Source organism: Pseudomonas sp. S3E17, assembly GCF_024168685.1.
Classification (GTDB): Bacteria; Pseudomonadota; Gammaproteobacteria; order Pseudomonadales; family Pseudomonadaceae; genus Aquipseudomonas; species Aquipseudomonas marginalis.
Genome location: NZ_JALJWE010000001.1, coordinates 399911 through 630596 on the forward strand (window position 1 = coordinate 399911; position 230686 = coordinate 630596).

General features: G+C 61.9%; 183 protein-coding genes and 4 pseudogenes (2 of these 187 cut by a window edge). 108 read left to right on the top strand and 79 right to left on the bottom strand.

Translation table 11 applies throughout. The annotated features are described in order from the left end of the window. Together purU (J3D60_RS01620) and J3D60_RS01625 are read right to left on the bottom strand one after the other, a co-directional pair. Positions 1–605 carry the 5' portion of a formyltetrahydrofolate deformylase gene (gene purU, locus J3D60_RS01620; protein ID WP_027603576.1) on the bottom strand. Its footprint begins 262 nt before the window's first position, so 605 of the gene's 867 nt are visible here — the first part of the coding sequence; its start codon is at positions 603–605; the stop codon falls past the left edge of the window. A gap of 344 nt (positions 606–949) precedes the next feature. Then, positions 950–1549: a helix-turn-helix domain-containing protein gene (locus tag J3D60_RS01625; RefSeq protein ID WP_053139883.1), complete on the bottom strand. Its 600-nt coding sequence runs from the start codon at positions 1547–1549 to the stop codon at positions 950–952. A gap of 282 nt (positions 1550–1831) precedes the next feature. On the opposite strand from J3D60_RS01625, the gene glnT reads away from it, so the two are divergent. From glnT to J3D60_RS01650, 5 genes are all read left to right on the top strand, one after another. Beyond that, positions 1832–3166, top strand: a complete 1335-nt coding sequence (glnT, locus tag J3D60_RS01630) for a type III glutamate--ammonia ligase (RefSeq protein ID WP_141606076.1) — start codon at positions 1832–1834, stop codon at positions 3164–3166. 22 nt (positions 3167–3188) lie between these two features. After that, positions 3189–4094 (top strand): glutamine amidotransferase family protein, encoded by a 906-nt coding sequence (locus J3D60_RS01635; protein ID WP_253489087.1) that lies wholly within the window; start codon positions 3189–3191, stop codon positions 4092–4094. 11 nt (positions 4095–4105) lie between these two features. Continuing rightward, a complete protein-coding gene (locus J3D60_RS01640; protein ID WP_027603580.1) occupies positions 4106–4780 on the top strand; it encodes a protein glxC in 675 nt (224 codons plus the stop codon). 14 nt (positions 4781–4794) lie between these two features. Next, the gene (locus tag J3D60_RS01645) at positions 4795–6117 is read left to right on the top strand and encodes an FMN-binding glutamate synthase family protein (protein ID WP_027603581.1); all 1323 of its coding nucleotides are present in this window, start codon (positions 4795–4797) and stop codon (positions 6115–6117) included. A gap of 181 nt (positions 6118–6298) precedes the next feature. Next, positions 6299–7624 (top strand): ammonium transporter, encoded by a 1326-nt coding sequence (locus J3D60_RS01650; protein WP_253489089.1) that lies wholly within the window; start codon positions 6299–6301, stop codon positions 7622–7624. A 537-nt stretch (positions 7625–8161) separates the two neighbouring features. On the opposite strand, the gene folD is transcribed toward J3D60_RS01650, so the two are convergent. The 9 genes from folD to J3D60_RS01695 form a co-directional block, all read right to left on the bottom strand. Next, positions 8162–9097, bottom strand: coding sequence for a bifunctional methylenetetrahydrofolate dehydrogenase/methenyltetrahydrofolate cyclohydrolase FolD (gene folD, locus J3D60_RS01655; protein ID WP_253489092.1), 936 nt, complete (start codon positions 9095–9097; stop codon positions 8162–8164). Positions 9098–9170: 73 nt separating this feature from the next. Further along, on the bottom strand, positions 9171–10850 hold the full coding sequence (locus J3D60_RS01660; RefSeq protein WP_065939721.1) for an APC family permease: 1680 nt from the start codon (positions 10848–10850) through the stop codon (positions 9171–9173). A 74-nt stretch (positions 10851–10924) separates the two neighbouring features. Further along, positions 10925–13246 carry a DUF1989 domain-containing protein gene (locus J3D60_RS01665; protein WP_253489096.1) on the bottom strand — a complete coding sequence of 774 codons (2322 nt, stop codon included), beginning with the start codon at positions 13244–13246 and terminating at the stop codon, positions 10925–10927. Between the two features lie 2 nt (positions 13247–13248). Next, complete coding sequence (locus tag J3D60_RS01670) at positions 13249–14616, bottom strand: NAD(P)-binding domain-containing protein (protein WP_253489099.1); 1368 nt, start codon at positions 14614–14616, stop codon at positions 13249–13251. Between the two features lie 20 nt (positions 14617–14636). Then, positions 14637–15503: a formyltetrahydrofolate deformylase gene (gene purU / locus J3D60_RS01675; RefSeq protein ID WP_065939724.1), complete on the bottom strand. Its 867-nt coding sequence runs from the start codon at positions 15501–15503 to the stop codon at positions 14637–14639. Between the two features lie 30 nt (positions 15504–15533). Beyond that, positions 15534–16664 (bottom strand): aminomethyltransferase family protein, encoded by a 1131-nt coding sequence (locus J3D60_RS01680; RefSeq protein ID WP_027603588.1) that lies wholly within the window; start codon positions 16662–16664, stop codon positions 15534–15536. Between the two features lie 30 nt (positions 16665–16694). Beyond that, positions 16695–17711, bottom strand: coding sequence for a DUF3445 domain-containing protein (locus tag J3D60_RS01685; RefSeq protein WP_065939725.1), 1017 nt, complete (start codon positions 17709–17711; stop codon positions 16695–16697). 11 nt (positions 17712–17722) lie between these two features. Beyond that, on the bottom strand, positions 17723–18652 hold the full coding sequence (locus J3D60_RS01690; protein WP_253489102.1) for a PDR/VanB family oxidoreductase: 930 nt from the start codon (positions 18650–18652) through the stop codon (positions 17723–17725). Then, positions 18649–19092 (bottom strand): dimethylamine monooxygenase subunit DmmA family protein, encoded by a 444-nt coding sequence (locus tag J3D60_RS01695; protein WP_253489104.1) that lies wholly within the window; start codon positions 19090–19092, stop codon positions 18649–18651. Before J3D60_RS01695 ends, J3D60_RS01690 begins: the two co-directional genes overlap by 4 nt. Before the next feature lie 249 nt (positions 19093–19341). On the opposite strand from J3D60_RS01695, the gene J3D60_RS01700 reads away from it, so the two are divergent. Genes J3D60_RS01700 through J3D60_RS01710 form a run of 3 tightly spaced genes read left to right on the top strand, consistent with a single transcriptional unit; the run spans position 19342 to position 21757 of the window. Continuing rightward, positions 19342–20388 (top strand): ATP-binding protein, encoded by a 1047-nt coding sequence (locus J3D60_RS01700; RefSeq protein WP_367399674.1) that lies wholly within the window; start codon positions 19342–19344, stop codon positions 20386–20388. Further along, positions 20357–21016 carry a response regulator gene (locus tag J3D60_RS01705; RefSeq protein ID WP_065926401.1) on the top strand — a complete coding sequence of 220 codons (660 nt, stop codon included), beginning with the start codon at positions 20357–20359 and terminating at the stop codon, positions 21014–21016. Before J3D60_RS01700 ends, J3D60_RS01705 begins: the two co-directional genes overlap by 32 nt. Further along, complete coding sequence (locus J3D60_RS01710) at positions 21017–21757, top strand: PAS domain-containing protein (protein ID WP_065926400.1); 741 nt, start codon at positions 21017–21019, stop codon at positions 21755–21757. A gap of 53 nt (positions 21758–21810) precedes the next feature. Here the strand turns inward: J3D60_RS01710 and J3D60_RS01715 are convergent, their stop codons facing one another. From J3D60_RS01715 to ribBA, 5 genes are all read right to left on the bottom strand, one after another. Continuing rightward, on the bottom strand, positions 21811–22965 hold the full coding sequence (locus tag J3D60_RS01715) for an ABC transporter ATP-binding protein (protein ID WP_253489110.1): 1155 nt from the start codon (positions 22963–22965) through the stop codon (positions 21811–21813). 17 nt (positions 22966–22982) lie between these two features. Then, positions 22983–23792 (bottom strand): ABC transporter permease, encoded by an 810-nt coding sequence (locus tag J3D60_RS01720; RefSeq protein ID WP_253489113.1) that lies wholly within the window; start codon positions 23790–23792, stop codon positions 22983–22985. A gap of 6 nt (positions 23793–23798) precedes the next feature. Continuing rightward, positions 23799–24716, bottom strand: a complete 918-nt coding sequence (locus tag J3D60_RS01725; protein WP_065946543.1) for an ABC transporter permease — start codon at positions 24714–24716, stop codon at positions 23799–23801. Then, positions 24713–25738, bottom strand: coding sequence for an ABC transporter substrate-binding protein (locus tag J3D60_RS01730; protein ID WP_027603596.1), 1026 nt, complete (start codon positions 25736–25738; stop codon positions 24713–24715). The genes J3D60_RS01725 and J3D60_RS01730 overlap by 4 nt, the downstream gene beginning before the upstream one ends. 228 nt (positions 25739–25966) lie before the next feature. Then, on the bottom strand, positions 25967–27076 hold the full coding sequence (ribBA, locus tag J3D60_RS01735) for a bifunctional 3,4-dihydroxy-2-butanone-4-phosphate synthase/GTP cyclohydrolase II (RefSeq protein ID WP_115489053.1): 1110 nt from the start codon (positions 27074–27076) through the stop codon (positions 25967–25969). Positions 27077–27145: 69 nt separating this feature from the next. On the opposite strand from ribBA, the gene J3D60_RS01740 reads away from it, so the two are divergent. After that, entirely contained in the window at positions 27146–27439 is a 294-nt protein-coding gene (locus tag J3D60_RS01740; RefSeq protein WP_053139511.1) for a DUF1330 domain-containing protein, read from the top strand. Between the two features lie 139 nt (positions 27440–27578). On the opposite strand, the gene J3D60_RS01745 is transcribed toward J3D60_RS01740, so the two are convergent. The 6 genes from J3D60_RS01745 to J3D60_RS01770 form a co-directional block, all read right to left on the bottom strand. Next, entirely contained in the window at positions 27579–28142 is a 564-nt protein-coding gene (locus J3D60_RS01745) for an NUDIX hydrolase (protein ID WP_253489117.1), read from the bottom strand. 2 nt (positions 28143–28144) lie between these two features. Continuing rightward, positions 28145–28897 carry a GntR family transcriptional regulator gene (locus J3D60_RS01750; protein WP_027603600.1) on the bottom strand — a complete coding sequence of 251 codons (753 nt, stop codon included), beginning with the start codon at positions 28895–28897 and terminating at the stop codon, positions 28145–28147. A 130-nt stretch (positions 28898–29027) separates the two neighbouring features. After that, on the bottom strand, positions 29028–29513 hold the full coding sequence (locus J3D60_RS01755) for a flavin reductase family protein (protein ID WP_027603601.1): 486 nt from the start codon (positions 29511–29513) through the stop codon (positions 29028–29030). 12 nt (positions 29514–29525) lie between these two features. Next, positions 29526–31007: an aldehyde dehydrogenase gene (locus J3D60_RS01760; protein WP_253489120.1), complete on the bottom strand. Its 1482-nt coding sequence runs from the start codon at positions 31005–31007 to the stop codon at positions 29526–29528. After that, on the bottom strand, positions 31004–31837 hold the full coding sequence (locus J3D60_RS01765) for an alpha/beta fold hydrolase (protein ID WP_027603603.1): 834 nt from the start codon (positions 31835–31837) through the stop codon (positions 31004–31006). Before J3D60_RS01765 ends, J3D60_RS01760 begins: the two co-directional genes overlap by 4 nt. 39 nt (positions 31838–31876) lie before the next feature. After that, positions 31877–32467, bottom strand: a complete 591-nt coding sequence (locus tag J3D60_RS01770) for an amino acid synthesis family protein (RefSeq protein ID WP_065939735.1) — start codon at positions 32465–32467, stop codon at positions 31877–31879. A 263-nt stretch (positions 32468–32730) separates the two neighbouring features. Between J3D60_RS01770 and J3D60_RS01775 the strand changes: the two are divergent. Together J3D60_RS01775 and otnI are read left to right on the top strand one after the other, a co-directional pair. Further along, positions 32731–32892: pseudogene (locus J3D60_RS01775) on the top strand (transporter); the annotation flags it as partial. A 15-nt stretch (positions 32893–32907) separates the two neighbouring features. After that, complete coding sequence (gene otnI, locus J3D60_RS01780; protein WP_253489123.1) at positions 32908–33693, top strand: 2-oxo-tetronate isomerase; 786 nt, start codon at positions 32908–32910, stop codon at positions 33691–33693. Positions 33694–34341: 648 nt separating this feature from the next. On the opposite strand, the gene J3D60_RS01785 is transcribed toward otnI, so the two are convergent. The 3 genes from J3D60_RS01785 to J3D60_RS01795 form a co-directional block, all read right to left on the bottom strand. After that, positions 34342–34839: a DeoR/GlpR family DNA-binding transcription regulator gene (locus J3D60_RS01785; RefSeq protein ID WP_301294437.1), complete on the bottom strand. Its 498-nt coding sequence runs from the start codon at positions 34837–34839 to the stop codon at positions 34342–34344. Between the two features lie 21 nt (positions 34840–34860). Next, complete coding sequence (locus tag J3D60_RS01790) at positions 34861–36804, bottom strand: methyl-accepting chemotaxis protein (protein WP_253489129.1); 1944 nt, start codon at positions 36802–36804, stop codon at positions 34861–34863. A 144-nt stretch (positions 36805–36948) separates the two neighbouring features. After that, positions 36949–37839: a bestrophin family protein gene (locus tag J3D60_RS01795; protein ID WP_115489070.1), complete on the bottom strand. Its 891-nt coding sequence runs from the start codon at positions 37837–37839 to the stop codon at positions 36949–36951. Positions 37840–38088: 249 nt separating this feature from the next. Between J3D60_RS01795 and J3D60_RS01800 the strand changes: the two genes are divergently transcribed. Genes J3D60_RS01800 through J3D60_RS01810 form a run of 3 tightly spaced genes read left to right on the top strand, consistent with a single transcriptional unit; the run spans position 38089 to position 40465 of the window. Beyond that, a complete protein-coding gene (locus J3D60_RS01800; RefSeq protein WP_253489132.1) occupies positions 38089–38979 on the top strand; it encodes a hypothetical protein in 891 nt (296 codons plus the stop codon). Continuing rightward, on the top strand, positions 38964–40010 hold the full coding sequence (locus J3D60_RS01805) for a GGDEF domain-containing protein (protein WP_253489135.1): 1047 nt from the start codon (positions 38964–38966) through the stop codon (positions 40008–40010). The genes J3D60_RS01800 and J3D60_RS01805 overlap by 16 nt, the downstream gene beginning before the upstream one ends. Beyond that, the gene (locus J3D60_RS01810; protein ID WP_253489147.1) at positions 40007–40465 is read left to right on the top strand and encodes a metallophosphoesterase family protein; all 459 of its coding nucleotides are present in this window, start codon (positions 40007–40009) and stop codon (positions 40463–40465) included. Before J3D60_RS01805 ends, J3D60_RS01810 begins: the two co-directional genes overlap by 4 nt. 8 nt (positions 40466–40473) lie before the next feature. Here the strand turns inward: J3D60_RS01810 and J3D60_RS01815 are convergent, their stop codons facing one another. Further along, positions 40474–40785 (bottom strand): helix-turn-helix transcriptional regulator, encoded by a 312-nt coding sequence (locus J3D60_RS01815; protein WP_092488249.1) that lies wholly within the window; start codon positions 40783–40785, stop codon positions 40474–40476. A 78-nt stretch (positions 40786–40863) separates the two neighbouring features. On the opposite strand from J3D60_RS01815, the gene J3D60_RS01820 reads away from it, so the two are divergent. Both J3D60_RS01820 and J3D60_RS01825 read left to right on the top strand, forming a co-directional pair. Then, entirely contained in the window at positions 40864–41955 is a 1092-nt protein-coding gene (locus J3D60_RS01820) for an NADH:flavin oxidoreductase/NADH oxidase (protein WP_253489150.1), read from the top strand. A gap of 282 nt (positions 41956–42237) precedes the next feature. Beyond that, entirely contained in the window at positions 42238–44364 is a 2127-nt protein-coding gene (locus tag J3D60_RS01825; RefSeq protein WP_253489155.1) for a TonB-dependent siderophore receptor, read from the top strand. A 43-nt stretch (positions 44365–44407) separates the two neighbouring features. Here J3D60_RS01825 and J3D60_RS01830 read toward each other — a convergent pair whose 3' ends face one another. Continuing rightward, positions 44408–45172 (bottom strand): HNH endonuclease, encoded by a 765-nt coding sequence (locus J3D60_RS01830; RefSeq protein WP_253489158.1) that lies wholly within the window; start codon positions 45170–45172, stop codon positions 44408–44410. Between the two features lie 234 nt (positions 45173–45406). Between J3D60_RS01830 and J3D60_RS01835 the strand changes: the two genes are divergently transcribed. Continuing rightward, positions 45407–46363, top strand: coding sequence for a DUF4238 domain-containing protein (locus J3D60_RS01835; protein ID WP_253489161.1), 957 nt, complete (start codon positions 45407–45409; stop codon positions 46361–46363). Between the two features lie 169 nt (positions 46364–46532). On the opposite strand, the gene J3D60_RS01840 is transcribed toward J3D60_RS01835, so the two are convergent. Then, on the bottom strand, positions 46533–47255 hold the full coding sequence (locus J3D60_RS01840) for a FadR/GntR family transcriptional regulator (RefSeq protein ID WP_027603617.1): 723 nt from the start codon (positions 47253–47255) through the stop codon (positions 46533–46535). A gap of 48 nt (positions 47256–47303) precedes the next feature. Next, entirely contained in the window at positions 47304–49040 is a 1737-nt protein-coding gene (locus J3D60_RS01845; RefSeq protein ID WP_027603618.1) for an IlvD/Edd family dehydratase, read from the bottom strand. A gap of 193 nt (positions 49041–49233) precedes the next feature. On the opposite strand from J3D60_RS01845, the gene J3D60_RS01850 reads away from it, so the two are divergent. From J3D60_RS01850 to J3D60_RS01865, 4 genes are read left to right on the top strand one after another with little or no spacing between them, the layout of a single operon-like run. Continuing rightward, positions 49234–50556, top strand: a complete 1323-nt coding sequence (locus tag J3D60_RS01850; RefSeq protein ID WP_092488245.1) for an MFS transporter — start codon at positions 49234–49236, stop codon at positions 50554–50556. A 15-nt stretch (positions 50557–50571) separates the two neighbouring features. Continuing rightward, the gene (gene araD1, locus J3D60_RS01855; protein ID WP_253489164.1) at positions 50572–51564 is read left to right on the top strand and encodes an AraD1 family protein; all 993 of its coding nucleotides are present in this window, start codon (positions 50572–50574) and stop codon (positions 51562–51564) included. A gap of 10 nt (positions 51565–51574) precedes the next feature. Further along, complete coding sequence (locus J3D60_RS01860) at positions 51575–53155, top strand: aldehyde dehydrogenase (NADP(+)) (protein WP_253489168.1); 1581 nt, start codon at positions 51575–51577, stop codon at positions 53153–53155. A gap of 19 nt (positions 53156–53174) precedes the next feature. After that, positions 53175–54038, top strand: coding sequence for an SMP-30/gluconolactonase/LRE family protein (locus J3D60_RS01865; RefSeq protein ID WP_065939749.1), 864 nt, complete (start codon positions 53175–53177; stop codon positions 54036–54038). 11 nt (positions 54039–54049) lie between these two features. Here J3D60_RS01865 and J3D60_RS01870 read toward each other — a convergent pair. Continuing rightward, a pseudogene (locus J3D60_RS01870) lies at positions 54050–54163 on the bottom strand (outer membrane lipoprotein carrier protein LolA); the annotation flags it as partial. Between the two features lie 29 nt (positions 54164–54192). Between J3D60_RS01870 and J3D60_RS01875 the strand changes: the two are divergent. From J3D60_RS01875 to araH, 3 genes are read left to right on the top strand one after another with little or no spacing between them, the layout of a single operon-like run. Beyond that, entirely contained in the window at positions 54193–55200 is a 1008-nt protein-coding gene (locus J3D60_RS01875) for a substrate-binding domain-containing protein (RefSeq protein ID WP_065939750.1), read from the top strand. Continuing rightward, complete coding sequence (gene araG, locus J3D60_RS01880; protein ID WP_253493936.1) at positions 55197–56699, top strand: L-arabinose ABC transporter ATP-binding protein AraG; 1503 nt, start codon at positions 55197–55199, stop codon at positions 56697–56699. Before J3D60_RS01875 ends, araG begins: the two co-directional genes overlap by 4 nt. A gap of 9 nt (positions 56700–56708) precedes the next feature. Then, positions 56709–57677, top strand: a complete 969-nt coding sequence (gene araH / locus J3D60_RS01885; RefSeq protein WP_065925854.1) for an L-arabinose ABC transporter permease AraH — start codon at positions 56709–56711, stop codon at positions 57675–57677. A gap of 255 nt (positions 57678–57932) precedes the next feature. Here araH and J3D60_RS01890 read toward each other — a convergent pair whose 3' ends face one another. Next, positions 57933–59081 (bottom strand): aldose epimerase family protein, encoded by a 1149-nt coding sequence (locus J3D60_RS01890; protein ID WP_253489171.1) that lies wholly within the window; start codon positions 59079–59081, stop codon positions 57933–57935. 136 nt (positions 59082–59217) lie between these two features. On the opposite strand from J3D60_RS01890, the gene J3D60_RS01895 reads away from it, so the two are divergent. Further along, positions 59218–59985, top strand: coding sequence for an SDR family NAD(P)-dependent oxidoreductase (locus tag J3D60_RS01895; protein ID WP_027607585.1), 768 nt, complete (start codon positions 59218–59220; stop codon positions 59983–59985). 77 nt (positions 59986–60062) lie between these two features. Here J3D60_RS01895 and J3D60_RS01900 read toward each other — a convergent pair whose 3' ends face one another. Together J3D60_RS01900 and mug are read right to left on the bottom strand one after the other, a co-directional pair. Next, positions 60063–60659 (bottom strand): glutathione S-transferase family protein, encoded by a 597-nt coding sequence (locus tag J3D60_RS01900; protein ID WP_253489174.1) that lies wholly within the window; start codon positions 60657–60659, stop codon positions 60063–60065. A 38-nt stretch (positions 60660–60697) separates the two neighbouring features. Further along, positions 60698–61210, bottom strand: coding sequence for a G/U mismatch-specific DNA glycosylase (mug, locus tag J3D60_RS01905; protein ID WP_253489189.1), 513 nt, complete (start codon positions 61208–61210; stop codon positions 60698–60700). Positions 61211–61288: 78 nt separating this feature from the next. On the opposite strand from mug, the gene yghU reads away from it, so the two are divergent. Continuing rightward, a complete protein-coding gene (gene yghU, locus J3D60_RS01910) occupies positions 61289–62125 on the top strand; it encodes a glutathione-dependent disulfide-bond oxidoreductase (RefSeq protein ID WP_253489192.1) in 837 nt (278 codons plus the stop codon). Between the two features lie 122 nt (positions 62126–62247). Here yghU and J3D60_RS01915 read toward each other — a convergent pair whose 3' ends face one another. Genes J3D60_RS01915 through J3D60_RS01925 form a run of 3 tightly spaced genes read right to left on the bottom strand, consistent with a single transcriptional unit; the run spans position 62248 to position 64989 of the window. Beyond that, on the bottom strand, positions 62248–63174 hold the full coding sequence (locus J3D60_RS01915) for a sugar ABC transporter substrate-binding protein (protein ID WP_027607581.1): 927 nt from the start codon (positions 63172–63174) through the stop codon (positions 62248–62250). 19 nt (positions 63175–63193) lie between these two features. Further along, positions 63194–63973, bottom strand: coding sequence for a TIM barrel protein (locus J3D60_RS01920; protein ID WP_065939860.1), 780 nt, complete (start codon positions 63971–63973; stop codon positions 63194–63196). Beyond that, positions 63973–64989, bottom strand: a complete 1017-nt coding sequence (locus J3D60_RS01925; protein WP_065939859.1) for a Gfo/Idh/MocA family oxidoreductase — start codon at positions 64987–64989, stop codon at positions 63973–63975. Before J3D60_RS01925 ends, J3D60_RS01920 begins: the two co-directional genes overlap by 1 nt. Before the next feature lie 185 nt (positions 64990–65174). Here J3D60_RS01925 and J3D60_RS01930 point away from each other — a divergent pair, with 185 nt between their 5' ends. Further along, positions 65175–67148 carry a sigma-54-dependent Fis family transcriptional regulator gene (locus J3D60_RS01930; RefSeq protein ID WP_253489208.1) on the top strand — a complete coding sequence of 658 codons (1974 nt, stop codon included), beginning with the start codon at positions 65175–65177 and terminating at the stop codon, positions 67146–67148. 352 nt (positions 67149–67500) lie between these two features. On the opposite strand, the gene J3D60_RS01935 is transcribed toward J3D60_RS01930, so the two are convergent. After that, on the bottom strand, positions 67501–68550 hold the full coding sequence (locus tag J3D60_RS01935) for a LacI family DNA-binding transcriptional regulator (protein WP_253489211.1): 1050 nt from the start codon (positions 68548–68550) through the stop codon (positions 67501–67503). A 162-nt stretch (positions 68551–68712) separates the two neighbouring features. Between J3D60_RS01935 and J3D60_RS01940 the strand changes: the two genes are divergently transcribed. From J3D60_RS01940 to J3D60_RS01960, 5 genes are read left to right on the top strand one after another with little or no spacing between them, the layout of a single operon-like run. Further along, the gene (locus tag J3D60_RS01940) at positions 68713–69807 is read left to right on the top strand and encodes a fatty acid desaturase family protein (protein WP_253489214.1); all 1095 of its coding nucleotides are present in this window, start codon (positions 68713–68715) and stop codon (positions 69805–69807) included. Between the two features lie 28 nt (positions 69808–69835). Continuing rightward, positions 69836–70156 (top strand): MocE family 2Fe-2S type ferredoxin, encoded by a 321-nt coding sequence (locus J3D60_RS01945; protein ID WP_027607575.1) that lies wholly within the window; start codon positions 69836–69838, stop codon positions 70154–70156. Between the two features lie 2 nt (positions 70157–70158). After that, positions 70159–71358, top strand: coding sequence for an NAD(P)/FAD-dependent oxidoreductase (locus J3D60_RS01950; protein WP_253489217.1), 1200 nt, complete (start codon positions 70159–70161; stop codon positions 71356–71358). Position 71359: 1 nt separating this feature from the next. Further along, complete coding sequence (locus J3D60_RS01955) at positions 71360–72178, top strand: sugar phosphate isomerase/epimerase (protein ID WP_253489219.1); 819 nt, start codon at positions 71360–71362, stop codon at positions 72176–72178. Positions 72179–72227: 49 nt separating this feature from the next. Then, on the top strand, positions 72228–73190 hold the full coding sequence (locus J3D60_RS01960) for a Dyp-type peroxidase (RefSeq protein ID WP_253489222.1): 963 nt from the start codon (positions 72228–72230) through the stop codon (positions 73188–73190). A 139-nt stretch (positions 73191–73329) separates the two neighbouring features. Here the strand turns inward: J3D60_RS01960 and J3D60_RS01965 are convergent, their stop codons facing one another. Beyond that, entirely contained in the window at positions 73330–74202 is an 873-nt protein-coding gene (locus J3D60_RS01965; protein WP_253489225.1) for an undecaprenyl-diphosphate phosphatase, read from the bottom strand. 177 nt (positions 74203–74379) lie between these two features. Between J3D60_RS01965 and J3D60_RS01970 the strand changes: the two genes are divergently transcribed. After that, positions 74380–74886, top strand: coding sequence for a GNAT family N-acetyltransferase (locus J3D60_RS01970; protein ID WP_065939870.1), 507 nt, complete (start codon positions 74380–74382; stop codon positions 74884–74886). Here the strand turns inward: J3D60_RS01970 and J3D60_RS01975 are convergent. Continuing rightward, positions 74864–75808: a GlxA family transcriptional regulator gene (locus tag J3D60_RS01975; RefSeq protein WP_253489228.1), complete on the bottom strand. Its 945-nt coding sequence runs from the start codon at positions 75806–75808 to the stop codon at positions 74864–74866. The genes J3D60_RS01970 and J3D60_RS01975 overlap by 23 nt on opposite strands. Before the next feature lie 172 nt (positions 75809–75980). Between J3D60_RS01975 and J3D60_RS01980 the strand changes: the two are divergent. From J3D60_RS01980 to J3D60_RS01990, 3 genes and pseudogenes are all read left to right on the top strand, one after another. Next, positions 75981–76608, top strand: a pseudogene (locus J3D60_RS01980) (TetR/AcrR family transcriptional regulator). Beyond that, entirely contained in the window at positions 76605–77282 is a 678-nt protein-coding gene (locus J3D60_RS01985; RefSeq protein ID WP_253489231.1) for a type 1 glutamine amidotransferase domain-containing protein, read from the top strand. The pseudogene J3D60_RS01980 and the gene J3D60_RS01985 overlap by 4 nt, the downstream one beginning before the upstream one ends. A gap of 78 nt (positions 77283–77360) precedes the next feature. Beyond that, positions 77361–78485 carry an alkene reductase gene (locus tag J3D60_RS01990; protein ID WP_253489234.1) on the top strand — a complete coding sequence of 375 codons (1125 nt, stop codon included), beginning with the start codon at positions 77361–77363 and terminating at the stop codon, positions 78483–78485. Positions 78486–78744: 259 nt separating this feature from the next. Here J3D60_RS01990 and J3D60_RS01995 read toward each other — a convergent pair whose 3' ends face one another. Further along, the gene (locus J3D60_RS01995) at positions 78745–79743 is read right to left on the bottom strand and encodes an NAD(P)H-quinone oxidoreductase (protein ID WP_253489236.1); all 999 of its coding nucleotides are present in this window, start codon (positions 79741–79743) and stop codon (positions 78745–78747) included. Next, the gene (locus J3D60_RS02000) at positions 79740–80972 is read right to left on the bottom strand and encodes a YbfB/YjiJ family MFS transporter (protein ID WP_253489239.1); all 1233 of its coding nucleotides are present in this window, start codon (positions 80970–80972) and stop codon (positions 79740–79742) included. The genes J3D60_RS01995 and J3D60_RS02000 overlap by 4 nt, the downstream gene beginning before the upstream one ends. A 112-nt stretch (positions 80973–81084) precedes the next feature. On the opposite strand from J3D60_RS02000, the gene J3D60_RS02005 reads away from it, so the two are divergent. Together J3D60_RS02005 and J3D60_RS02010 are read left to right on the top strand one after the other, a co-directional pair. Continuing rightward, positions 81085–81960, top strand: a complete 876-nt coding sequence (locus tag J3D60_RS02005) for a LysR family transcriptional regulator (RefSeq protein ID WP_253489243.1) — start codon at positions 81085–81087, stop codon at positions 81958–81960. A 79-nt stretch (positions 81961–82039) separates the two neighbouring features. Next, on the top strand, positions 82040–82426 hold the full coding sequence (locus J3D60_RS02010; protein WP_065939846.1) for a DoxX family protein: 387 nt from the start codon (positions 82040–82042) through the stop codon (positions 82424–82426). A 144-nt stretch (positions 82427–82570) separates the two neighbouring features. On the opposite strand, the gene J3D60_RS02015 is transcribed toward J3D60_RS02010, so the two are convergent. The 3 genes from J3D60_RS02015 to J3D60_RS02025 all read right to left on the bottom strand — a co-directional run bounded on the left by J3D60_RS02015 (position 82571) and on the right by J3D60_RS02025 (position 85763). Then, a complete protein-coding gene (locus J3D60_RS02015) occupies positions 82571–83389 on the bottom strand; it encodes an alpha/beta fold hydrolase (protein WP_253489246.1) in 819 nt (272 codons plus the stop codon). Between the two features lie 89 nt (positions 83390–83478). Continuing rightward, positions 83479–84870 (bottom strand): alginate export family protein, encoded by a 1392-nt coding sequence (locus J3D60_RS02020; protein ID WP_253489248.1) that lies wholly within the window; start codon positions 84868–84870, stop codon positions 83479–83481. After that, positions 84867–85763 (bottom strand): glyoxalase, encoded by an 897-nt coding sequence (locus J3D60_RS02025; RefSeq protein WP_253489252.1) that lies wholly within the window; start codon positions 85761–85763, stop codon positions 84867–84869. The genes J3D60_RS02020 and J3D60_RS02025 overlap by 4 nt, the downstream gene beginning before the upstream one ends. 147 nt (positions 85764–85910) lie before the next feature. Between J3D60_RS02025 and J3D60_RS02030 the strand changes: the two genes are divergently transcribed. Further along, on the top strand, positions 85911–86978 hold the full coding sequence (locus J3D60_RS02030) for an NAD(P)-dependent alcohol dehydrogenase (RefSeq protein WP_253489255.1): 1068 nt from the start codon (positions 85911–85913) through the stop codon (positions 86976–86978). Positions 86979–87324: 346 nt separating this feature from the next. Here J3D60_RS02030 and J3D60_RS02035 read toward each other — a convergent pair whose 3' ends face one another. Beyond that, entirely contained in the window at positions 87325–87624 is a 300-nt protein-coding gene (locus J3D60_RS02035) for a hypothetical protein (RefSeq protein WP_027607557.1), read from the bottom strand. 216 nt (positions 87625–87840) lie between these two features. Between J3D60_RS02035 and J3D60_RS02040 the strand changes: the two genes are divergently transcribed. From J3D60_RS02040 to J3D60_RS02095, 12 genes are all read left to right on the top strand, one after another. Further along, positions 87841–88485: a secretin and TonB N-terminal domain-containing protein gene (locus J3D60_RS02040; protein WP_065939841.1), complete on the top strand. Its 645-nt coding sequence runs from the start codon at positions 87841–87843 to the stop codon at positions 88483–88485. Then, a complete protein-coding gene (locus J3D60_RS02045) occupies positions 88482–89027 on the top strand; it encodes an RNA polymerase sigma factor (protein ID WP_027607555.1) in 546 nt (181 codons plus the stop codon). The genes J3D60_RS02040 and J3D60_RS02045 overlap by 4 nt, the downstream gene beginning before the upstream one ends. A gap of 37 nt (positions 89028–89064) precedes the next feature. Further along, positions 89065–89991, top strand: a complete 927-nt coding sequence (locus J3D60_RS02050) for a FecR family protein (RefSeq protein ID WP_253489258.1) — start codon at positions 89065–89067, stop codon at positions 89989–89991. A 456-nt stretch (positions 89992–90447) separates the two neighbouring features. Continuing rightward, positions 90448–92109 carry a ShlB/FhaC/HecB family hemolysin secretion/activation protein gene (locus J3D60_RS02055; protein ID WP_253493938.1) on the top strand — a complete coding sequence of 554 codons (1662 nt, stop codon included), beginning with the start codon at positions 90448–90450 and terminating at the stop codon, positions 92107–92109. Between the two features lie 21 nt (positions 92110–92130). Beyond that, positions 92131–98295 carry a DUF637 domain-containing protein gene (locus J3D60_RS02060; protein ID WP_253489261.1) on the top strand — a complete coding sequence of 2055 codons (6165 nt, stop codon included), beginning with the start codon at positions 92131–92133 and terminating at the stop codon, positions 98293–98295. Then, entirely contained in the window at positions 98292–98816 is a 525-nt protein-coding gene (locus J3D60_RS02065) for a hypothetical protein (RefSeq protein WP_027607552.1), read from the top strand. The genes J3D60_RS02060 and J3D60_RS02065 overlap by 4 nt, the downstream gene beginning before the upstream one ends. An 846-nt stretch (positions 98817–99662) precedes the next feature. Continuing rightward, positions 99663–99968: a hypothetical protein gene (locus J3D60_RS02070; RefSeq protein WP_083236424.1), complete on the top strand. Its 306-nt coding sequence runs from the start codon at positions 99663–99665 to the stop codon at positions 99966–99968. Between the two features lie 791 nt (positions 99969–100759). Then, positions 100760–101095, top strand: coding sequence for a toxin glutamine deamidase domain-containing protein (locus tag J3D60_RS02075; protein WP_367399675.1), 336 nt, complete (start codon positions 100760–100762; stop codon positions 101093–101095). Beyond that, positions 101095–101370: a YrhB domain-containing protein gene (locus J3D60_RS02080; RefSeq protein ID WP_027607551.1), complete on the top strand. Its 276-nt coding sequence runs from the start codon at positions 101095–101097 to the stop codon at positions 101368–101370. The genes J3D60_RS02075 and J3D60_RS02080 overlap by 1 nt, the downstream gene beginning before the upstream one ends. 99 nt (positions 101371–101469) lie before the next feature. Further along, positions 101470–101763, top strand: a complete 294-nt coding sequence (locus J3D60_RS02085; protein ID WP_141606124.1) for a hypothetical protein — start codon at positions 101470–101472, stop codon at positions 101761–101763. A gap of 8 nt (positions 101764–101771) precedes the next feature. After that, positions 101772–102059, top strand: coding sequence for a hypothetical protein (locus J3D60_RS02090; protein WP_141606125.1), 288 nt, complete (start codon positions 101772–101774; stop codon positions 102057–102059). Positions 102060–102171: 112 nt separating this feature from the next. After that, the gene (locus J3D60_RS02095; RefSeq protein ID WP_253489267.1) at positions 102172–102330 is read left to right on the top strand and encodes a hypothetical protein; all 159 of its coding nucleotides are present in this window, start codon (positions 102172–102174) and stop codon (positions 102328–102330) included. Positions 102331–102613: 283 nt separating this feature from the next. Here J3D60_RS02095 and J3D60_RS02100 read toward each other — a convergent pair whose 3' ends face one another. Then, positions 102614–103225 carry a type II secretion system protein GspJ gene (locus tag J3D60_RS02100; protein WP_141606126.1) on the bottom strand — a complete coding sequence of 204 codons (612 nt, stop codon included), beginning with the start codon at positions 103223–103225 and terminating at the stop codon, positions 102614–102616. Further along, on the bottom strand, positions 103222–103674 hold the full coding sequence (gspH, locus tag J3D60_RS02105; protein ID WP_027607548.1) for a type II secretion system minor pseudopilin GspH: 453 nt from the start codon (positions 103672–103674) through the stop codon (positions 103222–103224). The genes J3D60_RS02100 and gspH overlap by 4 nt, the downstream gene beginning before the upstream one ends. 93 nt (positions 103675–103767) lie before the next feature. Here gspH and J3D60_RS02110 point away from each other — a divergent pair, with 93 nt between their 5' ends. Then, on the top strand, positions 103768–104199 hold the full coding sequence (locus J3D60_RS02110) for a type II secretion system protein N (protein ID WP_027607547.1): 432 nt from the start codon (positions 103768–103770) through the stop codon (positions 104197–104199). Here the strand turns inward: J3D60_RS02110 and gspI are convergent. Continuing rightward, positions 104186–104551: a type II secretion system minor pseudopilin GspI gene (gene gspI / locus J3D60_RS02115; protein WP_027607546.1), complete on the bottom strand. Its 366-nt coding sequence runs from the start codon at positions 104549–104551 to the stop codon at positions 104186–104188. The genes J3D60_RS02110 and gspI overlap by 14 nt on opposite strands. 148 nt (positions 104552–104699) lie before the next feature. On the opposite strand from gspI, the gene gspG reads away from it, so the two are divergent. The 22 genes and pseudogenes from gspG (at position 104700) to J3D60_RS02225 (ending at position 140172) form a co-directional block, all read left to right on the top strand. Next, positions 104700–105149, top strand: coding sequence for a type II secretion system major pseudopilin GspG (gene gspG, locus J3D60_RS02120; protein ID WP_253489271.1), 450 nt, complete (start codon positions 104700–104702; stop codon positions 105147–105149). 8 nt (positions 105150–105157) lie between these two features. Next, positions 105158–106036, top strand: coding sequence for a type II secretion system minor pseudopilin GspK (gene gspK / locus J3D60_RS02125; protein ID WP_253489274.1), 879 nt, complete (start codon positions 105158–105160; stop codon positions 106034–106036). After that, positions 106033–107103 (top strand): type II secretion system protein GspL, encoded by a 1071-nt coding sequence (gene gspL / locus J3D60_RS02130; protein WP_253489277.1) that lies wholly within the window; start codon positions 106033–106035, stop codon positions 107101–107103. Before gspK ends, gspL begins: the two co-directional genes overlap by 4 nt. Beyond that, positions 107096–107608 carry a type II secretion system protein GspM gene (gene gspM / locus J3D60_RS02135; RefSeq protein WP_253489279.1) on the top strand — a complete coding sequence of 171 codons (513 nt, stop codon included), beginning with the start codon at positions 107096–107098 and terminating at the stop codon, positions 107606–107608. Before gspL ends, gspM begins: the two co-directional genes overlap by 8 nt. After that, on the top strand, positions 107605–109929 hold the full coding sequence (gspD, locus tag J3D60_RS02140; protein WP_253489281.1) for a type II secretion system secretin GspD: 2325 nt from the start codon (positions 107605–107607) through the stop codon (positions 109927–109929). The genes gspM and gspD overlap by 4 nt, the downstream gene beginning before the upstream one ends. Positions 109930–110086: 157 nt before the next feature. Then, on the top strand, positions 110087–111505 hold the full coding sequence (gene gspE / locus J3D60_RS02145; RefSeq protein ID WP_065926278.1) for a type II secretion system ATPase GspE: 1419 nt from the start codon (positions 110087–110089) through the stop codon (positions 111503–111505). Continuing rightward, positions 111505–112716: a type II secretion system inner membrane protein GspF gene (gene gspF / locus J3D60_RS02150; RefSeq protein WP_253489284.1), complete on the top strand. Its 1212-nt coding sequence runs from the start codon at positions 111505–111507 to the stop codon at positions 112714–112716. The genes gspE and gspF overlap by 1 nt, the downstream gene beginning before the upstream one ends. Before the next feature lie 518 nt (positions 112717–113234). Next, positions 113235–114419, top strand: a complete 1185-nt coding sequence (locus J3D60_RS02155; protein ID WP_065939824.1) for a substrate-binding domain-containing protein — start codon at positions 113235–113237, stop codon at positions 114417–114419. A 186-nt stretch (positions 114420–114605) separates the two neighbouring features. After that, positions 114606–127094, top strand: a complete 12489-nt coding sequence (locus J3D60_RS02160) for a filamentous hemagglutinin family protein (protein ID WP_253489287.1) — start codon at positions 114606–114608, stop codon at positions 127092–127094. 1077 nt (positions 127095–128171) lie between these two features. Continuing rightward, positions 128172–128504: pseudogene (locus tag J3D60_RS31230) on the top strand (transposase); the annotation flags it as partial. 59 nt (positions 128505–128563) lie between these two features. Beyond that, positions 128564–130153, top strand: coding sequence for a ShlB/FhaC/HecB family hemolysin secretion/activation protein (locus J3D60_RS02170; protein ID WP_253489290.1), 1590 nt, complete (start codon positions 128564–128566; stop codon positions 130151–130153). A 24-nt stretch (positions 130154–130177) separates the two neighbouring features. Further along, positions 130178–131977, top strand: a complete 1800-nt coding sequence (locus tag J3D60_RS02175) for a DUF2341 domain-containing protein (protein WP_253489293.1) — start codon at positions 130178–130180, stop codon at positions 131975–131977. An 11-nt stretch (positions 131978–131988) separates the two neighbouring features. Continuing rightward, positions 131989–132414: a biopolymer transporter ExbD gene (locus tag J3D60_RS02180; protein WP_016980095.1), complete on the top strand. Its 426-nt coding sequence runs from the start codon at positions 131989–131991 to the stop codon at positions 132412–132414. A gap of 3 nt (positions 132415–132417) precedes the next feature. Continuing rightward, positions 132418–133122, top strand: a complete 705-nt coding sequence (locus tag J3D60_RS02185) for an energy transducer TonB (protein ID WP_065924370.1) — start codon at positions 132418–132420, stop codon at positions 133120–133122. Positions 133123–133169: 47 nt separating this feature from the next. Then, positions 133170–134870 carry a putative porin gene (locus tag J3D60_RS02190; RefSeq protein WP_253489307.1) on the top strand — a complete coding sequence of 567 codons (1701 nt, stop codon included), beginning with the start codon at positions 133170–133172 and terminating at the stop codon, positions 134868–134870. An 18-nt stretch (positions 134871–134888) separates the two neighbouring features. Continuing rightward, positions 134889–135515: a DNA repair protein gene (locus J3D60_RS02195; protein ID WP_253489311.1), complete on the top strand. Its 627-nt coding sequence runs from the start codon at positions 134889–134891 to the stop codon at positions 135513–135515. Positions 135516–135535: 20 nt separating this feature from the next. Further along, entirely contained in the window at positions 135536–135997 is a 462-nt protein-coding gene (locus J3D60_RS02200; RefSeq protein ID WP_253489314.1) for a YbjN domain-containing protein, read from the top strand. After that, positions 135994–136935: a peptidylprolyl isomerase gene (locus tag J3D60_RS02205; RefSeq protein ID WP_065949044.1), complete on the top strand. Its 942-nt coding sequence runs from the start codon at positions 135994–135996 to the stop codon at positions 136933–136935. The genes J3D60_RS02200 and J3D60_RS02205 overlap by 4 nt, the downstream gene beginning before the upstream one ends. 51 nt (positions 136936–136986) lie before the next feature. Further along, positions 136987–137967 carry a LysR family transcriptional regulator gene (locus tag J3D60_RS02210; protein WP_065939816.1) on the top strand — a complete coding sequence of 327 codons (981 nt, stop codon included), beginning with the start codon at positions 136987–136989 and terminating at the stop codon, positions 137965–137967. Between the two features lie 118 nt (positions 137968–138085). Beyond that, the gene (locus J3D60_RS02215) at positions 138086–138640 is read left to right on the top strand and encodes a histidine phosphatase family protein (protein WP_253489317.1); all 555 of its coding nucleotides are present in this window, start codon (positions 138086–138088) and stop codon (positions 138638–138640) included. Between the two features lie 45 nt (positions 138641–138685). Beyond that, on the top strand, positions 138686–139441 hold the full coding sequence (gene cobF / locus J3D60_RS02220; protein ID WP_253489320.1) for a precorrin-6A synthase (deacetylating): 756 nt from the start codon (positions 138686–138688) through the stop codon (positions 139439–139441). 11 nt (positions 139442–139452) lie between these two features. Next, positions 139453–140172, top strand: coding sequence for an alpha/beta hydrolase (locus tag J3D60_RS02225; RefSeq protein WP_065939813.1), 720 nt, complete (start codon positions 139453–139455; stop codon positions 140170–140172). 235 nt (positions 140173–140407) lie between these two features. On the opposite strand, the gene J3D60_RS02230 is transcribed toward J3D60_RS02225, so the two are convergent. Continuing rightward, the gene (locus J3D60_RS02230) at positions 140408–140962 is read right to left on the bottom strand and encodes a hypothetical protein (RefSeq protein WP_065939812.1); all 555 of its coding nucleotides are present in this window, start codon (positions 140960–140962) and stop codon (positions 140408–140410) included. A gap of 72 nt (positions 140963–141034) precedes the next feature. Further along, positions 141035–142843 carry a monovalent cation:proton antiporter-2 (CPA2) family protein gene (locus J3D60_RS02235; RefSeq protein WP_065939811.1) on the bottom strand — a complete coding sequence of 603 codons (1809 nt, stop codon included), beginning with the start codon at positions 142841–142843 and terminating at the stop codon, positions 141035–141037. 546 nt (positions 142844–143389) lie between these two features. Between J3D60_RS02235 and J3D60_RS02240 the strand changes: the two genes are divergently transcribed. Further along, complete coding sequence (locus J3D60_RS02240; protein WP_253493940.1) at positions 143390–144325, top strand: glycosyltransferase family 2 protein; 936 nt, start codon at positions 143390–143392, stop codon at positions 144323–144325. 52 nt (positions 144326–144377) lie between these two features. Here J3D60_RS02240 and J3D60_RS02245 read toward each other — a convergent pair whose 3' ends face one another. From J3D60_RS02245 to J3D60_RS02275, 7 genes are all read right to left on the bottom strand, one after another. Then, entirely contained in the window at positions 144378–146081 is a 1704-nt protein-coding gene (locus J3D60_RS02245) for a right-handed parallel beta-helix repeat-containing protein (RefSeq protein ID WP_253489323.1), read from the bottom strand. Next, positions 146081–146956, bottom strand: coding sequence for a hypothetical protein (locus J3D60_RS02250; protein WP_253489326.1), 876 nt, complete (start codon positions 146954–146956; stop codon positions 146081–146083). The genes J3D60_RS02245 and J3D60_RS02250 overlap by 1 nt, the downstream gene beginning before the upstream one ends. Before the next feature lie 336 nt (positions 146957–147292). After that, positions 147293–148693, bottom strand: coding sequence for an ABC transporter ATP-binding protein (locus tag J3D60_RS02255; RefSeq protein ID WP_065939808.1), 1401 nt, complete (start codon positions 148691–148693; stop codon positions 147293–147295). Beyond that, positions 148690–149541 (bottom strand): ABC transporter permease, encoded by an 852-nt coding sequence (locus J3D60_RS02260; protein ID WP_032885379.1) that lies wholly within the window; start codon positions 149539–149541, stop codon positions 148690–148692. Before J3D60_RS02260 ends, J3D60_RS02255 begins: the two co-directional genes overlap by 4 nt. Before the next feature lie 5 nt (positions 149542–149546). Then, positions 149547–151100: a hypothetical protein gene (locus J3D60_RS02265; protein WP_065939807.1), complete on the bottom strand. Its 1554-nt coding sequence runs from the start codon at positions 151098–151100 to the stop codon at positions 149547–149549. A 218-nt stretch (positions 151101–151318) separates the two neighbouring features. After that, positions 151319–151804 (bottom strand): hypothetical protein, encoded by a 486-nt coding sequence (locus J3D60_RS02270; RefSeq protein WP_141157445.1) that lies wholly within the window; start codon positions 151802–151804, stop codon positions 151319–151321. Further along, positions 151761–152828 carry a nucleotidyltransferase family protein gene (locus J3D60_RS02275; protein WP_065939805.1) on the bottom strand — a complete coding sequence of 356 codons (1068 nt, stop codon included), beginning with the start codon at positions 152826–152828 and terminating at the stop codon, positions 151761–151763. The genes J3D60_RS02270 and J3D60_RS02275 overlap by 44 nt, the downstream gene beginning before the upstream one ends. Positions 152829–153529: 701 nt before the next feature. Between J3D60_RS02275 and J3D60_RS02280 the strand changes: the two genes are divergently transcribed. The 12 genes from J3D60_RS02280 to cysC all read left to right on the top strand — a co-directional run bounded on the left by J3D60_RS02280 (position 153530) and on the right by cysC (position 165487). Further along, positions 153530–154510, top strand: a complete 981-nt coding sequence (locus J3D60_RS02280) for an NAD-dependent 4,6-dehydratase LegB (protein ID WP_253489338.1) — start codon at positions 153530–153532, stop codon at positions 154508–154510. Positions 154511–154518: 8 nt separating this feature from the next. Then, entirely contained in the window at positions 154519–155670 is a 1152-nt protein-coding gene (locus J3D60_RS02285; protein ID WP_065939803.1) for a LegC family aminotransferase, read from the top strand. Next, positions 155667–156821, top strand: coding sequence for a UDP-N-acetylglucosamine 2-epimerase (neuC, locus tag J3D60_RS02290; protein WP_065939802.1), 1155 nt, complete (start codon positions 155667–155669; stop codon positions 156819–156821). Before J3D60_RS02285 ends, neuC begins: the two co-directional genes overlap by 4 nt. Positions 156822–156824: 3 nt before the next feature. Then, positions 156825–157910: an N-acetylneuraminate synthase gene (gene neuB / locus J3D60_RS02295; protein ID WP_065939801.1), complete on the top strand. Its 1086-nt coding sequence runs from the start codon at positions 156825–156827 to the stop codon at positions 157908–157910. Further along, positions 157907–158599: an acetyltransferase gene (locus J3D60_RS02300; protein ID WP_065939800.1), complete on the top strand. Its 693-nt coding sequence runs from the start codon at positions 157907–157909 to the stop codon at positions 158597–158599. The genes neuB and J3D60_RS02300 overlap by 4 nt, the downstream gene beginning before the upstream one ends. A gap of 398 nt (positions 158600–158997) precedes the next feature. After that, on the top strand, positions 158998–160311 hold the full coding sequence (locus J3D60_RS02305; protein WP_065939799.1) for an N-acetyl sugar amidotransferase: 1314 nt from the start codon (positions 158998–159000) through the stop codon (positions 160309–160311). Next, positions 160308–161069, top strand: coding sequence for an imidazole glycerol phosphate synthase subunit HisF (hisF, locus tag J3D60_RS02310; RefSeq protein ID WP_065939798.1), 762 nt, complete (start codon positions 160308–160310; stop codon positions 161067–161069). Before J3D60_RS02305 ends, hisF begins: the two co-directional genes overlap by 4 nt. Continuing rightward, entirely contained in the window at positions 161062–161712 is a 651-nt protein-coding gene (gene hisH, locus J3D60_RS02315; RefSeq protein WP_065939797.1) for an imidazole glycerol phosphate synthase subunit HisH, read from the top strand. Before hisF ends, hisH begins: the two co-directional genes overlap by 8 nt. Further along, on the top strand, positions 161709–162401 hold the full coding sequence (locus J3D60_RS02320; protein WP_065939796.1) for an acylneuraminate cytidylyltransferase family protein: 693 nt from the start codon (positions 161709–161711) through the stop codon (positions 162399–162401). Before hisH ends, J3D60_RS02320 begins: the two co-directional genes overlap by 4 nt. Before the next feature lie 214 nt (positions 162402–162615). Next, positions 162616–163698, top strand: coding sequence for an acyltransferase (locus J3D60_RS02325; RefSeq protein ID WP_065939795.1), 1083 nt, complete (start codon positions 162616–162618; stop codon positions 163696–163698). A 93-nt stretch (positions 163699–163791) separates the two neighbouring features. Further along, positions 163792–164748 carry a hypothetical protein gene (locus tag J3D60_RS02330; protein ID WP_065939794.1) on the top strand — a complete coding sequence of 319 codons (957 nt, stop codon included), beginning with the start codon at positions 163792–163794 and terminating at the stop codon, positions 164746–164748. Between the two features lie 118 nt (positions 164749–164866). Continuing rightward, positions 164867–165487, top strand: coding sequence for an adenylyl-sulfate kinase (cysC, locus tag J3D60_RS02335; protein ID WP_253489376.1), 621 nt, complete (start codon positions 164867–164869; stop codon positions 165485–165487). A 22-nt stretch (positions 165488–165509) separates the two neighbouring features. On the opposite strand, the gene J3D60_RS02340 is transcribed toward cysC, so the two are convergent. Beyond that, positions 165510–166391 (bottom strand): EamA family transporter, encoded by an 882-nt coding sequence (locus J3D60_RS02340; RefSeq protein WP_253489379.1) that lies wholly within the window; start codon positions 166389–166391, stop codon positions 165510–165512. Positions 166392–166494: 103 nt separating this feature from the next. Between J3D60_RS02340 and J3D60_RS02345 the strand changes: the two genes are divergently transcribed. The 3 genes from J3D60_RS02345 to J3D60_RS02355 all read left to right on the top strand — a co-directional run bounded on the left by J3D60_RS02345 (position 166495) and on the right by J3D60_RS02355 (position 170285). After that, a complete protein-coding gene (locus tag J3D60_RS02345) occupies positions 166495–167277 on the top strand; it encodes a helix-turn-helix domain-containing protein (protein WP_253489382.1) in 783 nt (260 codons plus the stop codon). 93 nt (positions 167278–167370) lie between these two features. Then, a complete protein-coding gene (locus J3D60_RS02350) occupies positions 167371–168924 on the top strand; it encodes a DUF726 domain-containing protein (protein WP_253489385.1) in 1554 nt (517 codons plus the stop codon). Positions 168925–168965: 41 nt separating this feature from the next. Next, complete coding sequence (locus tag J3D60_RS02355) at positions 168966–170285, top strand: Nramp family divalent metal transporter (protein WP_141157455.1); 1320 nt, start codon at positions 168966–168968, stop codon at positions 170283–170285. A gap of 21 nt (positions 170286–170306) precedes the next feature. Here J3D60_RS02355 and J3D60_RS02360 read toward each other — a convergent pair whose 3' ends face one another. The 3 genes from J3D60_RS02360 to J3D60_RS02370 form a co-directional block, all read right to left on the bottom strand. After that, positions 170307–170684 (bottom strand): type II toxin-antitoxin system VapC family toxin, encoded by a 378-nt coding sequence (locus tag J3D60_RS02360; protein WP_065939788.1) that lies wholly within the window; start codon positions 170682–170684, stop codon positions 170307–170309. After that, positions 170681–171040 (bottom strand): type II toxin-antitoxin system Phd/YefM family antitoxin, encoded by a 360-nt coding sequence (locus tag J3D60_RS02365; RefSeq protein WP_174557002.1) that lies wholly within the window; start codon positions 171038–171040, stop codon positions 170681–170683. Before J3D60_RS02365 ends, J3D60_RS02360 begins: the two co-directional genes overlap by 4 nt. 116 nt (positions 171041–171156) lie before the next feature. After that, complete coding sequence (locus tag J3D60_RS02370; protein ID WP_065939868.1) at positions 171157–172089, bottom strand: LysR family transcriptional regulator; 933 nt, start codon at positions 172087–172089, stop codon at positions 171157–171159. A gap of 118 nt (positions 172090–172207) precedes the next feature. On the opposite strand from J3D60_RS02370, the gene J3D60_RS02375 reads away from it, so the two are divergent. The 3 genes from J3D60_RS02375 to J3D60_RS02385 all read left to right on the top strand — a co-directional run bounded on the left by J3D60_RS02375 (position 172208) and on the right by J3D60_RS02385 (position 173412). Further along, positions 172208–172696 (top strand): DMT family transporter, encoded by a 489-nt coding sequence (locus J3D60_RS02375; protein ID WP_253489389.1) that lies wholly within the window; start codon positions 172208–172210, stop codon positions 172694–172696. Between the two features lie 4 nt (positions 172697–172700). Next, the gene (locus J3D60_RS02380; protein WP_027607512.1) at positions 172701–173153 is read left to right on the top strand and encodes a DMT family transporter; all 453 of its coding nucleotides are present in this window, start codon (positions 172701–172703) and stop codon (positions 173151–173153) included. 88 nt (positions 173154–173241) lie between these two features. Next, positions 173242–173412, top strand: coding sequence for a metallothionein (locus J3D60_RS02385; RefSeq protein ID WP_074846300.1), 171 nt, complete (start codon positions 173242–173244; stop codon positions 173410–173412). Positions 173413–173456: 44 nt separating this feature from the next. On the opposite strand, the gene J3D60_RS02390 is transcribed toward J3D60_RS02385, so the two are convergent. Next, a complete protein-coding gene (locus J3D60_RS02390; protein WP_065939786.1) occupies positions 173457–173720 on the bottom strand; it encodes a hypothetical protein in 264 nt (87 codons plus the stop codon). A 16-nt stretch (positions 173721–173736) separates the two neighbouring features. After that, positions 173737–173979 (bottom strand): DUF6555 family protein, encoded by a 243-nt coding sequence (locus J3D60_RS02395; protein ID WP_141157456.1) that lies wholly within the window; start codon positions 173977–173979, stop codon positions 173737–173739. Between the two features lie 116 nt (positions 173980–174095). Between J3D60_RS02395 and J3D60_RS02400 the strand changes: the two genes are divergently transcribed. The 3 genes from J3D60_RS02400 to J3D60_RS02410 all read left to right on the top strand — a co-directional run bounded on the left by J3D60_RS02400 (position 174096) and on the right by J3D60_RS02410 (position 176105). Further along, positions 174096–174872 (top strand): helix-turn-helix domain-containing protein, encoded by a 777-nt coding sequence (locus J3D60_RS02400; protein ID WP_065939784.1) that lies wholly within the window; start codon positions 174096–174098, stop codon positions 174870–174872. A 69-nt stretch (positions 174873–174941) separates the two neighbouring features. Continuing rightward, a complete protein-coding gene (locus J3D60_RS02405) occupies positions 174942–175115 on the top strand; it encodes a DUF1427 family protein (RefSeq protein WP_253489392.1) in 174 nt (57 codons plus the stop codon). A gap of 30 nt (positions 175116–175145) precedes the next feature. Beyond that, a complete protein-coding gene (locus J3D60_RS02410; RefSeq protein ID WP_253489395.1) occupies positions 175146–176105 on the top strand; it encodes a zinc-binding alcohol dehydrogenase family protein in 960 nt (319 codons plus the stop codon). A gap of 16 nt (positions 176106–176121) precedes the next feature. Here J3D60_RS02410 and J3D60_RS02415 read toward each other — a convergent pair whose 3' ends face one another. From J3D60_RS02415 to J3D60_RS02425, 3 genes are all read right to left on the bottom strand, one after another. Continuing rightward, on the bottom strand, positions 176122–177150 hold the full coding sequence (locus J3D60_RS02415) for a purine nucleoside permease (RefSeq protein WP_253489397.1): 1029 nt from the start codon (positions 177148–177150) through the stop codon (positions 176122–176124). A 14-nt stretch (positions 177151–177164) separates the two neighbouring features. Continuing rightward, positions 177165–178112, bottom strand: a complete 948-nt coding sequence (locus J3D60_RS02420) for a nucleoside-specific channel-forming protein Tsx (protein WP_027607506.1) — start codon at positions 178110–178112, stop codon at positions 177165–177167. Between the two features lie 155 nt (positions 178113–178267). After that, positions 178268–179206: an AraC family transcriptional regulator gene (locus J3D60_RS02425; protein WP_253489399.1), complete on the bottom strand. Its 939-nt coding sequence runs from the start codon at positions 179204–179206 to the stop codon at positions 178268–178270. A 210-nt stretch (positions 179207–179416) separates the two neighbouring features. Here J3D60_RS02425 and J3D60_RS02430 point away from each other — a divergent pair, with 210 nt between their 5' ends. Beyond that, positions 179417–180727, top strand: coding sequence for a sugar ABC transporter substrate-binding protein (locus J3D60_RS02430; protein WP_253489401.1), 1311 nt, complete (start codon positions 179417–179419; stop codon positions 180725–180727). Between the two features lie 21 nt (positions 180728–180748). Next, a complete protein-coding gene (locus J3D60_RS02435; protein WP_253489404.1) occupies positions 180749–181522 on the top strand; it encodes an L-iditol 2-dehydrogenase in 774 nt (257 codons plus the stop codon). Between the two features lie 140 nt (positions 181523–181662). Here the strand turns inward: J3D60_RS02435 and J3D60_RS02440 are convergent, their stop codons facing one another. Then, complete coding sequence (locus J3D60_RS02440; protein WP_253489407.1) at positions 181663–182355, bottom strand: NUDIX hydrolase; 693 nt, start codon at positions 182353–182355, stop codon at positions 181663–181665. A gap of 146 nt (positions 182356–182501) precedes the next feature. Between J3D60_RS02440 and J3D60_RS02445 the strand changes: the two genes are divergently transcribed. The 3 genes from J3D60_RS02445 to nadE are packed head-to-tail and all read left to right on the top strand — an operon-like array spanning position 182502 to position 185186. Continuing rightward, on the top strand, positions 182502–183149 hold the full coding sequence (locus tag J3D60_RS02445; protein ID WP_065939777.1) for a nicotinamidase: 648 nt from the start codon (positions 182502–182504) through the stop codon (positions 183147–183149). A gap of 11 nt (positions 183150–183160) precedes the next feature. Then, positions 183161–184378 carry a nicotinate phosphoribosyltransferase gene (gene pncB, locus J3D60_RS02450; RefSeq protein ID WP_253489411.1) on the top strand — a complete coding sequence of 406 codons (1218 nt, stop codon included), beginning with the start codon at positions 183161–183163 and terminating at the stop codon, positions 184376–184378. 1 nt (position 184379) lies between these two features. Next, positions 184380–185186: an ammonia-dependent NAD(+) synthetase gene (nadE, locus tag J3D60_RS02455; RefSeq protein ID WP_253489421.1), complete on the top strand. Its 807-nt coding sequence runs from the start codon at positions 184380–184382 to the stop codon at positions 185184–185186. Between the two features lie 12 nt (positions 185187–185198). Here the strand turns inward: nadE and J3D60_RS02460 are convergent, their stop codons facing one another. The 7 genes from J3D60_RS02460 to J3D60_RS02490 are packed head-to-tail and all read right to left on the bottom strand — an operon-like array spanning position 185199 to position 191638. Continuing rightward, positions 185199–186230 carry an ABC transporter substrate-binding protein gene (locus J3D60_RS02460; protein WP_115489123.1) on the bottom strand — a complete coding sequence of 344 codons (1032 nt, stop codon included), beginning with the start codon at positions 186228–186230 and terminating at the stop codon, positions 185199–185201. Between the two features lie 14 nt (positions 186231–186244). Continuing rightward, entirely contained in the window at positions 186245–187342 is a 1098-nt protein-coding gene (locus J3D60_RS02465) for an FAD-binding oxidoreductase (protein WP_253489424.1), read from the bottom strand. Next, the gene (locus J3D60_RS02470) at positions 187339–188682 is read right to left on the bottom strand and encodes an NAD(P)/FAD-dependent oxidoreductase (protein ID WP_253489427.1); all 1344 of its coding nucleotides are present in this window, start codon (positions 188680–188682) and stop codon (positions 187339–187341) included. The genes J3D60_RS02465 and J3D60_RS02470 overlap by 4 nt, the downstream gene beginning before the upstream one ends. Beyond that, positions 188679–188969 carry a (2Fe-2S)-binding protein gene (locus J3D60_RS02475; protein WP_115489120.1) on the bottom strand — a complete coding sequence of 97 codons (291 nt, stop codon included), beginning with the start codon at positions 188967–188969 and terminating at the stop codon, positions 188679–188681. The genes J3D60_RS02470 and J3D60_RS02475 overlap by 4 nt, the downstream gene beginning before the upstream one ends. Next, a complete protein-coding gene (locus J3D60_RS02480) occupies positions 188969–189763 on the bottom strand; it encodes an ABC transporter permease (protein WP_253489430.1) in 795 nt (264 codons plus the stop codon). Before J3D60_RS02480 ends, J3D60_RS02475 begins: the two co-directional genes overlap by 1 nt. Positions 189764–189767: 4 nt before the next feature. Continuing rightward, entirely contained in the window at positions 189768–190613 is an 846-nt protein-coding gene (locus J3D60_RS02485) for an ABC transporter permease (protein ID WP_065939769.1), read from the bottom strand. Then, entirely contained in the window at positions 190610–191638 is a 1029-nt protein-coding gene (locus J3D60_RS02490; RefSeq protein WP_065939768.1) for an ABC transporter ATP-binding protein, read from the bottom strand. The genes J3D60_RS02485 and J3D60_RS02490 overlap by 4 nt, the downstream gene beginning before the upstream one ends. A gap of 240 nt (positions 191639–191878) precedes the next feature. Between J3D60_RS02490 and J3D60_RS02495 the strand changes: the two genes are divergently transcribed. From J3D60_RS02495 to J3D60_RS02505, 3 genes are all read left to right on the top strand, one after another. Continuing rightward, positions 191879–192709 (top strand): IclR family transcriptional regulator, encoded by an 831-nt coding sequence (locus tag J3D60_RS02495; protein ID WP_253489433.1) that lies wholly within the window; start codon positions 191879–191881, stop codon positions 192707–192709. Positions 192710–192969: 260 nt separating this feature from the next. Then, positions 192970–194058 (top strand): hypothetical protein, encoded by a 1089-nt coding sequence (locus J3D60_RS02500; protein ID WP_253489436.1) that lies wholly within the window; start codon positions 192970–192972, stop codon positions 194056–194058. A gap of 254 nt (positions 194059–194312) precedes the next feature. Beyond that, positions 194313–195668 carry an MATE family efflux transporter gene (locus tag J3D60_RS02505; protein WP_253489439.1) on the top strand — a complete coding sequence of 452 codons (1356 nt, stop codon included), beginning with the start codon at positions 194313–194315 and terminating at the stop codon, positions 195666–195668. Here the strand turns inward: J3D60_RS02505 and J3D60_RS02510 are convergent. Beyond that, entirely contained in the window at positions 195652–196239 is a 588-nt protein-coding gene (locus J3D60_RS02510) for a TetR/AcrR family transcriptional regulator (RefSeq protein WP_253489442.1), read from the bottom strand. The two genes, J3D60_RS02505 and J3D60_RS02510, sit on opposite strands and share 17 nt — an antisense overlap. Positions 196240–196380: 141 nt before the next feature. Between J3D60_RS02510 and J3D60_RS02515 the strand changes: the two genes are divergently transcribed. Beyond that, entirely contained in the window at positions 196381–197553 is a 1173-nt protein-coding gene (locus J3D60_RS02515; protein WP_065939764.1) for an MFS transporter, read from the top strand. Between the two features lie 23 nt (positions 197554–197576). Here J3D60_RS02515 and J3D60_RS02520 read toward each other — a convergent pair whose 3' ends face one another. Further along, positions 197577–197942: a type II toxin-antitoxin system HicB family antitoxin gene (locus tag J3D60_RS02520; protein WP_065939763.1), complete on the bottom strand. Its 366-nt coding sequence runs from the start codon at positions 197940–197942 to the stop codon at positions 197577–197579. Then, entirely contained in the window at positions 197939–198190 is a 252-nt protein-coding gene (locus J3D60_RS02525) for a type II toxin-antitoxin system HicA family toxin (RefSeq protein ID WP_027607491.1), read from the bottom strand. The genes J3D60_RS02520 and J3D60_RS02525 overlap by 4 nt, the downstream gene beginning before the upstream one ends. A 210-nt stretch (positions 198191–198400) precedes the next feature. On the opposite strand from J3D60_RS02525, the gene J3D60_RS02530 reads away from it, so the two are divergent. The 3 genes from J3D60_RS02530 to J3D60_RS02540 all read left to right on the top strand — a co-directional run bounded on the left by J3D60_RS02530 (position 198401) and on the right by J3D60_RS02540 (position 227609). After that, positions 198401–209398, top strand: a complete 10998-nt coding sequence (locus J3D60_RS02530) for a non-ribosomal peptide synthetase (protein WP_253489445.1) — start codon at positions 198401–198403, stop codon at positions 209396–209398. Positions 209399–209401: 3 nt separating this feature from the next. Continuing rightward, entirely contained in the window at positions 209402–217183 is a 7782-nt protein-coding gene (locus tag J3D60_RS02535) for an amino acid adenylation domain-containing protein (protein WP_367399659.1), read from the top strand. Positions 217184–217256: 73 nt separating this feature from the next. Next, on the top strand, positions 217257–227609 hold the full coding sequence (locus J3D60_RS02540) for an amino acid adenylation domain-containing protein (RefSeq protein ID WP_301294624.1): 10353 nt from the start codon (positions 217257–217259) through the stop codon (positions 227607–227609). 141 nt (positions 227610–227750) lie between these two features. Here the strand turns inward: J3D60_RS02540 and J3D60_RS02545 are convergent, their stop codons facing one another. Continuing rightward, on the bottom strand, positions 227751–230126 hold the full coding sequence (locus tag J3D60_RS02545; RefSeq protein ID WP_141157476.1) for a TonB-dependent siderophore receptor: 2376 nt from the start codon (positions 230124–230126) through the stop codon (positions 227751–227753). Between the two features lie 155 nt (positions 230127–230281). After that, a protein-coding gene (locus tag J3D60_RS02550; RefSeq protein WP_253489447.1) for a cyclic peptide export ABC transporter crosses the window boundary here: on the bottom strand, positions 230282–230686 show its final stretch. Its footprint extends 1248 nt past the window's final position; the window shows 405 of its 1653 coding nt (coding positions 1249–1653); its start codon lies beyond the right edge, outside the window; it ends in the stop codon at positions 230282–230284.

The window sequence follows — 230686 nt, forward strand, 5'->3', positions numbered from 1 at the left end:
CCGGGCAGGAACGAATGGTGGATATTGATCGCCCGTCCCGACAGTTGCCGGCACAGGTCGTCGGAAAGGATCTGCATGTAGCGCGCCAACACCACCAGCTCGGTGCGGGTGTCGTCGACGATCTTCATCAGCTCGGCTTCCTGCGCGGCCTTGTTGTCCCTGGACACCGGCAGGTAGATAAAGCGAATGCCCTCGCGCTCGGCCATCGGCCGCAGGTCGAGGTGGTTGGAGACGATGGCGGTGATGGTCATGTCCATCTCGCCCTTGTGGTAGCGGTAGAGCAGGTCGGTGAGGCAGTGGTCGAACTTGCTCACCATCAGCATCACGCGCATCGGCTCGCGGGTGTCGTACAGCTCCCACTGCATGTCGAAGGCCTGGGCGACATCGGCGAAACCGTCTCTGATCGCTTGCAGGTCGCCTGTGTGGCCATCGTTGAAACGGAACACCGCACGCATGAAGAAGCGGCCGCTGAAGTCATCGTCGAACTGCGCCATTTCCCCGATGTAGCACGCCTTGTCCGCCAGGTAAGTGGTGACGGCAGCGACGATGCCGGACACGGCGGGGCACGTCACCTTGATGATGAAATGGTTTTTTTCGTGTTGCATGACACGTCCTCGGGATGATGGCGGCAGCTCATCGCATAGCGAAAAAATGTCTGAGGACAGCAGGCTCATTCCTTGAGCGCGTTTTCTTGTGGGGAATAAAATATTCCTGAAGTGGCTTTATAGGGGAATGGGGGCGGGGCGTCCAGGGGTTTTGGGAAAGTTTTTTAACTGAGGGGAAATTTTTAGCGGGCAGGACGGCATCGAATGCAGTCAAAAATGTGGAAGGGGGCTTGCTCCCGATAAGGGTGGGTCAATGACAAATGCATTCACTGACATTCCCTTATCGGGAGCAAGCCCCCTCCCACAGTTGAATCTCTGTGCTTCAGGTGTATCGCGAGTTCGGATTATTCCTTGTCGTTGCCGTAGTTCATGATCGACAACAACCGAATCGGCACCTGCACCAACTGCTCCGGGCCGTGGGGAATCTCGCCTTCAAACGTCAAGCTGTCCCCGGCCTCCATCCGATACAGCTGGTTGCCATGCCGGTAAATCAACTCCCCCTCCAGCAAATGCAGAAACTCCGTCCCCGGATGGGCAAAGGTCGGGAACTCCTCGCTGGCGTCATCCATGCTGACCATGTACGCCTCGAAGCTCTTCTTCGGACCGCGCGTGTGGTTGAGCAGGTGATAGGTATGCCCTTTCTCGGTCCCCCGGCGCACCACTTCCATGCCCTGGTCGGCCTTGACCAGCAAGGCGCTGCCATCCTGCTGGTCGTATTCGCTGAATAACTTCGACAGCGGCAGCCCGAGCACATCGCACAGGCGGCTCAAGGTATCGAGGCTGGTGGAGACCTGGGCGTTCTCGATCTTGCTCAACATGCCCTGGCTGATATCGGCAATCTTCGCCACGTCGGACAGCTTCAGGTCCTGGGCCTGGCGCTGGCGTTTGATCTGCAGCCCCAGGTATTGCTCGAGCTTGAGGCGCGGGGCGGTTTCGGTGGACATGATCATCGGCTCCTGCACGGTTTCCGTTCAGTAATATTATTTTCGCACTGGGAAAGTGCAAGGTCTGGCGCTTGAAGGCCACCCCGCTGTGCGTATTCCTGCGGGGAAAAGAATTTTCCCATATATACAGCACAAAAGCGCAGCTCCACCCACTTCGATGTGTCGATCGCGATTCTGGCAAGGGTATTGCATTCCTGTAGGGAAACTAACTTTCTTTTTAGGAATAAAAAGACAGCCTAGGCCCACCCACACGGTTTTGCCTTTCGCGAGGAGTGACACGCAATGTTGCCAGCAGAAACCCAGCGCATCATCGACAAGCACGGGATCAAATACGTGCTTGCGCAGTTTGTGGATATACACGGTGCGGCCAAGACCAAGTCGGTGCCCATCTGCGGGCTCAAGACCGTGGCCGAAGAGGGCGCAGGGTTTGCCGGGTTTGCCATCAGCGGCATGGGCATGGAACCCCATGGCCCGGACTTCATGGCGCGCGGCGATCTGTCGACCTTGACCCCGGTACCCTGGCAGCCGGGTTATGGGCGCGTGGTGTGCGTCGGGCATGTCGACGGCAAGCCCCATCCCTACGACAGCCGCTACGTGTTGCAGCAACAAGTGCAGCGCCTGCAGGACAAGGGCTGGACGCTGAACACTGGCCTGGAGCCCGAGTTCAACCTGATGCGCCGCGACGAGCAGGGCAAGCTGCAACTGGTGGACCCCAGCGACAACCTCGACAAGCCTTGCTACGACTACAAGGGCCTGTCGCGTTCGCGGGTGTTCCTCGAGCGCCTGACCGAAGCCTTGCAGGCGGTGGATTTCGAGGTCTATCAAATCGACCACGAGGACGCCAACGGCCAGTTCGAGATCAATTACACCTACAGCGACGCCTTGACCTCCGCCGACCGTTTCACCTTCTTCCGCATGGCCGCCGGCGAGATCGCCAATGACCTGGGCATGATCTGCTCCTTCATGCCCAAGCCCGACCCGAAACGCGCCGGCAACGGCATGCACTTTCACCTGTCGATCAGCAGCGCCGAGAACAAAAACCTGTTCCATGACGCCAGCGACCCGAGCGGCATGGGCCTGTCGAAACTCGCCTATCACTTCGCCGCCGGCTTGCTCGCCCATGGCCCGGCGCTGTGTGCGTTCGCCGCGCCCACGGTCAACTCCTACAAGCGCCTGGTGGTCGGCAACTCGTTGTCCGGCGCCACCTGGGCCCCGGCCTTTATTGCGTTTGGCGCCAACAACCGCTCGGCCATGGTGCGCGTGCCGTATGGCCGCCTGGAGTTCCGCCTGCCGGATGCCGGCTGCAACCCCTACCTGGTCAGCGCCGCGATCATCGCCGCGGGCCTGGACGGTATCGATCGCCAGCTGGAAATCGACCACGTCTGCAACGAAAACCTCTACAGCCTGAGCCTCGAGCAGATCGCCGAGCGCGGCATCAAGACCCTGCCGCAATCCCTCAAGGAGGCCTGCGACGCGCTGGAAGCCGACGCGCTGTTCGCCGAAATGCTCGGCCCGCAGATCGTGGGCGAGTTCATCAAGCTCAAGCGCATGGAGTGGGTGGAGTACAGCCGCCATGTGAGCGACTGGGAAATCCAGCGCTATACCGAATTTTTCTGACACCGTGTGACGGAGACTTGTTATGTGTGGAATCGTAGGCCTGTACCTGAAGAATCCGCAGCTGGAACCCCAGCTCGGCCAGCTGTTTGAACCCATGCTGCAAGCCATGACCGACCGTGGCCCGGACAGCGCCGGTTTCGCCATCTACGGCGATGAAGTCGCCGATGGCTGGGTCAAGCTGACCCTGCAAGCCACCACCGAAGCCTTCGATTGGAAAGGCTTGATGGGCGAGCTGGAAGGGCGCCTCGGCTGTTCCCTGGACTGGTTCCAGAACGCCAGCGCCGCCGTATTGAAGATCCACACCGACGAAGCCCCGGTGCGCCTGGCCCTGGCCGAACTGGCGCCGAGCGTGCGCATCATGAGCGCCGGGCAGAGCATCGAGATCCTCAAGGGCATGGGCCTGCCCCAGGAAATTTCCCAACGCTTCGGCCTGGCAAACATGCAGGGCAGCCACGTCATCGGCCACACGCGCATGGCCACCGAAAGCGCAGTGACCATGGAAGGCAGCCACCCGTTCTCCACCGGCGCCGACCTGTGCCTGGTGCACAACGGCTCGCTGTCCAACCACTTCCGCCTGCGCCAGGAACTCAAGCGCGAAGGCATCCACTTCGAAACCGACAACGACACCGAAGTCGCCGCCGGCTACCTGACCTGGCGCCTGCAACAGGGCGACTCGCTCAAAGAGGCGCTGGACCATGCCCTGGAAGACCTCGACGGCTTCTTCACCTTCGCCATCGGCACGCGCAACGGCTTTGCGGTGATCCGCGACCCGATTGCGTGCAAGCCGGCGATCTTGGCCGAGACCGACGACTACGTCGCCATGGCCTCCGAGTACCAGGCGCTGTCGAGCCTGCCGGGCATCGAGAACGCGCGGATCTGGGAGCCGGCACCGGCCACGTTGTACATCTGGGAACGCCCGTCAGCTTAAGGAGCGCACACATGAAAACCATCGATCTTTCCACCGCCACCGTGCGTGACCTCAACCAGGCGCTGCACGCCCAGGCCATCGACAACGAATGGCGCGTGACCCATTCCAACGGCAAGCACAACCTCGCGGTGGGGGTGAACCAGGCCGTGTCCATCGATATCGAGGGCCACGCCGGCTACTACTGCGCGGGCATGAACCAGCAGGCCTCGATCACCGTGCACGGCAATGTCGGCGTGGGCTGCGCCGAGAACATGATGTCCGGTTCGGTGCGTGTCAAAGGCAGCGCGTCCCAGGCGGCCGGGGCCACGGCCCATGGCGGTCTGCTGGTGATCGAGGGCGATGCGGGCGCGCGTTGCGGGATTTCCATGAAGGGCATCGACATCGTCGTCGGCGGCAGCATTGGCCATATGAGCTGCTTCATGGGCCAGGCCGGGCGCCTGGTGGTGTGCGGCGACGCCGGCGATGCGCTGGGGGATTCGCTCTACGAAACCCATATCTACGTGAAAGGCACGGTGGAGTCCCTGGGCTCGGACTGCGTCGAAAAAGAGATGCGCAGCGAGCACCTGCAAGAGTTGCAGGAACTGCTCGACCGCGCCGGCTTCGCCCACCAGGCGGCGGATTTCAAGCGCTACGGCTCGGCCCGTCAACTCTACAACTTCAAAGTCGATAACGCCTCCGCGTACTGATCAGGAGCTTCACCATGACTGAACAAACCCCTCCGGTCCTGCGCGAGTCGGCCACCTTCGACCGCCTGACCATCCAGGAAATCCAGCGTGCCGCCGAAACCGGCATCTACGACATTCGCGGTGGCGGCACCAAGCGCAAGCTGCCGCACTTCGATGACTTGCTGCTGCTCGGCGCCAGCGTGTCGCGCTACCCGCTCGAAGGCTATCGCGAGAAGTGCGGCACCGATGTGATCCTCGGCAACCGCTTCGCCAAGAAGCCGATCCACCTGAAGATCCCGGTGACCATCGCCGGCATGAGTTTCGGTGCGTTGTCGGCCAACGCCAAGGAAGCCCTGGGCCGCGGCGCGACCATCGCCGGCACCAGCACCACCACCGGTGACGGCGGCATGACCCCTGAAGAGCGCGGCCAGTCCCAGCACCTGGTGTATCAGTACCTGCCATCACGCTACGGCATGAACCCGGATGATTTGCGCAAGGCCGACGCCATCGAAATCGTCCTCGGCCAGGGCGCCAAGCCCGGCGGTGGCGGCATGTTGCTCGGCATGAAAGTCACCGAGCGTGTGGCCGGCATGCGCACCTTGCCCATCGGCGTGGACCAGCGCAGCGCCTGCCGCCACCCGGACTGGACCGGCCCCGACGACCTGGCGATCAAGATTGCCGAGCTGCGCGAAATCACCGATTGGGAAAAACCGATCTACGTGAAAATCGGTGCGAGCCGGCCGTATTACGACGTGAAGCTGGCGGTCAAGGCCGGTGCCGATGTGATCGTGCTCGACGGCATGCAAGGCGGGACTGCCGCGACCCAGGAAGTGTTTATCGAGCATGTGGGCATCCCGATTTTGTCGGCCATCCCGCAAGCGGTACAGGCTTTGCAAGAGATGGGCATGCACCGCAAGGTCCAGTTGATCGTGTCGGGCGGGATTCGCAACGGTGCCGATGTGGCCAAGGCCATGGCGATGGGCGCGGATGCGGTCGCCATCGGCACGGCGGCGCTGATTGCCCTGGGCGACAACCACCCACGGCTGGACGCGGAACTGAAAAAAATCGGCTCGGCCGCTGGTTTCTACGACGACTGGCAGAACGGCCGCGACCCGGCCGGCATTACCACGCAAGACCCGGAGCTGTCCAAGCGCCTCGATCCGGTGGAAGGCGGGCGGCGGTTGGCCAACTACCTGCGGGTGATGGTGCTGGAAGCGCAGACCATGGCCCGTGCGTGCGGCAAATCGCACCTGCACAACCTCGACCCCGAGGACCTGGTGGCGCTGACGGTGGAATCGGCCGCCATGGCCCGGGTGCCGCTGGCGGGGACCAGTTGGGTGCCAGGTTCCGGTTACTAGCGGGCCCCTGTAGTGAGCGGGCTTGCCCCGCGCCGGGTGGCGAAGCCACCCCAATAAAGCCGCCGCATTCATTGAGGTAGAAATGCGGCGGTTGGTTTACGGGCGGCTTCGCCACCCAGCGCGGGGCAAGCCCGCTCACTCCACCCAGGTACTTCCCATTTCTTTTGCAGGAGCTTTGAACATGGTCAATCGTCTTCTTGGCAAATCCCTCTTCGGTTTATTAGTGGCCGGTGCCTTTGCACCCTTGGCGTACGCCGCCGACGCCCCCACCTTGAACACCGGCAGCACCGCCTGGATGGTCACCGCCGCCGTGCTGGTGCTGTTCATGTGCTTGCCGGGGCTCGCGTTGTTCTACGGTGGCCTGGTCCGTGCGAAAAACATGCTTTCGCTGTTCACCCAGTGCTTCGGCATTGCCGGCCTGGTGGGCGTGCTGTGGGTGATCTACGGCTACAGCATGGTGGTCGACACCACCGGCATGGTCGAAGGGCAGGTGACCTTCAACAGTTTTGTCGGCGGCCTGAGCCGCGCCTTTCTGGCGGGCATGACCCCGGAGAGCCTGGTGGGGGATATTCCGGAAGGGGTGTTCGTGACCTTCCAGATGACCTTCGCCATCATCACCCCGGCCCTGATCGCCGGCGCCTTTGCCGAACGCATGAAGTTCTCGGCGGCGCTGCTGTTCATGGCCCTCTGGTTCACCCTGGTCTATGCCCCGGTGGCGCATATGGTCTGGGGCGGTTCGGGGGCCTTGATGCATAACTGGGGCGTGCTCGACTTTGCCGGCGGCACCGCCGTGCACATCAACGCCGGTGTGGCCGCGCTCGCTGCGTGCCTGATTCTCGGCAAGCGCAAGGGCTACCAGAACACGCCGATGCCGGCGCATAACCTCAGCCTGACCATGGCTGGCGCGGCGATGCTCTGGGTCGGCTGGTTCGGCTTCAATATCGGCTCCGGCGGCGGCCTCAGCGGCACCTCGGGCATCGTCATGCTCAACACTCAGTTGGGCGCCTGCGCCGGGATCCTGGGCTGGATGTTCACCGAGTGGTTCAAGGTCGGCAAGCCCAGTGCCCTCGGCCTGGCCAGCGGCGCGTTGGCCGGCCTGGTGGGGATTACCCCGGCGTGTGCCTACGTGGGCGTCGGCGGTGCGTTGGCCATCGGCTTGTTGTGCGGGGTGTTCTGTTACTTGAGCGTGACGGTGTTGAAGCGCCGTTTCGGCTACGACGACAGCCTCGATGTGTTCGGCCTGCACGGCATTGGCGGGATGATTGGCGCGGTGTTGACTGGCGTGTTCTGTGTACCGTCCATGGGGGGCCTGGTGGAAGGTGTGACCATGGGCGGGCAGGTGGTTGCCCAGCTCAAGGGTGTGCTGCTGACTACGGTGTACTGCTTTGTGATCAGTTGGATCATCCTCAAGGGGGTCAATGCCCTGGTCGGCTTGCGTGCCCATGAGTCGGTGGAGGAGATGGGGCTGGACCTGGCCGAGCATAATGAGCGGGCCTACAACCACTGATCATTCCGCCTGAGTAAACGCAGCTCAAAATGTGGGAGGGGCGGTGCGACGATTCGACTTGCCCCTTGGCGGCTCGGGAGCCGACGACTCTCTAACTGGTGCCACGGGACTGAAATGTGGGAGGGGGCTTGCCCCCGATGGCGGCCTGACAGCCGACCAGGATGTTGGATCAGATCGAGTACATATCCGTTGCTGCGGTAACGGCTGCTTATGGTTTCGCTCTTACAGCGACTCACTTTTGGAGGGACCCAAAAGTAAGCAAAAAGTCCTCGCCCCACCACTCGGCACCTCGCCCAGGCTCGGTGTGCCCGTAATCCGACAGTGATTCGGGGGGCCGCCGCCACGCGCCATCCATGGCGCGGGGCGGCTAAACCGGCATCCCTGCCGGTTTACCCCCCAAATCACTATCGGATTCCGGCCAGCGTGGTTAACGGGGCGCCTGAGATCAAGATCAAGATCTAAAGCAAGATCAAGAGCGGCTCGCTTCGCATCGTGGTTACCGTTGTGGATACCTATGCGCTGACAGCGGTCTGCCAGTCAGCTGGGTTGTAGCTGAGCCACGGCCACGGGGGGCAAGTCCCCTCCCGCATTTGCCTTGCTGCGTTGCAGCTGGCTCGCCACTAGGGTGTTCTTCAGCAGGTAGGCAATCGTCATCGGTCCCACACCGCCGGGCACCGGCGTGATCGCGCTGGCTACGGTGCGTGCGCTGGCGTAATCCACATCCCCCACCAACCGTGTGCCGGCCTCGGTCGTGATGCGGTTGATCCCCACATCAATGACCACTGCGCCGGGCTTGAGCCAACTGGCGTCGATCAGCTGCGGCCGGCCTACGGCGGCGACGACGATGTCGGCCAAACGGCACAGCGCCGGTGCATCGACGCTGCGCGAGTGCACCACGCTGACCGAGCAGTTGGCCTGCAGCAGCAGGGTTGCCATGGGTTTGCCGACAATGTTCGAACGACCGATCACCACCGCGTGCAAGCCGCTCAAGTCGCCGCAGGTTTCGTGCAGCAGGCGCATGCAGCCGCTGGGCGTGCAGGGCGTGAGCACCTCGATGCCTTGCACCAGGCCACCGACGTTTTCGCGGTGGAAGCCATCCACGTCCTTGATCGGGTCGATCGCGTGGATCACTGCCGCCTCGTCGATATGCGCCGGCAGCGGCAACTGCACCAGGATGCCGTTGACCGTCGCATCGGCATTCAGCTGGGCAAGCAGGTCGAGCACCTGCGTCTGGCTGGCATCCTCCGGCAGCCGGTATTCCAGGGAGCGAATCCCGACTTCCTTGGCCCGCAGCAGCTTATTGCGCACGTAGACGTGGCTGGCCGGGTCATCGCCCACCAGCAATACCGCCAGGGCCGGGTAGATTTGCTGCGAGGCAAGCAGCAGGACCTCTTCGCGAACCTCGTCGAGCACCTGGGCAGAGATGGCCTTGCCGTCGATATCGCGGGCAGGCGTGGGGAGAGAGCTGGTCAAAAGCGTCACCGTTGTCTGGGGAAATAAGGCGCTGAGGGATAAGAATCCCTCAGCCATAGGCAGGCCGGAAGGCTCAGGCTACCAGTTGATGGCAGGCATACACCACCAGCACACCGGCGACCAGCGTGGCATAGGGCAGCCAGCCGGCGCGGCGCTGGCCGTCATCGGCCTGGATATACAGGTCGGTGAGCATGGCGGCGGGGAAGCGGCCCTTGTCCTGTACATAGTGGCGGTAGCAGAACACCGGCAGGATCAGCAGCGCCAACAGCAGGCCGGTGACCAGCGTGCCTGCGCCCCAGATGTCCGCGCCCAGGCCCATGCAGGCCAGGTTGACGAAGCTCAGCACGGCGCCGGCTGCCAGCAGCACGGTGGGGGCTTTGTACGGACGCACCCAGTCGGGGCGGTCCAGGCGGTGGATCCAGCCGGCATTGAGGTTGAGGAAGTTGAAGATGATGTAGCTGACGTTGGACGCCGCAAGCACGAACACGTAGTCCGACATCAGCAACAGCAGCAGGTTGAACGACAGGTCGGTCCACATTGCCGCTGTCGGCGCGCCATGTTCGTTGGTGCGCCCCAGGTACTTGGGCAGCCAGCCATCCACCGAGGCCTGGTACAGGGTGCGCGACGAACCGGACATCGAGGTCATGATCGCCAGCAACGTCGCCAGCACCAGCATGATCAGCACGATATTGGCCACCACCTTGCCGCCGCCGATGCTGTCGGCCAACACCTGGCCAACGCCCATGCCGCTGTAGATCGCCGGCGAGAGCAGGCCGCTGTACACCGCGGGCGTCACGATTGCGCCACTGGCGTCGAGCACCGCCGGCGTCACCAGTTGGCCCAGCCCGAGGCTGCCTTGAAATGCCAGCGGCACCAGGGTGAACACCAGGATGCACAGCAGGCCGGCGTAGAAGATTGCCTTGAAGGTGTCGCGCTTGGGGTCCTTGAACTCACGGGTGTAGCACACCGCCGTTTCAAAGCCGTAGGTGGACCACGCCGCCATGAACAGCCCACCGGCCATCAGTGACCAGCCGGACATATCCCACGGCCCATCGATGACTTGACCGGCCGCGTCATGGGCCAGGGGGTACAGCGGCAGGAAGTTGGCCTGGGTCGCATCCCCGGTGAACAACGGCACCACGCCCACCAGCAGCAGCGGAATCAACGAGGTGACGCCGAGCACCAGGGTCAGGCGCGCCGACCGCAGGATGCCGCCGTGCTGCACGGCAAACACCGTGAGCAAAATCAACAAGCCAATGGCGAACGTCGCGTTGATGCGCAACGACAGGCCGCTCTTGACCCAGCCCAGGTCCAGCAGGGTCAGTTGCCAGGTGTTGATCAACGCATCGGCGGGAAACAGCGCCGTGAGGATATACCCCGCCGCCAGCCCCGAACCGATGGACAGCACCGGCGACCAGGCCAGCCAGTTGCACCACACCGACACCGGTGCGATCAGCTTGCTGTAGCGCACCCAGGCCACCGCGCCGTACACCGAGGCGCCGCCGGATTTGTGCGGGAACAGCCCGGCGATCTCGGCGTAGGTGAAGGCCTGGATAAACCCGAACAGGATCGACACGATCCACACGATCCATGCCGGTTTGCCCACCGTGGCGGCAATCGCACCGATGGAGAACAACACCAGCGCGGGCACACCACTGGCGACCCAGAAGGCCCCGCGCCAGTCGATCTTGCGGTGCAGGCTGCCCACCGAGCCGGCAGCCTGCGGTACAGCCTCGAACGTCGTCGCTTCCATCTTCGTATTCCCATGTCTGAATAGCGGTTAGGTTGGGGCAGTCAAAATGGGGTGGCACACACGTTTCGGGACGATCAGCTGCGCACCCGGCTTTTGTCCGGGTCGTAGAAAATCGCTGCGCTGACCGTGGCGCTGATGCGCTTCTGCAGGCCATCGACTTTGCCAATCTCAAGTTCAGTGCCGGGCTCGGCGCAGCTCACGTCGACCCGGCACAGTGCGATATTGCTGGCCAGCAGCGGTGACCGGCAGGCACTGGTGATCACCCCGACCTGGGCCCGGCCCTGGTACACCGGGTCGCCATGGTGGGCGGTCTCGTTGCCGCTCAGGTGCAGGCCAACGAGCTTGTGGCTGGGATGGGCACTGCGCCGCAGCAGGGCGTCACGCCCGATAAAGTCGTCGGTCTTGCTCTTGAGCGGCACGCTGAAACCGATACCGGCCTCGAACGGATCGGTCTGGTCGCTGAACTCGTACCCGGCGAAAATCAGCCCGGCTTCGATGCGCAGCAGGTCCAGGGCTTCCAGGCCCAGGGGCACCAGGCCCAAGGGTTGGCCGAGTTGCCAGATGCGGTCCCAGACCCGTTCGGCGTCTTCGGGCTGGCACCACACCTCAAAGCCCAGTTCGCCGGTGTAGCCGGTGCGCGAAATCATCAACGGGCAGCCGTCGAAACCGTCCAGCCGACCGACCAGGAAGCGAAACCAGCCGAGGGTTTCCACACTCGGTTGCGTGGGCGGGGTCCAGACCATCTGCTTGAGCAGCTCACGACTCAGCGGCCCCTGCACCGCCAGGTTGTGAATCTGCTCGCTGGCGGACTTGACCCACACCTTCATGCCCAGTTTCTGTGCCTGCTCGCGCAACCACACGCCGGCATAGTCTTCGCCGCAGATCCAGCGGAAGTTGTCCGGGCCCAGGCGCAGCAGGGTACCGTCGTCGAGCATGCCGCCGTGGGCGTGGCACATCGCCGAATACACCACCTGGCCCACCGCCAGGCGCCGTATGTCGCGGGTCAGGCAGTACTGCAACAGGGCTTCGGCGTCGGGGCCGATGATTTCGAATTTGCGCAGGGCAGTCAGGTCCATCACCGCCACCCGTTCGCGGCAACCGAGGTATTCCTCGGTGACGCCGTAACCGTCGTAGCGCAATGGCAGCCACCAGTTGCGGTAGTCGGTGAAGCTGCCGGTGAGGGCGCGGGTACGTGAGTGAAACGCGGACTCACGGGTGAGGATCGGGTCGGCATCCGCCGTGGTTCGAGTGCTCATGGCGATGGAAAAACGCTCCTTCTCGCTGTAGATGCGGACATGGATGTCGGTCGGGTTCCAGCCATTGGCCGGGTCAATGTCATCCGGGCACGAGGTACTGCCACACAGCAGGTCGGTCATGGCCCGCAGCAGCACGTAATCGCCGGGCCGTGACCAGGGTTCATCCAGGGTCATCTGCTGGTGCGCATCGATACCGGTGTTGAAGAAGAAATTGATCGCCGGCCAGCCGTTGCGCGCCTGCACGCCATGGGGGGCGAGGACGCGGCTGAGGTTGTCGCTGCAGTTGTCGTGCCCGAAATAACCATGGGTTTCGTAGTAGCGCGCCGCGCAGGCCAGGGCGAATGAATCGTGGCGCCCGACGGTGTCTTGCACCACCTCCAGCATCGGTTGCATATGGCGGTCGAAAAACTTCGAGAACAGCCCCGGTGCCGGGTAGGCGCTGCCGTTCAGGGTGCGCGTGACGGTCTGGTCCAGGTCCAGCTCGACGCCGCGATCCAGGGCGCGCCGGTCGAGGGCGACGAAGTCCGAACACTGGCGGCCCGCGACGTCCAGCACCTGGATGTACTGCCCTTTGGCGACGGTATAGCTGTGGGCGGTGCCCGCGCGCAGGGTGAATTCGTCGAGTACGTCGCCCAACGGCTCGGGCAGGGCCGGCAGCAGCAGCGGCGACGGATTGGCCCGCGTCACTATCAGACGCAGCTCGCTGGGCCGGTATTGCCGGTCCACGGCGGTGGCCTCGGCGGTGGCCTCGGCGGGGGCGGCGACGATCACCAGCAGCGCGTCCTCGGCGACAAACTGTCGGCTGTGGCCGGGCGGGCTGTCGGCGTCCCATAGCGAGGCCGCCAGCGGCAAGGCCTGTGCATCGATGCCGCGCCGCTGGAGCGCCTGGCCGATACGCCCAGGCACGCTGCACGCCGTCGACCCGCTCAGGCCCCAGCTCGCCAGGGCGCTGCGGCCGCCGGCGTCGAGGGCCAGCAGTGCGCAGGTTTGCCGGCCTTCGACGTCGATCACTTGCAGGCCGTCGCCGGGCTGCAAGTCGACCAGGGTCACGCCGCCGGCGGCCACACGGTAGCGTTCCAGGTTCGGCGCGCGGGCAAACAGCCCGGGTTCGCGGGGATGGGAAACACGCGGTGCATTCATCATCAGCCGACCGACTTGATGGGGGTCGCGGGCTCGCCCAAGTACGCCGCCATCGAGTCATCCAGGGCCTGCAACCACGGCGTGTGGTGCGGCGGCGACTGGGTGCCGGTCATCAGCGAGCGATAGGACTTGTCGCGATAGCCCATGATGTTTTCCGCCTTGTCGTGCTTCCAGTGCAGGAAGGTTTCGTTGACGGCGGCGATGTCGAAATTCGGGTAGTCGGTGGCGTCCACCAGTTGCTGGATATAGGCGCCCTGGTACTCGAACATCTGCTGGTTGGTTTCCAGGGCCTGCTCCCGTGCGTGCCATGCTTGGCTGTCGGCGACCATGTCGGCGTGGCCGGGCAACTTAATGCGCCCGAGGATCACGTCGCGGGCATACCAGGCCTGGGCGTCGAACATGTTGAAGGAGTACCACTGGTCCTGCATGCCGAGGTAGATCAGGCGGGGGTTGGGTTCCCAGAACACGCCCTTGTAGAGGTTCATCGGCCACAGGCGGTTGTCGGTCTTGAGGCTCAGTTCATCGGGCAGGAACGGGAAGTGGTGCTTGTAGCCGGTGCACAGGATCACCGCGTCGATGTGCTTGCTGCTGCCGTCGATAAAGTACGCGCGGTTGTTTTCCAGGCGCTGGAGCAGCGGTTTTTCTTCCCAGTTATCCGGCCAGGCATAGCCCATGGGCGCGCTGCGGTAGCAACTGGTGATGCTGCGCGCACCGTATTTGTAGCATTGCGAGCCGATGTCTTCGGCTGAATAGCTGCTGCCGACGATCAGCAGGTCCTTGTCCTTGAACTCCAGCGCCTCGCGGAAATCGTGGGCATGCAGGATGCGTCCGGCGAACTGTTCGAAGCCTTCGAAGTACGGCACCTTAGGCGTGGAGAAGTGGCCGCAGGCGTTGATCACGTAGTCGAATGTTTCGCAGGTCAAGGTGTCGCTGGTGTAGTCGTGGGCGTAGAGGGTGAAGTGCTGGCTCTGTTCGTCGAAGGTGACTTGGCGCACCACATTGTTGAAGCGGATGTAGTCGCGCACGCCGGCCTTTTCCACGCGGCCCTTGATGTAGTCCCACAGCACTTCACGCGGCGGGTAGGAACCGATGGGCCGGCCGAAATGCTCTTCGAAGGTGTAGTCGGCGAACTCCAGGCATTCCTTGGGGCCGTTGGACCACAGGTAGCGGTACATGCTGCCGTGCACCGGCTCGCCGTTCTCGTCGAGGCCGGTGCGCCAGGTGTAGTTCCACATGCCGCCCCAGTCCTGCTGTTTTTCGAAGCACACCAGCTCAGGGATGGCGGCGCCTTTGTCGCGGGCCGACTGGAACGCGCGAAGTTGCGCCAGGCCGCATGGGCCGGCACCGATGATTGCAACACGTAGGGTCATGAGCGTGCCTCCTGAAGGTTTCAGCGAAAGATCACTGTCTTGTCCTGGTTGATGAACACCCGGTGTTCCAGGTGGTATTTCAGGGCTTTGGAAAGGGCCACGGTTTCGGTGTCACGGCCGATGGCGACCAGCGAGTCGGGCAGGTGGGTATGGTCGACGCGCTGGATTTCCTGCTCGATGATCGGGCCCTCATCCAGGTCGCTGGTGACGTAGTGGGCGGTGGCGCCGATCAGCTTGACGCCGCGGTCATAGGCCTGGTGATACGGCTTGGCGCCCTTGAACCCTGGGAGGAACGAGTGATGGATATTGATCGCCCGGCCCGACAGTTGCTGGCACAGCCCGTCGGACAGGATCTGCATGTAGCGCGCGAGCACCACCAGGTCGGTCTGGGTGTCTTCGACGATGCGCATCAGCTCGGCTTCCTGGCCGGCCTTGGTGTCCTGGGTGATCGGCAGGTAGATGAAGCGGATGCCTTCGCGCTCGGCCATCGCCCGCAGGTCCAGGTGGTTGGAGACCACGGCGGTGATGTGCATGTCCATCTCGCCCTTGCGGTGGCGGTAGAGCAGGTCGGTGAGGCAGTGGTCGAACTTGCTGACCATCAGCAGCACGCGGGTCGGTTGGCGTGAGCTGAACAACTGCCAGTGCATGTCGAAACCACCGGCCAGGTCGCCGAGGCCTTTGCGCAGGGCGCCGATGTCGCCGCTCACGCCGGTGTTGAAACGGAACACCGCGCGCATGAAAAACTGCCCGGTGAACTCATCGTCGAACTGCGCCAGCTCGCTGATGTAGCACTGCTGTTGGGCCAGGCACGCGCTGATCGCGGCGACAATCCCGGACGCCGCCGGGCAGGTGATCTTGAGGATGTAATGTTCGCGGGAGGCGTCCATCGAAAGCTCCTGAGTTCAGTGAAGGAAGGCTCAGCCCTTGGCCGTGCGCTTGGTTTTCTGCGGGTCGTCGAAGGGCAGGGCGTGGGTGCTGGCGCTGGCCTCGAGGCTGCCGCGAACCTGCAAGGCAATACCGGGTTCGGAACAGGCGACGCTCATGCGCGCGATGGCCATCGAGCGTTTGCTCAGGCGCGAATACATGCCGCAGGTGATCACGCCGACTTGCTGGTTGCCCTGCCACACGGTGTCGCCGGCCTCGGCGGCGCGGACGCCCTCAAGCAGCACGCCGGTGATCTTGAAGCGCTCCTGGCCGCGCAGGCGCAGGTGTTCTTCGGCGCCACGGAAGGCGTTCTTGCCAGGTGAAACAGTGAAATCCAGGCCCATTTCCCAGAGCGTGTCGCCGGCCTTCTGGTCGGCGAAGGGGTACATCTGCGAGTTGTCGTAGGGGAAAAACATCAGCGAACTTTCCACCCGCAACCAGTCCAGGGCGGTGAAGGCGCAGGGAATGATCCCCAGGCTCGCGCCTTGTTCGAGGATGCTGTCCCACAGGAACGGCGCATCGGCGGCCTTGCAGAAAATCTCATAGCCACGTTCGCCGGTGTAGCCGGTGCGCGAGATCATCACCGGGCGGTCGAACAGGCGGGTTTGCAGGTGGTGGAAGTACGCCAGTTGGCGGATGCCGGGCACGTGTTCGGCGAGGAAATCCACCGCCAGCGGACCTTGCAGCGACAGGTCGTGCAGGTCGTCATCGAACAGCACCGCCACTTGCCGGCCCTGGGCCGAGCGCACGAGCATTTCATGCCCGGTGCCGGCGCCATGCACCACCATGAACGCGTTGGGGCCGGTGCGGTAGACGATGCAGTCATCGACGAACTTGCCGTCCTCGTCGAGCATCGAGGCGTACACCGATTTGCCGGGGTAGAGCTTGGCGATGTCGCGGGTGGTAGCCCACTGCAACAGGCTCTCGGCGTGGGGGCCCACGTAATGGACTTTTTTCAGGCCGGACACGTCCATCAGGCCGGCGCGGGTGCGGATCGCCTGGTGGTGGTCGGCGAGGTCACTGCTGTAGGTCCAGGCAGTGCCCATGCCGTTCCAGTCTTCGAGGTGGGAGCCGAGGGCGCGGTGCCGGTCGGCCAATGCAGAAATACGCCATGAGTGGGTCATGTGAGGTTCCTTGTCGTAGAAGAAGGGGCGTCAGGCCTGTGGGTCGAACTGGCTCAGCCACTCGACCAGCGTATGGCGGTAGCGGGTCATGCCCTTGTAGTCGGCGATGGGGTCGGGCAGGTCGCGCAGCACGCGGTGCAGGCGACAGCCCCAGCCGGGTTGCGTGACCAGCTCGTCCAGGCTGATCAGGTAGGTGCGGATGCTGAACATCACCGCGTGGCTGCGCGGCAGGCGCGCCATCACTTGCAGCTCGACCCGCAGGTGCACCTGCTGGCCGACGTTCTGCGCGGTGATCCGGCCGCGATCGGCGCCCCATTCATGGAAGGTTTCCGGCGACGAATCCAGGCGCGGGTTGATGGTCAGGGTCCAGTTCAAGCGCCGTACCGGCTGGCCGACCTGCAGGTTGAGCAGGTACTTCAGCGCCCGTTCGAACACGCCCATCTGATGGGCCATGGGCACCGGTGCGTGCCATTGCTTGAAACTCATGCCGGCGTCGAACGCCAGCGACCAGTCGGCCGGGCTGGTGACCAGGCCGGCGTCCATGTACAGGTCGCCGTCGCGCTGGTCGAGCAGGGCGAAATCCCCCTGCACCTGGCGGCCGATGTACTCCAGCGGCGCGCAGGGCAGGCTGCTGGCATCGCCGAAGATGAAGGCTTGGTCGATGTCCAGCAGGTGGTTGCGCCACTGCCAGCGCTCGCCGTTTTGCGTCAGGCTGAACGCCTGCGGGTAGTCGGCGGCCAGGTGCTCCATGATCATCTGCAGCGCATCCCAGGCCGCCACTTGCATGTGGGGCATCACCAGGTAGCGGCGTGGGTCCTTGTCCAGCACCAGGGCGCGCTCGGCCATTTCTGAGCGGTAGTGCTCGTCGATGTCGAAGGCGTGCTCATAGATCGAGCCGGGGTCGCGGGAGATGGCCGGTTCGATGTTCACCGAGTACAGGTAGCTGTCCTCGATAAAGGGAAAGGGAAAACGCCGGATCGCGGCCGGGCTGTTGCGAAAGCTGAAATCGTCGCGATAGCTCAGCACGGGGCTCGTTTGCAGGGGCATGGCACTCACTCCTATAGGTCCAGCGAAACGCAGGGGCCGCTGCCGCGCGAGACGCAGGGCATCAGAAAGTCGGCCTGCTCGGCCGGGCTGAGGAAGCTGTCGCGGTGTTCGATGGCGCCGCCCTGGTGGCGCGTGATGCACTGGCCGCAGACCCCGCCACGGCACAGGTTGGGCACCTGTAGTCCGGCGTGTTCCAGGGCTTCGAGCAGGCTTTGCTCGGCCTCGACCCGCAGGCGTCGGCCGCTGCGCAGCAGGTGCAGGTCGAATGGCTGGCCGGGTTGTGCGCCCTTGAAGGCTTCCGAATGCACACGCCTGCTCGGCCAACCGAGGCGTGCAGCGTGTTGCTCAACCGCCTCGAGCAAGGGCTGCGGACCGCAGGTGTAGACGTGGCTGCCCAGCGGCCGGTTGCCGAGGATTGGGTTAAGGTCCGGGCGTCGGTCGTAGGTGTGCAGGTGCGGGCCGAGGCGCTGTTGCAGCTCGTCGAGGTAGGCGTCGCTGAGGCCCCGGCGGAACAGGTAATGCAGTTCGAAGTCGGCCTGCTGTTGTTCCATCGCGGCGATATAGGCCATGAACGGCGTGATCCCGATCCCGGCGGCGATGAGGATATGCAGGCGCGCGGTGCCGTGGGGGGCGAACAGATTGGCCGGTGGTGAAATCTGCAAGGTGTCGCCGACCTGCACCTGCCTGTGCAGGTACTGCGAGCCACCGCGCGACGCGTCTTGCAGGCGCACGGCGATGCGGTAGTGCTGGGGCTGCGCCGGGTCGCTGGTGAGTGAATAGGCATTGCGCACCGTGCCCTCGGCCAGCGGCAGGTGCACCTGCACATGGCTGCCGGGCGAGAAGCCGGGCAGGCTGCCCGTGGCGGGCGTCAGGGTGAATTCGCGCACCACCGGCGTGAGCATGCGTGCGGCGCTGACCTGGACGTTGAGGGCCGCGCTCATGGCTGGAACCCCGCGTAGGGCTGGTCGGGGTTGATGCACACGCCGAGATACGCCCCCAGGCGCCGGGAAAAATGCGTGCGGACCTCCAGCCCGACGTGGCAGCCGCTGCAGTTCAACAGCGGCTCCGGCCCGGCCGCCTGGGTCAGGCCACAGTGTGCGCAATACACCTGGCGCAGGCCGGGGATGCAGGTCATGTCGATCTCGTCGTCTTCCATACCCGCGGCACGCGCCTCGCCGTGCACACGCCAGATAAAGGCTTCGTCGCCCAGCAGGTAGAGCCGGCAGCCCACGGTGGCGCTGGCCAGCGCCTGTTGCAGGCGCCGCGCAAAGTCGGGATGTTCGCCGTTCAGCAGCACGGGCATGTGCAGTTCGTTGATGAACGCTGCGCTGGCGGCGGCTGATTGCATCACCACGATAGGGCGGCTGCGGGTGTGGGTCATGGGGGCTCTCCACGCTGGGTTTTGTTTCCTGTTGGGAGAGATACTTTCCTATGGGGAAAATCTTCTCAATCTGGAAAAAGGGCTATGCCTTTGGAGATAAGCCTTGCGCGCCGGCCATTCGGGGCATGGAAGTTGCTGGGCCTTTCGACCATGCAGAGCAACCGGACGGGGAGTTATCAAAGAGTGCTGACACGACCAAAAGGCTGGCCGCTCTGGTTGGGGCCCGTGCGCCCCGAACAGGCGCGCAGCGTGCGCAGGTTGTTGGCCGGGTTGCCCCTGCACGCTGACGGTGCCTTGTCGGGTTTCCTGGACCGTTTCGACGCACTGCTGCCGCCTGCCCGGCTCAACCTGATCCTCGGCGGCGAAGACCTGGGCCCGACGCGACGAGGGTGGGTCGACGGCTGCCAGGAGGTCGCGCGTTGCCCCTGGCGCGACGCCAGCGTGACGGACGCCCCCCAAGCCTGCGGACCGTGCCGGCAACGGGGCGTGCACCGTCTGGTGTGCGCCTTGCCCGAGGGTGAAAAGGGCGCATTGCTGCTCGACACTCCCCGGCGCGCCGGTGGCAGTTGGCGCCAGCTACTGGAAGAGGCGGCGCAGGCGGTAGGTGTGAGCGTGCGCCTGCGCAGTCAAACCCGTGAACAGCAGCGCAAACAGGCGACCTCCCGCCACGGTGCCCTGGCCCGTGAGCTGCACGATTCGGTGGCGCAGCAGTTGGGTTACCTGTCGTTCCAGGCCCATGGCTTGCAGTCGCAACTGGGCGAGCCGGCACTGCAGGACCTGTGCACCGGCCTGAGCCAACTGCAACGCCAGGTGCGCGAGCTGATCACCAGTGCGCGCCTGACCATGGACGGGCGCTCGCTGCGCCAGGCCCTGGCCGATTCGGTCGCGGAGTTCTCGCGGCGCTGCATCATTGTCTTCGAACTCGACAACCGCCTGGCCGACGACGCCCTGAGCCCGGAAACCGAATTGCAGATCCTGCAGATCATTCGCGAGGCCCTGGCCAATGCGGTGCGGCATTCCCACGCGCGCCACGTGCGCATCGAACTGCGCCAGACCCAGGACGGCGACGCCTCGGTGTCGGTGGAAGACGATGGCATCGGCTTGATCCCGGCCTGCGACGAGCACAACCATTTCGGCCTGGCGATTATCCGCGAGCGCGCCGCCAGCATCGGCGCACGGCTGAGCATAGAAGCGATCCGCCCGCACGGGGTGCGCGTGCACCTTGGCCTGCGTCGCCACCACGATCTGCCACAGGGGAGTCTCGATGGACTGCACGACCTTATTACTGATCGATGATCACCCGTTGTTTCGCAAGGGCCTGGCGCAGTTGTTCGATGCCAGCGGCGACTTCGAAGTGGTGGGGCAGGCGGCCAGCGGCCGCGAGGGCATCAACCTGGCCGTGAGCCTGACGCCGCAACAGGTGCTGCTGGATTTGCACATGCCTGGCCTCAGCGGATTACAGGTGCTGGATGAACTGCGCCAGTTGCGCCTGGATTGCCAGGTGGTGGTGCTCACCGCCTCCATGGACCGCGCCGAGTTGCTCACGGCCTTGCGCCTGGGCGCCAGCGGTTATGTGCTCAAGGAAACCGAGCCGGATGCGTTGCTGGCGTATATGCGCAACTGCCACAAGGGCGCGATCGTGCTGGACTCGAGCCTGATTGCCTTGCTCGCCGACCAGGCCGAGCCCACGCAAGCGTGTGAGGCTGCGGGCAGCGAAAACCTTACCGAGCGCGAAGGCCAGACCCTGGCGCTGATCGCCGCCGGCATGAGCAACAAACAGATCGGCCGGGAACTGGGGATCAGCGACGGCACGGTGAAAATCTACGTGCGCAGCCTGTTGCAGAAGCTCGGCCTGCATTCCCGCCTGGAGCTGGCGGCCTGGGTGCACAGCGGTGCCTTGATGAAACACGAGGAGCGCCACTAGATGAGGGACAGCCCCGAAGCGTTTGCGCCGCCGCCGATTGACCTGATGGATTGCTTTCCCGCCGCCTTATTGCAACTGCGCGACAACGGCCAGATCGCCCACTTCAACCTGGCCTGGGCCGAGTTGATGGGCGCGCCGGGCGCGGAGCGCAACCTGATGGACTACGTGCACCAGGAAGACCGCCCGCTATGGCGCCAGGCCCTGAATGAACTGCGTCGCCGCCCCGACACCTCATTCAACCAGCGCCTGCGCTTTGTGCACCCCAGCGGCGAATTGCGCTGGTTCGAGATCAGCCTCAAGCGCGGCCCCCAAGGCTTCTACCTGGTGGCCGGGGACGTTACTGCCCACAAGCGCCGCGAAATCGCCTGGCAGGCCAGCCAGCGCAGCAGCATGAGCTTGCTCGACAGCATGCCGGGCCTGATCTATCGCGGCCGCAACAACCGCGACTGGACCATGGAATTCGTCAGCGCCGGCTGCCTGCAACTCACCGGCTACCCCGCCGAGCGACTGGTGGACAACCATGAGTTCACCTACAACAGCCTGATCCTGGCGCAGGATGCCGACTATGTGTGGCGCGAGGTGCAATATGCGTTGTCACGGCAGGAGCCGTTCGAGCTCAATTACCGGATTCGCTGCGCCGACCGCTCGATCAAGCATGTGTGGGAGAAGGGCGTGGGGATTTATGCGGATACCCGTGAGGTGTTGGGGATCGAGGGGGCGATTTTCGAGCGCAAGAGTTGACGGATAAACGCACTTCAAATGTGGGAGGGGGCAAGCCCCCTCCCACATGGGATTCAATGCGCGCCTGCGGCCTTGTTCAGATCACTCTCCGACCACTGCGTATACACACACGCATCCGCCGTCGCCCAGCGCACACGCACCGGGTCGCCGGCCTTGAGCGGCATGCCCGCAGCGGACAGCGCCTTGACCGTCATCGAGGTGCCGCCGAGGGTTTTCACTGTGCAGGTCTGGCTTTCGCCGAGGAACAGCATTTCACCCACAATCGCCGACACTTCATTCCAGCCCGCCGCCAACGGTTGCTCAGCGGCCTGTTCGACACTCAGCGCCAGGGCTTTTTCCGGGCGTACCATCAGCAGTACATCCTGCTCGGTGTGCAACCCGCTGGTCAGGCGGATCGACACGGATTGGCCTTCGAACGCCGCTACGGCATTGCCCTGGGCCTTGAGCTTGAGGAAGTTGGAGTTGCCGAGGAACGACGCCACGAACGCGTTCGGCGGGTTCTGGTAGAGGTCGAAGCCGCTGCCCAGGCCGACGATCTTGCCGTGGCTGAAAATCGCGATGCGCTGTGACAGGCGCATGGCTTCTTCCTGGTCGTGGGTCACGTAGACGATGGTGATGCCCAGGCGCCGGTGCAGTTGGCGCAGTTCGTCTTGCAGGTCTTCACGCAGCTTCTTGTCGAGGGCGCCGAGGGGTTCGTCCATCAACAGGATGCGTGGCTCGTACACCAGCGCGCGGGCGATGGCGACCCGTTGCTGTTGGCCGCCAGATAATTGCGAAGGGCGGCGATGGGCGAACTGTTCCAACTGCACCAGCTTGAGCATGGCGTCGACGCGCTTTTCGCGTTCGGCGCTGGCCAGTTTGCGAATCGCCAGGGGGAAGGCGATGTTGTCGCGTACCGACAAATGCGGGAACAGCGAGTAACGCTGGAACACCATGCCGATGTCGCGCTTGTGCGGCGGCACATTGACCAGTGATTGGCCGCTGACCAGGATCTCGCCGCTGCTCGGCGTTTCGAAGCCGGCCAGCATCGACAGCGTGGTGCTTTTGCCCGAGCCGCTGGAGCCGAGGAAGGTGAGGAATTCGCCGTCCTGGATGTCCAGCGAGATGTTGTCCACGGCAGCGAATTCACCGTAGTGCTTGTTCAGGTTGCGCAGGCTGACCAGGGGTTGGCCGTGGCTCTGCGCGACATCGTTGATCACTGCACTCATGTTCTTCTCCTCGGCGCTCAAGCGCGGGTTTCGGTACGCCGGCGAACGGCGGCGGCAATCAGCATGACCAGCACCGAGAGGCCGATCAGCAGCGTCGACGCGACGGCGATCACAGGCGTCAGGTCCTGGCGCAGGGTGGTCCACATTTTTACGGGAAGGGTTTGCAGGGTCGGGCTGGCCATCATCACGCTGAGCACCACTTCGTCCCACGAGACCAGGAAGGCGAACAGCGCACCGGCGACCATCCCCGGACGAATCGCCGGGAAGGTCACCTTGAACACCGCCTGCAACCGCGAGGCGCCGCAGATCACCGCCGCGTCTTCGATCGACTGGTCGAACAGTTTCAGCGAGTTGATGATCGAGATGATGGTGAACGGCAGCGCCACGATCACATGGCTGACCACAAAGGCGAACATCGTGCCGGTGTAGCCCAGCTTGAGGAACAACGCGTACACCGCCACGGCGATGATCACCAGCGGCACGATCATCGGCAGGGTGAACAGGCCGTAGAGCAATTCACGGCCGGGGAAGCGCCCGCGCACCAGGGCAAAGGCGGTGGGCAGGCCGAGGGCGACGGCGAATACGGTGGTCAGCACGGCCACCTTGAGGCTGGCCATGGCCGCGTTCATCCAGTCGGCGTTGGAGAAGAACTGGCCGTACCATTTCAGCGTCCAGCCCGGCGGCGGGAACACCAGCCATTGCGACGAGCCGAACGACAGCAGCACGATGAACACGATCGGCAGCAGCAGGAACAGGCCGATCAACCCGGTGGTGGTGTAGAGGCCCAAGCGCATCCTGCGGCTCATGGCATTGGGAGTCAGGAGCATGACGGCTTACCTCGCGTTGCTGGCGCCAACCGGGGATTCCGGCTGAAGCTTCAGGTAGAAGTAGAACAGCACCAGGGTGATGAAGATCAGCAACGCCGCGCCGGCACTGGCCAGGCCCCAGTTAAGGAACGATTGCACCTGCTGGATGATGAACTCGGGCAGCATCATGTTCTGCGCACCGCCGAGCAGTGCCGGGGTGACGTAGTAACCGAGGGACATCACGAACACCATCAGGCCGCCGGAGAACAACCCCGGCCGGCACAGCGGCAGGAACACGCGCAAGAAGTTGGTCCACGGGCTCGCGCCGCAGATCGAGCCGGCCTGCAGGATCATCGGGTCGATGGCCTGCATGGTCGCCTGCAATGGCAGCACGATGAACGGAATCATGATGTAGCTCATGCCGATCACCACGCCGGTGAGGTTATGCACCATCTCCAGGGGCACATCGATGATGCCCATGGCCATCAGCGCCTTGTTGATCACCCCGGAGGCTTGCAGCAAGACCAGCCACGAGTAAGTGCGGGCGAGCAGGCTGGTCCACATCGACAGCAGCACAATATTCAGGATCCAGCGTCCCCAGCCGCGCGGCACAAGGGTGATCGCCCAGGCCAGCGGAAAGCCCAGCAACAGGCTGAACAGGGTCACCAGGCCCGCCACCGAAAAGGTGTTGAGCAGCACCCGTGCATAGGCCGAGTTGGCGAACAGCTGTTCATAGTTGCCCAGGCCCGGCACTGGCTCCAGCACACCGCGCAGCAGCAGGCCGATCAGCGGCGCCAGGAAGAACAGGCCGAGGAACAGCAGGGCCGGGATCAGGTTGCTCGAGCCCCGCCAGCGCTGTGCCAGGGACGGCGCCCCAGCCTTGGGCGAAACCGCGCCGGCAGCGCCGAGGGCGCTCCCGGTCGGTGTGGTTGCCGTCATTTTCATTTGACTAGCCATTCATTCCACCGTGTCGCAATGGCCGGACCGTTCTTGGCCCAGTAGGCGAAATCGAGGGTGATCTGGTCCTTGACGTAGGCGGTCGGCAGGTTCGGCGCGAGCACCGAATCCAGGCGCTGCACACTGTCGATGTTCACCGGCGCATAGGCGGTCAGGTTGGAGAAATCCGCCTGGCCCTTGGCGCTGCTGGCGTTGGCGAGGAATTTCATCGCCGCCGCTTTGTTTTTCGAACCTTTAGGCACGACGAGGATATCGGCCATGACCAGGTTCTGCTTCCAGCTCACGCCCACGGGCGCGCCGTCTTCCTGCAGGGCGTGGATGCGACCGTTCCAGAACTGGCCCATGCTGACTTCGCCGGACGCCAGCAACTGTTGCGACTGCGCACCGCCGCCCCACCAGACGATGTCTTTCTTGATGGTGTCGAGTTTCTTGAAGGCGCGGTCCAGGTCCAGGGGGTAGAGCTTGTCGGCCGGGACGCCGTCGGCCAGCAGCGCCAGTTCGAGCACGCCGGGGCTTGGCCATTTGTAGAGGGCGCGTTTGCCGGGGTAGGTCTTGGTGTCGAACAACGCGGTCCAGTCCTGGGGCTTGCCGGCGCCGAGCTTGCCTTCGTTGTAGCCGAGCACGAAGGAGAAGAAGAACGAGCCCACGCCATGGTCGGAGACGAAGCGCGGGTCGATCTTGTCGCGCTGGATCACTGAGAAGTCGAGGGGTTCGAGCAGGCCTTCGGCGGCGGCGCGCAAGGCGAAGTCGGCCTCGACATCCACCACGTCCCACTGCACGTTGCCGCTTTCGACCATGGCCTTGAGTTTGCCGTAGTCGGTGGGGCCATCCTGGACCACGGTAATGCCGCTGGCCTTGCTGAACGGGTCGGCCCAGGCCTGCTTCTGCGCATCCTGGGTGCTACCGCCCCAGCTCACGAAATTGACGCTTTCGGCCGCCATGGCCGCGTGAGTGGCCGTGGCCAATAAACCCGCGAACAGCACCGCGGTTGCACGTTTGTTCAACACCATTTTCACGCCCTCATTTGTTTTGTTATTGAGCGGGCTTGGTAATGCCCGCCTATCGGGAGCAGTAGGTCCATCGGGGGCCTCTAATCGAGACCCCAAAAGGCGACCGTGCCAAGGGCTGTTATTGGTGCTCTCCCTGGCGGGCGCACTTGGCGGAAGCGTTCGGTCTATGGAATATCATATTATGGTATTCCAAACTTTGTGCAAGCATTTTGCCTTACCGGTTATCCGTCATTCGGTGAAGGGAATGCTCTCGACCACCTCCAGGTCGTAGCCGGTCAGCCCGGCATATTTGAGGGGCGGGCCGAGGTGACGCAGCTTGCCGACGCCGAGGTCTTGCAAGATCTGCGCCCCGGTGCCCACTTCGGAATAGATGCGCGACTGCGAACGGTTGAACTGGCGCGGTGCCTGGGTCAGTTGCGGCACGCGTTCGAGCAGCGCCTGGGACGACTCATGGTTGGCCAGCACCACCACCACGCCGCTGCCTTCAGCGGCGACACGTTGCAAGGCCGCCCACAGCGTCCAGTTGGACGGGCCGCTGTAGTCGGCACCGACCAGGTCGCGCAGCGGGTCGATCACATGCACGCGCACCAGCGCCGGGGTATCGCGGCGCAACTGGCCCATCACCATTGCCATGTGCACGCCGCCGTCGATGCGGTCTTCAAAGGTGATCAGGCGGAACGTGCCGTGCACCGTGGGCAGGTCGCGTTCACCGATGCGCACCACGGTGCGTTCGGTGCTGAGGCGGTAGTGGATCAGGTCGGCGATGGTGCCGATCTTGATGCCGTGCTTGCGCGCGAAGATTTCCAGGTCGGGGCGGCGGGCCATGGTGCCGTCATCGTTCATCACTTCGACGATCACCGATGCCGGGGTGTGCCCGGCCAGGCGCGCCAGGTCGCAGCCGGCTTCGGTGTGGCCGGCGCGGGTCAACACGCCGCCGTCCTTGGCGCGCAACGGGAAGATATGCCCCGGCTGCACGATGTCGGCCGGTCCGGCATTGATATCGACGGCCGCTGCCACGGTGCGTGCGCGGTCGGCGGCGGAGATACCGGTAGTCACGCCGCTGGCGGCTTCGATGGACACGGTAAACGCGGTGCTGAACACGCTGCCGTTGCTCGGCACCATCTGTTCCAGGCCGAGGCGCTGGCAGTGTTCGTCGGTGAGGGTCAGGCAGATCAGGCCACGGGCTTCGCGGGCCATGAAACTGATAGTCTCGGCGGTGCAGCAGGCCGCAGGCAGCAACAGGTCGCCTTCGTTTTCCCGGTCTTCGTCGTCCACCAGGAGCACCATCTTGCCTTGGCGGTAGTCTTCGATGATGTCTGCGATGCTGTTGAAGGACATGGAGAGTGCTCGATTTGTTGGTTGTATGTATTATGGTATACCACAAAAACTCAACAAGAGGATGTCACGATGAAGGCCTACTGGATTGCCCATGTGGATGTGTCCGATGCCGAGCAATACACGCAGTACACCCAGCGCGCGCCGGCGGCGTTTGCAAAGTTTGGCGGGCGGTTCCTGGCCAGGGGCGGGCGCAGCGAGGCGATGGAAGGCGGGCCGGCACGGCAGCGTAATGTGGTGATTGAGTTTGAGAGCTATGAGCAGGCGGTGGCGTGTTATGAGTCCGCTGAATATCAGGAGGCGAAGGCGCACCGTGAAGGGGCGGGGGTGGCGCAGATCATCATCGTGGAAGGGCTGGCGCCCTAGGTCATCAGGCCGAACATGGGCCAAATGTGGGAGGGGGCTTGCTCCCGATAGAGGTCTGTCAGCTACAAGGATGCTGACTGATACACCGCTATCGGGAGCAAGCCCCCTCCCACATTTTGATCCGTGTTTGGCCGTGCGGTCAGCGGATGAAATGAATCTTGCCGCTGTCATCGTTCCCGATATAGATGCCATACACCCCAGCCTGGCGTTCCTCGATATACCGTTCGAGAATCTGCCGGATCGCCGGGTAGTAGATGCTCTCCCAGGGAATCTCCTCGGGCGCGAAGAACGTGTAGTCGAGGGTTTCCGGGCCGAACTGGCCGGTGATCTCCAGCGCGATGGCGCGGAAGATGATGTACACCTCGCTGATTTTCGGCACGCTGAAGATCGAGTAGGGCGAGAGGATCTCGGCGCGTACGCCGCTTTCTTCCCAGACTTCACGCAACGCCGCCTGCTCAGTGGTTTCGCCACCTTCCATAAAGCCGGCAGGCAAGGTCCAGGTGCCCGGGCGGGGTGGGATCGCCCGTTGGCATAGCAGGTATTTGCCGTCCTGCTCGATGATGCAGCCGGCGATGATCTTGGGATTGATGTAGTGGATATAGCCGCAGCCCCGGCACATCAGGCGCTCATGGGTATCGCCCGGTGGCAGCTGGTGACCGAGGTCACTGCCGCCGCATGTCGGGCAAAAGCTGGGGCTGGCCAAGGTCAGTGACCTATGCGCGGTTCTTTCAGCGCGATGGGCAGGGTGATTTCCGGAATCTTGCCGGTTTCTTCCTGTTTGCGCTTGAGGTAGTCCAGGGCCACGGCGGCGGCCGCACGCACGTGATCGACGCAGGCCTGGTGGGCCGCCAGCGGGTCGCCGCTCTTGATCGCCTGGACCATGCGTTCCATTTCCTGGTTACTGGTGCCGCGACGGTTTTCCTGGGACACCGAGGTGGCGCGCAGGTAGCTGATGCGCGCTTGCAGCTGGCGCAACTGGGTGGCCGCCACATGGTTGCCCGAACCTTCGAGCAGCACGTCGTAGAAGCCCTGGACCGAGTCGATGACCTGTTGCAGTTCACCGTCCTTGAGGGCCTTGCGGTTTTCTTCCAGGGCTTTTTCCAGGGCCTTGATGTCCTTGGCCTTGGCGCGCAGGGTGAACAATTGCACGATCAAGCCTTCGAGTACGCAGCGCAGTTCATAGATGTCGACGGCGTCGGCCAGGGTGATGATTGCCACCTGCGGGCCCTTGGCATCGGCGAATTCCACCAGGCCTTCGGACTCCAGGTGACGCAAGGCTTCGCGTACCGAGGTGCGGCTGACGCCGAGGCGGTCGCACAGGTCGCGCTCCACCAGGCGGTCACCGGGCAGCAGTTGGAAGTTCATGATGGCGCTGCGCAGTTTTTCCAGCACGATTTCGCGCAGGGTGACCGGGTTGTGATTGACCTTGAAGCTGTCGTCGAGGGGCGCGCGTTTCATGGGGTCTGCTCTGAATTTGGCGGTTAACTGGAGGCCTCGGCCGGCCGGGGCCGATTGAGGGCCGAAAATCGTGCCCAAGTTTATCATGCTGCGTTCCTTAAGCGACAAACCCTCACGGCCCCCGCGCGCCTCAGGCCAGGGCCGGCAGCGGGCCCAGCTTGCCCTTGTGGTAGATCATCGGCGTGACCGGTTCCTTGGGCAGGATCAGGTTCTTTACCGCGCCGACGATGATCGCGTGATCGCCGCCGTCGTATTCGCGCCACAGTTCGCACTCGATGATCGCCGTGGCCTTGGCCAGCAGCGGGTTGCCCAACTCGCTCAGGTGCCACTCGATGCCCTTGGCCTTTTCTTTGCCTTTGCTGGCGAAAGCATAGGCCTCGGCGGTCTGGTCGGCGGACAGCAAGTGGATCGCGAAGCGCTTGCTGTCGCGCAGGATCGGGTAGGTGTCCGACCCATAGTTGGGGCAGAACAGCACCAGCGCCGGGTCGATCGACAGCGCGCTGAACGCACTGGCGGTGATGCCGACGATGCCGCCGTCCGGGTCGAGGGTGGTGACCACCGTGACGCCGGAAGGGAAGGAGCTCATGACGTCTTTGTAAATGCCGGGTTCGATCATGGTCGGGGTCTCTTAACGCATCACGAAAGGGTCAGGCATGGGCGCCTGGGAGAGGTTGATCCACACCGTCTTCAGCTCGGTGTAGGCGAGCACCGAATCGATGCCGCTTTCACGTCCGTAGCCGCTGTTCTTGAAGCCGCCGATAGGCGCCATTGCCGACACGGCGCGGTAGGTGTTGACCCAGATGATCCCCGAGCGCACGTCCCGCGCCAGGCGGTGGGCGCGGCCAAGGTCGCGGGTCCAGATGCCGGCGGCGAGGCCGAATTGCGAGTCGTTGGCGATGGCCAGCGCTTCGGCTTCGTCCTTGAAACGGATGACCGAGGCCACCGGGCCGAACACTTCTTCCTGCATGATCTTCATCGAGTTGCTGTCGCACTCGAACAAGGTCGGCTCATAGAACCAGCCCTCACCGAGGTTCTGCGGGCGTTTGCCGCCGGTGCGCAGGCGCGCGCCTTCGGCGATGGCGTCCGCGACCAGGCCTTCGACCACGGCCAGTTGCTGCGCGGTGGCCATGGGCCCCATTTCGCTGGCGTCGTCCTGGGGGTTGCCGATGCGGATGCGCTGGGCGCGTGCCACCAGGCGCTCGACGAATTCGTCGTAGATTTCATCCTGCACCAGCAGGCGCGAACCGGAGACACAGCTTTGCCCGGACGCCGCATAGATCCCGGCAATCGCACCGTTGATGGCGCTGTCGAGGTCGGCGTCGGCAAAGATGATATTGGGTGACTTGCCGCCCAGTTCCAGGGACAGCCTGGCGAAGTTCTCCGCACTGCTGCGTACCACATGGCGGGCCGTGGCCGCGCCGCCGGTGAAGGCGATCTTGCGTACCAGTGGGTGGCGGGTCAGGGCGGCGCCGGTGCTTGGGCCGTAGCCGGTGACCACGTTGACCACGCCCGGCGGGATCCCGGCTTCAAGGGCCAGGCGCGCGAGTTCGAGGATGGTCGCCGAGGCGTGTTCCGACGGTTTGATCACGATGGTATTGCCCGCCGCCAGGGCCGGCGCGAGTTTGATCGCGGTCAGGTACAGCGGGCTGTTCCACGGAATGATCGCGGCGACCACGCCCATGGCTTCGTGCACGGTGTAGGCGAACAGGTCGGGCTTGTCCAGCGGCAGGGTGCCGCCTTCGAGCTTGTCGGCCAGGCCGGCGGTGTAGTGGAAGAACTCCGGCAGGTAGCTGACCTGGCCACGGGTTTCGCGGATCAACTTGCCGTTGTCGCGGCTTTCCAGCTGGGCCAGTTGCTCCTTGTTCTCGGCGATCAGCTCACCCAGGCGGCGCAGCAATTTGCCCCGTGCGGTGGCGGTGAGGCCACGCCAGGCCGGGCTGTCGAAGGCGCTTTGCGCGGCCTGCACGGCGCGCTCCACATCGGCTTCATCGGCGTCGGGCAGTTGCGCCCAGGGTTCGGCCAGCGCCGGGTTGAGGCTGTCGAAAGTCTTGCCGGACAGGGCATCGACCCATTCACCGCCGATGCACATCTGGAAGCGTGCGAGTGTCATGCAACGATCCCCTTGATTGGATTGTTTTGGGCGTACACCGTGTCGAGGAAGCCCAGCAGCAGCTGGTTGACCAGGCGTGGCGATTCTACCGGCATCATATGCCGTTGCTCGGCCAGTACCGCAACGGTGGCGCCGGGAATACGATCGGCCAGTTGCCGGGCCATTTCCGGGGTTGAACCGGGGTCGAGTTCGCCGGTGGCGACCAGGGTCGGTACGCGCAAGCCCTTGAGGTCGTCGGCGCGGTACATGTCCTGGGTCGCAAACAGTTCGTAGGTGGTCAGGTAGCCCTGGGGGTCGTTGCCCGCCAGGGTTTCACGCAGGGCGGCGATCTGCGCCGGGTTGGCCGCCTGGTATTCACGGCTGAACCAGCGCGACAGCGCGGCTTCGGCATTCGCATCCGGGCCGTGTTCGGCGGCCTGGGCGGTGCGTGCGATCACGCCGGCGCGCTGTTCCGGGCTGCGATTGAACACACTGTTGAGCACTACCAGGGATGTGAGGCGCTCGGGATAGTGCAGGGCAAACGCCCGGGCGACCAGGCCGCCCATGGAAAAACCGATCACCGTGGCCTGGGGCAATTGCAGGTGGTCGAGCAGCTCCAGTAACTGGTCGGCATACCCCAGCAGCGGCGTGCCGGCGGCCGGACGCGGGCTGGCGCCATGGCCGAGCATGTCATAGGTGATCACGCGGTAATTCGTGGCCAGGCCAACGACTTGCCCGCCCCACATTTCTTTATTCAGGCCCACGCCGTGGATCAAAACCACAGGCTGGCCTTGGCCGGTCGCCAGATAACTGGTGCCAGCCGGGGTGCGTTCAGCGGTGAGCCGAATCATGGAGCGCTCCTGCATGCTTTTTGTTTTGGCCGGTCTTGCTTACTGGGCTTTTTCAGCGGCCAGCTCTTCCAGGTCGATATAGCGGTTGCCGATACGAGGGTGCAGGCGGCCGCCATCGGCGCAGCCCAATACCACGACGATTTCATCGGCGCGCGGCGAATCCTCGATGTGCATTTCCAGGGTGATGTAGTGCGAACGCAGGCCTTCGTCGTCCTTGTGCATCATCGGGATCTGGATCGAGGTGCCAGGGCCGCCGCGCTTGTTGGTGAAGCTCAGGTAGCTCTTGGCCTTGACCGCTTCACGGTAGTGATTGCCGAAGCGCAGGGTATGGATGATCGCGCTCGCGTGTTCGATCTCGCCATCGGCCCCGACCACGGCAGCCTTGCCATACGCCTCGATGTTTTCGGCGCCGCCAATAATGCCCACCAGGCGCTCGACCATCAGCGCGCCGAGGTCGGAGCAATTGGCCCGGATCTCGGGCTTCAAGTCTTCGACGAAGCCACGACCCAGCCATGGGTTCTTCAGCACCACGGCGAGGCCGACCATCTTCACCGGGGTGTCCGCGGCCTTGCCGCCTTCGATAAAGGTTTCTTCTACGTAGCTGACGATCTTGCGGATTTCGAAACTCATGAGCGGCTCCATCAGGTGTGGGGGAGTGGATTGCGTATGATGGTATACCATAATACGCAAAGCACAAGGGTCGCAAATGAGTTTGCGTGGGGGACGGCGATAAGGGGTGAGGCTGAGGTTTTCTCGGATCAATGTTAAAAAATGTCAGATTGAAAAAATAATTAACATGATCCGTTCATTGGTGAGTGATCGATCCCAGCTCAAACGCGGCTCGCCGGTGTGGTGTCAGCCGCCGTTTTCCTCATGAGTACCCCATGAATAGTGGCGGGCTGGCTATGTCCCATATCAACGATGTCGGCTACTGGATCTTCATCAAACTTGCCGGGCTTAACGTGGCCGACGGTTTGCGCACGTGGGCGGTGATCACCACCTTGCTCGGCACCTTGGGTTTCGTGATTACATTGTTGATCTGGCCTTTTGTCTGATTTCCAGGAGTTCCTATGCCTCGTTTTGCTGCCAACCTGAGCATGCTGTACCCGCAACATGACTTTCTCGAGCGTTTCAGTGCCGCGAAGGCCGATGGTTTTGAAGCGGTGGAGTACCTGTTTCCCTACGAGTACGACGCGCAGGTGCTCAAGCAGCGCTTGAGTGATAACGACCTGGTGCAGGCGTTGTTCAACGCGCCGCCCGGTGACTGGGCGGCGGGGGAGCGGGGCATCGCGAGCCTGCCGGGGCGTGAAGCCGAGTTTCGCAGTGGCTTCGAGCGCGCGTTGGAATACGCCGCCGTGCTCGGCAACCACCGCGTGCATGTCATGGCGGGGCTGTTGCCATCGGAATCCCTGCGTGAGCGCCATCACGCCGTGTACCTGGAAAACCTCGCCTACGCCAGCACGGCGGCGGCCAAGGTCGGCGTCACCGTGTTGCTGGAACCGATCAACACCCGCGACATGCCGGGGTTTTTCCTCAGCCGCCAGGACCAGGCCCACGCCATCTGCCGAGAGGTCGGCGCGAGCAACCTCAAGGTGCAGTTCGACTGCTACCACTGCCAGATCGTCGAAGGCGACTTGGCCACCAAGCTGCGCCGCGACTTCGACGGCATTGGCCATATCCAGATTGCCGGGGTGCCGGACCGTCACGAGCCTGACCTGGGCGAGCTGAACTACAGGTTCCTGTTCGAACTGATGGACCAGTTGGGTTACGACGGCTGGGTCGGCTGCGAATACCGGCCAAAGGCCGATACCTCAGCGGGCCTGCAATGGTTGCGGGATTGGAAAGCGGCTCGGTAGTCGACAGAGCCTCTGTGTCGGTTCGGTTCAAATGTGGGAGGGGCGGTGCGACGATTCGACTTGCCCCCGATAGCTGTGTGTCAGCCAACACACCTGCCAACCCTGCCGCCGCCATCGAAGCCTCACTAAAGCTCGACATCTCCCACAGGGGACCAGCGGTGACCATGAGATCTACAGCCGGGCAACTTCCCACCTGCCAACCTCAATCAAATGTGGGAGGGGGCTTGCCCCCGATAGCTGTGCGTCAGCCAAGACACCTGCCAACCGTGCCACCGCCATCGAAGCCTCGCTAAAGCTCGACATCTCCCACAGGGGACCAGCGGTGATCATGAGATCTACAGCCGGGCAACTTCCCACCTGCCAACCTCAATCAAATGTGGGAGGGGGCTTGCCCCGATAGCTGTGTGTCAGCCAGACACCTGCCAACCGTGCCGCCGCCGTCGAAGCCTCGCTAAAGCTCGACATCTCCCACAGGGGACCAGCGGTGACCATGAGATCTACAGCCGGGCAACTTCCCACCTGCCGACCTCAATCAAATGTGGGAGGGGGCTTGCCCCCGATAGCTGTGCGTCAGCCAAGACACCTGCCAACCGTGCCACCGCCATCGAAGCCTCGCTAAAGCTCGACATCTCCCACAAAGGAAGGGCATCAGGCCGGCAACGGATTACCCGGCAGCATCCATTCAATCCCGCGCGTGCGGATGCCATCTGCCGCTGCCGGCGCCAGGGCGTCGTCGCTGATGATCACGTCGAACGGTTCCAGCCCGGCGATGCGGTACATGCTGAAGGTGCAATATTTGGAGCTGCTCGCCACCAACACCACCTGGGACGCCGATTGCATCGCCACTTGCTTGACCTCGACTTTCAGCGCCGAGGGGGTGGTGATGCCTCGGTGCAAGTCCCAGGAGCTGATGGACACAAAGGCGATGTCCGTTACCACCTGGCGCAGGGTCGCCACGGCCAGCCCGCCGACGGAAGAATGGTTGTCATGGTCCAGTTGGCCGCCGGTGTGGATCACCGTGATCTGCGTCGCATCCATCAGGGCCTGCACGATCCCGAAGTCGTTGGTGACTACCGTCATCCCCGATAGCGCCTTAATAGCAGTGGTTGGGTAAGAGGCGGGGAGTGCGAGGCTATCAGTAGCCAATACACGTCCCCGCAGGCGACCCTAGAACTTGAACCGCCCCACCAACCCCTTGAGCTGACCGGAAATATCCGTCAACCGTCCTGATCCGGTCTGCGCCGAGTGGGCAAAGCCTTCGACCAGTTGCGCATCGGCATGGATCTGCGCGATGTGCCGGTTGATCTCTTCGGCCACCTGGTGCTGTTCTTCGGCCGCGGTGGCGATCTGGGTGTTCTGGTCGCGGATCGAGTCCACCGAGCCTTGGATCTTGTCGAAGCTGTCGCGGGCCTGCTGGATGCGTTCCACGCTGGTGTGGGATACGAGCAGGCTGCCCTGCATCTGCTGGGTGACTTCCTGGGTGCGGCGGGCGAGGTTGCCCAGCAGGCTGTCGATTTCACCGGTGGAGTCGGCCGTGCGGCGTGCCAGGGCGCGGACTTCGTCGGCGACCACGGCAAAACCGCGGCCCTGGTCACCGGCGCGCGCGGCTTCAATCGCGGCGTTGAGCGCCAGCAGGTTGGTTTGTTCGGCGATCGAGCGGATGGTGTCGAGGATGGTGTTGATGTTCTGGCTGTCCTGCTCCAGCAACTGCATGGTCTGGGTCGACTTTTGCAGGTCTTCGCTGAGCTTGAGCACGCTGCCGGTGGCTTCGCCGATGTGTTGCTGGCCATTGTGCACGTCGCGGTAGCCTTCGTCGGCACTCGCGGCGGCGGCGCTGCAGGAACGCGCGACCTCGTTGGCGGTGGCCACCATTTCGTTGAACGCGGTGCTTACCAGCTCCACGGCTTCACGTTGGCGCCCGGCGGCCTGGTTCATGTTGTTGGCGACTTCGCTGGTGTCGGCGGCGGCGGTTTGCAGGTCGGAAGAGGCGTTGCCGATGCGTTGCACCAGTTGCGCGATCATGCTCAGGAACTGGTTGAACCAGCCCGCCAGGCTGGCGGTTTCGTCCTTGCCTTGCACCTTGAGTTGGCGCGTCAGGTCGCCTTCGCCTTCGGCAATCTCCTGCAGGCCGTCGGCCACCCCGCGAATCGGGCGCACGATCACGCTGGCAAAGCTGGCGCCGACAATCGCGAACACCACGGCCAGGACGGCGGCAATCGCGGCGATCAACCACGTGAGGCTGGTGGCGCCGGCCATGACTTCATCGCGTTTGATCAGGCCGATAAAGCGCCAGCCCAGATCCTTGGAGCTGACCACGTTGGCCATGTAGGCCACGCCGTTGATGTCGACCTGGGTCACGCCGTCGCCGCGCTTGGCCAGTTCGGCGTAGTTGGGGCCCAGGTCGGCCATCGGCTTGAAGTTGTGTTTGGCATCGCTGGGGTCCACCAGCACGTTGCCGTTGGCTTCCACCAGCATCAGGTAGCCGCTGTCGCCCAGCTTGATGTTGCGCACCAGCTCGGTGAGCTGCTTGAGCGACACGTCCAGGCCGACCACGCCGAGGATATTGCCGGTGGCATCGGCAACGGTGTGCACGGTGCCGATCAGCACCACGTCGTCCGGTGCCCAGTAATAGGCGCCGGTGCGCACGGTAGCGCCTGGGGCGGCGATAGCGGCCTTGTACCAGGGGCGTACGCGTGGGTCGTAGTTGTTCAGTTTGGTGTCGTCAGGCCAGCTGGCATAACCGCCGTCGGCGAGGCCCAAGGACAAGTAGGCGGTGCTCGGGTGGCTCTTGGCGAACTGATCGAAAATCGCCAGCAGGTCTTTGTTGGTCTGGGTCAGGGGGATTTGCGCGGCGTCGGCGCCGGCGTAGTTCTTGAGGTCCTTGGCCGCGACAACGCGCGGGTCCTTGGCGACGAAGTCGACGTTCTGGCTGATGCCATCGAAAAACTGCTTCATGCCGTTGTCGATCTGACGGATCTCGCGACCGCTGCTGTCGAGGAAATTGGCCAGGGCCCCCTCGCGCAAGTTCAGCACAACCATAACGGCCACCAGGATGACTGGCAGGCACGCGATAGCGGCAAACGCCCAGGTCAACTTTTGCTTGATATTCATGACTTCACCCGCGGGTATTTATATTTTTGGCAAGGAGAAAACAGTGGCGTCGAGCGTCGCATGTGTTGTTTTGAGGGGATGTGGCCCATGCGTACTCCCTTTGTATCGACTGCGGGAGCACGCACTTTAGGCCGAAGGGCGTGTTTATCCGATGCGCTCGCCACCCAGCGCATCACGCTGCATCGATTGCAGGTTTTTCTCGATGGTTTCGCAGATGGCTTCCATCTGGATCTGGTGTTCGCTGGAGCGGAACGGGCTTTGCAGGTCGGTGCCGATGCGTTCGATGGCCAGCAGCATAAAGCCCACCACGGTGGACGCCAGCGGGGTGAACCAGCCCAGGGATTCCACCAGGCCCACGGGCACGATCAGGCAGAACAGCGAGATAAACAGGCGCGGGAAATACACGTAGGGGTAGGGCAGTGGCGTGTTGGCAATCCGCTCCATGCCGCCCTGGGCATTGGACAAATCCACCAGGGTCGACTCCAGCCGTGCCAGGCGAATGCTGTCCAGGTGCCCTGCCTTGTATTCCCTGGCCAGCAACGCCGCCGAGCCGGTGAGGATGTCATTGGCAAAGTTGTTGGTGGCGCCGTTGCGGGCGAATTCCTCGGCGGGGATAAAGGCGCGTACTTCATCAGGGCACGGCTCGCCCTTGAGGTGCGCGGCCAGGCAATTCACATAGGCCACATGGCGGCGCAGCAGGGTGGCCTTGACCGGGTTCACTTCGCCGTCGGGGTCGTCCAGCAGGGTCAATACCTGCCGCGCGAAGCTGCGTGAATTGTTGACCATCGCGCCCCATAGCGTACGGGCCTCCCACCAGCGGTTATAGGCGCTGCTGTTACGAAAGCTGATGAGCACGATCAGTGCCGAGCCCAGCAGGGTGAGGGGCATCAGCGGCAAATTGATCTTGGCGGTGAGGAACAGCATGAAGTCCACGGTGACGGCGACGTCCCACAGCAACAGCCAGAACAGCGACCAGCCCACATAGCCCATGGTCTTGATGATCAGGCGGTACTTTTTGATGATGGCGGCTTTCAAACGACAACCTCGCGGCGAGCGGTAGGCAACAGTGCCTTAGCTCGGACGCCGGCTTGCGGGGAAGGTTCGCCGCGGCGACTGAAACGGTTAAGCCGCCTGGGTTTTTTGGAACAATTTTGGTAACGACGATGTCCCCTGAGCTAATCACGATAGATTGCGCTCAAGGCAAAACGCCATTACCGGTGCTGCAATTGAGATCAGTGAATCCAAGTTGTTTGATCAGGGCTCTTTCTCATGTGCAGTGGTTCGTTGAAGCTGGCGATTGAACAGTCGGCGCGGGCGTTTGAGCGCCATGTGGATTTTGACGGGTGTATTCGTACCCATTATTCGGCTCTGCTGGAGTGCTATTCAAAAAGACCGTTTTTCTACAAGACGGCACTGAAGTTCAGTCGCTTGATGGTGTCCTTTACGTTATTGAGCACGTATTTCGCCAAGCCGGTCCCCTTGCTGTCCGAGGTGAAAGCGTTTTGTGTGGCGCGCGGGTTCTGTTCGCGAAACAGCCTGGAGTCGATCTTCCTGCTGTTCAGGGCGCTGGGGTTCATGACGGTGTCGAGGCATCCGGACGACAGCCGTCTGCGGCTGTTCAGCCCATCGTCCCAAGCCTGCGCGGAGATCCGGCCGATGCTCACGTCCATGGTCGAGCCGCTGGGCGTGATGTGCCCGGAACCCGCGGTTTGCGGTTCAATGGCCGGTTTGGATGATCGCGCCTATCTGGCCCGTTATTTCAAAGGGTTTTCGGTGCTTCTCTGCCGTAACCTGAGCATTGACCTGTTGATACCGGATTGTTATTGGCTGGTAAAACGCGATGCCGGGCATATGTTGATGCTGGCGATCTATAACGATGCGTGTGCGCGGGATAATCAGGGCGCAAGTTTCAGGTCTTCGTCCTACCTTTCCATCGCTGAGCAACTTTCGGTGTCCAAGACCCACGTCATTCGTCTGGTGCAAGAGGGGGCCGAGCGGGGCTATTTCAAGATTCATTCCAAGACGCAGCTTGAAGTCCTGCCACCTTTTGTCGTGCTGGTAAGACGGTTCATGGCCTATTCGTTTGCGATTTGCCTGCACAGTCTTCAACTGAGTCATGCCGATGACACACCGGCCACGCATTCACAGGGAGTGACGGGATGCCGGCAAATGTGAAACTCAGGCCACGGATGCAGAGGCTGTTGTCGCCTGCCATCGCCCAGGCCGAACTGATCGGGATTTTCGCCTGGCTGGCGGTGTTGCTGGTGGATCGTGGGGGGATGTTCGGCTGGCCGGTGGTGCTGGTCACGCTGGGGCTGTGCGTGGTGTATGGGGCTCACCGGGTGGTGACGCATTATGTGCTGTGGCGGGCGCTGGGCGGGTTCTACATGGTGCTGCTGTCCGCAGGTTTTGCCTATGTGGTGCACACCCGCCCCGCGTTGCAGGTGTTCGCCTTGCCGCTGGCCGTGACCTTGGTGATGAGCAGCGCAATCCTGTTTATCGTGGTCCAGGATTTTCTGGTCTGCGCCGCCCTGGTCTGGTTACTGACGTGGCCCAACATTCAGCTGAGCCTTTATGACGGCGTCGACACCTATGTGTTTATTTTTTGTGCGGCGTCGGTGTCGATCGGCTTTATCTTGAATGTCTACTACCTGAAAAACCTGCGCTCCGTGTTACTGGTCGAGAGTGAGTTTCGGGAATTGGCCGAGACGGATTACTTGACCTCCATCCTGAACCGGCGCGCCTTTATGGAGGGCTTCGCCAAACTGATTGCCGCCGGTGATAGCGGTTACTTCATGATGTTGGATATCGACAGTTTCAAATTGAAGAATGACCAGTTCGGCCATGATGTCGGCGACCGGATTCTCTGCGCCATGGCCGCGTGCCTGAAATCCACCCCCGGCAGCCACAGTTTCGGCAGGATTGGCGGCGAGGAATTCGGCGTGCTGCTGCTGGTCGATGACCCCGATCTCGCCACCGATTACGCGCTGCGCCTGCTGCAAGCGATCCGCTGCAGTGTCGCGCCGCCCCATCACTACACCTGCAGTGCGGGCATGACGTGCTTTACGGCCGGGGCCGATATGTCGGCGGTCCTCAAGCGTGCCGACCGCAATCTCTACGCCTCCAAGGGCAATGGCAAGGACCGCGTATATTTGGATGGCGCGCCGGTGTTTCACCGTTCGATGTCCACCCCGGAGGCCCTATGAAAGTTGGCGTGATTTCCGACACCCACGGCCTGCTGCGCCCTGAGGCTGTCGCAGCCTTGCAGGGATGCGAGCAGATCATCCATGCCGGTCATATCGGCAGCCCTGAGATTCTTCAGCAATTGGCACAGATCGCGCCCCTGCACGTGGTGCGTGGCAACAATGACCAGGACGCGGCGTGGGCGGAGCTGGTGCCCGACCATCTGATGCTGGAGGTGGACGGATGGCGGACGTTGGTGGTGCATGATATCGCCGACGTACCCGCCTTACTCGACACGTCTACTCGGCTGGTGATCACCGGCCATTCGCACAAGCCCCTGATCGAATGGCGGGGCGCAACACTGTACGTAAACCCCGGCAGTGCAGGGCGGCGGCGTTTCAAGTTGCCGGTGACGTTGGCGGTGCTGGACGTGCGGGACATGACGATCGAGTCGCGGCTGATCGCGCTGCTGGACTGATCCGGCTTTTATCGTTGCGTCAGGATGCTCTGCAGCAATCCCGGAAACCGTTCCTCAAGCACCTCGCCGCGCAATGAATTCATATGGGTAGTGCCCACGCTGCGGGTGTGGACCAGGCCGGCATCGCGCAGGACCCGGAAGTGGTGGGACATGCTGGACTTGGGGCGCCCGCCGTCCAGTTCGCCGCAACTGGCCTCGGGCACGCCGGCCAGGCAGCGGACAATCTCCAGGCGCACCGGATCACTCAGCGCGTACAGCAGGCGCTCGAGGGTCAGGTCTTCCGGGGTGGGGTGTTTAAAGGCTCGCATGGAACGAATCATAACAGGGGGCTATCATCGAATACCATAGTTCGATTACCATCGAACTATCGAATCATCCACTCGCTCCCGGAGTTCTCAATGTCCGCTTTGTTCGAACCGTTCACACTCAAAGACGTCACCCTGCGCAATCGCATCGCCATCCCGCCGATGTGCCAATACATGGCCGATGACGGCATCGTCAACGACTGGCACCTCGTGCACCTGGCCAGTATGGCCCGGGGCGGCGCCGGTTTGCTGGTGGTCGAAGCCACCGCTGTCGCGCCTGAGGGGCGTATCACCCCAGGTTGCGCAGGTCTCTGGAGCGACGCCCATGCCGAAGCGTTCGTGCCCATGGTCAAGGCCATCAAGGCCGCCGGCTCGGTGCCAGGCATCCAGATCGGCCACGCCGGTCGCAAAGCCAGCGCCAACCGCCCGTGGGAAGGGGACGACCACATACCTGCCTCCGATGCGCGCAGCTGGGAAACCATCGCGCCGTCGGCCATCGCCTTCGGTGCCAACCTGCCGCAAGTACCACGCGCCATGACCCTGGACGACATCGCTCGGGTCAAGCAGGACTTCGTCGACGCCGCCCGCCGTGCCCGTGACGTCGGTTTCGAGTGGATCGAGCTGCACTTCGCCCATGGCTACCTGGGCCAGAGCTTCTTCTCCGAGCATTCCAACCAGCGCACCGACGCCTACGGTGGCAGCTTCGACAACCGCAGCCGTTTCCTCCTGGAAACCCTCGCTGCCGTGCGCGAGGTCTGGCCGGAAAACCTGCCGCTGACCGCACGTTTTGGCGTGATCGAATACGACGGCCGTGACGAACAGACCCTGACCGAATCCATCGAACTGGCCCGCAACTTCAAGGCCGGCGGCCTGGACCTGCTGAGCGTCAGCGTCGGTTTCACCATCCCCGACACGAATATCCCGTGGGGTCCGGCCTTCATGGGGCCGATCGCCGAGCGCGTGCGCCGCGAAGCCGGCATCCCGGTGACCTCGGCCTGGGGCTTTGGCACGCCGCAACTGGCGGAAGGTGCGTTGCAGGCTGGGCACCTGGACCTGGTCTCGGTCGGTCGTGCGCACCTGGCTGACCCGCATTGGGCGTACTTTGCGGCCAAGGAGCTGGGCGTGGAGAAATCCTCCTGGACCTTGCCGGCGCCTTACGCCCATTGGTTGGAGCGGTATCGCTGATCGGATCCACTTCTAACGTTGTATAAAAATCCAAGTGTGGGAGGGGGCTTGCCCCCGATAGCGGTAGACCAGTCGATGTTGCTGTGATTGATACACCGATATCGGGGGCAAGCCCCCTCCCACATTTGCCTCGCGTCCAATTTCCTACAGATCGATACAAAGCTGTTACCTGAAAAATAGTGAATGAGAATAGATGTCAAACGCGAATGACTTGGTATACCATTCCCGCGTTTTTTGGCAGGTTTGCCGCCCCATCTGGCTCATTCACTAGGTTCAACATCCATGCGTCGTACCCTGATTTCCCTCTGCGTGCTTCAGGCGTTTTCCCCGTTTACCTGGGCCGAGGTTGTCCCTGCCGACAAGGCCAGTCTTGAGCTGCAAGCCACCAATGTCACCGGCGAGGCGGACTACGAGACGGCGCAAGGGCCGGTCAAGGGCTACCACGCCACACGTTCCGCGAGTGCGACGCGCACCGACACCTCGATTCATGAAACCCCGCAGTCCATCAGCGTCGTGTCCAAGGATGTGGTCGAAGACATCGGCGCCACCCGTTTGCAGGACGCCCTGGACTACGCCGGCGGCGTCGGCCGTGCCAACAACTTTGGCGGGCAGGGGCTCACCACCTTCACCGTACGTGGCTTTACCACCGGCGAGTTCTACCGCAACGGTTTCCCGATCAACCGGGGCTACCCGAACATGCCCGACGCCAACACCATCGAACGCCTCGAAGTGCTGCGCGGCCCGGCGACCATGCTGTATGGCCGTGGCGATCCCGGCGGCACCTTCAACGTGGTGTCCAAGCAACCGCTGGCCGAGCCGACCGTGACCCTCGGCAGCCAACTGGATGACCAGGGCATGCAGCGCGCCACCCTCGACGCTTCCGGCCCGCTGGATGAACAAGGTCGCCTGGCCTATCGCCTGAACGTGGTGGGCGAGGGCGGTGACACCTTCCGTGACCATGTCGAAACCGAACGCTACGGCGTGACCCCGGTGATCACCTGGCAGGCCAGCGATGACACCAAGGTGATCTTCGAGGGCGACTTCATGCGCAACAACCACCCGCTGGACCGTGGCCTGACGCGCTACCCCAATCAAAAAGGCACCGCCTCGCGCGACACCTTCTGGGGTGAAAAAGACGCCGGCAAACTGCACAACGACAACAGCATGGCCCAGCTGCGTTTCGAGCACCTGCTCAATGACAGCTGGACCCTGGGCGGTGGTTTCCAATGGCTGGACGGCACCTTGCAAGGCAATGCCATTGAAGCCAACGGCCTGGCCGCCGACGGTCGCACCCTGGGCCGCAACTTCAACTACCGCAAACTGGAGTGGACCGACAAGGACACCCAGCTCAACCTCACCGGGCATTTCTCCACCGGTGGTTTCGACCACACCTTGCTCACCGGCGTCGAATTCGAAGACTACGACTACAAGTCGATCATCCAGCGCTCCAGCGGCGCAGTGGGTGCTTATTCAATCGACATCTTCAACCCGGTCTACGGCCAGGCGCGCCCGAACCTCACGCGCACGCCGACCCACGACAAGGAAAACCTCAAGACCTACGCGGCCTTCGTGCAGGATCAGGTGGCCCTGACCGAGCGCCTTAAAGTGCTCGCCGGCGCACGCTTCGAGCGTTTCGAACACGACTACCACACCTACGTGCCGGGCGGTAAAAGCTGGGACGCCAGCGACAACGCCGTCACCCCACGCGTGGGCGTGATCTACGACCTCACCGACACCGTCGCGGTCTACGCCGACGCCGCGCGTTCGTTCAAGCCCAACACCGGCGCCAGTCGCCAGGGCGGTGGTTTTGAGCCGGAGAAAGGCAAATCCTACGAGATGGGCATCAAGTGGGAAGCCCTGGACCGTCAACTCAGTGTCGACGCCGCGATCTACCAGATCGAGAAGAAAAACGTGCTCACCACCGACCCTCTCGACTCCACCTTCAGCGTCGCCGCCGGCCAGGTGCGCAGCCGTGGTTTCGACCTGAACGTGGCGGGCAATATCACCCCCGAGTGGCGTGTGATCGGTGGCTACGCCTACGTGGATGCCGAAGTGACCAAGGACAACACCCTGCGCAGCGGCACGCGTTTGCTGAACATCCCGCGTAACAGCTTCAGCCTGCTCAACGTTTACGAGTTCCAGGACGGCGCCCTCAAGGGCCTGGGCCTCGGCGCGGGTGGCAAGTATGTGGATGAACGGGCCGGGCAAACCTCCAACAACGCCTTCTCGATGGACGCCTATACCGTGGTCGACCTGCTCAGCTACTACAAGGTCAACGACAAGGTGCGGCTGAATCTGGACGTGAAGAACCTGTTCAATCGCGAGTATGAAGAAGGTGCGTTCGGCAACGTGTACGCCTACCCAGGCGAACCGCGCACGGTGCAGGTGGGCATTTCCTATACTTTATAGAGACGCGTGCATAACCGTACGCGTGAGCGCGTACGGTTTTCAGCTATGACTTTCTATGAATATGAGTGTTGTGATACTCGATATAGCATGCGTTGATCGAATGCCCCTCCATTGAGCGTAGGTTGGCGTGCTCTAGTGGGCGAGCGCCATAGTCAAGTTCGGCGTGGTGATTGGGGCATACACACACGATATTTTCGAAAACATCTGGCCCGTTATGAGGTGCGCCGAGAGGCTGGATATGGTGTGCCTCGGCATATCGACGCCCGTCTTGCAGCTCAATGGTATGACCGCAAAGTTGACATTCGTAGTTATGGAGCTGTTTTGCTCGGCGTGCTAACAAAGTGTCGCGGATTACGCGGTAGGTCGTGACTTCCTCACGTGCGGCTGGGCCTTCGATGTTGATGTCTACGGCTAGAGGTGTTTCAGGAGGTGGGGGCGCTGAAATGAAGGGCGACCAGTCAAACTGCTTGGACTTATCGATTTCTTCTTTCCACCATTTAAAGTCATCTCGTTCTTTTTTGAACAAGTCAAAATATCCGGGACCAGGCATCAAAGAGGTCCGGTCAATCACCAGGCCAGTGATTGCAGGTTTTCCAGTTTCATAAGTCCATTGAGCGAGTGACACAAGCCCTTGGTCTTTAAGGCTGTCGCCCCACTTTTCACGGAGCTTTGGAAGGCCAAGTTTGTCGTGTACATCTTTGTAGCCAAGGAAGGTTTGAGGATTTGCCGCCCTTGCGTTTGGCAATCTATTGACGAGTAGCGCGAGCAAGCGTTGAGCTTGGTTATCTAGCCGTGACGGGACAGACATCTCTGAGTTCCTTCTCTGTATTCAGACCGAATTTCGTTGAATTTTGAATGATGGCACTTTAGCATCTTTCAGGGTTGTAGATCCATGATGCCGTTTCGTGCCTTCACTCAGGATGCGCTCTGACAGGCTTGACGAGTCTCGTAAGGCTCGTGAAGACCAACTGGCGGATGAGTGTTCGGATATCGATTCATCGGATGATGGGTGTTTTTTCATTGATAAGGAATGTTGGTGAGCATGAGTATCCCTAAAAGACAGCACTATGTTTCTCAGACCTATTTGGAATACTGGCTGGCTGCTCGTGAGGCGAAAGCGGGCGAGAAAAGTATGGGGGTACGAACCTTCAATAAGGTACGCAATCAAGCCATGTTTGCGACTGATTTGAACTCAATTTCCCAAGTCAGATATTTCAATCGGCTGGATGTCGATCAAGATGTGTATGACATGCTTGCTTATAAATACAGTGAGCAGGCTGGTGTAGCTGCTCTTGTGGTCAAAGAGTTTCAGATATTGATTGGAATCGATGAGTATAAAAAGCGAGGCGAGCCTCACGCCGATCAATTGGATGATATTAATAAGCGCTTTTTGGAAGATAAATTTACAGCGTTAGAATCTCGGTTTTCGAAAACACTAAATTTAATAAGTGCTGATGTAGGTTTGTATATTAAAAGCTTGGTTGAACGCCAGAATGATATAAGGGATTTGCTTGGTATTTTTGCGGTTCAGTTGTTCAGGACAAAGCATGCAAGGGATGTGGTCACTTCTGAGGTGAAAAAACTTGTGATTGTTCGGGAGGATGGTGAAAAACAGCTATCAGAGCAGCAGGCTGGCAACGTACTGAAGTCAATTTTATTTATCGACTCGTTGCTCTTTGGTGAAAGGTTGGGGGCGGGTGATTATTCGGTTGAACTTCTCGTGGCGCAAGGTCAGGAAAAGTTTATCACCTCAAGTTCGCCCGCCATAATTCTAAGTAAGAGTGATGAGGGACAAAAAGATTTATCTGATTTTGAGGGCTTTATGCCACTCACCCCTTCAGTGGCGTTAGTTGTCAGAGGTCGTCGGCCTCTTGGTAAGAATTTGATGTTTCGGGGCGTGAGTAAGGGGGAAGTGTCGATCTTTAATAAGAAGACCTATGATGCCTCAAGTTACGATGTATATGCATCCTATGACTATAATGGGTTATTTGGTTATTAATGTGCGCAGTGACGTTTGTGTGTGGTTCTTAGGTTGGTGGCTCTTAAAGTGACTTTGTTTTAAAGAAGAGAGGGAGCGAAACTTGGTTCGCTCTTTTTTCGCCTTTCCTCGCACTGTATGACTAAGTCATATCCCTCTCAAATTTGATCTGGCTGACACAATTGGCGGGCTAAAGCGGCGTGAGCACATTCATCACCGTATCCAACGCCACTCGCGTGTCATCCAACTGCACCAGCGACGCATGCCGCGCGCCGAGGGCGTCGCGGTTCTGGATCGCGGTGAGGATCGCCTTGTGCCGGGGCAGGCTCAGGCCCTGGATGTCCGGGCGGCGGTTGGTGATGTTGATCGACTCGCGCAGCGGCAACGACAGCATATTGCACATATAGGCGAGCAGGTCGTTGCGGGTGGCGTCGGCAATGGCGCGGTGGAAGTCCAGGTCGGCCTGCAGCAGCTGTTCGTGGGTCTGCGCGGTTTCCATGCCCTGGTAGGCTTTTTCGATGGTGGCGATGTCTTCATCGGTGGCGGTGGTCGCGGCCATGGCGGCGATCTCCGGCTCGAGGATGCGCCGCACACCGGCCAGGGTATTGAAGAACTCACTGTGGGGCGTGGACTGCATCAACCAGGACAATACGTCCGGGTCGAGCAGGTGCCACTTCAAGCGCGGCCGCACCACCGCGCCCACCCGCGGCTTGGAATACACCAGGCCCTTGGCGCTGAGCACCCGGGTCGCCTCGCGCAACACCGAACGGCTGACCTTGTACTCCTCGCACAGCGTGGCCTCCATGGGCAGCCGTTCTTCGGGCTTGAAGCGACCTGAAACGATGTGCATGCCCAAGTCCTGAACGATCTGGGCATGCATGCTCTTGCGCGGCTTGGACGGCTGGTGATCCATAACGACAGGGATGCTCCGACTTAAATTCGCGGCATCATAGCATCCCAATTAGTGGGAATGCCGGGGGACTTCAGCCCCACGGCAACCCACCAGGAAGTCAAAGTCGCAACCCTGGTCGGCCTGCAGCACATGGTCGATGTACAACTGGCGGTAGCCGCCGACGATCAGGTTCTGCGGCGGCTTCAGGTCGGCCATGCGCGCCGCCAGCTCTGCGTCGGGGATGTCCAGGTGCAGGCGGCCGTTGGCGCAGTCGAGTTCGATCCAGTCACCTTCCTTCACCGTGGCCAACGGTCCGCCGGCTGCGGCTTCCGGCGCCACATGCAAGACCACGGTGCCGTAGGCGGTGCCGCTCATGCGCGCATCGGAGATCCGCACCATATCGGTCACGCCCTGGGCCAGCAGCTTGGCCGGCAAGCCCATGTTGCCGACTTCGGCCATGCCTGGGTAACCCTTGGGCCCGCAGTTTTTCATGACCAGGATCGAGTTGGCGTCCACGTCCAGTTCCGGGTCGTTGATGCGCGCCTTGTACATGTCGAAGTTCTCGAACACCACCGCGCGCCCGCGATGCTGCATCAGCTCGGCGCTGGCGGCCGACGGCTTGAGCACCGCACCGAGTGGCGCCAGGTTACCGCGCAACACGCAAATGCCACCGTCGGCGCGGATCGGGTTGTCGAGGGTGCGGATCACTTCGTCCTGGCCGTAGATCGGCGAGTCCTTGGTGTTCTCGCCGAGGGTCTTGCCGTTGACGGTCAAGGCGTTCGGGTGCGGGATCAGGTTGGCTTCACCGAGGCGGCGCAGCACGGCGGGCAGGCCACCGGCGTAGTAGAACTCTTCCATCAGGAAGCGCCCGGACGGTTGCAGGTCGACGATGGTCGGCATGCCGCGACCGATGCGGGTCCAGTCGTCCAGGTCGAGCTCGACACCGATGCGCCCGGCGATGGCTTTCAAGTGGATCACGGCGTTGGTCGAACCACCGATGGCGGCGTTCACGCGGATGGCGTTTTCAAACGCTTCCTTGGTGAGGATCTTCGACAGCTTCAAGTCTTCGCGCACCATCTCCACCGCACGCATGCCGGACATATGGGCCAACACATAACGCCGCGCATCCACCGCCGGGATCGCCGCGTTGTGGGGCAGGGACGTGCCCAGTGCCTCGGCCATGCAGGCCATGGTCGACGCAGTACCCATGGTGTTGCAGGTGCCCGCCGAACGCGACATGCCGCCTTCGGCCGCGAGGAAATCGTCCAGGGTAATGGTGCCGGCCTTGACCTGTTCGCTGAGCTGCCACACCACGGTGCCCGAGCCGATGTCCTGGCCCTTGTGCTTGCCGTTGAGCATCGGCCCACCGGTGACCACGATGGCCGGCACGTCGCAACTGGCGGCGCCCATCAGCAGGGCCGGGGTGGTCTTGTCGCAGCCGGTCAGCAGTACCACACCGTCAATCGGGTTGCCGCGAATCGCTTCCTCCACATCCATGCTCGCCAGGTTGCGGGTGAGCATGGCGGTGGGGCGCAGGTTGGATTCGCCGTTGGAGAACACCGGGAACTCCACCGGGAAGCCACCGGCCTCGATCACGCCACGTTTGACGTGCTCGGCGATCTGGCGGAAATGCGCGTTGCACGGGGTCAGCTCCGACCAGGTATTGCAGATACCGATGATCGGCTTGCCATGGAACTGATGGTCGGCGATGCCCTGGTTCTTCATCCAGCTGCGGTACATGAAGCCGTTTTTGTCGGCGGTACCAAACCACTGGGCGGAGCGTAGGCCGGGCTTTTTATCAGACATGATCGATTCTCTTATTGTATGACTATATGTTCTATGCGTGCTTAAACATAAGCGCAAAATCGATGCTTTGGAAGAGTTGTTTTGTAAATAGTCCTACTATATAGTCTGGCTTAACTGAGGTATGACCCTGGCGGATTTCCGCGAGAGGCGTCCCCCGAGCTTCTATAAAAACAACAATCGGAGATCGACCCCCATGAGCCAGGAACTGCGGCTTATCCGGCGCATCACGCTGAAACTGATTCCCTTCCTGATCCTGCTGTACCTGATCGCCTACGTGGACCGTTCCGCCGTGGGGTTTGCCAAGCTGCACATGGGCGCCGACGTCGGTATCGGCGATGCGGCCTATGGCCTGGGCGCGGGGTTGTTCTTTATTGGCTACTTCCTCTTCGAGATCCCCAGCAACCTGATGCTCGACCGCTTCGGCGCACGGCGCTGGTTCGCGCGGATCATGATCACCTGGGGCGCGATCACCATCGGCATGGCCTTCGTGCAAGGGCCGCACAGCTTCTATGTAATGCGCTTCCTGCTCGGCGCGGCCGAAGCCGGATTCTTTCCCGGCGTCCTGTACTACATCACCCAATGGTTCCCGGTGCGCCATCGCGGCAAGATCCTCGGGCTGTTCATCCTCTCCCAACCGATTGCGATGATGATCACCGGCCCGGTGTCCGGCGGCCTGCTGGGCATGGACGGCATCCTCGGCCTGCATGGCTGGCAGTGGCTGTTTATCGTGATCGGCACCCCGGCGATCCTGCTGACCTGGCCAGTGCTGCGCTACCTGCCGGATGGCCCCAGGCAGGTCAAATGGATGAGCGACGACGAAAAGGCCTGGCTCACCGGCGAGCTGGACAAAGACCTGCAAGCCTACGGCCAGACCCGCCACGGCAACCCGCTGCATGCCCTTAAGGACAAACGTGTGCTGCTGCTGGCGCTGTTCTACCTGCCGGTGACCCTGAGCATTTACGGCTTGGGCCTGTGGCTGCCGACCCTGATCAAGCAGTTCGGCGGCACCGACCTGGTCACCGGCTTTATCTCCGCCGTGCCGTACATCTTCGGCATCATCGGCCTGCTGATCATCCCGCGCAGTTCGGACCGCCTGAATGATCGCTACGGCCACCTGGCGGTGCTGTATGTGCTCGGCGCCATCGGCTTGTTCTTCAGCGCCTGGCTGAGTGTGCCGGTGCTGCAAATGGCCGCGCTGTGCCTGGCGGCGTTTGCACTGTTTTCCTGCACCGCAGTGTTCTGGACCTTGCCGGGGCGCTTCTTTGCCGGCGCCAGTGCGGCGGCGGGCATTGCCTTGATCAACTCGGTGGGCAACCTCGGCGGCTATATCGGTCCGTTCGTGATCGGTGCGCTCAAGGAATACACCGGCAACCTCGCCTCGGGCTTGTACTTCCTGTCCGGGGTCATGGTGTTCGGGCTGGTCTTGACCGGCGTGGTCTACCGCGTGCTGGAGCGCAAGCACGTACTGCCCGCCGATCAATTCGCCGCCAGCGCCCGTGGCGCCACACGTACTTAATCTGGGAGAAGTCTGATGCGTTTAGTTCAGTTCGAGTCAAGCAACGGTGAACGCCGGGTCGGCGTTGTAGAAGGCGCCACAGTGCGCGAAGTGCGTACCGCGCGCAGCGTGCGCGAACTGGCGCTGGCCGCCATCGAGGCGGGCGTCAAGTTGCAGCAGCAGGTCGAAAGCCTGGGCCTGGGCGACAGCCATGACTACGCCGCACTGTTGGCCGACCTGAAGATTTTGCCGCCGCTGGACCACCCGGACCCGGCCCATATGCTTATCAGCGGCACCGGCCTGACCCACCTGGGCAGTGCCTCGGCGCGGGACAAAATGCACCAGCAGGCCGGCGATGAGAGCGCCTTGACCGACACCATGCGCATCTTCAAATGGGGCGTGGAGGGCGGCAAGCCCGCTGCTGGCCAGGCCGGTGTGCAACCGGAATGGTTCTACAAGGGCGACGGCAGCATCGTCGTGCGCCCAGGCGAAGCCTTCCCGGTGCCCCCGTTTGCCGAAGACGCCGGTGAAGAACCGGAAATCGGCGGCCTGTATGTGATCGGCCCGGACAGCAAGCCCTATCGCCTGGGTTTTGCAGTGGGCAACGAGTTCTCCGACCACGTCATGGAGCGCAAGAACTACCTGTACCTGGCCCATTCCAAGCTGCGCAGTTGCAGCTACGGCCCCGAACTGCGCGTGGGCGAGTTGCCCCAGCACCTGGCCGGCACCAGCCGCATCCTGCGTAACGGCGAGGAAATCTGGCGGAACGAATTCCTCAGTGGCGAGGCCAATATGTGCCACAGCCTGGAAAACCTCGAGTATCACCACTTCAAATACCGCCAGTTCCTCAAGCCGGGCGATGTGCACATTCACTTCTTCGGCACCGCCACGCTGTCATTCGCCGATGGTATACGTACCCAACCGGGCGATGTGTTCGAGATCAGCCAGGCTGAGTTCGGTGCGCCGTTGGTCAATGGCGTCGGCAGCAGCGAGGCGGCCTTTGAACCCGGCCAAGTCACCCCCCTTTAAGGAGATCAACATGACCCAGTTCCTCGGCCACAACTACATCGGCGGCCTGCGCAGCGCCAGCGGCAGCGTCAAGCTGCACAGCGTCGATGCCAGCACGGGCGAAACCTTGCCGCAGGATTTCTACCAGGCCACTCCGGAAGAAGTCGACGCCGCCGCCAAGGCCGCCGCCGCGGCGTATCCCGCGTACCGTGCGTTGAGTGCCGCGCGCCGTGCGCAGTTCCTGGATGCGATCGCCGACGAGCTGGATGGCCTGAGCGATAACTTCATCGAGTTGGTCTGCCGCGAAACCGCGCTGCCTGCCGCACGTATCAAAGGCGAGCGCGGGCGTACCAGCGGCCAGATGCGCCTGTTCGCTACGGTGCTGCGTCGCGGTGATTTCTACGGCGCACGCATCGACAAGGCGTTACCCGATCGCCAGCCACTGCCACGCCCGGACCTGCGCCAATACCGCATCGGCCTGGGCCCGGTCGCCGTGTTTGGCGCGAGCAACTTCCCCCTGGCGTTTTCCACCGCCGGCGGCGATACCGCAGCGGCGCTGGCGGCCGGTTGCCCGGTGGTGTTCAAGGCCCACAGCGGGCATATGGCCACGGCTGAGCAGGTGGCCAATGCAATCATTCGCGCGGCAGAAGCGACCGAGATGCCGGCGGGCGTGTTCAATATGATCTTCGGTGGCGGCGTCGGCGAGGCGCTGGTCAAGCACCCGGCGATCCAGGCAGTGGGCTTTACCGGCTCGCTCAAGGGCGGTCGCGCCTTGTGCGATATGGCAGCGGCGCGCCCGCAGCCGATCCCGGTGTTTGCCGAAATGTCGAGCATCAACCCGGTGATCGTGCTGCCCCAGGCCCTGCAGGTACGGGCGGAAACTGTCGCGCGGGACCTGACCGCGTCGGTGGTGCAGGGCTGCGGTCAGTTCTGCACCAACCCTGGCCTGGTGATCGGTATCGCCTCGCCGCAGTTCACCGCGTTTACCCAACAGGTCGCCCAACTGATCGGTGAGCAACCGGCACAAACCATGCTCAATGCCGGCACCCTGAGCAGCTACGGCAAAGGCCTGGAAAAACTCCTGGCTCACTCGGGCATTCAGCATTTGGCCGGTAGTACCCAGGCGGGCAATCAGGCGCAACCGCAGCTGTTCAAGGCCGATGTGCGCTTGTTGCTCGAGGGCGATGAAGTGCTCCAGGAAGAAGTCTTCGGCCCTACCACGGTGTTTGTCGAAGTGGCTGATCAAGCCCAGCTCAGCGCCGCCTTGCACGGCCTGCACGGCCAGCTCACGGCGACGATCATTGGCGAACCGGCAGACTTTCAACAGTTCGCCGAACTCACGCCGCTGCTGGAACAGAAAGTCGGGCGCATCCTGCTCAACGGCTACCCGACCGGCGTCGAAGTCTGCGATTCGATGGTGCATGGCGGCCCGTACCCGGCTACCTCCGATGCCCGTGGCACCTCGGTCGGCACCTTGGCCATCGACCGTTTCCTGCGCCCGGTGTGCTTCCAGAACTACCCGGATAGCCTGCTGCCCGACGCGTTAAAAAACGCCAACCCGTTGCGCATCCAGCGTCTGGTGGATGGCACGCCATCCCGCGATTCGCTGTAAACACTCATCAGGAGGCGTCATGTCGTGTACCGCTGTCACTGAGCACCGTGCGCAACTGGGGGAAGGCCCGTTCTGGGACGTGCCGACCCAGGCGCTGTACTGGGTCAATATCGCCGGCAAACAGGCCCTGCGCCTGATGGGCGGACAGCTGCAGATCTGGCAGTTGCCCGAGCACGTTTCGGCGTTTATCCCGTGTGAACGCGGTGATGCGCTGGTGACCTTGAGCAGCGGTGTCTACCGCCTGGACCTGGCCACCGAAGCCCTGACCCTGCTGTGCGTGGCCGACCCGCAACCGGGCAACCGTGGCAATGAAGCGCGCTGCGATGCCCAGGGCCGCCTGTGGCTGGGCACGATGCAGAACAACATCGGCGAACACGGCGAAGACTTGCCGATCACGCGGCGCTCCGGCGGTCTGTTTCGCATCGATGTCGATGCCCGGGTCACGCCGTTGCTCCACGGCCTGGGCATTCCCAATACCTTGCTGTGGAGCGAGGACGGCCGCCAGGTGCATTTCGGCGACAGCCTGGACGCCACGCTCTACCAGTATTCGATCCAGGCCGACGGCCAACTCGAGCCCGCAACGCCGTGGTTCGGGCCGCACTTGCGCGGCGGGCCGGATGGCTCTGCCATGGACAGTCAAGGCTACATCTGGAACGCCCGTTGGGACGGCAGTTGCCTGCTGCGCCTGACGCCCGAGGGGGAGGTGGACCGCATTATCGAGTTGCCCGTGAGTCGCCCCACCAGTTGCGTATTCGGTGGCCCCAACCTCACCACTTTGTATATCACCAGCGCCGCCAGCCCATTGGATCACCCTCTGGACGGCGCGGTGCTGGCCATTGAAGTCGATGTCCCCGGCATGCCTTGCCATCGCTTTGCCGGTTAGCTGCACCGCTTCACTGTAGGAGCGAGCTTGCTCGCGAAAGGCCTGAGCGCGCCGTGTGCATTCAGGATGTACGCGTCATCGTTAACGTTTTTCGCGAGCAAGCTCGCTCCTACAAAAAACAGCAAACAAAAAACAACAACAAGGAGTCACCCGTATGAATCATCGTCGTCGTGGTATCCGTTCCCTGTGCTGCGCCGCTGTGGCGGTCTCGGCCATGAGCTTGAGCGGGCTGTTGCTGGCCGCTGAAGAAGTGAAGATCGGCTTCCTGGTCAAACAGGCCGAGGAACCGTGGTTCCAGACCGAATGGGCCTTTGCCGAAAAAGCCGGCAAGGAACATGGCTTTACCGTGATCAAGATCGCCGTGCCCGATGGCGAGAAAACCCTCTCGGCCATCGACAGCCTGGCCGCCAACGGCGCCAAGGGCTTTGTGATCTGCCCGCCGGACGTGTCCCTGGGCCCGGCGATCGTCGCCAAGGCCAAGGCCAACGGCTTGAAAGTGATTGCCGTGGATGACCGTTTTGTCGACGCCAAGGGCAACTTCATGGAGGACGTGCCGTACCTGGGCATGGCCGCGTTTGAAGTGGGCCAGAAGCAAGGCGCCGCCATGGCCGCCGAAGCGAAAAAACGTGGTTGGGTCTGGAAGGACACCTACGCGGTGATCAACACCTTCAATGAACTCGACACCGGCAAGAAACGCACCGACGGCTCGATCAAATCCCTCGAAGAAGCCGGTATTCCCAAGGACCACATCCTGACGGCTGCACTGAAAACCCTCGACGTCCCCGGCAGTATGGACGCCACCAACTCGGCCCTGGTCAAGCTGCCCAGCGGCGCGAAAAACCTGATCATCGGCGGCATGAACGACAACACCGTGCTCGGCGGCGTGCGCGCCACCGAAAGCGCCGGTTTCGCTGCGGCCAATGTGATCGGTATCGGTATCAATGGCACCGACGCCATCGGCGAATTGAAGAAAGCCAACAGCGGCTTCTTCGGCTCGATGCTGCCGAGCCCGCACATCGAGGGCTACAACACTGCGCTGATGATGTACGAGTGGGTCACCAAGGGCACCGAGCCGCCTAAATACACGGCCATGGATGAAGTGACCCTGATCACCCGCGCCAACTTCCAGGAAGAACTGACCAAGATCGGGCTGTGGAAATGACGGCGGCGGCCCTGCGTTTTGACGCTATCGGCAAAACCTTTCCCGGGGTCAAGGCGCTGGACGGCATCAGCTTCACCGCCCACCCGGGGCAGGTGCACGCCTTGATGGGCGAGAACGGTGCCGGTAAGTCGACGCTGCTGAAGATCCTCGGCGGCGCCTATATTCCCAGCAGCGGCAGCGTGCAGATCGGTGCGCAGACCATGGCGTTCAAATGCGCCGCCGACAGCATCGCCAGTGGCGTGGCGGTGATCCACCAGGAACTGCATCTGGTGCCGGAAATGACCGTCGCCGAAAACCTGTTCCTCGGGCATTTGCCCTCGCGCTTCGGCGTAGTCAACCGGGGCCTGCTGCGCAAGCAGGCCCTGGCTTGCCTCAAGGGCCTGGCGGATGAAATCGACCCCGAGGAAAAACTCGGGCGCCTGTCCCTGGGCCAGCGCCAACTGGTGGAAATCGCCAAGGCGCTGTCCCGTGGCGCCCATGTGATTGCCTTCGACGAACCCACCAGCAGCCTGTCGGCGCGGGAGATCGACCGGCTGATGGCGATCATCGCGCGCCTGCGGGACGAGGGCAAAGTGGTGCTCTATGTGTCGCACCGCATGGAAGAAGTGTTCCGCATCTGCAACGCGGTCACCGTGTTCAAGGACGGCCGCTACGTGCGCACCTTCGATGACATGAGCGCGCTGACCCACGACCAGTTGGTGACCTGCATGGTCGGCCGCGACATCCAGGACATCTACGACTACCGCCCGCGCGAGCACGGCGAGGTGGCGCTCAAGGTCGACGGTTTGTTGGGCCCGGGTTTGCGTGAGCCGGTCAGTTTTGAGGTGCGCAAAGGCGAAATCCTTGGCCTGTTCGGGCTGGTGGGGGCAGGGCGCACGGAGCTGTTCCGTTTGCTCAGCGGTTTGGAGCGCGCCAGCGCCGGCAGCCTTGAGTTATGTGGGGAGGCCCTGCAACTGCGCTCGCCCCGCGACGCCATCGCCGCCGGTGTACTGCTGTGCCCGGAAGACCGCAAGAAGGAAGGCATCATTCCGCTGTCCAGCGTCGCCGAGAACATCAATATCAGTGCCCGTGGCGCCCATGCGTCGTTTGGCTGGCTGTTGCGCGACGGTTGGGAGAAGGGCAACGCCGACCAGCAGATCAAGGCGATGAAGGTTAAAACCCCGACTGCCGCGCAAAAGATCATGTACCTGTCCGGCGGCAACCAGCAGAAAGCCATTCTCGGCCGCTGGCTGTCGATGCCGATGAAGGTCCTGCTGCTCGACGAACCGACTCGCGGCATCGACATCGGCGCCAAGGCCGAGATCTACCAGATTATCCATAACCTCGCGGCCCAAGGCATTGCGGTGATCGTGGTGTCCAGCGACCTCATGGAAGTGATGGGCATCTCCGACCGCATCCTGGTGCTGTGCGAAGGCGCGATGCGCGGCGAACAGACCCGCGAACACGCGACCGAATCCAACCTGCTGCAACTGGCCCTGCCGCGCGGCCTGGCGAACTGAGAGAAGACCATGACCACTCAAAACAACGCGCTGCCGACGGCACGCAAACCCCTCGATATGCGCGCACTGCTCGACAACTGGGCGATGCTGCTGGCGGCGGTGGGCATCTTTGTCCTGTGCGCTTTGCTCATCGATAACTTCCTTTCGCCGTTGAACATGCGCGGCCTGGGCCTGGCGATTTCCACGGTGGGCATCGCCGCCTGCACCATGCTGTTCTGCCTGGCATCGGGGCACTTCGACTTGTCGGTAGGCTCGGTGATTGCCTGCGCCGGTGTGGTGGCGGCGATTGTGATGCGCGATACCGACAGCGTCATGCTGGGCATCGGCGCGGCGCTGCTGATGGGCCTGGTCGTGGGGCTGATCAACGGCATCGTGATCGCCAAGCTGCGGGTCAATGCGTTGATCACCACCCTGGCGACCATGCAGATCGTGCGCGGCCTGGCCTATATCTTTGCCGACGGCAAGGCGGTAGGGGTATCCCAGGATCAGTTCTTTATCTTCGGTAACGGCCAACTGCTGGGCGTGCCGGTGCCGATCCTGATCACCATCGTGTGCTTCCTGTTTTTCGGCTGGCTGCTCAACTACACCACCTACGGGCGCAACACCATGGCCATCGGCGGCAACCCGGAAGCGGCGTTGCTGGCGGGGGTGAATGTCGACCGCACCAAGATCCTGATCTTCGCCGTGCACGGCCTGATCGGCGCATTGGCCGGGGTGATCCTCGCCTCGCGCATGACCTCGGGTCAGCCGATGATCGGCCAGGGTTTCGAACTGACGGTGATTTCTGCCTGCGTGCTGGGTGGGGTGTCGCTGAGCGGCGGCATCGGCATGATCCGCCATGTGATTGCAGGTGTGCTGATCCTAGCGATCATCGAGAACGCGATGAACCTGAAGAACATCGACACCTTCTACCAGTATGTGATCCGCGGTTCGATCCTGCTGCTGGCGGTGGTCATCGACCGCATGAAACAACGTTGATGGTGGTAAGCAAGCCCGTTGTCGTTGGGCTGCGAAGCGGCCCCAACACAGTCACTGCATTCTTCCAGGCTGAACCGGGTTGCGGGTTTCAGGGCCGCTTCGCGCCCCAGCGCGGGGCAAGCCCGCTCACCACAACGGTTTGATCCTGCTGCTGGCGATGGTCATCGACCGCATGCAACAACGCTGATGGTGGTAAGCAAGCCCGCTCACCACAAAAAAAGCCCGCTTCGTTAACCGAAGCGGGTTGATGTCAGGTTAATCAGCGGAGAACTTGAAGACGGTGTTCTGGGTATACGTCTGCCCTGGATTCAAACGGGTCGAGGCAAACGTCGGTTGGTTAGGCGCATCCGGAAAGTGCTGGGTCTCCAAGGTGAAACCACTCCAGTGCAGGTAGGTCTTGCCACCTTTGCCCTTCACCGAACCATCAAGGAAGTTGCTGGTATAGAACTGCACCCCCGGTTCGCTGGTGTAGAGCTGCAAGCGCCGGCCTGACGCCGGGTCGTGCACCTCGGCGGCGAGTTGCTTGACGTCGCCCTTGGTGTCCAGCGCCCAGTTGAAGTCAAACCCGCCCTGTTTCGGCTCGGCAAACTTGAGCTGCGGGTGATCTTCCTTGATGTGCTGGCCGATCGGGGTGGGCTTGAGGAAGTCCATCGGCGTGCCCTTGACCGGCGCGAGTTCGCCGGTGGGAATCAAGGTGGCATTCACCGGGGTGTAATGGCTGGCATGCAATGTAGCGACGTGCTTGAGGATGTCGCCGTTACCCGCACCGGCCAGGTTGAAGTAGCTGTGGTTGGTGAGGTTGAGTACCGTCGGCTTGTCGGTGGTGGCCTTGTAGTCGATGTGCAGTTCGTTCTTGTCGTTGAGGCGGTAGGTGACTTCGGTTTTCAAATTACCGGGAAAGCCCATCTCGCCGTCCTTGGACAGGTAGCTCAGCTTCACGCCGACTGAGTCCTTGTCCTTGACCTGCTCGGCCTTCCACACCTGCTTGTCGAAGCCCTGGGCGCCGCCATGCAGTGAGTTGGGGCCGTCGTTGAGCGGCACCTGGAAGCGCTTGCCGTCGAGTTCAAAGGCGCCGCCGGCCAGGCGATTGCCGAAGCGGCCGATGGTTGCGCCGAAAAACGCCGTACCGGCTTGATAGCCTTGTACGTCGTCAAAGCCCAGCACCACGTCGTCGACCGTGCCGTTTTTGTCCGGCACTTTCAGCGACTGCAACACGCCGCCGTAGGTGATCACCGTGGCTTGCATGCCGTGGCTGTTGCGCAGGATGTACTGTTCGACGGCAGTGCCGTCGTTGGTTTTACCGAAAGGTTTTTGCTCGCTGCTCAGGCCGGCCGCCTGGGCGCCGCCGCTGGCGATCATCATGGACAGCGCCAGGCCGGACAGCAGGTATCGAGGGTGCTTCATGGTCGAACTTCCTTTTGTTGTTTTGAGTGGAATAGTTCTACTAATAGCGATATTTTGTCGGTTGGACAGCGAATTTATAGCCTTTAAAGCCGATTTCGTAAAATAAAATAAGACTAATTGATCGAGGCATCCTTTTATGAGTACTGAACACGCCGTTTATCCCGACCTCAAGGGCAAGACCGTACTGATTTCCGGGGGCGCCTCGGGGATCGGCGAATTCATGGTGCGCGCCTTCGCCGTGCAGGGTGCCAAGGTCGGGTTTGTGGACCGCGCGCAAAGCCAGGGCGAACGCCTGGCGGCGTTGTTGAGTTCCCAGGGGCATGCCGTGGAGTTCGTGTGCTGCGACATCACCGATGAAATCGCCTACAAGGCGGCCATAGGGCGCTTCGAGCATTCCCTGGGGCCGATCAGCGTACTGGTGAACAACGCCGCCAATGACGTGCGCCACACCCTGGAAGAAGTCGATTCGGAAACCTTCGACAAGCTGATCTCAGTCAACCTCAAACACGCCTTCTTTGCCGCCAAGGCCGTCGTGCCGATGATGAAACGCGCCGGCAGCGGCTCGATCATCAACCTCGGCTCCGTCGGCTGGATGATGGCCTCCGCCGGCTACCCGGTATACGCCGCCAGTAAGGCCGCCGCCCACGGCATGACCCGCGCGCTGGCACGGGAGCTGGGGCCGAACCGTATCCGGGTGAACACGCTGGTGCCCGGTTGGGTGATGACCGAAAAACAGCTGGCCATGTGGGTGGATGACGCCGCCAAGGAACTGATCAGCCGCAGCCAGTGCCTGCCCGGCAGCGTACTGCCGGAACACATCGCCAATATGGCGCTGTTTCTCGCGTCCGATGCCTCGGCGATGTGTTCGGCGCAGAACTTCATCGTTGACGGCGGGTGGGTCTGAACCGAACACTCTCGTTCAGATAACACAGACCAGTGTGGGAGGAGGCTTGCCTCCTCCCACATTTGAAACTGTGTCGCTTATTCGATGGGATAACGCTTGAACGCCGGATGCCGCTCCAGCCGCTCGGCATGCCGTTGCAGGTTGGGAAATGCATCCGCCTTGACCACCGATGCCACGGTGAACTGGCTGAACGACCAGGCCACCGCCGCCGTAATCGACGCCTGGGTCAGTGCTTCGCTGTCGCCCAGCTGCTTGTCCAGCAACCCATAGGCCGCGAGCAATTGCCCGCTCACGCGCTCAAGCCACGGTGCATGCAGCTTCTCGGCCGGGCGCAGGTTATGTTCATAGACGATCTGCACGCTCTTCTCACAGGCCGCCAGCGCCAGTCCCAGAACGTGCAAGTCCTTGGCCAGTGCCGCAGGTTGCCGGGGCAACAGCTTCCTGTCAGCCGGGGCCAGGGTTTCGAGGTACTCCAGGATCAGGCTGGAGTCCATCAACACCGTGCCATCGTCCAGCACCAGGGTAGGGGCCTTGACCACCGGGTTGATCTGCGCAAATTCGTCGAAGGTGCGGAACACGGACAGGGGTTCATGCATGAAATCCACCCCGTACAGGTCCAGGGAAATGGCCACGCGGCGCACGTAGGGCGAGTCCAGCATGCCGATCAGTTTCATGAAGCCTCCATTGCTGTCAGGGTGACGAGCCCAAGAGATTAAGGGCACTCGGTCGCCCGGCGCAATTGTTGATACGCCTGCACCAACTGCTCCAGGCTGAACGCCAGGTTGCGTCCGCTGGGATTGGGCAGTACCCACACTGACGCGCCGCCCAGCGCCTTTGGCTGCAAGCCCCAGTCGATCTCGCGTTGGCCGCTCAACGCGCTGTAGCCGGGCTTGCCCAGGAACGCCACGAAGCGCGGCGCGCAGTGGCGGATCTTGTGTTCGAAGCCCGTCGCGGCCTGGGTGAACTCATGCCGTGCCAATTCGCCCGCGCTGGCCGTGGGACGTTCCACCAACGTGGTCAGGCCGCAGTGGTAGTGCAGCAGCGTACGCCCGTGTTCGGGGCGGATTTCATGGGGCGTGAAGCCGGCCAGGTGTAGGGTGCGCCAGAAGCGGTTGCTGCGGTTGGCGAAATGCAGGCCGAGGGCGGCGGAACCCTTGCCGGGGTTGATGCCGCAGAACACGACCTTCAGGTGATTGGCGAGAATATCTTCAAGTCTGTCGGCCATGTGGGGTATCTGAATGTGAGCCAATCGGTAAGATGCGCTTTGAATTCATCCATCCCAAGCGCCTCAGGAGCAGTGAGCATGACCGATTCATCCAGCTATGTCCCACCCAAGGTCTGGACCTGGGACGCCGAAAGTGGCGGCACCTTCGCCAGCATCAACCGGCCCATCGCCGGCGCCACCCATGAAAAGCAATTGCCGGTCGGCAAGCATCCGCTGCAGCTGTATTCCCTGGCCACGCCCAATGGGCAGAAGGTCACCATCCTGCTCGAGGAACTGCTGGCCCTGGGGCACAGCGGCGCGGAATACGACGCCTGGCTGATCAAGATCGGCGACGGCGACCAGTTCGGCAGCGGCTTTGTCGGGGTCAACCCGAACTCGAAGATCCCGGCCTTGATGGACCACAGCGGCGCCCAGCCGATTCGCGTGTTCGAGTCCGGCGCGATCCTGCAGTACCTGGCCGAGAAGTTCGGCGCCTTCTTCCCCACCGAGCCGGCGGCCCGCGCGGAATGCCTGTCGTGGTTGTTCTGGCAGATGGGCAGTGCGCCCTACCTGGGCGGCGGCTTCGGGCATTTCTATGCCTATGCGCAGAGCAAGATGGAATACCCGATCAACCGCTTTGCCATGGAAACCAAGCGCCAACTGGATGTGCTGGACCAGCGCCTGGCCGTGAGCGAATACATCGCCGGGGATGAATACACCATCGCCGATATCGCCATCTGGCCGTGGTACGGCGGGTTGGTCAAAGGTCGCTTGTATGGGGCGGCCGAGTTTCTCTCGGTGCACGAGTACAAGCACGTACAGCGCTGGGCGGACGCGATTGAGGCGCGGCCGGCGGTGCAGCGTGGGCGGCGGGTGAATCGGGTGTCGGGCGAGGAACAGTTGCCCGAGCGCCATGATGCAAGTGACCTGGACTGATTGAGATCCAAGTGTGGGAGGGGGCTTGCCCCCGATGGCAGTGGATCAGTCACGGATGTATCAACTGACCCACTGCCATCGGGGGCAAGCCCCTCCCACATTTTGATCGCCTTATCTTCGATTTACTTGTAGCGCTGTTCGAACACCGCCACCTGTTCGGGCTTGATGAGCTCGAACGGCACCCACACCTCGGACTCGATCGGCTCGCCCTTGATCATCCTGATCGCCGACTGTACCGCTTGCGTGGCCTGGGCCTTGGGGTCCTGGAATACCGACGCCGTGAGCATGCCGCGCTTGATCGCCGCCAGACCATCGGGCAAGCCGTCGATGCCGATAATCGCGATCTCGCCCTTGGCCTTGCCCGCCTGTTGCAAGGCCATGGCCGCGCCAATCGCCATTTCATCGTTATTGGCCACAATCGCATCGAACTGCGTGCCGGCCAGCAGCCAGTTGCTGGTCAGGTCCATGCCCTTGTTGCGTTGCCACTCGGCGCTTTGCTGCTCCACCACCTTGATGCCGGGAAAGTCCTTGAGCACCTGCTTGACGCCTTCGGTGCGGTCATGGGTGGCGTTCTGCGCGAGGTCGCCCATGATGATCGCCACATTGCCCTTGCCGCCGAGTTTTTCCGCGAGGTAGCGCATCTGCAGTTGCCCGGCCTCGATATCGTTGGACGCCACGGTGACCACACCCTTGGGCAAGGTGCGCTCATCCGGGTGGCGGTTGACGTACACCAGTGGCGTTTTGGCCGCCACGGCGGCGCGGGTCATGTTGGCGGTGGCGGCGGTGTCCACCGGCAGCACGATCACGGCGTCGACTTTCTGGTTGAGAAAGCCTTCGACCTGGTTGAGCTGGCGCACCACGTCGCCCTGGGCGTCTTCGAACTGGATCTGCACGTCCTGTTGCTTGGCGGCATTTTCCAGGCCGGTGCGCACGTAGGTCATGAAGTTATCGTCGACCCGCGCGATGCTCACGCCGATGCGATACGCGGCGAAGGTCCATTGGCTGAACAGCAGTAAAAACGCAGCAACAAGCAATGAATAGCGATGCATGAGGGTGTTCCTTTTATTGTTATAGGGTGAACGCTTGACGGAAACGCTCCAGGGCCAACTCGCTGTCGCCGCTGGCCCAGCCTTCGAGGCCGACCACGCCGTTGTAACCCATGGCGTGCAGGGCCCTGGCTATGGCCGGGTAGTGGATTTCGCCGGTGCCGGGCTCCTGGCGTCCGGGCACGTCGGCCACCTGGATTTCACCGATGGCGCTGCCTGCGCGCTGGATCAGCTCGATCAGGTTTCCTTCGCCGATCTGCGCGTGGTACAGGTCCAGGTTCATCTTCAGGTGCGGGCTGCCCACGGCTTCGATCAGTGCCAGGGTGTCGTCGGCGCGGGCGAACGGGGTGCCGGGGTGGTCGACCTCGGTGTTGAGATTTTCCAGCAGGAACACGCGGCCTGCGTCTTCGCCCAGGCGCGCGATTTTTTCCAGCGCCTTGCACGCGCTCAGCCACATGCGTCCGGTGGTCTGGCTCACGGGCTGCACCGGCAGGCCGCCGTCACCCAGTCCGGTGCCATGCAGGTTGAGGCTGGGGCAGTTCAGGCGCTCGGCAACGCCGATGGATTCGCGCGCGCTGTCGAGCAGTTGGCGGATACCGTCGGGGTCGGTGAGGGTGCCGCTGATATAGCCGGTCATCGAAGTGAAATCGGCGCCGGTGGCGGCCAGGGCGCTGATGTCTTTATTGGTCCAGTTCCAGATTTCGGCACTGAAACCCAGTGCATGGATGCGCTTCACGCGCTCGACGAAGGGCAGGTCGAGAAACACCATCTCGGCACTGATCGCCAGTTTGAACGGGCTCATCAGCGGGCTCCCTGCACGGCCACGGCCTTGCCGGTCTCGAACGACTCGATACAGGCGCGGGCGATCGCCAGGGCGGCGCGCGCGTCTTCACCACTGGCCATGGGCTTGGCGCCACTGCGCAGGCAGTCGACAAAGTGGTTGAGTTCGGCGATGTAGGCGTCGCGCAGCAGGTCGGTGTCCATGCGCTGGGTGTCGGCCTGGATGCCCTCGGCCAGGTAGCGCACCAGGTCGGAGTCGTTGAGGCTGCCCATGCTCAGCATGCCGGCGCTGCCGAACACTTCGCCGCGCACGTCGTAGCCATACACCGCCTGGAAGTTGGCCTCCGCGGTGGCGATGGCGCCGTTGTCGAAGCGGATCGCGACCACGGCGGTGTCGAGGAAGCCTTTGCTTTTGTATTCCGGTGCGATCAGTGCGTCGGCCATCACATACACCTGCACCGCTTCGGCACCGGGGTTGAGGTAGCGCAGGGTGTCGAAGTCGTGGATCAGGGTTTCCAGGAAGATCACCCATTGCGGCGAATTGGCCGGGTTGTTGAGTGCCGGGTCGCGGGTCAGCGAGCGCAACAACTGCGGCGTGCCGATGCGGCCGGCCGCCACGTCGAGGTGGGCCGTGCGGAAGCTCTTGGCGAAACGCCGATTGAAACCGACCTGCAGCGGCACGCGCGCATCGGCCGCGGCGGCAATGGCGCGGTCGGCTTCGTCGAGGGTGATGGCCATGGGTTTTTCGCAGAAGATCCCCTTGCCGGCACGGGCGGCGCTGATCACCAGTTCGGCGTGGCTGCGGGCGGGGGCGGCGATGAGGACGCCGTCGATGTCCGGGTCGTCGAGCAGCTGTTGCGGGTCGGTGTAGACCTTGCCTACCCCCAGTTCGGCCGCCAGGCGTGCGGCTTGGCCGGGAGTGGGGTCGGCGATGGCGGCGAGGGTTGCGCCGGGGATGTGTCGCGCAGCGGTCAGGCCGTGGAAGCTGCCCATGCGACCTGCACCGATCAAGCCCAGGCGGATGTTCTGTGTACTCATGAAATGACCCCTTTTTATTGTTGGCCGCAGGACAGCCCTGACTGGCAAAGGGGCAGGAGCAAAGGTTATGCCAATTTATAACTGTCTGATAACTAAGGATTTATAAAATACAATAAACAAAATGTGTTCATTCTGATGACATGCCTATACTGACATGTCAAAAACATGAACATGGATACCGCCCGATGAGCATGGCGTTCAGCGTACAAGACCTCGACTACCTGACGGCCCTGGGGCCTGCGGCGCTGAACGACGGCCCCGTGGCTGCGCTGGAACAGGCGTGGCGCGCGTGCCTGGCCGGGCAGGTGCAGCGCCCGGCCGAGGTGCGGCAGGTGATCTGGGATTCCTGGCGCCGCAGCGTAGAGGCGGGTATCGACCCCACTGACAGCCGGTACCGCTTCGTGGCACCCCACGACCTTTCCGCCACTCTGGCCACCCACCGCGTCCTGATCGCCGCCGCTGCGCAGGTCATGCATGGTTTGCTGGCCTATAACCCGCGAGGGCATATCAACCTCACCGACGCCGACGGCACCACCCTGTATTTCTGCGGGCTGGACATCACCCCCGTCGGCAGCCGCCTGCTCGAATCGGTCCAGGGCACCAACTTCACCGGCCTGGCCCTGGCCGAAGACCGCTTGGTGTACGTGCTGGCCGAGGAGAACTTCGGCAGCGGCCTGCGCCAACGCCGCATGCACTGCGCCGCCGCGCCGATCAGGAATGCCCAGGGCCAGACCCTGGCGATGCTGACCCTCACCGCCGAACCCGGCTGGTTTCACTTTCACACCCTCGGCACCGTGCAAGCGGCTGCCGAAGCGGTCTCCCGCCAAATGGCCCTGCAAGCGCTGTTGGAAGAGCAGCAAACCGTGCTCGAAGTGCTTAACGAAGGCCTGGTGGTGCTCGATGAGCGTGGCTGCATCAAGGCGCTTAACCGTTATGCCCGGCAACTGTTCGGGGTGGGGCTGGAGCTGATCGGCAGCCCCTTCCAGCGCCTGGGCCGCAGTGAGCTGAGTGACGCCATGCTTCTACGCGGCGGTGAGCCGGTGCGTGACCTCGATTGCACCTTCCACCTGCACGACCGCAGCCAGCTCGCCTGCCTGGTCTCGGTGTGCCCGCTGGAGCAGGGCGGGGTGATCGTGTCCCTGCGCGAGAACCGCCGCATCCGTGAAATCACCCGGCGCATCATCAGCACCCAGGCGCGCTACACCTTCGACACTATCCAGGGCACGTCGCGGGCGATCCAGGACGCACTGCACCTGGGACGCATCGCCAGTCGCAGTGAATCCACCACCCTGATCCTCGGCGAAAGCGGCACCGGCAAGGAGCTGTTCGCCCAGGCCATCCACAACGCCAGCGACCGCGCCAACGGCCCGTTCGTGGCGGTCAACTGCGGCGCGATCCCACGGGACCTGGTGCAGAGCGAGCTGTTCGGGCATGTCGAGGGCGCGTTTACCGGCTCGGCCCGGGGCGGGTCGGCGGGCAAGTTTGAACTGGCGGATGGCGGCACCATCTTTCTGGATGAGATTGGCGATATGTCCTTCGATGCTCAGGTCAGCCTGCTGCGGGTGTTGCAGGAAGGCGAGATCACCCGCGTCGGCGCGAAAAACTCACGGCCAGTGGACGTACGCATCATCGCCGCTACCCACCGCAACCTCAGCCAGGCGGTGGTCGAAGGGGCGTTCCGTGAAGACCTCTACTACCGCCTCAACGTACTGAACCTGACCGTGCCGCCGCTGCGCATGCGCCGTGAAGACATCCCGTTGCTGGCGCGGCACTTCCTCACGCGCTGCGCCCGTTCGCTGCGCAAAGCGGTGCAGGGCTTTGCCCCGGATGCGCTGGAAGTGCTCTCGGCCTACGCCTGGCCAGGCAATGTGCGCGAGCTGGAAAACAGCATCGAACGCGCCACCAACCTGGCGACGGGCGAACTGATCCAGGCGGCCGATCTACCCCTGGAAACCAGACCGCGCGCTACGCTGCGCCACCACGAACCTCAGCCCGCCCAGGACCTGAGCAGCCACGAAATGCACGCCATCGTCGCCGCCCTCAAAAGCACCGGCGGCAACATCCGCCTGGCCGCCCGGCAACTGAACGTATCGCGGGGTGGGCTGTACAACAAGATGAGTCGGTTCGGGTTGAGTGCCGCAGATTTTCGCGGCGCATAGGGTCGAAATGTGGGAGGGGTTTTGCCCCCGATAGCCATAGGTATCTACCCAACGTTGGCTCAACGCTGAAAGCGCGGCAGATAGGGCTGTCGTGGTGAGCGGGCTTGTCCCGCGCTGGGCTGCGCAGCAGCCCCAAAACCAGCCTCTACAGAGTGTCTGATACACCGCGATCTTCTTGACTGGGGCTGCTGTGCAGCCCAGCGCGGGACAAGCCCGCTCGCCACAGGGAGATTTGTCAGGGTCTGAAAAGTTGCGTAGATACCCTTGCCCCGATAGCGGAGTGTCAGACATCCACTTAACTGATCCGCCGCCATCGGGAGCAAGCCCCCTCCCACATTTTGATCTCCATGTATCAGGCACACATGTTCTCCGACGTCACAATCTGCGGCGCGATATGCACCCGATGCCGCCCCGGATCAAACCCCTCGGCACTCTGCAATTCCACCAGCAACTGCACCAGCGCGTTCGCTGTCTGCCTGGGCTGTGAATCCATCACCACATCGATCAACCCCTGGCTCAGCGCCTGGCGTGACAGCTGCGTGGACTCCTGCAAAATGCAGCACAACGCCGGGCGCTTGGGCAGTTGCGCCAGGGCGCTGATGATGCCGTCGCCGCCACCGCCCACCACGCACAGGCCACGCAGGTGGGTGTGGCGGGTGAGCAGGTCAAGGGTGGCTTCTTCGGTGATGTCGCAGTTGTCCAGGTTGATCAGCGGCTCCAGCGGTTTGAGCCCTGGGGCGTGTTCGGCGAGGTAGCTGTGCAGGCCTTCGACCCGTGCCTGGTGACCGAGGAAGCGATGGCCGCCGAGCAGGATCCCCACGCTGCCTTTGCGTGCGCCGCAGGTGCGGGCGAGCAGCCAGCCCATGGTGCGCCCGACTACGTGGTTGTCCTGGCCCACGTAGGGTTCAAGGGCTTGCTCGTGAATATCCGAGAGCAGCGCCACCACCGGCACACCGGCCTCGCGGATCTGCGCCAGGCAGGCGTTGATCAGCGGGTGGGCGAAGCTGACCACCGCCAGGCCGTCGCACTGCACGGCCAGTTGCTCGATCTGCGCGACGATGGCGCTGGGTGTGCGGTCGTTGATGTAGTCGAATTGGCAGGTCAGGTTGGCGCTGGCGTGATGCTGCGCCGCCTCGCTGATCGACTGCGCCAGGTGGGCATAGAACGCCTGGGCGGTGCCCAGCAGCAGGATGCCGAAGCGATAGGTCGGCCGGCGTTCGCGTATGCGTTGGCCGATCAACCGCGCCGCAAAATAGCCCACCGCTTCGGCAGCCTGGAACACCTGCTCGGCCGTTTGCGGATTGACCGGCGCGCGCGCATTCAGCACGCGGTCGACGGTGGCCACGCTGAGGCCCGCATGGGCGGCGACGGTGGCGATGGTCGGGCGTTTATTGTTGTTCATGACAGCCCCCTTGAGCGTCTTGATAGAAAACTATCAAGCCCCGCTGGGCCTGGATGATAGCTTGATAGGGAATGGATTCAAGGCCTTGAGGGTGATTTAGCCGCGCTCTATCGTTGGTTTCGCAAAGCACCTGAAACCTCTCGCTTGCGGAGAACAATAACAATGCCTGAACACACCGCTCACACCGCTCGGCGCGACTACAGCCTCACCGGCCCCGAAGCCGCCCGCGCGGCGGAAAAAGGCCTGGTCTCGGCCAGTTGGTACCAATCGCCGATTTCCCGTAAACGCATGAAAGAACTGATGCAACGCCGCGACGGCCCGGCCTTGCTCGACACTGCTATTTGGGCGGCCGCGCTGTTGGCCACCGGCTTCGGCGGCTACTGGTTCTGGGGCACGTGGGCCTGCGTACCGTTCTTCCTCGCCTATGGCGTGCTGTACGGCACCGCATCCAACCCGCGCTGGCACGAAACCGGCCACGGCACCGCGTTCAAGACCCGCTGGATGAACGACGTGCTGTACCAGGTCGCGAGCTTCATGTGCATCTTCGAACCCCACGTGTGGCGCTGGAGCCATGCCCGGCACCACACCGACACCATCGTCGTCGGCCGCGACCCGGAGATCGTCGAGCCTCGCCCGCCGAGCCTGCCGATGATGTTTCTCAGCCTGTTCAACCTGCCCCTGGCCTGGAAGACCTTCAGCGGTGTGGCGCGCCATGCCATCGGCCAGATGAGTGCCCAGGAGGCGGACTTCATCCCCGAATCCGAGTGGCCCAAGGTGTTCCGCGCCGCGCGTATCTGGGTGGGCATTTATGCGCTGGTCATCGGCACCGCGTTGTACCTGCACAGCTGGTTGCCGCTGATGCTGGTTGGGCTGCCCAGTATTTACGGCGCCTGGCTCGGCTACGTGTTCGGCCTCACCCAGCATGTGGGCCTGGCCGAAGATGTGCTCGACCACCGCAGCAACTGCCGCACGATCTACATGAACCGCGTGCTGCGCTTTATCTACATGGACATGAACTACCACCTTGAGCACCACATGTACCCGATGGTGCCGTACCACGCCTTGGCGCAATTGCACGACGAGATCCGCAGCGACTGCCCGCCGCCGTACGCCAACCTGTTCGAGGCGTACAGGGAAATCATCCCGACGATCTGGAAGCAGCGCAGCGATCCGACTTACTTCGTCCAGCGTCCCATCCGCCCCAGTGCTGAACCGGCCGCCAGGGCCCCGATGCATGCAGAAGCCACTGCCGGCTGAATCCCACCCAAGAACAAGAGAAAACGCCATGAACGATCAATGGATCGACGTCTGCGCCGTGGGCGAAATAGACGCGGAAGACGTGCTGCGCTTCGACCACGGGGCGCACACCTACGCGGTGTTCCGCTCGGCGGACAATGAGTTTTTCGCCACCGCCGGCCTGTGCACCCACGAGAAAATCCACCTCGCCGACGGCCTGGTGATGGACCATGTGATCGAGTGCCCCAAGCACAACGGGCGCTTCGATTATCGCTCGGGCAAGGCCTTGGGCGCGCCGGTGTGCGTCAACCTCAAGACCTACCCGGTACGGGTCGAAGCGGGGCGGGTTTTGCTCGCCGTCACGGCTTGATGATGAACGCAGCCCTGATCATCGTCGGCGCCGGCCATGCCGGTGGCCGCGCGGCATTGACCCTGCGTGAAGAAGGCTACAGCGGGCGCCTCATCCTGATCGGCGACGAACCGCACGTGCCCTACGAGCGGCCGCCCCTGTCCAAGGGCCTGTTGCAGGGCAATATGGACCTGGCCGGCTGCAGCCTGTGCGACAGCGCCCGGCTCGCCGAGTTGGGCATCGAACATATCGCCGGTAACCCGGTCCGCGAACTGGACCCGCCGCAGCACCGCCTGCAATTGGCCGACGGCCAGTGGCTGTCCTACGCCGGCCTGTTGCTGGCCACCGGGGGCAGGGCGCGGCGTCTGCCCCAGGCGCAGGCCAACGTGTTGTACCTGCGCACCCACGATGAAGCGCTGGCGCTGAAATCCGCGTTGCGGCCCGGAGCGCGGCTGGTGATTGTCGGCGGCGGGTTTATCGGCCTGGAAGTCGCGGCGACCGCTCGTGGCCTGGGCTGTGAGGTGACGGTGCTCGAAGCCGGGCCACGCTTGGCGGGCCGGGTGCTGGCGCCGGTCATCTCCGAAGCGCTGCTGCAGGTGCATCGCCAACACGGTGTCGACGTGCGCTTGAATGTGGCGTTGGAGTCGATCCATGCAGAGGCGGTGCAACTGGTGGACGGGCAGTTACTGCCCTGCGACCGGGTTGTGGTCGGCATCGGCATGCAACCGAATATCGAGCTGGCCGTGGCGGCGGGGCTGGAGGTGGGGCAGGGCATTCGCGTCGACGCGCACCTGCGCACCAGCGCGCCGGACATCTACGCGGCAGGTGACGTGTGCGAGTTTCGCCTCGGCGGCGAGTACCAGCGCCAGGAAACCTGGCGCAATGCCGAGGCCCAAGGGCGGCATGCCGCACTGAACATGCTCGGGCGTGATGAGCCGTTCGAAGCGCTGCCCGGCTTCTGGTCCGACCAGTACGACTGGGGCTTGCAGACCGTGGGCGTGATCACGCCGCTGACCGTCAGCCGTGCCTTGCCGGGCGCGGGTCTGTTGCTGTTCTACCTCGACGCCGACCAACGTTTGCAAGGCGCCTGCGGCTGGGGCCCCGGCAACAGCGTGGCCAAGGACGTCAAGCTGTGCGAACGCCTGATCAGCGCGCGCATCGCCCTGAACGCGGCCAGCCTGGCCGACCCCGACGTGTCCCTCAAACACCTGCTGCGAGGCTGATATGCGCCAATTCCTGGTATTCCAATCCCTCTGGGCGATGCACACCGAGCCCGGCCCCATGGAGGCCCAACTCGACCGCATCAAGGCCGCCGGTTTCGACGGCATTACCGATCACTATTGGCAAGCCGCCGATGTCGCGCGCCTGCACGCCGCCGCCACGGCGCGGGGCTTGCAGATCGAAGGCCAGTTGTTCCCGCAAAGCGTCGACGACCTGGCGGCCGCACTGGATGTGATCAGCCGCCATGGCTGCCACCACCTCACCCTGCAAGCCGATGTGCGCCCGCGCAGCCAAACCGAAGCCGCCCGCTTGATCGAAGGCTGGCAACGCCTGGCCGAGCAGGTGGATTTTCCGGTGCTGCTGGAAACCCACCGCTATCGCCTCACCAACGACCTGTTGTTCACCCTCGACCTGCTGGCGCAGATGCCCGATTTGAAGCTGCTGGCGGACCTTTCTCACTACGTGGTCGGCCGCGAGCTGCCCGAGCCCGGCGCCGTTGAAGACGATGAACAGATCCGCACGATCCTGCGCCACAGCTGGGGCTTTCATGGCCGTGTGGCCAGCAGTGAACAGGTGCAGGTGTCGCTGGCGTTCCCCCAGCACCAGGCCTGGGTGCAACGCTTTACCCAGTGGTGGCGCTATGCGATCGAGGACTGGCTGGCCCGCCCCGACACCCCGCACAGCCTGTCCTTCACCTGCGAACTGGGCCCGCCGCCCTATGCCATCACCGGTGCCGATGGGCGTGAAATCAGTGACCGCTGGGCCGAGGCGTTGCAGCTCAAGGCGTTGATTCGCGACGTGTGGCAGGCGTGCCGGAAATGATCTGCTAACCTGCGCGGGTTCACTCCCGCCCTTAGCCTGGATTTGCCCCATGCCGACTTCCTCCGTTCAGCCGCCTCTTGAACCGCAGTCCGTCTGCCACCCGATCACCAGCAGCGCGATCTTTATGGTCGCCACCGTCGCCCCTGGCAGTGAAGACAGCGTGCGCGCCTGGTGCGCAGACATCGCCGGGCTGGTGCGTTCGGTGGGCAAACGCGTGCCGGCGGGCAACCTCACCTGCGTCTGCGGCTTTGGCTCGCAGGCCTGGGACCGCTTGTTCGGCACGCCGCGCCCGGCGGCGTTGCACCCGTTTCGCGAATTCGGTGTAGAAGGGCGCATGGCGGTGTCGACGCCCGGCGACATCCTCCTGCATATCCGCGCCGAGCAGATGGACCTGTGCTTTGAACTCGCCACCCAGCTGATGACAGCGTTGGGCGATAGCGTGAAGGTGGTGGATGAAGTCCAGGGTTTCCGCTACTTCGACATGCGCAGCATCATCGGCTTTGTCGACGGCACCGAGAACCCGGTGGGGCGCAAGGCCGTGGGCTTCACCATCGTCGGCGACGAAGACCCCGAATTCGAAGGCGGCAGCTACGTGCTGGTGCAGAAATACCTGCACAACATGACCGCCTGGAACGGCCTGACGGTGGAAGCCCAGGAGAAGGTGATCGGGCGTACCAAACTGTCGGATATCGAGTTAGGCGAAGACGCCAAGCCGAGCAATGCCCACAGCGCCCTGACCGTGATCACCGACGAGAACGGCGAAGAAGTCAAAATCCTGCGCGACAACATGCCCTTCGGCCGCCCCGGTGCCGGGGAGTTCGGCACCTACTTCATCGGCTACGCACGCTCGCCGCAGCCGCTGGAGCAGATGCTGGAAAACATGTTCGTCGGTCGCCCGGCAGGCAACTACGACCGCTTGCTAGACTTCAGCACGGCGGTCACCGGCGGGTTGTTTTTCGTGCCGTCGGCTGACCTGCTCGAAGCACTGGCGGAACGTACGGGCGGGCTGTAAAGCAAAGCAGTTCAAATGTGGGAGGGGGCTTGCTCCCGATGGCGGTGGGTCAGTTAAAGATGCATTAACTGACACGCCCTCATCGGGGGCAAGCCCCCTCCCACATGAGATTCATGTTGGGTTGAGACGCGGGTTTATATCAACTCAGCAGCCCGGTACTGACTGCCACAATCAGGAATACCCCCAGCAGCGCGCGATAGATCACAAACGGCCAGGTGGAGAACTGCTCCAGGAACTTCATCAGGCCCCAGATCGCGAAGAATGCCGAGACGCTGGCCACCACCAGCCCGAACAACAAATGCGGCCAGGCATGGGCGGGCATATCGGCATGCAGCAGCACCCACAGCTCCTTCAAGCCGGCGAGGGCGATGGCGGGCAGGCCCAGCAGGAAGGAGAAGCGTGCGGCTTCTTCGCGTTTGAAGTTGAGGAACAGGGCCGCGGTGAGGGTCGAGCCGGAACGCGATACGCCCGGAATCAACGCGCCGATCTGGGCGACACCGACGATCAGCGCATCGCGCAGGCGCATCTGGCTGACCTCGCGTGTATGCCGGGCGCGCAGCTCGGCCGCCGCCAGCAGCACCGCCATTCCCACGCAGGAAATACCGATCACCAGCAGCCCGCGCAGCGGCGAATTGCAGGCGTTCAGGGTCGACGACAAGGCCAGGCCGGCAATTCCGATCGGAATGGTCGCCAACACAATCGCCACCGCGAGCTTGAACCATGGATCGTTGTAGTCGCCCCGGCGCACCGCGCCGATGCTGCCCGTGGTCACTTGGCGCACATCGCGCCAGAAGTAACTGACCACCGCCGCCAGTGCCGCCAGCTGCATGGCCGCCGAAAACGCCGAACCGGGGTCTTGCCAGCCGAGCAGGGCGGGCACCACACGCATATGGGCGGTGGAGGAGACCGGCAACAATTCGGTAATGCCCTGGATCACGCCCAGGATAAAGATCTGCAGGTAATCCAGGGAGGCGAAGCCCACATCCAGGCCGGCGGTACAGACGTTGGTCAAAGTGCGTGTCCTTGAAAAAGTGGCGAGCCGGCGGAGTTTATTCGAAATGTTTCAGCGCTTCGGCAGGGCTCGTCGCTATTTGCAATCGGTTCAGCAAGTAGAAAGGTTCGCGGCGCTATTGGACTGCGTCGAGGTTTTGTGAACAATGGCGCCCTGCGTTTTTTGACCGAGAGCCCCATGCCTGAAACCACCGTGGAATTGATCCAGACCGGCCCCGAAGAAGCCGAGTTGATCCGCAATCTCTACCAGTACTACGCCTATGAATCGTCGGACTGGGAGCAGGAAGATGTCGAGGCGGACGGCCGTTTCTACATCCATGACCAGCACCTGAACCGCTACTGGCAAGACCCGCACTGGAGCGCCAACCTGTTGCTGGTGGACGGCTATATCGCCGGCTTCCTGCTGATCGAAGGCAGCGAGTTGCCGGGTGTCGACGCCCTGGAACTGGCCGACCTGTTTATCCTCAAGCGTTATCGTCGCAAAGGCATCGGCCGCGCCATCGCCACCCAGGTGTTGTGCAGCGGCGAGGCAGATTGGCTGGTGCGGTTTTATGATCAGGACGAAGTGTCCCAGGCGTTCTGGCGTACGGTGCTGGATAACCTGCCGCGCCCGGTGCACGCCCTTGAGCTGGCGGATGACCCGCAGTTGATGAGTTACCTGGTTACGCGGGCGGTGTTGCATTAAAGGTGTGCTGCATCGCCTGGGGCGGCTGCCCGAACGCCCTTAAAAACGCCTGGCGCATGCGCTCGCGATCACCGAAGCCGGTTTCGCGGGCCACCACTTCCACCGGGTGGCGGCTGGTTTCCATCATCGCCCGTGCGGCTTCAACCCGCAGGGATTCGATGGCCTTGGCCGGCGTCTGCCCGGTTTCTTCGCGAAATACCCGGCTGAACTGGCGCGGGCTCAGCCGGGCCACCTCGGCCAGGGCGTCCACCGACAAGTCATGGGTGAGGTTTTCGCGGGCGTAGGCCAGGGCCAGTTGCACACGGTCGGACTTGGGGTCCAACTCCAACAGTGCAGACAACTGCGATTGCTCGCTGCCCCGGCGCTGGGCGATCACCAGCTTGCGCGCAATGCGCCGGGCGAGGTCGCTGCCCAGGTCGCTCTCCACCATGGCCAGCGCCATGTCCACCCCGGCACTCATGCCGGCGCCGGTCCATACCTGGCCGTCAACGATAAACAGCTTGTCTTCTTCCAGGCGGATGTCCGGGTAGCGCTTGCGAAAGGCCGGCGCGTGGATCCAGTGGGTGGTGGTGCGCTTGCCGTCGAGCAAGCCGGCTTCGGCCAGCACGAAGATGCCCATGCACAACGAGGCGACACGCCGCGATTGAGCCGAGGCGGCCTTGACCAGTGCCAGCAGGTTGGCCTCGGGCAGGCGAAACTCCAGGTAACCGCTGACGATCAGCGTGTCATAGCCTTGGGGCCGCAGGGGCGAGGTGTTCACGGAGAAGCCCTGGGACGTCATCACCGCGCCGCCGCTTTCCGACACCAGGTGAAACTCATAGGCAGGCTCACCGCGCAGCAGGTTCGCGCACTCGAACACCGAGCCCAGGCTGAGGCTCAGGGATTGGAAGTTCGGGTAAACCATCAGCGCAACGCTGTGCATCGCATGTCTCCAGGGGCGTGGGAGGGTGGATTGTCGGCGGCTGCCGGGAAAACGGCAACCGACTTCGGGTCATGTCCGGAATCCTTGCGCATATGACATTGTGAGGGGTTGGCGTGGCCCCTAACATTCCCTCAACGAACTAGACGACTGGTCTAATCGGACGGAGTGAAGCATGAACAGCCCAACCAAAGGTGCACGGCAGACCATTCTTGATACGGCGCAATCCATTGTCGGCCGCAAAGGTTTTTCTGCGGTGGGCTTGAACGAAATACTGCAAGCCGCCGAGGTGCCTAAAGGCTCGTTCTATCACTACTTCAACTCCAAGGATGGCTTCGGTGTCGTGTTGCTCGACACCTACTTCGACAACTACGTGCACGGCATGCAGCAACTGTTCGACCAACCCGGTCTATCCCAGCACGCCAAGTTGATGCGTTATTGGCAGGCCTGGATCGACAATCAGACCGGCTGCACCGACGCGGGCAAATGCCTTGCCGTCAAACTGGGTGCGGAGGTGTCAGACCTTTCAGAGCCCATGCGCCTGGCGCTGGAACGTGGCACGTCGCGCACCATCGATTTACTTGCCATCGCCATACAGCGCGGCCTTGAGGACGGTTCCCTGACCGTCGTTCAAGCCCCTGCAAGCCTGGCCAGGCGCCTGTACGCGCTGTGGCTGGGGACCAGCGTCATGAGCAAGATCACCCGTACATCCGCGCCCTTTGATGAGGCGTTGCTGCTGACCCGACAGCTGTTGGGTTGCCCTGGACACACAGACATTCACTGATCGAGGCACTGGAAAATGAAAGTATTAATGGTACTGACCTCTCACGACCAGCTTGGCGACACCGGCCGCAAGACCGGCTTCTGGCTCGAAGAATTTGCCGCACCCTATTACGTGTTCAAGGACGCCGGCGCCGAACTGGTGCTGGCGTCCCCGGCCGGTGGCCAGCCGCCCCTGGACCCGGTGAGTGACGCGCCCGACGCGCAAACCGAGCAGACTCGCCGCTTTGCCGCCGACCCTGCCGCGCAACAGGCCCTGGCCAGCACGGTCAAGCTGGACACGGTCAACGCCGCCGACTTCGACACGGTGTTCTACCCAGGTGGCCACGGCCCGCTGTGGGACCTGGCAGAGTCGCCGGTGTCCATCGCCCTGATCGAGTCCTTCGAGCGTGCCGGCAAGCCCATTGGTTTTGTCTGCCACGCACCGGGCGCCTTGCGTCACGTCAAGGCCGTCAATGGCGAGCCGCTGGTCAAGGGCCGTCGTGTCACCGGCTTCTCCAACTCGGAAGAAGCGGCGGTGGGCCTGACCGATGTGGTGCCGTTCCTGATTGAAGATGATTTCAAGGCACTGGGGGGCAACTATCAGAAGGGCGCCGACTGGCAATCCTTCGTGCTCGAAGATGGTTTGCTGATCACTGGGCAGAACCCTGCCAGTTCCAGTGACGTGGCCAAGGCACTGCTCAAACTCACCGCGTAAGTTAATTAACCCTTTCATTCATTGGCGACTTGCAACAGTCGCCAATGCATTTGCTCGTCCCGAATTTGGATTACCCCAATGACTAACAGCGTTTTAAGTACCCCGGTCAAACTGGGTCATCACACCTTGAACAACCGTGTTGTGCTGCCACCGTTGACGCGCCAGCGCAGCGCGCAGCCCGGCGACATCGCCACCGACCTGATGGCCGAGTATTACCGCCAGCGCGCTACGGCCGGTTTCATGGTCAGCGAAGGCACGCAGATCGAACCCCGTGGCCAGGGTTACGCCTGGACGCCGGGCATCTACACCCCGGCGCAGATCGACGGCTGGCGCAAGGTCACCGACGCGGTGCATGCCGAAGGCGGGGTGATCTTTGCCCAGCTGTGGCATGTGGGCCGTGTGTCCCATAACGCCTTGCAGCCTGACGGCGCCGCACCGGTGGCACCGTCGGCTATTCAGGCCCAGCAAGCCAAGGCCTTTATCGAAACCGCGCCTGGCGCGGGTGAATTGAAGCAACCGCCGGTGCCTCGCGCCTTGAGCGTGCTCGAGATTGAAGAACTGGTCGGGCACTACGCCCAGGCCGCACGCAATGCCCTGGACGCCGGGTTCGACGGCGTGGAAATTCACTCGGCCAACGGTTACCTGGTCAACCAGTTTATCTCGGCCCATGCCAACCAGCGCGACGATGAGTACGGTGGTTCGCTGCACAATCGCCTGCGTTTTTTGCGCGAGATCGTCGAAGCCGTCAGCAAGGTGGTCGGGCCGGAGCGCCTGGGCGTGCGATTCTCGCCGTTGTTCAGCGGCACCGACCAGGACCGTGTGTACATCGGCCTGGTGGAAGAAGACCCGCACCACACCTACATCGAAGCGATCAAGGTGCTGGAACAGTCGGGCATCGCCTACGTGTCCATCGCCGAAGCCGACTGGGACAACGCCCCCGTGCTGCCCGACAGCTTCCGTGAAGCCGTGCGCAGCACCTTCAGCGGTCGCATTATCTACGCCGGTCGCTACACCGCTGAACGCGGCGCGAAACTGGTGGACGCCGGTCTGGCGGATTTGATTGCGTTCGGACGGCCGTTCATTGCCAACCCGGACCTGCCGCAACGGCTATTCAAGGGCTGGCCGTTGAACCCGCTGCGGGAAGAGGGGATGTATGGTGGCGGTGAGGTGGGCTACATCGACTACCCCACCTATTCCGAGTAAGAACCCGGTCAATGTGGGAGGGGGCCTGCCCTGATGCCAGCCATTTAAGAAGGAACACTGTAACTGTGGTGAGCGGGCTTTTTGTGGTGAGCGGGCTTGCCCCGCGCTGGGCTGCGCAGCAGTCCCAAACACAGCCCCGGAGCTGCCTGACACACTGCAGCGCTCTTATTGGGGCTGCTGCGCAGCCCAGCGCGGGGCAAGCCCGCTCACTACAGGTTGCTGCTTGCGCCTCACACATTTGCTTTGTGTTGCCTGCTGGTTACTCCACCCGCAACACAATCTTGCCGATATGGTCCCCACCTTCCATCCGCGCATGGGCCTGGGCGGCGTCGGTGTATGCGTAGACCTTGTCGATGATCGGCAGGCAACGCCCGGCTTCCAGTACCGGCCAGATGTACTCGCGCAACTGTTCGGCAATCGCGGCTTTTTCATCCTTGCTGCGCGCACGCAACAGTGAGCCGGTAATCACCGCGCGCTTGCCGAGGATGCTCAGCAGGTCGACGTCGTTGGCCTTGGCGCCGCCGAGGAAACCCAGCATCACCAGGTGGCCGTCCATGGCCAGGGCCTTGAGGTTGTTGTTCAAATACGAGCCGCCCATGATGTCGAGGATCACATCCACACCCTGGCCGTTGGTCTGTTGCACGATGACCTCGGCAAAATCCTGCTCGCGATAATTGATCGGCTCGCCGCCCAGCTGGGCGATGGCCGCGCACTTGTCGGCGCTGCCGGCGGTGGCGAAGGCCTGGATGCCGAATTCGCGGCACAGCATCAGCGCGGTCGTACCGATGCCGCTGGTGCCGCCGTGGATCAGCACGCGCTGGCCGGTGTGGGCATCGCCGAGGCCGAACAGGTTGGCCCACACGGTGAAGAAGGTTTCCGGCACGGCGGCGGCTTGAATCCAGTCCATGCCTTCAGGAATCGGCAGCGCCTGGCTGGCGGGCACCGTGCAGAACTGCGCATAGCCGCCGCCATTGGTCAGGGCGCAGACCTTATCGCCCACGGCGAATTCGCTCACGCCGTCGCCCAACGCAGCCACTTCGCCTGCCACTTCCAGGCCAGGCAGCGGGTTCATGCCGGGTTTCATCGGGTACTTGCCGGCGCGTTGCAGGGCGTCGGGGCGATTCACACCGGCCGCATGCACGCGAATCAGGATCTCGCCGGGGCCCGCCACCGGTACCTCTGCCCGGCGTGGTTGCAGCACCTCGGGGCCACCGGGGGTGGTGATTTCGATCAGGGTCATTTCTTTGGGAAGCGTCATTTCAGATTACCTGCAGCGATGAGCGTATGGGGTGGGACCGCGTCGGACGGCCGGCGGTTCAGCAGGCGCATGCCCGGTTCCAGGGCCAGGGCGACCACTATCGCCCCGGCGGCGATCAGGAACAACAGCGCATGCTGGCCTCCGCTGACGTTGAACAGGGCGGAATAGGCAAACCCCGAGAGCGCCTGGAAAGTCGCAAAGGACACCGTGGCACGGCTCCACGCGACCTGCTGCTGATGATGGTCGGGAATCAGTTCGTGCACCCGCGCCAGCGCCAACGGCACGATGCCCGGCGGGAAAGAACCGAGGATCACCGCGAGCACCGCCAGGCCAGTCAACGAGCCGGCAAACGGCAACGCACCGACGGCAATTGCCTGCACCACCAGCACCACACGGATGCTCAAGCGCGCCCCCAGTTTATCTGCCAGGAACCCGTAGGTGACCGGCCCCACAATCGACCCCAGGCCGTACATCACCCAGATCATCGCGCCGATATGCGCCCCGGCCCCCAGGCCACGGGCCACGTAATCCACCAGGAACACCATCGCCGGTACCAGCCCGGCGGCCATGAAGGCGTATTGGGCGAACAGCAGGTACACGCCGGAAGGCGTTGCTACGGCCGAGTCGGATGGCGGCGCGTCTTCATGCAGCGTGCCCGCAGGCCAGGCGAACCAGCTGGCGGCGGTCAGCACCAGGGCCAACAGGCCGAGGCCGAACCAGGTCTGCTGCAAACCCAGGCTCAGCAGCGGCGGCACAAGGGTGCCGGAGCCGGCGATGCCCAGGCCGATGCCGAGGAAGATCGCCCCACTGGCCAGACCCCGGCGTGCGGCCGGTACATGGGGCAACACGGTCGCTGCTACCAGCACCATGATTGCGCCACCGGCAATCCCCGACAGCAGCCGCCAAGCGAAGAACCACACCACCGACAGCGGGAAGCCACAGGCGAAGAACGCCAGGGTCACCGCCACCATCATGAGGCGCAGCGCGGTTCTGTTCGAGGTGCGCTGGGCGATGGGCCGCCCGATCAGCGCGCCGATCAGGTAACCCACCAGGTTGGCGGCACCGAGGTACACCACGTCATTGGCGCTGAACCAGTGGGCCTGGATCAGCGACGGAATCAATGGCGTATAGGCAAAACGTGCCAGGCCGATGCTGACCAGGCTGGCGCACAGGCCGGCAAAGATCGGCAGCCACACGGAGTGGCGGGGTGGGGCATGAGTGTCGAGCATGATGGCGGTCCTGGGTATTTTTCTCTGGTGCCCAGCTTATCCAGGTTTTTGGATGCAATAATGCAGCGAATAAGCGTCGCTGTGATGCATATATGCAGCATAAGGAGGCCGCATGAATTGGGATGATGCACGGGTGTTCCTGGCGGTTTGCCGCGAGTCGACGCTGCGCGGGGCCGCACGGGTATTGGGGGTCGACCAGGCCACAGTCGGGCGGCGGGTCAACGCCCTGGAAAAGTCCCTGGGTGCCACGCTGTTCCTGCGCACCTCCGAAGGCTACGCCCTGACCGCCGTCGGCGAGGCCGCCCTGCACTCGGTGGAAAAAATGGAACGCTCGGCGCTCGATCTGGAGCGCCAGATCCAGGGCCTGGATGACCGCCTGACCGGCACCGTACGGGTCAGCACCACCGACTCCCTGGCCATCGACTTCCTGATCCCGGCGATTGCGCGCCTGCACATCCAGCACCCGGATGTGCGCGTGCAGCTCGACGCTTCTACCCAGTTCCTGAGCCTGGCCAAACGCGAGACCGACATCGCCGTGCGCAACACCCGCCCGGACAGCCCCGACCTGATCGCCCGGCGTCTCGCACGCTGGCCGGTGGGGTTGTTTGCGTCCCAGGCCTATATCGATCGTCAGGGTACGCCGGAGCCGGGCAGCCTGTTTGAAGGGCATGATCTTGTGGTCTATCAACCGTACCTGCAAACCCAGAAGGACATGACCCTGGTCTCGGAACCCCTGGGCCGTGGGCGCATCGTCGCCGCCCTGAGTTCCAGCCTGTTGGTGCGCCGCTCCATCGCCGCCGGGATCGGCATCGGCGAAATCCCGATCCTCACCGGCGAGCGCGACGGGCTGGTGCGCCTGTGGCCGGAGCGCACGCGGCCGTTGCCCTACGACGTCTGGCTGGTGACCCACGCCGACCTGCGCCACACCGCACGGGTGCGGGCGGTGATCGATGAAATCGTCGCTGGATTTGCCGGAACGGGGGATTAGTCAGCACAGGCTTGCAAGCGTGCGTACCGCGCCGTGGACACAATCGACGTCGATAACGTGTCAACCCACCGGAGCGCATATGAACGAATCAAGACACCAGGACCTGGGGCTGTTGTTTCTGCGAGGCAGCGGGGCGCTGTTCCTGCTTTGGGTGCATGGCCTGCCCAAGTTGCTCAATTACAGCGAGCAGTTGAAGCAGATCGAAGACCCGTTTCACCTCGGTGCCCATGTCACCTTGCTGCTGGCGATTTTCGCCGAAGTGCTGTGCCCGCTGCTGATCATCGCCGGGGTGCTGGTGCGCCTGGCGTGCCTGCCGATTCTGGCGGTGCTGTTGATTGCGATGGTGGTGGTGCATCCGGAGTGGACGCTGCTGGAAGGGCAATTCGGCTGGCTGCTGTTGATCATTTTCACCAGCATCCTGATTGCCGGACCAGGGCGCCTGGCACTGGAAAAAAAGGCCGGGTAAACCAACCCCCTGTAGGAGCGAGCTTGCTCGCGAAGAACTCTAGAGCGACGCGTGAAATCTGATTTACTGCGTCATCGTTGACGATCTTCGCGAGCAAGCTCGCTCCTACAGGGGAGTGGCGTGCCGGCCAAAGGAGCGGGTGTTTCAGCGATTCAGGAACGCCAGCAGGTCTTCGTTCAGGGCCTGAGCGTGGGTCACGGCGAAACCGTGGGGCGCATCCTTGTACACCTTCAGCTCGGCGCCCTTGATCATCTCGGCTGCCACCTTGCCGGTGGTCTCGAACGGCACGATCTGGTCACCGTCACCGTGGATCACCAGGGTCGGCACGTCGATCCTGGCCATGTCCGGGCGGAAGTCGGTTTCCGAGAACGCCGTGACGCAATCGACCGTGGACTTGAGGGAGGCGAGCAGGGCGACTTGCAGGGTCTGGGTCTGCACGCCAGCGGAGACCTTCTGGCCTTTGTTGATGCCATAGAACGGCGTGTTGAAATCGCTGAGGAATTGCGCGCGATCCTTCAGCAGCTCGGCCTTGAAGCCTGCGAATACGTCGAGTGGCACGCCCTGCGGATAATCCGCCTGCTGGCCGAAGATCGGCGTCACTGCGCCCAGCAGCACCAGGCCGGCCACGCGTGCGCTGCCGTGGCGTGCGATGTAGCGGGCGACGTCGCCGCCGCCCATGGAGAAGCCCACCAGGGTCACGTCCTTGAGGTCCAGGTGTTCGATCAACTGCGCGATGTCGTCGGCGAAGGTGTCGTAGTCGTTGCCCGTCCACGGCTGATCCGAGCGGCCAAAGCCTCGGCGGTCGAACGCGATGGTGCGAAAGCCACGACTGCTGAGGTATTCCATTTGGTATTCCCACATGTCGGCATCCAGCGGCCAGCCGTGGCTGAACAGCACGGGCTTACCGCTGCCCCAATCCTTGAAGTAGATCTGGGTACCGTCTTTGGCAACGAATGTGCTCATGGAAAACTCCTTGATTGAGGGACTGAAAAACCAGCCTCACTATTGCCCGAAACCGGGCCGGGGGCTTGTACGGGTGTGCTTGCCTGGGGTCACCAACTGAACTTGAGCTCGACCCCCAGGTAATTGCTGTCATCGCCGCCGGCATCGCGCAAGGTGCGGCCGACCGCGTAGTGCACCGCTTCAACCGCGCCGGTGAGGTTCGGCGTAAACACATAGTCGGTACGCAGCTGACCATAGGCACCGGTCCAGCGTTCACCCTGACCTGCGGTGCCGGCGACCGGTAGGTTCGGCTGGGTGTACACCGCGTCGCTGGTGGTCTGGCGCCACAGCAGGCCGACGGCGGTCTGCACGCTGAGCTTGTCGATGGGCTTGACGGTGATCGACGGTTTGACGTGGATCAGGTTGCTGTAGCCCGTATAGCCGGCCAGGGAAAAATAGTAGCCGTTGGGGAACAGCGGGTTGAACGTGCCGACGGTGCCGTCACCGGTCTTGCGGTCGCCCGAGGCGATGTCCAGTTGCAGGCCGATGCGCGGTTTCCACGCCAGGCTCTCGAAGGTGTACCCCGTGCGGCTGCCGCCGGCCCAGGCGCGAATATCCTTGCTGCCCACCGAGCCGCTTTGCAGCATGGCTTCGATGTCCCAGTCGAACCCCAGGGCCGCACCGCCCAGGCGTGCGTCGAACAGGTGGCGGGTTTCATCGCCGTCCGCATCCAGATAGTGCGCGGCACTGCGTTCGTACACGCCGTAGTAGGCCGACAGCTCATTCTTGCCGCCCACCAGCCGCTCGACCCGCAGCATGTGGAAGCGCGCGTCACGGGTGGATGTGTCATCGAAGTGCCGCTCGTCCTGATACTGCACCGGCTGGCTGGCAATCCCGATAAAGCGCCAGTTGGACGTTTCCCAATCGGCCCACAGCGCATCGAAGGATTGCCGCACATTCGGGCCATCCCGCGATGAAATGAAACGCTGCAAGTCGAAGGCGAAGTCCTGGCGCCCGACACGCGCCTTGAGGGTGCCGCTACCGAAGACATTGACGTATTCGGCGAAGGCCAGGCGCAGATCGACGCGGTTCTGATCGGCGCCGCCGACCGTGGTCTTGTCGTAGGCGCGTACGTCTTCGAGTTGGGTGAAGAGCCGCCAGTGTTCGTTCAAGTGCAGGTCGGCGTGCACCTGGAAGCGCTGGATCAGGTAGCGATCTCGCTTCACGTCCTTCACCCCAAAACCACTGGCATCGTTCATCTCGAAGCGCTCACGCAACGTCGCCCCCAATGACAAATAGGTGAACGGGTTGGCGTTGGACAGCGGGATGTACTTCAAGCTGTCCAGCGGCTGCATGCGTAACTCCGGATCACGCAGCACCGACCAGTCCTCCTGCCAGCGGTTGGCCTTGATGGCCGGTCGTGCCGGTTGCTCGTCGGCGTGGGCGCTGCCGACCAGCAGCGGCCACAGCACGGCCAGGCCCCAGCCTGTGCGGCGAATCATTTTGCGGCGTGGAGCTGGTGAATTTCCGCGACGTAGCCGCCGGGGAATTCCACCACGGCGCTGCGACGACCCTTGCTGTCAAAGGCCGGCACCAAGACCTTGACGCCCGAGCCGGTGGCCTTGCCCAACGTTGCCGTCAGGTCAGGCATTTGATAACCGGTGGTCTCGTGGCCGAAGGGATAGGGCAGTTGGCCGTTGGTGACCAGCACCGCCATGCGCCCGAATGGCGACTCGATATCGACGCGACGGTAAGTGCCAGTGGTTTGACCCACATCGACGCCAGGCGCGTGTTTGTCATCGGCCAGGACCTTGCCGTGGGAGAAGCCCAGGAACGATTTGATAAAGGCGTCAGCGCGATCGGTGGACAGGTACACGCGGTTTTCCGGCACGGTCTGGAATGCCGCGTAGTCCGGGGTCTTGGTGTGCCAGTAGAGCTGCATGTTCACGCCACCCGGCCATTGCACCACGGCGTCACGCCCGATCGGGTCCGGGAAGTCGCTGACGATAACGGCGGCGCCGTTTTCTCGCGCGGCTTTGAGCGCCGCGTCCATGTCCTTGACCAGGTAGCCGTTGCGTTCCTGGCCGAAGGGGTGCGGGATGGGCGTGGTGAAACCGAACAGCGACACCGTGCCCGCCGGCGTCTGCAGCAGTTGCGAGGTGGTACTGCTCGGCACCGGCAGCACGTTCACCACCACCTGGGGCGTGCTCTTGCCGCCAAAGGTGGCGAGGAAACTCTGGGCGAAACGGTCCACATCCGCCGGGGCCACATACACGTGGCTGGTGTCGTATTGCGGCGCCACGGCCACGCTTGGGGTTGCCGCAAAGGCATTGCCCATCATTGCGCTCGCCAGCAGCGTCAGTGCCACAGATACCTTGATTGCTTTGCTGCCCATGCCCACTCTCCAGCACTTCTACGGGATTGAAAGCCGTGAGGTTAGGGGCAGCGACGCGATGGAAATTGTACAGGCGTGCTCGGTTGAACGGTTCAGCGTCTATGCTGGTCCACTGACCTCTACCGTCAGATCACACAGGTGAACGAAATGGCCAAGACCTACAGCTACGCCGCCCAGAACGCCACGGATGCCCTCAAGCCCTTTACCTTCGAGCGCCGGGCGCCGGGGGCGGACGACGTACAGATCGACATCCTCTACTGCGGCGTGTGCCACTCCGATTTGCACACCGCGCGCAACGAGTGGAACAACACCCTGTACCCGTCGGTACCCGGCCACGAAATCGTCGGCCGCGTGACGGCGGTGGGGGGCAATGTGAAGAAATTCAAGGTCGGCGACCTCGCCGGTGTCGGCTGCATGGTCGACAGCTGCCAGCACTGCGCCTCTTGCGCCGAGGGCGAGGAGCAATACTGCGAGAGCGGTTTTACCGGCACCTACAACGGCCCGGTATTCGGCGGTGAAAATACCTTTGGCGGCTACTCGGACAGCATCGTGGTCAAGGAGAAGTTCGTGCTGCGCATCTCCCACGACGATTCCAACCTGGCCGCCGTCGCGCCGCTGTTGTGTGCGGGCATCACCACCTACTCGCCGCTGCATCACTGGAAGGTCGGGCCCGGCAAGAAGGTCGGTGTGGTGGGCCTGGGCGGCCTGGGGCACATGGCGGTGAAGATCGCCCACGCCATGGGCGCCCATGTCACGCTGTTCACCACCTCGCCCAACAAGCGCGAAGACGGCCTGCGCCTGGGCGCCGACCAGGTGGTGGTATCGAAGAACCCGGACGAAATGGCCAAGGTCGCCAACAGCCTGGACTTCATCCTCAACACCGTCGCCGCGCCGCATAACCTCGACGCGTTCCTCAACCTGCTCAAGCGCGACGGCACCATGACCCTGGTCGGCGCCCCGGACAGCCCGCACCCGTCGCCAACCGTTTTCAACCTGATCTTCAAGCGCCGCAGCCTGGCCGGCTCGCTGATCGGCGGGATCCAGGAGACCCAGGACATGCTCGACTTCTGCGCCAGGCACGGGATTGTCTCGGACGTGGAGATGATCGACATCCAGGGCATCAACGAGGCGTATGAGCGCATGCTCAAGGGCGATGTGAAGTACCGGTTCGTGATCGATATGGACAGCTTGAAAAAGGAACGCCACGCGGCTTGAAAACTGCTCCGGGAAACACTGGGGGCAATGTGGGAGGGGGCTTGCCCTGATGCCCGTCAGTTAAGGAGGAACACTGTAACTGTGGTGGTGGTGGTGGTGGTGAGCGGGCTTGTCGAATCGTCGCACCGCCCGCGCTGGGCTGCGAAGCAGCCCCAAAACCAGCCTCTACAGAGTGTCTGATACACCGCGTTCTTCTTTCCTGGGGCTGCTTCGCAGCCCAGCGCGGGGCAAGCCCGCTCACCACAACAGCTCTATCTGCCGGGGGGACAGCGTTTAGACAAAGTTGTGTAGATACCTATGCCCCTCCCACATGGGTGCTGTGTTGCTCAAACGGTCATCGAACACCTCAAGGCCGCTGCGGCTTCACCGAGGTGCCGAAGGTATTGCCCATGCGCACGCTGGTCGCCGCCGGGGTGGCCAGGCCGACCTTGTTCGGCTGGCGTTTTTCCACGGCAATGCCTTGCGCCTCGCGGTTTTTCTTCGCGGCTTTGGCCGCATTCGTGTCGTTGCCCATCTGCTGGCTCAAGCAGCCATAGTCGGGCGCCTTGTAGCCATCCACCGAGACTTCGGCGCAGTTGCCGGCATGGGCGTGCAAGGGCAGGGCCGTGCACAGCAACAGGCTGGCGAGGAGCGGTAAGCGTTTCATCAAGGCCTCCTGGCGGGCCCGAGGGGGTGGGCCGGTCGGTGTGCAAGTCTAGTGCAGCGGGCCTCTCGTCACCGTGATGTTTTTTTTGCTATCACCGTAACATCAGGTTCATAAATTGGCCTCAGGATGACGGTTTTCTAGGGCGCGTCGGCCGTGCAGCGATGCAGAGCAGGGGGTGAACAGGGGGGCTGGAGGCGCGCCGTATGCGCCCTGGTCTTGCTGTTGCTGCTGGCCGGTGGTCGCGTCGCGCAGGCGGAGTCACCGCTGCTGCTGTTGAACCTGCCGGCGCAGGACCTGGAACATGCACTGCAAGCGTACAGCCGCGCCACCGGAATGGCAGTGCTGGTCGACCGCGAACTGACGCGGGGCCGGCGTTCCATCAGTGTGCGCGGACGTTTTACGGCGCAGGAGGCTCTGGCGATGTTGCTGACGGGGAGTGGCCTGATGGCGCGTTATGCACGCGATGATGCGTTCACCTTGCAGTTGCCCGCGGTCAGCCAGCCGCCTGCCGCCCGTGGTGCGGCGGCACGCAACGCCGCACGGATCAACAACAGCTACGCCACGGCCTTGCAGCAGGCCATCGAGACCAGCCTGTGCCGCTCGCCGCTGACCCGGCCCGGCAGCTTCCGCGCGCTGGTACAGGTGTGGGTCAACCCCCAAGGGCTGATCGAGCACAGTCGGTTGGTCAGCTCCACCGGCGACGAACAACGCGATGAAGCACTGGTACGCAACCTGGGCACCACGCGGGTCGAACGACCGGCGCCGAGCTCGCTGCGCCAACCGGTGACTTTACTTTTGATGCCCGACACCACAGGAATGCGCATGGAATGCACAGCAGCAAACGGAGCCTGGGGCGGATGAAAAATACCGGGCACAGTACGATGGTCGGCTTGTTCCTGGCCTCCTACGACGACTTCAAGGTGCGTTTGCGCAAGCGCCTGGGCTCGGAGGACCTGGCCAACGATGTGCTGCACGAAACCTACCTGCGGGTCGACCGCATGGAAGTGCCGCCCAACCTGGCGCAACCCAATGCCTACCTGTACCGCATGGCCTTGAACATCGCCGCCGACCGCCGCCAGGCCGACGCGCGCCTGCTCACCGGCAGCGAGGTGGAAGAACTGCTGCAAAGCGCCGACGAAGCCCAGGACCCGTCACGGGTGGTGGGCGGCCAGAAAGAAATCCAGTCCCTGGTCAAGGCGCTCTACGAACTGCCGGCCCGCCGCCGCAAGATCCTTATCGCCGCCCGCCTGGAAGAAGCCCCGCACCTGGAAATCTCCCAGCGTTTCGGCATTTCCACGCGCATGGTCGAGAAGGAAATCAAGGCCGCCCTGGGCCACTGCGCCAAGCGCCTGGAAAGAAAAGTGATCCAGCGGTTCGGTCCCGGGGCCGGAAAACCGTCTTAGAGTCGAGTCCCTGATAAAACCGTGAGTATTTGCGCGCTTGAACATTTTTAACCTCAGTGCCACTCGGCAATCCGCCGCCAGCCCCCTGCACGACGAAGCCCGCGACTGGCTGGTCCTGCTGACCTCGGGCCGCGCCACCGTGGCCGATGCCAAGGCGCTCAAGGCCTGGTGTGCGCAAAGCCCCGAGCATGCCCAGGCGTTCGAGCAGGCCAAGGCGATGTGGCAGCAACTGGCGCCGGCGCTTGAGCAAGTCTCGCAGCCGCGCAGCTTTGGGCGCCGGGCGTTCCTGGGCGGCGCGATTGCCGCATCGGCCGCCATGCTCATGGTGCAGGTCGGCTCCCCCGGTGGTTTTGCCGGCCTCACGGCGGACTATCGCACCGAAGTCGGCGAACAGCGCCAAGTGCTGTTAAGCGACGGCGTCAGCCTCGAACTCAACACCCAGACGCGCGTCAGCCGCGTGGGCCAGGGGCTTGAATTGCTCGAAGGCGAAGTCGAGGTGATCGCCCATTCCGCACAACCGCTCAAGGTGCTGGCGGGCGAAGGCTGGGTGAGCGCGGCGCAGGCACGTTTCAACCTGCGCAACACCGACCGCACGGTGTGCGTGACCTGTATCGAGGGCTGGCTGTCGGTGGCCGTGGCCGGGCGCAGCGTGCGCCTGGAAAGCGGCCGGCAACTGAGCTACGACGCGGCCGGCCTGGGCGAACCGGTGGTGGTGGACACCCAGGCGGTCGTGGCCTGGCGCGAACAGGTGCTGGTCTTCAACAACGCCACCCTGGCCACGGTGGTGGACGAAATCAACCGCTACCGCCCGGGGATGCTGGTGCTGCTCAACAAGCAACTCGGCCAACGGCGCGTCCAGGCGCGGTTCAGCCTGCAGCAGTTGGCAGGGGTGGCGTTGTTGATTCGGGATGCGTATGGGGCCAAGTGTACGGAGTTGCCGGGTGGGGTGGTGTTGTTGAGTTGAGGCCTGCCGCTCGTCGGGTAACTCCGATTTTTACGCGGTAAAAGAGCCGCGATCATGCGTTGTTCTACGCCTGTCGCTTTCAGGTATGCCCGTGTGCTCATGGGCTGAGCGACCGGTCTTTCTCCTCTGACAGACCTCCTTACTCATCTTCTCTGAATTTTCTCTTTCGTTTGTAGGGGAAGGGATTTTTAATGTATGAAAAAACCAGGAAACACGCTTTTCACGTCTCACTGCCTATCCGATTTCTTCCTTCGACTTACATTGTTCGGAAGCCTCTGACAGTCCTCAAACGGCTGTGTGACAGGCAGGGCGACGCCGTCAAAAACGCCGAACTTTTTGTAACTTTTCCTCTTTTCCTTAAGCGTTTCAGCCTCGGCAGCATGGGTGCTCTTTCCATTTGAGTACCTGTGTGAGGGTGAAGGGATGCCAGCTGTTTTCCGACCTGCGCTGCTGGGGATGGCGCTGCTTTCAGGTCCGCTTTTTGCCGCGTCCACCGTGTCGCCCGGCGACCGTGAACTGGCCCGTGAGCGTCAGCAAAAAGTGTTGGAGGAACAGCGTCGCCGCCTTGAAGAGTTGCAACACCTGCCGGGCCAGATCACTGCACCAACCGCCCCCGCGCCGCTGGACGACGGCCAGTGCATCACCCTCACGCGCATCAATGTCGAAGGCGCTGCGTTGCTGTCGGCGGCCCAGCGGCAGGCGCTGCTGGAACCCTGGCAGGGGCGGTGCATGGGGGTGCCTCAACTCAACGCAGTGCTCAAAAGCCTCACTGATCATTACCTGCATCGCGGCTACGTCACCACCCGCGCCTACCTGCCGCAGCAGGACCTGAAAAATGGCGAGCTGACCATCATTGTGGTGGAAGGGCGCCTTGAAGGACTCGACAGCTCATCGCTGGCCAGCCCGCTGGAGTCCGCCATGACCTTCCCCGGCACCGTGGGTGAGGTGCTCGACCTGCGTGAGCTGGAGCAATGGGTGGATCAACTGTCGCGCTTGCCCTCGCGCCAGCCGCAGCTTGAGGTCCTGCCGGGGCAGGCGGTGGGCGGCAGTCGCGTGACGCTTAAAGGCGAGCGCCTCAAACCCTGGCGCGTCTCGGCCAACCGTAACAACCATGGCGATACCAGCACCGGTCGCCAGCAGGCCGGTATCGGCCTGGATTGGGACAGCCCCCTGGGCCTGGCGGATCAGTTGAACCTGCGGGCCAACCGCGACACCGTCAGCGACCGCTGGCGCCATTCCCACAGCCAGAGCCTGTTCTACAGCCTGCCGTATGGTTGGTGGACCTTCAATTTCAGCCACGGCCAAAGCTACTACCGCACGCGTAACGACCTCTCCGGGTTTGCCTTTGCGCTGTCAGGTGAAACCTCCAGCCAGCAGTTGCGCGCCGAACGCGTGCTGCACCGCGATAACCTGGGCAAGACGGCATTTAACCTGGGCCTGAGCCACCTGCGCACCCGCAACTACTTGGAAGACGCGTTGCTGCGCACCTCCAGCCATCGCATCACTGAGCGTCAACTGGGCTTCAACCATGGCCGCCGAATCGGCAATGCCTTTCTCAATCTCGATGCCGGTTGGCAACAGGGCATCGGGGCCCTGGACGCCCAGCGCGATCTCTCCAGGCAGCGCGGCGCGCCTACTTCGCGCTATCAAAAATACACCCTGACCCTCAGCTATTTGCAGTCCTTTCGCTGGCTGGGCCAGTACTGGAGTGTCGACAGCCTTGCTACCGGCCAACACGCCGAAGACGAACTCTATGGACCACAACGCCTGAGCGTCGGCGGCCTTGGTGCTGTGCGCGGGTTTCAGCAACAGAACCTGTCGGGCAACAGCGGCGGCTACTGGCGCAGCCAGGTGCGCTGGCGCCAACCGGTTGCCTGGGATGCGCTGCGCCCCTGGGTGCACGAAGTGGGCGTGGGCTTTGGCTACGACGTCGGTGTGATCAGCCGCGGCCCGCATAACCCTGAGGTGGCCGGGCGCCTTACCGGCCATGCCTGGGAGTTCAGCGCACGCGGCACTCACCTTGCGGCGTCGCTGGTGCTCGCCCGTTCCCTGGAGCGCCCGGCCGTCGTTGAGCGCCGCGAACACCCGATCTACGCCCGAATCGAGCTGTTTTTCTAATAACAACAAGGAACCTTGCCTATGGACGTGCGCAGCCCGTTTCACCAGTGCCTGGCCCTGAGCCTGGCGGGAATTATCTTCCTCAACCCCATTGTTGCCGCCGCCGCAGAGCTGAGCGTGGACCCGGCCAGCCCTGGCACCAGCGTCGGCCATGCACCTAATGGCGTGCCGGTGGTGAATATCGCCGGGCCCAATGGCAGCGGGCTGTCCCATAACCTGTTCACCGACTACAACGTCGGCAGCCAGGGGCTGATCCTCAACAACGCCACCCAGGCCACGCAACACACCCAACTGGGGGGTGTGATCCTCGGCAACCCAGGCCTGCAAGGGCGAGCCGCCAGCGTGATCCTCAACGAAGTTACCGGTGGCAACCGCAGCCACTTGGGGGGCTACACCGAGGTGGCCGGGCAGGCCGCGCGGGTGATCGTCGCCAATCCTCATGGCATCACCTGCAATGGCTGCGGATTTATCAATACGTCTCGCGCGACATTGACCACCGGCAAGCCAGTGATCGAGGGTGGGCGGCTGGATCACTTTCGCGTAGAGGGCGGCGATATTGCAGTGGAGGGCGCCGGGCTCAATGCACGCAATGTCAGCCAGTTCGACCTGATCACCCGTACAGCCAAGCTCAATGCGCAGTTGCATGCCGACCACCTCACCGTCATCACCGGCCGTAACGATGTCAGCGCCGACAGTTTGCAGGCCCACGCCCATGCCGAGGATGGCCGGGACAAACCGCAACTGGCCATCGACGCCAGCGCACTCGGCGGGATGTACGCCGGGACGATTCGCCTGGTGGGCACTGAACAGGGCGTAGGCGTAAGGCTGGCGGGCGATATGGCCAGCACCGCCGGCGACATTGTGATCAACGCCAATGGCGGCCTGAGCCTGTCCCACACCACCAGCGTCGGCGCACTCACTGCCAAGGCCGAGTCGATTGACTTGCAGGGCCCGACCTTTGCGATGGGGGATGTCGACCTGCAGGCCCAGGGCGACCTGGTGGTGCGGCAAACCCTGGCCAGTGCCGGGAATGTGAGCGTGGAAGGCACCTCGGTCAGCAACCAGGGCAAGGTTGTCAGCGGCATCCTGGAAGATCGGCGTATCGCGGGCAAACAGCTGACCATCCAGGCCCAGCGCCTGGATAACCAGGGTGAACTCAACGCCAGTGGCCATCTGGAAATCACCAGCGGCAGCCTCGATAACAACGGCCGGATCGCCGCCGGCAGCGCCAGGGTCGACGCACGCCAGACCCTGAGAAACAACGGCCAGGTCGTCACCGCCCGCGAACTGGACATTGTCGCCCATCATGCCGTCAACCACGCCGGGACGATTCATGCCGAAGGCGATCTGAGCCTGGTCGCCGACACCGTCGACAACAGCGGCAAGATCGTGGGGGCGGGCAATGAGCTGAGTATTACGGCCGGCACGTTCACCAACGCTGGCGAACTGCTCAGCGACCACCGTCTGCAACTGCAGATCGATGGCGATCTGAAGAACACCGGCCTCATCGCCGCCAAAGGCGCTGCCGTCATCAGCGCATCAAACCTCACCCAAGACCACGGCCAGATCCTCAGCGGTCAAGACATCCAACTGCGCGTGCGCGATGTACTGCACAACCTCGGCGTGCTCAGCGCAGCGCGGCATATGCAGATCAATGCCGCTCAGTTGAATAACCATGGGAGCGTCGGCAGCCAAGGTCATTTCCTGCTCACTGCCAACGTCTCCAACACCGGCCTGCTGTTCAGCGGCGGCGACCTGCACGTGCGCGGCGAGCATTTCAGCAACCTCGAAGGTGATCTCTACAGCGTCGGTGATTTCAGTTTCACCGGCACGCGCTTCAGTAACCTCTCCGGCAGCGTGGAAACCGAAGGCAACCTGCATATCAACGCCCGCGAGTTCGAAAACGCCCGCACCCACCTTGCCCTCGAACGCGAACTGGTCGGCGGCAGCATCCAGTGGGTCTGCGGCCAGCACTGCGACGGCGACGACAGCTTCAAGCGCGGCACCATCTATATCAACGAAACCTGGCGCGAAACCGCCGCGCCCAACTCCACCCAGGCCGCGCGACTGGTGGCCGGCAAACACCTGAGTATCGACGCGCATACCCTGGAAAACCGCTACAGCCTGCTCGCCGCCAATGGCGACATGCACCTCGCCGCCCACCGCCTTATCAACCAGGGCGCGGCCTCCCAGACCGGTACTTCCAGCACCATCATCGGCACCCCCGGGCGCATCGACAAAGCCCTGTGGGACCAGATGGAGTTCCACGACCTGCCGGCCTTCAACAATGCGCCGTTCGACCCGGTGCGCTTTGCCGAACTCAAGGCGCGCTCGACAGGGGAGGGCTTCAGCAACCCCGGCACACTCACGACCTGGCGCGAGGATGGCCGCGCAGTCTATGCCGCCACCCTGCAAGCCGGCGGCATCCTCAACCTGCAGGCCAGCGAGTACCTGCAAAACGGCACCCTGCGTGAAAACACCCTGGCGCAACTGACGGGCGAAACAGGCCACAACCCCAACGACCTCGAACTGAGCCCTGATCGCCTCAGCGAAGACCTGACCCAACCGCCGGAATTCCAACTGCCCAGCGGTGAATACGGGCTGTTTATCCCCAGCAGGAATCCGGGCAGCCCCTACCTGATTGAGACCAATCCACTCTTCACCCACCTTGCCAACTTCCTCAGTTCCCAGTACCTGCTCGACAAGATCGGCTACAACAACGACGAAGCCTGGCGGCGCCTGGGGGACGGCTATTACGAAAGCCGCCTGATCCGTGACGCCGTGCTGGCGAAGACCGGGCAACGCTTTCTCGCCGGGCTGGAGAGCGACGAGGAACAGTTCCGCTACCTGATGGACAACGGCCTCAGCGCCCGTGACAGCCTGCAACTGAGTGTCGGCGTCGGCCTCACCGCGCAGCAGGTGGCGGCCCTGACCCACGACATCGTGTGGATGGAAAAACGCCAGGTGCAGGGCGAAGACGTGCTGGTGCCGGTGCTGTACCTGGCAACGGTCGATGCCCATAACCTGCGGGGCGGCAACCTGGTGCAAGGCCGGGATGTCAACCTGGTCAGCGGTGGCGATATCGTCAGCGTGGGCACCTTGAAAGCCTCGCAGGATGTGACCGCCATCAGCGATGGCAGCCTGCTCAATGGCGGCACGATCAGCGCCGGTGACCGCATCAGCCTGCTGGCCAGCGACAGTATCCGCAATGCGATGGCCGGTGAGATCCGTGGCAGTCACATCGATCTCACCAGCGTGAGCGGCGACATCCTCAACGAACGCATCGCCCACGCCAGGCATCAGGGCGACGGCACCCTCGTCACCCATCTCGACACCGCCAGCCGGATCAGTGCCGGACAGCAACTCACGCTCAATGCCGGTCGCGACATCACCAACCGTGGTGATATCAACAGCGCTGGCGATGCCAGCCTGAGTGCGGGGCGCGACATCAACCTCATCGCCGTCACCGACACCCAGCAGGTCCGCACCACGGAAAACGGCGGCCACCGCGTCACCCAACACAGCCGCACTGAACAGCTCGGCGCCAACCTCAACGCCACCGGTAACCTGAGCCTGCACGCCGGGCGCGACATCACGCTATTGGCCAGCCAGGCCAACGCCGGCAAAGACCTGACCGTCGCCGCCGGTGGCAACCTCCACCTATTGGCCGCCGCCAACGAAACCGATCATGAGGTCAACAGCAAACGCGGCGGCGCCAGGGTCCATGAGCAAACCACCCAGGTCCGCCACGTGGGCAGCCAGCTCACTGCCGGCGGCACCCTTACCGCCAGTGCGGGGCAAGACATCGTGCTGCACGCCAGTCAGGTTCGCAGCGGCAAGGATGCGTATCTGGTGGCCGGTGGGCAGTTGCAGCTGCTGAGTGCCAATGACAGCGACTACAGCCTGTATGACTACAAGAAAAAAGGCAGCTTCGGCGCACTCAAGACCCAACGCAACGAAGTCACCGACCTGCGCGCGGTGGGCAGCCAGGTCACCACAGGCGGCAACCTCAACCTGATCAGCGGCGGCGATCAGCTGTATCAAGGGGCCAGGCTGGAAAGTGCTGCGGATATCGCCATCACCAGTGGTGGAGCGGTGACCTTCGAAGCGGTGAAGGACCTGCATCAGGAGAGCCACGAGAAGACCAACAACAACGCATTCTGGGTGTCATCCAAGGGCAAGGGCAGCACTGACGAGACGCTGCGCCAGAGTCAGCTGGTTGCCGGGGGCAACATTGCGATCAAAGCCGTCGACGGTTTGAAGATCGACATCAAGCAGGTCAACCAGCAGAGCGTCACCCAGTCCATCGATGCGATGGTCAAGGCCGACCCGCAATTGGCTTGGCTCAAGGACGCAGAGCAACGCGGGGACGTGGACTGGCGTCAGGTCAGGGAAGTCCACGACAGCTTCAAGTACAGCCACTCCGGGCTGGGCCCCGCCTCGCAAATGATCATTGCCATCGTGATGTCGGCAGTCATCGGACCCATGGCGGCGGCTGCCGCGGGGGGCGGCGTAGGCGGCGCCATGGTCGGTGCAGTAGCCACCGGCGCGTCGACCAATGCCGGCGTCAGCGTGGTCAATAACCGGGGCAATCTCGGTGCGGTTCTCAAGGATGTGACGGCGTCCGATGCCATCAAGGGCTATGGGATCTCGGCGATCACTGCCGGGCTGACGGTGGGCCATTTCGATCGATGGACCGGCACCCACACCCAGACCGACATAGGCAAAATTGTTACATCCGGCTCGCTGGGCACCTGGAGCGGTGTCGGCCAATTCGCAGCCAACCAGGCGCTGCAGAACGGCACCTCTGTGTTGCTGAACAAAGCCCTGGGGCAGGGCGGCAGTGTCAGTGACGCGCTGAAAAATGCCTTGTTCAACACCTTGGCGGCCGCCAGCTTCAACCTGGTCGGGGATTACACGAAAAACCTCCTGGCGGACGGCTCGGCCCCGAAGGTGGTGATTCACGCCATGGTCGGTGGGTTGCTGGCGGAAGCCACCGGCGGCGACTTCAAAACCGGCGCATTGGCTGCGGCGGCGAGCGAAGCGCTGGTTGGCCACCTGGATGACTTGGTCAAGGGCAACGACAACCTGCTCACCATGAGCTCGCAGATCGTCGGCGTGCTCGCGGCTGCGGCGCAGAGCGATACGGACGCAGCCAAGCTGGAGACCGGCAGTTGGGTGGCGAAGAACGCCACGCAATACAACTACTTGTCACACAACCAACTGGAGCGAGCCGCCAAGCAGATAACGCGATGCACCGACGCCTCCTGCATCGAAGACACGACGCGCAAATTCATAGAACTGAGCCTGCAGCAGGACATTGACGCGATAGTCAGCTGCCAGGCCGACCCCGACTCTTGCGCCGCACGCTCCATGGAAGTCGCCAACACCCAGGCGAACCTCAACGCCATCCGCGATATCGCTGACGACGCCTCGCCTGAGGCCCGGGCAGCAGTACAGAACCTCATCAACGGCAACTACGAATTCCAGGAAATGTTAGCGACCGCCACGACCGAGCACTCGGTGGGTGCGATGGTCGATTCGCTCAAGGCGAAATGGGAACTGAGCGACGCTCAGGCGCAGGACATTGCGGACAATTTGAAGATCGCGCTGGCGGTTGGGGTGGGGACTGCGGCGGGGGTGGTGGCTTATAGGCGGGCTGTGGCGGCGGGGGCAAAAGGAACTGCGAGCGGCTTGCCGTCTGGTGAAACGAAATTAGTCGATAACGGTACACCAGCGGCTGATGATGCGAGTTTTACAGCAACATCCACATCAGGATGGACGAGCATCTCGAGTGACGCTCGCGCGGTGGTCCGGGACGTCGAGTACTATTCAGGTGTGCCGATGCCCTCTAATCAGCGCACGCAACTTGCAGATGAGTTGCGTCAGGTGGATCACACTTATGTCGCGCCCAGAAGCGACTATCAAGCCTTACAGCGTGAATACAATAGCCAGCGAAATAATCTCAAGCGTGAGTGGGAGTTGAATACTGGCTTGATATGGCCGAAGACGGAGAGTGGTGTGGATTTCCAAGCGCACCATGTGATACCACAGCAGTATGGTGGACCTAACCAATGGTGGAATTTGCATCCGGTGCCGGGTGGAAGTGCTCACCAAGGTGGCGTTCATGCCCCAGCAAGTCCAACAACTACAGCATTTCCGCAGAACCCTCCGAGGCGACCATGACCATGTACGAAAAATTAGAAGCCTTCAATGCACTCGCATGCGTGCTATTAGAGCGTCTGACCCCTGTTTCTTCTGGTGACGTGAGTGGGATGCGACAGCAGTGGCCAGCAGCTCCCGATGATTACTTTACTTTTATGCAGGAGCGGGGGCATGGTGAGATAAAGGAGGACGACTGCGCGCTGTCGCTTTTGACTATTCAACCCATATTGTGTCCTGCGGCAGACTACTTTGGTGATGATGGGTTTTATAAAGACGGACCCTATGAATCGGGTGCTAAGGGCGAGGTGTGGCTGTTCGGCTGGGATAGCACCGGGACTGCTTTCGGTTTCGACAGTGGAGACAGCTGGCGATTGTTGGAAATCGACAATATGCGTTGGATAACGCGACTTGACTTGTCGTTTCGTCAGTTCGTCGAAGGGTTGTTGGTTTGTTATCCGCAGCGGCCGATAAGCTTTGCGAATGGAGTTTGGCGCGACTCGGGAGATGTTTCTTACACCCTGTCGGAGCTTCGTTGGTTGTAATGGTGGCTATGAGCTAACCGGTGACTGGGGGCGAGTAGCTATTAAGGGAGAAGCTGTAGATGTAATTGTGGAATATTAGTTGGTCAAAAAGCCATGGATGGAACAGTTCTTCTAAAGTTTGCATGGAGTCGACTTCTAGGAGGTGGCGAAAAATTAATATACTCCTCGAAAAAGATTGCGTTCATTAAAGGTAGACGAGGCCTGATCCCAAGTGGTCCTAAGACGTTAATTACCATGGATAAAGAGTCTAGGATAACTCTTGTTTCGCCAGAGTTTAAGGCGTGTGCCGAATGCTATGTAAAATTAATGATATGTCCTGGGGGTATGAGTCTGGAAGAAATCACTCGTCTTATGACGGTTGTGCTGACTCCAATTGATGTTACGGGGAGTAGTGTTGCTAATAGTCGTGGAGTAACAAGGAGAGTGAAAGAATCAGGTTGGTTTCTATCTACTGAGGGATATTTTCTTTAAAAAGATATTAGGGAGCATGTTGATTGGTTGGTAAAAAATCACTCCCCATCGAGAATGGTTAAGACTGATTCAGCAGTGGAATGGCGTTAAGGTTACATTAAGGTGTGTCTGGTTTTCCTCGCTGGGCCATAGTAGTCCCGTCCTCTGGCCGGAGTAAATGAGGGCTTTGGCGGATTTGGATTTAGAATGTTCTTTTGATATTTATTCTGTCGGTGACTAGTTTTTGAAGTGAATTGCAAAGCCATGATTTGTTGTTTGTCGCGGGGCTGGCCCTGAGTGACCAATTTTCACAAAAATAGCCCAGCAGTAGTCTAGTATGACTTGAGAAGTACAAAAAGCTCGAGTATTTGTTCTCACTAATAATTGGAATAATAAATGAATGATAGTGCTAAATTAGAATGCTGGAATTTTCAGGTGTTAATGCTTAGTCAAGCATTGTTGGGTGGGATAACTCCAAATTTCCGGATGGTGGTTTTATCCCGTGAAAGTGGTGTTTGGCTGATTAAGTTTTATCTTGAAAAGCATATTGCGGATGATATTTCTGAGATAGAGGATCTCATGTGTCAATACACTGCATATCAAGGGGTGAGTCTGAAGTGCAGGTCGGAAATTTTCGTTGGGAGTGAAAGTCTACCTAGTATGTCTGGGGTTGATAGGGCCGTTTACCGTCGCAAAGAATGATTTCGCAAGGTCAAGGGAGTATCTATTTAGTGTGGGCGTCGAAAGTAATTTCGACTCGAGCCTTTCACTGGGAAAATAATTTGGTAAAAACGTCCTATAACGACATCTGAAAAATATTGCGCAGCAAATTTTACCGATAAGGCAGGCAGTTTGATAACAGCTTTCCCAGCTAAGGCAGCGAACTAATGCGATCTCTCCCAGTGTATGTATGGCGTGAACTTCAATTGGCTATGACGCTGCTGGATGAGAATTCATCTTTAAGGGAGGTTTTTGTGGTGGTTCTTTCGTGGATTAGGGGGAACTACAAATGCTTCCCGGTTGAGCCGTTTCGACCTATAGGTTTGATGAATTTTCGCACATTGATGAGAATTTTATCCCGGTTGAATTTTCATCATTTCTACCTAGCGATATAGCTCATTTGAAGAAATTGATTTTTGGGTATCAAGCTAATTAGGCAGAGGCTATTGCGAGATTTCTACGTGACACACTGGAACAGTTGATAACTGTTGAGGTCGATAGGAAATGCCCTAGGTGTCTATCCGACGGGATGCGAATTTTTATCGGTAGATATAACGGGTTGCTTGCTTTCCAGTGTAACGTCTGTGGTCATTCCACTTACTCAGATAGTTATAAGGTGGGTAGTGGAGAGTTGGAGTTTGTGAACGAGAAAAAACTACGAGAACTCAACATGATTTAATGGTGCAAAAGCGGCGGGGGTTGCGGACGAAACTGCCGGTTCAATAAGGAACGTCAATCCAGGTTATCCAGGCGCTGGGCGAACTCATAACTGCATTAATTGTTCAATTGCTACTGATGCAACACTGGCAGGTAATCCAGCATCTGCATTGCCGATAAACTCCACCAAGGGTGTTCCGTTGACCGTGCTGGAGAAGCAATATGGAGCTAAGTTTAGCGGTGTGTCTTCACCCGAAACCATCACCCAGCACATGATTGGTGGTGGGGACGGCGCACGTGGGATTGTGTTTGGCTCCTATGGTCCAGGTCAGCCAGGCCTTGTATTCAACGTGGTTAATCAGAATGGGGCTATTCGTTATCTCGATGGGCAGACTGGAAAGCCGGCAAATATGAGTGATTTTAAGACATTGCAGCTACTGAGAACTAACTAATGATTACCTACGAATACGCTTTGGAAAGAGCTCAGGAATATTTGAAAGACTCTGAGATTGCTTTGCAGCTAACACATGAGGGCGAGTTCTCTGAGGGATGGTTTTTTTGCTATCAATCTAAAGAGTATTTGGAGACAGGGAGTCTGTCGGCTCAACTGGCTGGAAACGGACCATTCCTGATTGATAAGGAAACTGGAGAGCTTCATATTTTAGGGACCGCCAAGCCGCTGAAAGAATATCTTGATCACTATGTAATCAGTAAGTCAAAAAAATAAGATTGGTTTTTCGGTGCAAAAGCAACAGTCAGTTCTCCGTTAAAACTTGGCGAAACCAAGGTAATCAACGATTTCAGCACGACTCGTGTAGGAAGGTGGATGTCTCCTGATGAGCGGGTGCAGATGCAAAATACAAATAAAGTGGTGCAAGGCGCTGGAGTACAAACCTTTATTTCGACTAATGGCATCTCCGACCTTAAAGAAGCTGCACCCAGAGGCTCTGTCTATGTTGAGTTTGATTTTCCAGCTAACAGCTTGCTTCAGGGCGGGAAAGATGGCTGGTTTAAAATGATTGGCCCTGATGAAGGTAAGTCTCAGCAGTTCTTGCTTAATAAGCAGGGCGGCGAGCATCTTCCGACGGTCAAGAACATTGAAATTCTAGATAAGAAGTGAGAAGTCTTATGGATGGCTCCTGGTTTAATGAAAGCGTAAAACCACTTTTGAAGGGGTTTTCTCTAGAGTGCTCATTATTTGCTGATGGGGATTTTGGTGACCTTGAAAGGATAGAGCTGGAAGGTTTTAACAAGCTAGGAACTGTCGAATTTTGGTCTAAAGGTTGGGTGGGTATTGATATATATGACTGTGCTCTTGATGAGCAGGTTATGAATGTGTTGCTTTCTCCAGAAGAGGAAGAATCTGTTTCTCAGGCATTTGAGAGTTTTGTAAGGATATTGACGCAAGATAGTTGATGGTGCAAAAGGCGCAGTAACGGCTCTAGAGACAACCAGTCCTGTTGTCGTGACTGGGAAGTGCGCAATTGATAAGGTACAAAGTTACGAGGGGGCTCTTCGAGACGTATAGATGGCCCATCTGTTTCACGCTGTCATATATCACGGTGATATTGACGGCTGGAGAAAGGATATTAAAGCCGGTGCCGAAGGCCTCGGGTTGCTGCTGGCTCGAATCGAAGGTAATCAATTTGTTATTACCGATGGCCGCTCCATTCCTCTTTCAGAGTGAAAAATAGAGTTCTCTTAAACTTACTCCACTGACACCGGCCTTGCGCCGGTGTTTTTGCACCCTACCTGCACACTTTCTGCAGTTAAGTGGGGGGTAAACGGGGTCTGACCGAGTGATCCCCAGATCACCCAACAGGTGTTCCAACGCTAATCTCAGAGACAAAGTTGACTCAAGGCGCAGGAAGATATAACTATGTCGTTCTTCAGGATGGTCAGTTAGTGAATCGACTGCTCTGCAATGGCTTGCGCTCGACAACTACATGAGAAGCGCGAGTGGGGGACGGCTATCTCAGTGGCCCCACCACCTGCCGATACCTCTCCACCCCCTGCGGCGTCTCCCGCACCAAACTGATCTCCAACCCCAACGGATCCTCGCGCCGATTCCCGCTCAACTGCCGCCAGCCCTTATCCGCCTCCCACACCCGCACCTGCAGGTCACGGACCCCGCTCAACACCACCACCCCATCCTTCGCCGCCGGCAGCGGATAGCGATCCCGCGCGGGTGCGGCAGCGCGATACAAACTGTCGCCCTTGAGCCACCAGCGCACCCGTTGCAGGCCATCGCCGGCGACGGGCGCGCTGCGAATGATGTCCAGCCGAAAGCCTTTGCTGTCGGAACTGCGCACGGTGACCGCCGCCAGTCCATCGAGCTTTTCTGCACTGTTCTTTGAGGGCTCCGGGGCGTTCAGTTCGACGCCGGCGCGCAGGCTGATGTCGCGCTGCAGTTGGTTGAGGGCGCGCAGCAGCACTTCGGTCTGTTCGCTGCTCGCCTGCAGGTGCTGGTCGGCGCGGGTGACGCTGTCCAGGCCGCGCCAGGCGATCACGCTGACTACGGCCATGAGCATGATCGCGACCATCACTTCGATCAGGGTGAAGCCTTGTTCGGAGCGCTTCATGGCTGGCTCACCACGCGCATCAAGCCGGCGGTGTCGCGTTGCAGGCTGAGGCTGTGTTGGCCGTCGGACAGCACGATGCGCACGGGTGGGTTGATCCATTCGGCGTCGAGCACCAGGGTTTGCCGGGGTTCGATATTGATGTGCATCGGCGTGCTTTCCCACAGGCGCGGACGCAGTTGGGTGTCGCCCTGGAACGCTTCGACGCCACTGCCATCGTCGGTGCGACGGTTGAAGCGAAAGCCCTTGGCGTCGGCGCGCCAGGTGATCGGGCGGCCGTCCGCGCGGGCTTCGGCCTGGGCCACTTGCAGCAGTTGGCTCAGGCGCTCGGCGTCTTTGCGCAACAGGTGCAGCGGGTCGGGCTTGATGGTCAGGCTGATGGCGGCGCTGGCAATGCCGATGATCACCAGCACCACCATCAACTCGATCAGGGTGAAGCCTTGCTGTTTCATCGGTAGGCCCCTCGAAAGCTGGTGAGCTTGTGAAATAAAAACGTGCGAATTGGCCTGTAGGCTGGTGCCATGGACAAACAGGAGGTCCTTCCCATGGCATTCACCCTGCGTTTCTCACCGGCCCACGGTGTGCAGATCGTGGCGTTGCTGGCGGCATTGGCCGGTGTGGCGGTCTGGACGCCGCTGCTGCTGACGTCCGCCGAGTCCCATACGCCCCAGGCCGCGCCCCAGGTGCTGGCGGCGCGCAGCGATAACCCGGCGCTGCAATGGTTTTCCAATGCGCCGGCGGCGTTGCAGGTCAAGGTCTCTGGCGTGCTGGCCGGGGCGCGCGGTGCGGTGGCGATCCTCAGTCTCAACGACGGCCCGCCGCGCAGTTTCCTGTTGGGCGAGCGCCTCAGCCCGGGCGTGCGGCTCACGGCCATCGAAGGCGACGGGGTCGAGATCGAGCGCGGCGGCGAGAAGCTGCGCGTCAACCTCGACAAATTGCCCGATGGGCCGGCCTTGCCGCGGCTCACTCGGCCCTGACCTGTGTCTCCACGCGGGCCAGCGGCGGCGCCTCGCGGCTGGCGTCGAGCACCTGCACGTTGACTTGAAACAGACGGCCATCGCGACTGATGGTCTGCTCGCACCGCAGTTTCAAGCGCCCCTGGTCACAGCTGAAGGTCTTTGTGCCGTCGCGCAAATGCCCCTCCAGGCGCAACTCCGCCAGGCGACTCTGCGCCGCCAGCAACCCCATGGATTTGTCCCGCAGCAGGCCGTTGCCCTGGGTCATCAACCCGGCCACGCGGATGGCGGCGGCCATGGCCACGGCGATGATCGCCAGCGCCACCAGCACCTCGATCAGGGTAAAACCTTGCTCCTTGCGACGGCCGTACATGGCGTTCTCAAAGCCGGGAAACAGGCCCGCAGACTAGCGCCGGCAGTTGACCGATTGGCGACCGAAACTCCCGAGGATTTTCAATACGACTGACATGTGTTCTTGCAACACTGCGCCACGAAATGTACCCAAGCCAAGGAATGTCGAGATGGATATCGCGCGCCTAACATCCCCATTGCCAGGCCTTCGCGGCCAGCGTGGCTTCACCTTGATCGAGATCATGGTGGTGGTGGTCATCCTCGGGATCCTCGCGGCGATGGTGGTGCCCAAGGTCCTCGATCGCCCGGACCAGGCGCGGGCCACCGCCGCGAAACAGGACATCGGCGGGTTGATGCAGGCGTTGAAGCTGTATCGCCTCGACCACGGCACTTACCCGAGCATGAACCAGGGCCTGAAAGTGCTGGTGGAGCGCCCGGCGGATGCCAAGAACAGCAACTGGCGCGCCTACCTCGAGCGCTTGCCCAACGACCCCTGGGGCCACCCTTACCACTACCTCAATCCGGGCGCCAACGGTGAAGTCGATGTGTTCTCCCTGGGCGCCGACGGCCAACCGGATGGCGATGGCGTGAATGCCGATATCGGCTCCTGGCAGTTGTAAGGCGCGCCATGAAAGGGTATTCGCCCCCAGCGGCGAAGCAGCGCGGCATGGCGATTATCAGTGCCTTGCTGATCGCGGCGGTGGTGGCGGTGATCGCCGGCGGCATGCTCACGCGCCAGACCGTATTCACCCGCAGCCTGGAAGCCGAACAGTCGCGCGTGCAGGGCCAATGGCTGTTGCTCGGTGGCCTTGAACGCAGCCGGCAGATGCTCTGGGAAGCGCGCCAGAAGGACGTGCTGACCCGCCTTGACCAACCTTGGGCGCGGGCCCAGGTCGGCGTGTTCGAGGGGCGGATCGACGATGAACAGGGCAAGTTCAACCTGCGCAACCTGGTTAACCGCCAGCAGCCCGACGCCGAGCAATTGCAGAGCTTCGAGCGCTTGTGCCGCACCCTGGGCGTGGCCCCGGCCGTGAGCCGGCGCATCAGCCAGCGGGTGATTGCCTCCTACGAACAGAACGGGTTGCCCGCCAAATACCCGATGCTGCGCAGCCTCGACGACCTCAGTGGCCTCGAAGGCCTGACCCCGGAGGTGTTGCAGCGCCTGCAGGCGTACGTCAGCGTGCTGCCCGGCAATACCTGGGTCAACGGCAACACCGCCAGCGCCGAAGTGCTCAGCGCGGTGGTGCCGCAGCTCAGCCTGTCCCAGGCCCACGGGCTGGTGGCCGAGCGCGACAACGGGCATTGGTTTATCAACCGTGGGGATTTCGTCAACCGTCTGCACTTGCCCCAGGTGGAGTTGGAAGCGGTGCAAGTTGGCATTACCAGCGAGTGGTTTCGCCTGCAGGGCCAGGCGCGACGCGAGCGCCGGCGGGTGACGATCGACGCGTTGCTGCACCGCCCCGAAGACCGTGAGCCCAAGGTGATCTGGTCGCGGGTGGGCGTATGAAACGCTTGCGCATTGCCTTGCCGCCGCTGGATCAGGTCAGTGTTGAAAGCCAGGTGAAATTTGCCTGGCTCCAGCGTGGCGTGGTGGTGTCCGAGGGGCAGGAAAGCTTGGCGCAATTGGGCAAGCGCCGGCAGGCGGTGGACTGCTTTCTGCACCCGCGTGACAGCCTGCTCACCAGCCTGGAGCTGCCGCCATTGCCCGCAGCAAAAAACCAGGCGGCGGTGGCGTGTGCGGCCCAGGCGCTGATCCTCGGGCCGGTGGAACAGATGCACGTGGCCCACGGCCCGCGCGAAAGCGATGGGCGCGTGCAGGTGGGCTGGGTGCCCAAGGCCGGGCTGGAACGGCTGGGTCAGGTCTTGGCCCAGGTGCAGCTCAAGCTGCGCGGCCTGTACCCGGCGCCCTATGCGTTGCCGGTGGGGGCGGCGGCGTTGGACGACGGCTATCTGTTGACCCGCGACAGCCTGCAGCAGGGCGCTGTGCACCCGCTGGGGTTGCAGGCGCTCGACGTGCCGCTGGTGGCGGAGGCGCAGCGTTGGAGCGGCGCGGTGCCTGGCTGGGGCTTGCACGCTCGCCTCGGTCAAGCCTCCGGCGCCGGATGGGGCAGGGCGCTGGCTTGTGTGGCGCTGGCCGCTGCCATCTGGACCGTCGGCCTCAACCTGTATGCCGCGCGCCAGGTCGACGAAGGCCAACGGCTCAAGGCGTTGATGAACCAACAGGTGCGCCAGGCGTTTCCTGAATTACCCGTGGTGCTCAACCCCTTGCAGCAGGCCCGTCAACAGTTGGCCGCGCGCCAGACCGGCGCGGCCGCCGATTCGGGCCAACGCTTCAGCAGCCTGCTGCAACTGGCAGGCAGCAACCTGCCCTTTATGGTGGGCAGCGTCGACAACCTCAATTTTGAACAGGGCACCTTGCACCTGGCGTTACTCGCCGACAGCCGCAACCCGGCGGCCGAGGGCGAGTGGCAGGCCGCGTTGGCCCAGGCCGGTTTTGCCGCCACGCGCGATGAGCAGGGCTGGAGCATCGGCCCGGCGCCGGCCACGGAAAAACCGGAGGCCGGCGATGAATAGGTGGCTGCGCCTGCGCACCCAGGCCCAGGTGTTCTGGAGCGGCCTGGCCCTGCGCGAGAAACGCCTGCTGATCGGCGCCGGGCTGGTGTTGGCAAGCCTGCTGACCTGGCTGGTGCTGGTGCAGCCGGCGTTGAAAAAGATCGACTACTGGCAGGCCGAAACCCCCAGGCTGCGCGCCCAGGCCGAAGCCTTGCGGGTGCTGTTGCAGGATGTCGCCGCGCCGCGCCAGGCCGACGAAGCCGCGTTGCGCCAGGCCCTGGACAGTGCCGGCCTGCAAGGGCATTACCAGGTGCAGGCGCTGGACGCCGGCGGTTGGCGCCTGACCTTCGACAACGCCCCGGCCGACGCCGTGGTGGCCTGGCTGCTGGGTAATCCCCGTTCATTTTCCCTGGAGGTGTCCGAGGCGCGTTTGCAACGTGCTGCGGATGCCGTCGATAACTCGGCCGGCACTGTGTCCGGGACCGTTCGCATGGATCAGGCGCCTGGCGCTAAGGAAGCTTCATGAAGTGGTCAGTCCTCCCTTTTCGCAAGGCCGCGCCGTTGCTGTTGCTGGCCTTGAGTGCGTGCAGCAGCCCGTCAACCACGCCGTTACTGGTGGACAGTGAGCTTGGCCAACCCCTGGCCGATACCCGTCGCAGCGGCGATACCCTGCTGGATCGCCAGCGCGACGAAGCGCCGAAACCGCGGGTCCAGCACCCGGTGACTAACAGCGTCCGTGGCCAGGCCCCGGCGCCGATCAAGGCGCGCAACCCGCTGGGTGACCAGCCGGTGCAGCTCAACTTTGTCGATGCCGATATCCAGGCGGTGGTGCGCGCGCTGTCCCGTGCCACCGGCCAGCAGTTCCTGGTGGACCCACGGGTAAAGGGCAAGCTCACCCTGGTCAGCGAAGGCCAGGTGCCGGCCCATCAGGCCTACGACATGCTGCTGGCGGCGCTGCGCATGCAGGGTTTCAGTGTGGTGGATGTGGGTGGCGTGGCCCAGGTGGTGCCGGAGGCCGATGCCAAGTTGCTCGGCGGGCCGATCTACAGTGCCGGCAGCAGTGGCATGCAGACACGCACCTTCCGTCTGCAATATGAAAATGCGGTGAACCTGATCCCGGTGCTGCGCCCCATCGTGTCGCCGAACAACCCGATCAACGCCTACCCCGGCAACAACAGCATCGTCATCACCGACTATGCGGAAAACCTCGCGCGGGTCGCCCAGATCATCAGCGGCATCGACACCCCCAGCGCCATCGACACCGATGTGGTGCAGATTCAGAACGGCATTGCCGTGGACATCGCCGCCATGGTTTCCGAGCTGCTGGAAACCCAGGGCGCCGATCAGACCCAGAAGATCAACGTGGTCGGTGACCCGCGCTCCAATTCGATCATCATCCGTTCCGGCAGCCCCGAACGTACGGAGCTGGCGCGCAACCTCATCTACAAGCTCGACAATGCCCAGAGCAACCCCAGCAATATGCACGTGGTGTACCTGCGCAACGCCCAGGCGGCCAAGCTGGCCCAGTCGCTGCGCGGGCTGCTCACCGGCGAGAGCGATTCCGGGGTGAGCGACGATGGGCGTGGCAAGCTCAGCGCCATGGGCGGCAATGGCAATAACAGCCAGGGCACGAGTAATGCCCAGAACAGCAGCGGCACCCCCACCGGCAGTGGCGTGCAGTCGGGCTATGGGCAAGCCACCGGCTCCAGCACCGGCACCGGTACTGGCAGCGGCAATACCGCCAACGAGCAGGACACCGCGTTCAGCGCCGGCGGCGTGACCATCCAGGCCGACGCCACCACCAACACCCTGCTGATCTCCGCGCCGGACCCGCTGTACCGCAACCTGCGGGAAGTGATCGACATGCTCGACCAGCGCCGCGCCCAGGTGGTGATCGAAAGCCTGATCGTGGAAGTGGGCGAGGACGATGCCACCGAGTTCGGTGTGCAATGGCAGGCCGGCAACCTGGCGGGCAGAGGGGGCTTCGGCGGGGTGAACCTGGGGGGCAGCGGTGTCGTGGGCACGCCCGCCAGTCCCACCAGCATCGACGTACTGCCCAAGGGCCTGAATATCGGCGTGGTCAACGGCACCGTGGATATTCCGGGGATCGGCAAGGTGCTCGACCTCAAGGTCCTGGCCCGTGCCTTGAAGAGCAAGGGCGGCACCAACGTGCTGTCCACGCCGAACCTGCTGACCCTGGACAACGAAGCGGCGAGCATTTTCGTCGGGCAGACCATTCCATTCGTTACCGGCAGTTATGTGACCGGTGGCGGCGGTACCAGCAATAACCCGTTCCAGACCGTGCAGCGCGAAGAGGTGGGGCTCAAGCTGAATGTACGCCCGCAGATCTCCGAGGGCGGCACGGTGAAGCTGGATATCTACCAGGAGGTCAGCACCGTGGACACACGGGCGTCGGTGTCGGCGGGCACGGTGACCAACAAGCGCGCGATCGATACCAGCATCCTGCTCGACGACGGGCAGATCATGGTGCTCGGCGGGCTGTTGCAGGACGGCTACAGCCAGAGCAATGACGCGGTGCCGTGGCTCTCGGATATTCCGGGGTTGGGGGCGTTGTTTCGCAACGAGAAGCGCAGTGTGAGCAAGACCAACCTGATGGTGTTTTTGCGGCCTTACATCATTCGCGACAGTGGCGCGGGGCGTAGCATTACCTTGAACCGCTATGAATTCATGCGTCGTGCCCAGGGTGGGTTGCAGCCGGAACACAGCTGGGCGATGCCGGATGTGCAGGCGCCGCAATTGCCGGCGGTGGAGAAGGCGATTCCGGGGGGGCAGCAGCAGGGGCCGAGGGCAGTCATTCGCGCGGTGCCTGTAGGTGCACGACCATGAGCCTGCTGTACGCAGGACCAAATGTGGGAGGGGGCTTGCCCCCGATGAGGGTGTGTCAGCCACAGATGTACAAACTGACCCACCGCTATCGGGGGCAAGTCGAATCGTCGCACCGCCCCTCCCACATTTGGACCGCGCTCGGTCAGGAAGATGTCTTGTGAGCCTTCTCCCTTATGCCTGGGCCAAATCCCAACGCATCCTCCTGCGTCCCGGCGACGACGGCATGCTGCTGACCGTCTGCCCCTCCACCCCCGGCTGGTCCATCAGCGAAGTACGGCGCCAGTTCGGCCAGGCCCACCTCGAGCAGGTACGCGACGACGAACTCGACGGCCTCCTCGCCAGTGCTTATGCCGATACGGGCAGCGCCGCCGCCGTGGTTGGCGCGGCAGAGAACGAGGTCGACCTCGACCGCCTGATGCAGGACATGCCCGAGATCACCGACCTGCTCGACACCCAGGACGGCGCGCCGGTGATCCGCATGATCAACGCCTTGCTCACTCAGGCCGCGCGGGACGAGGCCAGTGATATCCATATCGAGCCCTATGAAAGCCATTCGGTGGTGCGCTACCGCGTCGACGGCACGTTGCGGGATGTGGTGTCGCCGCGCAAGGCGCTGCATGGCGCGCTGGTGTCGCGGATCAAGATCATGGCCCAGCTCGACATCGCCGAAAAACGCCTGCCCCAGGACGGCCGTATCGCCCTGCGCGTGGCCGGGCGGCCGATTGATATTCGCGTGTCGACGGTGCCCACCGGGCATGGCGAGCGCGTGGTGATGCGCTTGCTCGATAAGCAGGCCGGGCGTTTGCAGCTGGAGACCCTGGGCATGGAGCCGCAGTTGCTGGCGCGCCTCGACACCTTGATCCGCCAGCCCCACGGCATTGTGCTGGTCACCGGGCCTACGGGCAGCGGCAAGACCACCAGCCTGTACGCGGCGCTCGCTCGGTTGGATGCGAGCACCAGCAATATCCTCACCGTGGAGGACCCGGTGGAATACGACCTGCCGGGCATCAGCCAGATCCAGGTCAATGCCAAGATCGACATGACCTTCGGCCTGGCACTGCGGGCGATCCTGCGTCAGGACCCGGACATCATCATGATCGGTGAAATCCGCGACCTGGAGACCGCGCAAATCGCGGTACAGGCCTCGCTCACCGGACATTTGGTACTCGCTACATTGCACACCAACGATGCGGTGTCAGCGGTCAACCGCCTGATCGATATGGGCGTCGAACCATTTCTGTTGGCCTCGTCGTTATTGGGGGTTCTGGCGCAACGCCTGGTCCGCCGCCTGTGCCCGCATTGCAAACAGGAAGACCCGGCCGCGCCCGGCACCTGGCGCCCGGTGGGCTGCGCGCAGTGCAACCAGATCGGCTACAGCGGACGTACCGGTATCCATGAATTGTTTTGCGTCGACGACGAGGTGCGCAGCCTGATCCACCAGGGCGCCGGCGAGCAGGATCTGCGCGTGGCGGCGCGCCGTGCGGGGATGTTCAGCATGCGTGAAGACGGAGAGCGTTGGGTACGCAGCGGCGCCACCGCGCCGGAAGAAATCCTGCGCGTGACACGGGACGCCTGATGAATCGCTATCGCTATGAAGCCGCCGATGCCAGCGGCAAAGTCGAGGCCGGGCACCTGGAGGCCGACAGCCAGAGCGGGGCGTTTGCCCTGTTGCGCAGCCGTGGCCTGACCGCGCTGCTGGTGCAGGTCGAGGGCGGCCAGCAAAGCGCCGCCGGCAGCAGCCTGTTCAGCGCCAAGCTCTCGGACAACGACCTGGCCTGGGCCACGCGGCAACTGGCGAGCCTGCTCGGCGCCAGCCTGCCCCTGGAGGCGGCATTAAGCGCCACGGTGGAACAGGCGGAGAAAAAACACATCGCCCAGACCCTGGCCGCCGTGCGTGCCGATGTACGCGGCGGCATGCGTCTGGCGGATGCGTTGGCCGCACGGCCTCGGGACTTTCCGTCGATCTACCGCGCACTGATCGCGGCGGGGGAGGAGTCCGGCGACCTGGCCCAGGTGATGGAACGCCTGGCCGACTACATCGAGGAACGCAACAACCTGCGCGGCAAGATCCTCACCGCGTTTATCTACCCCGGTGTGGTCGGGCTGGTGTCCATCGGTATCGTGATTTTTTTGCTCAGCTACGTGGTGCCCCAGGTGGTCAGCGCGTTTTCCCAGGCGCGTCAGGATCTGCCCGGGCTGACATTGGCGATGCTCAACGCCAGCGACTTTATCCGCGCCTGGGGCTGGCTGTGTTTCGGCGGGATTGTCGGTGGGTTCTGGGGCTGGCGCCTGTACCTGCGCAACCCGGTGGCGCGCTTGAACTGGCACAGCCGCGTGCTGCGCCTGCCGCTGATCGGGCGTTTTGTGCTGGGCCTGAACACCGCGCGCTTTGCATCGACCCTGGCGATTCTCGGCGGTGCTGGGGTGCCGCTGTTGCGGGCCCTGGAAGCGGCGCGGCAAACCCTGTCCAACGAGCGCCTGAGCCAGTGCGTCAACGATGCCACGGCCAAGGTGCGCGAAGGCGTCAACCTGGCCCCGGCACTGGCGGTGGAAAAGGTCTTCCCGCCGGTGCTGATCCACCTGATCGCCAGTGGCGAAAAAACCGGCTCGCTGCCACCGATGCTGGAGCGGGCGGCGCAGACCTTGTCGCGGGATATCGAACGGCGGGCCATGGGCATGACCGCGTTGCTGGAGCCACTGATGATCGTGGTGATGGGCGCAGTGGTGCTGGTGATCGTGATGGCGGTGCTGTTGCCGATCATCGAGATCAACCAACTCGTTACCTGAATGCATGCAGTTGAGAAATGTGGGAGGGGGGTTGCCCCTGATAGCCATGGGTATTTACACAACTTTCAGAGAAGGGTGAGTTCCTCTGTGGTGAGCGGGCTTGCCCCGCGTCGGGCTGCGAAGCAGCCCCAGTAAAGCAGAATGCGGTGTATCAGAAACTCTGCTGAGGCTGGTTTTGGGGCAGGCCGATATCGCCGGCTCCCAACCTCGGGTTCCTCATTCCGTCACATCCAGGCCCTGCGCCACAGCCCGCGCCGCCTTGGCGAAACCCACGCTGAAACCTCGCTGTCACCTGCCGCCAAACCGCTCACAATCATGACCAAAACACCCGAGAATCTTTTTAAAAATCAAGCCCTTCCTCCCGAGGTTTTTTCCTTTTGCTGTCATCGGAAGCTGCGAAATTTCCTACCCATGGCCTCACCCCTTGCCACCCCCGAGACACGGCTCGGGACCGAAGCCATGGCGTCATGCAAGAGCCATCTACCCCAACGTACAAACACGACGAAAGGAGATTCTTCATGTTTAAGCGCAACGTTCTCGCGGTATCCATGACCCTCGCTGCACTGTGCTCGGCACAGGCTGCATTCGCTGACGTAAACGGCGGTGGCGCGACTCTGCCACAGCCGCTGTACCAGACCGCCGGCGTCCTGACCGCTGGCTTCGCCCCTTACATCGGTGTGGGCAGCGGCAAAGGTAAGTTGGCGTTCCTGAACAACGACTATAGCCAGTTCGGCACTGGCACCAAGAACGTGCACTGGGCTGGCAGCGACTCCAAACTGTCGGCGGCCGAGCTGCTGGCTTACAAAAATGACCACCAAGCGGCCTGGGGCAAATTGATCCAGGTGCCATCGGTTGCCACGTCGGTTGCCATTCCGTTCAACAAGGCCGGTACCGCGGCGGTTAACCTGAGCGTTAACCAGCTGTGCGGCGTGTTCTCGGGTCGCCTGACCAACTGGAACCAGATCACCGGTTCCGGCCGCACAGGTGTGATCAAAGTTGTTTACCGCAGTGAATCCAGCGGTACCACTGAACTCTTCACCCGCTTCCTGAACGCCAAGTGCAGCGAAGCCAAAACGTTCGCCATCACCACCACCTTCTCGTCGAGCTACGGCAACGTGGCCAATAGCGTGCCGGCCGGTTCCGTGGCCGCGACCGGCAGCCAAGGCGTGATGACTGCGCTGAACGCTACGGACGGTGGTATCACCTACATGAGCCCGGATTACGCCGCGACTACTTTGGCCGGTCTGGATGACGCCACCAAAGTCGCCAAGGTTGCCGGTGTTTCGCCTGCGCCTGCCAACGTGTCGGCCGCTATCGGTCAGATCCTTGCTCCAACCCAAGCCCGCCCTAATGGCACGTTCATCGACGCCACCAACCAAGACAACTGGGTCCCAGTATTTGCTGCCACCGCGAGCGGCTCAGCTACCTTTGCTTACCCAACTACCGGCTACCCGATCCTGGGCTTCACCAACGTGATCTTCAGCCAGTGCTACGCCGACGCTAATCAAACCACTCAAGTGCAAGACTTCTTCCTGCGTCACTACGACAGCGTTGATAACAACGACGCTGCCATCAGCGCCAACCGCTTCGTACCACTGCCAAGCAACTGGAAACAAGCGATCACCGACACCTTCGCTACCGCTTCCAGCGCGCAAGGCATCGGCAACACCAGCGTCTGCAACGGCATCGGTCGTCCGCTGTAACCCAAGCGTTCAACGACCCGCAACACCTGATCAGCAACGGCCTATGCCGTTGCTGATTTTTTTGCGTTAGCAGCCGTATGTGAACTTTGCATGACAGAAGTTCAGTCGCGCCCCTCGCCAACCGCCTAACCCTCATACGTGAGCGTGTCTTGCTCCCTGCGTGATAACAAAGAAGGAAGATCCCCGATGGTCCGCTGCAAATCACCGGTTAACCTGAAAGCCCAAGAGACGATCCTGCGCCTCAAGCCACTGGCCCAGGCCATCGCCCTGTTGATGGTGGCGGGCAATGCCCATGCGGCTACGGCGTTCAGTTCCAGTTGGTTTGCCGACAAGGGCGCGACCCAGGCGGCGACGGCGGCGCGGCTCAGTGCCGGGCAGGTGCCAGGGGTTCCGACGCTGAACCAGCAGGCACGGGTCAACCAACAGTTGGCGCGTTCCATCAGCACGCTGAACACCAGTGTCGCGGCGATTGCCGCGCAACAGGCCGCGCAAGCGGCGGGGCGCCAGGCAGCGTTCGGCCAGGTGTCGACGATTCCCGATGGCTTGGGCAAGGGCGGCTTGCAGGTGGACAACAGCCTGACCCAGGGCTGGACCAACGCCAAGGCGCCGACCCAGACCCAGGCCGGCGGCAAGACCACGGTGAGCATCGAGCAGACCGCCGACAAGGCGATCCTCAACTGGGAGACGTTTAACGTCGGGCGCAACACCACGGTGGACTTCCAGCAGCAATCCAACTGGGCCGTGCTCAACCGCGTCAACGACCCCGATGCCCGGCCCAGCGAGATCCAGGGCCAGATCAACGGCGCCGGCACGGTGATGATCATGAACCGCAACGGCGTGGTGTTCAGCGGCACCAGCCAGGTCAATGTGCGCAACCTGGTGGCAGCGGCGGCGAACATCACCGATGAGCAGTTCACCCAGCGTGGCCTCTACGTCGATACCACCGGTACGCAACCGACCTTCACCGACGCGGCAGGCAAGGTCGAGGTGCAACGTGGCGCCCTGATCCAGACCCACAACGCCGCCACGTCTACCGATGCCGGCGGCTATGCCTTGCTGCTCGGCACCGAGGTTGAAAACGCCGGTACGCTCATCACTGCCAAAGGCCAGACGACCCTGGCGGCCGGCGACAGCTTCTATATCCGCAAAGGCGTCGGCACCGCCGGCAACGAGCGCTCCACCACCCGTGGCAATGAAGTCGCGACGGCCCTCAACGCCGACAGCACTGCGGGCAAGGTCACCAACAGCGGCCTGATCATGGCCTCCAGCGGCGACATCACCCTGACCGGCCACCAGGTCCAGCAAAACGGTGTGGCCCTGACCAGCACCTCGGTGGACACACGCGGCACCCTCCACTTGCTCAACGCGGCCAGTGACACCACTGGCAGCGTCACCCTGGGCGAGGGCAGCACCACCGCGATCCTGCTGGACGCCAGCGGCAGCAGCGCCCTCAATTCCCAGAAAAACAATGGTCTGACCTCGTTCGATGGCAAGCCCGCCAACCTGATCACCGAGCAATTCAACCACTTGAGCGCCGTGGCCGATCGTACCGACCAGTCGCGTATCGAGATCGTCAGCGGCGGCACCGTGGACTTCCAGAAAGGCTCGATCACCCTGGCGACCGGTGGCCAGGTCGCGGTCAGCGCGGGCGGGCGCAGCCTGGTGCGCGATGGGGCGATGATCGACGTGTCCGGCGCGGTGGGCGTCAAGGTGTCGATGGAAGCCAACAACATCAAGATCAACGTACAGGGCAACGAGCAACGCGACGCACCGGTCAACCGTGAAGACGGGAAGCTGATCAACAACGATGTGTGGGTCGACCTGCGCGAACTGGTGTTTGTGCCGGCCGGTACCAACGGCTATGCCACGGACCGCTGGTACACCGCCGGCGGCGTGCTGGAGGTTGGCGGTTACCTCGGCACCCAGGGCCACTCGGTGGGCGAGTGGATGGCCCAGGGCGGTACCGTGACCTTTACCGGCCAGGACGTGGTGACTCAAAAGGGTGCGCAGATCAACCTGTCGGGCGGCACCGTGGATGTGCAGGCCGGGTATATCCAGCAGACCTGGCTCAAGGGCCCGGACGGGCGTTTGTATGAGCTGTCCAACGCGCCCGGCGACATTCTCTATTCCGGGCTCTATAAGGGCTATGAAGACACCAGCAAGCGCTGGGGCCAGACCGATTTCTACTACAACCCGATGATCGCCAAGCAGCGCCGTTACGAGAACGGTTATACCGTGGGCCGCGATGCCGGCAAGCTGGTGGTCGGTACCACCAGTGCGGTGCTGGAAGGCCAGGTGGTCAGCGATGTGTTCCAGGGCGATCGCCAGACCCAGGCACCGAACATCAACCTTGACGGTTACCAGCAGTCGCAGAAGGCCATGGCCCAGCGCGCGCAGTTGATCATTGGCGGCTACACGCCGGTCTACAACAAGACCACCGGCACCCTGCGCTATGCGCTGACCGGCAGCACCGAGCAGGTGCTGATCGACAGCAATACACAGAAAATCGCCGATGGCCTGGACCTCACGACGGCGCTGCCAGCGGATCGCCAAGGGCAGATCGTGCTCGACAGTGACCAGCTCAACGGTTTCCAGTTGGGCGCAATCAAGGTCGCCGCCAACCAGCAGGTCAGCGTCAACGGTGCACTCAACGTGGCGGACGGTGGTGCTATCACCCTGCTCGGGCCTGGCGTCACCATCAATGCCAACCTGACGGCCCACGGTGGCAGCCTCCAGGCCGGGAACATCCTCAGCCAGGTCGATCCGACCAAGGACGGCGCTGTCGAGGACACGATCCTGCCGGGCGACGGCAGTGTGACGGTCGCCGCCGGGGTCAAGCTGGATGCCAGCGGGCGCTGGAATAACCTGCTGCTGGACGCGGCCAACAGCACCGGCGTGGCCTATGTGAACGGTGGCAATGTGTCGCTGCGCAGCACGGGCAACGTGCACCTGATGGCCGGCAGCGTGGTGGACGCCTCTTCCGGCGGCACCCTCGGCGTGGATGGCCGGCTCACCGGCGGCAAGGGCGGCAACGTGACCCTGGGCGCACTCGGCGCCCTGGGACTGGACGGCGAGGTGCGCGGCTATGGCGTCACCGGCGGCGGCACCCTGGCGTTGCAGGCGCGCAAGGTGCAGATCGGCGACAGCCCCCTTGCGGCGGATGCCGACACCCTGAAACTGGCCGCTGACTTCTTCAATAAAGGTTTTTCGGCCTACGACATCACCGGCAACGAGGGCTTGATCGTCACCGACGGTACCCAAGTCGATGTCACGGTCCCGGTGTATCGGTTGGGCGCACAGGCGTCGTCGATCGCCACCGGCAGCGATCCGGTCAGTGCGTTGGAGCGCTGGACGCCCATGCTCTATCAGGAAGATCCGACCAGGAGCCTGCTGACCCAGCGCCGTGGCGCCGGCTTGAGCCTGAACGCGGGCTACGTCGACTCCACCGCCGAACAACTGGCAACCACTGCCCTGACGGTGGGCCAGGGCGCGGTCATCAATGTCGACCCCGGCCAGGCCATCAGCCTGCGCAGCGTTGGCCAATTGAACATGGACGGCACGCTGAACGCCTGGGGTGGCAGCGTGACCCTGGGGGGCATCAAGGCTGGGTCTGCCGAGGATGTGAATGCGGCTGGCCATGGTCGCTCCATCTGGGTCGGAGAGCATGCGCTGATCGATGTCGCAGCGCGTGCTGCCACGGCGGTTGACAACCTTGGCCGCGCGTATGGCCTGGTCCGCGACGGCGGTACCATCACTATCGGCGGCACGCTCGATCTGCAGACCGGGGTGGCCACGGCCAGTGACGTGTTTGTGGTGGTGCGTGAAGGTGCGCGCCTGGATGCCTCCGGCACCGAGGCCCTGCTGAATGTTCCAGGGCAGGGCATGGTGCGCCAGGCCAGCAATGGCGGCAGTATCAGCCTGGCGTCCAATAACGGCCTGTACCTGGACGGCAGCTTTGTCGCCAGGGCGGGGGGCGCCGGTGCTGCGGGCGGCAGTCTCGCGGTCGCATTGGACAGCCCGCTCTACACACTTAATACCGTGGTTGATCAGGTGCTCAAAGGCCGTGAATTGCTGATCAGCCAGACGCACCAGCGCCACGACCTGGCGGGTACGCCGCAGGAGGCTGCCGGCAGCCTGGAGTACGGCCATGGGCGTCTGGGAGTGGACCAGGTCAGCGCGGGCGGTTTTGACAACCTGGCCTTGATGAGCAACGGGCTCATCAGTGCCGATGGCGATGTTTCGCTGACGCTGGGCCAGAGTCTGCGGCTGTTCGGTACGGCCTTCGGCCTCAGTGAAAATGCCGCTGACAACACCCGGGTCAACCTGGCTGCACCGTATCTATTGCTGGCTGGCGTCAACACGCCAGGCCGGGACGGGTATGTGCGTCCGGCGATTGTGCTGCCTGTCCCGTCCCAGCGTGAAACCGCCGCTCAGTTCAACGCCCGCGCTAACCTGATCGATGTGCGCGGCAGCGTGTTGTTTGGCGTCAAGGGTAGCCTGCGCCAGGCGGATGGCAGCCTGCTGGATATGGAACGGCGTGGCTTTGACCAGGTCAACCTGACCAGCGAGGGTGACCTGCGGTTTCTGGCAGGGGCCAATGAGAACGGAGTCGCCCTGGGTATCAGCACCCAATTGCTGACCCAGGGCGACATGACCTTGCGCGCGGCGCAGTTGTACCCCGGCACACAGGTCGGCGCGCGGGTGATCGCGGGCTACCTGGGTGAGGCAGGTATCAACGATATCCTGTTCGACCCGTTGCGTACGTTGACCATTGGCCGTACCGGCACGGCCGACGCCGCCATTCCCTATTCGGCGTTCGGCCGCCTGCAACTGGGCGCCGCCACGGTTCGCCAGGGCGGTGTGGTGCGGGCGCCGCTGGGGCTGATCGATATCGGCAGCATGGGCAGTAACCTGGTGCAACTGTTGCCGGGCAGTATCACCTCGGTCAGTGGCAAGGGGCTGGTGCTGCCCTATGGCGGCACGCTGGATGGCCAGGAGTACCGCTACAACGGTCAAAAGGTCACGTTTATCGGCCAGGGCGGGGTGGCCAACCTGAACAGCGACTTGAGCGTCGGCGTCATTCTGGGCGGTACCACCGTCGCCGTGCAGCCGGATGCCACGCTGGACCTCTCCGGCGGTGGCGAACTGCTGGGCGCCGGCTTCATCTCCGGGCGCGGCGGTTCCACCGATGCGCGCTACAACCCGCTGGTGCAGTTCGGCGCCAACGGCGGGTTTGTGCTGCCGGGGCTGTCCACTAACCCGATCTATGCGATTGTGCCCGGGGTACAGCCAGGCGCGGCGCCGGTGGCGGCGGAGGGCGGTGCCGTGGCGCCGTTGATCGGCCAGCAGATCACCATCGGCGCTGGTGTGCCGGGGTTACCGGCGGGCACCTACACCCTGATGCCGTCGACCTATGCCCTGATGCCGGGGGCCTTCCGCGTCGAAATCAATGGGCTGGCCGGGCTTGGCGGCGATGGTGCGACCACGCTGATGCGCAATGGCTCGTGGGCCACCTCGGGGCAGCTGTCGATTGCCCACACGGGGATCAGCAACAGCGTCGCCAGCCAATTGATCCTGACCTCGGCCGATACCCTGCGCCGTTACTCCCAATACAACGAAACCAGCTACGCCCAGTTTGCCAGGGCCGATGCAGCCCGGATCGGCGTGCCCCGGCCGATGCTGGAAGCCGACGCCAAAACCTTGAAACTGTCGCTGCGCCCCGGTGCGGGTGCGGATGCCTTCTCGTTCGAGGGCATCGGCCGTTTCGATGCCGCCCCAGGCGGCTACGGCGGTACGGTGGCAGTGCTGGACCCAACCCGGCAGGGTATCGAAGTGATCGGCGCGGGCAAGTCCGCCACTACAGACTTCGCCGGCATCACGCTCAAGGCCGACACCCTCAATGCCTTGGGTGCATCGCGGCTGGTGGTGGGCGGCATGACGGTGGTGGAGTACGGCCAGTCCGGGAACTTTATCAACCTGGCATCCGGCGCGAATGGTGCCAACAGCACGGTGACGCTGCGCGAAGGGGCAACACTGGCGGCCCCTGAAGTCTTTCTGGTGAGCGACACCGGCGCAATCGTGGTGGAGCAGGGCGCCTCGATCAACACCCTGGGCCGCGGCAAGGCCAGTTACGACGCACGTGACGGGTTTATCTATCGGGTTGCCAACATGCTGGCGGTGTCCAACGGGCTGCTCAATGTGGTCAGTGCGCCGTCGCCAGACGGGGTCAGCGGCGGGATTAACATCGGCGCCTGCGACGGCGGCACGTGCAGCGGCCAGACCGGCCTGTACTCCGATGGCAGCATCGTGGCGCTGACCAACAGTACCTTCCAGCTGGGCGACCAGGTGCGCTATGGCACGCGTCACCTCAACCTGGGTGTCAGCACCATCAACCTGGGCAGCGCCGAAGCCCTCGCCGCTGCCGGAAACCGCGTGCCGGCCGGCCTGACCCTGACCCAGGCGCTGCTCGACCGCCTGCTGCGCGGTGACACGCAATTCGGCGCGCCTGCCCTGGAAACCCTGCAACTGTCGGCCCGTGACAGTTTCAATTTCTACGGCACCACGTCCCTGGACACCTATGACCCCGTCACCGGCAAATCACTGCTGAACAACCTGATGCTATCCACCCCGGCGATGTATGGCGCCGGGGCGGCCAACGATGTGGCGACGATCCACACCGCCAACCTGATCTGGCTGGGCGCCACCAACGCCCCTGGCGCGGTGGTGACGGGCGGCGCGGGCACCGGCAGTGGACGCCTGGACATCAACGCCGAGCGTATCGAATTCGGCTATGGCGAGTTCGGCCAGACGAGCAAGGTGAAGCGTTTCGACCGCCTGGCCTTGGGGTTCGCCAACGTCAACCTCAACGCCAGCGAACGCATCACCGCCAACCACAAGGGCAGCCTGTCGGTGTACCAGCGCCAGGGCGCGTATGACCCGGTCAACGGCTTCCAGTACAGCGGCGGCAACCTGACGATCCGTACACCGTTGATGACCGGTGAGGCCGGCTCGGTGAACACGATCAAAGCCGGCGGTGCGATTGATATCGGCGCGTCGGCCGGCCCTCGTGGCACGGCCAACGGCCAGGGGGCCGAGCTGTCCCTGCAAGGCGACAGCATTCGCGTGGCCGCTGCGGTGGTGTTGCCCAGCGGCAAGGTCAGCCTCAGCGCCAGGGGCGATGTGGTCTTGACCGATGACGCCTTGATCGACGTGGCCGGCCGCGCCATTGCCTTCAACGATGTGACCCAGTACGGCTGGGGCGGCGATGTGTTGCTGGACAGCCGCAGCGGTAATATCCGCCAGGCGGCGGGCTCGACCATCGACCTGTCGGCCCAGCACAACCAGGCGGGTAAATTGCGGGCCGTGGCCACGGATGCGGCGGCCGGGACCGTCGACCTGCAAGGCAGGATCCTTGGCAGCAGCAGCGGTTATTACGCGGCTGGCGGCACCTCGATGCCCTACCAGGCCGCTACCGTGGAACTCCAGGCCCAGCACCTGGGCGGCAGCGGTTCCCTGGACCAGCAGTTCGCCGACCTTAACCAGCGCCTCAACCAGGGCGCGGTCTTCGGTGCCCGCAGCTTCCAGCTCAAGCAGGGCGACTTGACCATCGGCAACGGGCTCAAGGCCGGCACCATCAGCGTGTCGATGGATAACGGCAGCCTGCGTGTGAATGGCCTGGTGGACGCCAGCGGTGAGCGGGTCGGCAGCATCAACCTGGCCGGCAAGCACGGCCTGACTCTCGACGGCACGGCGGTGCTAGACGCCCATGGCAGCAAACTGCGGGTGGACAGCTACGGCAAGATCATCGACTCGCCCAACCGCGCCATGGTGGTGCTGGGCTCCGGTGACGGCCAGCTGACCCTCGCCGAGGGGGCACGTATCGACCTGCGTCACGGTACTGCTGCGACCGGCAATGACGGGCGCAGCCGCGGTACGCTGGAGCTCAACGCGCCGCGAGTGGGCGGCAATGACATCGCCATCGACGCCCGTGGGCAGTTGACTATCCAAGGCGCGCGTTCGATTGCGCTCAACGGCATGATCACCTACGACGACGCCCCGGAAAAAACCGACCCTACCGCCAGCGGCAAGCCGTATCAGGAAATCACCCAGGGTTACCTGGATGGCAAGCACGCCTTGAGCGACGCCTTTATCAAGGCGGCGTTGCAGAACAGCAACCTGCTGCAAAACAAACTCGCCGGATTGAACAACGCCACTTACGCCGATGCTTTCCACCTGCGCCCTGGCGTGGAAATCGTCAGCAAGACGGCGGACGGCGACCTGGTCGTGCAGGGCGACGTGGACCTGTCCCGCTACCGTTACGCCAGCCTCAACCCCCATAGCCAGCAGGATAATGCCGTCTACGGCTCGGGTGAATCCGGCAGCCTGACCCTGCGCGCCGGGGGTGACCTGAATATCTATGGCAGCATCAACGACGGCTTCGCACCGCCGTCGGCGTCTGCCGATGACAAGGGCTGGGTGCTGTTGCCGGGTATCGACTACCGTGGCGGCACGGTGGTGGTGCCTGGCAACGGCGTGACCCTGGCCGACGGCACCGCCTTCCCGGCCGGCGCGACCCTTAACTATGACCTGCCGATCAAGGGCCTGACCGTAGCCGCCAATACGCGTTTGCCAGTGGCCGCGACGTTGGGCCAGGACCTGGTATTGCCTGCGGGCAGCGTCGTCGCGGCCGATGTGCGCGATGCCGGCGGCACTCTGTTGTTTGCCGCCGGTACCTTGCTCGGCGAGGCGCAGACCTTGGTGGCGGGTACGCAACTGGGCGCCGGTACGCTGTTGACCGAGGGTACCGTGCTGCAAAGCATGACCTGGCCAAAGGGCGTACCGCTGCCAAGCGTGGACCAGGCAGGCCTGACCACTAACATTGTGCTGCTCGATGGCCTCAAGGCCTTGCCCAAAGGTGCGTTGATCCCTGCCGGCACGGATGTCAAGTTGCCTGCCGGGGTCCAGTCGGTGGCGTTGCGCGCCGGTGCGGCCGGGCAGCTTTGGGCGATCTCGCCGATGCTTGCCGAAGGCACCCAGTCGTGGTCGCTGCGCCTGGTCGCGGGCGCCGATACCGAGGCTGCCGACAGTCGCATCCTGCAAGCGCACCCGCGCAGCGGCGACCTGCATCTGGCGGACACTCACTACGGCATGTTCGCCAAGGCATTACCACCCCGTGGCGTGGAAACCTGGACGGCTGCCGGGGTCACGTACCTGGCGGGCGTCGGGGTGACCGTCAAGGCCGGTGATCCGATCGACCAGCGTGTGCTCGACGGCCTCAATAAGGGCTCAATCGATGATTTCTGCGGTGCATCCCCGCAATTCTGCAAGACCACGGGTGCTTACATATTCACTCCGGCGGCAGTCGCTCGATTCGCGAGGAAGGGCATCATCGTAAAGGCGGGGGACGAGGTCACCGAGGCGCTGGCGTTCAGTTTCAGTCAAATTACCGTGGAGCAACTGTGCGCGAGCCCCACGTATTGCCAGATGAAAAACCCGCAGGAATACGCCGCTGCACCGGCAAGCACGCGCTTGAGCGTGATCCGCACCGGGACCGGCGATCTGGAGTTGCTGAGCGCGGGCAACCTGAGCATGGACTCGTTGTATGGGGTGTACACCGCCGGTACGTCTTCTGCCGGCACCTTCCAGGGCGACCCCTACAATCAGCCCAAGGCGAAGCAGGGGGCCACCGTGCTGGGTGATCCTGGCAGCCTGTTCGAGCAGTTCGTCAACGGCTCGTCCACGAGCTTGTACCGGGCCTGGTATCCAGAGGCCGGGGGCAATCTGACGATTAATACCGGGGGTGACTTGACCGGTGATATCACCAGCATCGCCCAGAGCAACATCGGGCGACCCAACCCCAAGGATCTCGGGTTCGATTCGGCGGCAATCGGCAACTGGCTATGGCGCCAGGGCAGCAGCGATGTGGCGACGGGTGGCCAGGCTCAACCGAGCGCCTGGTGGATCAATTTCGGCAGTTACACCGCAGCGGCTGCAGGCGCGGACAAAATGCTGGGTTTCACCGGCTTCGGCACCCTGGGCGGTGGCGACCTGGCTGTCAATGTCGGCGGCGACGCCGGGGTCTTGAACACCCTGGGTTATGGCTTCGGCAACGATGCCGTAAACCCCCATAGCCAAGGCCTGGTCCTGGCAGTGGGCAGCACGGGCAGGGTCGCCAGCGATGGCAGCCTGCAAGTGACCGGTGGGGGCGATCTGCGGGTGCGCATCGGTGGCAGCATGAACCCTGCCAGTGTTGTCGTTGCCAATGCGGACCATCGTGACGGCATGCTGGTCAATCTTCGTGGTGATGTGCAGTTGCGCAGCGCCAGTGTGGGCAGCGTCGATTTGCTGTACGGGGCAACCTCTACCGAACAGAGCCCGGGCGAGACCCGTGCCTTCGACCCGCTGGTCTCGACCCGTGGCGTGGCGCGCGGTGGGCTGACCCTGGTGCCGGGTGACGCCACGTTCAACGTGCAGACCCTGGGTGACCAGGTGGTGAAAACCGTCGAAGACCCGGGCCGGGTGCCGGTTAGCCATTCTTCGCCTTTTGCACAAGGCACCACCCTCGGCACCGGCAGCAGTTGGTTTACCCTGTGGACCAAGGACACGGCTATTGATCTGTTTTCCTTGGGCGGTAACCTGACCCCCGTCAGCCTGCCCGACACGCCGGCTGACCTGGCTGTGGCCTACCCGTCAATCGTCAGGGCAACGGCGGCCGGCGGCAGTCTGTATTACGGTAAAGCGGCCCGTGCGCAGGAGAACTCTGACCTCAACTACACAGACCCCCTGATGTTGGCTCCCGGGCCGGCCGGCCAGTTGCAGTTCCTCGCCCAGGGCTCGATCTACGCCGGTGGCATGGCCGTGAGCCAGTCCGGGGCGGCGCCGAGTGCGATGGCAACCCCTTGGAACCCTGCGTACCAGGCCCGTATTGGCAATGCTGTAGTGGTCAGCAACCTGCCGCCCACGGGTAGCCTGGTCAGCCTGTCGCTGTTGGCGTTCGGTTCCGGCACGGCAGCCGCGTCATCCGCTGGCAGTGCTGAGCCGGCGCGTTTTTATGCGATAGACGGGGACCTGGTCGGGGTGAGCAGTGGTCGGATAATCACGTTCAGCAGTGACCCTGGATCCCTGCATGAGGGCGAGACCTGGTATGAAGGGAATGGCCCGGTCCGGATGATGGCCGGACGGGATATCGTCAGCAGTGGGCGTAGTTTTGGTGTGGACAGGACGGACGCGCCTTCGAGCAATAATCTGTTCCTGCACAAAAACGCCAACGATATCTCCATCGTGTCGGCCGGTCGCGACATTCTCTACAGCAACTTCGAGGTGGCCGGGCCTGGCCTGCTGGACGTGTCGGCAGGCCGCAATATCCTGATGACGGGACCTGCGGGCGAGTACAGCGTGACCAGCCTCGGTGGGGTATTGCCAGGCGATAGCCGCCCCGGCGCGAGCATTGTGATGCAGGCCGGTGTCGGTGCCAACGGGCCGGATTACCAGCGTTTTGTCGAGCGCTACCTGAACCCTGTCAACCAGGCACAAGCGGGCGAGTCGTTGCAGGGGGCCAAGGTCGCCAAGACGTACGAAAACGAACTGGTTGCCTGGCTCGCCGAGCGCTTCGGTTTTGTCGGCGACAGCGAGCAGGCCCGCGCCTACTACGCGGCGCTGCCCGCCGAGCAGCAACGAATATTTGCCCGCGACGTGTACTTCGCCGAACTCAAGGCCGCCGGCCGCGAGTACAACCAGGACGGCAGCGTGCGCCAGGGCAGTTACCTGCGCGGTCGCGCGGCGATTGCGGCGCTGTTCCCGGACAAGGACGTGGCCGGTAACGCGATCACCTACCAAGGCGACATCACACTGTTCAACGGCTCGGGCGTACACACCAATGCCGGTGGCTCGATCCAGATGCTCACCCCTGGCGGCAGCCAGACCTTCGGCATCGAAGGCGCGGCGCCGCCGTCGACAGCGGGTCTGATCACCCAGGGTTCGGGGGATATCCAGCTGTATTCCCTGGGCAGCATCCTGCTCGGCCAGAGCCGCATCATGACCACCTTCGGCGGCTCGATCCTGGCCTGGACCGCCCAGGGCGACATCAACGCCGGTCGCGGCTCCAAGACTACCGTGGTGTACACCCCGCCCAAGCGCGTCTATGACAACTGGGGCAACGTGAGCCTGTCGCCGTCGGTGCCGAGCACCGGTGCGGGGATCGCCACGCTGAATCCGATCCCGGAAGTGCCGGCGGGGGATATCGACCTGATCGCGCCGATGGGCACCATCGATGCGGGGGAGGCGGGCATTCGGGTATCGGGTAACGTCAACATCGCCGCCCTGCGGGTGGTGAACGCGGCGAACATCCAGACCCAGGGCAAGTCGTCCGGGGTGCCGGTGTCGGCCGCCGTCAACACCGGCGCCATGAGCTCGGCCAGCGCGGCGGGAGCGGCGGCGTCCCAGGCCGCAGAAGACGCGGCGCGCAGCCAGCAGGCGGCGGCCAAACAGGGCCGGCCGTCGATCATGACCGTGGAGGTGCTGAGCCTGGGCACCGAGCCGTTGCCGCGTGAACCGGAACCTCGCAAAACCTCGGGCTACAACCCCGACAGCCCGGTGCAGGTGCTGGGCGCGGGGCCGCTGAGTGAACAGGCGCGGGCGCGGTTGACGGATGAGGAGCGCAAGCAGATCAGTTTGTAGAACTTCAGAAGGACCTCTCGATGTACCGTTCGGGGCGATCAGTGATCGCCCCATTTTTTTGGCGGATCAGAGGGGCGGCGACCTGATAATCGACCGGTGTTGTGGGGTGTGATTCGGTCAAAACTGTGGGAGGGGGCTTGCTCCCGATAGCGGTGGGTCAGCCAGCCCCTCTATCAACTGTGCCGCCGTCATCGAAGCCTCGCTAAAACTCGACATCTCCCACAGGGGATCAGCGGTGCCCACGAGATCTACAGCCGGGCAACTTCCCACCTGCCAACCGAGCTCAAATGTGGGAGGGGGCTTGCTCCCGATAGCGGCGGGTCAGCCAGCCCCTCTATCAACTGTGCCGCCGCCATCGAAGCCTCGCTAAAGCTCGACATCTCCCACAGGGGATTAGCGGTGCCCACGAGATCTACAGCCGGGCAACTTCCCACCTGCCAACCGAGCTCAAATGTGGGAGGGGGCTTGCTCCCGATCGCGGTGGGTCAGCCAGCCCCTCTATCAACTGTGCCGCCGCCATCGAAGCCTCGCTGAAGCTCGACATCTCCCACAGGGGATTAGCGGTGCCCACGAGATCTACAGCCGGGCAACTTCCCACATTTCCAACCGAGTACACCGGGCACAACTCGCTCAGCTCTAGGGCCGCCATTGCAGCCCCCGGAAAAATTGCCCCCCTCACAATCCAAAATGAAGCTTTCATGACAAAAGTTCGGTAGCTCATCGCCACTTCCGTCTTGCCTATGTAACGCGCTGGAGGCCGCCACGAGCCGCCTCCCCAGCCGTCAGCGGGACGCCAGGAGTGGGGCAATGGGAACTATGGAACGTTACTCGAAAGTAGGCATGCAGGAGCTCGACCAGCGCCTGTCGAAGATCGTTGAGGCTGCGCGCAAGAAGCCGGTTTCGGTGTACCGCTACGGCGCGCCGTGGGTGTGGATCGTCTCCCAGGACGACTGGCAGGGCGCCTTGAAGGAAGTGTCCAGCTACATCCCGGCGGGGCATTCGCTGGTGTTGTTGCGCCCGCAGATCGACGAGGTGCTCGAGCAGCATCGCGACCTGCTCCAGGTCGCGCCGGGCATGTCGATCGCGCCGCAGACCGTGGTGCAGATCCTGCTGCTGCAACTGCTGTATTCGGTGCCCAGCGAACAGCAGCTGCACGAGCAACTGAACTACAACCTGCTGTTCCGCTGGTTCGTCGGCCTGGAGCTGAACCAGAAGGTGTGGAGCATCCACGCTTTGCAGCGCGACATCGCCAGCCTGTTGAACAACCCGCAGGCCGTGCAGTTGATCCAGACCATCATCGGTGAAGTGTTCTGTGGCGCCTTGCTGCACATGCCGGAGTTCTCCCTGAACTTCGCCTTGCTGCACACCTGGCTGGCGCGGCACAGCCATCTTTCGACCAGCAGCAATTGAGCAGGCCAGACGCCGTGCAATCGGCGACGGCGCAAAATCTTAGACAGTTAGGGGGCGGTGTGGAGCATCTGTTCAAATCAACGCTGGCGTTGTGCTGCCTGACGCTGGGCGTCCTGGCGCAAGCGGTGTGGGCCGAGGAGGGCGATGAGGCCCCGGCGCGCAAGGTGGACGTCAACGAGTACTTCGTGCGCGGCAATACCGTGCTCGATGCGGCGACGATCGAGGAGGCGGTGTACCCGTTTCTCGGCCCGCAAAAGACCCTGGACGATATCGAAGGCGCGCGCGATGCGTTGCAGAAGATCTACCAGGCGCGTGGCTACCAGTCGGTGTTTGTCGAGCTGCCGGAACAGAAGGTCGATGACGGCATCGTCTATCTGCAGGTCAGCGAGACGAAGGTCGGCCGCGTGCGTGTGGTCGGCGCCAAGCACTACTCGCCGGTGGAGATCCGCGAGGAAGTGCCGGGGCTCAAGGAAGGCGCGGTGCCGGATTTCACCACGGTGCAAACCCAGTTGGTCGGGCTCAACCGCAGTGCCGGTCGGCAGGTCACGCCACTGGTCCGCGAAGGCCAGCGCCCGGGCACCATGGACGTGGATCTGCAGGTCGAAGACCAGAACCCCTGGCACGCCAGCCTCGGCCTGAACAACGACTACAGCGCCGACACCGAAAAGCTGCGCTCGGTCGCCACCCTGGGCTACGACAACCTCTGGCAACTGGGCCACAGCATTTCCCTGACCTACTTCACCGCGCCCCAGGACACCGAGAATGCCAAGGTCTGGTCGGGCTCCTACAGTGCGCCGCTGAACGAACGCTGGACCTTGCAGTTCTCCGGTTACCAGTCCGACAGCAACATCGCCACCATCGGCGGCAGCAACGTCTTGGGCAAGGGCCATTCCTACGGCGTGTCCGCCATCTACAGCTTGCCGGCGACGGGCAACTGGGCCAATTCGTTTTCGTTCGGTGTGGACTTCAAGGATTTCGACGAGCAGATGAAGTTCGGCGCCAGCAGCGACCAGGTGCCGCTCAAGTACGCGCCGTTCACCCTGGGCTACAACGGCTATCGCTACACCGAGCAATCCCAGCTGGGGTTGGGCTTGAACCTGGTGGTTGGTACGCGCGCATTCTTTGGCTACGGCAGCGACGCCGAAGAATTCGATTACAAGCGCTACAAGGCCAGTGCCAGTTTTGCCGTGCTCAAGGGCGACCTGAATTACACCTACACCTTCGCCAACGATTGGCAGTCGGCCTCCAAGGGCGCTTTCCAGCTGGCCTCCGGGCCGCTGGTGTCCAACGAGCAGTATTCCGCCGGCGGCGCCACCTCGGTGCGCGGCTACCTGGCGGCCGAGCGCACCGGGGACGAGGGCTATTTGCTCTCCCAGGAACTGCGCACGCCGTCCCTGGCCAAGTTCCTCGGCAGTTATGTGCAGGAGTGGCGCTTCTATGCGTTCGCCGAAGGCGCGCGCATGCGCCTGCACGACCCGCTGCCCGAGCAGGAAGACGAATACAGCCTGGCCAGTGTCGGCCTGGGCACCCGCGCCAGTTTGAGCAAGTGGTTGTCCGGCAGCCTGGATTGGGGTTACCCGCTGCTCGATGGACCGAACACCCAGAAACAGGACTCGCGACTGCACTTCAGTGTGCAGGCGACTTTCTGACTTTTTCTTCCGGAGACTTCACCCATGCAACGCCTATTCCTGAGCCTGTTGATCTGCCTGGGCTTCGCGCTCCCGGCCACTGCCCATGCCTGGTGGCAGGACGATTGGCACTACCGCAAACAGATTTCGGTGGACACCACCGCCCAGGGCGCCGCGATCAGCCAGGCCCTGGGCCGCACCGCACTGTTAGTGCGCCTGCACACCGGCAACTTCACCTTTGACGGGGTCAAGGACGACGGCGCCGACCTGCGCTTTGTGAGTGCCGATGACAAGACCGTGTTCAATCACCAGATCGAAAGCTTCGACCCGTTGATGGGCATGGCGTTGATCTGGGTCGATGTGCCCAAGGTCGAAGGCGGCCAGCGCCAGGACTTCTGGATGTACTACGGCAACCAGAAGGCCCCGGCCACCGCCAATGGCCAACTGACGTTCGATCCGAATTACACCGCGCTCTATCACTTCGATGGCGCCAACGCGACGCCACCACGGGACACCACGGCCTACGCCAACACCGCGTTGAACGCCACCGGCGCGAGCATCGACGGCGTGATCGGCCGTGCCTTGCAGTTCGGCGGCCAGCCGCTGTTGTTGCCGGCCAGCCCGTCGCTGCAACACGCCGCCGGCGCTGCCTTCACGTTCAGCGCCTGGCTGCGCCTGGACCAGGCCAGTGGCGAGCAAATCGTGCTGGCCCGGCGTGACGGCGCCCACAGCCTGTTGCTGGGCCTGAACCAGGGCTCGCCGTTTGTGGAGATCGACGGCCAGCGCGCGGTGTCGACCCAACCGCTGAACCCAGGCCAATGGCAGCACCTGGCGTTCACCGCCGAGGGCGACAAGGTCACGCTGTATGTGAATGGCCGTGAAAGCGCCACGCTTGCCGTGGCCATGCCTGGGTTCAACACGCAGCTGGCGGTCGGCGCCGACCTGCCGGAAGCCGGCAGCGCGCACCTGCCGTTCGCCGGGGCCATGGATGAGCTGCGCCTGTCCAAGGTGGCGCGCCCGGCTGCGCTGTTGCTGGCTGACGCGAGCGCCCAGGGCGCCGAGTCGAAACTGGTGGCCTACGGCGTGGATGAAGAACAGTCCGGCTTCGGCTTCGGCAGCCTGGGCTTTTTGCTCAACGCCGTGCCGGTGGACGCCTGGGTGATCATCCTGGTGCTGGTGGCGATGATGTTCCAGTCGTGGGTCATCATGTTGCGCAAGAACCGCCAGGTCAGCCGCCTCAGCAGTGCCAACGAAGTGTTCCGCGAGCACTTCGCCCAGATCGGCACGCGCCTGGAGATGTATGCCGACGATGCGCAGTTGGCTGAGCGCCTGAGCCATTCTTCGTTGTGGCGCCTGTACCTGGTGGCGGTCAAGGAGATCCGTACCCGCCGTGCCCAGGGCGCCGACACTTCGTCGGTGTCGGCGGCCACCATCGAAGCGATCCGCTGCTCCATGGACGGTGTGCGCACCCGTGAGAACCAGGCCCTGAGTTCCAAATTGTCGACCCTGTCCAACGCCATCGCCGGCGGCCCGTACATCGGCCTGCTCGGTACGGTGCTGGGGATCATGGTGGTGTTCCTCGGCACGGCCATGGCCGGCGACGTGAACATCAACGCCATCGCCCCCGGCATGGCGGCGGCGTTGCTGGCCACGGCCATGGGCCTGTTCGTCGCGATCCCCGCGTTGTTTGGCTACAACCGCCTGATCACGCGCAACAAGGAAGTCAGCGCCGACATGCGCGTGTTCGTCGACGAGTTCATCACCCGTCTGGCGGAGATGCACGGCGAGAGCCAGCACAGTGAAACCGCGCACCGCCGCGACCATCACGCATCGGTTCCGGCCTGAGGAGAATCGCCATGGCTTCCGTAAATACCTCCCACGACGATGACGATGATGCAGCCGTCGACAGCATCAACATCACGCCCCTGGTGGACGTGCTGATGGTGGTGCTGGTGATGTTTATCCTCACCGCCACCGCCCAGGTCTCGGGGATCCAGATCCACCTGCCCAAGGCCAGCGCCTCGGTGTCGCTGTCGGAGGCCAAGACCAAGGCCATCTCCGTGAATGACGGCGGCCAGGTGTTCCTCGACGCGTACCCGGTGACCCTCGGCGAACTGGAAGAACGCCTGCGCATCGAGAAAGCGCTGAACCCGGACTTCCCGGTGATCGTGCGCGGCGATGCGATGGTGCAGTACCAGAAGGTCATCGAGGTGCTCGACCTGCTGCGCCGGCTGGAGCTGTCCCAGGTCGGGCTGGTCACCGGCAAACCGAGCCAGGGCTGAGTGATGACCGCACAGATCCCGATCGCGCCATTGCCGGTGAAGAACAAACCGCCGTTGCGCCCGTTGAAGTGGGGCGCCGGGCTGTTGCTGGGCGCCGTGGCGGCCTGGTTTCTCTGGCAGTGGGCCAATGACATGAGTGGCGTACGCCGTGAAGCGCCGAAGGTGCCGACGATTATTCCGTTGCCGCCACCGCCGCCGCCACCCCCGGAAAAACCCAAGGAGCCCGAGCCCCAGGTTGAAGAGAAAGTCCCGGAGCCGGTGCCCAGCCCCGAGCCCGAAGAGGTCAAGCCGGCCGAGGAAGCACCGCCTTCACCAAATGAAGACCTGGCCAACCCGATGCAGATCGACGGCGACGCGCAGTCCGGTAACGACGGCTTCAACATCGGTGCCGGCAAGGGCGGCGGCATGGCCGGCAGTGGCGGCGGCGGGCTGGGGACCGGCACGTACAAGCAGTACCTGGCCGGTACCTATCAACGCCTGATGCGCGAAGACCCGGAGCTGCGCAAGAAGGCCTTTGCGATACAGATCGACCTGTGGCTGGGCGCCGACGGCCAGGTGACGAAGGCGCTGGTGGCCAAGTCCAGCGGGGATGCCGACACCGACGCGCAGATGCTGGCGCTGATCCGTGCGCCTCGCGCCACCCAGAAACCTCCGGCGTCGCTGACGCTGCCCATGCGCCTGTCCCTCAAGGGCCGGCGCCCGGATTGATTGCACGAAACCTCTTACCTACGGTTTTTTACAGGAGTTGCGTACACATGATTTCCCCCGTGAATCGACTGACCCTGGCGGTTGGCATGGTCATCGCGACCCTGGTCGGGCAGGCGGCGGCCGCCCCGGTTGCGCCTTCGGAAAACGTCACCATCAACCTGATCCGCCTGCTGGTGCAGCAAGGTGTGCTGACCCAGGATACCGCCAATGGGCTGATCGCCCAGGCCGAAAAGGAAGCCCAGCAGGCCCGCCAGGCCAATGCCGCGCCGGTGGTTGCCAGCGGCCCGGCGACCGCGCCTGGGGATGTGCGCGTGCAGTACGTGCCGCAGGCGGTGCGCGACCAGATCCGCGACCAGGTCAAAGCCGAAGTCATGTCCACCGCCAAGCAGGAAAACTGGGCGCAGCCCAATACGTTCCCCGACTGGATCTCGCGCATCAGCTTTGATGGCGATATTCGTCTGCGCGACGAGTCGCGCTACTTCTCGGGCAATAACAGCAACAACATCACTGATTTTGCCAAGCTCAATGACACCGGCCCGTACGACGTCAACAAAAACTCCAACACCAAGTTCCCACCGCTGCTCAACACCCGCGAGGACCGCGAGAACCTGTTCCGCCTGCGTGCACGCCTGGGCATGAAAGCGGTGATTTCGCCGGAATGGACCGCCGGCATTCGCATCGCCACCGGCTCCGACAATAACCCGGTGTCCACCACCCAGACCCTGGGCGGCGGCTTTGGCAAAAAGGACATCTGGCTCGACCAGGGTTACCTGAGCTGGAAAACCACCGATTACATGACGTTGACCGCCGGGCGCATCGGCAACCCGTTCTATTCCACCGACATGATGTATTCCAACGACCTCAACTTCGACGGCGTGGCGGCGATCTTCAACCACAGCCTCAACAGCGAGTGGGGCCTGTTCGGTACCCTTGGCGCCTTCCCGGTGGAGTACACCTCCGACACCGCCAGCACCAATGGTATCGACAAGGAAGACAGCGACACCAAATGGCTGTTTGGCGGGCAGATCGGCGCGGATTGGAAGATCAACCGCAGCAACCGCCTCAAACTCGCGGCCGCTTACTACCAGTTCCAGGACATCGAAGGCGAGCGCTCCAGCCCTTGCTCCACCTGGCAGGGCGCGGCAGGTTGCGACACCGACGGCACGCGCGTGGCCTTCATGCAAAAAGGCAACACGGTGTTCAACCTGCGCAACAACACCACCAACCCGGCTGATCCTGTCCGCACGCCCGACCCGCAATACGTAGGCCTGGCGTCCAAGTTCGATGTGCTGGACCTCAACCTGGTGTGGGACAGCGACCTGCCCAGCGACTTCAAGCTGCGCAGCCAGGCCAACTTCATCCACAACCTGGCCTACGACAAGGGCGAGATGCTCAAGCGCAGCGAAGGCGAGATCGTCAACAACATCAACAGCAACGGCCAGTTTGAAAGTGGCGGCAATGCGCTGATGGTCTCGTTCACCCTCGGCAGCGCCTTGGAGATGCGCAAGCGCGGCGACTGGAACCTGTTGGCCGGCTACAAGTACATCCAGCCCGACGCCTTGCCCGACGGCTTCAACGACTCGTCGTTCCACCTGGGCGGCACCAACGCCAAGGGCTATTTCATCGGCGGCAACTACGGTATCGACAAGAACATCTACGCCAGTGCGCGTTGGTTGAGCGCCTCCGAAGTGTATGGCCAGCCGTTCGAAGTCGATGTGATGCAACTGGAACTCAACACGCGCTTTTAATGCGCAGGGAGACGCCACATGAACACACGAATCTGCGCGCTGTTACTGCTGCTGGTGAGTACCGGCGCGTCGGCCGAAGGCATGGAGGAACGCCTGCGCACGCAATTGCGCAGCACCACCCAGCAATTGCAGGCGCTGCAAAGCGAACAGGCCCAGGCCAGTGCCGCACGGCTGGCCGCCGAAAACCAGGCCAAACAGGCCCAGGCGCAAATCAAGCAACTGACGGCCGAGCTGGAAAAGGCCCGTGGCACCGCCGAGCAACTGGCCGGTCAGCAACAGAGCCTGCACAGCCAGGCGCAAGCCCAGGTGGCGGCGAGCAACGAGCAGATCGGCAAGTTCAAGAAGGCCTATGACGAACTGCTGATGCTGGCCAAGGGCAAGGAAGTCGAGCGTGCGCGCCTGCAGGCGGCCTTAAGTGAACGTGACACACAAGTGCAGCAATGTTCAGTCAAGAATCAACAGATGTACGGCGTGGCCCAGCAGTTGCTCGCGGCCTACGAAAAAATCGATGTGGCCGAGGTGATGAGCATTCGCCAGCCGTTCGCCAGCAGCGTACGGGTCAAGTTCGAGGAACTGGCCCAGGGTTTTGGCGACGACCTGTACAAGAGCCGTTTTGATGCGCCCCAGGCAGCCGCCAATCACTGATAGACAAGGAAGAGATCACCATGAGCGAATTGATCACCAGCGTCACCGTCCAGAGCCTCACCGACCTGTTGCAGGACGCCGGCTACCGGGTTAACCAGAGCGAACAGAACGGCATCGTGCAGTTGCTCAGCGCCAGCCAGGGCATCGGCTTCGCCGTGCGCTTCGGCAACCCGGCGGCGGAGCAGGGCAGCTATGTGGACTTCACCTACAGCTGCGCGCTGCGGGTGCAGGGCGAGTTGCCCGAAGGCCTGGCCCCGGTATGGAACGCCTCGCGGCGCTTTGCGCGGTTGTCGGTGCAGGGCGAGTTCCTGCTGATGGAAATGGACGTGGTGGTGGCCGGGGTTGGCGTCACGCACCTGCGCAGCCAGTTGGAGTTGTGGGACCGCCTGTTGCAGGAGTTTATCGTTTACTTGCGTGAGTACAGCCAGCAGGCCGCGCAGTTGCAGGCCGCCGTGGTGGGTGAAGAGGCGGCGGTGCTGTGAAAAAGCCAACCCTGATGCTCGGCGCGGGGGCGCTGGCTGTGCTGGTGGTGGCCGTGGCGTTGAGCCTGCGGCCGGGCAGCGACCCGGTGGCGGCGCAGCAACCGGCGCCGGTGATCAATCCCGCGCCGAGCGGGCCAGCGGTGGCGCGCCTGGGCAATCAGCAGATCGACCTGGCGGAGTTGAAAAGCGTGCTGGCCAGCCTGCCGGCCGAATCCCGCGAGCAACTGCGCGGCAACCGTGGCGCCCTGGAAACCTGGATTCGCTCGAGGCTGGCGCAAAAAGCCGTGCTTGAACAGGCCGATGCCCAGGGCTGGCGCCAGCGCCCGGAGGTGGAGCAGCAGACCCGCGCCGCCGCCGAGCAGATCGTGTTTCGCGACTACATGCTCTCGGTCAGCCAGGTACCGGCCGACTACCCCAGCGCCGCCGAACTGCAACAGGCCTACGACAGCGGCAAGGCGCAATGGGTGACGCCGCCGTTGTACCAGGTGAGCCAGATTTTCCTCGCGGTGAATGACCCGCAAAACCTCGATGCCGTACGGCGCCAGGCCCAGGAACTGAGCCGTAAGGCCCAGGCCGCGCCGGCTGATTTTGCCGCCCTGGCCACGCAGTTTTCCCAGGACCCCGACAGTGCCGCGCGCGGTGGCGATTCGGGGATGCAGCCGTTGCAGCAACTGGTGCCGGAGGTGCGCGGCGCGGTGGCGCGGCTCAAGGTCGGCGCGGTCTCGGATGTGGTGCAGAGCCCGGCCGGGTTCCATGTGCTCAAGCTCATCGGCCAGCAGCCGGCGCGTACCGCCACCCTGGACGAGCTGCGTGAACGCTTGACCCAGGCCCTGCGCGCCCAGCGCCAGGAACAGATCGCCAAGGCCTACCTGGAAGGCATGCTCAACACCGCGACCTTGAGTATCGACGGCGCCGAGTTGAACAAAGTGCTGGAGTAACACGCCTCAACCCGCATTGGATGCACAGACCAACCAGACAGGGAGTCTCCCATGGCATTTCTTGAACCGTCTGCCCCACAGGGGCCCACTGCTTACCGTGCACCTACCGAGCCACGCAGTGCCTGGCTGGCCCTGGCCAGCGAGATCGACCCGGAGGTGGCCCGCTACTTTCTGGTGAGTGCGCGCTGCGGCTGTTTCATGCAGGCCGCGCGCAGCCTGAATATCAAGGCAACCCTGTTGCGCAAGCGCCTGGCCCAGCTGGAGGAACACCTGCGCCATGCGTTGTTCAGCTACCAGGGCAACGGCCTGGTGCTCAGCCGCGACGGCCAGCAATTGCAGGCCCAACTGATCGCCCTGGCCCACGAACGGCGCCTGCCGGTACTGGAACAGCCGCTGATTCGCCTGGCGGTGGCCGAGCCGATCCTGCACGACATCCTCGGCCGCGACCTGATCGCCTTGCTGCGCCGCAATGCCAGCGTGCGCCTGGAGATCATCTCCCTCGACAGCCACCTGTCCCTGCAAGCGGTGGACGTGGATGTGGTGCTGTGGCTGGCGGACACCGACGGCCCGGTGCCCGGCCCGAGCTTTGTCACCGAACCGCCGCGGGCGCTGGCGCGATTGCGGTACCTGCCGCATATCGCCAAGCGCTATTCACGCCTGACCACGCGCCCGGACAGCGTGGAAGACCTGGCTGACTACATGCTGGTGCAATGGCAGCCGGACGCCCAGGTCGAGGCCCTGCAGCCGTGGAACCAGGTGGTGCAACAACGCCAGGCGGCGGTGGTGCAGGTGCATGCCTATTCGCTGATGCTGGAGATGATCCGCTGCGGCGCCTGCATCGGTTTGCTGCCGCACTACATGAGCAGCTTCGACCGGGGGCTGGTGGCGTTGCCGGGGTTGTTGGCCGAGGACAGCATGCAGCGCCAGGTGTGGCTGGCGGTGAATGCGCAGGTGCGCCATCCCGAGGCGGTGCAGATGATCGTCGAGTTGATCGTCGGTACGTTCGAGGGGCGGCGGGAGTGGTTTGACTAGCGCTGCAGTGCGCGGCCAATGATCGTTCCCTTGCTCCGCGTGGGAACGAAGGCGTTGCGTCATCGGGTTAACTGCGCCAGGCTTGGACGCCTCGATCTCTGCGTATCAGCGACCCGCAATGCAAGCCACCCGCCTGACCTTGATCTGCCATGCCGCAACGTCCCTGCAAAAACAGGGGCGCTTTGCTGATGACGAGTGCGTTGCAATGGACTGGCAAGGCGCGGCGTTATCGCTGGCCAATCGCTATCCAAAAAACACACATTTGCTCTGTGCACCTGAGTTACGTGCCCGGCAGACGGCGGGTTTGTATGGCCGTGAGGCGGTCATTGACGACGCGCTGCGTGATGGCGATTTGGGACGGTGGAAAGGCCAACGCCTTAGTCATGTCGACAGCGACGAATTACAGGTCTGGCTGACCAACAGTGCCAGCGCGCCCCATGGCGGCGAGTCGGTCGATCAGGTGTGCAGGCGGGTGGCGCAGTGGATGCAAACCCTGGAGGCCCAACCGGGGCACATCGTGGCCATCACCCATCCCTTTGTCATCCGCGCCGCGTTGCTGCATGTCATGCAGTGCCCGGTGTCGATGTTCTACCGGATCGACGTCGAGCCGCTGTCCGCCACCGAGCTGCGCTTCAACACGGTGTGGCGCCTGCGCCTGGAAACTCACGCCTGAGTGCGTGAACATGGCAAAATCCACGCCCCGCAATGAGAGCAACCCATGAAACGCATCCTGATCATCGGCATTGGCGCCGGCAACCCTGACTACATCACGATGCAGGCCGTGAAGGCGCTGAACCGCACCGACGTGTTTTTCCTGATGGACAAGGGCCAGAGCAAGGACAAGCTGATCGACCTGCGCCGTGAGATCTGCGAGACCTATATCACCGAACCCGGCTACCGCTTTGTCGAGGCCGACTGCCCCGAGCGCGTGCGCGGTGAGATCGACTACACCACCGCCGTGCAGGACCTCAACCGCGACAAGCAGGCCACCTTCGAACGCATGATCAACGAGGAGATGGCCGACGATGAAGTGGGCGCTTTCCTGGCCTGGGGCGACCCGGCGCTGTACGACAGCACCATTCGCATCCTGCAGGCGATCCTGGCCAGTGGCCGCTGCGTCTTTGAATTCGAGGTGATTCCCGGCATTACCAGTGTGCAGGCCCTGGCGGCCCAGCATAAGGTGGCGTTGAACCGTATCGGCAAGTCCATCGAGATCACCACCGGGCGTCGCCTGGCGGCGGGGCAGGCCAGCGAGGCCGATACCCTGGTGGTCATGCTCGACGCTGAAGATTCCTACCGCACGGTGGCCCATCAGGACCTGGAGATTTACTGGGGCGCCTACCTGGGCACGCCGGATCAGATATTGATCAGCGGCAAGGTCAGTGAAGTGGCGGAACAGATCGAACGGGTGCGCAAGGCGGCGCGCCTGGAGAATGGCTGGATCATGGACACTTACTTGTTGCGCAAACCATGAGGTCACGTCCCATGCTCAAACTGCTTGCCCTCGCGCTGGCCCTGGTGGCCGGCGTTGCCCACGCCGATTCCGAGTTGCACACCGATTTGCCGCTGGCGTATCTGGAACAGACCCAGGGCGATGCGCGCAACGAGCCGCTGGTGATTTTCCTGCACGGGTTCGGCAGCAATGAGGAAGACCTGTTCGGCATCAAGGACGCACTGCCGTCCACCTGGACCTACTTGTCGGCCCGCGCGCCGACACCGGTGCAGCCAAGTGGCTTTCGCTGGTTTACCAAGGCCCCGGGTGACGGCGATTACGATGGTGTGACCGCCGATTTGCACAGCAGCGCCAAGCTGATCAAGGACTTTGTCGGCCAGGCCACCGCCAAGTATCACACCCAGCCTGACCGGGTATTCCTGGTGGGGTTCAGCCAGGGCGCGATCATGGCGTATGAGGTGGCTTTACGTGACCCGCAGCTGGTGCGTGGCATTGCCGCGCTGAGTGGCAGCGTGCTGCCGGTGCTCAAGGCTGAGCTCAAGCCGGATGAGCGCTTGAACAAACTGGCGATCTTTATCGGCCACGGCACCCTGGACCAGGCACTGCCCTATGCCTCGGCGACGCGGGCAAATGAGGTGTTGGTGGGGCTTGGATTGAAGCCGGAGTTTCATGGCTATCCGGGGATGAACCACACGGTCAGTGAGGCGGAGGTGCAGGACTTGAAAGCGTGGCTGGAAACGAATTTGAAGTGAGCACGCTGAATGAAGGTGGGAAGGGGCTTGCCCTAATGCCCGTCAGTTAAGGCTTTTTGTAGGAGCGAGCTTGCTCGCGAAAAACTCACAGGCGCCGCGTTTATTCAGGAGGCACGCGTTATCGTTGACGTTTTTCGCGAGCAAGCTCGCTCCTACAGGAGGCGATGTACGCTTAACTGACTGGCATTAGGGTAAGCTCCCTCCGACCTTTGATGGGTGTTGTCAGGACTCTTTGTTATTTGCCGCCGGTAATCTGCTTCACCAGCTCTGCATGCCCCTTCGCATCATCGGCCCGCGAGATCGCCTGGATTACCAACAAGTGGTTGCCGGAGCCGCCGAGGAACGTGGAGTTCAAGGTCTTGCCGCCGCCCTGGGTGGCGGTGCTGTCCACCTGACGCAGGCCGAGGCCCTTGAAGGTCAGTTTCTTCTCGCTCAGCTTCTTGAAGTCGGGCAGGGCTGCACTCTGGTCCTTGACGAAACCGGCCACGGCACCATCGAGGAACTGCGGGTCGTTGTCCTTGATGGTTACGCCGTCGTTGCGCACGGTTTCGGCGACGATCACCACACTTTTCGTGCTCTGGTTGGCGTACATCGTGCCTTGGGTATCAGCGGTGCCGTCCTCGGCCTTGCCGGTCGGGAGGGTGTCGGCGGCGTAGGCCTTGGGCAGATTGAAGTTGAACTTACCGCCCAAGGTGGAAATGGTTTGCGTGGCCGGCTTGGCGGCGGCGAAGACGCTGCCGGCGGTCAGCGCGAGGGCCAGCAGGATAGCGGTCTTGGTGAACGTGGCCATGAAGCGCTCCAGGGGTGAACGAAATTGCGGCACATTCTGTCAGAAAATTCGCAATATCGTTCGCCCTTAGCCTCACACCTTGTCGGACTCTTCCTCAAGTCGATCCATCTCAAACAGTCGCGCCAGTTCCGCCCGGGCTTCCTGGGCGGTTTGCATCACCTTGGCCGCATCGTCGTACACCGCGTGCTGGGCAGCGAGCACTTGCAGGTCGTGGTGCTTGAAGCGGGTGATGCGGGCGTCGGCCTGGGCCTGGGTCAACCCAAGGCCCACCAGGGTGCGACGGCTCATTTCCAGGCTGGAGTAGAAGGTCTCGCGAACCGGCGAGGCGTCGAGGTCCACCAGGCGGTGCACGTGCTGGCGGTTACGCGCACGGGCGATGATCTGCATATGCGGGTAGAGGTTGCGCACCAGTTCGGCGGTCTTGATATTGATCTCCGGGTCGTCCATGGCGATCACGAAGAACTCCGCCTGGTCGACCTTGGCGGCGTGCAGGATCTCCGGACGTTGCGGATCACCGTAGAACACCGGCATGCCGCCGAAACTGCGGGTCAGCTCGATGGTTTCCACCGACGTGTCGAGGGCGATGAAGGAGATGTTCTGCGCGCGCAGGATACGCGCGACGATCTGGCCCATACGGCCCATGCCGGCGATCACCACGCGCGGCGCATCGCTTTCGATGGTGCGATATTCCTCCGGTACTTCCACCGGCTTGACCTTGGGCTTGAACAGCTTGGGGCAGACCAGCAGCAACAGCGGGGTGACGGCCATGGACAGGGTGATGGTCAGCACCAGCACGTCGTAGAGGTGCGGTTCGAACAGGCCCTGGTCGCGGCCGATTTTGAACACCACAAAGGCGAACTCACCGCCCGCCGCCAGCACCACACCCAGGCGCAGGGCGCTTTCGCGGTTGAGATCACCCACCATACGACCCACGGCGTACAGCAGCGGCAGCTTCAAACCGATCAACAGCAGGGTCAGGCCGATCACCACCAGCGGCGAACTGAGCAGCAGGCTGAGGTTGGCGCCCATGCCCACGCTGATAAAGAACAGCCCCAGCAGCAGGCCCTTGAACGGTTCGATCTGGGATTCCAGTTCGTGGCGGTACTCCGAGTCCGCCAGCAGCAGGCCGGCGAGGAAGGCACCGAGGGCCATGGACACACCCACCAGTTCCATCAGCCAGGCGGTGCCGATCACCACCAGCAAGGCGGTGGCGGTGGACACTTCGCGCAGGCCGGTCTTGGCGACGATGCGAAACACCGGCCGCAGCAGGTAGCGCCCGCCGATGATCACCACGGCAATACTGCCGAGGATCTGCAGGACGTGTTGCAGGCCCTGGGCTTCGGTGGCCGGATGATCGCTGCCGGCCAGCAGCGGCACCATGGCAATCAACGGGATCGCGGCGATGTCCTGGAACAGCAGGATCGCAAACGCCAGGCGCCCGTGGGGCTGGTTCAGCTCCTTGCGCTCGGCCAGGCTTTGCAGGCCGAACGCGGTGGAGGACAGCGCCAGGCCAAGGCCGAGCACGATGGCGCTGTTCCACGACTGGCCAAACAGCCACAACGCCACCACCCCCATGACCAGGCCGGTGAGCAGCACCTGGGCCAGGCCCACGCCAAATACCGCCTTGCGCATCACCCATAAACGCTTGGGCGACAGCTCCAGGCCGATGATAAACAGCAGCAACACCACGCCCAGTTCGGAGAACTGCGCGACGCTTTGCGGGTTACCGATCAGGCCCAATACCGACGGGCCGATGATCACACCGGCAAACAGATAACCCAGCACTGCGCCCAATTGCAGGCGCTTGGCCAGGGGCACGGTCAGCACGGCGGCGAGCAGGAACACCACGGCTGCTTGTAACAGATTGCCTTCATGGGGCATTGCGAACTCCAGGATCTTTAAAACCAATCGACAGGAGGGTATTAGAGCGCTTTTTACATTTCGAAAATTGTGTTTTTGAGGTGAATGCCAATAAATACTGGACGAAACTCCCATTTATAGGGCGCCAGAAAAATATTAAGGGCCTTCCATTCATGAGTTTTTGAGGGCTACTGCTGTTTCGTCTAACAAGGTCTGCCGCCGTATGTGTAAGGTATTTCCTACATGGAAAGTGGTGAACATTTGACTAGTGGCAATTTGCAATGTGTTAGAGAATCGATTTTCACTCAGAGTAGGATAGACAATCGTACAGCTGGAGTGGAAAATGCCAATTCGAGAACGGATTTTTCTGATTTGCGCTGGTCGCGCTTTTTGTGCGTATCGAATTTGAACTTTACGCTAGAGAAACAGCTCGAAAGTATTCTCGGCTTGTGAAACGCAAATTTTTATTGCTATCGGCACTGATACTTGGATTTTGGGGATTTACGAAACGTGACTGTAAACAGGATTTCAATAGGCTTAGATCCCGATCACGTACCAATGGATGGTGTGGGCTTGGCTGCTACTGCTTCTGTCGCCGTATTGTTGTGCACACGAGATGGTGAACGCTTCCTCGAAGAGCAAATAGCTTCAATTTCTCGTCAAACCCATCAGAACTTTAAAATCTATGTTTCTGACGATGGCTCCAGTGATTCTACACGAGCCATCGTTACAGCTCACGTTGAGCGCTTGGGGCATGAGTGCATTGAACTGACTCACGGCCCAGTTGAGGGATTTGCCCGGAATTTTTTATCCGTTAGTTGTCGAGCTGATGTAAATGCCGACTATTATGCATGGTGCGATCAGGATGATATTTGGAATGAGGATAAACTCCAGATAGCTGTAGATAAGCTTGCCGGTGGCGATAGTTCTGTGCCGGCACTCTATTGTTCGCGCACTGAGCTAATTGATGAGCATGGCCAGAGTATCGGTTTTTCCTCATTTTTTTCAAAGCCTGCAACATTTCAGAACGCACTCGTTCAAAATATTGCAGGTGGAAATACCATGGTTTTCAACCAGGCACTGATGGATCTGATCCGTGAGGCGGGTGATCGTGTGCCTGCGGCGTCTCACGATTGGTGGGCTTACATGATTGTCAGCGGTTGTAATGGTCGAATTTATTATGACTCAACGCCCACTGTGCGTTATCGCCAGCACAGTTTGAATTGCATCGGTACCAATCGTGGGTTTCGTAACAACAGTAAACGTGCAAAGGAACTTTGGCGTGGACGTTATCAGCGCTGGATTGATAACAATATTGTTTCGTTGCAGGTAATCAGCCATCGGTTCACCGCGGAAAACAGAAAGATCCTTGAGCGATTTTCCGAGGCGAGAAAGAATAGGTTTTTTGGGCGGCTTTGGGGTTTTATGCGCTCAGGAGTCTATCGTCAGACGCTGATCGGGAATCTCGGTCTGGTGGTCGCGGTAATTATGCGCCGCGTATAGAACAAAGGCGGCGCGAGCCGGTTGGCAAGCGCCTGATAGTTGTATGTCTATGTCAGAAGATGAAGTCAGCTGGGGTGAGTTCTTCTTTCTTTATATTGAGCAGCAAGATTGAATCATCTGCGTTCAGCGTAATAAGCAAGTCGTCGCCCACCTCTACCGAGGCATCCAGTACGTCTTCGAAGGTAGCTAAAATACCTGCAAGGTCAATTCTGTCTTGCTCACCGGCACTACCTGAAAAGTCTCCAATGATAGTTTCTCCGCCACCGCTGCCTTTCCAGAAAATAAAAGTGTCAGCGCCAGGGCCACCCCACAGGATATCGTTGCCTTCACCCCCATCCAGAACATCATCACCTGGACCGCCAAAAAGCTCGTCGTCTCCATCATCACCATAGAGATAGTCATTTCCTTCCCCGCCTTCAATACGATCGTTGCCACCTCCGCCAGCCAGCAAGTTGTCGTGGGCATCGCCGAGGATCACGTCGTTGTAGGGCGAACCCTGGGCGCCTCGAATGTTGATCAGACGATCGTTACCACCGCCGCCAGACGCTCGTCCTGCGGCCAGATCAATGAATACGGGGTTGTCGGGCTTGCTTGGGTCGATCGGGGACCAGTAATCGACCATATTCCGCTCGCCGATTCCAATGATGATGTCGTCACCATTGGATGGATTCGGTCGAGGAAGAAAGGCCGGGTTGGAGCGACGGTGCAGCGGTGAAAGGTAGGTCAGGTAAGGGGGCTCCACGGTTTCGATTTGGCCGGGTGTTGCCCGGCCCGGTTTCAAATCAAGAGTCTCTTCATCCGAAGTATTCTGCCCTAGATCTGCCACTCTTGTTCTGTCGTGATTGTCGGGGAGGTAATAAGGGATAAACGCATTGGTGACCCGGTTGCCAAGAAAAGAGCCCGACTCGGATCGCTTAAACGTTATTCCTTGCTTGAAGTTGTTGACCCGATTGTTGCTGATGACGACATCCCTGATGCCATCGCCACCTACCCATATGCCGTAAGTAGACCTTGATCTGCTTTTCCAGGCGGGAGATGTGCTGCTTATTTCGAGCTCCCGATTGGCGACGCGATTATTGTCTACGACACTGCCTTCGCCATAGCGCGAGAGTGAAATGCCTACTCCCTCACTGATGTCCTGAATGCCTTGGCCTCTTACTTCCATGATGCTGTTGTTTTGAATGAGGACCTCTTTGCCATAAGTTTCGATGCCCATGGCATAAGCGTTGTCAGTAGTCGTGTCGCCACCGATGTCCGAGACCATATTGTCAGAAATGACTGAATTCTCACCCTCAACCCGAATGCCTCTGAATGTACTGAAGCGAATATTCATGCCTTCGACTAAATGATCGCGTCCTTCCAGCATTGAAGAGTGAGTGGCGAGATCGGAGAGGCCGGAAAGATATACTCCGTACTGGAAACCGCGAATACGTCCATTTTTTATGGTGATATTGCTTTGGCCGAACGAAAAAATACCGAATCCGGTATTGTCGCCGTCAGTCGGTCCGGTGATTGTATTTTGATTAAGGTCGATGGTGACATTGCTGGCAAGGATTTCAATGCCGTTACGATCGCTGTTCAATGACCGCTCAAGCCTATAGTTTCCTGGCCGACTGATGGTGTAGGGAATGCTTTCAATAATAGTAGCGTCGTCGTAAGTCTCCTTGTGCAGGGAAATGATCAGCGTTGCAACGCTGAGGACTATCAGTGCAGCAATAAATATGGGAGTAGCGGCTTTTATATTGAGACGGAGCATTATTTAATTCTTAGAGGTGTTGGGCGAAGTGGTGCTGAGGTCTGTCTGGTGTTTTTTAGTATTTTTTCGTTGGCCAGAGTCATATATTCTTTGTGGGCGGGCCTGAAGAACTTATCAATGTTTTGCGCAGTCAGTGCGTGAATAAGATGGGGGGCTTGCAATAAACTCAGTAGCGCTGATGCGGATGAAACGGAAATAATGCCGCAAGATTCGAGTACGTGACCTAGGAACTCGATCGGCAGGCAATCCAGGCTGTCAGGCAGTTTTTTTGCATTATAGTTATCAAGTTGCTGTATTAGCTGCGCAATGAATGTGGCAGGCGTTCCGGCGTGTTTTTTAATAAATAGGGTGCTGCCCGGCGTCACGTATTTTCTGCAGATTTGTACATACAGTTCAAGCTCGTCAGACTCATCAGTCAGTTTACTGCTCGTGAAGTTGCTGAGGATGAGTAACCAGGATGGCTCTGTTTTTGATCTTGTGGCAATTTCCTGTTCAAGCTGGAGTACGGGTGCAAAAAATCTTTTCAGGGTGCTGAGCGTCTGGACGAGGATTTCGGTAGGTATGATGCTGTGTTCGGGGCCGGGAAGGGTGCGGTCCAGGTCGTCAAAATCGATGACGGTCAACGCTCTCTCTGCTGCAAGCCATTCGCTGTCGATGTTGACACGGCTGAACCAAAACAAATGTTTAAGCCCACGAAGGCTTACATCAAAGGCCGGGGCAGGGGGTTTTGTGGGTGGATAGAGAAAGCCAGGCGAGTCTCCATAACAGATGTTCCGTTTTGCTGCTAAAGCCTGCATGAACGCCTGCGCAGTATGTTCTGAACTGGCATCGTGTGCGTAGTAGAACGCGGGGCATTCTCCGGGAGTGATATTCAAGTACTCACGGAGCCACTCAGAGCGTTTTGACAATTTTCGGTACGGTGACAGAGGCCCTTTTCGTTCTTTCAGGGATGGCAGCACTGCGGTGACGAACGGGAAACTTTTAAGAGCAGCATCAAAGAATTGCCGGCTTTGTGAGTGTGGTGAGTGGTCCATTAGTTGATAGGACCAGAGCACGAGAGTGGCGGGGCTTTCTCTTGCAATATTCCTGGATTCTCTATCGAAGCGTAGCGCGCAGAGAGCATGTAAAAGTTGATGTGGAGACGAGATCAAAATTACCTCTTTCCCCCGAGAGGCGGGGGAAAGGGCGTGCGCATTGTCCGCGACCACTGACTATCGCGCCTGACGGTTTACGGGCATATCTACGTCCCAGGACAGGTGAGGCCGCACCATGCAGTTGGGCCATGCGTTGGGCCAGTTCCCACGAACCCCGGTCGCCTCACTGTCATCGGCAACGGTAAAGCTGATAACGGCCTGTTTGATGATCCGGTGGTCGATTTCAGCGCCAGGCCACAGTTCGACATCGATGCGATAGTCCCCAACATTGAGCAGCGGCGACTTCACGGTGCAGCGCTCGACATATTGTCCCACGGCCCGGATTTCGCTTCCTGTGTACAGGTTGTCCATGCTCACCAGGACATAATGGCCCGCCAGGTCTTTCAGGTGAAGGTGCACATTAATCGGCCACTTCGCCTCAAGTACCGTGAACTTGACTTCGATGACAAACTCTTCCTTTACGTCAAATTCGGGGCTCGGATTGCCGTTGTGATCAAGCACCATGATCGAATCGAGCCTTACACAGTCGTCAAACATCGGCGCGCTGGCCTCAGCCCAAGTGACTGCCGGCGTCAGTTGAATGCCTGAACGTATATAAGAACGGGTGATGTCTGAAACGCTTTGTGTAGAAAGTTGCGGGTCTTCGTCGCTTTTTGGCAGTTCGATTTTGCTGTCGTTGATGATACGGCCGTGAGCCATATGTACGGCTCTATTGCAGATACGGTTGACGGCATCCATATCGTGGCTGACGAACAGCAGTGTGCGTCCCTGGTCGGCTACTTGAAGCATTTTTTCGGTACAGCGTCTCTGGAACGCGGCATCACCGACCGCCAGAACTTCATCGACGATGAGAATCTCGGATTCAAGGTGCGCTGCCACGGAAAAGGCGAGGCGCACATACATGCCTGAGGAATAACGCTTCACCGGCGTGTCAATCAGTTCGCCGAGTTCTGAGAACTCGATGATTTCCTCGATACGGCGGCTGATTTCCTGAGGTTTCATGCCCATGATCGAGCCGTTCAGGTAGATGTTTTCGCGACCGCTGAGATCGCCGTGAAATCCTGTGCCGATCTCCAACAGGCTGATCAAGCGTCCACGGAAACGAAAGCCACCATGGGAGGGGGATGTGATTCTGGACAGGATTTTCAGCAGTGTACTTTTGCCGCAACCGTTGGGACCGATAATACCGACTCGATCACCTTGTTTTATCTCCAGGTCCACATCCTTCAGAGACCAGAAGTGATTGGGGGGCGCGTCTTGGGTCTGCGTGGCGTCGAGAATGGTGTGCGATTCGTGAGTGGTTTCCACCGGTTTCGCAGTTTTCGACTTTTGCATCGGGTTAATGACTCGACCGAGCATCCACCGAATACGCATATTGATCATTTCGGCGGCTGTAACGTTAGACTTGCCGATCCGATAAAGTTTGGAAACGTTCTCGCAACGAATAGCCCACGTCATAGGGTGTCTACCACATTTTTATCGAAGTGCTGGAATATAAAGACGCCAACCGAGAAGCAAGTCACCGCAATGGCAATGAGCGTAAGCAGGGTGGATTGTGCTGGCCAATGCCCGTGCATGGCATCACGGTAACCGGTAATTACCAGAGAGAGAGGGTTGACTGCATACCAGGGTTTAGCCCAAGGCGGGACAGCCGAGACCGGGTAAATGGCAGGTGTTGAGTAATAAAAAAGTTGTAATGCCAGCGGGACCAAATGCTTCACGTCTCGATACTTGGCATTTAACGGTGCGAGCATCAGACCTATGCCCAGGCCTGTCATGAGTGTGCAGGCCAGCAGGAGCGGCATGATGAGCAGCAATTGAATCGTCCAGACGTCATAGATAATGGCGAACGGCGTAATCAGTAACGTGTAGGCGATCAGGAAGTCAACGGCCGCGCCTACGGCGTAGGCGCCGCCAATGAGCAGGCGAGGGAAGTAGACCTTGGTGATCAGGCCTGCGTTGCCTTCGATCATCTGGACCGAGGGGTTAAGGACGTTCATGAAGGCGTACCAGGGTATGACCGCCACCAGGTAAAACATAATGGTGGGGAGCCCATCGGTCGGCACCTTGACCATGATGCCGAACACGATAACGAATACGCCAACGGTAATGAGTGGGGTCAGAACGACCCAGCCCAAGCCGAATATCGTTTGCGTATAACGCCCCTTCAGATCCCGCTTGCAGAATACCCACAACAGTAATCGAAAATCCCATAGGGTTCTGATCAGTCCGCGCAGGTCGAAACGGCGGGAATTGTTGACGACCGTTTCCTTGAGAGGCGGGCGGATTTTTTCTTCGGTACTCATGAGGGTCAGGTTCTGGTTGAGGGGGTGGAAAGAGGCTGAGCGCTGGTCAGTTCGTCGAACAGGTCGATAATTCTCGCCATCGATTTACCGTCATGCAGGCCCCATTCATGAGCGCATTCAATTTGATTGGCTCGGGCCTCGGCGTACGCTTCCTTGTTGTCGGTCAATTGCTCCAGGGTCGATTGGAAGACGCTGTAGCGGTTGGTCGTAACAAGGCCTTTGGCGTTATCGAAGTCGGTATAGCCGTAGTCGTAGCAGTCATAGTTGATAGCTGGAATTCCACACGCCGTGGCCCAGCGCAGAGTGGACGACACGCACGCGACAAACAGGTCGCACGCGGGAACGAGTTCAAGTGTGTCGATATCGGTCACCCGGTGATGCAGGCGATAGGGCCTGAGGACTTCACTCAACAGTTCGGGGTCGGTGACGGGGTGTGGACGAATTACCACATTGAAATCAGTAAAGCGACTGACGCTTGCGAGGGCTTTAGCCCAGGCCTTGCACAGTGCCTTGTAGTCCTGGAACTCCATTGGGATGCTGCGTGAGCCATATTGGTCGGTGGGCCAGGCACAGACGAGCAAAGGCTTTGCAGGATCCAGGCGCAGTCGTCGGAAAATACGCTCTCGGGCGGTTTGCGACTCTCTTGCGGCATGCATGACGTCGTCGTATGCGGCCCCCGTCAAGCGCAACTGTTTCTCCGGGAAGCGCATGCGGCGATAGTAACGCTCCATTTCCGGGCTTTCGACGGCGATGCAGGTCACGCTGCTGTTATTGGGGATCCAGGGGTGTTCCGGTGCAAAACCGAAGGCTTCCAGCAAGAATATGCGCTGGCCGGGCAGACGAAGGAGTTTCTTCGAGGCGTAGTAGTTGACCCAGTGCGGAAACAGAAACGCCGCCAGTTTGTTAAGGATATTCCTGTCCGCTTCGTACATCGGTTTGTCGGAAAGGCTTTCGACCATTTCCTTGGCCGTGCCTACGGCGAACGGGACGATCAGTGTTGGGACGTTATCTTTGTTGCAGATTTTCGTCAGCAGGGTATTCACCGAGCCCGGGAATTCCTGGCCGAAAACCACCATTGAAGGCTTGAGGACTTTATATAACTGACGCGCGTAGTTAAACGGTTGGAAGTTTTTGCTGTTGGCTTTTTCCGTGCGCTTTTGCTTGGTGCGCGTGGCGAAGTCGTGCAGCTTGAAAAATGGACTGAGCACTGTCGTCAGAATCAGGCCGGCCCATGTGAATGCTCGACCTTTGGGATTGGCCTTTTGCACCAAGGAGTGAGGGATATAACCGTTTTCAAGCTCCTTCGCGATCTTTTCGTACTTCATCGACAATAGAGAGCGTTTCAACGGACGCCCCGGGTAGTAAGCACCGAAGCCGTTCATGCGGCAAAACGCACGGTCAGGCTTGAGGTTGATATAGCCCGCTTGTACGAAAAGGAAGCTGACGTCGTAGCCTGCCATCTTGGCAGCTACTGCGACACGGCGAAGCTCGACGAACTCCCCGGCTTCGTTTACGACAAAAAGCACATTTTTGCCAGGGAGTGGAGAGCCCAATTTCATTCCTCACCTTTTGTTGCGTGCATCGTCCTGACATCTCCGTCGCTAAGCTAATGAAGTCGTTATGTGTTGGAAAACTAGGATAGAAATTCTTTCGCAAAAAACGCGGCTCGCAGGTCTCTGAGTGTTGCCGTCGACCGTTGCACAGTTCATGGAGCGGTCGAAACGTGAGTTACTCGTGGTAACGACTCGCCCGCCACACTTTTTGGTAAGGTTGCTATCTATTTAGCATCCTTGATTGCCGCTGTGGCACGCAATTTGGCGCTCTTGGCCTTTTGGGCTGCGTCTTTCGCAACTTGTGACTGCGGGGCTGCTGCAGAAGCGGCCGATGCAAGCTGCACGTAGGCATCAAGCCTCAGCATTGCCGACTCCGGCGAGGACTTGATTTCAGAGAGCGCCTTTTCAGACGCTTGCATTGCCGCGACGGCAACGGTTTCCGGGGATTTTGCAGCCAATTGTGCAGCGCCTTCAGGCGAAGACAGTGCAAGTTCAAGCGCCTGATTTTCAAGGGTTACCGCAGGGGTCGCTTTGGCGGGGCGGCCAAGAGCCTGTCCTTGTTTGTCGGACGATTGATCGCAGCCAGCAATGCTGCCAGCGGTAGCGGTCAAAATAGTCAGAAGCAAAAGCATTTTTTTCATGGAAAATTCACTGTGCTGTTTGGCGTTAGTTTGCAGGCTGCCTTTCGGTTTTTTGCGCAGACCATTCATGTTGTGCTCGTTCGAATTCTTCGATGCGACCAATGTCAAGCCAGTACTCGCGCAGAGGAAATGCCGTAGTGGCTCTTTTGGCCGCGATCAAGTCCTCGAACATTGTCGGCATGTCGTAAAAAGTGCCAGAAGGAATCTGGTCGAGCACTGAAGGCGAAATGGCGTAGATGCCCGCGTTGACATAAAAGCTGTGTATCGGTTTTTCATCAATGCCAGTAATGGTCGAGCCATCGACCTTCACTACCCCGTAGGGCACCTGAAAGTCGTACTCGCGTACTGTCATCGTGGCTTCGGCGTTGTGATCTTCATGAAACTGCAACAAATCGTCGAAGCGTGCATGGGTCAAGAGATCGCCATTCATTACCAGAATAGGGTGATCCGGGCGTTTGGGCAGTAGCGACAACGCACCTGCTGTGCCTAGCCGTTTGTTTTCTTCCAGATAGCGAATTCGCACACCCCATTTGCTGCCATCCCCGAAGTGATTGCGTACTACTTCGGCGAGGTAGTTGACGGAGAGAAAGAAGTTGCGAAACCCTTGCTCGATGAAACTCTCCAGAATGCACTCCAATATGGGCTTTCCGGCAATCATCAGCATCGGTTTTGGACAGTGTTCTGTCAGGGGGCGCAGCCGTTGTCCCAGGCCGCCAGCCATCAATACCACCCAGTTTGGGCGTTCAAGTATGCCCGTCAGGGCATCGAGAGTGGCTAAGCCGACGACGCGCTGTTCGTCATCCAGAAGTGGCAGGTGGTGCAGAACCCCACGGCGCATCAGGTTCAATTGTTCGTTACTGGAAGATGTCGCGTGCGCAGTTTGCGGCGCATGATTCATCACCTCGGCAACAGGCGTTTCCAAGTGGACTTCCTTGAGGATTGCCCGGCGCACGTCACCGTCGCTGAGTAGTCCGACCAGTTTTTCCTCATCATCCAACACCAGCGCCATTTGCATCCCACAGGCGTCGATGCGGACAATCGCTTCGCGCAACGGAGTGTTCGGCGAGACTACGGTATCTCTCCAATCCTTCACTTTATCGACTTCCTAATCTGACTGGAGTACTTCGAAGCAGAGCTTCCCTATTTACTTCTTTATAACGCTCCGAATCTTTTGAACAGCCGAACTGTTGTGCAGCCGCAGCTGATAAACAGGGGCGCACCAAGCGTACACGAGAGGTCTGGTAAGTCAACAAAAGTGATTGATGGGCGGCTTGGGCATGTGGAGGATCAACGACTTAGACCGGTTTTTGCACCAAGAGTGGCCTGGGGATGTTTTTCGACGCTCTTTGAGCTGCTATGATCGGCGCCTATTTTGTGCAGGGATGCATTCTCACCGATTTTTTGCCAGGCGCCTCTCAGGCGGCTCGCAATTGATCCTGGCAAAGCTCCCTTGACGTAAAGTGACGGGAGCATCCCTCCCTGTTTGATTTTCAACACCTTTGGTTTCGCTGGATGGCGGGCCGTGCCATGTCGTCGTCGCTGCCCCAGGGTTACTGGTGGGCAAGCTGATGGCGCCAGCCGGGCTGTTCGGTGCAAGATATGTGCCTGCGGATGGCCTTGCCTTGTGCTTTGCCAATCAGGTTATCTATGTGCAGCCTGGTGCAATGAGGGATGTGCGTCTTTTGGCGCGTATCGCAATTTTTAAAGCAGGATCCGTTTGTAGGACTCTTGCGTAACTGGATTTTTGTGTCTTGGGCTCTGGAGCTTCGGGGCAAGTACGTTAAGGGTTGAACGATGACTACAGTTTTAGTGACCGGTGCGGATGGGTTCATTGGCTCGCATTTGACCGAGCTGCTCGTGCGTGAAGGTTATAGTGTCAAGGCGCTGTCTCAGTATAACTCCTTCAACTATTGGGGATGGCTTGAGGACGTCGATTGCCTGTCGCGAATCGAGGTGCTCAATGGCGATGTGCGTGACCCGCACTATTGCAAGCACATCACTAAAGGCGTCGATATCGTTTTTCACTTGGCAGCGCTGATTGCCATTCCTTATTCGTATGTCGCGCCAGACAGTTATGTGGACACCAATGTCAAAGGCACTTTGAATATTTGTCAGGCCGCCTTGGAAAACGGCGTAAAGCGCATTATCCATACATCCACCAGTGAGGTGTACGGCACTGCCCAGTATGTGCCTATCGATGAGAAGCACCCGCTTCAGGCACAATCACCGTACAGCGCTTCAAAAATTGGCGCTGATGCAATGGCGATGAGTTTTTTCAACGCATTTGATCTGCCATTGACGATTGCCCGGCCGTTTAACACCTATGGCCCTCGCCAGTCTGCTCGCGCAGTTATCCCGACGATTATCAGCCAGATCGCCGCCGGGCAGAAACAGATCAAGTTGGGTGATGTAACCCCGACTCGCGACTTCAACTATGTCGCCGATACCTGCCGTGGCTTCCTAGAGTTGGCCCGCTGCGAGCAAGCCATCGGTGAAACAGTAAACATCGGTTCGAATTTTGAAATTTCGGTAGGTGATACGCTCAATCTTATTCGCGAGTTGATGAATAGCGATGTTGAGTTTCTGACAGACGATCAGCGTCTGCGTCCCGAGAAGTCAGAAGTTTTCCGCTTGTGGTGTGATAACTCAAAGATCCACGGTCTTACCGGTTTCGAACCTGAGTATTCGATTCGCCAAGGCTTGGAAAAAACGGTTGAGTGGTTCTCCCAGCCTCAAAATCTCAGCAAATATAAAGCCAATATTTATAACGTTTGAGGCTCGAAATGTTTGATGCCCTGGTTCGGTTTGTACGCGATCAATATGGAACAAATGAGTTCATTCCGTTGCATGCCCCCGTGTTCTCCGGTAACGAGAAAAAGTATGTAGCAGATACGATCGAATCAACCTTCGTCTCCAGTGTGGGTGCCTTTGTAGATCGTTTCGAGCGGGACATGCAGGTTTACACGGGCAGTGAACGCGCAGTCGCTACCGTAAACGGTACTGCTGCGTTGCACGTAGCGCTTTTGTTGGCGGGAGTGAAACCGGGTGACCTGGTCATTACTCAGTCCCTGACTTTTGTCGCTACATGCAATGCCATTGCCTACTGTGGCGCTCAACCGGTTTTCGTCGATGTCGATCGCGAGACCTTGGGCCTTTCGCCGTCAGCCCTGGATGCATGGCTTGAGTCCGAAGCGTTTATCGACGCCGATGGCCTTTGCCGCTTGCGAAGTGACGACCGTGTGGTCAGGGTCTGCCTGCCAATGCATACATTTGGCCATCCCGTAGCGCTTGATGCGCTCATGGAGGTCTGTACTCGCTGGGGGCTGGCGTTGGTGGAAGATGCTGCCGAGTCTCTAGGCAGTACTTACAAAGAGCGTCATACCGGCACCTTCGGGCTGATTGGCACCCTCAGTTTCAATGGCAACAAGATCATTACCACTGGCGGTGGCGGCATGCTGCTGACCAACGAGGTACTGGGCGTTAAAGCCAAGCATCTGACGACTACTGCCAAACAGCCTCATGCCTACGAATATGTACATGACGAAGTGGGGTATAACTACCGGTTGCCGAACCTCAATGCGGCCCTGGGTTGTGCGCAGCTGGAACAGTTGGATTCGTTCCTGGTATCCAAGCGACAGCTTGCGATGAATTACAAGCATGAGTTGGCACAAACCGACTTGCAGTTTTTTACCGAGCCGGCGCATGGCAAATCCAACTACTGGTTGAACGCAGTCATTTGCAATGACAAGACGCAGCGTGACGAACTCCTGAAAGCGACCAACGACAGTGGAGTCATGACTCGCCCCATCTGGAAATTGATGAACCATTTGCCGGCTTACGAGCATTGCTTGAAGGGTGATCTCAGTAACTCGCATTGGTTGGAGGCGCGTATCGTCAACCTGCCAAGCAGCGTGCCGCCTGCGGGACGCTCATGAAACGTCGCGTCGCCGTCTTTACCGGTACTCGGGCTGAGTACGGCTTGCTGTATTGGCTGATGAAAGGCATTCAGGCCAGCGAGCTGCTTGAGCTGCAAACCATCGTCAGTTGCATGCACCTTTCTCCTGAGTTTGGAGAGACTTGGCGACAAATCGAGCTCGATGGTTTTGCCATCGACGCCAAGGTCGAGATGCTGCTGTCTTCCAATACCGACGTCGGCGTAGCCAAGTCCATGGGGTTGGGGACGCTGGGATTCGCTGATGCTCTGGATCGGTTGCGTCCGCAGATGCTGGTGGTGCTGGGGGATCGATTCGAGGCGCTGAGCATTGTTCAGGCTGCGTTGGTCATGCGCATTCCTGTGGTTCATTTGCATGGTGGGGAGCTGACGGAAGGTGCCTACGATGACGCCATTCGCCATGCAATCACGAAAATGGCTTATCTGCATTTCGTGGCGGCCGAGCCCTATCGGCAGCGTGTCATTCAGATGGGTGAAAGCCCCGAGCGGGTCTTCAATGTCGGAGCGGTGGGGCTTGATCACATCAGGCGCACGCCGCTTATGTCGGCACAGGAGTTGAGCGAGAGCCTGCAGTTTGCCGTGGATGCACCGCTCATCCTGGTCACTTACCACCCGGTCACGGCACTGGCCGAGGACCCGGTGCAGAGCTTCAGCGCCCTGTTGCTGGCCTTGGAGGAGTTCGCGGATTATCGTGTCATTCTGACCTACCCGAACGCCGACAATGGTGGTCGCGCTATTATTCCGCTGCTTGAGGATTTTGCTGCCCGTCACGCTGATCGGGTATTGGCGATCCCTTCGTTGGGTTTTCGGCGTTATCTCAGTGTCGTAGCACGCTCCTCAGCGGTTGTCGGCAACTCTTCCAGTGGGATCATCGAAGTGCCGTCTCTTGGCGTGCCAACCGTCAATATTGGTATGCGTCAGGCTGGCCGGCTTTGTGCGGACTCTGTATTAGCCTGCCCGCCGGATAAAGACGCCATCGTCGCGGCGCTTGCGTTGGCACTGAGTGCGCCATTTGCCCAATCTTGCAGGGACACAACCAACCCGTACGGGCAGGGCGAAGTCGCCGAGGCTATCGTGGCCGTTCTTGAAACTTGTGACCTATCGAGTCACAAAACATTTCATGATTTGAGTTGACGTATGAAACTACCCAAAAAAGATGCGGTGTACGTTATTGCTGAGGCCGGTGTAAACCATAATGGTGAGCGCGAGTTGGCGTTCGAACTGGTCGACATGGCCGCGAGCGCCGGAGCGGATGCGGTAAAGTTCCAGACTTTTGATGCCCGTAAATTGGCTTCCGCAAGCGCGCCCAAGGCCTTGTATCAGCAGGAAACTACCGACGCGGCTGAAAGTCAGTTAGCGATGCTGCAGAAGCTTGAGCTGCCTCGTGCCTGGCACGCCGATTTGCAACGCCATGCCAAAGCCCGTGGCATTGAATTTATTAGCACGGCTTTTGATAGCGATAGCCTGGACTTTCTCTGTTCGCTGGGTATTCCGTTCTTCAAGGTTCCTTCTGGGGAATTGACCAATGGGCCGCTGCTTTGGCAGTTTGCCAAGACCGGGAAGGCGCTCATCCTGTCGACGGGCATGGCCACGCTGAGTGAGGTCGAGCAAGGTCTGGCTATTGTTGCGCACGCACTGTGCAATGACGCCGAACCGGCACATATGGACGAGGTTTGGCGGTGCTGGAGTGATGATGAGGCAAGAGGCCGTTTGGCTGGTCATGTCACCTTGTTGCACTGTACGTCGCAATACCCTACGCCGATGGCGGAAGTAAACCTTCGGGCCATGGATACGTTGAAAGAAGCATTCGGACTTGAAGTAGGGTACTCGGACCATACGGAAGGATTATTGGTGCCTGTTGCCGCGGTTGCCCGTGGCGCGACCGTGATCGAAAAACATTTTACGTTGGATCGCTCCATGCCTGGCCCCGATCACAAGGCCTCGTTGGAACCGTCGGAATTGGCTGACATGGTGAGGCAGATAAGAGCGCTGGAATTGGCTCTTGGAAAACCGGGAAAATCCCCACAACCCAGTGAGTGGGACACTCGCAAGGCTGCTCGTCAGCAGGTAGTGGCAGCCCGCGAAATCACGTCGGGGCAGCCGTTCGCCCGCGCCGACCTCACCACCGCGCGCTCGGGCAGCGGCTTGCCTGCGACGCAGTTGTGGCAGCGCGTTGGAGCGATAGCTTCTCGTAACTATCGTGCCGGCGAGATCATCGAATGACTGGGTCAGGTCGCGACGTTTCCCTGCTGCCATTTGTCATTCTCGGCGCTGGGGGGCATGCGAAAGTGTTATTGGCGCTGCTTCAGTCGATGGGGGCGGTAGTGAAGGGGGTCTGCGATCCTGGCCTGGCGCAGAGCGGTATCGAATGCTGGCGTGGCGTAAGGGTGCTGGGGGGGGATGAGGCACTTGATGGGCTGGATCCAACCCAAGTGTCATTGGTCAATGGCCTGGGACAGGTCATCGGCAGCGATCGCAGGATGCAGGTATTTCTGGAATTGACGGCCAAGGGCTTTACCTTTGCGCCGCTTGTGCATTCGGCAGCTTGGATCGACTCCACTGTGGTGCTGGAGGCGGGTGCCCAAGTCATGGCGGGGGCAGTGATTCAGCCCGACTCCGTCATAGGCGCCAACACGATAATAAATACCGGGGCCAGAATCGATCACGACTGTATAATCGCAAGCCATGTACACATTGCTCCCGCGGCAGTTCTATGCGGTGGAGTAAAAGTGGCGACTCGCGCATTTGTGGGTGCAGGTTCAACTACGCTACAAGGCCTCAGCATTGGCGAGAGTGCCATAGTGGCAGCGGGAAGTACGTTGGTCAGGGACCTGCAGGCGGGGCATTTGGTGGTGAGCTCTCCAATGCGGATCCGTGAGTCGAAATTTAAAGTTCAGTCCAAAAGATCATGAGCTCAGTTGAACGATGCCCCTTAAAAAATGCGCCTGTCAGGCCCTTGGTCGCAATCCATGAAATGGGACTGCGCAAGGCTTGTGCGTCTGAGCGCGTCAATAGAACTCAGTTTTCAGATGATGTCAGGCAGTACTGAAGGAAAAAACGTTATCCGACTGAAGCGACAAGGAATGTCGGCCTCAATGAGCGGCTGATAAACCGAATACACGTAAGCGCTGGTATCTACGTGTGGGCCCCGAGGTACTCGATGAATTCGTCTATTGGGGGGCAGAGCGATATACCAATGTTGTTCGAGCGCGTGCAGCACGCGGGGCGGTAGCGATGCAGGCCCAACGATCCGCTGTTGGCACGTACAAGTACACTGTTCAATAAATAATTTCGTGATTGGAGATTGGTTTTGAAAATTGCCCCGGGTTCATCTATAGATCTTTCAAGGTTCAGCAAGCCAAAAAGTGAACTGGAAGTTTATTACGGGTTGCCGCGCGACGTTAAGTTCTGCAAAAAATGCAACATGTCGAACCAGCAGCCGATGTCGAGTAATGAATACGCGCACAGCAATGGCTCGACCAAGACAACCTTGAGTTTCGACGAGGAGGGTGTATGTCACGCTTGCCGTTTCAACATTCTCAAGGAAGACGGCGAAATCGATTGGGATGAGCGCGAGCGTGAACTCGTCGAGTTGTGCAATCAACATCGCAAGACCGACGGCACCTATGACTGCATCGTCGGTGGTAGCGGTGGTAAGGACAGCGCGATGCAGTCTCACCTGCTGAAATACAAATACGGCATGAACCCTCTGACCGTGACCTGGTCGCCGCATCTGTATACCGATATCGGTTGGAAAAACTTCCAGCAGTGGCTGCATGTGGGTGGCTTCGATAACTATCTGTATACCCCCAATGGCAAGATTCACCGCCTGCTGACCCGCAATGCAACAATCAACCTGCTGCACCCGTTCCAGCCATTCATCCTGGGGCAGAAGACGTTCGTTGCCAAAATGGCAGCACAACTGAATATTCCGTTGATCTTCTACGGAGAAATGCCCGGCGAATATGGCGAAAAGATTTCCCATAAAACCTCCAGCTACGCGGCAGCCAACGAAGTAGCGGAAAGCGAGGGTTTTTCGCTGGATTATTTCGGTGGCAAAGACGTACGCGACGTTTATCTGGGCGGCAAGAAAATCGGCGAATACCTGGATGAAGGCGTTCCTCTGGTTGACTTGAAAAGCTACCTGCCAATGCCCGCCGAAGTGCTTGAGCGCAAGGGTATCGATTTCAAATACCTGGGTTACTACAAGAAATGGGTACCGCAGGAAGCCTACTACTACGCCGTAGAGAATACCGGCTTCGAAGCCAACCCTGTTCGCACTGAGGGGACGTACTCCAAGTACAACAGCCTCGATGACAAGGTCGACGGTTTCTTCTACTTCACCCGTTGGATCAAGTTCGGCGTAGGCCGCTCGATGATGGACTCCGCTCAGGAAATTCGTAACCACCACATCGACAAGGACGAAGCAATTGCGTTGATGCAGCGTTATGAGGGTGAATATCCATCGCGCTACGAAAAGGAATTCCTCGACTACATCAGCATGACCCGTGAAGAGTTCCTGGAAACGTGCGATCGTTTCCGCTCCCCGCACCTTTGGCATGTGGTGGATGGCGAGTGGAAGCTGCGTTACACGCCCTGGAATCCTCAGGTTAACGCTGAATGAGCAACACGCGACTGATTGCCCGCCTTGATGTGAAAGGTGCCAATCTCATTAAAGGCATTCATCTTGAGGGGCTCCGCGTTGTCGGCTCCCCTAACGAACATGCCCTGCGTTACTACGAGCAGGGCATTGATGAATTGATCTATATGGATTGCGTCGCGAGTCTGTACGGGCGCAACAGCCTGAGCGAGCTGATCAAGCAGGCGGCAGAGAATGTCTTCATTCCCCTGACCGTCGGCGGAGGTGTGCGATCGGCCGACGATGTTGCTCATCTGTTGAGATGTGGCGCTGATAAGGTGGCGGTCAATACCGCTGCCGTAAGCAACCCGCAGTTGATCACCGAGATCGCTCGACGTTTTGGCAGCCAATGCATGGTTTTGTCTATTGAGGCAAAAAGCGTCTCGCCGGAACGTTGGGAGGTTTTCACCGACAATGGCCGTGAAAGCACGGGCATTGACGTCGTTGACTGGGCAAAACAGGCCGCAGCGCTGGGGGCCGGAGAAATTTTGCTGACTTCAGTCGACCGCGAAGGAACTCGCAAAGGTTTCGATCTGGCGCTTGTTCAAGCGGTGAGCGAGTCAGTCAATATTCCTGTTATAGCCAGCGGCGGCATGGGTAAAGCCCAGGATGCGGTCGAGGTGGTCAGGAAGGGCGCGGATGCGGTCGCCATGGCTGACATTCTTCACTTTAAGCGAGCATCGTTGGCTGACATCCGAACAGAAGCATCTGCTGGCGGGATCCGGGTTCGAACCTATGAGTAATGTAGTTACTGTTATCGATTATGGCGTAGGTAACCTGTTCAGCGTCCGCCGGGCGCTCGAACACTGTGGTGCGACGGTAAACCTGGTTTCCGATCCCGATGCGTTGAAAGACGCCACCAAGGTTCTATTGCCGGGTGTGGGCGCATTTTCCAATGCAATGACGATGTTGTCGGCAAACGGAATGGATCAGGCAATCAAAGAGTACGCGTCATCAGGTGCGCCACTTTTCGGTATTTGCCTGGGCATGCAGTTGTTGCTCGATTGCAGTCACGAGTTTGGCCTTATCAACGGGTTGGGGTTGATCCCGGGTACGGTAGAACCCATACCTGCCGTTGATAGCAGCGGTGCTCGTCTGAAAATCCCGCATATCGGTTGGTCCAACCTGGTGTGTGCCGCAGGGCGCGAATCCTGGGACGGGACATTGCTGGCCTCGATAGAACCGCATAACAGCGCGGTCTATTTTGTGCACTCTTACATGGCTGTGCCTGACGATGGTGCTCATCGCGTTGCGGATTGCTTGTACGGCGATACTGCGGTGGCGGCTGTCATCGGGCGCGACAATGTGTGGGGCGCTCAATTCCATCCTGAAAAAAGTGGCAAGGTCGGATTGTCGATGTTGAGCGACTTTGTGGCGCTGAAATGAAAATCCTTGCAATCGTACCCGCAAGGGGCGGATCCAAGCGGCTGCCCGGAAAGAACATCAAGGTTCTGGGTGGGCGGCCGTTGATTGCATGGACAATTGAAGCTGCGCTGCAAAGTGGCGTTGTTACCGATGTGGTGATTTCCACGGACGACCTGGCTATTGCAGACGTTGCCCGCGCCTTTGGTGGCAATGTTCTCAGTATGAGGCCCGCGCATCTGGCCACTGATACTGCTGGCAGTTTTGATGTGGTGGTGCAGGTGCTGGATGAGTATGAAGCGGTTCATGGCGCGGTAGAGGCTGTCATGTTGCTTCAGCCGACGTCGCCCTTTCGTTCGGCAGAATCCATTCGGCGCGCGGTAGTGCAGTTCCAGCAAGACGTTTCCCGCTCCGTGGTCAGTGTGACTGCTGCCAGTTCCCATCCTGCTTGGTGTTTCAGGCTGGATGGGGACACGATGACGCCATTCCTCGGCTGGGAGAGCCTGTCGAGGCGGTCTCAGGATCTGGAACCGGCCTACACGCTGGACGGTTCGATTTACCTGCTGGCGCCAGACGTGCTTCGTGAGCAGAAGCGTTTTGTAGGCCCCGGTACGGTGCCGTTAGTCATGACGGACAGTCGCGAGTCGCTGGATATTGATACGCCAGAGGATTGGGACATCGCGGTACGTCTGCTGGAGCGGGCATCGACATGAGCGGACGCCCGCCTGAAACGGCCAATCTTGAACAAACCGTCATTCTCGTTTGAATGACGGTTTTTTGTTTTTTGCGCGGTGTGGTGTTCTTTGTGCGTCAGTGCCATCCGCTGATGGTTGCACGATTATATGGCGGAGACGCGTTTATCTCTGCATGTCAACTCCGTTGAATATAGATGTTTTTTTCGAAGAATAATGAATAAGGGATATATTCGTGACTAATAGATTATCCATCGGCCAGTCGACCATGCTCGACGCAATACGCGCGCTGGCAGCGTTTGTGGTGCTGGTGGGGCATACCTTTTCAGTGGTGGTACCTGACAGTTGGTTCGGCAATGTAATGCCATTTCAAAGCCTGGCGGTTGTTGTGTTTTTCTGGCTTTCAGGCTTTCTTATTGCCTATCAATGCCTGAGTAAAGCCAAGTACAGCTTTGGCGAATACATGATTGACCGCTTTAGCCGGATATATGTTTTATATGTTCCGGGGCTGATAATCACCTTTCTGGTTTGTATTGTTTTATTGGGTCGGGCGCCGCCAACGGCCTGGGATTCTGTCGGGCATCTTTTTCAGCTTCAGCACACGCCTTTTGCCAGGATGATAGAGGGCGTGCCGCCTATAAGGATTTATGGGGGCAACAGTGTTCTTTGGACAATCGCCATTGAGTGGTGGCTTTACGTCTTTTTCGGCATTGCCTTTTTTTGGCGATCGATGGGAAAAATTGAGAAAGCGTTTGCAATGCTGCTGGCAGGTCCTGCGACGTTCGTGGTTGGGTATTTCACCGTGTGGGAGTCGGTGGCATGGGAGTGGTTTGTGGGGGCTGCCTGCGCGACTATATTTGTTTATGCGCCCCAGATCGGTTGGCGGCAGGTTGTTATTCCCCTGATGGCTGTTGTGGCCGGGATCCTCTGGCGATTCCAGAAACTCTCGCTTGCCAGTCAAGTAAATATGTATGACTTGCAACTGTTGATCTTTTCAGGTGCAGGACTGATGCTGGTGATACTGGCATGCAAAGATCTTCATATTCCCTCGCCGCTCAAGTGGGTGGCTGCGAAGGGCGCTTTTGTGTCCTATGCGCTGTACCTGACACATGAACCTATTCGCGTCCTGGTGGGGCAATATATAGATTCATCGCGCGTACCTAATGCCTGGCTGTCGGTGTTTATATGCATACTGTTCGCAACCTTGCTCGCGTGGTTGCTGGAAGATAAGCACGTCAATCTACGTGTCTGGCTGAAAGGAAAGTTGATCGCCCCCAAGGATGGGGTGGCCAAGGTTCAGGCGACGAAACTGACCTAGGCTGATCGCGAAAGCCTGCCGCAACTGCAGGGCGTTGAATTTACTCATGGGGTGGCGCCGATTGTTTTCGGGGGACCTCCAACAGGATATTTAATGAAGCTTATTCATATTGGCCTGCCCAAGTCAGCGTCGACCTACATACAGGCCGCGGCACAGCAACGGGGCGACGTGCAGGTGTTGCAGTGGCACAACTACGCACAAAATATAGTTCAGGGTGCTTCGCTGGGCGCTTATCTGAGCGGGCCGGGGGAATCGACGATAGCGCCACATGTTCCACTGGCCGACACCCCTGTTTTTGTGAGCAGTGAAGAACTCTGCGGTTGGGCGCCGAGGCCGGTAACGACAGATGAAATTCAAACCTACCAAGGCCTGGTAGCGGCTGCGCTGAAACACGAGTTATCCGACGCGAAAGTATTGATTGTGACAAGAAGTCCGTTGTCGTTTTTGGACAGCTATTACAATCAGGCGGTAAAGGAAGGCGCCTCTGAAAATCCTCGCGTGTTTGCCGAGCGCTGGCATGCGATGTTGCTCGAACTTCTGAATTACACAAGGTTGTGCAGTCTGTACGCTTCACTGTTTGGTGCCTCAAATGTGCTGGTTATTCCCGTAGAGTTACTACGTGACGACCCCGATCGTTTCTACAATATGATTGAGGGGCACGCAGGCTTTACCTTGAGGCCTCGCTCTCCGCAGAGCATTCAGCACAACCGCTCTCTGACCGGCCATGAGCTGCAGGCTATGAGAGTGCTGAATCGAATGCTGAAAGTACTGTCAGCCGATCAACGGGGGAAACCCGAGCAGTTCCTGCTACCTCACTTGAACTCGATAAAGCGCAGTTTCCTATCGTATTACATTGAAAACGACCCGAACTCCAAGCGGCGAAGCCGACGGTTGCTGCACACGGCCGGAGTTAGTGTTGATAAGCGCAAGGTCTCGACGGTATTTCTTGAAAAATGGCGTGAGGCAATTGTTTGCGGTTTGAGCGGATTGGAACAGTACGCCTTTCCCCGTGAATATTTATCCACCTACCTGGCAGAAGTTGGGAGGTGATCGTCTCTTGATATACTCATGTCTGAAGTGCCCAAGACGATTGGCCATAATCGAACGGTGCTGAGTAGAATGCTCCGCACCGTCTAACTCATGCGTTGAGAGATGCTGGATCTAACTTATGAAGTCGCCTTTCAAAACCCCTAACTTGACGTCTGTCAGCCACCATGTGACCCAGGCTGAGCGCGCCCATTATATGGGGGCACAAGGTGCTGTACTTTGGTTTACGGGCCTTTCTGCGTCCGGAAAGTCGAGTTTGGCGATGGCCTTGGAAGCGCATCTGTTGAGGTCCGGTTATGCGTGCTACACGCTGGACGGAGACAATGTTCGCAAAGGGCTTAATGCCAACCTCGGATTTTCAGAAGACGATAGAACAGAGAACATCCGCCGGGTCAGTGAGGTAGCCGCACTGTTCGCCGATGCAGGCATGATTTGCATCACGGCATTCATCTCCCCCTATCGTGAAGGACGCGCTCGTGCCCGCGCCGCTGCCAGCAACACGTCTTTCCACGAAATCTATATCGCAGCAGACCTGGCAACGTGTGAGCTGCGTGACCCCAAGGGCTTGTATCGCAAGGCTCGGGCCGGGGAAATTCTCGATTTCACTGGTATAGATGCACCGTACCAGCCGCCCTTGAACCCGGACCTGGTCATTGATACGGCTAACCAGACGTTCGAGCAAAGCCTGAGTCAACTGGTTGAATATGTTGTTGAGCACATCCCAACCAGAACTGATCGCTGAACGGCGACTTTTTGCTCGAAGATTATTTTGGGTTTTTTCCCAGGCTCGGTCTGTAGCCAGGCACTAATCCCACTGCCAAGCCCGCGATGATCACCGCAATGCAGATCAGGTTCGTAGTGGAGAGGTGCTCGCCGGTGATCAGCATTGAACCGGCGATTCCGAATACCGGAATCAGCAATGACAGCGGCGCCACCGTAGACACGGGATACAGCCTGAGCAACGAGTTCCAGCCCCAATAGGCAAAGTGTGTGGCCAGGTAGACCTGAAAAAGGATGGACCCGGTGGCCCTCAGGTCGAGACTAGCGGTTAAGTGTTCGAATGGCGCGCCACCGTGCATCCACCAAGCCATGAGGAACAGTGGAATCGGTGGAAACAGGCTGGCCCACACCATGAACGAAAAGATCTCTTTGACGCCCGATTGCTTGATGATGACGTTGCCGATGCTCCAGGCCAGGGCACTGAGCACGATCAGCAGGACACCCAACAGCGCGTGGTCGCCGGTTTGAGTCGAGATAATCCCGAGCAGGCCGGCCAACACGAGGACCGCGCCGGCTATCTGCGGACCTCGGATTCGCTCATTGAACAACACACAACCCCAGCCCATGGTGAAAAACACGCTGAGTTGAATGATCAATGACGCGATGCCGGGGCTCACACCCCTTTCGATTCCATAGTTGATCACGCCCCACATACCCAGCCCGAAGATAAAGCCGTAGGCGGCCACGTAGCTGAACTTGATGGCGGGCCGCTTGATGAAGAACACCAGCGGCAGGGCGGCGAGGGCAAAGCGAATACCCGTGAGAATAAACGGGTCAACCGTGCGCAGGCCCAATTTGGTGATAGGGAAATTCAACCCCCACACCAGGGTGACGAGCACAGCTAACGCCAGGTGTTTTTTCAGCATGGAGTATTCCCTTGGTCATTACACTTTTCTAAGACAGTGAATGTTAGGGAGTGAGTGATTGGCCCGCTTGCCATGCAGGGCCAAATTTTGACAAAATCGGGCCATGATTCCGACCTTTGATTCCGCCAGTCCAGAAGCCGTGGTAACGCTGCGCGAATACCCCAGCGGTACCGTCTTTGAGCGGCACACCCATTCACGTGGCCAGTTCGCCTATGCCTCCACCGGCGCGCTGAAAATGTTCACCGATCTCGGCAATTGGGTGGTACCGCCGCAGCGGGCGATCTGGGTGCCGGGTGGTGTGCCCCATGAAATGCAGATGCGCGGGGATGTGGTGATGCTCAATACCTATCTGGACGCCGATGCCGCTAAGCGGGCGCGGTTGCAGGAGCGCTGCCAGGTGTTTGAAGTGTCGCCCCTGCTCAGGCATTTACTGGAGGCGGCGCTGGCTATCGACTCCTCGGCATTACCCAGCGTGAGGCATCACTGCGTGCTGACGCTGTTGATTGATGAAATCGCAGCCATGCTCGAGCTGCCCCTCAGCGCGCCATTGCCTGGCGAGCCACGGCTGGCACGAGCCTGTCAGCGTTTCCTGGATGCACCCACGCAAAAAATCACCCTCGACGAGATGGCTCATTGGTCGAACATGAGCCGACGCACCTTCACTCGCCATTTCTACGAGGGCACGGGGATGACGTTCGTGTCCTGGCGCCAGCAGGTGTGCCTGTTGGAGGCCACCGCACGGCTAAGCCAGGGCGCGACCATCACCGATGTTGCGTTCGAATTGGGGTTCAGCAGTTCCAGTGCATTCACCTCCGTGTTCCGGCGCAACCTGGGGGATTCGCCGGCGCGCTACCTGGCCAGAACAAAGGCTGCGTCGCAGTTCTGATCCTTCGCGACCGCCACGCCGGTCAGGATTCACCGTTCTACGGGCCTCCCTTTGTTATTATCGCCGTCCCTCGTCACCAGGAGTCACCGGCCCATGCAGCACCAGTGGGATGAAATGCACCGCACCCGCAAGCCCACGTTCGTATTGTGCGGCGAGCCTCAGGGCGATGTGCTCAATCTCTATGTTCACGGTTACTCGGCGTTCTTTAACCGGCAACAGCTGGGCAATTTCAAGCAACAGCTGGCGGGTATCGAGGGTTCGACCAACCTGATGCTGTTCTGGCCGGCGGGGCATTTCCTGGAAAACCTGTTTGCGCCCTTCAAGGAGGTGATCGCCGCGATGCTGGGTGGTGGCAGCATCGGTGCCGCGACCGTAGGCGTGGGCAAGGCGATTGCCTATTTTCTCGACCACTACAAAAGCGTCGAGGCGCGGGTGGACGAAGTGGCCAGGAGCTTGCTGCCGGAGCTGGCCAGCTACCTGCATTGCGAGGCGCTGGAGGTGCGGCGTATCAACCTGATCGGGCATTCCCTGGGGGCGCGGATTCTGGTCAAGAGCCTGCTGGCCAGCCCTGAAACTGCACGGGAACTGCCGTTGGACAACCTGCTGTTGATGGGCGGGGCGATCTGTACGTCCAGCCCTTGGGATGAGGTGTGCGCGCCGCTCAAGGGGCGGGTGATCAATTGCCATTCCAGCAAGGACTGGGCCCTGGCCATGAAGCCGGACACCGAGCGGTGCATCGGCCGGTATGCGATCCCGGTGACGCCGGTGCTCAAGGCCAAGGTTACCAATGTGCACCTGGCCACCTTCGATCACGCCGCTTATTGGCCGCAGTTGCAGACCGTGGTGCAGTACACCGACCTGTTGCATGAGCGGCGCGGCCTGATCCGCGCCGACCAGCGCAGCAGCGAGGTACGCTTTGCCGAAGAGGACACCGACTTGTTGGCGGCCCTGGTGCAGGCGCGGCCGGAGGAGCTGGCGTTCCTGGCCGAATTGATGGCGCAAAAGCGCAGTGCGTCGATTGACGCCACGGTGCGCGAGCCGCTCAAGCTGGCCATCGAGTTGCAGCGCATGGGCGGCGACAGCTTTATGAACCTGGCCCGCGGCCACGGCGTGAGTTATCGCCAGATTGCCGAAGAGGTGGCGCAGCGACTGGGAATCAAGTTTGCCGAGCCCGTTGAAACGGTGGCACTGGCTGACCTCGAAGCCCAGGTCGCGGAAAAACTGCTCGAGCAGTACAAGGACAAACTCAGCCACGCCGACCGCCAGGTATTCGATGCTGAACTCAAGGCGGCCGCGCAAAAGGAGCAGGGTCTGTTCAGCCGTTTCGATCTCGGCCGAACAGCCACTACGGCGTTGAGCGGCACGGCGCTGGCCGGGTTGACCGGGTTTATCCTGCGTCGTGGTGCGGCCTCCGCGATCCCGGTGGTCGGCCAGGCGTTGGCGGCGGCGATGCTGCTGGTGAGCGGTGTACGGGCGTTTTCCGGCCCGGCGTACTCGATCACCACCCTGGCCGTGCTGGTGATCGGGGTGATTCGCCAGCGCATGGAGCGTGAAGCCTTGAACCAGGAGATGGACCTGGTGGTGCAGGTCGTGGAGGCGTTTGACCTGCCTCGGGACACGGTGATGCGCACGGTTGCGTCCGACTGATAAGCTGAGCCTCTGTCGAGTGTGTTTGCCTGGGATACCGTGTGAAATTCAGCCTGCCGAAAATCGCTACCGCTCCATTCTGCCCGCCGGAAGTGGCCGGCTCCGTTGTCGTTGACCCCAAGGCGTCGTTCTTCAAACGCATCCTGATGTTCGCCGGGCCCGGCCTGCTGATCTCTATCGGCTACATGGACCCGGGCAACTGGGCCACGGCTATCGAAGCCGGATCGCGCTACGGCTACAGCCTGTTGTTCGTGGTGCTGCTGGCCAGCCTGGCGGGGATGGCGGTGCAGTGCCTGTGCTCGCGCTTGGGTATCGCTACCGGCAAGGACTTGGCGCAACTGTGCCGTGAGCGCTACAGCAAACGCTCCGCACGCACCCAGTGGGTGCTGGCGGAAATCTCCATCATCGCCACCGACCTCGCCGAAGTGCTCGGCTGCGCCCTGGCGTTTCACCTGCTGCTGGGCGTTTCCCTGACCACCGGCATTGTCATCACCGCCTTCGATACGCTGTTGGTGCTGGCTCTGCAGAACCGTGGTTTTCGCCGCCTGGAAGCGATCATGCTGGCGCTGGTGGCGACCATCGGTGTGTGTTTCTTCATTGAGCTGGTGCTGATCAAACCGTATTGGCCGGATGTGCTCAGCGGCTTTACCCCATCACTGTCGGCCATCAGCGATGCCGCGCCGTTGTACCTGGCCATCGGTATTCTCGGCGCCACGGTGATGCCCCATAACCTCTACCTGCACAGCTCGGTCGTGCAAACCCGTCTGATCGGCAAAGACCTCGCCAGCAAACAGGATGCGATCAAGCTGGCCCGGATCGACACCATCGGCTCCCTGGCCCTGGCCCTGCTGGTCAACGCTGCGATCCTGATACTCGCCGCCTCCGCCTTCTACAAGACCGGGCACACTGAGGTGGTGGAGATCCAGGACGCCTACCGCTTGCTCGACCCGTTGGTGGGCGGCGCCTTCGCCAGCATCCTGTTCGGCATCGCCTTGCTGGCGTCCGGGCAAAGCTCGACCTTTACCGGCACCATCGCCGGGCAAGTGATCATGGAGGGGTATCTCAACCTGCGCATTCCCTGCTGGCAACGCCGCCTGATCACCCGTGGGCTGGCGCTGATCCCGGCGTTTCTCGGGGTGTGGCTGATGGGCGACCAGGCCATTGGCAAGCTGCTGATCCTCAGCCAGGTGGTGCTCAGCCTGCAACTGCCGTTTGCCTTGTACCCGTTGATCCGCATGACCGGCGACAAGCAGCTGATGGGGCCGTTCGTCAATCGCCTGCACACCCGGGTGCTGGCGTGGTTTCTGTTTGCGCTGATCAGTGGGGCCAATGCGTGGTTGATCGGGCAGTGGGTGTTCTGAGTTCCAGGCCGTGGGTGCGGGCTATACCAGGATTGCCAAGGATGTGTACTGGGCAATCTGCGTGTCGGCGGTCAATAGCCTCATCGGTTCACTGATGGCTGTCGCTACGATAAGCCGATCAAAAGGGTCTTTGTGATGAGGCTCAAGGTCCTTTACGGCAATCGCGTGTTCCGAGGTGATGGGCAGTTCGACGAAACCGCTTTCAAGGCAATATCCCCGGATTTCGTCCAGGTCTGCATCGAGTTTTCCAAGGCCGACCTTGATCGCCATTTCCCAGAAGGTTGCCGCGCTGACGTAAATCTCTACGGCATTCTCGATCAGTCGTCGGGCTTTGCTGGATAGCTTCGGGTCGTCAGTCAGTGCCCAGAGCAGAACATGGGTATCCAGCAGCACTCTCATGGATGGCTGCCCTCAAACGCATCCAGCAGGTCGCCTGGCAGGGGCGCATCAAAGTCCTCGGGGACAACGAGCTTTCCTTTCATCGCGCCAATTCGCTGACCTTTGGATTTCCCCACGGGAACGAGTTGTGCCATCGCACGTCCATGCTTGGCAATGGTGATAATTTTGCCGGCGGCGGCGTCATCCACCAGTTTTGACAGGTTATTCTTTGCTTCGCCCAAGGGTACGGTAATCATGAGGTGCTCCGCGTATTTTGGCCAAATATAGCCAAAACTGGGTGAGCTATCCAAGACGAGCCGACCGCTGGTTGCCGCCGCACGTTCAGCGCGCGACGGCTTTGGGTACATGAAAACCATGGCATCTCTCCAAAAAGACATCGCCAAAGTCTGCCCCAATGCACCCTGTCCAAAATAGAGTGGCCCGTTAAATCAGACCGAGACTACTTTTACTACTCGGAAAATTCCTCAACCGCTCATCGATCCCAATACGGCACCGTCCCAAAACACTCCACAAAATAATCGATCACCGTGCGCACCTTCAGCGACAGCCTGCGGCTCCCCGGCCATAGCGCCGCGATCTGCTGCGGCTCCAGCGTGGTCGCCACTTCGTATTCCGTCAGTACGGCTTGCAGGGTGCCAGCGCGCAGGCCTTCGCCGATCAGCCAGGACGGAAACACCACCAGGCCCAGGCCTTGTTCGGCGGCGTGGGTGAGGGTGTCGGCGTGGTTACCGGTGATCGGGCCCTTGACGCTGTAGGGCGTCCAGTCGCCCTGGCCTTTGCGGAAGAACCAGCGTTGCTGGCCGGTGATGCCCTTGTAGGCCAGGCACTGGTGATGGAGTAGTTCCTCGGGGTGCTGGGGCGTGCCCTGGCGGGCCAGGTAGGCGGGGCTGGCGGCAAGGCGAAAACGCTGGGGGGCGAAGATGCGCGCCTGCATGCTGGAGTCGTTGAGCACGCCGATACGGAACAGCAGGTCGGTGCCGTCTTGCAGCGGGTCGACGTATGTATCGGTTTGCTGGATGTCCAGTTGCAGCTTCGGGTAGCGCCGGCATAACTCTCCCAGCCACGGTGACAGGTGACGCTGGCCGAACACCATCGGCGCGTTGATGCGCACCAGGCCGCTGGGTTCGCTTTCCTGTTCCTGCAGGGCCTGGCCGGCGGCTTCCAGCTGTTCGAGCATCAAGCGTGCGTGTCGCCCCAGCAGGCGCCCGGCCTCGGTGGGGCTCACCGCGCGGGTGTGGCGGTAGAGCAACTGCTGGCCGAGGGCCTGTTCCATCAGTTGGATCTGCCGGGAGATGGAAGAGGGCGCCAGGCCTTCGCGGCGAGCTACTTCGGAAAAGCTGCCGTGGTCCAGCACCGCGACGAACAGGCGCAGTGCCTTGAAACTCAATTCATTCAAGCCCTGCATCAGGCCTCCAGGTTGTGCGTATTGCGCAAAGGTGTTGTCGGCATGCTCCCATTTATCGCACAGGACGGCCACCGGATAATGCGCGTCATCCAATCCTTTGTTGACGTGCAGGTGATGTATGCAAGCAAGTTCCATCGAGGCCGTGGCGCAAGCCACGCCCAAGAAAAACCTTCTACGGCTGCTGTTGTTGCCGCTGGTGATCCTGGCCGGCATGGGCTTGTCGGTCGAGGCGGGATTGCTCGGGCCGCTGGGCATGCAAGTGGGGCACCTCTGGGCAACCTTGAGCATCTTCGGCGTCGGCTCGGCGATTCTGTTTTTGCTGCTGCTGTTCAGCGGCCCGCAAAAGGGCCCGGCGTTGTCCGAGTTGCCGCGCTGGCAACTGATCGGTGGGTTCCTGGGGCCGATGTATGTGGTGGTGCTGACCCTGGCCACGCCGCACATCGGTATTGCCATGACCATGATCGCGATTTTGTCCGGCCAGGTGGGCAAGAGCGTGCTGATCGACCATTTCGGCTGGTTCGGCACTGCACGCAAACGGGTCAATGGCGAGCGCTGGATAGCCCTGGCGTTGATTGTGGCGGCACTTGTTCTGATTGCACGAGGGTAAGGCGATGAATCTGATTCTGTTATTGGTGCTGGTGATTGCTGCCGGTGCGGTGCTGAGTGTGCAGGCTGCAATCAATGGTCGCCTCGGCCAGGCGGTGGGCGTGTTGCGCAGCAGTCTGCTGACGTTTGCGGTGGGCGCGCTGACCACCGCTCTGCTGATTTTCTTTTTCGAGCCGGCCCAGTCCGTGAGCTTGCTCGACGTACCCAAATGGCAATTGACCGGCGCCCTGTTCGGCGTGGTGTACATGATGGTGATGGTCGGGGCCGTGCCGGTGGTCGGTACTGCGGTGGCAACCGTGGCCGTGATCACCGGGCAATTGGGCATGGGCATGCTGATCGATAACTTCGGGTGGCTGGGCAACCCGGCCGTCGAACTGTCGAGCAGCCGCATCCTGGCGATGGTGTGCCTGGCTCTGGCCCTGGTGTTCATGTACCGCAGCAATACACGCACGGACTGATGGTTTGAACCATCGCCGACGCCTGGCAGTCACTGCTTAAGGTGCCGGCAACCGCCGCACCGGACGACCATGAAGAAGGAGTCTGGCCATGCCTGATCAAACCTGTGCCTGCCCGCATTGCAAGTGTGTGCTGGGCGTCGATGCGGTAATGAAGGACGGTAAGGGCTATTGCTGCCAGGGCTGTGCCGAGCACCATGCCCATGGCGAGCCTTGTGCGGCGGCGACGGGGTGCGAGTGCGCCAAGTCGGCTAAAGGCTGAATACGTTCGCAGGGAGCGTCAATAGCGCGCTCCCTGCGTATCGCTTACTGGGGTTCCAGCTCCAGGCGCAGGCTGTGGTCAGACAAGCGCCGGCTGTCTTTTACCACGCCGCTGGTTCGTCGACCTTCGAAGGCCAGCACCAGGGTCTGCGCATCATGCAAATCGTCCGGCAGCGGCTGGAAGACCTTCAGCACCAGCCAGCCGGGTTTGCGCTGCAAGCTGACCTGGCACTCGACATGCCTGGCCAGCGGCCCGAACAAGGTGTCGCGCGTGTAATCAATGCGCGCCTTGCCGTTGATTGAATCCATGGTTATCTCTCCCTGATCAAGCCTGGGCGCGCACATCCGAGCGGCGCCATTGCACGTTTTTTATGCCGAATTTCTCGGCCTGTTCCTGGCTGGTTTTCTTCACCCGCTCGCGGGCAAACCGGCCGATACGGCCCACGCCGGCGTCACAGCTTGCCCAATGCCAGGCCTCCAAGGTATCGAGCCTTTCCAGACGAATGATGAATGACTTGGCTTCGCCATGAAGGGTGTAGTCGATCACAAACAGTTTTGCGTTATTCATTGGCCCCTCAACCCTGGTGGTGTAAGCAAGTGATCGCCCTCGGCGGTAAAAATTCACTCGGATTGTCGGACGGTGGTCTTTACCATGGCGGCTGACTCCCGATAGATGTGCTCCCCATGGCCCTGGCTGCACCCCCCGACCTCAGTGATCACGCCGTCCCCGTGCAACCCTTGGCGCGCACCTACCCGCGTGGCCTGTACGTGGAGCCCCATCGCCACGACTGGGGCCAATTGCTCTATGCCATGAGCGGCGTGATGTGGGTCGAGACGCCTCGTGAAGCCCTGGTGGTGCCGCCCCAGCGCGCGGTCTGGCTGCCGCCGGGCGTGGAGCACGGCATTCGGGTGGTGTCGGATTTGCAGATGCGCAACATCTACTTGCGTCCGGCCCTGGCGGCGACATTGGACAGCCAGGTGCAGGTGATTGAAGTCGGTGGGCTGCTGCGTGAGTTGATCGTCACGCTGGTGGAACAGGGCGACAGCGGTGACGCGGGGTATTACGCCGCCTTGGTCGGCCTGGCCCTGCTGGAGTTGCAACGGGCGCGGCGCTCGCAGATTCGTATCGCCATGCCGGTGGAGGCTGACCGCCGGCTGATCAGCGCGTGCCAGGCGGTCATGGCGGCGCCGTCCCTGGAGATTCCTTTCGAGCAGCATGCCGAAGCGGCCGGTGCCAGCGTGCGCACCTTGGCGCGACTGTTCCAGTACCACCTGGGCATGGGCTTTGCCGAATGGCGCCGCCAGGTGCAATTGGCCACGGCGGTGGCCGAGCTGATCCAGGGCCAGTCGGTTAGTGCTGTCGCGCGTTCCCTGGGCTATTCGCCGAGCAGTTTCAGCGACATGTTCCGGCGTGAACTGGGGATGGCGCCTTCCCAGTACGTGAGTTGGCCGAAATCCTGAAGCCCTTGGCCGATGCTGCCGGGATGGGCTCCCTACACTAAGCCCATCAACCCAACAGGCGTCGCCCCCATGAGTTACCTGATCTCCCTTGGCATTGGCCTTTTTGTCGGCGTGATCTACGGCGCCCTGGACTTCCGCTCGCCCGCACCGCCCGCCATTGCGCTGGTAGGGCTGATGGGCATGCTGCTCGGCGAAAAAATCTGGCCCATGGGGCGGCAGTTGCTCAGCGGTTGGTGGTCCTGATTCCTTTTCTCCCTTCGATGGATACTGGCAATGAAAGCACTGCAATTTTCCACCACTGGCGACCTCGGCGCCCTGAGCTTCGTCGACGTCGCCACGCCGGTACCGGCCGCCGATGAAGTGCTGGTACGGATCAAGGCGGCGGGCCTCAACCCCAGTGACGTGAAGAACGTACTCGGGCGTTTTCCCTACACCACCGTGCCGCGCATACCTGGCCGCGACTTCGCAGGCGTGGTGGTGCAAGGTCCGCAGGCGCTGGTGGGGCAGGAGGTCTGGGGCACCGGTCGCGACCTGGGCTTTTTCGCCGACGGTTCCCACGCCCAATACCTCACCGTGTCGGCCAAAGGCGTGGCGCATAAACCTGCCCACCTGAGTTTTGCCCAGGCCGCCAGCCTGGGTGTGCCCTACACCACGGCCTGGGATGCGCTGCAGCGCAGTGGCGTGGACAAAGGCACGCGCTTGCTGGTGATCGGCGCCAATGGGGCGGTGGGCGGTGCGGCATTAGCCTTGGGAAGAGTCCTGGGTGCCCAGGTGTTGGCGGCGGTGCGCAAGGTTGACCAGGTCAAGGTATTACAGGCGCAAGGGTACGACGCGATTGCGTTGGGCAAGCCCGAAGCGCTGGGCGCGCAGGTGAATGCGGTGTTCAAGGGTGGCGCCGATGTGATCTTCGACACCACCGGTTTCTGGCTGCCGGCGGCCGTGGCAGGCCTGGCGCCGTTCGGTCGCATCGCGATCATTGCCGCGCCGGTGGACGGTCACGTACAACTGCCGGCCCTGGCCCTGTATCGCAAGGGCGGCTCGGTGGTGGGGATCAATTCATTGCTCTACAACTGTGAGCAGTGCGCGGTGATGCTGGAGCAGTTCGGACGTTTTTTCGACGAGGGCTTGTTGCCGCTGCCCACCGGCCTGCGCGAGGTGGCGCTGGCCGATGGGGTGCAGTGCTATGGGGAGGTGAACCAAGGCAGTGCGGACAAAATCATCTTCCTGCCTTGACACTTTTTGGGCTGCACTAGGCTTCTGGAACGCCTTTTTCCCAGGCCGACCAGTTGTTGAGGATCGCCTGTACCAGCGGGTTCCCCGTGCGGTACAGGTTTTCCAGCGCTGGTACGAACCCGCCCTGGTCGGCGTATTTGAGCAGGTTGTCGACTTCGCTGTAGCCGGGGTATGGGCGGTCGAAGTCCGAACCGGCACGTACGACGGCCAGGCGCTGGATGTCCACCAACCCCTCGCGGCTGGCGCGCAGCAAGGCTTCGTAGGTGGAGTTGTCTTCCTGTTGGGTGGTGCAGTACTCGCCTTTGTTATCCGTGAGCAACTTGGTCCACACCTCGGCGCGTTCGCTCAGACGCGTACCGGAGAACCAGGTATTGCCCGCCAGGGTGTCGCAGCGGGTGACTCGCGGCGGCTGGTTGGCGGGCGCGGCGGGGTAGTGTTTGCGCCAGGCGGCGGACTCTTTGCTTTCCGTAAGTTCGACTGTGTGCGACAGGGCGAACGCCTTGGCCTGCAGCTTGGGGTTCAGCTCAAACACTTCGGTCTTGTAGTCCAGCGGCGGCTTTTCGTTGGGCCCCTTGGTGTTGATGCCAAGGTAGCCGGTCGGCCAATCCTTGGGCGCATCCCGCGAATCCAGCTCCCACTGGGTGCCGAACTCCACCAGGTAGTGGGCCCAGGCGGCAGTGCCGATGGTGCCGTGTTTCGGGCTGATCCCGGCAATCCCGGCGATCAGGAAATAGCTCTGGCGCAGGTCGAACTTGGGCGACAACGCCAGGGCCAGGGTGGACGCGGCGGCGTTGGTCTGGCCCATGCCGGTCACCAGCAGGCACACGTCCCGGGTGTTGCAACGGATCACTGGGTATTCGGCAGACAGGCCGGGCACGCGCACTTCCTGCTTGAGTTCCAGGCGGTCGATCCAGGTTTGCGCCTCGGGGGCGAACATGGTGATCAGCATCACCTTGGGCTTGATGGGGGCAGCAGAATCAGCCAGCACCACATGGGGCAGCAGCGCCAGGCCGACGGCCAGCGAAAGACGGGTAAATGTATTCATCTAATACTCCTTGATCAGAATTGGTAGCCCACGCCGGCGTAATAACCCCAGCCGTCGGAGCGGGCGCGGAAGTTACCCTCGCCGAAGTTCAACTCACTGCCATCTTCCCAGTTGCCGCCGTTATGAAAATAACGACCGACCAGGGTGAAGCGCAGGTGGGTGAAGGAATACAGCAGCACGTTGGTCGCCACCAGGGCGTTGGCGGTGCGCGCCGGGTTGTCCTTGTGCAGGTCCGAGCCGAAATCGTAGTTGGTGAAACCGATATAGGTCAGCGACGCACCGTTATCGAACTTGCCGATGGGCACGATGTATTTCATCTGCGCGCGGTAGCCATCCCAGGAATACTCATTGCTGGCGCCGTAGTTTTCCCACTGGTAACGCCCGTAGAAGTTCGCCGACAAATTGACTCGCGAGTGGGTGTCGATGTCCGTACCGAGGCCGCTGTACAGGGTGTTGGCACGGTTGGCTTTGTTGCTGCCGTGGTCGTAGATCCAGTCGAACGCCACATACCATTCCTTGAACGGGCCGATGGCCAGGCTGCGTCCGGCCAGGTAGTCGATGGAGATACGCGGCTCGTGCTCCATGAACACCGGCGAGCCATGGTCCCACGCGCCTTTGTCGTTACTGTTGCCGATGCCGAGGATCTTCGGCACGTCGATGTAGCCGTACAACTCGAAGGGCCCCTTGCGGCCGAAGTACTCGTATTCCAGGTAGACATCATCCTGGGGCTTGGGGCCGAAGCTGATGTCTTTACTGCCGATCAGTGTCAGATCCTGGTTGAACCATTCCGACAGATAGACACCTTTTTTCGCCGGGCTGGCCTCAGGGCTCAGGGTTTCGCCCTGTGCTGAGTCATCCACGGGTTTTTCCTGCGCCAAAATGGGTGCGCTGAGTACTCCCGTTACGGCGGCCAGTAGCAAGGAAACACCAAAGCAGGCACGGGGCCTTGAGGTGGGGTGCATTGAAAGTCCCTATTCGTACGCGGTTTGAACCCGATTCATCGGGTCGTGGTGAACTTGGCGGTCAAGTTCGTACCGCAAACGGTTGCACAGGCTGTACCAACTTTTCCCAATGGATTGAATGCCATGGAAAAAACATAAATTAATCGACCTTTTGATCAGGAATGGCTGGGTGTCATTATTTTTCCGGGGGGGAACAGGTGCATCGCCGTTTCGCGGCGATATTCACTGGGCGTCTGGTGCATCTCGATCCGGAAGTGCCGGTTGAAGTTGGACAGGTTGGCGTAGCCCACTTCAAAACAGATATCCGCCACCGACATCTCGCTTTGCAGCAGTAACCGACAGGCGCGTTGCACGCGGAATTTGCGCATCAGGTCGATAAACCCATGGCCCGTGTTGCGCTTGAAGAAACGTGAGAAGCCCGGTTCGCTCATGTCCAACTGTTGGGCGATGACCGAGAGGCGCACGTCGCCGGTGAGTTCGCGCATCAGGTAGTCGAAGGCCTTGTTGATGCGCTCGGCGCTGCGTGCGTCCAGGGTCGGGGCGTAACAGGGGCTGGCCAGGGCCTTTACCTGCTGCGCCGGGGCGTTTTTCAGGCTGTCTAGCAATTGCAGGAACAGGATCAGCCGTTGCAGGCCGTGGGCGTTGCCGATGGCCTCCATCAAGCGTGCGGCCTGCACGGCGGTGTCGCCGCTGAACTCCAGGCCACGTCGGGCTTGTTCGAACAACGGTTGCAGGTCGCCGAGTTCCGGCAGGGTCTTGCGCAGGGCGAGCAGGGCGGCGCCGTCGAATTGCAGCACCACGTCGCGCCCGCTCAAGTGTTCGCCGGGGGCCAGTTCGCCGATCCAGTCGTGGGGCAGGTCCGGGCCGATCAGCGCCACATGCCCGGCGTCGAACGCACCGATATAATCGCCCGCCACCAACTTGCCGCTGCCTTGGCGGATCAGGTGGATTTCAAATTCGGGATGGTGATTCCAGCGTGCCAGATCGTAGGGGTAGTCATGTTCGAACCAGCGAAAGCAGTGCTGCGGCTCGGGCAGGATCACCTCAAGCTCGGCGGGGCGATGTTCGAACAGCTTGGCGCGGCTGACGGGCATGGTGCTGCCTCTTCTATGGGTGCAGTCGCCTCAAAATACGCGGGTGGCACTACCTGCGCTACCCCCGGTTTCGCCCGGCACTGATACTTTTTTGCGCCCTATTCAGCGGTTAAAAAAGTATCAGCCAGGCATGCGTCAGGCGTTTGTGAGGGCCTGGCCCAAGCTGCTGTAATCGGCCCTCAACAACAAAAACAACAGGTGGAAACCGCTATGTCCAAGATTCCGCAAGCGTTGTTCCTGCTTTCCGGCCTGGCCTTGGCCATGCCGAGCCAGGCTGCCGATACCGTGACCATCGCCACGGTTAATAACAGCGACATGATCCGCATGCAGCGCCTCTCCAAGGTGTTCGAGCAGCAGCACCCGGACATCCGGCTCAACTGGGTGGTGCTGGAAGAAAACGTGCTGCGCCAGCGCCTCACCACCGATATCGCCACCCAGGGCGGCCAGTTCGATGTGCTCACCATCGGCACCTACGAAACCCCGCTGTGGGGCGCCAAGCACTGGCTGGAACCGCTGACCCAATTGCCGGCCGATTACGACGCCGACGATATCTTCCCCTCGGTCCGCCAGGGCCTGTCGGTTAACGGCACCTTGTATGCCTTGCCGTTCTACGGTGAAAGCACAGTCACCTACTACCGCACCGACCTGTTCAAGCAGGCCGGTCTGAGCATGCCCACGCACCCGACCTGGACCCAGCTCGGTGACTTCGCCGCCCAGCTCACCGCCAAGGACAAAGGCCAATACGGCATGTGCCTGCGCGGCAAGGCCGGTTGGGGCGAGAACATTGCGCTGCTGAGTACCATGGCCAACGCCTTCGGTGCGCGCTGGTTCGATGAGCAGTGGAAGCCGGAATTGACCAGCCCCGAGTGGACCGCCGCCGCCAACTTCTACGTCAACACCCTCAAGCAATACGGCCCGCCCGGCGTGTCCAGCAACGGCTTCAACGAAACCCTGGCGCTGTTCAACAGCGGCAAGTGCGCGATCTGGGTCGATGCCAGCGTCGCCGGCTCCTTCACCACCGACAAGAGCCAGAGCAAAGTCGCCGACAGCGTAGGCTTCGCCGCAGCCCCCACCGAAGTCACCGACAAAGGCTCCTCCTGGCTGTACGCCTGGTCGCTGGCCATCCCGGCCACGTCCAAGCACAAGGACGCCGCCAAGGCCTTTATCGCCTGGGCCACGTCCAAGGACTACATCCAGCTGGTCGCCGATAAAGAAGGCATCACCAACGTACCGCCTGGCACCCGCCAGTCCACCTACAACGCGGCGTACCTCCAGGCCGCACCGTTTGCCCAGGTGACCCTGGAGATGATGCGGCACGCCGACCCCGCGCACCCGTCGGCCAAACCCGTGCCGTACGTGGGCATCCAGTACGTGACCATTCCCGAGTTCCAGGCCATCGGCACGTCCGTCGGCAAGCTGTTCTCGGCGGCGCTGACGGGGGGCATGTCGGTCGAGCAGGCGTTGCTCCAGGCGCAGTCCACCACCGAGCGCGAAATGAAACGCGCCGGCTATCCCAAATAATGTTCAAAGGACAGATGCCTTATGAAACGACTCGAAGGTAAGAGCGCGCTGATCACCGGCTCGGCGCGCGGGATTGGCCGCGCGTTTGCCCAGGCCTATATCCATGAAGGCGCGACCGTCGCCATCGCCGACATCAACCTGCAACGGGCTCAGGCCACCGCCGCCGAGCTTGGCCCACAGGCCTACGCGGTGGCGATGGACGTCACCGACCAGGCCTCCATCGACAGCGCGATTGCCGCCGTGGTCGCCCAGGCCGGCAAGCTCGACATCCTGGTCAACAACGCGGCGCTGTTCGACCTGGCGCCCATCGTCGACATCACCCGCGACAGCTTTGATCGGCTGTTCTCGATCAACGTCGCCGGCACGCTGTTCACCCTGCAAGCCGCCGCGCGGCAGATGATCCGCCAGGGCCATGGCGGCAAGATCATCAACATGGCCAGCCAGGCCGGGCGGCGCGGCGAGCCATTGGTGGCGATCTACTGCGCGACCAAGGCGGCAGTGATCAGCCTCACGCAATCGGCGGGGCTCAACCTGATCAAGCAGGGCATCAACGTCAACGCCATCGCCCCCGGCGTGGTGGATGGCGAGCATTGGGACGGGGTGGATGCGCTGTTCGCCAGGCATGAAGGGCTGGCACCTGGCGAGAAGAAGCGGCGGGTAGGGGCCGAGGTGCCGTTTGGGCGGATGGGTACGGCTGAAGACCTCACCGGAATGGCAATCTTCCTGGCGTCGAAGGAGGCGGATTATGTGGTGGCCCAGACCTACAACGTCGACGGCGGCAACTGGATGAGCTAAAGCCATACCCCAATCCAAACTGTGGGAGGGGGCTTGCTCCCGATAGCGGTGGATCAGTCACTTTATTTGCTGACTGTCACACTGCTATCGGGAGCAAGCCCCCTCCCACATTTGAACGTCATCGTTCTTGAAAAGGCTGCTTAGTCGGCAAAACTTCGATCAAAGAAGTAAACCGCCCCGGGCTTCAGGTTCTCCACCGTCGCCTGGGGCCTGCCGCCTTCACCCTGCTTCTTGCGCCCCGTCTCGCGCAAATACCCTGCCTCCGTCAGCTTCAACAGGCGCTGGCGAATACTGGTCTTGAGCACCGGCCGCTCCAGCACCAGGGAAAAGATCGTGGTCGCCTCCGGCGCGCTGAATTCATTGCCCAGGAACATCAGCGGCAAGTTGCTGTACAGCGACTTGGAAAACAGCCGTTCCTGCACGGCCGCGACGATGCTGTTGTGATCGAACGGCAACTTGATGTTGCCATCAGCCACCGCCTTCAGCGCGAACCAGCCTTGATACTCACTCGGCGCCACCTCATCCGCGACGATCGCCAGGTAGTACGTGGACGAGGACCAGCAACGCGGATCGCGAAACGCATCGCCCACCGTGCCCACTTGCTCGCTCCAGGCCAGCTCCAGGCCGACCTTGCTGCTGGCGCGCAAGCGTTCCACCGCATCCTGGAGGCTCAGATCTTGCACGTCGCCATTCACCACCACCCCCGGCAGCGCCCAATGCCCGGCGAAGGGTTCGGCTTCGCGCTTGTTCAGCAACAACTTGAGTTCCCCGGCGGCGCGGCAGTAGCACAGCACGCACAGGTCGACGGTATGGAGGTAGGGGCTAAGGGGCATGTGACGTCCTTCTGAACAGCGGTGGGGCACAGTCTAACGGATCGAACAGATATGTCATGTACCTGCGTCAGGATAGATAGATAAATGTTTCTTGCAATGAAAGTACATGACGTGTACTTTTGTTTCCAGGCCTCAGGAGAACTGCCATGACCCTTGCGAAAACTGCCATTGCTTCATTCGACGTCGATGCCCAGAAGAGCTTCACGCCGTTGTGTCCCAACGAGTTGCCGGTGGCCGGCGGTGACCGGATCGGTGCCGAACTCAACTACATGGCCAGCCTCGCCGGCTACCGCGTCGGCAGCAAGGACGCCCACACCCCCCATGCACCCTGGGTGGTCACGCAGCACAGCGAGATGCTCCAGCCCACTGGCCTGGTACACGCCGATGTGACCTGGGTCAGCCACTGCGTGCCGGGCACCGAAGGCTTTACCTTGCTCGACGAGTTGCCCACGCCCTATGACTACGACTACTTCATCTGGAAGGGCGTCGAACCTGACCTGCACCCCTATGGCGCCTGCTATCACGACCTGCACGACAAACTCTCCACCGGCGTGATCGAGTACCTCAGGGCCCAGGGCGTAAGCCGCGTGATCGTCGGCGGCCTGGCCCTGGACTACTGCGTCAAGACCACCGCCTTGCAACTGCTCAAGGCCGGCCTGGAGGTGGTCCTGCACCTGCCGGCGTGCCGGGGGATCAGCGAGGAGGGCGGTGTACAGGCTATCAATGAGTTGCTCAAGGCCGGTGCCGTCATCAGCAGCACCCGCGAAGAACTGGCCGCGATGGCCACGCGTTAAGGAGATACACCATGGAAAGTGCCTACGACTACGAAGCCTCAGTGATCCAGGGCTTGCTCGACACCGACTACTACACCTTCACCATGATGCAGGCGGTGTTGCACCAGCACCCGAATGTCGATGTGGAATACAACTTCATCGTGCGCGCCAAGGAAAAGCTCGGCCACCTGATCCCCGAGTTGCGCGCCGAGCTTGAAAAAATGGCCGGCCTGCAGATGCGCGAGGGCGAGTTGCGCTTTCTGTTCAACCCACGCTTTCGCGAATACCTGACCCCCGACTACGAACGCTTCCTCGGCCTGTTCCGCTTCAACCTGCGCTATATCCACGTCAGCGAAGTCGACGGCCAACTGAACATCCGTGTGGTCGGGCCGATGCTGCACTGCATCATGTTCGAACAACCGCTACTGGCGCTGGTCAGCGAACTGCGCAACCGCGCCAAATACCCCGACGTGACCCTGGAAGACGTCACCCGCAAGCTCTACCAGAAGTTCGACTGGCTGGAGAAAAACCTCAGCCGCGACGAGTTGGCCGACCTGCGCGTCTCCGATTTTTCCACGCGCCGGCGCCTGTCGTTCAAGGCCCAGCGCGAAGTAGTGGACATCATGCGCCGCGACTTCCCCGGCCAGTTCGTCGGCACCAGCAATGCGCACCTGGCCTACGAATTCGACCTGCCGCTGATCGGCACCATGGCTCACCAGTGGATGATGGTGCACCAGCAACTGGGGCGGTTGCGCGAAAGCCAGAACGCCGGCCTGGAAAACTGGGTGCGTGAATACCGCGGCCGCCTGGGCATTGCCTTGACCGACACCATCAGCACCGACTTTTTCCTCAAGGATTTCGACCTGTACTTCGCCAAGCTCTACGACGGCCTGCGCCAGGACTCCGGTGACCCTATCGCCTGGGCCGACAAGGTGCTGGCCCGCTACAAACAGCTGGGTATCGACCCGATGACCAAGGACCTGATGTTCTCCGACGGCCTGAACTTCGAAAAATGCCTGCCGATCCTGCGGCACGTGCGTGGCAAGGCCAAGTTCGGTTTCGGCATGGGCACCAGCCTGGCTTGCGATGTGGAAGGCGTCGAGCCGCTGAGCATCGTCATGAAACTGGTGCGCGTGCACGGCGAACCGGTGGTGAAGTTCTCCGATGACCCGGTGAAGAACGTCTGCGAAGACCCCTCGTTTTTGCAGTACGCGGCGAAGGTATTCAATGTCGGCAACGTGGAGGTGTGACATGCAGGAACGTATCGCGCAGGAACTCAATATCGATCGCACATTGGTGAAGGGCGGTGAAGCCCAGGAAATCCAACGGCGTCTCGACTTCATCAAGACCACCTTGCGCCAGTCAGGCTGCAAGGCCCTGGTGCTGGGCATCAGCGGCGGCGTCGATTCCCTCACCGCCGGCCGCCTGTGCCAGCTCGCGGTGGAGCAATTGCGCACCGAGGGCTACGCCGCGCGCTTTATCGCCATGCGCCTGCCCTACAAGACCCAGGCCGATGAGAGCGATGCCCAGGCCTCGCTGGATTTCATCACCCCGGACCACATCGACACCCTGAACATCGCCGCCAGCGTTGACGGCCTGATGGCCAGCCTCACCGCCACCGAAGCCAGCGCCGCCCAGGTCGACTTCATCAAGGGCAACGTCAAGGCCCGCACCCGCATGATCGCCCAGTACGCCGTGGCCAACCTGCACAACGGCCTGGTGGTCGGCACCGACCATGGCGCCGAAGCATTGATGGGCTTCTTCACCAAATTCGGCGACGGCGCCTGCGACCTGGCGCCACTGTCGGGCTTGACCAAGACCCAGGTGCGCCTGCTCGCCAGTACCCTTGGGGCCCCGGCGAACCTGGTGCACAAGCAACCCACGGCCGACCTCGAAGAGCTTGCACCGGGCAAGCTGGATGAGCATGCCTATGGCTGCACGTATGAGGAGATCGATGCGTACCTGATGGGTGAGCCGGTGAGTGAGCGGGTGAGGGACATCGTGGAACGCGCCTACCTGAAGACCGCCCACAAACGCGCGCAACCCATCGTCCCATGATCGTTTCTATGCTCAACGCTCAATCGACCGACTCCACCGCGCATTCCACTCCGGCCGCGCCTGGTTCACCTGGTCCCAATCAATCGAAATCGCCGTCTGCAAATACCCCTGCATCGCTTCCACCCGTGCACGGGTCTTGTCGGTGGTCGGTGTGGTTGGGTTCGACGGGATCTGGTCGCCTTCTTCCAGTGCCGGGGCCTGGGCCTCGGCGGTCAGCAGGAAGGCGGCGAGTTTCTGCGCCAGTTCCGGCTGGTCATTACGCGCAATCACGCATTCGGCGACGTTGAGCACCACCGCGCCTTCCTTGGGCTGTGCATATTCCATCGGCACGCCGAGCAGTTTCTGGGTGGCGACCTGGGTTGGGGTGAGGGGGAAGATCGCGGCTTCGTCGGTCTGCACCATCTCGGAGATCTTCGCCGAGCTGGCGATGTATTCCAGCACATTGGGGCCGACGGTTTTTGGCCAGGCCTTGAAGCCGGGCTCCACGTTGGTTTCGTCGCCGCCCTGCAGGCGGTTGAACATCAGGAAACCGTGCAGGCCGAAGGTGGAGGAAGCCAGGGATTGGAACACGACTTTTTCCTTGAAGCGTGGGTCGGCCAGGTCCATCCATGAGGTCGGCGCGGCCCAGCCTTTTTCCTTGAACATGCGGGCGTTGTAGCCCAGGCCGGTGACGCCCAGGGTCACGGCCACGGCTTGGTCCTTGATCTTCGCCTTGTCCGGGATCTGCGCCAGGGTCGGGCTTGGCGCCAGTTTGTCGCACAGGCCCATGGAGATGGCGCGGTACATGATGCCGTCGTCGAGGAACATCACATGCATCTGTGGGTTGTCTTTGTTGGCCTGGACCTTGGCGAGGATGTCCGACGAGGTGCCGGGGACGATCACCACCTTGACGTTATTGGCCTTCTCGAACGCGGGCAACACCTTGTCGGCGTACACCCGTTCCATGGTGCCGCCGTTCATGCCCAGGTACAGCGTCGGTGCGGCGTGGGCGGTGGAGGCGAGCAACGTGAGGGACAAGCAGGACAGCGCGATACGTGGGTTCATGGATGTTTTTCCTCTCAGGCTTGGAAACGACGGATGGAAAACGCTTCGATGGGTTGGCGGCTGGCCCCGTTGCAGACGATCTCTGCCAAGGCTTCACCGACCGCAGGACCGAGCTGGAACCCGGCGCCGGCAAAGCCGAAACCGTGAAGCAAGCCCGGTTGGGTGCTGCTGGGGCCGATCACCGGTTCATGATCGGGTAGATAACCTTCGGTGCCGCTCCAGGTGCGAATCGCCTGGGCACCCTGGAGGAACGGGTACAGCTCGCCGGCATTGCGCAGGATCTCCAGCACTGCCGCTTGCCCCGGACGCGCCTGTTTAGGCCCGAGGGCAAAGCCGCGACCGCCGCCGAGTATGCAATTGCCCCGGGCCACTTGCCGCGCATAAATCCCGCCGCCTTCAACACCGGTGCTCACGTTCATTACCACCGGCAGCGGTTCGGTGACCAACATGGCCGGGTGCGCCGACATGATCGGCACTGGCTCGCCAAATTGCGCGGCCAGGGTGCCGGCCCAGGCGCCGGTGCAGTTCAATAACCAGGGGGCCTGCAGGTGCAGGCCGTTGGCGCAGTGCACGTGGAAATGACGGCTGTCATGTTCGATCCGCACCACGTCGGCCTGCTCGTATACCGATGCGCCAAGGCGTTGCGCGGCGCGGGCGAAGGCAGGCGATACCAGGCGCGGGTTGGCGTGGCCGTCTTCGGGGCACAGTGAGGCGCCCACCGCGATATCGCCGACCCAGGGGAAACGTGCGCGCAGTTCGGCGTGATCGAGCAACTGCAAGCCCAGGCCAAAGCCTCGGGTGTGCTCGGCATACGCCTGCAACGCGGCGAAATCCTCCTGGCTGCGCGCCAGTTTCAAATGGCCGGAGCGCACGTATTCGCCATCGATACCGATCAACCTCGGCAAGTCGGCCCACAGCTGATGGGCGCGCTGCGACAACGGCAACTGACGCAACGGCCGACCCTGGCGCCTGACGCCGCCGTAGTTCACCCCGCTGGAATGCGAGCCACAAAAGTCGCGCTCCACCAGGGCCACGCGCTGGCCTTTCTGCGCCAGCATCAAGGCCGCTGAAGCACCGACGATCCCGCCGCCCAACACGATGACATCGATCATGGCAGCACCTCCACGCCAAACGGCAGCGGCTTGATCGGTGCCTGGCCACGCAAGCGGCCGACGTTTTCAATCCCGCGACCACTGCGCTCGGCGACTATTTCCGCCGCCGCCAGCCCGCACATGCGGCCCTGGCAGCGGCCCATGCCGACCCGGCAATGGGCCTTGACCCGGTTGATCTCCCAGTGACCCTCATCCACCACGGCGCGTATATCGCCGACACTGACTTCTTCACAGCGGCACACAATCAATTCATCCGGTGCCTGCGTCGCCCAGTCTTCGGGGAAGGGGAACGCCGTTTCCAAACCCTGGCGAAAGCGCTGGATGCCTGCCAGTTGCTGCTCCAGCACAGCGGGGCGGCGATGATCGATGGCCATGCCCGCATCTTCCAGCACCGCCAGCGCCGCCCGCTCGCCGGCCATCTGTGCGGCATCCGCGCCCATGATCCCGGCGCCGTCGCCTGCCAGGTACACGCCTTCGCGGCTGCTGCGCCCTGCACTGTCCCGTCGTGGCAACCAGGCACGGTTCAAGGCATTCCATTCAAATTCACAGCCGAGCAGATCCGCCAGCTGGGTTTCGCTGCGCAGGGCATGGGCGAAGGCCACGGCGTCACAGGCCAGCCCCTGCGTATCCCAACGAATACCGTTGACCCGTTGCTCACCGTCGATCTGCCGCAGCGTCGCGCCCTGATGCACCGGCACCCCATGGGCGCTCAGCCAGGCGCGGTAATACATGCCCTTGGCCAAGGTCGCCGGTTGCCCGAGCAGCGCCGGCAACGCGCGGCACTGTGCACTGAACGGCGCGCTGTCGAGCACCGCCACCACCTTGGCCCCGGCCTTCGCGTATTGATAGGCCACCAGGTACAGCAACGGCCCGCTGCCACAAAACGCCACGCGCTCGCCGATGGCGCAGCCCTGATACTTCAAGGCGATCTGCGCCGCGCCCAGGCTGTAGACGCCGGGCAAGGTCCAACCCGGCACTGGCAGGATGCGGTCGGTGGCGCCGGTGGCGACGATGATCCTCGAATACTCGACGCTTTCGGCACGGCCGTTATTGAGCATATCCAGACGATCATCCTCGGCATTCCACACCAGGGTTTCCGGCCGGTAGTCGATCAACGGCGCCAACTCGTCCAGGGTGCGGTGCACGGCTTCAGCGTTGCTCGCCTCAAAACCGTATACCTGCTTGGCCGTACGCTGGAATCCCAGGGGTTGGCGCCGATAGATCTGCCCACCACCGCGCAGGCTCTCATCCACCAGGCACGCCTGGATGCCATGGTCGAGCAGGGTGCGCGCCGCGCTGATTCCCGCTGGACCGGCGCCCACGATCACGACTGGCTTCATGCTTGGCGCCCCGGTTCGCGGCTGATCGCCAGGCCTTCTTCGAGCAGCGTCGAACAGGCGCGCACACGGCGCCCATCCGCCAGCCGCACCCAGCAATCCTGGCAGGCGCCCATCAGGCAGAAACCGGCGCGGCGCTCGGCGCTGAAATCGCTGCCGCGCAGGTGCTCGGCGCAGGTCAGTACGGCGGTCAGCAGGGTGTCGCCGAGCAAGCCGGTGGCCGGTTGCCCGTCGAGGGTGAAGGCCAGGGCAGGGCGCTCGGTTTCGGCTAATCGTTTGAACAAGGCCATCAATGTTTTCCCACCAGCACGCGGTCCAGGCCGTAGACGCGGTCGAGCAGAATCATGGTCGCCGCCGTCAGCGCGATCACCAGCGCCGACACCGCCGCCATCATCGGATCGATGGACTCGGTGGCGTACACATACATGCGCACCGGTAGGGTTTGGGTGGCTGGCGAGCTGACAAAGATCGACAGTGTCACTTCGTCGAAACTGTTGATGAACGCCAGCAACCAGCCCCCGGCCACGCCGGGCAGAATCATCGGCAGGGTGATCTGGCGAAACAGCGTAAAACGCCCGGCGCCGAGGGATTCGGCAGCCTGCTCGGCGCTGCGATCAATGCCGATGGCCGCTGCCAATACCAGGCGCAGCAAATACGGCGTGATGATCACCACATGCGCGAGCATCAACCAGGTAAAACTGCCGTTGACCCCCATCAGTGCAAACAGGCGCAGCATTGCCACCCCCAGCACCAGGTGCGGGATGATGATCGGCGACAGGAACAGCGCGCTGAAAAAGTTGCGGCCGAGGAACTGATAGCGACTGATCGCCAACGCCGCCGGCACCGCAATCAGCGTCGCCAGCGTGGCGGCGGTAAACGCCAGGACCAGGCTGTTGTAGAACGCCTGGATAAAATCGGCGCGCTCGAACACCGCGCGAAACCAGCGCAACGAGAAGCCCGAGGTGGGCAGGCTCAAGGTGTTCTCTGGCGTGAACGCCACCAGGCACACCACCACCAGCGGCGCCATCATGAACAGCACCACCAAACTGTGGAAACCAAGGGCCAAAGGACCGTTTCTGGACATGCGCTTAAACCCCCAGGGACTTTTTGTAGCGGCTTTCGAGCATGCGGTTCCAGCTCAGCATGATCAGCAGGTTGACCAACAGCAGCACCACCGCGATGGTCGCCCCCATGGGCCAGTTGAGTTCCGAGAGGTATTGGTCGTACACCACGGTGGCGACCATTTTCAGGCGCCGCCCGCCCAGCAGGCCGGGGATCGCAAACGAGCTGGCGGCCAGGCCGAACACGATCAGGGTGCCGGACAACACCCCCGGCATGACCTGGGGCAACACGATTTTTCGCATCACCGTGGCCTGGCTCGCCCCCAGCGACAAGGCTGCCTGTTCGGCCGATGGGTCAAGCTTTTGCAGGGAGGTCCACACCGGAATGATCATGAACGGCAGCATCACATGCACCAGCGCGATAATCACTGCGAACGGGGTGTACAGCAGCTTCACCGGGCGCCCGCCGAGTGCCTGGATCACCTGGTTCACCAGGCCGTCGGCGCCGAGCAGCAGGCTCCAGCCGAAGGCGCGCACCACCACCGAAATCAGCAGCGGCGTGAGGATCAGGATCAGGAAGATAGAGCGCCACGGCGTGCCCATGCGGCTGAGGATGTAGGCCTCAGGCACGCCGATCACCACGCACAGCAGGGTCACCAGCGCGCTGATCCAGAAGGTGCGCCAGAAGATCTCGTAAAAGTATGAGTCGCTGAACAACGCCAGGTAATGGGCCAGGGTCCACTCATCTCCCTTTATGCCCACCTGGTAGTCGAACACGTTGAACGACAGCACCAGGGTTAGGCCCAGCGGCAGGAGCAACAGGCCGGCAAACAGCAGCAGCGCCGGCAGCGAGAGCCAGTAACCCCGGCTCATGGGTGCACCTCATCCGCTGCCAGCACCCGCAGCAGCCCGGCTTGCCAGTCCAGGCCGACCGCTGTGCCGTTGCCCATTGGTGCGCTGCCATCGTTGCTGCGCACCACGGTGATTTCGCCGAGAGGGGTGTGGACGCGGTACAGCCATTGGCTGCCGAAGAAGTAGCGGTCGAGCACTGTGCCTTGCAGGCGACCCGAACCTGCGTCTACCAGGCTGATTTTTTCCGGGCGCAGGCTCAGCGTCAGCTCGCCGTGGCCGCTTTCGTGGCGGACTTGCGGCGTGCCCAGTTGGTCGTAGTCGCCCGGCAGCAGGTTGGCCTTGCCGACGAAGTCCGAGATAAAACGGGTGCGCGGATGTTCGTAGAGCGTGTACGGCGCATCGATCTGGGTCACGCGCCCGGCCTGCATCACCACCACACGGTCGCTGATGGACAGTGCTTCGGCCTGGTCGTGGGTGACCATCAAGGTGGTGATGCCCACGGCGCACTGGATGCGGCGGATCTCGAACTGCATCTCTTCGCGCAGGTTGGCGTCCAGGTTCGACAGCGGTTCATCCAGCAGCAGTACCGGCGGTTCGATCACCAAGGCGCGAGCCAGGGCCACGCGCTGGCGTTGGCCACCGGACAACTCCCGTGGGTAGCGCTCTGCGTGGGGGGCAAGTCGCACCAGGTCGAGCACGGTCTTGACCTTGGCGGCGATCTCCACGGCCGGCACTTTGCGCATCTTCAGGCCGAAGGCGACGTTGTCGCGCACGCTCATGTGCGGGAACAGCGCATAGCTCTGGAACACCACGCCCAGGCCACGGCTGGCGGGCTTGGCGTGGGTGATGTCGCGGCCGTCGAGCAGGATTTGCCCGCCGCTCACGTCGACGAAGCCGGCGATCATTTGCAGGGTGGTGGTCTTGCCGCAGCCCGAGGGGCCGAGCAGGGAAACGAACTCGCCTTTTTCCACCGCAAGGTCGGTGGCGACCACCGCGTCGACGGCGCCGTAGCGTTTGCTCAAGGCGTTGAGTTGGAGAAATGCCATGTCTGCGTTCCACCTTTTTGAGTCGCGTCGAAACGCGCTTTTTTGTTTTGGGCAGATGCGAAAAGGGTATTGCGGGTGCGTTGGCGCTCGATCTGGGTCGGCTGCCGTTAGTTGTTCATTTCGCCCCTGTGGACGCAGATTAGGACGAAGACTAGGATGGGCGGAAGATAGAATTTCACTGGGCGGACTACTATTTTCAGTTTTATTCATTCATCAGAATTAGAAGTGAGATTGAGTGTTATGAATTCCACTGATCGGAATGAAACTCATAAGGAAGTCGGCGCTGGCGGGGTGTCTCGGCTGTTTGCGCTGCTGCGGGCCTTGGGTGAAGTGCCCGAGGGCGGCGAGCGCGTGACCCAGCTCGCGCAACAGGTCGGTTTGTCCCAGCCGACCACCCACCGCCTCCTGCGCAGCCTCATGGATGAAGGCATGGTCGAGCAGGACGCGCGCAGCAAACGCTACCGCCTGAGCCTGGAGTTCTTCGCCCTGGCGGCCAACGCGGGCAAGACCGGCAACCTGCGCGACCTGGTGCGGCCAAGCCTGTTGCGCCTGAGCGCTTCACTGGGGGATTCGTTGTTCCTGCTGGCGCGCAGCGGCTTCGATGCGATCTGCCTGGATCGCAGCGAAGGCCCGTACCCGATCCGCACCTTCACCGGCGATATCGGCGGCCGCGTCGCGCTGGGCGTGGGGCAGGGCAGCCTGGCGATCCTGGCGTTTTTGCCGGAGGAAGAGCGCGAGACGGTGATCCGCTACAACCTGCCACGGCTCAAGGACTTCCACCTGTACGACGAAGTGCTGCTGCGCTCGGAGGTCGAGAACGTGCGCACCCTGGGCTACGCGGCGCGCAATACCGGGGTGCTGGAAGGCATGGCGGGGTTGGCGGTGCCGATCCTCAATCGCGATGGGCATGCGGTGGCGGCGTTGAGTGTGGCGACCATCAGTGATCGATTGGGGCCGAGCCGGTTGCCGATGGTGGTGGAGTTGCTCAAGCGCGAAGCGGCGGCGATCGGGCCGCGCATCAATCCATTTGACCCGACCTTGCGCCGGCCTTCGATGGCTTTTGGCGATTGACCTGGGCGGCGTTGAACCAGAAGGCGATGCCTACTTGGTCGTGAGGGTTTTTCTCTAAGTGGTACGGGGCTTGGTCTGAACATGGAAATATCATGTTCGTGCAGTCGATTGTCCTTTTATCCCGGATCATGGGAACCGTTAAGTTGCAGGCCGCCACACATGGAGCGTTGATCCAGGGCGGGGGTGTCCTGGGCTGGCAGTGAAGGATCCATTACCGAGGTACGACTATGAGCATGTTTTGTCCGCCTGCGCCAAATTGCATGAAAAATGAACCTGCCTTTTCCCCTATGCCAGTCAGCAATGGCCAATGGCGTGGCGCAGGTCAGCCTGCACATAGTGGTGCAGGCTTGCCTCCCGCGCGTATTTTGGGAGAGTTTGCAAACAACTTCGATTACTTCAGAACGCCAGGATCTCCCTTCGTTTCCCGTGACTCGCTTGAGCACGCGGGCAATCGTCCAATGAGCGGAGATACCTACCATGATCGGATGACAATGCTCGCCCGGGAGATCACCCGTAATCCTGAAATGGCTAACGTGCTGGACGGTATCACCAACGGCGGCGAGCAAGATGGCCTTATCAGCCCAGGGGACGTGCAAGAGACCATGGCTCTGTATGCCGCGCAAAATGTGTTCTCCAACTCGCGGGGCATGCAAACCGGCCTGGGTAGCATGTTCGGCGGTATGCGCCAACTACGCATGAATCAAGATTACTTTGCGCCGCAGCCTTCTTACACAGGGGGCGCCTACGGCGGTCAGGCTCCGAGGTCTGAATTCAGACCCTATGCCAACGACAGCAAGGAAGACTTTTCCAATAAAGTACTGGCCCGTTTCGGCTCGCTGGAAGATCCGAATAAGCCAGGATTCATCACTGACAAGTCCCTGAGTTCAGTCGCGGGCGGATATCACCTGGATGGTCGGCCAGCTACTCAAGATGAGATGGAGATTGCTCAGGAAATGCTGTCACGGGGCGATCAATTCAAACAACTGGACCAAGGCCGTAGCGGAAAGTTGGACGGTGCGTTTTCCAGGGATGATCTAGGTGACGCATCGAACAAATTCAGGGCTGTCAGCGATCACGATCTTGTTCAAGTCATAAAAGATAATTTCAGGCAGTACACCGCTGGCGCTAACGACGGCTACGTTAATGTCAATGAGTTGAAAGAAGCCGCAGGCGTGATTCCGTCGGATCGAACATTCAACCCCGACGCGCGTGAAGCGGCGGCTGAGATGCTGCTGCGTCCAGGACTTCTACGGGAGTTGGATATTGGCATTAGCGACTCTGGGCGCGGGGTTGAGGACGGTCGGTTTGATATACACAACCTTGACTATATGCTCAGGAATACTAAGTAGACCGGATAAGGTTTGACTTACAGGGCCATGCAAAAACGGATGGGCGAAAACCTTTTTATGGTGCGTTTCCCACGCGTCACGTCCATCCGGATGGCCGCCGGTACGATCTATCGGAACAGATCAGGTGCGACCGGCAAGCGTATCGCCTGATGGCTTGCCAGGTCACGGGCCTGCAACCGGATAAAGCACGGGAAGATGGGATCCAAGTACGGTATAACCCTCGGACGCTTTAGTTCTCCGAGGCCCCGTTTTTCATGCAAAGCCCTTTGCAACGCCCGCTGTGGCAGATTTACCTGATCTTTCTGGCACCGATGGTGCTGTCCAATTTCCTGCAAAGTTTTTCCGGCACCCTCAACGGCATTTATGTCGGGCAAATGCTCGGCACCCAGGCGTTGGCGGCGGTGTCGGGGATGTTCCCTATCGTGTTCTTCTTCATTGCCCTGGTGATCGGCCTGGGGGCGGGCGCCTCGGTGCTGATCGGCCAGGCCTGGGGCGCCCAGGAAACCGGGATGGTCAAGGCGATTACCGGTGCCACCCTGACCCTTGGCGCACTGGTGGGCCTGATCGCAGCGGTGCTGGGCAGCCTGTTTGCGCGCCCGGCGTTGCAGGCATTGGGTACGCCGATCGATGTACTCGATGATGCCGTGGGCTATGCCCAGATGATGATGTTGATCATGCCGCTGCTGCTGGTATTTATCCTCTACACCCAGCTGTTGCGCGGGGTCAGCGACACGATCTCGCCGCTGCTGGCGCTGATGGTCTCGACCCTGGTCGGCCTGCTGCTGACGCCGGCGCTGATTCGCGGCTGGATCGGCCTGCCGCCCCTGGGTATCCAGAGTGCGGTGTACGCAGGCCTGGTGGGGAATGCTTCGGCGATGCTGTTTCTGATCCTGCGCCTGCGCCATAAAAACCATGTGATGGCGCCGGACCGCGAGCTGCTCGCGGCCTTGCGCCTGGATCGCGTGATTTTGGGAAAGGTCCTACGCATCGGCTTACCTACTGGCCTACAGATGGTGGTGTTGTCGCTCTCGGAGCTGGTCATCCTGGCGTTGGTCAATGGCCATGGGTCCCAAGCCACGGCGGCCTATGGCGCGGTGACGCAGATCGTCAATTATGTGCAGTTTCCGGCCTTGTCGATTGCCATCACCGCGTCGATCCTTGGCGCCCAGGCGATTGGCGCCGGGCGGCTGGAGCGTATCGGGCCGATCCTGCGTACCGGGCTGTTGATCAATACGTGCCTGACCGGGGGCCTGATTGTGCTGGGCTATCTGTTGTCGCACTGGTTGCTCGGGTTGTTCATCACCGATGACGCTGCGCGCGTGAATGCCGAGCACCTGCTGCACATCATGTTGTGGAGCATCCTCGTGTTCGGCTTCCAGGCCGTGATCGGTGGGATCATGCGCGCCAGCGGCGTGGTGCTGATGCCGGTGGCGATTTCGATCTTCTGCGTGTTGTGTGTCGAGCTACCGATGGCGTACCTGCTGAATGCGCACTTCGGCCTGGAAGGCGTCTGGATGGCGTTCCCGGTGACGTACCTGGCGATGCTGGGGTTGCAGGCCGCGTACTACCGGCTGGTGTGGCGGCATAAGCAGATCAAGCGGTTGGTGTGAGTTTCAGGCCGCGCAGCAGGAGTTCCAGGCCCTGCAAACCTTGCTCCAGACGCTCCTCCGGATGTCCAGACCGGGCGATCCACAGGGCGGTGTTGACCAGACTGCCATTGATCAACTGCGCCAGCGCCAGGCTCGGTGCATCAGGGACGATGCCTGCCTGCATCAGGGCTTCCAGCAGTTGGCGCAACGACTCGACACAGTGTTGCTGGGAGCCGGTATCGCCCAATACAGCCGGCGCATCCTGCAGCACAACGCGTTGGATTTCGCCGTCCTGGGCCATGCGCAAATAAGCGCGGCAACGTTCGCAAAAACCGCTCCATGGGTCTTGGGCTTCGTCTGAAATACGCTGCAAACATGCGTCCATCTCACGATCGAGTTGAGCAACCACGGCGGCCAGCAGCCCCTTCTTGTCACCAAAGTGATGGTACAGCGCGCCGCGCGTCAGACCGGCGTGGGCCGTGAAATCGTCCATCGATGTGTTGGCATAGCCTTGCGTGGCGAAGGCCTGCCGTGCGCTGGCAAGCAGCCGGGCGCGGGTGTCTTCGATCATTTCGGCACGGGCTCGGCTCATGGGTAGGGCTCACAATGGGCAAGTGAAAGATTGACATACGCCGCGTATGTTACGCATGATTCGCCACATACGCACCGTATGTATTTTGCCTTGATCACTGTGGATAGCAAGTTCCAGGGCATCAGGAAGAGGTTGAGCAGGATGGCAAACCCTTACGCCGAGTTGTTCCAGGTTCCCGGCTCGCGGGCCTTCGTATTGGCCGGCATGCTGGCACGCATGCCGGTGTCCATGGCCGGTATTGGCTTGATCACCATGCTTTCCCAGGTGCACGGCGGCTATGGCCTGGCCGGTTCGGTGGCGGCGGTGTTCGCCCTGGCCACGGCGTTTTGCGCGCCGCAGGTGTCACGCTTGGTGGACCGGTACAGCCAGGGCCGGGTGCTGCCGATTGCCGCCTTGATCGGCGGCGGGGCGCTGTTGCTGCTGTTGCTGTGCACGCGGTTGCAGGCGCCGACCTGGACGCTGTTCCTGTTTGCTGCCCTGGCGGGCTGTATGCCGAATATGTCCGCCATGGTGCGGGCGCGCTGGACCGAGCTGTACCGCGGCCAGCCCAGGCTGCAAACCGCATTCGCCCTGGAATCGGTGCTGGATGAGGTGTGCTTTATCATCGGCCCACCCATTTCGGTGGGCTTGAGCGTGGTGCTGTTCCCCGAGGCCGGGCCGCTGGTGGCCGCGCTGCTGCTGGCGGTTGGGGTTACCACGTTTGTGCTGCAACGCGCGACCGAACCCCCGGTGCATGAACACCACGCTCATCATCGGGGCTGGCTGATCGCCTCACCGTCGGTGCTGATCCTGATGATCCTGCTGCTGGCCATGGGGGTGATCGTGGGCGTGGTGGATGTGGTCAGCGTGGCCTTTGCCCAGCAGCAGGGCCAGCCAGCGGCGGCAAGCATCGTGCTCTCGGTGTACGCCATCGGCTCGTGCCTGGCGGGGCTGGCCTTTGGCACCCTCAAGCTCAAGGCGCCGCTGCCCCGGCAGTTCCTGTTCTGCGGCGTGGCCACGGCGTTGACCACCTTGCCGTTGCTGCTGGTCACCCACATTCCGGGCCTGGCAGTGGCCATCTTCATTTCCGGACTGTTCTTTGCCCCCACCCTGATCGTGTCCATGGCCCTGGTGGAAAAGAGCGTGCCCGCGAGCCGCCTGACCGAAGGCATGACCTGGCTGATCACCGGCCTGAGCATCGGCGTGGCCATCGGTGCCGCCAGCTCCGGCTGGATGATCGATCACTTCGGGGCAGCCAGCGGGTTCTGGGTCGCGCTGGCGGCGGGGGCGGTGGTGATGGGGTCAGCGGTGTTGGGGTATCGGCGGTTGGGTTGAGCATTACAACCCACAATGAAACGTCAGCCAGTCACGGGGCAGGAATCCCCTCGGTGGTGTTGCAGGAATTCGTTCAGCGCCTGGCGCGTCAGGTCATTCAGGGTCACCTTTTTACGTGTCGCTTCAAGGGCGGCGGCAAGATGAAGGTCGTGGCCGACGCGCACGTTGAAAGAGCCTTTGCACGGTTTCTCCGGTGTTTGCCCAAGGGCCTGGCAGGTAGCGAGGTAGTCGTCCACCGCTTCGCGAAATGCAGCGTCCAGTTCCGCGACGGTTTTGCCTTCGTAACTCACCAGTGCCTTGATGAACAGGATCTTGCCGAACAGGCAATTGTCTTCGAGGCTGGCTTCGATAGAGCCGATGTAGCCATTGTGTTTCAGTTGGTTGTTCACTGAATCAGTTCTCCTGATTTCAATTGTTCGATGATCTGGCGTCGAATGTAGTGTTTCAGTTCGTTGCCGGGATGAGGCTTGTGCAAGGTGATCATTGCGCTCGGATCGCCGATGTCGAACTTGACGCGGCTTCCAGCCCCCTCAATCTGTGTGTAGCCGAGACGACGCAGCAGCGTGACGAGCTCTGGCCAGGTAAATGCCATCTGCTCGTTGAGCAATTTGGCGAGCAGCTTTTCATTTTTGGACACGGCGCTCCCTGCGTGTAACTAAATGTAGTTGCAAAAAGTGGTGTTCGTCAATGCTAGCTGGGGTTCGTGGGTGTTTCCCGAGGATTGATGTAACCCTTGATGACAGCTCGCTCTACGCCGCCCATCCCCCGCTAATTTTTCCCTGTCCGGTTCGTTTTATAGGGACGACGTGCCTTTGTGCTTCCTGCCTATTGCTCCGGACTCCAACAAATGAATGCTGAAGACTCCTTGAAACTTGCTCGCCGGTTTATCGGGTTGCCCCTGGAAAAACGCCAGCTGTTCCTGCAGGCACTGCAGAAAGAAGGGGTGGATTTTTCGCGGTTTCCGATTCCGGCCGGCGTGGAGGCAGAGGACCGCCAGGCGCTGTCCTATGCGCAACAGCGCATGTGGTTTCTCTGGCAACTGGACCCGAGCAGCGGCGCCTATAACCTGCCGGGCGCGGTGCGCCTCAAGGGTGCGCTGAACCTGGGCGCCATGGAGCAGGCGTTTGCCAGCCTGGTGGATCGGCATGAAACCCTGCGCACGGTGTTCCAGCGCCAGGCCGATGAGCGCCTGATGCAGGTGGCCGTAGCGCCGTCGCTGGCCATTGAACAGCTCGATCTAACGGCGTTGACCCCGGGCGAACGCGAACACGCCGTCAACGATGCGGCCACCCGCCAATCGCTGCTGCCGTTCGACCTGGAACACGGCCCGCTGCTGCGTGTGCAACTGCTCAAGCTCGATGCCCAGGAACACGTATTGCTGCTGACCCTGCACCATATCGTCTCCGATGGCTGGTCGATGAACGTGTTGATCGACGAGTTCATTCGTTTCTACGATGCCCATGAGCGCAACGAAGCGCCGCCATTGCCGGCGCTGCCGATCCAGTACAGCGATTACGCCCTGTGGCAGCGCCGCTGGCTGGAAGCCGGGGAGCAGGCCCGTCAATTGGAATACTGGCAGGCGCGCCTGGGTGATGAGCATCCGGTGCTGGAACTGCCAACGGACCGCCCGCGCCCGGCCATGCCCAGCTATCAGGGCACCCGCCACGCCTTCGCGATTGAGCCGGCATTGGCCGCGCAGTTGCGCACCTGCGCGCAACAGCACAACGTCACCCTGTTCATGCTGCTGCTCGGCGCCTTCAATGTGTTGCTGCATCGCTACACCGGCCAGGGCGATATCCGCGTCGGCGTGCCGATCGCCAACCGCAACCGTACGGAAGTCGAGGGGCTGATCGGCTTCTTCGTCAACACGCAAGTCCTGCGCACTGAGCTGAGCGGGCAAACCCGGGTCGCCGAGTTGCTGCAAGGTATCAAGGAGCACGCCCTTGGCGCCCAGGCGCACCAGGAATTGCCCTTTGAACGCCTGGTGGAAGCCCTGAAGGTCGAGCGCAGCCTCAGCCATACGCCGCTGTTCCAGGTGATGTACAACCATCAGCCGGTGGTGGCCGACATCGCCTCGGTCAGCACCGCCTCCGGCCTGGAATTGGCCCTGGTGGAGTGGCAAGGCCGCACCACCCAGTTCGACCTGACCCTCGACACCTATGAAAAATCCGGCACCTTGCACGCCGCGCTGACCTACGCCAATGACCTGTTCGACGCGCCGTCCATCGCGCGGATGGCGCGTCACTGGATCAGCCTGTTGCAGGCCATGGTGGCCGATGGCGAACAGCGTATCGGCGAGTTGCCGATGCTGGCCGTCGATGAGCAACAGAGGCTGGTGCACGCCTGGAACCAGACCGCGCAAGCGTATCCCACCGAGCGTGGCATTCATCACCTGATCGAAGACCAGGTACAGCGCACCCCGGATGCGCCGGCGCTGGTGTTCGGCGCGACCACGCTGACCTACGCGCAACTCGACGCCCGTGCCAACCAGCTGGCCCATGCCTTGCGCGACCACGGGGTCGGTCCTGATGCGCTGGTGGGTATCTGCGTTGAGCGTTCCATCGAGATGGTCATCGGCCTGCTGGCGGTGCTCAAGGCCGGCGGCGCCTACGTCCCCCTCGATCCCGAGTATCCCCAGGAACGCCTGGCCTACATGATCGAAGACAGCGGTATCCAGTTGCTGCTCAGCCAGCACAGCCTGCTGCCACTGCTGCCTGTCGAAGGCATTCGGGTGATGCGCCTCGACCAGGCGCCCGGCTGGCTCGACGCTTACAGCGTCGCAGCGCCCGCCGTTGACATCCACGCGCTGAACCTGGCCTATGTGATCTACACCTCCGGTTCCACCGGCAAGCCCAAGGGCGCCGGCAACAGCCATCGCGCACTGGTCAACCGTTTGTGCTGGATGCAGCAGGCCTACGGCCTGGATGCCAGTGACGCGGTGCTGCAGAAAACCCCATTCAGCTTTGATGTGTCGGTGTGGGAGTTCTTCTGGCCGCTGATGACCGGCGCCCGCCTGGTGGTCGCCGCCCCTGGCGAACACCGCGAGCCGGCGCGCCTGATCGAGACCATCGGCGAGCACGGGATCACCACCTTGCACTTCGTGCCGTCCATGCTCCAGGCGTTTATCCATGAGCCGGGCGTGCCGCGCTGCGCCAGCCTCAAGCGTATCGTGTGCAGCGGCGAAGCCTTGCCCCTGGACGCGCAACTGCAGGTGTTCGCCAAGCTGCCCCAGGCCGGTTTGTTCAACCTCTACGGCCCGACCGAAGCGGCCATCGACGTGACCCACTGGACCTGCATCGACGAAGGCCGTGACGCCGTGCCCATCGGCCGCCCGATCGCCAACCTTGGCACCTACGTACTCGACGCGCAGCTCAACCCGGTGCCTGCCGGCGTGGCCGGCGAGCTGTACCTGGGCGGTACCGGCCTGGCGCGCAGCTACCACCGCCGTCCGGCGCTGACCGCCGAACGTTTTGTGCCCAGCCCCTTTGGTGACGGCGCGCGCCTGTACCGTACCGGTGACCGGGTGCGCCAGCGTGACGACGGTGTGATCGACTACCTTGGCCGTCTCGACCACCAGGTCAAGCTGCGTGGCTTGCGCATCGAATTGGGTGAAATCGAGACACGCCTGATGCAGCACCCAGCGGTGCGTGAGGCGGTGGTGCTGGTACACGGCGGTAAACAACTGGTGGCCTACCTGGTGCTGGAGGGCGAGGTGCCCACCGACCTCAAGGCCTGGCTGCTCGGCAGCCTGCCGGAATACATGGTACCGACCCATATGGTGCCCCTGGCCAAGCTGCCGGTGACCGCCAACGGCAAGCTCGACCGCAAGGCCCTGCCGTTACCGGATGCAACGCCACAACAGGCCTATATCGCGCCGCAAGACGACCTGCAAAAAGCCCTGGCGGCGATCTGGAGCGATGTGCTCGGCGTCGAGCAGGTGGGCCTGGACGACAACTTTTTCGAACTGGGCGGCGATTCGATCATCTCCATCCAGGTGGTCAGCCGCGCGCGCCAGGCGGGGATTCGCCTCAGCCCGCGCGACCTGTTCCAGTACCAGAGCGTGCGCAGCCTGGCCTTGGTAGCCGGCTTCGAGCCCGCTACCGTGATCGACCAGGGACCTGCCCGCGGCGAGGTGATCCTCACCCCGGTGCAGCAAGGCTTTTTCGCCCAGGCGATCCCCGCGCGTCACCACTGGAACCAATCGTTGTTGTTGACCCCGCGCGAGCGCTTGGAACCGGCGCGCCTGGAAGCCGCCCTGACCCAGGTGATCAACCATCACGACGCCTTGCGCCTGCGTTTTGTGCAACAGGCCGACACCTGGCAGCAAGCCTATGCCGCGCCGGTCACCGCGCCGGGCCTGTGGCAAGCACAAGCCAGCAGCGACGATGAGCTGTCGGCGCTGTGCGATGAGGCCCAGCGCAGCCTCGACCTGGCGCAAGGCCCGCTGCTGCGTGCCGCGTTGGTGAGCATGGCCGATGGCAGCCAGCGCCTTCTGCTGGTGATCCATCACCTGGCGGTCGATGGCGTGTCCTGGCGCATCGTCCTGGAAGACCTGCAACAGGCTTACCGGCAGGCAGCGTTGCCGACCAAGACCAGCGCCTACCAGCTATGGGCCGAACAGTTGCAAGCCCATGCCCGCACGCTGGACGATCAGTTGGCGTACTGGCAGGCGCAGTCGGCGGACGCGGATTTGCCGTGCGACAATCCCCAGGGCGGCCTGCAAAACCGCTTGGGCAGCAAGCTCGAAATCCGCCTTGACGCCGAGCACACCCGTCAACTGCTCCAGGACGCACCAGCGGCCTACCGCACCCAGGTCAATGACCTGCTGCTGACGGCCCTGGCGCGGGTGGTCAGCCGTTGGAGCGGCCAGGCCGCCGCACTGATCCAGCTGGAAGGCCATGGCCGCGAAGACCTGTTCGACAATGTCGACCTGACCCGCACCGTGGGCTGGTTCACCAGCCTGTTCCCGGTGCGCCTGCAAGCCGGCGGCGAGCTGTCGGCTGCGATCAAGGCGGTCAAGGAGCAACTGCGTGCCGTGCCCGCCAAAGGCATCGGCTACGGTCTGCTGCGCTACCTCGGCCCGCCTGCGGCCCGCGAAGCCCTGGCGGACCTGGCCGCGCCACGCATTACCTTCAACTACCTGGGCCAGTTCGACCGCCAGTTCAACGAATCCGCGTTGTTTGTACCGTCTACCCAGGGCAGCGGCCAGGCCCAGGATGCCGAGGCGCCGCTGGCCAACTGGTTGACCGTGGAAGGGCAGGTGTACGGCGGTGAGCTGACCCTGCAATGGGGCTTCAGCCGCGAGATGTTCGAGGTGGCGACGGTGCAGCGCCTGGCGGATGACTATCGGCAAGAGCTGTTGGCGCTGATCGCCCATTGCATCGATCCGCAACAGGGCGGCCTGACCCCGGCCGACGTGACCCTGGCGCAACTGACCCAGGCGCAGCTGGACGACCTCGCGCTGCCCGCCCGTGACGTACAGGACGTGTACCCGTTGTCGCCGATGCAGCAGGGCATGCTGTTCCATAGCCTCTATCAACAGGGTGAGGACGACGTCTACGTCAGCCAGTTGCGCGCGGATGTGCAAGGCGTCGACGTGCAGCTGTTCCAGCGTGCCTGGGCACAGGTGCTGGCGCGGCACGACATGCTGCGCACCGGGTTTGTCTGGCAGGACGACCAGGGCCAGGCCCTGCAGGTGGTGCATCGCCAGGTCAGCCTGCCGTTCGACGCATTGGACTGGCGCGGGCATCAAGACCCCGGCGCGGCGCTCGACGACCTGGCGGCCGAACACCAGCGCCAGGGCTTCGAATTGGCCCGTCCGCCGTTGCTGCGGGTGGCGCTGGTGCGGGTCAGCGAAGAGCGCTGGCACTTGATCTACACCAGCCACCACATCTTGATGGATGGCTGGAGCAATGCCCTGGTCCTCAATGAGGTGCTGCAAGCCTGCCAGGGCCTGGCATTGCCGCCGACAGGCGCGGCGTTTTCCGCGCATATTGCCTGGCTGCAACAGCAGGATCCGGCGCTGGGCGAGGCGTTCTGGCGCGAGCGCCTGGCGCAGTTGGACGCGCCCACGCATCTGGCTCGCAGCATCGCCAGGACAGCGCCACACAGCGGCGACGGCTATGGGCAGATCCTGTGGGAATGGGATGAAACCCGAACCCGCCATCTGGCCGCGTTCGCCCGTGCACATCAAGTAACCCTCAACACCCTGGTGCAATCGGCGTGGTTGCTGCTGCTGCAGCGCTACACCGGCCAGGCCAGCGTCGCCTGCGGCGTCACCGTGTCAGGGCGCCCGGCGCAGCTGGCGAATGTCGAGCAACAGGTCGGCTTGTTTATCAACACCTTGCCACTGATCGCCGCGGCGAATCCGTCACAAAGCGTCGGCGACTGGGTGCGTAGCGTCCAGGCGCTCAATGTGGAAATGCGCGAGTACGAGCACACGCCGCTGTTCGATATTCAACGCTGGGGTGGTTCGGCCGGCGAGGCGCTGTTCGACACCCTGGTGGTGTTCGAAAACTTCCCGGTGGCCAAGAGCCTGGAGCCGTCGGGCGAGGATGGCCTGCGCTTCAGTGGCGTCAGCCATCAGGAACGCACCAACTACCCGCTGACCCTCACGATTCACGGCGGCCAACACTTGAGCCTGCACGTGGAATACCAGCGGGCAGACTTCGACGACGACGCAGTACAGCACATTGGTGCGTACCTGCAGGCGCTGTTGCAGCAGTTCGCCGATGCCCCCGGGCAGGCATTGGGCGCGGTGCCCTTGCTGCGGCCCCATGAACACCTGCGTGTGCTCCAGGAATGGAACCCGCGCGATGTCGCACGCCCGGCCCAGGCGAGCGTGTTGCAGCGCTTCGAACAACAGGCGGCGCTGTGTCCGCATAACGTCGCGCTGATCCTCGACGAGCAGCGCATGAGCTACGCCGAACTCAACCTGCGCGCCAACCGCCTGGCCCATCGCCTGGTTGAACTGGGCGTCGCCGCCGACACCCTGGTGGGCGTCGCGGTGGACCGTTCCCTGGCGATGGTCGTTGGCCTGCTGGCGGTGCTCAAGGCCGGTGGCGCCTATGTGCCGCTGGACCCGAAATACCCCGCCGAGCGCCTGCAATGCATGATCGAGGACAGCGGCCTGCACCTGCTGCTGACCCAGCAGGCGCTGCTGGAGCAACTGCCGCTGACCGCCGACCTGGCGTTGGTCTGCCTGGAAGATGGCGCCGGCTGGCTGGCCGACTACAGCGGGGAAAACCCCGCGCCACGGGCGTTGCCGAGCAACCTGGCCTACGTGATGTTTACGTCCGGCTCCACCGGCCGCCCGAAAGGCGTAGGCATCGACCAGGCCTCCCTGGCGCGGCATGTGGAAGTCTTTACCGAGCTGTTCGCGCTGCAGCCCCATGATCGCGTGCTGCAATTCGGCACCTTCAACTTCGACGGTTTCGTCGAGCAGTTATACCCGGCGCTGTGCTGCGGTGCCGCGGTGGTGGTGCGTGGTGGCGAGCTGTGGGACAGCGACACGTTCTACCGGCAATTGCTCGACCACGATATTTCCGTGGTCGACCTGACAACCGCCTACTGGCTGGCGTTGGTACGTGACTTTGCCGAGCGTGGCCCGCGCGACTACGGGCGTTTGCGGCAGTTGCACATCGGTGGCGAAGCCATGCCGCCCGAAGGCCTGAGCGCCTGGCGTGAAGCCGGTCTGCACCACGTGCGCCTGCTCAATACCTATGGCCCCACCGAGGCCACGGTTACCGCCACCGCCCTGGACTGCGCCGCGTACGTCGACGGGCGCGAAGCCTTGCCGTCGATGATGCCGATCGGTCGTGTGCTGGACGGCCGCGCCATTTACCTGCTGGACGCCAACCTCAACCCGGTACCGGTGGGGGTCGCGGGCGAGCTGGTGATCGGCGGGCCGCTGTTGGCGCGGGGGTATTTCAACCGCCCCGACCTGACGGCGGAACGCTTCGTGCCTGATCCGTTCTGCGCCGACGGTGCGGGCCGGCTGTACCGCACGGGTGACCTGGCGCGCTATCGCGCCGACGGCATGATCGAGTATGTGGGGCGTATCGACCACCAGGTCAAAGTCCGTGGTTTCCGCATCGAGCTGGGCGAAATCGAAGCGCGCCTGCTGGCCCAGGCCAGTGTGCGCGAGGCGTTGGTGATCGCGGCCGACAACCAACTGGTCGGCTACATCGTCGCCAACCGGCCACTGTCCGAAGTGCAACAAGCGCAATGGCGTACCCAGCTCAAGGCCGCGCTGCGCGACGAGCTGCCGGACTACATGGTCCCGGCGCACCTGCTGGTGTTGGACCGCCTGCCACTGAGCCCCAACGGCAAGCTGGACCGTGCCGCACTGCCCACGCCCGACGCCAGCCAATCCCAGGTTGACTGGATCGCGCCGATCACAGAGCTGGAGCAACAGGTCGCGGCCATCTGGGCCCAGGTGCTGGGGGCCGAGCGGGTAGGGCTCAACGATCACTTCTTCGACATGGGCGGGCATTCGTTGCTCGCCACACAGATGGTGTCCCGTGTACGTCATGGCCTGGGGGTCGAGGTCAGCCTCAAGGCGTTGTTCGAGCACCCGCTGCTGGCGGATTTTGTCCGGGCGCTGGGTACCGAGGGTGATTCGACGCCGGCGTTGGTAAGCGTCCAACGTGACCAGCCACTGTTGCTGTCCTACGCCCAGGAGCGTCAGTGGTTCCTTTGGCAACTGGACCCGCACAGTGCGGCCTACCATGTGCCGAGTGCATTGCGTCTGAAAGGCCGCCTGGACACATCGGCATTGCAGCGCGCCTTCGACACGCTCGTGGCGCGCCACGAAAGCCTGCGTACGCACCTGCAACAGGAGGGCGAGCGCACCGTGCAGGTGATCAAGCCACAAGGGCGCCTCGAGCTTGCTTCGCTCCAAACCCACGAGGGCGGCCTGAAAGCCCTGGTGGAAACCCTGATCACCCAGCCGTTCGATCTACGCCAGGGGCCGCTGATGCGTGTCAGCTTGTTGCGGTTGGCCGAGGATGAGCACGTGCTCGTGCTGGTGCAGCATCACATCATCTCCGACGGCTGGTCGATGCAGGTGATGGTGGACGAGCTGGTCCAGCTCTATGCCGCCTACAGCCAGGGCCAACCGCTGCAATTGCCTGACCTGCCCATCCAATACGTGGACTACGCCCTCTGGCAGCGCAGCTGGATGGAAGCGGGGGAGAAGGCGCGGCAGCTGGATTACTGGCGCGGTCAGCTTGGCGGCGAGCAACCGGTGCTGGAACTGCCGTTCGATCACCAGCGCCCGGCGGTACCGACCCATCGAGGGGCGCGTTTGAACATCCCACTGGCGGCGCCGTTGCTGGATGAACTCAAGACGCTCGCCCAGCGTGAGGGCGTGACGTTGTTCATGCTGTTGCTGGCGTCTTACCAGGTGTTGTTGCACCGCTACAGCGGGCAGCAGGACATTCGCGTCGGCGTGCCCATCGCCAACCGCAACCGGATCGAGACCGAGCGCCTGATCGGCTTTTTCGTCAACACCCAGGTACTCAAGGCGGAGATTGACGGGCACACCACCGTGCGCGCGTTACTGGCCCAGGTCAAACAGCGTGCCCTGGAGGCCCAGGCCCATCAGGACCTGCCTTTCGAGCAACTGGTCGAGGCGTTGCAGCCCGAGCGCAGCCTGAGCCTGAGCCCGTTGTTCCAGGTCGCATTCAACCACCATGTCAGCCTGGCAGGCGGGCATCTCCAGCGCCTCGAGCACTTGCAACTCAGCCCGGTCAGTTGGGATGAGACGGTTGCGCAGTTCGATTTGACCCTCGATATCGAGGAGACCCAGGCGCAATTGCGCGCGTCGCTGAGCTATGCCACCGACCTGTTTGACACCACCACCATCGAGCGCATGGCCTGCCATTGGCAGAACCTGTTGCAGGCGATGGTTGCCGATCAGCAGCAGCTCGTCAGCCAACTGAACCTGCTGGACCAGGATGAGCAACGGCACATCCTTCAACTGTGGAACCAGGCCGACGCCGGCTTTTCGGCCGAGCGCTTTGTTCACGAGTTGGTGGCCGACCGCGCCGTCGAAAATCCCGCTGCGGTGGCGGTCAAGTTCGATACGCAAACCCTGAGTTATGGCGAGCTGGACCGCCAGGCCAACCGCCTGGCCCATGCCCTGATAGCCGGTGGCATCGGCCCCGAAGTGCGGGTGGCGATTGCCATGCCGCGCAGTGCCGAGAGCCTGGTGGCGTTCCTAGCGGTGATGAAAGCCGGCGGTGTGTATGTGCCGCTGGATATCGAATACCCGCGTGATCGCCTGCTGTACATGATGCAGGACAGCCGTGCGCAACTGCTGCTGACCCATTCCAGTGCCTTGCAGCAACTGCCGATTCCCGACGGCATGCAGACGCTGGCTATCGATCGCACCGAGGCGTGGGCCGACTACAGCGACACCGCGCCGGCGGTAAAACTGCACGGCGACAACCTCGCCTACGTGATCTACACCTCCGGCTCCACCGGCCTGCCCAAGGGCGTGGCGGTGTCCCACGGGCCGTTGGTGGCGCACATCATCGCCACCGGCGAGCGTTATGAAACATCGCCGGCCGATTGCGAACTGCACTTCATGTCGTTCGCCTTCGACGGCTCCCACGAAGGCTGGATGCACCCGCTGATCAACGGCGCCAGCGTGCTGGTCCGTGATGACAGCCTGTGGCTGCCCGAGTACACCTACGCGCAGATGCACCGTCACAACGTGACCATGGCGGTGTTCCCGCCGGTGTACCTGCAACAACTGGCTGAGCATGCCGAGCGCGACGGTAATCCACCGAAAGTGCGGGTCTACTGCTTCGGTGGTGATGCCGTGGCCCAGGCCAGCTACGACCTGGCCTGGCGCGCGCTCAAACCGACCTACCTGTTCAACGGCTACGGCCCGACCGAAACCGTGGTCACGCCGTTGCTGTGGAAAGCGCGCAAGGGAGACCCTTGCGGCGCCGTCTACGCGCCAATCGGCACGCTGCTGGGCAACCGCAGCGGCTATGTACTCGATGCTCAGCTCAACCTGCAACCCATCGGCGTCGCCGGTGAGCTGTACCTGGGCGGCGAGGGCGTGGCCCGTGGATACCTGGAACGCCCGGCGCTGACCGCCGAACGCTTCGTGCCGGACCCGTTCGGCAAGCCGGGCAGCCGCGTGTATCGCAGCGGCGACCTGACCCGTGGTCGTCCGGATGGCGTGGTGGATTACCTCGGGCGTGTCGACCACCAGGTGAAGATCCGTGGTTTCCGTATCGAGCTGGGGGAGATCGAAGCGCGCCTGCGTGAACAGGACAGCGTCGGTGAAACGGTGGTCGTGGCCCAGGACGGCCCGACCGGAAAACAGCTGGTGGCCTATGTGGTTCCGGTGTCCGCCCCGTCCAACGAAGCCGAGTTCCGTGACGCGTTGCGTCGCGCACTCAAGGCCCGCTTGCCGGACTACATGGTCCCGGCGCATTTCATCTTCCTGGCGCAAATGCCGTTGACCCCCAACGGCAAGCTCGACCGCAAGGGCCTGCCGCAGCCGGATGCGAGCCTTATGCAACAGGCCTATGTGGCGCCCGAGACCGAGCTGGAACAGCAGATCGCCACGATCTGGGCCGACGTGCTGCGCCTGCCGCAGGTCGGCTTGAACGACAACTTCTTTGAAGTGGGCGGCCACTCCCTGCTGGCCATCCAGATCACCTCCAGGGTCCAGGCCGAGCTGGGCCTGGAAGTGCCGCTGGTGGAAGTGTTCCAGACTGAAACGCTGCGCGCCTATGTGCAGGCGGCTGCCACCTTCCGCGCCGGCAGCGCGGAAGACTTTGATGATCTTCGTGACTTTTTGAGCGAACTAGAGGCGATTTGACCCATGCTTTCCAACCCTAATATCGATCTGGTTTCGCGCTTTCTTCGCCTGCCTCTGGAACAGCGCCAGCAGTTTTACCAGCGCCTGCAAAGCCGGGGCATGAGCTTCGCCCAGTTGCCGATTGCCTCGATCCGCGAGGACGGCCGGAAACTGCCGTTGTCCTACGCCCAGGAACGGCAGTGGTTTCTCTGGCAGTTGGACCCGGACAGTGACGCTTATCACGTCCCCGGCGCCCTGCGTCTGAGCGGCCAGCTGGACAAGGCCGCCCTGCAGCGCAGTTTCGACACCTTGGTGGCGCGCCATGAAAGCCTGCGCACACGCCTGCACCTGGACGCCGAGGCACGTACTCAGGAGGTGCTGGCCCACGGGGTGGTCGAGATCGCCGAAAGCGCAGTCGACGAAGCGCAGCTCAAGGCCTGTGTCGAAGCCGAAATCGCCCGTCCCTTCGACTTGCAGCAAGGCCCGTTGCTGCGGGTCAGTTTGCTCGCTGTGAGTGAAGAGGAGCATGTACTGGTGCTGGTGCAGCACCATATCGTCTCCGATGGCTGGTCGATGGGTGTGATGGTGCAGGAGTTGATGCAACTCTATGCTGCCTACAGCCAGGGCCAGGACTGTGCATTGGCGCCGCTGCCGATCCAGTACGCCGACTATGCGCTGTGGCAACGCAGCTGGATGGAAGCGGGGGAGAAGGCCCGTCAACTGGCGTATTGGCGCGAATTGCTCAGCGGCACGCAGCCGGTGCTGGAATTGCCGTTCGATCAACCCCGCCCGGCGCAACAGAGCTTCCGTGGCGCGCGTCTGGACATCGCGCTCGAACCGCCACTGGTGGCAGGGTTGAAAGCCCTGGCCCAGGGCGAAGGCGTGACGATGTTCATGCTGTTGCTGGCCTCGTTCCAGGCGTTTCTGTATCGCTACAGCGGCCAGCAGGATATTCGCATCGGCGTGCCGATTGCCAACCGCAACCGGGTCGAGACCGAATCGCTGATCGGCTTCTTCGTCAATACCCAAGTGCTCAAGGCCGACCTCGATGGTCACATGAGCTTCGCCCAGCTGCTGCAGCAGGCCAAGCGCCGTGCGCTGGAGGCCCAGGCCCATCAGGACTTGCCGTTCGAGCAGTTGGTGGAAGCCCTGCAACCGGAGCGCAGCCTGAGCCATAACCCGCTGTTCCAGGTGATGTTCAACCACCAGGCCGATTCCCCCGCCGCCGCGCCGCAATTGCCGGGCCTGCGCGTGGCCAACCTGGAATGGGACAGCCACAGCGCCCAGTTCGACCTGAGCCTGGATACCCAGGAAAGCGGCGACGCGATCTGGGCGTCCCTGACCTACGCCACCGACCTGTTCGGCGCCGCCACCGTCGCGCGCATGGCCGAACATTGGCTGAGCCTGTTGCGGGCAGCCGTGGCGAATCCTGCATCGCCCTTGCACGACCTGGCGACACTCAACGCCGCTGAGCGCGAGCAAATACTCGCTCAATGGAACGCCACCGCGCGCGACTACCCCCAAGGGCAGTGGGTGCATCAGTTGATCGAGGCCCAGGTGCAGGCGCAGCCGGATGCACCGGCGTTGCGTTTCAATGAGGTGTCGCTCAGTTATGCCGAGCTCAACCGCCGCGCCAACCGCCTGGCCCATCGCCTGATCGAAGCCGGCGTAGGGCCGGACGTGCTGGTGGGCCTGGCGGTGGAGCGTTCCATCGACATGGTCGTCGGCCTGCTCGCGGTGCTCAAGGCCGGTGGCGCCTATGTGCCGCTGGACCCGGAATACCCGCGCGAACGCCTGGCCTACATGCTGGACGACAGCGGGGTGAAACTGCTGTTGACCCAGGCACATTTGCGTGAACAGTTGCCGATTCCCCAAGGCCTGGAAACCCTGGTGCTGGGCGAGTCTGCCTTCGAGGACTACAGCGACGCCAACCCAGGCATCGCCCTAGATGGTGAGAACCTCGCCTACGTGATCTACACCTCGGGCTCCACCGGCCAGCCCAAAGGGGCAGGCAACCGTCATTCGGCATTGCTGAACCGCCTGCAATGGATGCAGGAAGCCTACTGCCTCGACGCCAGCGACACGGTGCTGCAGAAGACCCCGTTCAGCTTCGACGTGTCGGTGTGGGAGTTCTTCTGGCCGCTGATGACCGGCTCGCGCCTGGTGGTTGCAGCGCCCGGTGATCACCGTGATCCGGCCAGGCTGATCAACCTGATCAATCAACAGCAGGTCACCACGCTGCACTTCGTGCCGTCGATGCTGCAGGCCTTCCTGCAGGATCCGGCGGTGTCGACCTGCCAAAGCCTGCAGCGCATCGTGTGCAGCGGCGAGGCCCTGCCGGTGGATGCCCAGCAGCAGGTTTTCGCCAAGCTGCCCCAGGCCGGTCTCTACAACCTGTACGGCCCGACCGAAGCCGCCATCGACGTAACCCACTGGACCTGCGTGGACGAAGGCCGCGATGCCGTGCCAATTGGCCGCCCGATCGCCAACCTCGGCTGCTACATCCTCGACAGCCACTTCGAACCCATACCGGTCGGCGTGCTCGGCGAGTTGTACCTCGGCGGCATCGGCCTGGCCCGGGGTTACCACCGCCGCCCGGCACTCACTGCCGAACGTTTTGTCGCCCACCCGTTCATCCAGGGCGAGCGCCTGTACCGCACCGGCGACCTGGCACGCTATCGCACAGACGGCGTGATCGAATACGCCGGGCGTATCGACCATCAAGTCAAACTGCGCGGCCTGCGCATCGAGCTGGGAGAAATCGAAGCGCGCCTGCTGGAACACGCGTGGGTCCGCGAGACCGCCGTGCTGGCGGTCGATGGTAAATACCTGGTGGGCTACCTGGTGCTGCAGGACGCTGGCGATGATTGGCGCGAAGTCCTCGGCGCCCACCTGGCCCAGCACCTGCCGGACTACATGGTCCCGGCACAGTGGGTGCTGCTGGAGCAAATGCCCCTGAGCCCCAATGGCAAACTCGACCGCAAGGCGCTGCCCAAACCCGAAGCCACCCACCACTACGAAGCCCCGCAAAGTGCCCTGGAACAGCAGGTCGCGGCGATCTGGGCCGAAGTGCTGGGCGTCGATCAGGTAGGCTTGAACGACAACTTCTTCGAGCGCGGCGGTGACTCGATCATCTCGATCCAGGTGGTCAGCCGCGCCCGCGCCGCCGGTATCCATTTCACCGCCAAGGCGTTGTTCCAGCACCAGACCGTGCGCAGCCTGGCGCGGGTGGCGCAGTTGCAGGTTGCCCAGGTGTTTGACCAGGGCCCGGTGCAGGGCGAGACGCCGTTGCTGCCGTTCCAGCAGCTGTTCTTCGAGATGGACCTGCCGGACCGCCACCACTGGAACCAGTCCTTGCTGCTGAGGCCACGCGAGCCGGTGCGGGCAGATCGGCTGCAAGCGGCCTTGCACGCCATCGTCCACCACCACGATGTGCTGCGCCTGAGCTTCAGCCAGGCCGCCGAAGGGTGGCGGGCCGAGCATGCAGCCGCCAGCCCTGAGGTGCTGTGGCAGGCCACGGTGGCGGATGCCGACGAGCTGGCCGCGCTGTGCGAAAAAGCCCAGCGCAGCCTCGACCTGCAACACGGGCCCTTGTTGCGTGCGGTGCTTGCCGAACTGGCCGATGGTTCCCAACGCCTGTTGCTGGTCATGCACCACCTGGTGGTGGACGGCGTGTCCTGGCGGGTGTTCCTCGAGGACCTGCAAAGCCTCTACCGCCAACAGCCGTTACCGGCCAAGACCTCGTCGTTCAAGGCCTGGGCCGAGCGTTTGCAGGCCCATGCCCGCAGCGAAGCGGTACAGCCGCAAAAAGACTTCTGGCTGCAACAGCTCCAGGACGTGCCTACCGATCTGCCCTGCCGTGATCCCCATGGGGCGCGTCCTGGCCGCCTGGCGCAGACAGTGGTCAGCCGACTGGACGCCGAGCACACCCGGCAATTACTGCAACAGGCGCCTGCGGCCTATCGCACCCAGATCAACGATCTGCTGCTGACCGCCCTGGCGCGTGTCATCTGCCAGTGGACCGGGCAGGCTTCCAGCCTGATCCAACTGGAAGGCCATGGCCGCGAAGACCTGTTCGAGGATATCGACCTGACCCGCACCCTGGGCTGGTTCACCAGCCTGTTCCCGGTGCGCCTGACCCCGGCCGAATCCCTTGGCGCCTCGATCAAGCAGATCAAGGAGCAACTGCGCGCCGTGCCGGACAAGGGCCTGGGCTTCGGCGCGCTGCGCTACCTCGGCGACGAGGCCACGCGCCAGGCATTCAGGGCATTGCCGGTGCCGCGCATCACCTTCAATTACCTGGGTCAGATCGACGCCAGCTTTGACCAGCCGGACGGTTTGTTTGTACTCGCAGCGGAAAGCGCCGGAGCCGAGCAGAGCCCGGAGGCGCCGCTGGGCAACTGGTTGACCCTCAACGGCCAGGTATTCGGCGGTGAACTGCACATGGGCTGGACCTTCAGCCCGCTGATGTTCGAGGCCGCGCAGATCGACGCCTTGAGCCAGGCTTTCAGCCGTGAGCTGACGGCATTGGTGGAGCATTGCTGCACCCCCGGCAATCACGGCGTGACGGCCTCGGACTTCCCGTTGTCACGCCTGAACCAGCAGCAGCTTGAGTCCTTGCCGCTGGCCGCCGACGGGATTGACGACATCTACACCTTGTCGCCCATGCAGCAAGGCATGCTGTTCCACACCCTGTACGAACAGGCTGCCGGCGACTACATCAACCAGATCCGCGTGACGGCCGAGGGCCTGGATGTGGCGCGCTTCCAGCAGGCCTGGGATGCCACGGTGCAGGCCCATGACGTGCTGCGCAGCGGGTTTTTCTGGGAGGGCCAGCTGGAGTGGCCCTGCCAGGTGGTGTACCGCGAGGCCCGGCTGCCCATCGAACTGCTCGACTGGCGCGCAATGCCGGAGCCGGAGCTGGCGTTGCAAGACCTGCAGCAAGCCCAGCGTCGCCAGGGATTTGAGCTGGCCAAGGCGCCCCTGGTCCGTCTGGTGCTGGTGCGCACCGACGAGCAACGCCATGAGCTGATCTACACAAGCCATCACATCCTGATGGACGGTTGGAGCAATTCGCGCCTGTTCGGTGAAGTGCTGCAACGTTACGCCGGTGTGGCGGTGCCCGACGCGGCCGGACGCTATCGCGATTACATCGGTTGGTTGCAGCAGCGTGATGCCGGTGCGACCGAAACCTTCTGGCGCGAGCAGTTGAGTGCACTGCAAGCGCCGACTCGCCTGGGCCGCAGCCAGCCCATGGCGGCGGACGGGCATGGCGAGCACGCGCTGAGCCTGGATCGTCCGCTGACGGGGCGCCTCGAGGCCTTCGCCCGCAGCCATAAGGTCACGCTCAACACCCTGGTCCAGGCGGCGTGGCTGGTCCTGTTGCAGCGCCATAGCGGGCAGGCGGTGGTGTCGTTCGGTGCCACCGTGGCCGGGCGCCCGGCAGACCTCGTGGGGGTGGAGCAGCAGATTGGCCTGTTCATCAATACCCTGCCGGTGATCTGCGCAGTGGAGGGCGAGCAAACCGTGGCCGACTGGTTGCAAAGGGTGCAGGCGCAGAACCTCGCCTTGCGCGAGCATGAACACACCGGGCTGTACGATATCCAGCGTTGGGCCGGGCAGGGCGGTGAAGCCCTGTTCGACAATATCCTGGTGTTCGAGAACTACCCGGTGTCCAAGGCCCTGGAACAGAGTGGCGGCAGCGGTATCCGTTTTGGCCTGCCGGAGTCCCGCGAGCAGACCAACTTCCCGCTGACGGTGCTGGTGGACGTCGGTGACACGCTGTCGGTGCAGTTCAGCTTTGCGCGTGCGCATTTCGACCCGGACACGGTGCAAACCTACGGCCGCCATCTGCTCAACCTGCTGCAAGCCATGCTCGAGGGCGACCAGCAGCGCCTGGGCGAACTGGCGATGCTCGATGTGGCCGAACGCCAACAAGTGGTACAGGACTGGAACGCCACGGCGCGGGACTACCCGTTGCAGCACGGCGTGCATCAGCTGATTGAACAGCAGGTGACGCGTACGCCGGACGCCACGGCACTGGTGTTCGCCGAGCAGCGCTTGAGCTATGTCGAGCTGAACTGCCGCGCCAACCGCCTGGCCCATCGCCTGATCGAGGCCGGCGTCGGGCCGGACGTATTGGTGGGCCTGGCGGTAGAGCGTTCCATCGAGATGGTGGTCGGCTTGCTTGCGGTGCTCAAGGCCGGTGGCGCCTACGTGCCGCTGGACCCGGAATACCCGCGCGAACGCCTGGCCTACATGCTGGACGACAGCGGGGTGAAACTGCTTTTGACCCAGGCGCATTTGCGTGAGCAGCTGCCGATTCCCCAAGGCCTGGAAACCCTGGTGCTGGGCGAGTCTGCCTTCGAGAGCTACAGCGACGCCAACCCAGGCATCGCCCTGGACGGCGAAAACCTCGCCTACGTGATCTACACCTCGGGTTCCACCGGCCAACCCAAAGGCGCCGGCAACCGCCATTCAGCCCTGGCCAACCGCCTGCAATGGATGCAGGAAGCCTACGGCCTTGACGTCAGCGACACGGTGCTGCAAAAGACCCCGTTCAGCTTCGACGTGTCGGTGTGGGAGTTCTTCTGGCCGCTGATGACCGGTTCGCGCCTGGTGGTCGCCGCGCCGGGGGATCATCGCGATCCGAGCAAACTGGTGCGCCTGATCAATGCCGAGCAGGTCACCACGCTGCACTTTGTCCCGTCGATGTTGCAGGCCTTCCTGCAGGAGTCGACGGTTGCGACTTGCCATACCCTGCACCGCATCGTGTGCAGCGGCGAGGCCCTGCCGGTGGATGCCCAGCAGCAGGTCTTCGCCAAGCTGCCCCAGGCCGGGCTCTACAACCTGTACGGCCCGACCGAAGCCGCCATCGACGTAACCCACTGGACCTGCGTGGACGAAGGTCGCGATGCGGTGCCGATTGGCCGCCCGATCGCCAACCTCGGCTGCTATATCCTCGACAGCCACTTTGAACCCGTACCGGTCGGCGTGCTCGGCGAGTTGTACCTCGGCGGCATCGGCCTGGCCCGGGGTTACCACCGCCGTCCGGCACTCACCGCCGAACGTTTTGTCGCCCACCCGTTCATCCAGGGCGAGCGCCTGTACCGCACCGGCGATCTGGCACGTTACCGGGCAGACGGCGTGATCGAATACGCCGGGCGTATCGATCACCAGGTCAAGCTGCGCGGCCTGCGCATCGAGCTGGGAGAAATCGAAGCGCGCCTGCTGGAACACGCGTGGGTCCGCGAGACCGCCGTGCTGGCGGTCGACGGTAAATACCTGGTGGGCTACCTGGTGCTGCAAAACGCCGGGGACGACTGGCGCGATGTGCTCAGCGCCCATCTCGCCCAGCAGTTGCCGGACTACATGGTGCCCGCCCAATGGGTGCTGCTGGAGCAGATGCCTCTGAGCCCCAACGGCAAACTGGATCGCAAGGCTTTGCCCAAGGCGGACGCGAGCTTGCACGCGCGGGCGTACGTCGCGCCGCAGAGCGAGCTGGAACAGCAGATCGCCGCGATCTGGGCCGAAGTCCTGGCGGTACCGCGCGTGGGGTTGAACGACAACTTCTTCGAACTGGGCGGCCACTCGCTGCTGGCTACCCAGGTGGTGGTGCGCCTGCGCGAGCAGCTGCACGCCGAATTCGACGTCAAATCGATCTTCACCACCCCGACCCTGGCCGATTTCAGCGCCTATGTGGCAGGCCAGCAGACAAATAATTCGCCGGTGCAGGACGCATTGGCTAAATCCTTGGAGGCTCTCAAACGTCTATCAGCAGAAGATTTGGATAAATTGACTTCCTGAGGGGCGTGGCGTGCAAGCATTAATCGAGTCGGTAGGGTCACTTTCGGCGCAGCAAAAGAAAGCGTTGGCGGTAATGCTCAAGCAGCAAGGCATCAACCTGTTTGAGATTGCCCCGGTTTTCAAGCGCCAGGAAGGTGAGCCTCTTCGGCTCTCTTATGCCCAGGAGCGGCAGTGGTTTTTGTGGCAGTTGGAGCCGCAGAGCCCGGCCTACCATCTGCCGCGCGCCTTGCGCTTGAAAGGCCGCCTGGACCGGGCGGCCTTGCAGCGCAGCTTCGATAGCCTGATCGCCCGCCATGAAAGCCTGCGTACTCACTTGCAGCAGGATGCCGACCAGTTGCTACAGGTGGTCAGCCCCGAGTTGGCGCTGGAAATCGCCTTTGAAAAGGCTGACGCGGCGCAGCTTGAGGCGCTGGTGCAGGCCGAAGTCGCCAAGCCCTTCGATCTGCAACAAGGCCCGTTGCTGCGGGTCAAGTTGCTGCAATTGGCAGCCGATGAGCACGTATTGGTGCTGGTGCTGCATCACATCGTCTCCGATGGCTGGTCGATGCAGGTCATGGTCGACGAGTGGGTGCAGTTTTACGTCGCGTACAGCCAGGGCCATGCTGTGCGCCTGCCGGACCTGTCGATTCAATACCCGGACTACGCCTTGTGGCAGCGCAGTTGGATGGAAGCCGGCGAGAAAGAACGTCAGCTGGGCTATTGGCGCGAGCAGTTGGGCGGTGAGCAGCCGGTGCTGGAGTTGCCGCTGGATTACCCGCGACCGGCGGTACAGAGCTATCGCGGTGCACGGCTCGACATGGGCCTGGATGCGGCGCTGGTCACCGGTCTCAAGGCGTTGGCCCAGCGCGAAGGCGTGACACTGTTCATGCTGTTGCTGGCCTCCTTCCAGACCTTGTTGTATCGCTACAGCGGGCAGTCGGATATCCGCGTCGGCGTGCCGATTGCCAACCGCAATCGGGCGGAAACCGAAGGGTTGATTGGGTTTTTCGTCAATACCCAGGTGCTCAAGGCCGACGTCGATGGGCACATGACCTTCAGTGCGTTGCTGGCCCAGGTCAAGCAGCGTGCATTGGAGGCCCAGAGTCATCAGGACTTGCCCTTCGAACAGTTGGTCGAGGCGTTGCAGCCCGAGCGTAGCCTGAGCCATAACCCGTTGTTCCAGGTGATGTTCAACCACCAGACCGAAGGCCGCGGACCGCGCGGCGAGCAGCAGTTGCCGGGCCTGGACGTAGAGGCCCTGGAGTGGGGCAGCCAGAGTGCGCAGTTCGACCTGAGCCTGGATACCCAGGAATCGCCTGACGGCATCTGGGCCTCGCTGACCTATGCCACCGACCTGTTCGAAGCGGCGACCGTGCAACGCATGGCCGAGCATTGGCAACGGGTGTTGCGGGCGGTGGTGGGGCGCGCCGGCACTCGTATTGCCCAGCTTGGGATGCTGGTTGACGGTGAACAACGCAGCCTGCTGCAAGACTGGAACCGCAGCACGGCGGCGTTTGAAGACGTCGCGGGTGTGCACGGCTTGTTCCAGGCCCAGGCCCGGCAGCGGCCTGACGCGGTTGCCCTGTGCCTGGATGACCGGTCCATCAGCTATGTCGAGCTGAACCGCCAGGCCAACCGCCTGGCCCATCACCTCATCGGCCAGGGTGTTGGCCCGGAAGTGCTGGTGGGGGTGGCGGTCGAGCGTTCGTTCGATATGGTGGTCAGCCTGTTGGCGGTGCTCAAGGCCGGTGGCGCCTACGTGCCGCTGGACCCGCAATACCCGCGCGAACGCCTGTTGCATATGCTCGAAGACAGCGGCGTGCGCCTGGTGCTCACCCACGCCCATGTGGCGATGCCATTGCCCGAGGGCATGGCGACGGTCGACCTGGCGGATGCACGCCTGGCGCTGTGCCCCGAGAGCGATCCGCGGGTGTCCGTTGCCGCGCAAAACCTGGCCTACGTGATCTACACCTCCGGTTCCACCGGCAAGCCCAAGGGCGTAGCGATCAACCATGGGGCGCTGACCGAATTCTCCAGTATTGCCGCCGGTTACTCGCGGTTGACCGCCGACGATCGCGTGCTTCAATTCGCTACCCTGAATTTCGATGGGTTTGTCGAGCAGTTGTACCCGGCGCTGACCCATGGCGCCACCGTTGTCCTGCGCGGCCCGGAGCTGTGGGACAGCGCGCGGCTCTACGACGAGATCATTACCCAGGGCATCACCCTGGCCGACTTGCCGACCGCCTATTGGCACCTGTTCCTGCTGGACTGCCTGGCCGCCGGCCCACGCGCCTACGGCGCACTTCGCCAGGTCCATATCGGCGGTGAAGCCATGCCGCTGGACGGTCCGCAGCAGTGGCTCAAGGCCGGGCTCGGTCATGTGCGTTTGCTCAATACCTATGGCCCCACGGAGGCCACTGTTGTATCCAGCGTTCTGGACTGCACGGCAGGCACCGAGCTGATGGGCGCCAGCGCCAGCCCGATTGGCCGTTCGCTGCCAGGTCGAGCGCTGTATGTGCTGGATCGCGATTTGAACCTGGCGCCGCTGGGTGCTGTGGGCGAGCTGTACATCGGCAGCCGCTGCGGTTTGGCGCGTGCCTATCTGAACCGTGCAGTGCTGACGGCCGAGCGCTTTGTACCGGACCCTTTCGGTGAAACCGGCGAGCGCCTGTACCGCACCGGAGACCTGGCGCGCTACCGCGCTGATGGTGTGATCGAGTACGTCGGCCGGGTCGACCATCAGGTGAAGATCCGGGGTTTCCGCATCGAACTGGGCGAGATCGAAACCCTGCTGCTGGCCCAGGAGGGTGTGCGCGAAGCCCTGGTGTTGGCGGCCGAAAACCAGCTCGTGGCGTATCTGGTGTGCGAGCACCACGACGTCGAGGCGCTGAAATCGATTCTGCGTGAACAGTTGCCGGACTACATGGTGCCTGCGCACCTGATCTTCCTTGAGCGTATGCCCCTGAACCCGAACGGCAAGCTGGATCGCCAGGCGCTGCCCAAACCCGACGCCAGCCAAGCGCAACAGGTATGGGTGGCGCCCGTCACGGAGCTGGAGCAACAGGTCGCCGCCGTCTGGGCAGATATTCTCGGGGCTGAACGGGTAGGGCTGGCCGATCACTTCTTCGAGATGGGCGGCCACTCGCTGCTGGCCATGCAGGTGGTCTCGCGCCTGCGCCAGGTATTGGGCCGTGAAGTGCCACTGAAACTGGTCTTCGAGCAACCGCGTCTCGAAGGTTTCGCCACTGCCCTGCAAGCGCTGGAGGCGCGCGAAGGTGAGCAGGCACCCGCGTTGCTCGCGGTCGGTCGCGAACAGCCGCTGCCGCTGTCCTATGCCCAGGAACGCCAGTGGTTTCTCTGGCAACTGGACCCCTCCAGTGCCGCTTACCATATCCCCAGCGCCTTGCGCCTCAAGGGGGCCTTGGATATCTCGGCCCTGCAACGCAGTTTTGACGCCCTGGTGGCCCGTCATGAAAGCCTGCGCACGTGTGTGCAAGAGCACGCGGACGGTGCGCGGCAAGTGATTCGGCCCGACGCCACTGTGCCGATCCGGCTGGGCAAGGTCGACGAGGCGGATCTGCAGGCGCAGGTCGAAGCCGAGATCGCCCGTCCATTTGATTTACAGCAAGGTCCGTTGCTGCGTTTGACCTTGCTGCGCCTGGCCGAGGACGATCATGTGCTGGTGCTGGTGCAGCACCACATTGTGTCCGATGGTTGGTCGATGCAGGTGATGGTGGACGAACTGGTGCAGTTGTATGCCGCGTTCAGCCAAGGCCGGGCCCCGCAACTGCCCGGGATGCCGATCCAGTATGCGGACTATGCCGTGTGGCAGCGTGCCTGGATGGAGGCCGGTGAAAAGGCCCGTCAGCTGGATTACTGGCGTGACCTGCTCGGCGGTGAACAGCCGGTGCTCGAGCTGCCGTTCGATCGTCAGCGTCCGGCGCAACAGAGTCATCGCGGCGCGCGCCTGGACGTGCCGCTGCCGGCCACCCTGGCCGCCGAACTCAAGGCCCTGGCCCAGGCACAGGGCGTGACCCTGTTCATGTTGCTGCTGGCCTCGTTCCAGACGTTGTTGTACCGCTACAGCGGCCAGCAGGATATTCGGGTCGGTGTACCGGTCGCCAACCGCAATCGCGTCGAAACCGAGCGGCTGATCGGCTTCTTCGTCAACACCCAGGTGCTCAAGGCCGATATCGATGGGCAGACCACCGTTGCCCAGTTGCTGGCCCAGGTCAAACAGCGCGCGCTGGACGCCCAGGCCCATCAGGACCTGCCTTTCGAGCAACTGGTCGAGGCGTTGCAGCCCGAGCGCAGCCTGAGTCTCAACCCGCTGTTCCAGGTGATGTTCAATCACCAGGTCGAAGGGCGTCCAGGGGATGAGCCACAATCCCTGGCCCACCTGCGTATCGAGGGCTTGGCGTGGGACCGGCGTACCGCACACTTCGACCTTGACCTGGATGTTCAGGAAGGTTCGGGCGGGCTCTGGGCGTCACTGGGGTATGCGACCGATCTGTTCGAGGCCTCTACCATCGAGCGCATGGCCTGCCATTGGCAGAACCTGTTGCAGGCGATGGTTGCCGATCAGCAGCAGCTCGTCAGCCAACTGAACCTGCTGGACCAGAATGAGCAACGGCACATCCTTGCACTATGGAATCAGACCGGCGCCGGCTTCAGCGCCGAGCGCCTGGTGCATGAGTTGGTGGCCGACCGTGCGCGGGAAAACCCCGCTGCGGTAGCAGTCAAGTTCGATGCGCAAACCCTGAGCTATGGCGAGCTGGACCGCCAGGCCAACCGCCTGGCCCATGCCTTGATCGCCCGTGGCATCGGCCCCGAAGTGCGGGTGGCGATTGCCATGCCGCGCAGTGCCGAGAGCCTGGTGGCGTTCCTGGCGGTGATGAAAGCCGGCGGTGTGTATGTGCCGCTGGATATCGAATACCCGCGTGATCGCCTGCTGTACATGATGCAGGACAGCCGTGCGCAACTGCTGCTGACCCATTCCAGTGCCTTGCAGCAACTGCCGATTCCCGACGGCATGCAGACGCTGGCTATCGATCGCACCGAGGCGTGGGCCGACTACAGCGACACCGCGCCGGCGGTAAAACTGCACGGCGACAACCTCGCCTACGTGATCTACACCTCCGGCTCCACCGGCATGCCCAAGGGCGTGGCGGTGTCTCACGGGCCGTTGGTGGCGCACATCATCGCCACCGGCGAGCGTTATGAAACATCGCCGGCCGATTGCGAACTGCACTTCATGTCGTTCGCCTTCGACGGCTCCCACGAAGGCTGGATGCACCCGCTGATCAACGGCGCCAGTGTGCTGATCCGTGACGACAGCCTGTGGCTGCCCGAGTACACCTACGCGCAGATGCACCGTCACAACGTGACCATGGCGGTGTTTCCGCCGGTGTACCTGCAACAACTGGCCGAGCATGCCGAGCGCGACGGTAATCCACCGAAGGTGCGTGTGTACTGCTTTGGCGGCGACGCAGTGGCCCAGGCCAGCTATGACCTGGCCTGGCGCGCGCTCAAGCCGACCTACCTGTTCAACGGCTACGGCCCGACCGAAACCGTGGTCACGCCGTTGCTGTGGAAGGCGCGCAAGGGCGACCCCTGCGGCGCCGTCTACGCGCCAATCGGCACGCTGCTGGGCAACCGCAGCGGCTACGTGCTCGACGCGCAACTCAACCTGCAACCCATCGGCGTCGCCGGTGAGCTGTACCTGGGCGGCGAGGGCGTGGCCCGTGGTTACCTGGAACGCCCGGCGCTGACCGCCGAGCGCTTCGTGCCGGACCCGTTCGGCAAACCGGGCAGTCGCGTATATCGCAGCGGCGACCTGACCCGTGGCCGCCCGGATGGCGTGGTGGATTACCTCGGGCGTGTCGACCACCAGGTGAAGATCCGTGGTTTCCGCATCGAACTGGGGGAGATCGAAGCGCGCCTGCGTGAGCAGGACGGCGTCGGTGAAACCGTGGTCGTCGCCCAGGATGGGCCGACCGGCAAGCAACTGGTGGCGTATGTCGTGCCGGCCGATGGTTCGCTGGCCAACGACACCGAGTTTCGCGAAACCCTGCGCCGTGGATTGAAAACCCATCTGCCGGACTACATGGTCCCGGCGCACTTCATGTTCCTGGCCCGGATGCCGCTGACCCCCAACGGCAAGCTCGACCGCAAAGGCCTGCCGCAACCGGATACGGCGCAGTCGCAAGGCGCCTGGGTGGAGCCGGTGACGCCGTTGCAGCAGCAGGTCGCGGCGATCTGGGCACAGGTGCTGGGGGCCGAGCGTATTGGCCTGAACGATCACTTCTTCGAGCTGGGCGGGCATTCGTTGCTGGCCATGCAGGTGATCTCCCGTGTGCGTCAGTTGCTTGAGCGGGAAGTGGCCCTGCGCACCTTGTTCGAACAACCGCAGTTGGAAAGTTTCGTGCTGGCCTTGCAGGCGACAGATCAGGCGCTGGCGCCGCCGATGCTGGCGATCGGGCGTGAGCAACCGTTGGCGTTGTCCTTCGCCCAGGAGCGCCAGTGGTTCCTTTGGCAACTGGATCCGCGCAGTGCGGCTTACCATATTCCCAGCGTGCTACGCCTGACCGGGCGCCTCGACCAGCAGGCCTTGCAGCGCAGCTTCGACGCTCTGGTGGCGCGGCATGAGAGCTTGCGTACCCAGGTGTATCAGGACGGCGAGCGCGCGTTTCAGTTGATTCGCCCAGCGACCGCCCTGGTGATCGCGCGGGTGGAGGCCGACGCCGAGAACCTTCAACAGCAGGTCGAAACCGAGATTGCCCGGCCATTCGATTTGCAGGCGGGCCCACTGCTGCGCGTTACCTTGCTGCGCCTGGCCGACGATGAGCATGTGCTGGTGCTGGTGCAGCACCACATCGTGACCGACGGCTGGTCGATGCAAGTGATGGTCGACGAACTGGTGCAGCTGTACGCCGCCCACTGCCAGGGCCAGGCGCCGCAATTGCCGGAACTGGCGCTGCAATACGCCGATTACGCGCACTGGCAGCGCCAATGGATGGCGGCGGGCGAGCGCGAGCGTCAACTGGCGTATTGGCGGCAATTGCTCGGCGGCGAACAGCCGATGCTGGAACTGCCTACCGCGAACGCGCGGCCAGCGGTGCAAAGCTATCGCGGTGCAAGCCTGCAACTCGAACTGCCCCAAGCGCTGGCAACCGGGCTCAAGGCCTTGGCCCAGCGTGAGGACGTGACGTTGTTCATGGTGTTGCTGGCGTCTTTCCAGAGCCTGTTGTACCGCTACAGTGGTCAGCAGGACATCCGCATCGGGGTTCCGATTGCCAACCGCAACCGGGTTGAGGTGGAGCGCGTCGTCGGTTTCTTCGTCAACACTCAAGTGCTCAAGGCCGATATCGACGGGCAGATCACCGTCGGCCAGTTGTTGCAGCAGGTCAAGCGCCGCAGCCTGGATGCCCAGGGCCATCAGGACCTGCCGTTCGAACAGTTGGTGGAAGCCCTGCAACCGGAGCGCAGCCTGAGCCACAACCCCTTATTCCAGGTGATGTTCAACCACCAAAGCGATGCCGGCCTGATGACCTCGGGGCACTCACTGCCAAACCTGCGTGTAGAAGGGCTGGATTGGGGCAGCCACACCGCACAGTTCGACCTGAGCCTGGACACCCAGGCCTCGGCGGATGGCATCCACGCCACCCTGACTTACGCGACCGACCTGTTTGACCCTATCGTGCTCGAGCGCATGCTTGCCCATTGGCAGAACCTGCTGCAGGGCATGCTCAATGACCCGCAGCAGCGTGTCAGCCAGTTGCCGTTGCTGGACCCTTGCGAACAGCAGGTGTTGGTAGCGCAATGGAATGCCACCGCTCGCGATTATTCGTGCCAGCCGGTGCATCATTTGATCGAGGCTCAGGCGGCGCAGACCCCGGACGCTCCGGCACTGGTCTTCGCTGCCCAGCGCCTGGACTATGCCGAGCTGAACCGGCGCGCCAATCGCCTGGCCCACCGCCTGATCCGTGCGGGCGTCGGCCCGGATGTGTTGGTCGGCCTGGTCGTGGAGCGTTCCGTCGAAATGGTCGTCGGCCTGCTGGCCGTGCTCAAGGCGGGCGGCGCCTATGTGCCGATGGACCCGGACTACCCGCGTGAGCGCCTGGCGTACATGCTCGAAGACAGTGGCGTGAAACTGCTGCTGACCCAATCCCATCTGCTGCAACAGCTGCCGATTGCCCAAGGCGTCGAATGCCTGGTGCTGGGGGAGTCGGCGTTCGAGGATTACCCCGACACCAATCCTGACATTGTGCTGGACGCTGAAAACCTCGCGTATGTGATCTACACCTCCGGCTCCACCGGCCAGCCCAAGGGCGCGGGCAACCGTCATTCGGCACTGGCCAACCGCTTGTGCTGGATGCAGGAAGCCTACGCCTTGAGCGCCAGCGATACGGTCTTGCAAAAGACACCGTTCAGTTTCGACGTCTCGGTGTGGGAGTTTTTCTGGCCACTGATGACCGGCGCGCGGCTGGTCGTTGCGGCGCCGGGTGATCACCGTGACCCCGCCAGGCTGGTGGCGCTGATCAACGCCGAACACGTGACGACGTTGCATTTTGTGCCTTCGATGTTGCAGGCGTTCATGCAGGATGCGGCAGTGTCCAGTTGCCACAGCGTGCAACGCATTGTATGCAGCGGTGAAGCACTGCCGGTGGATGCCCAGCAACAGGTATTTGCCAAATTACCCGCAGCCGGCTTGTACAACCTGTACGGGCCGACGGAAGCCGCCATCGACGTGACCCATTGGACCTGCATCGATGAACGGCGTGACACGGTGCCCATCGGCCAGCCCATAGCCAATCTGCAGACCTATGTGCTGGATGCCCAGTTGCAAGTGGTGCCCGCAGGCGTCGCGGGCGAGTTGTACCTGGGCGGCAAGGGGTTGGCGCGTGGCTACCATCGCCGTCCCGGGATGACCGCCGAGCGTTTCATTGCCTCGCCGTTCGAGTCGGGTGCCCGCTTGTATCGTACCGGTGACCGCGTGCGCCAGCGCAGCGACGGTGTGATCGAATACCTCGGGCGCCTGGATCACCAGGTCAAGTTGCGGGGCCTGCGGATTGAACTGGGTGAAATTGAAGCGCGCCTCCTCGAAACCGCTGAAGTGCAGGAGGCGTCGGTGCAGGTTGTCGATGGCAAGCACTTGGTCGGCTATCTGGTGTTGCAGGCGCCCGGTGAACACTGGCGCGAAGCGCTCAGTGCGCACCTGGCTGCGCATTTGCCCGACTACATGGTGCCGGCCCAGTGGGTGCTGTTGGAGCAGATGCCTCTGAGCCCCAACGGCAAGTTGGACCGTAAGGCACTGCCCAAGCCCGATGCGCGCCAGCACGAGCAGGTGTTCCGCGCCCCGCAGAGCGAGTTGGAGCAACGGCTCGCGACGATCTGGGGCGAGGTGCTGGACGTCGAGCGCGTTGGCCTGGATGACAATTTCTTTGAACTGGGCGGTCATTCGCTGTTGGTGTTGATGCTCAGGGAGCGCATCCGCAAGGCCACCGGCAGGGTGCTGTCGGTCAGCCAATTGATGCTTAACCCGACGGTTGCCGGGCAGGTGAATTGCCTGGGTAACGGCGCGGGGCCTTCGTTGATCGTCAAGCTCAACAGCCAGACGCAAGGGACGCCGTTGTTCCTGTTCCACCCCAGCTATGGCTCGGTGCATTGCTATAAGGCCATTGGCTTGGCGCTGCGCGAGCAACGGCCGGTGATGGGCGTGATCTGCCGTGCACTGGCCGAGGAGGGCAGTGCGGTACCGAGCTGGCAAGCGATGGTCGAGGATTACACCGGGCAATTGCTCGCTGCCTGGCCCGAAGGCCCTTATCGCCTGGCTGGCTGGTCAATGGGCGGCAACCTGGCCATGGAAGTCGCTTATGCGCTGGAGCAAGCCGGGCGCGAGGTGGAAGTGGTCGGTTGGATCGACGCCTCGCCACCGTATTGGCTCAAGGCCTACTGGGACGCGGCGGTGACGGCGGATGACGATGAACTGTCGGTCAACCAGCGGCGTGTAGAACTGTTGCAGGTCATGTTTCCTGCCTCGAGCCAGCAGATCCACGGGGCGTGGCAGGACAGCCAGGCGCTCTTCAGCGATGAAGTGCAGCAATGGCAGGCGCTGGGTGCCTGGGCTGAAGACGCGTTGGGTGAGACGTTCCGGGAGATCAAGGCAAGCTTGCTTGAGGGTGACGAGGCGCAGATTTCCTGGGAACTGGACCGCACCCTGGGCCAGCGCCTCAAGGATGCCGACTTCAAGCCGCTCAAGGCGCCGATCAGGTGCTGGTGGGCCGCCGCGAGCCGTGCGGGACAGCATCGCCGGTTGATCGAAGCGACCATGGAGCAGGTGGTGGGCCGCGCGTGCGTACAGCAGTCAGTGATGATCGACTCCACCCACGACCGCATCATCGATAACGCCGCGTTCGTACAGAGCTTCGCCGATGCCATGAAGTAACTGTCCGCGTTATCCAACGCCCCTGGCCCAACGGCCAGGGGCGTTTTTTTTTGCCTTGCCTGCGTGTTGTGCGGGCAGCAAAAAGCCCCTGGTCATTGCGCATGGCCAGGGGCTTGGGGCGGTGCGTCTAGCGTCTATGCGTCAGAAGTTCCAGCGAGTGCTGAGCATGATGTTACGCGGGTCACCGTAGTAAACCGAGTTGTAGAAGCCGATGTTGGTGTAGTACTTCTTGTCGAAGACGTTGTTGACATTGAGGCTGGCCGATACGTTCTCGGTGACCTGGTAGCGAGCCATCAGGTCCACCAGCCACAGGGGATCCTGGGAGAAGTTATCCTGGCTGCCGGTGGTGTAGTTGTTGGTCAGCAGCTTCCAGCCCGTACCCTGCCAGCGCACGCCGCTGCCCAGGGTGAGTTTGTCCAGGGCGCCGGTCAGCTTGTAGCTGGTGTAGATATTGACCTGGTCTTCCGGTTCCCAGGTGGAGAGTTTTTCACCCTCTTTGTCACGCATGATCTTATGCGTATAACCCGCCTGCAGCTGCCAGCCGGGGGCCAGCTCGCCGGAGATTTCCGCTTCGTAGCCCTTGGTCTTGGCCTTGGTGCCCTTGGACGCATAGTCGAGGCCCGGGTAGCTGTCGGGAATGTAGTCGCTATCGTCGATGGCGCGGTTTTTCTCGTGCACTTCGAAGTAGGCGAGGCTGGCGTTGAGGCGTCCATCGAAGAATTCGCCTTTGAAGCCGACCTCGTAGTTCTTGCCTTCATCCGGCTCGATCGGCTTGTTGTTGCGGTCGCGGTAGTCGTCCTGTGGCAGGTAGATCTCGGTGAAGCTGGCATAGGCCGAGAGGTTTTCGGTGAAGTCGTAGGTAAGGCCGGCGTAAGGCACGACCTTGCCGGTGTCCTTGACCTGGCTGGTGCCGCTGACCTCGTAGTTGTTGACCCGGGTACCCAGGATCAGGTGCCAGTCATCAGCCAGGCTGAAGCGGCCGGTGATGTACTGGGCGCTCTGGCGGGTGAGCTCGTCGTTGCGTTTGGTCTGCGGGCCACGGTCAGGTTTGGGAACCTCGCCGTTCCAATTGAAATAGTCGTAGTTGTTGTTGATGGCGCGGGTGTAGTCGCGGCCCAGCCAGCGGGAGCGCGAGACCGAGGCGCCGATCACCAGTTCATGGTCACGTCCGAACAGGCTGAAAGGCCCGGTGGCATAAAGGTCGCCGGTGTCGCTGGTGGTCTCGCCATTGTAGGTCCGCGTGAGCAACATGGACTGACCGGTGGTGACGTTGGGCGCCAGCAGGGCGGACAGCGGTGCCTTGTAGCCATTGATCTGGTGGTTGTACTGGGCCTTGCCGACCCAGCCGTTATCGAAGGTGTGTTCCAGGGTCGCGAAACCGGTACGGGTGTACTGCGCCCACTTGCTGAACTTGGCGCCATTGTTGAACGAACGCGAGGTGCTGATGCGGTTGCCGGCGCTGTCATACAGCGAGGCCGAGCCCGACCAGCTGGAGCCTTGCGGGTCGCTGTCCTGGTAGTCGCCGCCGACGGTCAGCAGTGTGTCCGGTGACAGGTCGAACTCCAGGATGCCGTAGTACACGTTGGTCTTGCGCTGGTAATGATCGAGGAACGTGTGCTTGTCCTGGTAGGCGGCCACAGCCCGACCGCGCACGTTACCGGTCTCGGTGAGCGGACCGCCGACGTCGACTTCCGAGCGGTAGTTGTCCCAGGAACCGGCGCCCAGGTCGACGTAGCCCTTGAATTCCGAGGTTGGCTTCTTGCGCACCATGTTGATGGTGCCGCCAGGGCCGCCGGCACCGGTCAGCAGGCCGGTAGCGCCCTTGAGGATCTCGACGCGGTCGTAGATCACCGTGTCGGTCAGGGTGTGGCCGGACGAATACTGGGCATCCTGCAGGATCGGAATGCCGTCGTACTGGAAGTTCTGGATGGCGAAGCCACGGGAGTAGTAGCTGGTCCGCTCACTGTCGTACGCGGCAACGGTGATGCCGGGGGTATGGCGCATCACGTCGTCGATCGACTTGAGGTTGAAGTCATCCATGGCCTGGCGCGTCACCACCGAGATCGATTGAGGCGTCTCCCGGGGCGTCAGCACCATTCGGGTCGCGGTCGCGATGGTGCCGGGAGTATACGAGCCGGAGCCCTCGGTAATGGTGCCGAGCTGGTTGGCGGTCACCTGGGTGGCGCCCAGCTCCAGGGCGGACGAACGCCCGGCCGTGAGCGTCATGGTGTTGCCCTGCAGGTCGTAATCGACCCCCGTCCCGGTCAGCAAGGTGGTCATGGCCTGGCCAGGTTGCATCTTGCCCTTGACCTTGTGACTGCGTTTGCCTTCTACGTCGGACGGGCTGTACAGCACTTGCAGGTTGGCCTGCCGACCAAATTCTTGAAGAGCGCTCCCCAGTGACTGGGCGGGGACATTCAGCTCGATCTCCTGCGCCTGAACATAACCTGCGACTGGCAGGGTCAGCGCAACGGCAATGGCGCCAGGGAGCACGTGGGTGTTCAAGAGGCGGCGCATGGAGAGTGCCTTGCTCAAGGGACTCAGACCAAATGTTGCTGGCATGGGTGAATTCTCTTCTAGGTATTTAGTGGGCAGATTATAAATATTTGTTGTGGTTGGTTCTCATTACCACTAGTGAGACGTTCCTACCTGTGGAAACCGGAAAAGAATTTTCAGGCCGGCTCCATTTCGTGCACCACCTGGCCCGCACGTAGCCGTACCAACTGGTCGGCGATATCGAAGTAGCGGTCGTCGTGGCTGATCACGATGATGGTCTTGCCCAGGCGCTTGAGGTCCGGCAGCAGTTCGGTATAGAACACGCGGCGGAAGGCCGGGTCCTGGTCGGCGGCCCATTCGTCGAACACCAGCACCGGGCGCTCTTCCAGCCAGGCGTTGACCAGTGCCAGGCGCTTGCGCTGGCCGGTGGACAGGTCGGTGGTGCTGAATACGCCGTCCTTGACGCTGACCTTGTGCGCGATTTCCAGGCGCTCCAGGTACTTGGCGGCGCTGTCCAGGGACTGGGTGGCGCTGCCCTGGACCAGGTCGTCGAACAGGTAGTAGTCGGCGAACACCGTGGT

What these genes read in the sequence shown, in the direction of transcription:
- J3D60_RS01625 (WP_053139883.1), bottom strand. Translation starts at nt 1,549, where the DNA reads ATGTCCACCGAAACCGCCCCGCGCCTCAAGCTCGAGCAATACCTGGGG.
- glnT (WP_141606076.1), top strand. Translation starts at nt 1,832, where the DNA reads ATGTTGCCAGCAGAAACCCAGCGCATCATCGACAAGCACGGGATCAAA.
- J3D60_RS01635 (WP_253489087.1), top strand. Translation starts at nt 3,189, where the DNA reads ATGTGTGGAATCGTAGGCCTGTACCTGAAGAATCCGCAGCTGGAACCC.
- J3D60_RS01640 (WP_027603580.1), top strand. Translation starts at nt 4,106, where the DNA reads ATGAAAACCATCGATCTTTCCACCGCCACCGTGCGTGACCTCAACCAG.
- J3D60_RS01645 (WP_027603581.1), top strand. Translation starts at nt 4,795, where the DNA reads ATGACTGAACAAACCCCTCCGGTCCTGCGCGAGTCGGCCACCTTCGAC.
- J3D60_RS01650 (WP_253489089.1), top strand. Translation starts at nt 6,299, where the DNA reads ATGGTCAATCGTCTTCTTGGCAAATCCCTCTTCGGTTTATTAGTGGCC.
- J3D60_RS01660 (WP_065939721.1), bottom strand. Translation starts at nt 10,850, where the DNA reads ATGGAAGCGACGACGTTCGAGGCTGTACCGCAGGCTGCCGGCTCGGTG.
- J3D60_RS01665 (WP_253489096.1), bottom strand. Translation starts at nt 13,246, where the DNA reads ATGAATGCACCGCGTGTTTCCCATCCCCGCGAACCCGGGCTGTTTGCC.
- J3D60_RS01670 (WP_253489099.1), bottom strand. Translation starts at nt 14,616, where the DNA reads ATGACCCTACGTGTTGCAATCATCGGTGCCGGCCCATGCGGCCTGGCG.
- purU (WP_065939724.1), bottom strand. Translation starts at nt 15,503, where the DNA reads ATGGACGCCTCCCGCGAACATTACATCCTCAAGATCACCTGCCCGGCG.
- J3D60_RS01680 (WP_027603588.1), bottom strand. Translation starts at nt 16,664, where the DNA reads ATGACCCACTCATGGCGTATTTCTGCATTGGCCGACCGGCACCGCGCC.
- J3D60_RS01685 (WP_065939725.1), bottom strand. Translation starts at nt 17,711, where the DNA reads ATGCCCCTGCAAACGAGCCCCGTGCTGAGCTATCGCGACGATTTCAGC.
- J3D60_RS01690 (WP_253489102.1), bottom strand. Translation starts at nt 18,652, where the DNA reads ATGAGCGCGGCCCTCAACGTCCAGGTCAGCGCCGCACGCATGCTCACG.
- J3D60_RS01695 (WP_253489104.1), bottom strand. Translation starts at nt 19,092, where the DNA reads ATGACCCACACCCGCAGCCGCCCTATCGTGGTGATGCAATCAGCCGCC.
- J3D60_RS01705 (WP_065926401.1), top strand. Translation starts at nt 20,357, where the DNA reads ATGGACTGCACGACCTTATTACTGATCGATGATCACCCGTTGTTTCGC.
- J3D60_RS01710 (WP_065926400.1), top strand. Translation starts at nt 21,017, where the DNA reads ATGAGGGACAGCCCCGAAGCGTTTGCGCCGCCGCCGATTGACCTGATG.
- J3D60_RS01715 (WP_253489110.1), bottom strand. Translation starts at nt 22,965, where the DNA reads ATGAGTGCAGTGATCAACGATGTCGCGCAGAGCCACGGCCAACCCCTG.
- J3D60_RS01720 (WP_253489113.1), bottom strand. Translation starts at nt 23,792, where the DNA reads ATGCTCCTGACTCCCAATGCCATGAGCCGCAGGATGCGCTTGGGCCTC.
- J3D60_RS01725 (WP_065946543.1), bottom strand. Translation starts at nt 24,716, where the DNA reads ATGAAAATGACGGCAACCACACCGACCGGGAGCGCCCTCGGCGCTGCC.
- J3D60_RS01730 (WP_027603596.1), bottom strand. Translation starts at nt 25,738, where the DNA reads ATGGTGTTGAACAAACGTGCAACCGCGGTGCTGTTCGCGGGTTTATTG.
- ribBA (WP_115489053.1), bottom strand. Translation starts at nt 27,076, where the DNA reads ATGTCCTTCAACAGCATCGCAGACATCATCGAAGACTACCGCCAAGGC.
- J3D60_RS01740 (WP_053139511.1), top strand. Translation starts at nt 27,146, where the DNA reads ATGAAGGCCTACTGGATTGCCCATGTGGATGTGTCCGATGCCGAGCAA.
- J3D60_RS01750 (WP_027603600.1), bottom strand. Translation starts at nt 28,897, where the DNA reads ATGAAACGCGCGCCCCTCGACGACAGCTTCAAGGTCAATCACAACCCG.
- J3D60_RS01755 (WP_027603601.1), bottom strand. Translation starts at nt 29,513, where the DNA reads ATGATCGAACCCGGCATTTACAAAGACGTCATGAGCTCCTTCCCTTCC.
- J3D60_RS01760 (WP_253489120.1), bottom strand. Translation starts at nt 31,007, where the DNA reads ATGACACTCGCACGCTTCCAGATGTGCATCGGCGGTGAATGGGTCGAT.
- J3D60_RS01765 (WP_027603603.1), bottom strand. Translation starts at nt 31,837, where the DNA reads ATGATTCGGCTCACCGCTGAACGCACCCCGGCTGGCACCAGTTATCTG.
- J3D60_RS01770 (WP_065939735.1), bottom strand. Translation starts at nt 32,467, where the DNA reads ATGAGTTTCGAAATCCGCAAGATCGTCAGCTACGTAGAAGAAACCTTT.
- otnI (WP_253489123.1), top strand. Translation starts at nt 32,908, where the DNA reads ATGCCTCGTTTTGCTGCCAACCTGAGCATGCTGTACCCGCAACATGAC.
- J3D60_RS01790 (WP_253489129.1), bottom strand. Translation starts at nt 36,804, where the DNA reads ATGAATATCAAGCAAAAGTTGACCTGGGCGTTTGCCGCTATCGCGTGC.
- J3D60_RS01805 (WP_253489135.1), top strand. Translation starts at nt 38,964, where the DNA reads ATGCCGGCAAATGTGAAACTCAGGCCACGGATGCAGAGGCTGTTGTCG.
- J3D60_RS01810 (WP_253489147.1), top strand. Translation starts at nt 40,007, where the DNA reads ATGAAAGTTGGCGTGATTTCCGACACCCACGGCCTGCTGCGCCCTGAG.
- J3D60_RS01815 (WP_092488249.1), bottom strand. Translation starts at nt 40,785, where the DNA reads ATGATTCGTTCCATGCGAGCCTTTAAACACCCCACCCCGGAAGACCTG.
- J3D60_RS01820 (WP_253489150.1), top strand. Translation starts at nt 40,864, where the DNA reads ATGTCCGCTTTGTTCGAACCGTTCACACTCAAAGACGTCACCCTGCGC.
- J3D60_RS01825 (WP_253489155.1), top strand. Translation starts at nt 42,238, where the DNA reads ATGCGTCGTACCCTGATTTCCCTCTGCGTGCTTCAGGCGTTTTCCCCG.
- J3D60_RS01830 (WP_253489158.1), bottom strand. Translation starts at nt 45,172, where the DNA reads ATGTCTGTCCCGTCACGGCTAGATAACCAAGCTCAACGCTTGCTCGCG.
- J3D60_RS01835 (WP_253489161.1), top strand. Translation starts at nt 45,407, where the DNA reads ATGAGTATCCCTAAAAGACAGCACTATGTTTCTCAGACCTATTTGGAA.
- J3D60_RS01840 (WP_027603617.1), bottom strand. Translation starts at nt 47,255, where the DNA reads ATGGATCACCAGCCGTCCAAGCCGCGCAAGAGCATGCATGCCCAGATC.
- J3D60_RS01845 (WP_027603618.1), bottom strand. Translation starts at nt 49,040, where the DNA reads ATGTCTGATAAAAAGCCCGGCCTACGCTCCGCCCAGTGGTTTGGTACC.
- J3D60_RS01850 (WP_092488245.1), top strand. Translation starts at nt 49,234, where the DNA reads ATGAGCCAGGAACTGCGGCTTATCCGGCGCATCACGCTGAAACTGATT.
- araD1 (WP_253489164.1), top strand. Translation starts at nt 50,572, where the DNA reads ATGCGTTTAGTTCAGTTCGAGTCAAGCAACGGTGAACGCCGGGTCGGC.
- J3D60_RS01860 (WP_253489168.1), top strand. Translation starts at nt 51,575, where the DNA reads ATGACCCAGTTCCTCGGCCACAACTACATCGGCGGCCTGCGCAGCGCC.
- J3D60_RS01865 (WP_065939749.1), top strand. Translation starts at nt 53,175, where the DNA reads ATGTCGTGTACCGCTGTCACTGAGCACCGTGCGCAACTGGGGGAAGGC.
- J3D60_RS01875 (WP_065939750.1), top strand. Translation starts at nt 54,193, where the DNA reads ATGAATCATCGTCGTCGTGGTATCCGTTCCCTGTGCTGCGCCGCTGTG.
- araG (WP_253493936.1), top strand. Translation starts at nt 55,197, where the DNA reads ATGACGGCGGCGGCCCTGCGTTTTGACGCTATCGGCAAAACCTTTCCC.
- araH (WP_065925854.1), top strand. Translation starts at nt 56,709, where the DNA reads ATGACCACTCAAAACAACGCGCTGCCGACGGCACGCAAACCCCTCGAT.
- J3D60_RS01890 (WP_253489171.1), bottom strand. Translation starts at nt 59,081, where the DNA reads ATGAAGCACCCTCGATACCTGCTGTCCGGCCTGGCGCTGTCCATGATG.
- J3D60_RS01895 (WP_027607585.1), top strand. Translation starts at nt 59,218, where the DNA reads ATGAGTACTGAACACGCCGTTTATCCCGACCTCAAGGGCAAGACCGTA.
- J3D60_RS01900 (WP_253489174.1), bottom strand. Translation starts at nt 60,659, where the DNA reads ATGAAACTGATCGGCATGCTGGACTCGCCCTACGTGCGCCGCGTGGCC.
- mug (WP_253489189.1), bottom strand. Translation starts at nt 61,210, where the DNA reads ATGGCCGACAGACTTGAAGATATTCTCGCCAATCACCTGAAGGTCGTG.
- yghU (WP_253489192.1), top strand. Translation starts at nt 61,289, where the DNA reads ATGACCGATTCATCCAGCTATGTCCCACCCAAGGTCTGGACCTGGGAC.
- J3D60_RS01915 (WP_027607581.1), bottom strand. Translation starts at nt 63,174, where the DNA reads ATGCATCGCTATTCATTGCTTGTTGCTGCGTTTTTACTGCTGTTCAGC.
- J3D60_RS01920 (WP_065939860.1), bottom strand. Translation starts at nt 63,973, where the DNA reads ATGAGCCCGTTCAAACTGGCGATCAGTGCCGAGATGGTGTTTCTCGAC.
- J3D60_RS01925 (WP_065939859.1), bottom strand. Translation starts at nt 64,989, where the DNA reads ATGAGTACACAGAACATCCGCCTGGGCTTGATCGGTGCAGGTCGCATG.
- J3D60_RS01930 (WP_253489208.1), top strand. Translation starts at nt 65,175, where the DNA reads ATGAGCATGGCGTTCAGCGTACAAGACCTCGACTACCTGACGGCCCTG.
- J3D60_RS01935 (WP_253489211.1), bottom strand. Translation starts at nt 68,550, where the DNA reads ATGAACAACAATAAACGCCCGACCATCGCCACCGTCGCCGCCCATGCG.
- J3D60_RS01940 (WP_253489214.1), top strand. Translation starts at nt 68,713, where the DNA reads ATGCCTGAACACACCGCTCACACCGCTCGGCGCGACTACAGCCTCACC.
- J3D60_RS01945 (WP_027607575.1), top strand. Translation starts at nt 69,836, where the DNA reads ATGAACGATCAATGGATCGACGTCTGCGCCGTGGGCGAAATAGACGCG.
- J3D60_RS01950 (WP_253489217.1), top strand. Translation starts at nt 70,159, where the DNA reads ATGAACGCAGCCCTGATCATCGTCGGCGCCGGCCATGCCGGTGGCCGC.
- J3D60_RS01955 (WP_253489219.1), top strand. Translation starts at nt 71,360, where the DNA reads ATGCGCCAATTCCTGGTATTCCAATCCCTCTGGGCGATGCACACCGAG.
- J3D60_RS01960 (WP_253489222.1), top strand. Translation starts at nt 72,228, where the DNA reads ATGCCGACTTCCTCCGTTCAGCCGCCTCTTGAACCGCAGTCCGTCTGC.
- J3D60_RS01970 (WP_065939870.1), top strand. Translation starts at nt 74,380, where the DNA reads ATGCCTGAAACCACCGTGGAATTGATCCAGACCGGCCCCGAAGAAGCC.
- J3D60_RS01975 (WP_253489228.1), bottom strand. Translation starts at nt 75,808, where the DNA reads ATGCACAGCGTTGCGCTGATGGTTTACCCGAACTTCCAATCCCTGAGC.
- J3D60_RS01985 (WP_253489231.1), top strand. Translation starts at nt 76,605, where the DNA reads ATGAAAGTATTAATGGTACTGACCTCTCACGACCAGCTTGGCGACACC.
- J3D60_RS01990 (WP_253489234.1), top strand. Translation starts at nt 77,361, where the DNA reads ATGACTAACAGCGTTTTAAGTACCCCGGTCAAACTGGGTCATCACACC.
- J3D60_RS01995 (WP_253489236.1), bottom strand. Translation starts at nt 79,743, where the DNA reads ATGACGCTTCCCAAAGAAATGACCCTGATCGAAATCACCACCCCCGGT.
- J3D60_RS02000 (WP_253489239.1), bottom strand. Translation starts at nt 80,972, where the DNA reads ATGCTCGACACTCATGCCCCACCCCGCCACTCCGTGTGGCTGCCGATC.
- J3D60_RS02005 (WP_253489243.1), top strand. Translation starts at nt 81,085, where the DNA reads ATGAATTGGGATGATGCACGGGTGTTCCTGGCGGTTTGCCGCGAGTCG.
- J3D60_RS02010 (WP_065939846.1), top strand. Translation starts at nt 82,040, where the DNA reads ATGAACGAATCAAGACACCAGGACCTGGGGCTGTTGTTTCTGCGAGGC.
- J3D60_RS02015 (WP_253489246.1), bottom strand. Translation starts at nt 83,389, where the DNA reads ATGAGCACATTCGTTGCCAAAGACGGTACCCAGATCTACTTCAAGGAT.
- J3D60_RS02020 (WP_253489248.1), bottom strand. Translation starts at nt 84,870, where the DNA reads ATGATTCGCCGCACAGGCTGGGGCCTGGCCGTGCTGTGGCCGCTGCTG.
- J3D60_RS02025 (WP_253489252.1), bottom strand. Translation starts at nt 85,763, where the DNA reads ATGGGCAGCAAAGCAATCAAGGTATCTGTGGCACTGACGCTGCTGGCG.
- J3D60_RS02030 (WP_253489255.1), top strand. Translation starts at nt 85,911, where the DNA reads ATGGCCAAGACCTACAGCTACGCCGCCCAGAACGCCACGGATGCCCTC.
- J3D60_RS02035 (WP_027607557.1), bottom strand. Translation starts at nt 87,624, where the DNA reads ATGAAACGCTTACCGCTCCTCGCCAGCCTGTTGCTGTGCACGGCCCTG.
- J3D60_RS02045 (WP_027607555.1), top strand. Translation starts at nt 88,482, where the DNA reads ATGAAAAATACCGGGCACAGTACGATGGTCGGCTTGTTCCTGGCCTCC.
- J3D60_RS02055 (WP_253493938.1), top strand. Translation starts at nt 90,448, where the DNA reads ATGGCGCTGCTTTCAGGTCCGCTTTTTGCCGCGTCCACCGTGTCGCCC.
- J3D60_RS02060 (WP_253489261.1), top strand. Translation starts at nt 92,131, where the DNA reads ATGGACGTGCGCAGCCCGTTTCACCAGTGCCTGGCCCTGAGCCTGGCG.
- J3D60_RS02065 (WP_027607552.1), top strand. Translation starts at nt 98,292, where the DNA reads ATGACCATGTACGAAAAATTAGAAGCCTTCAATGCACTCGCATGCGTG.
- J3D60_RS02070 (WP_083236424.1), top strand. Translation starts at nt 99,663, where the DNA reads ATGAATGATAGTGCTAAATTAGAATGCTGGAATTTTCAGGTGTTAATG.
- J3D60_RS02080 (WP_027607551.1), top strand. Translation starts at nt 101,095, where the DNA reads ATGATTACCTACGAATACGCTTTGGAAAGAGCTCAGGAATATTTGAAA.
- J3D60_RS02085 (WP_141606124.1), top strand. Translation starts at nt 101,470, where the DNA reads ATGTCTCCTGATGAGCGGGTGCAGATGCAAAATACAAATAAAGTGGTG.
- J3D60_RS02090 (WP_141606125.1), top strand. Translation starts at nt 101,772, where the DNA reads ATGGATGGCTCCTGGTTTAATGAAAGCGTAAAACCACTTTTGAAGGGG.
- J3D60_RS02095 (WP_253489267.1), top strand. Translation starts at nt 102,172, where the DNA reads ATGGCCCATCTGTTTCACGCTGTCATATATCACGGTGATATTGACGGC.
- J3D60_RS02100 (WP_141606126.1), bottom strand. Translation starts at nt 103,225, where the DNA reads ATGAAGCGCTCCGAACAAGGCTTCACCCTGATCGAAGTGATGGTCGCG.
- gspH (WP_027607548.1), bottom strand. Translation starts at nt 103,674, where the DNA reads ATGAAACAGCAAGGCTTCACCCTGATCGAGTTGATGGTGGTGCTGGTG.
- J3D60_RS02110 (WP_027607547.1), top strand. Translation starts at nt 103,768, where the DNA reads ATGGCATTCACCCTGCGTTTCTCACCGGCCCACGGTGTGCAGATCGTG.
- gspI (WP_027607546.1), bottom strand. Translation starts at nt 104,551, where the DNA reads ATGTACGGCCGTCGCAAGGAGCAAGGTTTTACCCTGATCGAGGTGCTG.
- gspG (WP_253489271.1), top strand. Translation starts at nt 104,700, where the DNA reads ATGGATATCGCGCGCCTAACATCCCCATTGCCAGGCCTTCGCGGCCAG.
- gspK (WP_253489274.1), top strand. Translation starts at nt 105,158, where the DNA reads ATGAAAGGGTATTCGCCCCCAGCGGCGAAGCAGCGCGGCATGGCGATT.
- gspL (WP_253489277.1), top strand. Translation starts at nt 106,033, where the DNA reads ATGAAACGCTTGCGCATTGCCTTGCCGCCGCTGGATCAGGTCAGTGTT.
- gspM (WP_253489279.1), top strand. Translation starts at nt 107,096, where the DNA reads ATGAATAGGTGGCTGCGCCTGCGCACCCAGGCCCAGGTGTTCTGGAGC.
- gspD (WP_253489281.1), top strand. Translation starts at nt 107,605, where the DNA reads ATGAAGTGGTCAGTCCTCCCTTTTCGCAAGGCCGCGCCGTTGCTGTTG.
- gspF (WP_253489284.1), top strand. Translation starts at nt 111,505, where the DNA reads ATGAATCGCTATCGCTATGAAGCCGCCGATGCCAGCGGCAAAGTCGAG.
- J3D60_RS02155 (WP_065939824.1), top strand. Translation starts at nt 113,235, where the DNA reads ATGTTTAAGCGCAACGTTCTCGCGGTATCCATGACCCTCGCTGCACTG.
- J3D60_RS02160 (WP_253489287.1), top strand. Translation starts at nt 114,606, where the DNA reads ATGGTCCGCTGCAAATCACCGGTTAACCTGAAAGCCCAAGAGACGATC.
- J3D60_RS02175 (WP_253489293.1), top strand. Translation starts at nt 130,178, where the DNA reads ATGCAACGCCTATTCCTGAGCCTGTTGATCTGCCTGGGCTTCGCGCTC.
- J3D60_RS02180 (WP_016980095.1), top strand. Translation starts at nt 131,989, where the DNA reads ATGGCTTCCGTAAATACCTCCCACGACGATGACGATGATGCAGCCGTC.
- J3D60_RS02185 (WP_065924370.1), top strand. Translation starts at nt 132,418, where the DNA reads ATGACCGCACAGATCCCGATCGCGCCATTGCCGGTGAAGAACAAACCG.
- J3D60_RS02190 (WP_253489307.1), top strand. Translation starts at nt 133,170, where the DNA reads ATGATTTCCCCCGTGAATCGACTGACCCTGGCGGTTGGCATGGTCATC.
- J3D60_RS02195 (WP_253489311.1), top strand. Translation starts at nt 134,889, where the DNA reads ATGAACACACGAATCTGCGCGCTGTTACTGCTGCTGGTGAGTACCGGC.
- J3D60_RS02200 (WP_253489314.1), top strand. Translation starts at nt 135,536, where the DNA reads ATGAGCGAATTGATCACCAGCGTCACCGTCCAGAGCCTCACCGACCTG.
- J3D60_RS02210 (WP_065939816.1), top strand. Translation starts at nt 136,987, where the DNA reads ATGGCATTTCTTGAACCGTCTGCCCCACAGGGGCCCACTGCTTACCGT.
- J3D60_RS02215 (WP_253489317.1), top strand. Translation starts at nt 138,086, where the DNA reads ATGCAAGCCACCCGCCTGACCTTGATCTGCCATGCCGCAACGTCCCTG.
- cobF (WP_253489320.1), top strand. Translation starts at nt 138,686, where the DNA reads ATGAAACGCATCCTGATCATCGGCATTGGCGCCGGCAACCCTGACTAC.
- J3D60_RS02225 (WP_065939813.1), top strand. Translation starts at nt 139,453, where the DNA reads ATGCTCAAACTGCTTGCCCTCGCGCTGGCCCTGGTGGCCGGCGTTGCC.
- J3D60_RS02230 (WP_065939812.1), bottom strand. Translation starts at nt 140,962, where the DNA reads ATGGCCACGTTCACCAAGACCGCTATCCTGCTGGCCCTCGCGCTGACC.
- J3D60_RS02235 (WP_065939811.1), bottom strand. Translation starts at nt 142,843, where the DNA reads ATGCCCCATGAAGGCAATCTGTTACAAGCAGCCGTGGTGTTCCTGCTC.
- J3D60_RS02245 (WP_253489323.1), bottom strand. Translation starts at nt 146,081, where the DNA reads ATGCTCCGTCTCAATATAAAAGCCGCTACTCCCATATTTATTGCTGCA.
- J3D60_RS02255 (WP_065939808.1), bottom strand. Translation starts at nt 148,693, where the DNA reads ATGACGTGGGCTATTCGTTGCGAGAACGTTTCCAAACTTTATCGGATC.
- J3D60_RS02260 (WP_032885379.1), bottom strand. Translation starts at nt 149,541, where the DNA reads ATGAGTACCGAAGAAAAAATCCGCCCGCCTCTCAAGGAAACGGTCGTC.
- J3D60_RS02265 (WP_065939807.1), bottom strand. Translation starts at nt 151,100, where the DNA reads ATGAAATTGGGCTCTCCACTCCCTGGCAAAAATGTGCTTTTTGTCGTA.
- J3D60_RS02270 (WP_141157445.1), bottom strand. Translation starts at nt 151,804, where the DNA reads ATGAATGGTCTGCGCAAAAAACCGAAAGGCAGCCTGCAAACTAACGCC.
- J3D60_RS02280 (WP_253489338.1), top strand. Translation starts at nt 153,530, where the DNA reads ATGACTACAGTTTTAGTGACCGGTGCGGATGGGTTCATTGGCTCGCAT.
- J3D60_RS02285 (WP_065939803.1), top strand. Translation starts at nt 154,519, where the DNA reads ATGTTTGATGCCCTGGTTCGGTTTGTACGCGATCAATATGGAACAAAT.
- neuC (WP_065939802.1), top strand. Translation starts at nt 155,667, where the DNA reads ATGAAACGTCGCGTCGCCGTCTTTACCGGTACTCGGGCTGAGTACGGC.
- neuB (WP_065939801.1), top strand. Translation starts at nt 156,825, where the DNA reads ATGAAACTACCCAAAAAAGATGCGGTGTACGTTATTGCTGAGGCCGGT.
- J3D60_RS02300 (WP_065939800.1), top strand. Translation starts at nt 157,907, where the DNA reads ATGACTGGGTCAGGTCGCGACGTTTCCCTGCTGCCATTTGTCATTCTC.
- hisF (WP_065939798.1), top strand. Translation starts at nt 160,308, where the DNA reads ATGAGCAACACGCGACTGATTGCCCGCCTTGATGTGAAAGGTGCCAAT.
- hisH (WP_065939797.1), top strand. Translation starts at nt 161,062, where the DNA reads ATGAGTAATGTAGTTACTGTTATCGATTATGGCGTAGGTAACCTGTTC.
- J3D60_RS02320 (WP_065939796.1), top strand. Translation starts at nt 161,709, where the DNA reads ATGAAAATCCTTGCAATCGTACCCGCAAGGGGCGGATCCAAGCGGCTG.
- J3D60_RS02330 (WP_065939794.1), top strand. Translation starts at nt 163,792, where the DNA reads ATGAAGCTTATTCATATTGGCCTGCCCAAGTCAGCGTCGACCTACATA.
- cysC (WP_253489376.1), top strand. Translation starts at nt 164,867, where the DNA reads ATGAAGTCGCCTTTCAAAACCCCTAACTTGACGTCTGTCAGCCACCAT.
- J3D60_RS02340 (WP_253489379.1), bottom strand. Translation starts at nt 166,391, where the DNA reads ATGCTGAAAAAACACCTGGCGTTAGCTGTGCTCGTCACCCTGGTGTGG.
- J3D60_RS02345 (WP_253489382.1), top strand. Translation starts at nt 166,495, where the DNA reads ATGATTCCGACCTTTGATTCCGCCAGTCCAGAAGCCGTGGTAACGCTG.
- J3D60_RS02350 (WP_253489385.1), top strand. Translation starts at nt 167,371, where the DNA reads ATGCAGCACCAGTGGGATGAAATGCACCGCACCCGCAAGCCCACGTTC.
- J3D60_RS02360 (WP_065939788.1), bottom strand. Translation starts at nt 170,684, where the DNA reads ATGAGAGTGCTGCTGGATACCCATGTTCTGCTCTGGGCACTGACTGAC.
- J3D60_RS02365 (WP_174557002.1), bottom strand. Translation starts at nt 171,040, where the DNA reads ATGGTTTTCATGTACCCAAAGCCGTCGCGCGCTGAACGTGCGGCGGCA.
- J3D60_RS02370 (WP_065939868.1), bottom strand. Translation starts at nt 172,089, where the DNA reads ATGCAGGGCTTGAATGAATTGAGTTTCAAGGCACTGCGCCTGTTCGTC.
- J3D60_RS02375 (WP_253489389.1), top strand. Translation starts at nt 172,208, where the DNA reads ATGCAAGCAAGTTCCATCGAGGCCGTGGCGCAAGCCACGCCCAAGAAA.
- J3D60_RS02380 (WP_027607512.1), top strand. Translation starts at nt 172,701, where the DNA reads ATGAATCTGATTCTGTTATTGGTGCTGGTGATTGCTGCCGGTGCGGTG.
- J3D60_RS02385 (WP_074846300.1), top strand. Translation starts at nt 173,242, where the DNA reads ATGCCTGATCAAACCTGTGCCTGCCCGCATTGCAAGTGTGTGCTGGGC.
- J3D60_RS02390 (WP_065939786.1), bottom strand. Translation starts at nt 173,720, where the DNA reads ATGGATTCAATCAACGGCAAGGCGCGCATTGATTACACGCGCGACACC.
- J3D60_RS02395 (WP_141157456.1), bottom strand. Translation starts at nt 173,979, where the DNA reads ATGAATAACGCAAAACTGTTTGTGATCGACTACACCCTTCATGGCGAA.
- J3D60_RS02400 (WP_065939784.1), top strand. Translation starts at nt 174,096, where the DNA reads ATGGCCCTGGCTGCACCCCCCGACCTCAGTGATCACGCCGTCCCCGTG.
- J3D60_RS02405 (WP_253489392.1), top strand. Translation starts at nt 174,942, where the DNA reads ATGAGTTACCTGATCTCCCTTGGCATTGGCCTTTTTGTCGGCGTGATC.
- J3D60_RS02410 (WP_253489395.1), top strand. Translation starts at nt 175,146, where the DNA reads ATGAAAGCACTGCAATTTTCCACCACTGGCGACCTCGGCGCCCTGAGC.
- J3D60_RS02415 (WP_253489397.1), bottom strand. Translation starts at nt 177,150, where the DNA reads ATGAATACATTTACCCGTCTTTCGCTGGCCGTCGGCCTGGCGCTGCTG.
- J3D60_RS02420 (WP_027607506.1), bottom strand. Translation starts at nt 178,112, where the DNA reads ATGCACCCCACCTCAAGGCCCCGTGCCTGCTTTGGTGTTTCCTTGCTA.
- J3D60_RS02425 (WP_253489399.1), bottom strand. Translation starts at nt 179,206, where the DNA reads ATGCCCGTCAGCCGCGCCAAGCTGTTCGAACATCGCCCCGCCGAGCTT.
- J3D60_RS02430 (WP_253489401.1), top strand. Translation starts at nt 179,417, where the DNA reads ATGTCCAAGATTCCGCAAGCGTTGTTCCTGCTTTCCGGCCTGGCCTTG.
- J3D60_RS02435 (WP_253489404.1), top strand. Translation starts at nt 180,749, where the DNA reads ATGAAACGACTCGAAGGTAAGAGCGCGCTGATCACCGGCTCGGCGCGC.
- J3D60_RS02440 (WP_253489407.1), bottom strand. Translation starts at nt 182,355, where the DNA reads ATGCCCCTTAGCCCCTACCTCCATACCGTCGACCTGTGCGTGCTGTGC.
- J3D60_RS02445 (WP_065939777.1), top strand. Translation starts at nt 182,502, where the DNA reads ATGACCCTTGCGAAAACTGCCATTGCTTCATTCGACGTCGATGCCCAG.
- pncB (WP_253489411.1), top strand. Translation starts at nt 183,161, where the DNA reads ATGGAAAGTGCCTACGACTACGAAGCCTCAGTGATCCAGGGCTTGCTC.
- nadE (WP_253489421.1), top strand. Translation starts at nt 184,380, where the DNA reads ATGCAGGAACGTATCGCGCAGGAACTCAATATCGATCGCACATTGGTG.
- J3D60_RS02460 (WP_115489123.1), bottom strand. Translation starts at nt 186,230, where the DNA reads ATGAACCCACGTATCGCGCTGTCCTGCTTGTCCCTCACGTTGCTCGCC.
- J3D60_RS02465 (WP_253489424.1), bottom strand. Translation starts at nt 187,342, where the DNA reads ATGATCGATGTCATCGTGTTGGGCGGCGGGATCGTCGGTGCTTCAGCG.
- J3D60_RS02470 (WP_253489427.1), bottom strand. Translation starts at nt 188,682, where the DNA reads ATGAAGCCAGTCGTGATCGTGGGCGCCGGTCCAGCGGGAATCAGCGCG.
- J3D60_RS02475 (WP_115489120.1), bottom strand. Translation starts at nt 188,969, where the DNA reads ATGGCCTTGTTCAAACGATTAGCCGAAACCGAGCGCCCTGCCCTGGCC.
- J3D60_RS02480 (WP_253489430.1), bottom strand. Translation starts at nt 189,763, where the DNA reads ATGTCCAGAAACGGTCCTTTGGCCCTTGGTTTCCACAGTTTGGTGGTG.
- J3D60_RS02485 (WP_065939769.1), bottom strand. Translation starts at nt 190,613, where the DNA reads ATGAGCCGGGGTTACTGGCTCTCGCTGCCGGCGCTGCTGCTGTTTGCC.
- J3D60_RS02490 (WP_065939768.1), bottom strand. Translation starts at nt 191,638, where the DNA reads ATGGCATTTCTCCAACTCAACGCCTTGAGCAAACGCTACGGCGCCGTC.
- J3D60_RS02495 (WP_253489433.1), top strand. Translation starts at nt 191,879, where the DNA reads ATGAATTCCACTGATCGGAATGAAACTCATAAGGAAGTCGGCGCTGGC.
- J3D60_RS02500 (WP_253489436.1), top strand. Translation starts at nt 192,970, where the DNA reads ATGAAAAATGAACCTGCCTTTTCCCCTATGCCAGTCAGCAATGGCCAA.
- J3D60_RS02505 (WP_253489439.1), top strand. Translation starts at nt 194,313, where the DNA reads ATGCAAAGCCCTTTGCAACGCCCGCTGTGGCAGATTTACCTGATCTTT.
- J3D60_RS02510 (WP_253489442.1), bottom strand. Translation starts at nt 196,239, where the DNA reads ATGAGCCGAGCCCGTGCCGAAATGATCGAAGACACCCGCGCCCGGCTG.
- J3D60_RS02515 (WP_065939764.1), top strand. Translation starts at nt 196,381, where the DNA reads ATGGCAAACCCTTACGCCGAGTTGTTCCAGGTTCCCGGCTCGCGGGCC.
- J3D60_RS02530 (WP_253489445.1), top strand. Translation starts at nt 198,401, where the DNA reads ATGAATGCTGAAGACTCCTTGAAACTTGCTCGCCGGTTTATCGGGTTG.
- J3D60_RS02535 (WP_367399659.1), top strand. Translation starts at nt 209,402, where the DNA reads ATGCTTTCCAACCCTAATATCGATCTGGTTTCGCGCTTTCTTCGCCTG.
- J3D60_RS02540 (WP_301294624.1), top strand. Translation starts at nt 217,257, where the DNA reads ATGCTCAAGCAGCAAGGCATCAACCTGTTTGAGATTGCCCCGGTTTTC.
- J3D60_RS02545 (WP_141157476.1), bottom strand. Translation starts at nt 230,126, where the DNA reads ATGCGCCGCCTCTTGAACACCCACGTGCTCCCTGGCGCCATTGCCGTT.